Genomic DNA, 230,686 nt, shown 5'->3' on the forward strand with positions numbered 1-230,686 from the left:
AGCGGCATGGTCCTGTGTAGAGAAGATGTTACAGCTTGCCCAGCGTACATCTGCTCCCAACGCAACTAATGTTTCGATTAACACTGCTGTCTGAATTGTCATGTGCAGTGAGCCGGTGATACGGGCACCTTTCAGAGGTTTCTGAGCGGCATATTTCTGGCGAAGAGCCATCAGTCCCGGCATTTCGTGTTCAGCGATTTCGATCTCTTTGCGACCGAATTCAGCCAAACTCATATCTGCCACTTTATAAGGCAGATTAGTTGGAAATAATTGTGACATAAATAATAATTATTTTGAATGTGTGGCAAAGATAACAAATTATTGAGTTGTACGGATGATTTGCAAGGACAAACATATCCGTCTGCTTATCTCTTTATAATTTCCTGCTTAGGAAACCGTAGTTTCCCAGGCAGGAAACGCGCGTTCCCTTAGGAGGAAACTCCAGTTCCCTGCGCAGGAAATTACAGTTTCCTGAACGGAAAACTACGAGGAAACTGTAATCGATTGAGCCGTAGCATTATAATGAAAATAGCCGCTGATACTAATCAACGGCTATTTTGCCGGGCAAAAGCCCTGTGCTTTTAATATGTTTTCGTTTTATACCGGCGTAATCCCTTGTTCGGCCAGCAGCTTCAGGCTGAGGTCTTTCAGCTTGAACTTCTGAATCTTGCCGCTACCGGTCATCGGGAAGGTATCGACGAAGAAGATATATTTCGGAATCTTGTGGCGGGCTATCTTGCCACGGCAGAAGTCTTTCACTACGTCTTCCGTCATCGTAACACCTTCGTGCAGGATGATAAAAGCACCGACTTCCTCGCCGTATTTCTTGGACGGGACGGCTGCCACCTGAACGTCTTTCACTCCTTCCAGGTGATAAAGGTATTCTTCTATTTCACGCGGGTAAACATTTTCTCCGCCGCGGATAATCATATCCTTGATACGTCCGGTAATGCGGTAGAAGCCGTTTTCGTCTTTTACGCCGAGATCGCCGCTATGCAGGAAGCCGTCTTTGTCGATGACTTCGGCTGTGGCGGCAGGATTATTATAATAACCTTTCATGTTGTTGTAACCGCGGTTACACATTTCTCCCTGTACGCCAACCGGACATTCTTCGCCGGTTTCGGGGTCGATAACACGCACCTCCGTAAATTCAAAGTCGCGTCCGACAGTATTATAACGTTCTTCTGCCGGGTCGTCGATACGTGAATGGGTCATACCGGGTGATGTTTCCGTCAGACCATAAACGCTGGTTACACGCATAAACATCTTCTCTTCCACCTGGCGCATCAGTTCCACCGGGCAGAGCGAACCTGCCATGATACCGGTACGGAGCGAAGTCAGGTCGAACATCGGGAACATCGGATGGTTCAGTTCGGCAATAAACATGGTCGGTACGCCGTAAAGTGCCGTGCACCGTTCCTTATGGATAGAGGCCAGTACTACCAGCGGGTCGAACTTCTCGACCATAACCTGCGTACAACCGTGTGTCAGCACGTTCATGGAAGCCAGCACCACACCGAAGCAATGGAAGAGAGGAACGCAACAACAGAGCTTGTCGTCAGCGGTGAATTTCATATGCTCGCCGGTCAGCAAACCGTTGTTCGCAATATTATGGTGAGTCAACATAACCCCTTTCGGGAAACCTGTCGTGCCGGAGGTATATTGCATATTGACAACATCGTGGCAGTCAACGAGCTTTTTAGCGGCTTCCAGTTTGTCGTCTTCTATATTTTCGCCCAGCAATAACAACTCCGGCGTGTTATACATACCTCGATATTTCTCCTGGCCGATATAAACGACATTTTTCAGTCTCGGGAAGCGTTGGCTTTTCAGATAGCCGCGTTGCGATTCCTTTAGTTCGGGAAGCATGGTGTACATCATATCGATGTAACTACCGTCAAATACGCCTTCGGTGATACACATGGTGTGGATATCGGCATTCTCTACCAGAAACTCCAACTCGTTCTGTTTATAGTTCGTGTTGACGGTAACGGCTACGGCTCCGATTTTGGCGGCAGCATAAAGAAATGTCAGCCAGTCGGGTACATTCGTTGCCCAGATACCGACATGGGTGCCGTGTTCGATACCGATAGAGAGCATACCTTTTGCCATCCGGTCGACACGTTCGTTGAATTCTTTCCATGTAAAACGCAGGTCGCGGTCGGAATAAACCAGGTATTCCTTGTCCGGCGTCGTTTCGGCCCAATGTTCCAGCCATTGGCCTAATGTCTTATCTTGCAGTTGTAATTCCATATCTTTTCTTTAACATTAATAGGGGGTATAAACAACTCCAAGGATTTTAGCCGTGCTTTCGGCGGCTGCATGAACGTGGTGAGCAACAATCGAATCATAATAGATGCTGTCGCCTTCTTCCAATATATAGGTATTCTTTCCGTAGTTTATTTCAAGTACGCCTTCCAGCACATAAATGAATTCTTCACCTTCATGTGTGGAAAGAATAAAATCAACGCCATCTTCCGAAGGGGAAACATCGATCAGGAACGGTTCCATATGGCGGCCTGATTTATCCTGCGACAGTGAATGGTATTCCATATGTTTCCGGTTCTCCATCGAATTGTTGGTAAAACCGATGCTATTGGAGTCATTACTGTCTTTTTTGCGGCAGATAACCGGACCGAGTTCGGATTGGTCGTCAAGGAATGTACCCAGGCGGACACCGAGTACCCGTGCTATTTTGATAAGAGGTGCCAGTGAAGGAAAATCTACATTACCTTCTATACGTTCGATTTGTTCTGTGCTCAGGCCGGAACGTTCGGCAACTTCCTCAACAGTGAGTTGTTTTGATTCACGGATACTTTTAATTTTGGCTCCGATGATTTTGTTGTTTCCCATAAGTATGTTTATTTTTAGATTATCTTTTAATTTGTAACTGAACGCCGCAAATTTACATTAATATTTTATTTTACCATGTAATTTACTGAAAGAAAAAAAGGACAACCCTTGTGAGAGTTGCCCTTTTGTAACTTCCTGCGAAGTAGTTTCTTATTTTCTGATACCAAGTTCTTTGATGATAGCACGGTATCTTTCGATATCAACTTTAATCAGATAATCCAGTAAACGACGACGTTTACCAACCAACATTTTCAGAGCTCTTTCAGTGCTGTAATCTTTGTGATTAGCTTTCAAGTGTTCTGTTAAATGTGCAATACGAACTGTAAACAGTGCGATTTGGCTTTCTGCAGAACCTGTGTCGGCAGCTGATTTGCCATACTTTTCGAATAATTCTTTTTTCTTTGCTGAATCTAAATACATGATTCTTTTTACTTTAATAAATTGATACTATATTATCTAAGCGGCGACAAAGATATGCATAACTTTTTTGTCTGACAACTCTTTTCTGTATCTTTTTTATATTTTGCAACATGAATATCACATACATATCGTAAAAATGTCGTACTTTTGCAGCCAATAAATTAGTCTTCGATGCAAAAAATCAGAAACATCGCGATTATCGCGCACGTAGACCACGGCAAAACGACGCTCGTGGATAAGATGTTATTAGCCGGTAAGCTTTTCCGTGAAGGACAGGCAGAGCCGGACCAGTTCCTGGATAACAATGACCTGGAACGTGAACGAGGTATCACTATTCTAGCTAAGAATGTATCTATTAATTATAAGGATTGCAAAATCAATATTATTGATACCCCGGGTCACGCCGACTTCGGTGGTGAAGTAGAACGTGTATTGAACATGGCCGACGGTTGCCTGCTGTTGGTAGATGCTTTTGAAGGCCCGATGCCTCAGACACGTTTCGTGCTGCAAAAAGCAATTCAATTAGGATTAAAACCTATCGTAGTTATTAATAAGGTAGACAAGCCGAACTGTCGTCCGTCGGAAGTGCAGGAAATGGTGTTCGACCTGATGTTCAGCTTGGATGCAACCGAAGAACAGTTGGATTTCCCGACAATCTACGGTTCCGCTAAACAGGGGTGGATGTCTGAAGACTGGCAGAAGCCGACCGAAGATATCTATGCATTGCTGGATGCTATCATCAAATATATTCCGGAACCGGAGGTATTGGAAGGAACTCCCCAGATGTTGATTACATCGCTGGACTTCTCCAAATATGTAGGTCGTATCGCTGTAGGCCGCGTTCATCGTGGTGAGTTGCGCGAAGGCCAGGAAGTTATGTTGTGCAAACGTGACGGTTCGATGGTAAAATCGAAAATTAAGGAGTTGGATATCTTTGAAGGTTTGGGCCGTACGAAAGTAGAATCCGTCCAATCCGGCGATATCTGTGCCGTGATTGGTATCGATGGTTTCGAGATTGGCGAGACTATTGCCGACATCAATGAGCCGGAACCGCTGCCTACGATTGCAATCGATGAGCCGACGATGTCTATGCTCTTTACCATCAACAACTCTCCGTTCTTCGGTAAAGATGGTAAGTTCGTTACATCGCGCCATATCTTTGAACGTCTTCAGAAAGAGTTGGACAAGAACCTGGCTTTGCGTGTGGTTCCTACCGATTCAGCCGATTCATGGTTGGTATATGGCCGTGGCGTGCTCCACTTGTCTGTGTTGATTGAAACGATGCGTCGTGAAGGATACGAATTGCAGGTCGGTCAGCCGCAGGTAATCATTAAAGAAATTGACGGTGTAAAATGCGAACCGGTTGAACAGCTTACTATCAATCTCCCGGAAGAGTCTTCCAGCCGTATCATCGATATGGTGACAAAGCGCAAAGGTGAGATGACAATGATGGAAAGCAAGAACGACCGTATGCATCTTGAATTCAATATACCTTCACGTGGTATCATCGGTCTGAACAATGCCGTTCTGACAGCTTCTGCCGGTGAAGCGATTATGGCTCACCGCTTCCTGGAATATCAGCCGTGGAAGGGAGATATCGAACGCCGTAACAACGGTTCCATCATTGCAATGGAAACGGGAACAGCTTTCGCTTATGCCCTGAACAACTTGCAGTCACGCGGACGTTTCTTCATTGCTCCGCAGGAAGAAGTATATGCCGGACAGGTAGTTGGTGAACACACGAAAGAAGGCGACCTGGTTGTAAACGTAACGAAGTCGAAGAAATTGACGAACATGCGTGCTTCAGGTTCTGACGATAAAGTATCATTGGCTCCTCCTGTCGTATTCAGTTTGGAAGATGCTTTGGAATATATCAAGGCTGACGAATATGTGGAGATCACACCGAACTATATGCGTATGCGTAAAGTCATCCTGGATGAGACCGAACGCAAACGTCAGGGTAGATGAACCTGTTGAAATATATAATGGGAAACCGGATATGCATTTGTGTATCCGGTTTTTTTATAAAGTTACTGCATGATTGTAAATCTGCAGTACGTCTTCAATCTCGTTGAAATCCGTTTTATTGTCATCTGCATATTTCTTTAGTTCCTCTTTATGGTCGGGGAATGCTTTGAGGAATTGCTTTTCATTGAGGAAACGGAATTGTTTTCCGTTACGCTCTATCCGGAATATTTTGTCGATACGACTGAGAATCAGCTTTTCTGTTTCCAGCTTATGGGTAGTGTTTCCTGACTGGAAAGAGGAATAGGAGTCGACCGCCGATGTTTCCGAGCGCCCTCCGTAACCGACCTGTTTGCCTTCCCATTTTAATGCACCTCTGTATTGGACGAAAATAGGAGGGTCTTTTTGCAGCACTTCGGTTGCCCCGTCTTTCGTTGGAAGAAAGATTCTTTCGCCTATCTTGATGGTTGCCACCATCTCCGGTTCAGAGAATTCTTTGATATTGTTATTGTCGTGCTGGTCCTGAAAAAGGAACTTTTTGATGAGGAGGCTATAGTTTAGCGGTACATTGAATGTCCGGCCATCCTTGTAATAAACATATCCGTTTTCAAAGTTACGCAATAAGAATTGTGCACTGTCGATTTGCGCAGCCAACTTATTACTTCCGGAGATAATAGCCAATAATAGTATAATAATGAATCTACTCATAATATTATGATTAAGCTTAGCATATGCAAGAATAGGAAAATAATACTGAAATTGCAATATTAAACGGCTAAAAATGAATAAATTGTTATCTCCTTATGATTTTGGTAGAAATAAAAAAGCCGCCTCTTTTTACGGAGGCAGCTTCTATTATAGGATTGTGTAATATACTAATTACTTAACCAAGCTAGCGAAATCGCTGTTAGTTGCATATTTTGCAAATTCCAGATCGATAGCAGCTTCTTTAGCCATAGCTTTGTCAGCAGCGATAGCAGCTTTCAGGTTGCTGATAACTGCGTTTACATCGTTTGTGCGTGCTGCAACAACAGCCTTCAGGTAAGAAGTAGTTGCATCAGGTTTAGCAACAGCGTTCAAAGTTTGAGAAGCTTTGCTGTAGTCTTTTACTAAAAGCTGAGCCAAAGCAGCGTTATTAGTCTTAACAGAACCGAAAGAGTTAACAGCTTTAGCATATTCGCCTTGTTCCAGATAAAGAACACCCAGAGCTTCGCCTAATTCAGCAACACCTGCAGCATTACCGAACAATTGCTGAGCTTTTGCCTGATCACCCTTAGTCAGAGCGATCAAACCTAAGTTCATGTTAGCTTCGTTGTTAGCCTTAACAGAGTTAGACTTGTTGAACATTTGTTCAGCCTTAGCCAGGTCACCAGCCTTGAATGCCATCATACCGATGTTGTTCCAAGTGCGGTAGCAGTTAGGATACAGTTCAGAAGCTTTTGTATAGATAGCCATCTTTTCGCTGTCGTTGTTAGTTAATGTGGCAGCGTAAAGAATTTCTTCGATATTCAGTTCAGAAGGATTGCTCTTAGCCAATGCGCTGATTTCGTCGTCAGACTTACCGATGATTTCGATGTTAGCAGTCAAACGAGAACGACGCAATTGCGGAAGGATAGTTTCAGCCAGATCAGAATAAACAGCAGAAATGTTTTTGATTTCTTTTTCTCTTGTTTCAGGATCCTGGTACATAGAGATAACTCTTAATACAAGGTCTTTATCCTGCAAGTTGGAAGCAGATACCAATTCTTTGAAGCCTTCCCAGTCCTGAGCAGTGTAACGAGCGTCAACCGGAGCATCAACTTTCATTTTCTTCAATTCTTTATTCAGATATTTAGAAGTATTGCCTTCACGTCTTTCGGCCAAGCCTGTGTTCAGTTTAACACCACCATCAGGAGAAGCGTAAGCAGAGATTTCGATTGCTACGTTCTGGTTAGGAGCTTCATCAGCATTTTTAACCAGGTCTTTCCATTCTTTGATAGCATCAGAGTTCAACTCTTTAGCACGAAGTTCAGCCTGCTGGATAAGGAACATAATGTTAGCATCGTGAGCTTCTTTGATGATGCGCTGGAATTTGTCAGCAGCGATAGCTGCAGTTGCAGTAGCAGCATCAGCCAATTCAGAAGTAGCGATTACGCCTTCACCGATTTTTACGTCCGGTAATTTAACTGTTTTGTTCTTGATCTTTGCGTCGAAAGTCAGGTACAGTTCAGATTTCTTCATTTCAGGTTTGTAAGTGAAAGAAGATTTCATTGTTACGTTACCACCTTCTTTTTGAGCGATAACCTGATTGTTACCTTTTACTTTTTCACCTTGATAAGTGTAAGATGTTCCCCATGCTTCACCACCGGCATAGCGGAGAACCGGAGTTACAGTTACAACGGCTTTCTTGTTGAACCATTTTGCAGGGAAAGTCGCGTTGATAGTCACGGGTACTTTGCCTCCGATAGCCTCAAGCGGCTGCGGCTCAGCTTTGATGTACTCTTCAGCTAGCGGTTTCAACTTGTTTGAACAAGAAGAAAGGGTTAAGATTGCTGCCATTACAAAGAATGACAATAAAAACTTTTTGTTCATAATTTGATGTAAGTTTAAAATGTTACTATGTTTATATATTCACTTTCAATTGTCCCTTAGCCATCAAAGTGCAAAACTAAAGCATTTTTTTGTTATGAATAGCAAAGATACGATAAAATCTTTCTAATTAATACTTATTAATGAATCCGGTCTTCTTTTTTTGCTAAAAAGAGTATAAATGACAGGATTTATGGACGCTTTAATCATTTCCATCCAGTACTAATTTAGTTAATTTGTAATGTATTGTTTTCATCTCTTTATCTTATCGGACTCTGCCAAGTGCTTTCTTATTGTGTATTTTTGATTAAAATAAAATCTTTTGAGTAAAACATTCGTTTCCGTAGCTGATCTGTACCAGATAGATACCTGACGTGGCTGTGGTGGCGGTGATGATGTTTTGTCCCGAATGAACAGTGCCGTTCTGTAAAGTTTTTCCCTCCATCGACAGCACTGAATACCGTGCCTGACGGATTGTTTCCGGTAGCAGGACATGAATTGCTTTGGAAGCTGTTTCCACAAATATGCGGATTGGATTACTTTCGTTAATGGAAGTGTTAGCCGATGCCGTATTGTACTGGATGACCGGGTCGATGAATAAGGAAGTACTCATCGGGGAAGCCGGATGGCTGGTAGCTTCTATCCATTGACCTTTATAATTGATCCATACGGTATTTTTACTTGTTTCTCCTTTCGGGAGATTGAATGCCGAAAAAAAGATATTGCCGGCAGCCGATTTGATCTTGTATCCGATGAAGAAATTGCCGGACACATCGATTGGCTCTTTGAAGGTTATAAATGATTCCTGGTCGCGGTTCATCGGCTTGGTAGAATCGATAAAAGCACTTTTGTCATTGAGCGTTACGAATGAGGGGCTGAATGACTCGCTGTATAACAGTGTTTCCGGTTTATCCGAGCCATTGTAGACGGTGATTTCTACTTCAAGGTCACTCATCTTGCTTATAGCCGGATTTACGATGTATGTGCCGTATATTTTAGCGTTGCCTGTTATTTTATAGGCTTCTGCAAATTCGTTCATTCCCAGTGAATTGTTGCCGAAAGCCGGGCCTGTACCGGGAGAGGGGAGAGGTGTTGATTCTATTGTGTTGGCTTTTCCGCTTTCCTTTATATTGCTCAGGCGCAGGCATGGGGTCGCACTGTAAGGATCAAGTCCCTTGCAGATCCGTTCGGAGTTTGTTCCTGCCGGGTCGAGCCATATTTTTAATTGTTTGTCGGCATCCGGAGATGTTTCCCAGTTTTGGCTTAAGGCGAAATAGAAATCGTTATAAGGACGGGGACAGTCGGACTCTCCTCCGGACAGACCTCCGATAACTAAGCCGTTGCTGTCAAATAACCCGGAACCGGAAGAGCCTCCTGCCGTGCTTCCGTCCGACCATTCCTTTATGTGCCAGTGCCCGTTTTTTATAAAGTTTCCTACCGGAGAGTTGAATGTCGTTAATTCGACTTCTTCTGTCGTGTTAAGTCGCTTTACGGTGCCTTCCGGATGATGGATTCCCACGTATGGAGCAGTGCCCTGGTCCTTGGCATTCCAGCCGGCATAATAAGGCTGATAGTAAGCAGGTGGTGTTTCCATCAGTTGCAGTAAGGCCATGTCGGTCTGTTCGTTGGTCGCTTTGAAGCGGGTGGAAGCCATCGACATTTCTTCGGTACCTCTCATAACCGGGTCGCATAGAGGACTTTCATAATTGAAATAGGTGACGATATTGCCTGCAATCATTTCGTAGTCCGGATTCTCGATGTTGAACTGCTTGTTCAAACAATGGGATGCTGTTAACAGGTAAGGTGTACCATCGTTTGATGTATTATTAATTAATGTACCGGTACAAAAATCAGTCCCATTGATAATGAGCAGGACGACGCTTCGGCCTATCTCATTATATTTATCCGTACTTTCTTGCAGGCAGGCCAGGGTTTTTATGCATCCGAGATACGTCCTGCTATATTCTTGCGGTTCGTATCCTCTGATATTACGATAGTCATGGTTTACTTCACCCACTTTTAGCTTGCCATGAAACTGAACATTAGCCGGTTCCTGATATTCGATAACTAATTCATCACCTTGTACCGGAGAGACGGGAAGTATACCCAGTTCGGAGTTGTTCAAATGGTTGAATGCTCCTAATATATGTGTCTGGTCCGGATTGTACAGGAAGAGCTGGGCTCCTTCCGGAATTTCGTATTCAGAAAACAATACATTGATCGAATAGGCACCGGCCGATCGAATGCCCAGCCGCCATACGCGGGTGCCGTCGGCTTGTGTAAACCAGCTGCCCGAGTTATCCGGAGTAAAATCGGTCATGAATTTGTAGGCAAAATGAAAACTGCTGCGCAAATCGCTTTCGTTGAGTGAGTCGATTCGTAATTGTTCAGCGATGTCAAAAGCAGGCATTTCTTGAAACAGACTTCCTGAGCGGGTGCTGAGTATCGTCATCGGAAGTGGTCTGCCTCCGTGACTGATCTGTCCTGTTAAATGGGCGGATACCAACAGGCAGAGGAAAAAAAGAGTGACTAGCTTTTTCATATTCATGCAAATATATGTTTTTCTTTTAATTAATTCTTCCTGTACTACGAACAAATTTGTGAAACCGCTCCCGTATTTCGTGATTTTTGTCTAAGTTTGCCAAGCGAAAAAGAATGATTCTGAAATTGTAAAACCAATATTACATAATTAAATAATAAAGATATGGCAACACCTCCTTTCAAGTATCAGGAACCGTTTCCACTGGGACCGGATACAACAGAGTATTATTTGCTTACAAAAGATTATGTGTCGGTATCCGAGTTTGAAGGACAACCGATTCTGAAGATTGCAAAAGAAGGATTAACAGCGATGGCTAATGCTGCTTTCCGTGATGTGGCTTTTATGCTTCGTCCGGCCCACAACGAACAGGTTGCTAAAATCCTGAGCGATCCGGAAGCAAGCGACAATGACAAATTCGTTGCATTGACTTTCCTTCGTAACGCCGAAGTTTCAGCTAAAGGCCAGCTTCCTTTCTGCCAGGATACAGGTACGGCTATCATCCACGGTGAAAAAGGCCAGCATATATGGACCGGCTATTGTGATGAAGAAGCGCTTTCTCTGGGTGTTTACAAAACATATACGGAAGAAAACCTGCGTTATTCACAGAATGCACCGTTGAATATGTACGACGAGGTGAATACAAAATGTAACCTGCCTGCACAGATCGACATCGAAGCAACCGAAGGTATGGAATATAAATTCCTTTGTGTAGCGAAAGGTGGTGGTTCTGCCAACAAGACTTATCTGTTCCAGGAAACAAAAGCGATCCTGAATCCGGCAACATTGGTTCCGTTCCTGGTTGAAAAAATGAAAACATTAGGTACAGCTGCCTGTCCTCCTTACCATATTGCATTCGTTATCGGCGGTACTTCAGCAGAAAAGAACCTGCTGACCGTGAAGCTGGCTTCTACTCATTATTATGACAACCTGCCTACAAGCGGTAACGAGTATGGCCGTGCTTTCCGTGATGTCGAACTGGAAAAAGAAGTTTTGGAAGCGGCTCACAACATTGGTTTGGGTGCTCAGTTCGGTGGTAAATATTATGCACACGACGTACGTATCGTTCGTCTGCCGCGTCACGGTGCTTCCTGTCCGGTAGGTATGGGAGTTTCCTGCTCTGCTGACCGTAATATCAAATGTAAGATCAATAAGGAGGGTATCTGGATTGAAAAGATGGATTCTAATCCAGGTCGCCTGATTCCTGAAGAGTTGCGTAATGCCGGCGAAGGTGATGCCGTAAAGATCAACCTGAACCAGCCAATGGCCGATATCTTGAAAGAACTGACTAAATATCCGGTATCCACCCGTCTTTCTCTGAGTGGAACGATCGTAGTTGGTCGTGATATCGCCCATGCAAAACTGAAAGAACGTATCGATAAAGGCGAAGGTCTGCCTCAGTATATCAAGGATCATCCTATTTATTATGCAGGTCCTGCCAAGACTCCGGCCGGAATGGCTTCCGGTTCATTCGGTCCGACAACAGCCGGCCGTATGGATTCCTATGTCGATCTGTTCCAGGACAATGGCGGTAGCATGATTATGATTGCCAAAGGTAACCGTAGCCAGCAGGTAACAGATGCTTGTAAGAAGCATGGCGGTTTCTATCTGGGAAGTATCGGTGGTCCGGCTGCTATCCTGGCACAGGAAAGCATCAAGAAAGTAGAATGTCTGGAATATCCGGAACTGGGTATGGAAGCAATCTGGAAGATCGAAGTAGAAAATTTCCCTGCTTTCATTCTGGTGGACGATAAAGGCAACGATTTCTTCAAACAATTGAAGCCGCGTTGCTCCTGTAGCAAATAAGAACAACTTATTATAAGAGGTGAAAGGCCTGTTCCGTTTATTCGGGGCAGGCTTTTTCTTTCTGTTTTCTTCTTTTCCCTGCCTTGTTGTTGCCTGTTCATAGTGATCTTTTCCGATTGAGTTCCTTATGTATTTTATTGCCGATAGCTATACGCAGACTTACTGATAAATATCGACAAGATTACCTATAATTGTCGATAAGCTTACGTATAGCTATCGGCAACAAAATACATAAGGGAATTGAAACATTTTGTTCGGGATGTATTTTTTTACTAATAGGATACTAATGAGGATATAGAGTCAACGATTATTGTCTATTTGTTAACGAAAAGGAGGATTGGTAGGCTAATTGACAGATCGATGTCTGATAGTTGTTTGATAAATAGGATGTTTGTGTGTTGACTTAAAAGAGTATTCTTCTTTTATTGATTTTGAATTTTTGGAGGATATATTGATTTGTTTATGAAAGAACCGGATCGCTGTGTATTGGTTGGATAAACTTTTCATGGTAGCATAGTTCTCTCAGAACTAAGTTTAATACATGTGCAAAATTAGAATATATTTTAATATTATGCGTCTTTTTTTGAAAAAAGATTAACAAATATATTTTATAACATATTGTTGAGTTGTGTACGGTATGATTGCTTCTACATAGCCCCATTGTTTTATTGCATGAAGTCATTGTAAATTAAGTAATGATATTTTAATAGGATAAATGCGTTTTTTATATCTCACACAAATCCCTACATGTTATTATGATTGATATTATGCACGTAGGCTTTCAATTTGTTCTATTAAAGTTGGATGCGGAGTCAACATGTTTCCCCCTTTTTTCTGTGATATTTCCTGATCCTTTACAAAATAAGCGATTTGAAGAAAGTTTCTATCGACATAGTTCTGAGAGAACTATGGGATATTATGAAAATATTCTAAAAACAGGTTGCTGATTAAGTACTGTTTTGGATTAGATAGAAATATTATGTAAAACTCTAAATCAAAATGTAGATGGAAATTAAGCCAGTACAAATTCAATCGCTGTCATTTTCTATTCCGCAAAGAATTGTGAAAGGAGTACAGGTCGCTTGTTTGTTGTCATTTGTTTTGCCGGCTTTTGCTGCGGCTGATTCGAATGATTTGTTGACTGTACGGGAGTCCAAGTATGTGGAAATGCAGCAAACCCAGAAAGTTTCGGGTTCTGTTTCAGATGATTTTGGTCCATTGGTTGGTGTCAGTATTCATGTTAAAGGTACTACAAACGGAACTGTAACTGACATGGACGGGAATTTCTCTTTGGAGGCTAAGCCTGGAGATATTCTGGTAATATCTTATGTCGGGTATCTCACTATTGAGCACAAGGTGACTGCCGGTCCTGTCAATTTATCTATGAAGGAAGACACTCAGAAGCTGGACGAAGTAATAGTCCTGGGGTATGGTACGACAACAAAACGTTCGATGATTGCAGCCGTATCAACAGTAAATGCAGAAGAGATGGCTGCTCTTCCGGTAACAAATATCACGCAGGGGTTGGCCGGGCGTTCACCTGGTTTGATTGTACAAGGTAGCGGTGGTGGTATTAATAAGACGAGTACGGTGAGTATTCGCGGTGGTGGCACTCCGCTCGTTGTTATTGATGGCGTTATTCGGGACTATGGAGACTTTGTTGCTTTAGCTCCCGAAAATATTGCGAATTTATCTATTTTAAAGGATGCCTCGGCTACGGCTGTGTACGGTTCGCGTGCTTCTAATGGTATTTTGCAGGTAACGACCAAGCAGGGAAAAGAAGGAAAACCTCAGATTGATTATAACTTCAACCAAAGCTGGTCTCAACCGAATGTATGGCCTGATAAATTGAATTCGTATGAGCGTGCTATACATCGTAATGTGGCGGCAGCGAATGACGGAGTGACCATTCCTTACAATGACGACGATTTACGCATGTTTGCCGATGGTTCGGATCCGTACGGACACCCTAATACAGATTGGCAAAAAGAGGTAATGAAGAATTTTGCTCCGCAACAGAAACATAATATTACGATTAGTGGTGGTGGTGCGAGCAATACTTATTATGCTTCTATAGGTCATATTAACCAGCAATCGCTGTATAAGAGCGATTCGCATTATATGAAACGAACGAATTTTCAATTGACTCAAACTTCAACTTTTAAATCCATTGGCCTGAAAACAACGGCACAGTTGGATGGTTACATGCAGTTTAAAACACATCCGTATACTTCCACATCCAGCGGATACGGGAACGTATTCTCCCATGTCCAGAATAAATCACCGATGGAGATTGGTCGGAATAAATATGGATTGGTGTATAATAATACAGATAATCCGATCGCTGAAATTTCTGATGACGGTGGCTATATTGATGAAAAAGAGAATGTAGTCAACGGCTTGTTGGGGGTTGAATGGGATCTTCCCTGGGTAAAAGGCCTGAAACTGCGGGCGAAGGGCAGTTATCGCTATTATATAAAGGATAATAAGTCCTGGAGAAAAGATGCAGCTCAGTATGCATGGGATTCTCAAGAGCCTACATATGCTTCAAAACCACAGTTGAGCCAGTATGGGGAATTGGGAAATTCCTGGACCTTACAGTATTTTGCCGAATATAACCGTACGTTTGGCAAGCATTCGGTAAGCGCCTTAGGAGGTTACGAATATACAAGCGGTTTTGGACATAGTATGGGCTTGGTCCGTAAGAATTATGATTTCCCGATTGATCAAATTAACCCGGGACCTTCTTCGACGATGGAAAACTCCGGCGGTGAATGGGAAAATGGCCGGGCCGGTTGGGTCGGACAGGTCAAGTATAATTATGATAACCGTTATTTTGTAGAAGCCAGTATGCGTTATGACGGGTCGGATAATTTTCCGAAAGATCATCGTTGGGGTACTTTTTACTCTGGTTCGATCGGTTGGTCGCTGGCAGATGAAGCTTTCATGGAAACCATACGCGAAAAACATATTTTCGATATGTTGAAAATACGTGCCTCTTACGGACAAGTGGGTTTGGATAACTGGGGAAATGACGGGGATACGTATCACATCGGACGTTTTGCCTATCTGACATCTTACGGATTAGGCGGCCAGGAGTATGTAATGAATGGTGAGTATGTACCCGGTTTTTGGGAAGGGAGCTTGCCTTCTCCTGATTTGACTTGGTTTACCACTGATCAGTTTGATGCCGGATTCGATTTTAGTTCGTTGAATAATAGATTGTACGGCTCTTTCGACTATTTCTATTATGCAACCAAAGGTTTCTTATATGCACCGGATGCATTGGATGTTGGTTATACCGATCCGTTGGGTGTATCGCTTCCTAAAATATCGACAGATGGGGAACATCGTCGTGCCGGTGTGGAGTTTCAATTGGGTTGGCGCGATGATATTGGTGATTTCCATTATGATGTAGCCTTTAATTTTACAAAATTTGATGAGTTATGGGCTAACAACCCGTCTGAGTCACTTGAAAATAAGAAAAATCCTTACAAGCGTACAACCCAGCAACGGGGATATGCCGGTGTCTATTATGAGAATATGGGCTTTTATAAGGATGCAAATGATGTATATAACAGTGTGCAACGTACAGGTTCCCACTCACTAACGGCAGGTGATCTTAAATATTATGACTTTAATGGGGATGGCGTTATTGATGGGGCCGACCAGCATCGTTTGGGTAAAAGTAGTTTCCCGCGTGCCAACTATGGATTGAACATCAATTTATCTTATAAAGGATTTTCTTTCAGTACCCTCTTTCAGGGGGCAACCCGTTTTGATATGTATTTAGGTAGTGTGCTGATGATGAGTGATGCCAATACCGGTTCAAGTCCTACCTATGAGTTTCAAACGGACTATTGGACACCGGAGAATACTGATGCCAAATTTCCGCGTTTGTTGTCTTCTACCGGAAATAATGGTTCTAATAATACAGTCGGAAGTGATTTCTGGTTGATTAACGGAGGATATTTGCGAATGAGAGATATTCAGGTCGGATACGATTTCAAGCGTATACTATTGAAGAAGACCTCGTGGATCACTCGGTTGAATGTGGCTTTGAGCGGACAAAATATTTTTACTATTTCGGAGGCAACAAAGTACGGAATTGACCCTGAAAACGGATCAGCCAACCGTTATGATTATCCAAATGAGCGCGTGTTCGCGATCAACTTTGGTATAGGATTTTAATTGAAAATAAAAACAGAACTGATATGAATAAATATTTAAAATATGGTTTGCTGTGTTTCACTGGTGGAGTTCTCGCTACTTCTTGTGATGTGATGGATACAAAACCGATGGAATCGTATGATGAGGATTTGGTGTGGTCTTCCAAAGAAACCGCCGATGCTTTTGTGACAGAGGTGTACAAATCCTCGGTAGCCCTATATGCCGGAGAGTATGCTTATCTGGAATCATATACACCGAATGGAATCCATAGCGATTTGACAAACCTGGATGCTTTTCCTACTGAAGTGGGGATGGACCGGACAACGAATATGGGATTCGGCTATTTCGCTAATTTAAGGAATTGTAATTTGATTATCGAAAAAGCTGCCGCTGCCACTGCACTTACAGAGGCACAAAAGTCGGAATTGATTGCCGAAGGTCATTTCCTCCGTTCGTTAGTGAATTTTTATCAGACGCTTTGGGAAGGTCGTTTTGTTCCAATCATGAAGGTGTTGACCCCCGAGTCTACAGAAGATTTTAAGACCCCGCTGACTGCTAATGTAGCAGAAAGTTATAAACTGGTAATTGACGATATGAATGCTGGTATTGAAGGACTTCCTGAAGAATCGGCTTCAGGACGCGTCAATAAGTATGTAGCTTATGCTTTTCGTTGTCGTGCAGCGCTCCAAGCTTATGCTTATACGAAAGATGCGTCTTATCTGGATATGTGCATTGAATCAGCGAATGCTGTTATTAATTCTGGTAAATATACATTGAGCAGTAATTATGGCGAGATGTTCCAAAAGGCAGGAGCTTATGATAATGAGATTATTTTGGGTTATTACCGTTTGGAGAAGAACACGAATTGCGGTTCATTCAGTGAAATGATTAGTTGTGTGCCGAATGTAAATAATGATGAAATAGCCAATTCAAATGCTTCTCCATTATTTAAAGATGCTGGCGGACGTTCGTTTGAAGGCTGGGCCAGTTATTTCCCGACACAGGATATGGTAGACCAATATCTTGTCATTGATGAAGTGGATGGAAAGGCAAAACCTTGGAATGAAACGGCACAGTACAAAAATAGTGTAAAGGAAGAAGACCCCTCGGCGTTGCAGGTCGGTGATTTTGTCAAAGTTGAATTGACTGGGCGGGTAGTACCGGATGAAGATGATATGGGTTCTACCGAAAAGGGGAAAAAGATTGTACGTTACGGACGTGTAACGGATGATTCCCGTATCAATGAGATTATGTATAATAATCGTGACAAACGTTTTTACGGAACGATTGTGTATGATTCTTGTACTTGGTTAAGCGGCGAGCTAGTGACACTTTGTTGCCAGGGTAATTTGTGGGCCGGTGTACGTAAAGACCAAGCGGATTCCTGGTATACTACGGCATCTGGTTATTATTGGAGGAAGAATGTTTATGAAGTTTCTCCTCGTTTTTATGTCTCGAATAATACGGATTATCATTTTGTATTGGCTCGTTTAGGAGAGATGTATATGAACCGTGCTGAAGCTTACTTGCTGAAAGGCGAAATAGATAAAGCAGTAGCAGATTTGAATGTGACACGTACACAACATGGCGGATTACCTCCTTCTATGGCTGTAACGGAGGAAGAGGCATGGCGGGATTATATTCGCGAACGTCGTGTTGAAATGGCTTATGAAGGTAATTTATACTGGAGTTATTTGCGCTGGGGCAAATATGGCGGATATGCAAATGAAGGGGAAAAGGCTAATGGTGTTATTCAGGCGTTAAACCGTCCTGTCCATAAGATTCAGATAACAAAAGACCGTAAGCGTTATTTCATTGGACAGATCGTAAGAAACAGAGCCTGGAACAGAAATTTTACAACAAAACGTTATTTAATGCCTATTCCGCAATCTGCGATTGATAGACGCGCAGCGAGTGGAATTACTGATGAACAGAATCCGGGTTGGTAAATTTAAAAATGAATATGAGTATGAAAAAATATAGTTATTTGTTATTCTTGTCCATTCTTTTCACTCTATCTTCTTGCCTTACGGGAGGATTGGAAGATCTGCCTGAGTTTGAAGAGAATGAGATTAGCGGGGTACAACGTGTAGAGTATCGTTATATAAGCGATGAGGTTTCGAACGCAAGCGGACAGCAGATCGTGAAAAAAGTCGAACTTGGACGATCTAATATTGTTATTGATAAGGAGGCTAGTACAGTTAGTCTGGATGTATCAGTTCCTGCTGCCAATGAAGGATCTTTTCCGGCGTCAGAGTGGGAGAAATGTTCAGTAAATAATATAGGTGTGATGGTCACTTTGTCTACGGCTGCCAGAATTACTCCTAAAGAAGGATCGCCTGCTTTAGGTGTTCCTGGTGATTGGTCTAAACCCAATAAATATCTTGTAACAGCAGCTAATGGAGAGCAACGGGAGTGGACGATTACAATTGTTAATTTTACGAAGTAAACAGTCCGTTTTTTCAATATAATTTTTAGGTGGGGGATTCTATAAAGAATCCCCTTTTTTGTCAAATGGTTTCGATATCCGTAACAGTTTTCCACGAAGATATGTACCAATCAGCTTTCCGGATAGTACAAAAAAGAGCTACCCTTCGCAGGATAGCTCTTTATATATAAATGTATAAGAAAGTTGTCTATTAACGATCGTTACGGTTGTTGCGGTCTCCGCGATCCTGGCGAGGGCCACGGTCCCCACGTTCCGGTCTCGGACCTCTTTCAGGTCTTGGCGGACGTTCTTCGTAACCTTCTGGTTTCGGAAGCAATACTTTGCGTGACAGTTTGAACTTGCCTGTTTTAGCGTCGATGTCTACCAGTTTAACCTGAATTGTATCACCTTCTTTCAAACCTGCCTGTTCTACTGTTTCCAGACGTTTCCAGTCGATTTCAGAGATGTGAAGCAGACCGTCTTTACCCGGCATGAATTCAACGAATGCACCGTAAGGCATGATAGAAGAAATCTTTCCTTCGTATACTTCACCGATTTCAGGAACGGCAACGATACCTTTGATCGCTCTGATAGCAGCATCGATCGTATCTTTGTTTGTTCCGGAGATTTCGATCTTACCTACACCGTCAACTTCTTCAATTGTGATAACAGCGCCGGTCTTTTCCTGGATACCCTGGATAATCTTTCCACCCGGGCCGATCACTGCGCCGATAAATTCTTTGCCGATCGTCATTGATTCGATGCGCGGAGCGTGCGGTTTCAGTTCGGCACGTGTTTCCGGCTGAGCTTCCATGATTTTACCCAGAATGTGCATACGGCCTTCTCTTGCCTGAGCCAATGCGTTTTCAAGGATTTCGTATGACAGACCGTCTACCTTGATATCCATCTGGGTAGCTGTGATACCGTCTGCTGTACCTGTTACCTTGAAGTCCATGTCTCCCAGGTGGTCTTCGTCACCTAAGATATCCGACAGGATGGCATAGTTCTGACCTTTGTTTTCAGAGATAAGACCCATTGCGATACCTGATACCGGTTTCTTCATCGGAACGCCGGCGTCTCTCAGAGCCAGTGTACCAGCACAAACAGTTGCCATAGAAGAAGAACCGTTTGATTCGAGGATATCGGAGATTACGCGTACGACATAAGGGTAGCCATCCGGAATCATGCGTTTCAAAGCGCGGTGAGCCAGATTTCCGTGGCCGACTTCACGACGTCCTACGCCACGTGATGCTTTTGCTTCACCGGTTGAGAACGGAGGGAAGTTATAATGTAATAAGAAACGTTCTTTGCTGTGGTTCAGTACGTCGTCAACCATCTTTTCGTCGGCTTTGGTACCGAGTGTAACAGTTGTCAGCGACTGAGTTTCGCCACGCGTGAAAACTGCTGAACCGTGAGGTCCCGGAAGGTAATCCGTTTCGATCCAGATCGGACGGATCTCCGTTGTTTTACGGCCGTCCAGACGTTTTCCTTCGTCAAGGATAGCGCGGCGCATGGCTTCTTTCTCTACATCGTGGTAGTAACGGCCGATCATTTCGGCTTTAGCTTCCAGTTCTTCTTCAGAGAAATTAGCTTTATATTCTTCTATGATTGCCTGGAAAGCATCGAAACGCTGGTGTTTGTCCGTACCCGATGTTGCAACGGCATATGCTTTTGCGAAACATTTGTCATGTACGTCTTTGCGCAGTTCTTCGTCGTTTTCTTCGTGGCAGTATTCGCGTTTAACGAGCTTGCCGCAAGCTTCCGACAGTTCAAGCTGAGCCTGGCACTGTACTTTGATAGCTTCGTGTGCAACCTTGATTGCATCCAGCATGTCTGATTCCTGTACTTCAGACATTTCACCTTCAACCATCATGATGTTGTCGATTGTTGCAGCAACCATCATATCGATGTCTGCTTTATCCAATTCAGAGAATGTCGGGTTGATAATAAATTTACCATCGACACGGGCTACGCGAACTTCAGAGATCGGTCCGTTGAAAGGTATATCTGAAACGGCCAGGGCAGCAGAAGCTGCTAAACCAGCCAATGCATCCGGCATATCTTCGCCGTCAGCAGAGAACAATATAACGTTTACATATACTTCAGCGTGGTAATTGTCCGGGAATAACGGACGCAAAGCGCGGTCAACGAGGCGCGATGTCAGGATTTCATAATCGGAAGCCTTTCCTTCTCTTTTTGTGAAACCTCCGGGAAAACGGCCAAATGCGGAGTACTTTTCTTTGTATTCAACTTGCAGCGGCATAAAGTCAACACCGGGATTTGCATCTTTAGCGGCACAAACAGTAGCCAGCAACACAGTGTTGCCCATACGTACGGTAACCGCACCGTCCGCCTGTTTTGCCAATTTCCCGGTCTCGATGGTGATGGTTCTTCCATCAGCCAACTCGATCGTCTTGTTAATTGGATTAAGCATAATCTTCTTTCTTATTTTTCTATCTGTAAAAATTGGTGCAAATGTAATGAAAGTTTACCTGTAAACACATGAAAATGAAAATAAAAAACATCAGAAAAGCCCTTTTTTATAAAAATAAAAGGAAGATTTTGAGAATAATAGTGCCACAATTGTAAAATAATGTATATTTGCATCGGAATTACGAACATTGTAAAGAAAAAAGGATGAAACAAATATCTGCGCAATTACTGGTTATTTTCGGAATTTGTATGCTGTTGTTTACTGCATGTAACAAGGCATCGGATTTTACAGTGAAGGGAGTTGTATCCGGAGCCGACGGTCAGACAATGTATCTGGAGAATGTGGGCATATCAAATATCGAATTGTTGGATTCGGTGAAACTGACTGCTGCCGGTAAATTCAAGTTTACCCATAAACGTCCTGAATTTCCGGATTTTTATCGTTTACGTCTGAATAATCAATTGATAAATTTTGCGATCGACTCGGTTGAGACAGTTACTTTTGCTGCTGATGCCGGAACGTTTGCCACTTCTTATTCCGTTGAAGGATCTGAAAACAGTAAAGCGATCAAAGCGATCACCCTGGCCCAGTTGGATGCAAACCAGGCGATCGGTCGTTTACGTAAAGAATATGAGGATAAGCATATTGCTGATACGACATACCGTGCAAGAATCCTGGAAACAGCAGAGGCTTATAAGGATGTGGCCCGTAAATATATTTATGCAGCCCCGATGTCGACAGCTGCTTATTTTGCTTTGTTTCAACAGATCGACGGACTATTGTTCTTTGACCTCTATGACAGAAATGATGTAAAGGCTTACGGAGCAGTAGCTACCAGTTACGATCATTTCTATCCGGGAAGTCCGCGTTCGAAACATCTTTACAACCTGACTTTGCAGTCTATGAAGGTGCTTCGTGCACAGCGTCCGGTAAATCTGGATGATGTGAAAACGACTGAAGTGAGTTTTCTGGATATTGAATTGCCGAACCTGAAAGGGGAGGTGGTTAAACTATCTTCTGTGGCAGAAGGAAAGCCGGTTATTATTAATTTTACAGCTTATCAGGCTGAATGGTCCCCGGCATTGAATATGGCTTTGGGCGAATTATATACGCAGTATCATAGTCAGGGCTTGGATATTTATCAGGTGTCTCTGGACTCTGATGCTCACTTCTGGAAGAATGCGGCTTCAAACCTGCCTTGGGTAGCTGTTCGTGATCCGCAGTCTGTCTACTCTCAGATAGCCGGATTGTATAATGTGAAACAACTCCCGGCGATCTTCATCCTTGACCGCAAAGGTAATCTGGTTAAACGGGTGGATGACGTGAAAAATCTGGCGGCAGATGTAAAAGCTGTACTTTAATATAGTAGCTAACAATCAGATTTATATGTTGTAAAGCACTTGTGAGGGTTTGTGCATTTTGAAAAGATGTCTTATCTTTGCAATGTCTAAAATAAAGAGAAAAAGGAGTTCCGGCCAGGTTGTTGGTCGGGATTCTTTTTTTATTATGCAGTAATAAATATTAATTTTTAAATCAATAATTAGGAGGATTTAGTATGGCTGTTAGTTATATGACAGAAGACGGCTACAATAAGATTTTAGCTGAAATCAACTATTTGGAAACCGTGAAGCGTCCTGAAATTTCTGCCCAGATTGCTGAAGCCAGGGATAAAGGTGACTTGTCTGAAAATGCAGAATATGACGCTGCAAAGGAGGCTCAAGGCATTATGGAAGCAAAACTGGCCCAGTTGAAGGGGTTGATATCTAATGCACGTCTGATAGATGAATCACGTGTTCAGACTGACGAAGTTCAGATTCTGAATAAGGTGAAGATCAAAAATACGAAGAATAATATGGTAATGACATATACATTGGTCTCCGATTCGGAAGCAAACCTGAAAGAAGGAAAGATTGCCGTGAGTACACCGATTGCAAAAGGACTGATGGGAAAGAAAGTTGGAGACGTGGTGGAAATCAAAGTTCCGTCCGGATTGATGACTTTTGAAATAATGGATATATCAATTTAATACAATAAGATATGGCAACAATATTCAGTAGAATAGTGGCTGGCGAGATACCCTGCCATAAGGTTGCGGAAGACGAAGAATTCTTCGCCTTCCTGGATATTAATCCGGTTGCAAAAGGGCATACTTTAGTGATTCCGAAGAAAGAAATTGACTATATTTTTGATCTGGAAGACGCATTGTTAGGGCGAATGATGGCTTTTGCCAAGCGTGTGGCCCGTGCTCAGGAAGCGGCTATTCCCTGCAAGCGTGTAGGGATAGCTGTAATGGGATTGGAAGTGCCTCATGCGCATATCCATTTAATCCCTATAACAAAGGAATCGGATATGTATTTTGGAGGCGAAAAAATGACAATAACTCAGGATGAGTTGGCAGCGGTAGCTGCCTTGATAAAAAAAGCGTACAAATAATTGGTCAAAGGCTTTTTTTATTGGAAATAATACGTATATTTGTAACCACTATTTCTGCATAGTTTTAGAACGGCAGAAATAGTGGTTTTTTAAATGATTCATTAGTGGTTTTTACTCATAAATTTGTTAACCTTAGAAGAAAGGCCCCTCTGAGACAGAGCGGCCTTCTTTTTTTAACACACAAATTATAAACAAATCTTTTTATCTCCCTATATATGTATTGAAAAATTAGAGTTATGCCATAAGTACGGACTAAGTGCCGGTAATCCCAAGTTCACAAAGTAAATGATACTTCCAATAAGTGCTAGTATCCAAATGACCAGTAGTGTCCATTTTGCCGGATTAGGTAATGGTTTCAAATTGAATAATTGACCGAATATGGCAAAAAGTAATGCTATTGCAGGTATTCCGATCAGTAAGATGATACCGATACAGCCTATCACTGCCATATAAACGGGAATTCCGTTGTAAAGATCCATTCCGAAAGGAGAAAGCTGATATAATATGCCTGCACCTCCTCCAATCAGGGCGATTGTTATAACAAACAGTATAAATACGACCAGTAAGAGAGGAGGGAGCAAAATGATACCTACCAAGACTGCTCCGAATTTTAAGAGGAAGCCGAATACTGTGACAAATAGATCAGCTATTTTCTGAAAAAAACTTCTTGGTTTATCTGAACTTATATAATCGTTTACGTTATTGCTGACTTTTTCAAATCCATCAGTAACGGTTTGTCCGATGGTTTCGAGCGTTACGCTTTTACCTCTCATGATCAATCTGTCTGCGGCAGTCCTGGCCAACGGCATGACCATCCATAAAACAATATATAATATAGCCATCCAATGTACGACCGGAATGAATAACAGCAGAATCATTGCCAGTCTGACAGCGGTGGCGTCCCATCCCATATAGGCTGCAATACCGGCTGCTACACCACCGATTACCCGGTTGTCCGGGTCACGCATCAACTTTTTCTTGCCGGTAATGACCTGTTCCTGATAAGTCCGTTTCTTAGCATTCTCTTTTTCTTCTTCAGTCTCTTCCTCGAATATCTCTTCCGGTTTACCCATGCGGTTGATCACCTCTTCTACATGTTCGATCGTGATCACCTCATGTCCCAGGCGTACCCGTTCACCGAACAACTCCGAAATACGCATTTCGAAATCGTTCATGATCTCCTCGGAACCTTCTTCTTTACGGAAATGTATACGTAAATTAGAAAGATATTTATCCAGTAACTGGTATGCATCTTCGTCAATGTGGAAAACAGTTCCTCCCAAATTAACTGTAAGTGTCTTCTTCATTGTTTTCTAATTTTAATTGTTTCTGATGTGGTTTATTGTATCATTTAGTTCCTGCCAGGAGTTTTCCAGTTCACCGAGGAATTCTTCCCCTTTCGAAGTGAGTTGGTAATACTTACGGGGCGGTCCCTGCGTAGACTCTATCCACTGATAACTTAACAGTTCACTGTTCTTTAAACGGGTCAAGAGCGGATATAAAGTACCTTCTACTACAATCAATTTTGCTTCTTGTAACTTCTGAATAATGTCAGAGGTGTAAGCCGGCTCTTTTTTGAGAAGCAACAGGATACAATATTCCAGTGTCCCCTTTCTCATCTGTGATTTTACGTTCTCTGCATTCATCGCTTATAGTTTTATGCTGCAAATATATGTATTGCCTGTGTACTATGCAATACATGCTACTGTAATTATCCTATTTTAACATCTTTCGGGTGGCGGTCTGCCTGTATTTCTGAATCCATTTTTGCACAAAAAGTGCAATTGTGTGTAAAAAAAGGAGCGAAAGTGTTGCTATTCAGTAGGAAACCCGTACTTTTGTTGTATCAATTCAAAAAGAAGAATTATGGTTTATTACCACTATGCCGAGTTAATTCACAGACAGGCTGAAAAGTATGGTTCACGTACAGCTTTAAAATACCGTGATAATGAAAGCGGGAAATGGTTAAAGATCTCATGGAGAGAATTCTCAGAGAAAGTAATGCTTACAGCAAAGGCTATGGCTGAGTTTGGGATAGAAGTACAGGAAAAGATCGGTATCTATTCTCAAAATATGCCGCAATGTTTATTCACAGATTTCGGTGCATACGGAAACCGGGTGATTTCTATCCCGATGTATGCAACTAACTCTCCTGCTCAGATAGAATATATTATTAATGATGCGGAGATACATACGCTATTTGTGGGTGAACAGTTGCAATATAATAATGCCTTTAAGGTACAAAAAGAATCTGCCGTCTTAAAACGTCTGATTATTTTTGATCCGGCCGTTAAGTTGAATCCGGAAGATAAGACTTCTATTTATTTTGATGACTTTCTGCGTCTGGGCGACAATGCACATGCCGAGACTACTGTAAAGATCCGTATGAATGAGGCTAGTGCTGATGATGTGGCTACTATTATGTATACTTCGGGCACGACCGGTGAATCAAAGGGGGTCGTTCTTCATCATTTTAATTACCTGGAAGCGATGCGTATCCATGATATCCGCTTGCCGATGGTTAATGACAAGGATACATCTATGTGTTTCCTTCCGCTGACCCATATCTTTGAGAAGGCATGGACTTGCTATTGTCTGCATAAAGGGGTGAAGATTGCGATTAACCAGGATCCGAAGATGATCCAGAAAACATTGCCGGAAGTTCATCCGACGCTGATGTGTAATGTGCCGCGTTTCTGGGAAAAAGTATATGTGGGAGTACATGAGAAAATCAATTCCTCGGCACCTTTCATGAAGAAGATTTTTATGGATGCGATAGAGACTGGACGTCTGTATAATCTGGAATATAAGAATAAAGGTATCGAAGCCCCTTTCTGCCTGAAAACCAAATTTAAGTTTTATGATAAGACTGTCTTTACCCTACTGAAAAAAGTGCTGGGTATTGAAAGAGGACGTTTATTTCCGGTTGCAGGGGCTCCGTTGTCTGATACGGTGAATGAATTCCTTCAGTCCGTTAATATTCCTATTGTCTATGGGTACGGATTGAGTGAAACGACGGCGACAGTTTGTTTCTATCCGGAAATAGGTTTTCAATTCGGTTCGATCGGTGAAATAATGCCAGGAGTAGAAGTTAAAATAGATGAGAGTAACGGAGAAATTCTTGTCAAAGGTAAAACAGTTACTACAGGTTATTATAATAAACCGGAAGAAAATGCGCGGTCATTTACTGAAGACGGCTTTTTCCGTACCGGGGATGCCGGACGTATGGAAGGAAACATTTTGTTCTTTACGGAACGCATCAAGGACCTTTATAAGACCTCAAATGGTAAATATATAGCTCCGCAAGCAATAGAAATAGAAATGGGGAGCGATAAGTATATCGAACAGATTGCTGTTATCGGCGACCAGCGTAAATTTGTCAGTGCTCTGATCGTGCCGGCTTATGCTTTGCTGGAAGAATATGCGGAAAAGAAGGGTATCGCGTATAGTAGTCGTGAAGAACTTTTGGTCAGTAATGAAATCATCCGCCTGATAGAGTCGCATATAGAGGAACATCAGAAAAATATGGCTTCTTACGAGAAGATCAAACGGTTCACTCTTCTTCCCCAGCCTTTTACGATGGAGGGGCGTGAGTTAACGGATACATTGAAATTACGTCGTCCGGTTGTTTTGCAAAAATATGCGAATGAGATTGAAGCGATGTATGCAGAGTAAACTGACAATTAATTTCCTATCTTTGCACAAAATTTAAAATAAGAAGAAGATTATGATAACATCAGACCAACTACAGAATGTGTTGGAGCGCGAGAACGCGCTGAGGGGGTATCTTTGACATAGATGGTAAGACCATCCAGTTAGAAGAAGAAGAACTGCGTACACAGGACCCCGGCTTCTGGGAAGATGCCAAACGGGCAGAGGCTCAGATGAAGAAAGTAAGAGAACTGAAGAAGTGGATCGAACTTTACAACGAGGTAAATGCAGCAGCAGAGGAGTTGCAGTTGGCTTATGAATATGTAAAAGAAGAGATTATCACCGAAGATGAAGTCGATGCGGCTTATGCCAAGGCTTTGGAGTTGGTAGAGAATCTGGAGTTCCGGAATATGCTTCGTGACGAGGCAGACCAGATGAGTTGCGTACTCAAGATCAATTCCGGTGCCGGTGGTACGGAAAGTCAGGACTGGGCTTCCATGCTGATGCGTATGTATTTGCGTTATGCGGAATCCCATAATTATAAAGTATCCATTGCGAACTTGCAGGAAGGTGATGAGGCGGGTATCAAGACTGTCACGATCAATATTGAAGGCGATTATGCTTTCGGGTATCTGAAAAGTGAGAATGGCGTGCATCGCTTGGTTCGTGTTTCTCCCTACAATGCACAGGGAAAACGAATGACATCTTTTGCATCTGTATTCGTTACTCCGCTGGTTGATGATACGATCGAGGTAAAGATTGAAACAGCGGCTATTTCATGGGATACTTTCCGTTCAGGCGGTGCTGGTGGACAGAATGTGAACAAGGTGGAATCAGGGGTACGCTTGCGTTACCAATTCAAAGATCCTTACACAGGTGAGGAGGAAGAGATCCTGATTGAAAACACTGAAACGCGCGACCAGCCGAAGAACCGTGAAAATGCGATGCGCCAGTTGCGTTCTATCCTGTACGATAAGGAATTGAAACATCGTTTGGCAGAACAGGCAAAGATCGAAGCCGGTAAGAAGAAAATTGAGTGGGGATCACAGATCCGCAGTTATGTTTTCGATGACCGTCGCGTCAAAGACCATCGTACAAACTACCAGACTTCCGACGTAAATGGTGTCATGGACGGCAAGATCGATGAATTTATCAAGGCTTACCTGATGGAATTTGGCGGTGAGGAAGCTGCTGAAAAGTAAAGTTTTTACAAGAATACTTGCAGAATCCGATTAAAAGTCGTAATATTGCACCCGATTTCAGAGCAAGCCTCTGAAACACCGGTCCTATAGCTCAGTTGGTTAGAGCACCTGACTCATAATCAGGGAGTCCTTGGTTCAAGCCCAAGTGGGACCACGTTGAAAAAGCAATTATCGTATTGATAATTGCTTTTTTTGTATTCATGTGAAAGCAATGTGAAAACAAAATCATAGTTGTCTGTGGTGTTATGCAGGTGTTATTATATAGAGCTTACTTTTAATCCTGTAGAAGACGCAGAATCCTAAATGGGAGATTACTTAGAATTCTGCGTTTGATCAAAATGTTTTAGAAACCATTTACCGCTTCAGCAGATGCGCCGGCTTCTGTCGGCCATCCGGGGTTTTGGTATAATGGTGAGATGGTATAGTCTATATTTCCACTGTTACCCGAAGATGTTATGTTGAACTGGCTCATTCCGATGGGAGATAGATAATAGGCTGCCATCCAGCCGGAGGCCGTAATTTGAACTGTGTCAGCTAAGGAAAAGAATAAAATATTAACTTTGCTAACACAGTTTATTTTATGAGTGAAGAATTTGATTTTGAAAGTATCAAGAACAAGGCTCTTGAACAGTTGAAGTCTGGTAAACCCTTGTTAGGTAAGGACGGTGCTTTTGCTCCGTTGTTGGAGAGTATATTAAATGCTGCCCTTGAAGGTGAGATGGACGCTCATCTTTCTGAGGATGAACGCATGAGTGGCAACCGTCGTAATGGCAAGATGCAAAAACAAGTACAGACTTCGATGGGAGAAGTCACCGTATCTACCCCTCGTGACCGTAACTCCACCTTTGAGCCCCAGTTCATAAAAAAGCGTGAAACCATTCTTGCGGAAGGTGTTGCAGACCGCATCATCGGACTGTATGTTTTGGGAAACAGCACACGTGAAATAAGTGACTGGATGGAGGAGAACTTGGGTAATCGTGTGTCTGCTGAGACGATTAGTGCCATCACCGATCGTGTACTTCCGGAAATAAAGGCATGGCGTTCCCGTAGCCTAGACAGCGTTTATCCGATAGTCTGGATGGATGCCATTCATTATAAGGTAATGGACGAGAGAGGCTGTGCCGTAACCCGTGCGATTTACAATGTACTGGCTCTGGACAGCGAGGGACATAAGGATCTGTTAGGGATGTATATCTCTAAAAATGAGGGTGCGAACTTCTGGCTGAATGTATTGACAGACTTGCAGACCCGTGGTGTCTGTGACATACTCATAGCTTGTGTTGACGGATTGAAAGGCTTCCCGGATGCTATCCAAAGTGTGTTTCCTGATACTATTGTCCAGCTCTGTATTGTCCATCAGATACGTAACTCCGTCAAGTATGTCGGCAGCAAGCACCAAAAAGAGTTCATGAGGGATCTGAAACATGTCTATGGTGCGGTAAATAAGGAATCCGCTGAGACAGAACTTCTTAATCTGGAAGAAAAATGGGGTGAGAAATACCCTATCGTTATCAAGTCTTGGCAGGATAACTGGGAAAGGCTTACTGAATACTTCCAGTTTACGTCGGATATACGACGTATGATTTATACCACGAATACAGTCGAGGGATATCATCGTCAAATACGTAAAGTCACAAAAAACAAGGGCGTGTTCCCTAACGACACCGCCCTTGAAAAGTTGGTTTATCTCGCTTACCGCAACATACGTAAGAAATGGACCATGCCCATAGCCAACTGGGCGGCCATCGCACAACAATTAGCGATAAAGTTTGGAGACAGATTTAAATTGTTGTAACTTTACGCTCGTCGGGAGTGCTGGTGCACCCCCTTGGCGCTGGCCGATCCCCGACCGATGAGATTGGAAGAAAACGCCGCATGACACAGTTTATTTTACGCCCCCGTATTTTTATAAATTAGAAATCCATTTTTTCAATTGTTTTACCATCGGAATTTCAAAGTAAAACATCCAGTCACTATTATTTGTCCTTGCCGAAAGATGTTTATTAGAATCAACCTCCTCTATATAGCCGTCTGCTACGGATAGGAAGCGTATTTCAGAATAAACATTTTCAAATTGACTTCTCATTACATTGAAATAATTGCATAAGTTGTTTATTTCGGAAAGAGCCAGCTCTTTTTGTACAGAAGTACTTGCTAAATCATATTTATGAAGAGCGATTATAACTTTTGCAGAAAATGCGAACAAATGGGCTGTTTGTCTGTATACTTGAAGTGTATATCTGTTTCTTAGAGCAACTTTTTCCCCGAGATTGAGGATAGAATCAATCTTTTCATATCTTTTGATTGCTGTTGTTGCATCTTTCACCCTTTTATCGTTATTTAAACTCCATTTTCCCGAATTATTAGGATCAGGCATATCTAATAAGGTAAAAGGCGTAACACCCCATGCCGGATTTCTTCTTCCACTTGTGACCAGCGCTTCGTCAAAAAAGTCTGCTAAAGCTTTCAGATCATTTATAAATTCCGTTAATGAATCAGCCGGACAAAAGCCGAACTCTCTTTGACCATGTGCCAGGCTGAAAGATTTCCTGTCTTTGCCGGTAGGGTTCCAACTATATTCTCCCAGAGCAATAAACTCACGCCATACGGCTTCTGCATGTGGCGAACCGTCATCCCAGGTTGTGGCCAGAATCCCTGTCAAATTATTTTTTGCAGTGATACCACAGAACCCTTTTATGAAATCTGTCCTTTCAATTTCTCTGGGAAGGTAAAGACTGTTTCCGGTAGCGGCGGCTGTTGCTGCCATTACTTTCAGGCCTTTTTCTTTATACCAATTTAAAAGTTTCTGATGGATAGGAGTCACGGCTTGTTCATATTTCCAACGCATATAAATACAATCTTTAGGAAATAGATTAATAGCTTCATCAAGTTTCTGGGTATTCCATTGAATATCCAATTCTTTCCCTTGAAGAGTATCGTTTTGGAGAATATTCCATAAACCTGCGTGCTTCAGAGGCATATCATCCCAAAAGATAGGAGTGCGTCCATGCTCTGTCGCATAGCTACATGTTTTTTGCAACCAATCCATTTGTAATTCAAAAGGAGTCTTTCCTGTAGCTTTACATCGTTCATCAATACCGATAGACTGAACTTCATCTCCTCCTATATGAAGATATTTTCCATAGGGCATTGCTTCGATGGCATCCTGGTATAAATCAAATTGGAGTTCATACGTTCTGGGATCTGCAGGACAAAAGTCTCTGTCGCTTGCCGGATTTTCCCGTAGTTCCCAATGGTGTTTCAGAATATAAGAAGCATGGCCTAAACCTTGAACAAGAGGTGAAACATCAATATTTCTATCTCGTGCATAACGACAAAGGGCTATCATTTCTTCTTTGCTGATAGCATTAGGTGCTCCTATTTCCGGGCGGCGAATGTAGCGGAGTTTATCTTCCAGTTCCCAAATTACAGCATTGATCTTATATCTGGCCAACCGATCCATCGCCTTGTAATAATATTCCATCCGATTTAGATGGTGTTTTGTATCGAAGTGAATGGCTCTGTAAGCTAAGATTGGATAATCAGTGATGATCATTTCTGGAATACTGCGTTTGAAATCCCGACTATCTTCCAATAACTGCTCCAATGTTTGACAACCATAAAAAATTCCAGCTTTATCTTTGGATGCTATAGTAATTCCTTTTGAACTAATATCTAATACATACCCTTCAACGGAAGAAGGAACTCCCTCTTCCGTAATTATTAATTGTACACCTTTACCTGGTTTTTCAGTTTGTGGCAAAGCATCTAATATGGGGGGAAGCACCGGAATCTTGTTATTATGGGTGGATATTAAATAAGTTAACTCTCCATAATGTAAAGCCTTTCCTCCTTTTACTTCTATTTTTTGAGGTGTAGGTACTAGTTGGAATACATTGTCAAGCTCTTTTCCATTGATATTGGATAAGAGTAATAGCATGATTGCAATTAACTGTATCTTCATTTTAATAACCTGGATTTTGTTTAAGATTCGGATTCTTATCAATACTTGACTGTGGAATAGGCAAATATCGATTGTAAGGAGCGAATTTCCGGGTTTCGATCAGAGATAAAACTCCTGGTTCGATTACAGCTCTTTTATATGGATCTGCTTCGTTGTAATTTATTGTCCCCGTAATACGGTATAAATTACTATTCAGCAAGTTTTCTGCCAGCATTTTCCCCGAGGAATCTTTCCATCGGAGGATGTCTGCTTTGCGAAGGCCTTCTCCTGCCAATTCTATTGTTCTTTCTCTTCTGATCAGTTCTCGAAGTGTTTCTTTAGTTCCGTACTTAGTCCGGTTTACAGTCGGCATGCTTACTCGGGCACGGATTTTGTCCAGTACTTTATACACATCATCTGATGGACCATTCAGTTCGTTTTCTGCTTCAGCAAAGGAAAGTAAAACCTCCGCATAGCGAAATACGATTGGGCAAGCACCTGTGTCCCATATATTGCTATATTGATCCATTGGTGCCAGATACTTAGACCATGAAAGAGCCGTTTTAGATGCATTATCTAATCCTTCAGGATAATTGTCATTGCTGATGCCATTAATTTCTTTGTCTAAAGTATTAAGAACTACAGCATCTTTTCCTTGCGCCTGCCACATTTGTCCAGGGAACAAAATTGTCATTTCCATTCTAGGATCTCTATCTTTGAAGGGATATTTAGGGTCGTATATATCTGATTCCTCTTTTGTCGATCCATCCTTCATTTCATACATATCTACTAAATTCTGGGTTGGAACGATAGACGACCATCCTCCATCTACGTTGTTATACATTTGTCCGATAACTCCTAATCCTTGGAGGTTTTCGAGATATTGCACAGACAAAATTATTTCATTCGAACTTTTCCCCTTTAATGTGAATAGCTCTGCATAGTTAGGATGCAGATCATATTTTTTCATGTCTATAATTGCCTGAGCAGCATCTTTAGCACGTTGATAATCTCCCCAGTAGAGAGCAGATCTCATTTTGATTGCCAAACCGGTAGCTTTAGCCACTCTCCCCGATTCAGATGGTGTTTCTTTCAGGTCTGGGATCAAAGCATCCAATTCATCATAAATATATTTTTTTACTTCTTCTTCCGTATTACGGGGAACTTTTGCTTCTTCAGCAGTAGTATAGGATGCTATAATGGGAACACCACCATACCAGAAGTTCATTTCAAAATACTTATAGGCCCGTATTGCTCTTATTTGGGAAATCAAGTCTTTTTTTTCCGCTTCGTCAGTAAATGATATGTTTTCTATGTTTTCCAGGAAATCATTACAACGACGAATTGTTGTGAAATCGTAGAAACTGGCACCAGTATTGGAAGCACTGAGCTTTCCATTTCCGTGTACTGTCCATTTTTCCCAGGGGAAATTATTGTAACCAATATCGGAAGCGCAGTCCTGATAGAGAATTGTGTATCCGTCAAGCCATTTATTGTAACAACCGACAGCAAAACTTCTGGCATCAGTTTCACTATTCCAGGTAGTAGCTGGAGATAATGCATCATAAGGTGCAGTATCGAGAAAATCAGAACAGGATGTAGTAGATACAACAATGGTAGAACTGATCAATATATATGATAATAAATGTTTCATGATGTATAATTTATAGTTATGTAATTTAGAATGTTAAATTAACACCGATAGAATGAGTTTGTACCAGTGGATAATGTGATCCGCGTCCCTCCGGAGCTTCCGGATCTACATTGATCATTAAATTATCGATTGTAAAAAGATTTTCACCGGAATAGTATATTCTCAAGTTGGATAATCCTGATGGTTTTATCCATTCAGAGGGAAATGTATAACCTAGCTGAATACTTTTCATTCTGAGGAAGTTTGCATTTTGTATCCAAAATGTAGAGACTGTATTCATAGAGCTACTGGGTGAGTTTACTGCAACCCGGGGCATTTTCCCATCAGGGTTTTCTGTAGACCAGGCATCCAACCATGCTGTAGACGGATGAGTGGTATCTCCGGAAAATTCACCATACATTTGTGTGTTGAAGAAGCGGGAAACTCCGGCAGCTCCTGTAAATATGGCAGAAAGGTCAAAACCCCTCCATCCTGCATTAATATTTAACCCATAGGTGAATTTGGGGTCTTTACTACCGCAAATAACGCGATCTTCTGAGGTCATTTTTCCGTCTCCGTTTGTGTCTGAGTATATAATATCTCCAGCTTTGAAGTCTGATGTAAACGGATAACCCTCTTTCCCTTTGTATTTATCCATATATGCTTGTGCTTCTGCATCTGACTGGAAAAATCCAACAGCCTTGTATGCATAGTATGAATTAATCGGTGAACCTATTTGTTTAATATCATTTCCGTTAATCATACGTTGTACACCTCCCAAATTCATGATCTCATTCCGGTTATATGTAAAATTACCGTTAACAGACAGGCTCCAGTCTTTCCATCTGTTATTGTATCCAAGTGCAATTTCAATACCACGGTTAACCATTGCTCCTACATTATCTTTATATGCACCTAGTGCAAATTCAGAGGGAACAGGAACATCCATGATGATATCCGTCGTTTTGCGGTCGTAATAATCCATAGAGAAATTTATTTTATTCATTAAGGTCATATCAAGACCAATGCCCCATGTACGTGCCTTTTCCCAGGATATACTTGCAAGTCTGTAGTTTTTCTGATAATATCCTGTTGATAAATTGTTATTGAACGGGTAATTAGCCCCAATAGAATAGGTATTCATCCATGGATAATAATCATTTAGTGCATTCTGATTTCCTAGAAAGCCCCATGAACCCCTTATTTTCAGGTTGTTCATCCATTCATTCGTGTTTTCCATAAAATCTTCCTCGCTTAGGCGCCAGGCAGCTGATAAAGAAGGAAAATATCCCCAACGATTATCTGGGCTGAAGCGGGAAGAAGCATCAGCTCTGATGTTTGCTTCGAATAAGTATTTATTGTCGTAATCATAATTGATACGTCCAAAATAGGATAACATGGCTAACTCGCGTGTAAAACCACCATTGGTTTGTGTAGAGGCTGTACCTGCATTCATATCTGTAAGATCGTTGTTTGGAAAACTTTTACGGAACATTGTGTTTTCATAATAATTATATTTCTCCAAATGATAACCTAGTAATACTTTTAGTCCATGTAGGTTGAGCTTTTTATCATAATTCAATAGCACATCCAGATTGGAGCGGTTCCAGTTATAAACAGTTTCTGTTAATTCGTTCGGACCGTGATATTTAATCGGGTTATATTGTATATCTTTTACAAACGATTTGTAGTGCTGGTTATTTGTGATATATGCTCCTTGTACGGAGGCCTTAAGCCCATCAATTATTTGATAATCTACAGCTACAGTTCCGGAGAAATTCTGGATATTGTTGTCTACTGTTTGATCCATATCCAACCATGCTATAGGGTTTCCATCTGAAACGGTTCCATAACTTCCATCTTCGTTTTTGTATGGGATCCAGGGAGCTACAATATTTACTTCACGAATCAGTAAATTCGAATTACCTGGGATAATACAACTATTTGGATCAGAATATGTGTTATTAAAATAAGCCATATTCATTCGGACATTTAATTTTTCTGAAAGTTTTATATCCAGATTTGTCCGTGCATTGAATTGGTTTCTGGAGGAGTTTCTCAGAATCCCAGATTGATTTAAATATCCTACAGATGCCAGATATCTTATATTATCGGTACCTCCACTAATGTTTACATTGTGCTGATGTTGTACCCCAGTCCTGAATGCCAGATCTTGCCAGTCCGTGTTAGGATATTTGTAAGGATCTGAGCCGTCTCTGAATTTCTGAATTTCTTTTTCATCGAAACGGGGATTTTTTCCTTCTGCCGTTAATGCCTGGTTGTATAATGTTGCATAATCAGCCGAAGATAGAAGATCGATCATTGCGGTAGGGTTTTGGATCCCAACATATCCATTATAAGATATTTGAGGTTTACCGGTTTTTCCTCGTTTAGTAGTGATCAATATAACACCGTTCGATGCTTTGGAACCGTAAATTGCAGCAGAAGAAGCATCTTTTAAAACAGTGATGCTTTCAATGTCATTCGGATCTATGGAGTTCATAGAGCCACTTTCTATTCCGTCAATAAGAACATAAGGGTCTGAAGAATTTAATGTCCCTACACCACGTATGCGGATTGAACCGTTATCTTGTCCTGGACGTCCTTCTGACGTCGTGACGGTTACACCGGGCATTAATCCTTGAATGCCGGATGAGATGTTTGTGATTGGGCGATTGCTCAGTTCTTTACTGTCTAATTGGGCTACAGCTCCGGATAGATTCGCTTTTTGTTGAACACCATATCCAACAACGATAACTTCATCTAATGCTAATTGATCTTCAGACAGTTTAATTGTAAAATTCGTTTTGTTGCTGACAGAGATAGTCTGAGACTCATAGCCTAAGTAAGAAACCACTAACAGATCGTTTGGGGAGACTTCCAGAAAGAATTTACCATCGATATTTGTAGTTGTACCGATGTTTGTTCCCTTAATGATGATGTTAGCACCAATAATCGTCTCTCCGTTGGAATCGGTAACAACTCCGGTTATTTTTTTCTTTTGTGTCGTTACGGGAGTCGATCCGTCCGATTCCTTCTCGAAAAGATAGATCTTGTTGTCTTTGATTTCATAATTTAAATTAGTATCTGCTATAAGTTTTTCCAATACCAGATTAACATTTGCATTTTCAACTTTAATACTAACTTTTCTGTCCAGATTTACAATCTGTTTGCTATATGCTATACTAAGTCCTGTTTGCTTGGAAATGGAAGATAGTACTTTTTCTACCTTTGCATTATTAAAGGAAATAGACACTTTTTGAGCAGAAGCCTTTACTGTGAAAGTTAACAAAGAAATAACCAGAAAAAAGAATGTCAGTTTCATTGCATTCGGAATTTTCTCAATTAATATTAAAAGGTACCTGGATATGAGGCACAAATAATTTTTTTTCATACTTTTGAAATGAATTAATGTATTAGAAATTGAACTAAATTTCAGTACTGCGAATAACCGGGAATGTGGGGACATTTCCGGTTGTTTTTTGAGCTTGTTAGGTTGTGTTGTTCATACAGTCTTTATTTTAAAAGGTCGTTAAACAAAATAGTCTTATCTCGATTTCCTCTGATAAGAATGAGTCTTACCAGTGCTTTGTATAATAGACACATGATAAGAGAAAAAGTATGAGTCAGAAATGTAAAATGTCTTATTTTTTTCTTTTTATTTTAATAATACCTTCTTCCTCTGTAAATTGTATCGGCGTTATTTTCTCAAGATCTTTAAGTATTATCTGAAGTTCTTGATTGGTCGAAGTCAATGTATAGTTGTAATATAGAGCAGAAGAATCCACAACAGTGAACTCTACATTATACCAGCGTGACAGGGTTTCTATGACTTCAGATAGAGGAGTATTATTGAATATGATCTGATTCTGTTTCCAGGCAGAGTTCTGTTCTATGTTTTCGGGTCTGGATATTTTACATAAGCCTGTTTTACGATTGTATGTTGCTTTATCCCCCGGTTTTAGATGACCAAGCGGACGAGTATTGTTAGCTAGTGCTACTTTCCCGGTTTCCAGTGAAACAAAAATATTCGGATCTGTAATATATGCTTTTACATCAAATGTTGTACCTAATACTTTTACACTGACATCTTTCAGATCTACAATAAATGGGCGATCTTTGTTTGGAGACACTTCAAAAAACGCTTCTCCCTCCAATTCGACTTTACGCTCGTTGAAACCGAACTTTCGAGGGTATTTGATGCGTGTCTCGGCATTGAGCATGGCCCTGGAACCATCCTGGAAAATCAGTTGCATACGTTCACCTTTGGGAACATATATCTCTTCGTAGCCGGAATCGGCAAATAGGTCGATACGTTTATCTATATACCAGAATTGACCGAGGAATAATAGCAATGGAATGAGAATGGCGGCTGCCCGGAAAAGCATCCGTTTCCTTTTCCGGAGCTGGATTCTCTTCATGATATACTGATACATCTCATCGGAAGGGATGCTGCGTTCAGCATACAGTTCTTCGTTGCCCGGCTGTATCTTTTCTGCATCCTCATCCATTAAGGAGGACAGATATTTTGTGCCTTCGGGGGTGGAGAACCAGCGGATTACCTGGCGGGCTTCCTCCAGGGTGGCCGTGTTGTTGAGGGTCCTGTCGATGATATGTTTATCTGGTGTTTTCATTTTATTCCTGTTTTCTTAATTGACACATAACTGGGTGGATGGTATGAGTGTTTGTTACTCTTTTTTTCTTTTCAGGAGAAAAGAGAGGAGAGCAATAGGATTAGTAACTTATCGAAATGTTCACGGAGCAGCTTGATAGCCTGCGAGTAATGGGTTTTGACAGTCGGTATGGATATCTGCATTTTTTCTGCGATTTCCTGGTTGGATAAACTGTCTTTCAGTTTGTACAGGCAGACTGCTTTCTTTTGTTCCGGCAGGCCGTCGATGGCCCGGTACAGTTGCTCGGTCATTTCCTTCTCTTCCAGTTTCGATAATATTTCGTTTTCATATTCGATTGTTTCCTGTGCCAGTTCGTAATTCTTCTCCAGAGCGGTGTAGTTGTTGCGTATCTCGTTCAGGAGATGGTTCTTCAACATGGTGTACAGGTAGTTTCTCAGGTTGATATGGATGCTGAACAGGGAACGCGATTCCCAAAGTTTCAGGAATATCTGCTGGACAGCGTCTTTGGCGGTGTCATTATCTTTTAAATATTTGTATGCCAACACATAGAGCAGCTTGTGGTAGCGTTCATAAATAGCAGTAAAAGCCCTCTCATTTCCTTTTTGCAAAAGAATAAGTAACTCGTCATCGGTTTGCCCGGATATGGAGAGGAACCGCTTGTGCATATAATAGTATCCCTTTTAGATTTCTGTGCAAATATAGCTTTAATATGAAACTTTCCAATCGCTGAACTCCAAACTTAACTGTTCCCACCGTTCTTTTCTTTCTGTTTCCTCACGTTCTTCCAAAGGATTTGAAACGGAAAGGCCGATTAACCGGATGGGGTTGGTTGCATAATCCACTTCCCTGAGCAGTTGTTTGGCCAGGGGAAGAATATCATTCAGGGTGGTGAGTTCACGGGGCTGCGTGATACTTTTCGTTTTCAGGGTGAAATCGTGGAATTTAATTTTTAATGTCAGGGTGTTCCCTTTGAAGCCTGTCCGTTGCAGGCGGCCGATTAATTCGGTGGCAGCATGATAAAGCTCGATGATGACGGAAGAGGTACGGGAAATATCCTTTTCCAATGTATGTTCACACCCGACGGATTTACGGATACGGACGGCTTCGACCGGGCGAAGGTCTATTCCTCGGGCACATTCGTAATACAGACTGCCTGCTTTACCGAACTGGCGGCTCAGCATTTCCAGCGAACAATCCCGTAATTCGGCACCGTTATGAATGCCTAATGTGTGCATCTTCTTGGCAGTGACCGGGCCCACACCCCAGAATGACTCAATGGGTAGCCGGGCGATAAAGTCGAGTGCCTGAGCCGGATGGATGGTGCAAAGGCCGTCCGGCTTACGGTAATCGGAGGCGATTTTAGCCAGGAATTTATTGTATGAAATACCGGCGGAGGCGACCAGATGCAGTTCTTGTCTTATCCGTTGTTTGATTTCTTTGGCAATGTCGACCGCCAGGGGAATTTGCTTTTTATTTTCCGTCACATCGAGGAAGGCTTCATCCAGCGAAAGCGGTTCGATGATATCCGTATACTCATGGAAAATCTCGTGGATTTGTGAAGAAACTTCTTTATATACGCTCATTCTGCCCGGTACAAAAATCAGGTGAGGGCATAAACGCTTGGCTTTTTGTGACGACATGGCGGAACGGACACCGTATTTACGTGCCTCATAACTGGCCGCGGCAACCACACCACGCTCTTCCGAATAACCGACCGCCAGCGCTTTTCCCCGCAGCTCTGGATTATCCCGCTGTTCGACCGATGCATAGAATGCATCCATATCTATATGTATGATTTTACGTTCCGTATAACCTCCTTTTCCTAAACAAAGATACGTAAAAGGGAGGAGATACCGTAGGGACACAACCTTCTTTTGGCTAAATTGCAGATTTTCAAGCGTTTGTTTTAGTTAAGAACACCAAAAAGAACATGAGAGCCTACAAAAAAACAAAATTAGGTGTCTCTAATACTGTCGCAAACATATATATATTTTCTTTTTAATCGTATGGTTATTATTGGTTTAAAATAACTTTTCATTCGACAATTATTCTTTATGCATTTAACATCTGTCGCATAATCATTCGATAACTGTCGAATGAATAAAGAACATATGTCGAACGATTATTTATGTGAAACGGAAAAATAATTCAGAAGACAGTGAAAAGTAACTGTGGAAGATTTGGATTGGGTGAAAGGCGAATATCATTCCGTGAATAAAGAGATAATCAGTAATTGAGGTAGTGATGTCTGTAATTTATCTACAAAGGAAGTCTTTTTCTTCCCGTAATTTTGCAACGTAGAAACAACATAGTTAGATAATCCTCCTAAAACATCTTGACAATGCCTATTGAATGGGACTGGAATTATAAAATGAATAACGAAACAATTAAATATTATATCATGGAAATAATTAAAAACAAAGAATTCGGAGGCGAACGTCCTCTATTCGCTACACACGACTTGCAACTGGAAAATGTAACCATTCATACAGGCGAGTCCGCACTGAAAGAATGCAGTAATATCATTGCCGTGAACTGCCGGTTTGAAGGTAAATATCCTTTCTGGCATACTAATGGCTTTATTGTAAAGAATTGCCTTTTTACGGAGGGAGCACGGGCGGCCCTGTGGTATTCCCAAAATCTCCAAATGACGGATACGGTAGTAGAGGCCCCGAAGATGTTCCGTGAAATGGACGGAATCAGGTTGGAAAATGTACAACTTCCCAATGCCCTGGAAACCCTGTGGCAATGCCGCAACGTGGCACTGAAAAATGTACAGATAGACAAGGCCGATTATCTATTCATGCACAGTGAGGATATCCGTATCGAGAACTATAGCCAGAATGGGAATTATTCTTTCCAGTACTGCAAAAATGTGGAAATCCGCAACGCCGTTATCAACTCGAAAGATGCTTTCTGGAATACGGAAAATGTAACGGTATACGATTCAGAACTGAATGGAGAGTATCTAGGCTGGCATTCACGCAATCTTCGGCTGGTGAACTGTAAGATTTCAGGTACGCAACCGCTCTGTTACGCCCATAATCTCATTATGGAGGATTGCATAATGGGTGATGATGCCGACCTGTGTTTTGAATATAGCAGTGTGGATGCCACTATCAACAGTCCTGTTCATAGCGTGAAGAATCCGCGTGCCGGTATTATTCTGGCAGAGAGTTACGGTGAGATCATCATTGATAGAAATATCAAAGCTCCTGCCGACTGCGAACTGAAATTATGGGACAACAGAACTTGCTTCAGCGCATGAAATATGTTTTCGATAAAATAACTCCCCGGCGTGCTACCAATTCCTACAAATGGGATATGGCACACAACGATGATGTTCTGCCGATGTGGGTTGCCGATATGGATTTCCGTACGGCTCCCGCTGTGGTGGAGGCTCTGCGCAAACGGGTGGAACACGGTATCTTCGGTTACACAAAAGTGCCTCCGGCTTATTATGAGGCAATAACGGATTGGTTTGCCCGGCGGCACGGCTGGCAGATTGAAAAAGACTGGATTATTTATACTTCGGGCGTCGTACCGGCATTGTCAGCCGTTATCAAGGCACTCACCGTTCCGGGAGACTGCATTCTGGTACAACCCCCGGTTTATAATTGTTTTTTCTCTTCCATCCGCAATAATGGTTGCGAAATAGTGGAAAATCCCCTTCTTTATATAAACGAAACTTACCGTATCGATTTCGCCGGATTGGAGCAAAAAGCTTCTGATCCGAAAGTAAAGCTGTTACTTCTTTGCAACCCCCATAATCCGGCAGGGAGAGTCTGGACCCGGCAGGAACTGACACGTATCGGTGAGATTTGTCTCCGCAACGATGTGATTGTTATAGCGGATGAGATTCATTGTGAGCTGGTTTATCCGGGACATACCTATACTCCTTTCGCTTCTATCTCGGAAGAATTCCTGATGCATTCCGTCACATGCACGTCTCCAAGCAAAGCATTTAACTTGGCAGGACTACAGATTGCCAATATTATCTCGGCTGATGAATATATGCGTATGAAAATAGACAAAGCCATCAATATCAACGAAGTTTGTGATGTGAATCCGTTCGGAGTGGAAGCACTGATGGCCGCTTACAACGACGGAGAGGAATGGCTGGAAGAATTGAAACATTATCTGGCGATAAATTACAGTTATCTGAAAACCTACTTCAATGAGTACCTCTCGGAATTCCCTGTAGTGATACTGGAAGGCACATACCTGGTATGGGTGGATTGCTCGATACTGAAACGGCGTTCGAAAGAGATAGTGGAAATACTTCTGAAAGACGAAAAGCTTTGGGTAAATGAAGGAAGCATGTATGGTGAGGCGGGTGAAGGTTTTATCCGTCTGAATATAGCCTGCCCCCGTCAGGTGCTGATAGACGGTCTGGACCGGTTAAAGAGGGGCCTTAAAGAGATAATTCTTTTGCCACACTAAATAGTAGTCTAAATCCTTCAGACCATTTTTTATGAATCAACCAATCCTGAAAGTTCAGATCATGATTGTGGTTTTCTAAAATATGTATGTTCAGGTTTGTTTTATTACAGACTTCGAATCGTTCCTGTAAGTCATAAACACCTTCTACCGGCACGTTTGCATCTTCCTTACCAGTCCCGTTCCTGAGGCTTTTGCCTTTGCTTGTTCAAGCATTGATGAAGTGTAATCTACTCCACAAATCTGTAATCAAGGTTAGAACATCTGTAATTTATCTACAAAACAAAGCAACATAAGCCTTTACCTTTGCCTCTGTAAAATTAAAGAAATCTTTGAACATAGATAAAAACAGAAAAACAATGGAAAAAAGAATTGTCATGGTTACAGGCTCCGGAATGGGGATTGGACTTGCTTGTGCAGAAGCATTTGCCCGTGAAGGGGCAACCGTTATAATGGCGGATATTCAAAAGCCGGAAGAGCAGGCTCGAAAACTTATTGATGCCGGATATGATGCTGTAGCTTATCAATGTGACGTATCGGATGTGCAGGCAGTGAAGGAAATGATCGATTGGATAGTCTCGACATATGGACGCCTGGATGCAGCACTTAACAATGCAGGCATTCAAACACCGCAACGCCCGATGGCGGAAATTACGGACGATGAGTTTGACCGTACTGTTGCAGTCGACCTCAAAGGGGTATGGAACTGTATGAAATTCGAAATCGGGCAGATGCTAAAACAAGGAGGTGGAGCTATTGTCAATACCTCTTCGCAAGGAGGAGTAACAGCTTTCGCCGGACAGGCTGCCTATATTTCCTGCAAACATGGTGTTATTGGCATGACACGTACGGCAGCTATGGACTACGCAGCAAAAGGAATCCGGATCAATGCCGTTTGTCCGGGGGTAATACTTACTCCGATGGCAGAAGAATTAATACGTAGAAACCCGCAATTAGAAAAAGAACTGGTCCGTGATATACCGGCCGGACGTTTAGGTAAGCCGGAAGAGATAGCAGATGCAGTGTTGTGGCTCTGCAGTCCGGCCTCCAGTTTTGTGCATGGTCATGCTTTACTGGTAGACGGTGGCTTTACGATTCATTAAATCTACAAAAAACAACATCAAATAATAAGAAGAATATTGAACTTTTGAAAAATATGAAAAAAGTATTAGTCATATCATCAAGTCTCCGTTTGCGGAGTAACTCGGAAGCCTTGGCGGACGAATTTATTCGCGGGGCTGCCGAAGCGGGAAATGAAGTTGAGAAAATAACCCTAAAAGATAAGGAGATACATTTCTGTAAAGGCTGTCTCAACTGTCAGAAAACACAAAAATGTGTCATCAAAGATGATGCTCCAGCCATCGTGGAAAAAATGCACGATGCCGATGAAATCGCATTCGCAACACCCATTTATTACTATGAAATGTGCGGACAGCTCAAAACATTGCTTGACCGTGCCAATCCGCTTTATCCTTCCGACTATCGTTTCCGTGATATTTACATGCTGACCAGCGCAGCGGAAAATGAGGAGTATGTACCGGAACGTGCTGTTGCAGGGCTCACTGGATGGATCGACTGTTTCGAAAAGGCTCGTCTTGCAGGAACGGTATTCGCCGGTGGGGTTGGTGGACCGGGCGAAACCGAAAGTCATCCCGCGTTAAAGCAGGCATACGAAATGGGAAAGGCTGTCTGAAAAATTTTTATCTGCTAGCCACTTAGAGAGTGACTCCGGATTTGAAGATGGCAATTTCCCGGTATCCTTTCTTTTCGTTGTTTACGAAACGGCCTCCGGCGACCTCCAATATGAATCGGATAAACTGCTCGCTGAGGGTTTCCATCGATTCACCTTCCACCAACGTTCCGGCATTAAAGTCAATCCAGCCGGGTTTGTTTTCCGATAGAGCGGTGTTTGTCGATATCTTGACAGTGGGGATAAACGTGCCGAAAGGTGTTCCGCGTCCGGTGGTGAAGAGTACCATGTGGCAACCGGAAGCCGCCAGTGCTGTGCTGGCCACCAGGTCATTGCCCGGGGCACTTAACAGGTTTAGTCCGCGGGTGGTTAGCCGGTCTCCGTACATGAGGACATCTTTTACTTTGGATTTACCGGACTTTTGCGTGCATCCCAATGACTTTTCTTCCAGTGTGGAGATTCCTCCGGCTTTATTTCCCGGTGAGGGATTCTCGTAGACCGGCTGCTTGTTCTCCAGGAAGTAGGCTTTGAAATCGTTAATCAGACGGACGGTTTTGTTGAACAACTCTTCTGTCGCGCAACGGTTCATCAACAATGTTTCCGCACCGAACATTTCGGGGACTTCCGTCAGGACGGTTGTTCCTCCCTGTGCAACCAGGAAGTCGGAGAAGACACCCAGCAACGGATTGGCCGTGATGCCGGAGAAACCGTCCGAGCCACCACATTTCAGTCCGACGCGCAGTTCGTTCATGGGAATGGCTGTCCGTTTATCGGTCGAGGCGATTGTGTATAATTCCCGTAGGATGTTCATTCCTTCTTCGTGTTCATCCTTTACCTGCTGGCAAACCATGAAACGGATGCGTTCGGTATCGTATTCTCCAAGAAATTCGCGGAAAGCATCCGGCTGATTGTTTTCACACCCCAGTCCGACGACTAACACGGCGCCGGCATTCGGATGCTTCACCATATCACGTAATATCTTACGGGTATTTTCGTGGTCGTTGCCTAATTGTGAACAACCGTAATTATGGGGAAAGGCAACGATGGCATCGACCTCTTTTCCCGAAGTTTCCTGCCGGAGCGTTTCTGCCAGTTGGTTTACGATGCCATTTACACAACCTACCGTAGGGATAATCCATATCTCGTTACGGATTCCCACATCGCCGTTCCTGCGACGGTAGCCGTTAAAGGTCAGACCTTTGTCGGGAATGTCCAAAGTCGTGTCCTGCGGTTGCCAGATATAGTCCTGCAAACCTTCCAGATTCGTTTTGATATTCTTCTCGTTTACCAGGGAGCCTGTGGATATATCCTTCCGGGCATGTCCGATAGGGAAACCGTACTTGATGATGGACTCGCCTGTTTTAAAGTCTTGCAGCGCCACTTTGTGACCGGCTGGAATTTCTTCGCGGACAGTGACGGTAGTAGTTCCGACAGTTATATGATCTCCTGCCGATAGCGTATCGACGGCTACGACCACATTATCGGCAGGGTTTATTTGGATCTGTTTTTTCATCAGAGAATCTCTTTTACGACTTCGCGCATTCCTTTTTCCTGAATGGCATCCAGGTAGTAGACTATTTTATCGGCCAGGCCGGGTATTTCGTTCAGGTTTTCTCCCCAAATATCTTCTGCTGCCAGGATTTTACCGGCAACTTCCTGCGTGGAGCCTGTCGCCCAAAGGGTTTTCATCAGGGAGATGTTTTTCGGGTCGTCATTCGGAACGATTGCAGTTCCGTCTGCCCGGTTGCCACCTTTGTAGTAGGTTAAAATTGCTGCCAGTCCCAGGACGAGCCCTTCCGGAAGTTTTCCTTTCCGTTTCAGGTATTCTTTCAATCCCGGCAGGTCGCGTGTCTGGAATTTGGGGAAAGAGTTCAACATGATAGAAGTAACCTGATGGTCGACAAACGGGTTGTTGAAACGTTCCAACACATCGTTGGCGAACTTTTCCAGTTCTGCTTTAGGTAGGTTCAATGTTTCCATCAGTTCCTCGAACATTACCTTACGGATGTATTTTCCAATGACTTCATCCTGACAGGCATCCCGCACGATGTCGATACCCGACAGGAAGGCTACCGGTGACAGGACAGTGTGCGGGCCGTTCAGCAGCGTCACTTTCCGTTCATGATACGGCGCTTCGGATGGGACAAACAGGACATTCAAACCCGCTTTATCAGCTGGAAATTCGTTGGCAATCTCCTGTGGTGCTTCGATGACCCATAGATGGAATATCTCAGCCTGCACCACCAGGTTATCGTTGTATTGCAGTTTCTCTTTGATCGCGTCGATGTCTTTGCGGGGGAAGCCGGGGACGATGCGGTCGACTAAAGTGGCATAAACGCCGCAGGCTTCTTCAAACCAATTCCTGAACTCTTCACCCAGTTGCCACAGGTCGATATACTGGTAAATCGTTTCTTTCAGTTTGTGTCCGTTCAGGAAGATGAGTTCGCAGGGAAAGATAATCAGACCTTTGCTTTTATCTCCGTTGAATGTTTTAAAGCGGTGGTATAATAACTGGGTTAGTTTGCCGGGATAGGAAGCTGCCGGAGCATCCTCCAACCGGCAGGCCGGATCGAAAGTGATTCCGGCTTCGGTCGTATTGGAGATGACAAAACGTATTTCCGGTTGTTCCGCCAGCCGGATGAATGCCTCGAAATCTGTATAGGGATTCAGTGAACGGCTGATCACGTCGATCAGTTCGAGGTTGTTGACGGTTTTGCCTTTATCCAGTCCCTGGAGGTTGACATGATACAGGTTGTCCTGCTTGTTCAACATATCGACCATCCCTTTTTCAATAGGCTGGACGACTACGACATTGCTGTTGAAATCTGCTTTTGCATTCATATTCCAGATAATCCAGTCTACAAATGCCCGGAGGAAGTTCCCCTCGCCAAACTGTATGATACGCTCCGGCCGGGTGATGACCGGAACGTTTTGTTTATTTAATTCTTTCATTTTACTTTTATCTGTTTACGACGAAGTTACGTATCTGGCATTCCGTACCGATGGAATCGGGATTCTTGTCTTTCGAGATGCGAAGTACCAGTTTATGGGTTGTGTCGTCTAATTCTGTTTCAAACATATATACCCAAGGGATATAAAGATATTTGCTCCATTGAGTGAAAGTATCCAACTTTTTGAATGGGGCACCGTCGATGCTGTATTCAAGGATACCTGCTGTCGGGCCGGGCGTACAGAAGATGCCGATTGCTTTTCCTGTGAAATCGAGTGTCAGTTTGTCTCCGGGACGGGTTGCTTCGAGCATCGGTACGTCTGCGAATCCTCTCCGTTTTTCGTATTTGTTGTCCGCCCGCCAGGAAGGAACGTATTTCCAGCCTTTATTCAGCTTCGCTTCTTTCAGGTCGATGAAATCACCTTTGTAATAACTGTATTCGTCGAGCGGTTCTTCCGGAATCTCATGGGCAACCACCGGGCTGTCGGGAGTAATTCCTTTCCACATGCTATCGAACAGGTGGTTGATGGCTGCGGCGTAGAATGTATGTCCGAACGGGAGCGGATGGGTTCCGCCGAACTGTTCCCAGGTGAACTCGCCGTCCTGCATCCGTTCGCCTATTTCCTGCACGAGGTTGACTGACGGTATGAGGTAATGGTTGGCTACCCGTTCATGGTTCAGGACTACGTCTGGCTGTTGCTTTTTCGCTACCATCGGGATAAACGGGTCGTAGATGAAATGCAACATGATAATGTCCATTTCAGGATTGCTCAGTAACGCATGACGTACTTCGCCTTCCATGCCGCGCACCTGTTCCAGTGGGGTAAAATAGTTGGTATGGTCGTTTACGGCTGCTTCAACGAATAGCAAATCTATCTTTCCTTTCGACAGCACGTCATTTTGCAGGCGGAAAGAACCCGGTGTCGTACCGGTAGAACCGATGCCGGCTTCCACGAACTCGAATGTGGTATAGGGGAAACGTTGTTGCAGCTGCTTTTCAATCCTGTTCTTCCAACCGTTCATCTCCGTGATGGAACCGCCCAGGAAGGCGACGCGGCCTTTGCGTTCTTTCTCAAACTTGACGAATGAGTTTTGCAGGCTGCCGCGCACATTGTAATGCAGGTACTTTTCATATTCCGGCTGATGGCGGAGGATAAAGTCCACGACCGGTTCCGGGTTTTCGAGGCTGTGCGGATGGTGGTCCACACCCGGTTTGATAATCACTTCAACCGGTCCGCCCAGTGCCAGGTAACGGGAACGGACTACGTCCATATTGTCTTTAAAAGGAACAGTTTTGTCGCTATCTCCGCAAACGCTGATGATAGGGATACCTGCTTTAGCCAATGGTTCCAGGTTGTCAATCGGGTTGCCTTTGAACGAATTCATGTCTTCATCCGTCAGGTTCCATTCCTTCAACAGGTCGTTCCATAATGCTGCATTTTTTCTTCCCGGCCAGCTGAACACGTCGCAGACGGGAGCGTCGATATAGATACAGGCTATTTTGTCTGTATTCTTAGCGGCCCAGTTCAACGCATACAGTCCGCCACGGCTGAATCCTTCCAGGGTTACTTTCGGTGAAAGTCCGTAGTAGTTTTTCATGTAGTTATAGAAGTCCGTACCCCATGCAACGGCACGCGGGTTGCCGTAACAGTGTGTCACATCATAATAGGCAACATGGAATCCTTTTTCCAGCAGGGCCTTATCTACGCTGGGGAAAGCGTTGAAGAAGGCGGGACGCCAAATCCACGGATTCCCTTTGGCTGCCTGTTTCGGCACGACGACGATTGCGTCACGTCCTTTAAACTGAAAGTCGTAGCGGTCGCATCCGTTCCACTCGCTTTTGAAACCGGGAAAGGCCTGCATCCGGTGAGATGATTCCTGTCCGGTGATTGCCTTGTACACCGTTTCCGCAATCTTATGTGCTCCGACAGGGTCGGGATGCACGTTGTCAGGAAAATGCTCTTTCATACCGCTTAGAGCCGTGTGTAAATCGATGACCGGTAATTTGTTTCTTTTCGCAACCTGATCGATTACAGGGATAACGCCATGTTCGATAATACTGTCGTTAATACTGTATTGTACCTGGTAGGCTTTGGGGGGATAACACAGGTAGATTTTTGGCTTGGACGGTATCGCCTTGAAGGCGCTGACCATTGTCTGAATATCCTTGGGCAGGTCTGCCTTGTATTTCCAGTTGAACGATTTGGAATCGTTTGTGCCCAATTTGATAACGACGATGTCCGGATTGTACTTTAAGGCATCCTGAAACATCTGCTCTTTCATGTACGGATGATCGCCTTTCATCAGCATGGTGCGGGCACTGAACCCGAAGTTGCGGACTTCATAACCCCGTCCGAGCATTTGCCCGAGCACCGACGGATAACTGTCACGGTCGCGGTTCGCAATACCAGCTCCGAAAGTAATACTGTTTCCTACACAAGCTACCCGAATCACTTCGGTAGCCTCCTGCGCCCAGCCGTTCAGGCCGGCGATTAAAATAAATACAATTAGATTGATTAGCTTTTTCATGGTAACTTATCTCGATTCATGATTATTGTTAGAGAAACCTTGCGAAGATAATGAATTTTTTGATATCTCAGAACTCTACAAGAATACGAAATACTTTCCCCGGGTCGGCACTCCATTCCTGCATGGCTGTCAGCGCCTCTTCAGGTGTTACTATTCTGGAAATTAAGTCTTCACGCGGACAACTGTCCTGTTGGAGATAACGGACTACGGCCCTGAAATCTTCCGGCAGTGCATTGCGCGAACCCCGTATATCCAGTTCTTTCTGCACGAAGTATTTGGTCTGGAAAGTCACTTCGCTTTTGGCATAACCGATGCATACCACCCGGCCGGTGAATGCGACTTCATTCACTGCCGTCACATATGTGGCTGGACTTCCAACGGCTTCGAAGACTACGTCCGGTCCCAGCCCATCCGTCATTTCCAGTAAACGTTCATGCACATTCTCCGTGCGTGAATTGATAGTGTAACGGGCACCGATGCGTTTGGCCAGTTCCAGCTTATCGTCATCCAGGTCCATCGCGATGACGGTGGCTCCCCGCAGGGCGGCACGTACGATTGCTCCGCAGCCAATCATTCCGCAGCCGATTACCAGGACTGTGTCGATATCGGTCACCTGTCCCCGGGAGACGGCATGGAAACCGACGCTCATCGGTTCAATCAGGGCACAGTCGCGGGGAGAAATGTCAGTTGCCGGGATGACCTTCTGCCAGGGGAGCGACAGGTATTCGCCCATGGCACCGTTGCGTTGTACGCCGAACGTCTCATTATGTTCGCAGGCATTTACCCGTCCGTTGCGGCAGGCGGCACATGTACCGCAGTTGGTGTAAGGGTTGACGGTTACACTCATGCCCGGCTCGAATCCGGCGGGGACGTCCGGACCGACAGCTTCGATTACGGCTCCGACTTCATGTCCGGGAATGACAGGGAGTTTTACCATCGGGTTACGTCCCAGGAATGTGTTCAGGTCGGAACCGCAGAATCCGACAAACTTGATTTTCAGAAGAACTTCACCGCTCTTTGCTTCCGGTTTCGCTATATCGACCACTTGCAATGTTGAGGGAGCGGGAATTTGTATTGCTTTCATATACATTATATATATTAGTAATTAATCGACTACTTTATAGCCTTTCCATCCGTAGTAAGCACAGAAGAGGAAGCAAACCAGCGGAATGAGATAAGCGGTATAATAGATAGCTTCGAAATGATGCATCACGTAGGCTGTCAACTGGGGCAGGCAGGCGTTTCCTACAATCGCCATGACAAGGAAAGCCGCTCCGCTCTTGGTGTTGTCTCCCAGGTCTTTCAGCGCCAGCGAGAACTGTGTCGGGTACATGATCGACATGAAGAACGAGACAGCCAGCATGGCATACAGTCCGATCGTGCCGCCGCATAATGCAATCACTCCGCAGAGTATGACATTCAGCAGGGCATTGATCAGCAGCATATCCTGCGGACGGAATTTAACCATCAGCAACGTACCTATCCAACGTCCCAGAAGGAAAGCCAGCATATACAGGCCGAAGAAAGTCGTTGCCACAGATTCCGATAAACCGGCATAACTACAACAGTACACCAGAAACAGGCTGTTGATGGCCGTCTGTCCCCCGTTGTAGAAGAACTGTGCAATCGCCCCCCAGCGCAAATGCGAACGTTTCAAAACGCTGAAATCTATCAGCTTTCCGTCTTTGTCCTTTCCGCTGTGTTCCTCATCCTGTATCCGGGGCAGTTTGGAGACGATGAATACAACCGCGATGATGATTAATAAAAGTGCTAATAGAAGATACGGTTGCTTCATCGAATCCGTTTCAAACTGTATATAGGCTTCCCAGCCGCCGGGATAATCGGCGGGCAGGGTGGTCCGGGTATAGTGTTCTCCGCTCAATACCAACTTACTGAGAAACATGGCGGCGATAAATGCCCCCAACCCGTTGAACGACTGGGCCAGGTTTAGCCTGCGTGGTGCCGTCTCCGGATTTCCCAGAGCCGTAACATACGGGTTGGCAGCCGTTTCAAGGAAACACATGCCGGTTGCGATGATAAAGAAGATTGTCAGGTACGCCCAATATTCTTTCAGCATGGCTGCCGGGAAAAACAGTAATCCTCCGAAAGCGGCCAGCAACAGTCCGAAGATGATACCGGCCTTGTAGCTGTACCGCTTCATGAACATGGCAATCGGTATCGGGAAGATAAAGTAAGCCAGCCAGTAGGCCGTTTCGGTGAAAGAGGCTTCGAACGTATTTAGTTCGCAGGTTTTCATCAATTGTCTGATCATGGTAGGCAACAGGTTGCTGCTGATTGCCCACAGGAAGAAAAGGCTGAATATCAGTGCCAGTGGCAAGGCGTAATTCTTTTGTTTCATACTATATCGTGTTAGGGTGTGTTTACTCGGACATGTTTTTAATATAAGGTAACTCGATTAGCCGTTCGAAGCCGTAGAAGGCGGCGGCATTTTCTCCCAGGAAAAGGTCTTTCTCCCGTTCCGTCAGTTCACCTGTTTTCAGGATAAAGTCGTACGACATTTTATAGGTAATAGCCGTAATCGTTCGGGGATAATCCGAACCCCACATCAGTTTATCCATGCCGGCCAGGTCTGCCGCCTCGCGTATCGCTTTGACGGCCCCGTGGAAAGGATAAAACTCATCGTTGAATAACCAGGTAATACCTCCGGATTCAATACGTACATTCGGGTAACGGGCCAGGCGAATCTGCGCCAACCAGTTCGGCCGGGTAACCATACCGAAATGTCCGATTGCAATTCGTAATCCGGGGCATTCCTGTATCACCTCTTCTAATTCACCGGTCTGGACGTCGCCATCGGCCAAATCGATGGAGAGGAGCATATCATTGTTTTCCATAAAATGGAACATTTCCATCATCTCGTTGCAGTTCAGCCAGACGCGCCCTTCTTCGAGCAACAGGCGTTGGGCGGGAATTTTGATTGCCCTGAATCCGCGTGCCGCCAATTCACGTGCCTGTGCCAAATAGCCGGGACGGCGAAATTCACAGAGGCCGCATACGAAGAAGCGGTCCGGGTACTGCTTAACAACTTCCAGCAGATAATCATTTTGCAGGCCGTCGATAAACTCCTGCGTGATGACGGCAGCCGAGACCTGTGCATAATCCATGTTTGACAGGAATATCTCAGCCGTGTTCCTACCGTCGGTGATAAACGGAGGAACCATCTGCCGGATTTCGCCCATGAAGAGCGAACGTCCGTTGGTCAGTGTCCGTATCGGCATCCCGTCGACTACCGTGTCCTGCCGGAGCCAGAGATGTGAGTGGGCATCTATAATTTTTCTGTTCATGGTATTTTCTTTAAAGGTTATTTATTCTCCGTTTTAAGAATTCGACCAGCTGACCCGTTTCTGGTCGCCGATGATTTCCTGTACTTCGCGCACCAGCTTCCAGTCGATGGGTTCTTCTATGTATTGGATATTCTTCCTGACATTTTCCGGATTGGCGGAACTGAATAGGGTGGTCGCTATCCGCGGGTTGCTTACGGAATATTGCATGGCCAGCTTTTCTATCGGATAACCTTTCGAAGTGCAATGTTGTACTGCTTTCCGGCAGGCTTCTACCAATGCCGCCGGTGCCGGATGCCAGTCGGGAACGCCCCGTTGTGACAGCAATCCCATCGAAAGGGGGGAGGCGTTGATGATGCCAATCTGTTTCGATTCGAAATAGTCGAAATAATCAGCCAGCTTATCGTCGTTCAGGCAGTAGTGGCAGAAATTGAGGATGGTTTCGACCGTACCTTCGGGCACACGGTCGATTACCCATTGCAGGTTTTCCAGTTGCAGGTCGGTGATGCCGACGTGTTTTACAATCCCTTTGTCCCGTAATTCGACCAATGCCGGCAATGTCTCGTTCACCACCTGGTTGAGGTCGGCAAATTCGATGTCGTGAACGTTAATCAGGTCGATGTAGTCCAGATGCAGGCGTTCCATACTTTCGTAAACGCTTTCGGTGGCCCGCCGGGCGGAATAATCCCAGGTGTTCAAGCCGTCTTTACCGTAACGGCCTACTTTAGTCGACAACAGGAAATGGTCGCGCGGAATATCTTTCAGCGCTTTTCCTAATACTGTCTCCGCCTTGTAATGCCCATAGTAAGGAGAAACGTCGATAAAGTTCATCCCGTTTTCAATCGCTGTGAATACAGCTTTGATACTTTCCGCTTCACGGGTTTCGTGAAATACGCTTCCCAGGGAGGAAGCTCCAAAACTTAGTACGGGAACTTTCATCCCGGTTTTTCCGCAATACGAGTACTTCATGGTTTAAATAGATTGAGTTTGCAATAGTTCAAAAGTATAGCTTTTATGTATTGATAATAACCGCTTTGTGCATAAAAATCTACGCAAAGGTTTGCGTGGCAGGTCCTGTCGGATATAAACGGCTCAATGTCGGCATACAATAGCATCTATCTCGGAGGTAATCGCTTGTATCTGCCGGAAAAAATATATATTTGTCGGACCTAATCGGATTTGTGATGCCTAAGAAAAGACACATATCATTGAAAGACCTGGCGAAGGAGCTGGGTGTTTCCGTTTCTACCGTATCCCGTGCGTTGAACGACAGTTACGAGATCGGTCCCGAGATGAGGGAACGCGTGAAAGCGCTCGCCGAGGAATGGAATTACCGTCCGAACCCGTTTGCCCTTAGTTTGCTGAAGAATACGCCCCGTATTATCGGCATTATCGTGCCGGATATTGTCACTCATTTCTATTCGTCCATAATCAGCGGTATCAATGATGTGGCGCGCAAGAACGGGTATTCGGTCATTATCACTTCTTCGTATGAGCAATATGAGCAGGAGCAACATTGTGTGGAAGACCTGGTGAATATGCGGGTGGAGGGTATGCTGGCCTGCCTTTCGCAGGAAACGACCGATTATGCCCATTTCCTTTCATTGGAAGATATGGATATCCCGCTGGTCTTTTTCGACCGTGTCTGCCTCACGAATGCGATTCCTTCGGTGGTGGCCGACAATCAGGAATCGGCAAGGGTGGCTACCAGCCATTTATTGGAATCCGGTTCGAAGCGGGTGGCCTTTCTGGGTGGTTCCGACCATTTGGCTATTGTGCGGCAACGTCGGGACGGGTATATAGAAGCCTTGAAAGAACATAGCTTGCCTGTTGAAGAAGAACTGGTCGTTTGTAAGAAAATGACTTACGAGGAGGGACGTGAAGGATGCCGGCAATTACTCTCATTGCCGGAACCGCCTGATGCAATCCTGGCAATGAATGACACATTGGCTTTTGCCGCCATGAAAGAAATCAAGAAACATCATCTCCGCATACCGGCCGATATCGCCCTGATCGGTTATACCGACGAACTTCATTCCAACTACGTGGAACCGGCATTGACAGCCGTTACCCATCAGACCTATAAGATGGGAGAGGAATGTTGCAACCTGCTTCTCAAGCAAATCAAGAAACGGGAGAAACCACGGCAGATTGTCGTTCCCACCCATTTATCGATACGGGAGACTTCGGTTAAGAAGCCTGGTTCTGTTTCTCGAAATCCTTAGGCGTTACCCCGAACTGTTTCAGGAATATCTTGCTGAAATAGGAGGGGGAGTTGATTCCTACCAGATAACATATTTCGCCAATCCGGTGTTTGCCGTCCAGAATCAGCTCCGCCGCTTTTTTCAGACGGATGAGGCGGATGAAGTCGTTCGGCGACAGGCCGGAGAGGACTTTTATCTTACGTAACAGGCTGGAACGGCTCAGGCAGAGTATCTCTGCCAGTTTCTCCACACCGAAGTTTTCATCGGTGATATTTTCATGGATGATGGCTATAATCTTGTCCATAAATTCCTTGTCAGCCTTGTTCATCTGCATGTTGTTGACCGGGAAGAACGGGCGTTTGGAGAAAGCCTCGCGTTCTTTCTGGCGGTTGTTCAGCAGGGAGAATATCTGTGTTGTCAGGTAATTGAAAGAGAAAGGTTTCTCCACGTATGCTTCCGCCCCCAGGCGCAGACCGTTGATTTTGCTATCGAGGTCGTTCTTGGCGGTCAGGAAGATGACGGGGATATGGCTCAGTTCGATGTCGGCTTTCATCTCTTTACATAGTTCGAGGCCGTTCATCACAGGCATCATAATGTCGCTGACGACAATATCGATATGTTGATTGCGCAGGATTTCCAAAGCTGCCTTTCCGTCGGGGGCCGTCTCCATAACAAACATCTCTTGCAGTTTCTCTGCCAGGAACGAACGCATGGTATCGTTATCTTCCACCAACAGGAGCGTATAGTTGCGGCTTTCCACATTGACGGTTGTCCCTTCTTCGGGAAATATGAATTCTTCCTGAATAACGGAGTTTTCCTGTTGCCGCACTTTCTCCTGGGCAAGAGGCAGGGTCAGGACAAACGAATTGTCGCTATTTTCGGTATCCAGCCAGAGTTTGCCGGAATGAAGCATGGCCAGCGAACGGGCCAGTGGCAAGCCGATACCGGCGCCTGTCGTTGCCCCTTCTTTCTTATTGATCTGATAAAAAGGCTCGAATATCTGTTGGGTGAGTTCGGCAGGTATCCGGTTTCCGTCGCTGGTGACGCGGATACTGAAGGTGGTCTCTTCACGCCTCAGCTCGATATGAATGGTATAGGCCGAATATTTGAGTGCATTGTTCAACAGGTTGCTCAATATCTTGGTAACGGCTTCGCGGTCGATAGCAGCTGTGATTTCTTCTTCGGGAATATCGACCGATAATTTTTTATCCTGTTGGACGATGGTCGGCTCGAAGCGCAGGATGGTGTCTTTCAGCAGTGTCGTAACATTGGTCCAGGCAAAATCCATCTTGAATTTGTTGGCCCCGATCTTCCGGAAGTCGAGTAGCTGGCCGGTCAGTTCGAGCAGGCGCTTGGTGTTTTGGGCGATTACGGTCAGGTTACGCGTGATTTTGCTGTCCTGGATATTCATGTCGAGGATTGTTTCCAGCGGACCGTTGATCAGTGTCAGCGGCGTGCGCACTTCATGGGCTATCTCCGTAAAGAATTCTACCTTAGCCTCATAGAGTTCCTTTTCTTTTTCTATCTCGAAGAGTTTCTGTTTCTCTTCCATCTGCCGTTCCTTACGGCGTTTGTACCAGCGGAACCAAGCATATATCAGGCAGAGTACCAGGATCGCATAAACGGCATAAGCCCAGGAGGATAGCCACCAGGGAGGAAGGATGACGATACGGAGTGAGGTAACCGGCTGGTTATCGTCTTCAATCTCAGCTTTTACCAGGAGCGTATAGTTGCCCGGGGGCAGTTTGGCATACGAAATATTCTGGTTATTACTGGTTTTTACCCAATCTTTGTCCAGCGGGTCCATTTTGTAGTAACATTCCTTGCTACGGGCAGATGAATAAGAGGGCAGTGCTATATCGAAACTGATATTCGACTGGTCGTACGGCAAGGTGATCCGGTCGGTGTGCAGGATGCTTTTGTTCAACGGGGAGTTGGGGGTATGTACGGTTACTTCCTTATTATATATGCTGAACTTCGTGATGTAGACTGGAGGAATGGAATCGGTCCGCTGGTCGTCATCCGGATTGAAAGCGATCAGTCCGTCGATCGTTCCGAAGTAGAATTTGCCGTTGCTCGCTTTGAGTCCCGAATTATAATTGAACTGGTTGCCGACTAAACCGTCGCGGGTAGTGAATACACGGATATCCCCGGTTTCCGGTTTGAACTTGACGAGCCCCTGGTTGGTCCCGAACCAGAAATAATGATTTTTATCTTCCAGTATTTTATAAGCTACATCGTCAGGTAGGCCCTGTTCTTTGGAGAACGTGGTGAAGTTGTCATCCGCCTCGTTGTACCGGCAGATGCCACCCCGGTCGGTAGAGAACCATATCTGTCCTCTGCTGTCTTCCATGATGGAACTGACGGAGTTTGAACTCAGGCTGGCAGGGTCCTGAGTGTCATTGACATATTTTTTATAAGAATCATCTTTCGGATTGTATTTCCATACACCGCTCCCCATCGAGGCAAGCCATATCTGTCCTTTTTTATCTTCCAGCATGCATACGATCCAATCGAGCCCGATCTCCGGTATCCGGGTAAAATCGAACGAGCCGGCTTCTGCCCTGGATAACCCCCAGGCATTTCCTACCCAAAGACGGCCCCGGCTATCGATCAACTGGGAATATACGCTTTCTTCGTCAAGATTTAATTGCTGGTGGTTGAGATGTTTGATCGAATGGTTGGATATATCTATGATATCAAGTCCGTATTTAAACAAACCGCAATATATTTTGCCGTCGTACATACTCATGGACTGGGTCATGAGATGGCTTTTCCTGTCGGATTCCGGATAGTTGATCTGTGTCACTTCTCCGGTTGCTGGATTTAGAATGTTGATACCGTTATCTTCCGTCCCAACCCAGATGTTGCCTTCGGGATCTTCCGCCAGTTCGCGGATGCGGCGGGTATTCAGCGAATTTTCCGAACTGGAAGGGACGAACCTTTCAAACAATAGTTTGTAGTTCGGTAAATGGTTGACTCCGCCGAATTTGGTACCGAGCCAGATGCCTCCTTCCCTGTCTTTATAGATACAGAAAATAATATTGTCGGAAAGGCTGTACGAATGCATCAGGTCTTCCTGGAGATGGGTTACTTTTTGGGATTGTTCGTCAACGATGAACAGTCCGGCATGCGTGCAGACCCAAAGGTTATTCTGATCGTAACAGACCACGTCGCGTAAGATGGTGTGATGTACTCCCGGGGCGTTGACTGTTTGCAGGGTATTTGTCTTGGGATTGTACTTTTTCAGTTCTCCGTCATGGATAGCCAGTGCGATCCAATCGCCGTAATCGCACATAGAGAAGATGTGGGCCCCCATCAGGGTGTTGCCATCCTTGTCGGTATGATGCTGAATGAAGGAGTCTGTTTGCGGATTATAGAGGAACAGGCCGACACCGGCTGTCCCGATCCAGACTTCTCCGTTTTCCCTGACGCAGATGGCGCCGGGGCTTTCCCGTTTGATATTATCTTTGTTGGTGATGGCGTAATAATATAATTTCTCGTCTTTATAACGGAAGACGCCCTGGTCGGGAATCAGTATCCAGATATTACCGGAATGGTCGGAGGTGATTTTGGCAACCCAGTTACCCATCTGCTCCCCATTTTCGGTTTTCTGGTCTATAAACGTGAACAGGTCGTATACAGGGTCATAGATATATACTCCCCGGTCTGTACCTACCCATAGTTTTCTGTTCTCGTCTTCAAAAAGGGCGGAGATGTTGTGATCGCCTTTTCCAGCAATGTAATCATCGCAATTGATCGTTTGGATAGAAGTACCGTCATACCGGTTCAGTCCGTTTTTGGTGCCGAACCACATAAAACCGTAGCTATCCTGTAGTATTACTTTTACCTGGCTTTCCGACAAACCGTCTGCACTCGAAATATGCGAAAAGTAATAGTTGAACGATTTTCTGTTTGCTGCATATAGCTCGGACAGACAGATAATCATCAGGAGAAGATATAGTATAGATTTTCTCATAAAGACAGCCTGTAAAATGTTGTATGTTTTCTTCATACAAAGATGATGAAAAAAAACGTAGAACCAAATATCGTACGAAATCATTTCCGCAATACCTCTGTTTTTACTGTAACTTTCCGAATTAATGTAAATAATCGTGTATTCGCACACACGTTATGCTTTGTATTTAAAAAAATTGATATATATTTGCCGCAAATCATGAAAAACTATTAAGAAATGAGCGCATTAGGGAATGTCAATCAACAAATGACACGGTACAGATGGGTAATCTGTGCGATGTTGTTTTTCGCAACAACGGTAAACTATCTAGACCGTCAGGTACTTTCACTTCTACAGCCGATGCTGGAAGAAGAATTTCACTGGACAGACAACGATTATGGAACAATCACTGCCATTTTCTCTTTGTTTTATGCAATTTCCATGTTATTTGCCGGAAGGTTTATCGACTGGATGGGAACCAGGAAAGGATATGCCTGGTCAATTGCTGTCTGGTCTGCAGGGGCGGCACTTCATGCATTGTGTGGTGTATTAACAGAAAAATGGGTCGGATTACCAGATGCAGATGCGTTACGGGCTGTAGCTGCAGGAACAGACCTTGCGGCTACGATCAGTATGGTAAGTGTTACGTTCTTTATTATAGCACGTTGTGTGCTGGCTCTTGGTGAGGCTGGAAACTTCCCAGCTGCTATTAAAGCGACAGCAGAGTATTTCCCGAAAAAAGACCGTGCTTTTGCAACGGGTATTTTTAACTCTGGTGCTAATGTTGGTGCTATTGTGGCTCCATTGACTGTTCCTCTGATGGCTGAACTATGGGGGTGGGAAATGGCTTTTATTATTGTCGGTCTGATCGGTTTTATCTGGATGGGAATATGGTTATTTATCTATAAACCAATCGCAGATAACCCAAAGGTAAATGATGCGGAACGTGCTTATATTCAGCAGGATGATGCTGAATTGACTCCGGATGAAATTGAGCCTGAAAATGAATCGAAGCTTTCTTTCATTGAATGTCTGGGCTTTAAACAGACTTGGGCGTTTGCTTTTGGTAAGTTTATGACGGATGGCGTATGGTGGTTCTTCCTCTTCTGGACTCCGGCTTATCTGAAGATACAATATAATATGGAAGGAACCCAGATCGCATGGCCAATTGCTATACTTTATTCTATTACGGTGATCGGTTCCGTGTTTGGTGGTAAATTTCCGACTTATTTCATCAATCGGGGGATGAATCCGTATGCAGGACGTATGCGAGCGATGTTGATCATTGCATTCTTCCCATTGGTCGTTTTATTCGCGCAGCCATTGGGCTATATCAGCTATTGGGTGCCTATTCTGCTGATCTCCGTCGGTGCCTCTGCTCATCAGGCTTGGAGTGCAAATATATTCTCTACAGTAGGTGATATGTTCCCCAAAAGTGCAATCGCTACGATTACCGGTATTGGCGGTATGGCAGGCGGTATCGGTTCGTTCTTTATTCAGAAGGGGGCCGGCATGCTATTTACATATAGTGGCGATACCAACATGCAGTTTATGGGTTTCGAAGGCAAACCGGCCGGTTATGCTATTGTCTTTATCTTTTGCGCTGTCGCTTACCTGATCGGCTGGATCGTGATGAAGATGCTGGTTCCTAAATACAAGGTGATCACATTAAACTAGTAGGGACTTTTACAAGAATGCAGCTGCCTGGCTGAATATATTATTGAAAGCCTGGTTTACAAGTGTCTGGTCGGTTTTTGACCGGAACGGGAACGGAATCTGATGGGAATACTGGAACGGAAAATCTATTTCTTCCAGTATCTTGTCAGAGGCTTTACCCAGCGCTTTGATCACTCCGTTGGTCGGCATGACAATGTCTTTCTTCAGTGAGATAGCTTTGATGCGGTTGCAGGCTTTCTGGAAAAAGGACTCACGGTATTCCTGTAAGACATCAGGGCGAATCATGGCTTTGAACGCCTGTTCCAGAAAATCATTTTTAAAGGAAGTAGGCAGCGAACGTTCTTCCAGAAAATCGTGGCGGTAAAATCGTTGCAGGCTGTTGAATGCATCCTGGTCCATAATATCCCGTGCGTTTCCGTTCATCTGGCTGAAAATGGAACCGCCGCAGAACATGAACAGGCGGGTGTCGCTGAACATCTTTTCCGGATTACTCAACAACAAGACCTGTGATAACAAGGCCCCGATCGAATAAGCAAACAGGTTGATGGAAGTATCTTCTTTAAATAAGGGATGTTTTCCGCTCTTTATCTCATGTACCAATTGCCATAAGTTATAGACTGATTCGCGGCCGGACGCATAGAAACGCAACGGATTTCCTGACAGGCGGCTGCTTAATGTGACATTGGCAAAAGTCGAGTTTTCCAGGTTGTCTATTTCCTGTTTCCTCCGGTTCACCCAGGGTAAAACCATCCGTGGATTGCACCAGCTACCCGGTGTACGATTCATATGGAATGCGATAGGGAAAAGGATGACCGGCTTTCCGGTTGAACCGGCCAGATATTCGGCCCAGGTCAGGTATTTTTCCCAGGTACGTTCGTTCAGTCCGTGCAACAGGATGATGGCTTTGTCGCGTTTCTCTTTTCCCGAAGGGGCGAAGACTGTATAATTGAATGTTTTATTTTCCTGAATATGGTCGTCTGTGACGGAACAAAATTCAGTGGTGGCAAGTCCTTTCTGGAATTCGTTAATTTCGCTGGCACCTATCGTTTGTGTAAAGCGAAAGGGAATTATTTCCAGACGGCTCTCTTCCAGATGCGCCTTTTTATCGTACGAGAAAAGGCTGTTCAGTTGTTGTGTGCGAAGTGAGATATCCATAACAATCGATTTTTTGATGCAAACAAACATTATTAAAACAATCCTTGCAAATAAATGGTTCCGACGAACACCGGTTGGGACATAAACCGGAATGGCGGGGTGAAATTTTTATATGCGGGGTGAATGTTTCGGGATTTACTAGTACATTTGTTCTCCAAATAGGAGGCAAAAGATATGGGAATGCTCGGTCATAAAATACCCGGTTATATTTATGAAAAGTCGAACATCGTTCGCCTGATCTTGCTGACAGCGTTTTTCGCTTTGGTATTTATCAATATATATAAGCCGTTCAGTTCGTCGAACTGGTATCGGGTTTCAGAGTTTAAGTTTTTTGTTTTTTCCAGTCTGATTATTCTTACCGGTGTGCTGGTGGTGGTGATCAGCCGGATTGTGATGTATTATTGGGGCAGGAAACATGCCATTTCCGTAGGTGCATATTCGGTGTGGATTATTCTGGAGATATTTTTCATGTCTTTGTTTTATACGATCTACACTTTGGTACTGAATCCGGAGCGGGAGTATTTAAGCGTTTTCAAAGAGTCGGCTATCAACACAAGCCTGGTTCTGTTGTTGCCCTATTCAGTTTTACATTTCTATTTTTCCTATCAGGAGAAAGAACGGCAGTTGAGGTTGCTGGAAGAGGATCGGGCAGAGGCGGCAAACAAACTATCGGTTTTCTCTTTTTATGACGAAAAGCATGAATTGCGGTTGTCGGTGAAACGGACGAATCTTTTATATATAGAATCGGCGGATAATTATGTGTGTATCTGGTATCTCAATAAGGGAGTACTGACTAAGTTCATGCTGCGTAACTCTTTGAAATCCATAGAAGAGAGTCTGGCCGAAACGAATGTGCTGCGTTGCCATCGTTCATATATGGTTAATTTCGACCAGGTAAAGGTGATACGCCGTGAAAAAGACGGTATTTATCTGGAACTGGGAGTCGAGAAAGTCCCGGATATCCCAATATCAAAAACATATAGTGAAAAAGTGACACATTGGTTTATGACATATTCGTCGTAAATTATAGGGATAAAGTCTGGTCTCAGTATTGTGTAACGTTTGTGCGGATAAGAACAATATTTGTGCGAAAACACACAGGTTTACTATTGCATGAATAGTCTTATCTATCAGTAGAACAGCGTGTTATAATAATGGCACGTCTTTTGTTTTCTTCAATGAAACAAATGACATTGTATTATGGTAAAGCACTATTTAAAAATGGCTATCCGGCAAATATTAAAAAACAAGGTTCAATACTTGCTCTCCATTGTCGGTATCGCCATCGGACTATTATGTTTCAGCATGACATCTTATTATATAAGGAGATTTAACAGTCAGTTTACGGTTTGGAGCAATAACGACAGGATGGCTAATCTTTATGTGAAGTCGGAAAAAAATAAGTATAACGAACCATATATTCCGGGAAAAGAATTGCAGGCACTGATGAGTAACCCGGTGGCAGGAATGGAAAAAATAGCCTATTCTTACAGTTATGATAAAGCAAATATTACTATTAGTAATGCGGGACAGGAGGAAATACCTTTTCAATGTAGTTTCCAGAATATCACGGAAGATTTTCCTGTCATCTTCGGCATACAAACCCTTGAAGGGGAAATGCCAGTATGGACACCGGGAGAGGTCTGGATCAGTGAATCATCTGCCCGAAGGATATTCGGGGAGGATAACCCTATAGGCAAAACACTTTACTTCAGCCGGGCTGATACCGATACTTCGGCTGTTCAATACTCTACTATAAGTGCTGTTGTCCGAGATTTGCCGGATGGATCGCGGGAGAAGAACGATTTTTATTTCCCCGAAATATCGGTGATTAATCCGGATCGGAAATATTCGAACGTGGTTGTATTGCTGGAAAAGGGTGTATCAAGTACTGAAATAAACCAACGGTTGCGAAAACAACTACCTGTCTTTGGTAAGAATAATGATAATTATCTGGCTGTAATGACTTTTAAAGAAGAAATGTACAAACCGGATAATCTCGGAGCAACGCTTTTCATCCCTTTAATCGGTGCTTTGATATTGATAGCGGCTATGATTAATTTCCTGAAGTTCTGTATCCAGTCGTTCTACAACAGGACTAAAGAGTTAAGTCTTCGTAAAAATCTGGGGTCTGGTTCAGTTGGTTTATTCTGCCTTCTTTTCAGTGAGATTGCTATTCTTTTTCTTTTGTCGGCTTTGGTGAGTTTTGTCATGATAGAATGGTTTATTCCTGTTTTTTATCAATATCTGGCAAGTAAAGAGGTGATAAATGAAAATATGCTTATTCATCTTCCTACTTTGATTTGGCAGGAGTTGGAGTATTTATGTCTTTTGTTCATCATTTGTCTGTTAATTGCCGCATGGGCTGTTTTCCGTGTTAAACATATTTCCCTGCTCGAAGGGGTGAAAGGAGGCAAACGCCAGAAGCACGGTGTACGCAACTTTATGTTGGGGGTACAGTTGTTCATTTGTTTTCTTTTTATTTCAGGGGCGATCGGAATAGGATATATTCATCAGCTTGTGGATGGAAAGAGGAATAACACACTGACAGAAGAGGAATGTACCCGTATCTGGAAAGTGGAATTGTGGGAACCGCAATTACAGGGACATGAAGAAGAAATAGTTTCCCGCATCCGGACACTTGCAGGTGTAGAGGATATTGTTCTGGACAGAATAAGTAGTTATCCTGATTATAAAACAAAACGGGAGGAAACCATACACGGAATAGAATATGCTGTAAGCAGTAATTATTCTGACTTTATGAATCTGAAAATAGAAGGAAGAATGCCACGCTCTTCCAATGAAATAGTCGTTTCACGTTCACTTATCTGGGAGTTGGAAAAGGAAGGAGAAACGAACCCTTCGTCTGTACGGTTGGGTGACCGTACTTTCCAGATCACGGGTATATATGAACAGTTGCCTTTTGAACCATTATATACTCGTGAACAAATAAGCAGGGCGAACCAATATCATCGTTTCACATTTTTGTCCGTGCCGGAAAAAGCCGATTACAGGACTGCTTATATTAAATGTATGCCCGGTCAGGAGCAAGATGTGCGGAAAGGTATCCTGAGTATTGTCCGCAGCAAGTTGCCGGAATCTATTCCTTTCCTGCTGACAACCAAGCAGGAAGAACGTTTCCGGTATATCGGAGGTGAGAAGATGATGAGCGAATTGTTTATGTTGCTTTCTGTCATCAGTTTGATTATAACAGTTTTAGGTATCTATTCTGCTATTACGCTGGATACATACAGCCGGCAAAAAGAAGTTGCCATACGCAAAATCAATGGAGCTGGTCCGCGGGTGATCTCTCTTTTATTCGGGAAGTTGTACATTCGCCTGTTAGTTATTGCGGCCATCCCGTCATTGGCGATTGTTTATTTATTCCTGCGTATGCTGATTAGCAAAAAAGTCGTTATTTCTGCGGAATGGCTGAATAATCCAGTTCTGTGGCTAAGTATAATATTCTTAACAACAACAATCGTGTTTATTACCGTAGCATATCGCATCTGGCTGATTTCACGGTTGAACCCGGCGGAAGTTATTAAATCAGAGTAAAGATTAACAATAAGTTTTCTCTTATAAGCGGAAGAGGATCCGCTGGAAATAGTGTAGTGTTTTTTGTCGAATGAAAGACTGAGCAATTGATATTGCAGTGAATAAAATATCTCTATCTTTGTATAATTCATAATGTAATTGTGAATAAGCGGGGATACAAGAAGACTCTTTTATTTAGTTTCGTAAATAAGATGAAAAAGCTACTGATATTGTTGTGTTTTTTATTCATTCACCAAGTTATTTATCCGGTTTATTTTAAGCATCTTGGTATGAGTGACGGATTATCGCAGGTCTCTGTTATGTCTATTTATCAGGACCAACTGGGACGGATGTGGTTCGGTACGCGTGAAGGGCTCAGTGTGTATGACGGAGAACGAATGCGGGTATACAAGGGATGGGAGAATCCTGACCAGGAGAGTTCTATAAATGTTTTGTTAGGACATGAATGTGATCATCTGGTCGGCAACCGGCAGGGAGATATTTTTTTCAGAACTTGTGATTCTTTGGTGAGGTATGATATCCGGGAAGAAAAGTTCTATGTGATTGGGAAATATAAGGCAAAAACGGTCACATCCTCAAATGGTGATATATGGACGGGGTATGATGGAATGATTTGCCGTTATGATGAAAAAGGGGATAGTTTATTGCTTTATACAGAGGAAGATATACCGGATATTTCCAGTTTGCTGGTCTCTGGAAATAAAATTTGGGTTGGAACGTATGAAGGATTATATGTGATTGAAAAAGGAGAAAAAGCACGTTGTCTGGTTGACGGACCGGAATTTTACCGTTTATTTGAAAGTTCTTCAGGTGAAGTATGGGCTGGTTGCCGTACCGGAGGACTGTATAGGATAATGCCGGATGAGAAGGTCGTCTGGTATTCGGATTCTAAAGCGGAACCTTACCATATAGAAAGCAATCAGATACGGAGTTTTGCGGAGGATAGATTTGGGAACATCTGGTTCGGAACCTTTTTAGGATTACATAAATATAATCCGTATACAGATAAATTTACTGTGTACCGACAAGACCATCTACCGGGTAGTCTGTCTCATTCTTCCGTATTTTCTGTTTATATAGATGCGCAGGCAACAATATGGGTAGGAACCTATTATGGAGGTGCGAACTATTTTAATCCGGAGAAGGAAATTTTTGCTCATTATACGGATAATCCTTTTCGGAAAGAATGTTTGAATTATTCTTTTGTCGGCCATTTGGCTGAGGATAAGAATGGTAATATCTGGATATGTACCGAAGGAGGCGGGTTGAACTTTATGGACCGTAAAACGCGTACATTCAAATATTTTACTGCGGGACCTTCTAATTCGGTCTTACAGAATAATCTGAAATGTATTGCGTATGACGAAAAACGGGATCAGTTATATATTGGTACGCACCATGGAGGACTGACTCGATTTGATATAAAAACCGGTATTTTTCATAATTATTTGGATGATTATGAGAAAGAAGATGTGAAACCGGATGGTATTATCTTTCACACGATGATTCATAATGATAAGTTATATGTGAGTGCAATGAACGGGACTTTTGTTATGGATCTTGATACGGGTGAGTTTAAATGGTTATGTAGAAATGCACAGAATTTTACGATTGATAAGGAAGAGAATATATGGATTATGATCGGAACTTCCCTTATCAGGATTAAACTGGCTGATCCTGATAATCAGAAAAAATATTTTCTGCCTCAATATGGTATTCAATTTGAACCTAAACGGATTATTACGACCAATAGTGGCGATATTTATTTTGTTGTTTTGGGAGGAGGGTTATACCGGTATGATAAACAATCCGATTCCTTTATCCATTACTCACAGAGAAGCGGGCATTTGTTAAGTAATTATTGTTATAATGTTGCGGAAACAAATTCGGGAGAATTACTGGTTACCAGCGATAAGGGTATTACTTTTCTGAATCCTTCCAATGAGAATACCCGGTTTGTGACATTGGGAACGAATTTACCTATCACTTCAATTGCGGATGGATGTGGTATTTTGGTTTGCAGAAATAATGAACTGTTTGTCGGAGGAAATGACGGCCTTGCCTCTTTCTTCCGGGAAGATCTGGATCAAAAAGAAAAGAATTATTCTTTATATTTCTCGGAACTGTATATCCATAATAAAAGAATATATCCGGGGGCTGTTTCGGGTGGGATCTTGAAAGAGTCTTTTCCTTTTAATAAGTCGATTCACCTGAATAATAAACAAAACAATCTGATCATAAATTTTGCAACTACTAATTATATTGATATTCAGAAGAATAATGAATATCAATATAAACTGGTCGGTTTTGATGAAGATTGGGTATCCTCTTTTTCCTCCAGTATTTATTATACGAATCTGGATCCTGGGAAATATAAACTGTTGGTCCGTGAAAAGATTTTACCGCAGCACTTGATGAACCGACGTGAAATTTCTCTGAACATCTTGATTGCACAACCTTGGTATAATACGGTCTGGGCATGGATTCTGTATACTCTGACTACCATTATAATTGTTTATCTGACAATTCGCACGATAAATGCCAGGAGAAGATTAGCCCTTTCTCTTGAGAAAGAAAGAGAAGAGAAAGAGCGGAATGAAGAACTTAATCAGGCCAAACTACGTTTTTTTACTAACATCAGCCATGAGTTCCGCACTCCGCTGACGCTTATTTTCAGTCAGGTGGATATGTTGCTTCAGAGTTCATCACTTCCTCCAACTTTATATAATAGGGTTGTTAAGATTAGTAAGAATGCTACTCGCATGAGGAATATGATTTCCGAATTGTTGGAATTTAGGAAACTTGAGCAGAATTATGTTTCGTTGCGCGTCTGTGAACAAAATCTGGTTCCTTTTTTGAAGGATATTTATCTTTCGTATTGTGAATTGGCTGCCCAACGAACGATTTCCTTTAATCTTCATCATGAAGAAGATGATGTGCTGCTGTGGTTTGATTCCAATCAACTGCAAAAGGTCTTTTATAATCTTTTGTCCAATGCTTTCAAATATACTAAACCGGGAGGTGTGGTAGATTTGTATATTTCTCCGGATGAGAATAATGTTCATATAAAAGTGATCGATACGGGTATCGGACTATCGTCTGGTGATGTGTCACGTATTTTTGACCGTTTTTATCAGGCGGAAAATGGGAAACAACTGTCTGAGGCCAATCCGGGAACCGGACTAGGGCTGGCATTGAGTAAGAACATTGTCAACCTTCATCATGGGGAGATTACGGTACAAAGCCAGTTGGGATATGGCACAATTTTTACGATCACCTTATTAAAAGGTAAAGCCCATTTTGAGAATGATGGAAATACCATTCTTCTGGAAGTTCCGGAAGAGCCTATGATCAAACGGGGATCGTTGCCGGATTCCGTTTTACCGGAAGAATATAAAGAGATGGACACAACTTTTCCGGATCTGAAGGTCGGTTCTTATAAGATACTGATAGTGGAAGATAATGAGGAGTTGCTACAAATATTAAATACCTTGTTTACTCCTTTTTATCAGGTGATATTAGCTGGAAATGGAGAAGAAGGTTTACGAAAGACTATTGAGGAAAAACCGGATTTGGTGGTCAGTGATGTTATGATGCCTTTGATGAGTGGCATGGAAATGTGTATGAAAATTAAGAATAATATTGATCTTTGCCATATTCCTGTCGTTTTGTTGACAGCCCTTGATTCTGTTGAGTATAATATTGAAGGATTCCAGCAGGGAGCGGATGATTATGTGAGTAAGCCTTTCCATGCAAGAGTTTTACTGATGCGTTGTAATAATTTAATTCGTAATCGTTTATTGTTGAAATCCAGATTGACTCAGCAAGGTGATTTTGATGTACAGTTGCTGGCTTCTACTTCGCTGGACCAGAAATTACTGAATCGTATTGTAGAAATTATAGATGAACATATGGGCGACCAGGATTTCGATGTGAATATACTTGCCCGTGAATTGAATATGGGACGTAGTTCCTTTTTTGCAAAAATGAAAAATCTTACAGGTATGACACCGAGTGAATTTATACAAAATCAGCGTATCAAACGTGCAGCGGTTCTGCTACAGGAACGGCCGGATATGTTGGTGAGTGAAATCTCGGATCAACTGGGATTTGTTTCTACCATATATTTCAGTCGTTGTTTTAAGACAAAATTCGGGGTTTCGCCGGCTCAATTTCGGAAAAAAGAGAAGTGAAATAGCTAATCATTTATAATCAAATAGTTAAATCTTCTATTTGGACTGTGTGTATATAAAAAACGGACGCTATGTATAGGTCTTTTTTTGTGTACCCGGCTATTTTTGCCTCAGAGTTTATCTGAATTTATTAATCTAAATCTACCTATTTATGACGAATGATTTGAACATTCCTTCTTTTAGGAAAACATTGTTTGCAGGAATGGCCACACTATTCTTGTCCGTGGGAATAGTCCAAGCCAATCCGGTTAGTGCCGGGGAAGGTATAACGGAAAAGTTGCTATTATCCCAACAAGCGAAAGTGACTGTTACGGGAACAGTAAAAGATGCACAGGGACCGGTAATCGGAGCAAATGTAGTAGAAAAAGGAACTACTAACGGAACGGTCACTGATATGGAAGGACGTTTTTCTTTGCAGGTGTCTCCTGGTGCAGTATTGACGGTTTCTTATATCGGTTATATAGAACAAAGTATACCGGTAAATGGAAAAAACTCTTTTATGATCCAATTAAAAGAAGATTCACAAGCCTTGGATGAAGTTGTGGTTGTGGGATATGGAACACAGAAAAAAGTGAATATGACAGGAGCTGTATCATCTGTTGATATGAGTAAGATGGTAGATAGCCGTCCTATTACTTCATTGTCAGCAGGGCTTTCGGGTATGGCTGCCGGTGTATCTGTGACACAAGGCAGTGGAGGGCGGCCTGGCAATGATGGAGCAACTATACGGGTACGCGGACAAGGTACTTTGAATAATTCTGATCCATTAGTTGTTATTGATGGGGTTCCGGGAAGTATGAACGATATTAATCCGCAGGATGTGGAAAGTATTTCTGTGCTGAAAGATGCTGCTTCGTCTGCAATTTATGGTTCACGTGCTGCTAATGGTGTTATCCTGATCACAACCCGTAAAGGTAAAACAGGCGGTTCCAGAATTTCTTATAACGGTTATGTAACTATGCAACAGGTTGCTCATCGTATGGACCTTGTGACCAACTATGCAGATTATATGGAATTGTTTAATGAAGGAGAAAGAAACAGTAATCTGCCGGCACCGTTCAGTCAGGAAAAAATAGACGAGTGGCGTGCTGCCGGGAATAGTGATCCTGTAAAATATCCGAATTCGGATTGGCAGGATGCTGCATTCAAAACAGGATGGTTGCAAAATCATACCATATCCATTACCGGAGGTTCTGATAAAATTCATTATTTCATATCTGGAAATTATCTGAAGAATCCGGGAATTATGGAAAATTCCGGTTATGACCGTTATAGTGCCCGTGTGAACCTGGATGCAGAAGTTAAAGAATGGTTTACGATTGGAGTTAATGCCTATGGTTATCGTGGAAAAGAAGATTTGGGATTGATCCAGACGGAAGGTACAGGCAGTTTATTTTATACACATTTGCAGGCGACGACTCCCGGGATGTGTTTCCAGGCACCAGACGGGCGGTATGGTGGTGTCAATAATCCGGAAGATGATGCCCAGTCTGGTACCAATAATATATTGCGTAAGTTAAACAGTACAAAGGGAAATCGGACAACAAATAAAATGGTATCGCGTTTTTATGCACAGATCAGACCTTTTAAAGGATTGACTATAGAAGGATCTTATACATATGATTTTCAAAATAGATACCGTTATGAACAGCCCGTGTTCCATGATATATGGAATTTGTATAGTAATACTGTCCAGACTGCCGGAACAGGAAAGACAAAAGTGACCAATCATGATGAAAAATGGGTACGGAATCATATGGATGGAATTATTCGTTATGAAACAGATATAGACCGATTAAATATTCAGGCGACAGTCGGAGGTAGCCAGGAAGCGTATCGTTATAATTGGTTCCAGGCCAGTAAGGAAGATTTGATCGCTCCGGAAATGACGGAATTGAATGCCGCAACGGCCAATGCTACAGCGACAGGAAACTATTCTAACTGGGCTATGCATTCTTTCTTTGGAAGAGTAAACCTGAACTGGGATGAGAAATATTTGTTTGAAGCCAATCTTCGTATGGATAATTCTTCCCGGTTTGCTGCAGGAAAAAACAGAAGAGGTTTCTTCCCTTCTTTTTCTGCCGGTTGGCGTATGAGTGAAGAAGGATTTATGAAAGATATAGATCTTGTCAACCAGTTTAAAATACGTGCTTCTTATGGCTCATTGGGAAACAATTCGGTAGGTGATTATGATTATCAGATGTTTTATTCTGCCTCAAATTATACATTGAATAATTCCGTACAGATTGGGATGGCGCAAAGGGCCTTGTCTAATGCCGGTTTGACATGGGAAACGACCTATTTAACAAATGTGGGAATTGATTTCGGTGTTTCGAAATTGAGTGGTAATGTTGATTTCTTCGTAAAAAATACCAAGGGAATCCTGATTGATTTACCTGCTCCGTTAGTGCATGGGAATGCAACTGTTCCTAAATCAAATGCTGCCCAGGTCCGTAACAGAGGTCTTGAATTGAATCTGACGTGGACTGACCGTATCGGGCAAGTAGATTACTTTGTGGGAGGGAATGTATCATACGTAAAAAACAAAGTAACTAAATTTAAAGGTGATGAACCGTCTATTAGTGGGACTAATATGATATTGGAAGGACAACCAATCAATATTCAGTATGTTCTTTCCGTAGATCGTATTATTCAGACAGAAGAGGATCTGGCATTGGTCCGGGCCATGGAAGAGAAAAATCCGGATGCTTTTTCCCAGTATAAAAAACCGGAAATGGGCGATTTCCTTTATAAAGATATTGATGGTGACGGGTGTATTACGGATAAAGACCGTATCATGGTTGGTAATGGAACTAATCCAACTGTCACTTTTGGTTTCAATTTCGGTGCAAGTTGGAAAGGATTGGACTTCTCATGTATTCTTCAGGGGGCAACAGGACTGAAAGAGTACTGGAGTGGTCAGGATGGAGCTAGCTTTTGGCCTTTAGTTCGCCGGGGTAATCAGATTAATAAGACAATTGCTGACGGACGCTGGTATTCGGGGCGAACAGATGCTACTTACCCGCGTTTGTTGGATTACAGTGATGGACGTAACAGTGTAGCCAGCGACTTTTGGGTCCAGGACAGATCCTATGTAAGGGTAAAAAATATACAATTAGGATATACTATCCCGAAGCAGCTTTCCCAGAGACTATTGCTGGATAACCTTCGCTTCTATGTCAGTATAGATAACGCATTGACATTTACGGGATATAAAGGGCTTGACCCGGAAATATCAGGTACTAAGTATCCAACAATGAGATTAACAACATTTGGACTGAATCTTACCTTTTAAATATTTTGAACCATGAAAAAAATACTGATATATATTTCTATTTTATTGACATCTGCCACATTCAACGGATGTTATGATCTTAATACTTATCCCGGTGATAAAGTAAGTGAGAACCTTTTCTACCAAACGGAAGAACATGCAAAACAAGGATTGATGGGAATTTATGGCATGTTGCGGGATAATCACGCTTACGGTTACCAGTTTTTATTCGATCACCTGGCTGATATTGCTTATGGATATGACTATTATATGATGTATCTGGGTACTTATTCTGATCGTTCAGCAGAAATTCAATCCAAATGGCAAACAATGTATGATGGGATTCAGAGAGCTAACAGCTACCTTCGGGTCATACCCACTATGGATGTTCTTACCGAGGAACAAAAAAATGAGTATATGGCTGAAGCCAGATTCCTGCGGGGAATGTTTTATTTTACTCTGTTGGACTTATACGGCGGTGTTCCTTACTATGATGAAACGACGAATCTGAATGTGGAATACGTTGGCTTGAAGAAACCCAGAAGCTCCGCGGAAGAGATCCGTGCACATATCATCAGTGACTTGAATGAGGCTGTCGCTTATCTTCCGGTCAGGCATAATGATTCTGATTATGGTCGTGCGACGAAAGGGGCAGCCTATGCCTTGCGTGGAAAAGTCTATCTTTATAATAAAGAATGGCAGAATGCTATTGCGGATTTTGAAGAGATTGTCAATAACAAGTCTAACAACTATGGATATGGCCTTGACGCTGATTATGCTCATATATTTAAACTTTATAATGGAGATAAGAGTTCAGAGATGATCTTTTCCGTACAGAATAAAAGTGGTGTCGGAACAGAGTATGGTATGGCTATGCAAGCATTGATGGGAACACGCAGTGCGTTTGGTAGTTGTTGGAACAATACTGTTCCTTCCACTCAATTGGCAGATATGTATGAACTCAAAGATGGCCGCCCTTTCAGCTGGAATGATGTTTTTCCCGGATATAATGACGCAACTCCGGATCAGCGTAAAGAATTGTTTAGTGTAGAGATGGATGCGTCAGGGGCTGTTATTGGATTGCGAGATGTAGATACAGCACAAATATTGAATGTATATAAAAGCAGGGATCCTCGTATGATGGCTACTTTGATTGTCCCTTATTCTATTTATAAAGGTTGTATCGGAAAGACGACCCCACGAGATATGTTGTTTGCAATGGACCACAATGTGCAAGGGAATGAAAATCAGGGAACCATACGGAACAATAAAGGCTGGATCTCTTATTTGTATCGTAAATTTGTAGTTGAATATGATCTTGGCGGAGCTATCAGTGACCGTTTACACACTCCTTTTGAGTTTCCTCTGATTCGTTATGCGGATGTATTGCTGATGTTGGCAGAGGCCTATAATGAAAATAACCAACTGGATAAAGCTGTTGCCGAATTCAATAAGGTAAGAGCCAGAGTGGATATGCCCGGATTAAACTCTGGTCCAGCATGGATGCTTGTTACATCCAAAGAGCAGATGGCTGAACGTATACGAAAAGAACGTGCTGTTGAGTTTGCGGGAGAAGGATTACGTTTCAGTGATTTGCGCCGTTGGGGATGGGAAATAGCAAGCAAGGCTATGAGTGAGGTAGATGCAATCAATATTTATGGTGAATTTATCTATACTCATAAGTTCTCCGAACGGGATATGCTTTGGCCTATACCTGGTGTAGAGATAGAGCGCAACGAAGCGTTGAAGCAGAATCCGGGATGGTAAATCCGTTCAAAATGTAATTTCAATGTATCAATTTATGAGATTTATTAGTTTAGTGAGCTTATCATTCTTTTTGTTTTCTTCGGTGGTAAACTGTAAAGATGCATCGGCCCTTTTTCCTGAAAGGGTGTTGCAGCAGCATCCCAGGTTGCTGTTTAGTAAGCAGGAAGAACAAAGAGTTCAGGCTTTAGCGGGTAGAGAACCTTTATTGGACAGCCTACGTGCCGGTTTGATGAAGGAAGCGGAACGATTATTGGTTGTTCCATTACAGGAGGATCCGCGCACGAAGGTTAAACAGACGAAAGATATATTGCCGGTCAGTCGTGAACAGGTATACCGAATGGTCAACCTGTCCCTGGCTTACCGGCTCAGTGGAGATAAACGGTTTGCAGAGAAGGCAGAAAAGGAATTGGTGCATGTCTGTAATTATCAGGATTGGGATCCTGCTCATTATCTAGATGTTGCAGAAATGACGACTGCGGTTGCTATCGGATACGACTGGTTATATGATGTGCTGTCTCCTGTGACAAAACAATTGATTGTCAGTTCCATTAAAACGAAGGCTTTGGATCTTGTTGTCGAAGAGTATAAAACCGGTAACAGTGATTCTTGGGCCAAACGTGAGACGAACTGGAATGTGGTTTGTAATACAGGGATGGTATTAGGGGCTTTAGCCATTGAGGAGTATTATCCTGAACTTACTCAACATATTATCGGTGAAGCTGTAAAGTATGTTCCTAATTGTCTGAAACATCTGGCACCGGATGGAGTTTGTTATGAAGGACCTGCCTATTGGGGATATACCAATATGTATCTTTCGCTCTTATTAAAGGCCTTGAATGATAATCTCGGACAGGATTTCGGACTTTCTGAAATGCAGGGTGTGGATAAAAGTGTTTTGTATTATATGCATAGCACAAGTCCTTCCGGTAAGATATTCAATTTTGCTAATTCCGGAAGTACGGCGCCGGCAGCAGAACCTATTTATTTCTATTTCAGTAAAGCATTCAATCAGCCGGAAGCAGCAGCGTTTTATAGGAAGGTCCTTTCGGAAACAGTACAAAGCGGGAATTATTTCAGATTTTATTTTTTGTCTATTCCCTGGTATGATACAGCCTTTTCTGCTTCAAAAACCTTGCCGAAGTTAAACGTCTACAGAGGAATAAACGATATTGTTGTATTTAATGGAGACAGGAATGTATCCAACAGTATTTATCTGATCGCTAAAACCGGCGATCCGGATATGGCACATCAACAGTTGGATATCGGAACTTTCATTGTAGAAACAAACGGGATAAGGTGGACTGACGATCTGGGAACGGATAATTACAGTTTGCCCGGATTCTGGGATTATAAGCCGGATGGCCGGAGGTGGACTTATTTTAGGAATTCCAATTTTAGTCATAATACTCTGTCGATCGATAATCAATTGCAAAATTCAGCTGGGATGGGAGAGATCAAAGATTGTGACGATAAAGCTGTCCGCCCTTTTGTAACAATGGATATGAGTACGGCTTATCAGGAACAGAGCCACTTTGTTTACCGGACTTTCTGTTTGTTGGATGATACCCGGATAATGATTACGGACAGCGTAGGGTTAAAAAATGCGGAGCAATCGGTTCAATGGTCTGTGATTACTTCTGCCGATGTTGAATGTAATGGAAATACGGCAATTTTACGAAAAGATGGTAAATCATTCTTTTTGAAGATTGAATCGCCGGTTAACGCTTCGTTTACAACAAAAAGGGTAAAAAGAGAGACGGAAAATGAAAAACCTATAGAAGGTTATACGGTTTTATCGGCTTCGGTTTCAGATAGCACCATACAGGTAATCAAAGTCTTATTATCAGGAGATTAGAGATGTAATTAGATCAAAAATAAATATATAATATGGTAAAAATGAAGTATTTAATGGGTATAGCTTTCTGTGCTGCGTTGATTTCATGTAGTGAAGTGAAGAAGGAGTTTATTGAAGAAAATGTGGAGTTTGCCCATAAACAGATAGGTAATGAGATAAAACTTATTGAAGAAAGCGGTAAGTTTATGAATCCGACGACCTTGAATTCAGACGGCTCCGTTTATTATTGTAATCTGACCGACTGGCGAAGCGGTTTTTTCCCAGGTTCTATATGGTATTTGTATGAATTGACGGGAGATAAGACGTTGTTACCTATAGCCCGAAAGTATACAGAGGAGGTTAAGGATGCCAAAAACATTACATGGAATCATGACGTCGGTTTTATGATCTATTGCAGTTTCGGCAATGGATTACGTTTAACAGGAGATGAGGAGTATAAAAATGTGATTGTTGAGGCAGCCCGGTCTTTATCGACTCGTTTCCGGCCTGTGGCGGGTATCATTCAGTCCTGGAATGTTGACAGGGGATGGATTTCCGAACGTGGTTGGGAATGTCCTGTCATTATTGATAATATGATGAACCTTGAGTTATTATTTGCTGCAACAAAATTGTCCGGCGATTCGACATTCTATAAAATTGCTGTTTCCCATGTGGATCGTACCATGAAGGAACAGTATCGTCCGGATGGCAGCTGTTATCATGTGGTAGATTACAGTATGGAGAATGGTTCCGTTCGTTTCCGTCATACTGCACAGGGATATGCACATGAATCGGCATGGAGCCGTGGGCAAGCCTGGGGTATCTATGGTTTAACACTTTGTTATCGTGAAACGGGAGACCGAAAATATCTGGACCAGGCGTTAAAATCAATCCATTTTATGTTTACTCATAAAAATACTCCTGATGATTTTATTTTTTACTGGGATATGGATGCTCCTAACATACCAAATGACTATCGGGATGCTTCGGCTGCGGCTTGTATCGCTTCTGCCTTATATGAAATAACAACGATGGGAGTTTCTGAACCGCAGACATATAAGGCATATGCTGACCGTATTATGGAGAGTTTGGCTTCTCCGGCATATCGTGCGGAATTGGGAAAGAATGGGAATTTTCTATTAATGCATTGTGTAGGAAGTATACCTCATAATGGTGAAATAGATGTTCCACTCAATTATGCTGATTATTATTTCTTGGAGGCATTAAAACGGAAAAGGGATATAGAGAAGATGTATAATTCGTAACAGCACAAGACTCTTTTTGTATTGTATGGCACATAATCCTTTGTTCTAATTCAAAGATTATGTGCCTGTACAATTTATTCTGTAATTACCGAAAACTCACCGATCCCTGCCTGGGGCTGATTTCACGGTTGAACCCGGCGGAAGTAATCAAGGCTGAATAAAATCGTCTTTGAATTGGGCTCGAAGTATAAGTGATTGCATTGGACTAATTGGGTATGATGTATAATAAAAACCGGAGCTGGTATCACTACTAACTCCGGTCAAGTGTGTTTAGCAAGATTTTTGGTTAACTTATATGTTTTATAAATAGTTCTTATCTATTAATCGTCGACAGCAAGTCCTGTATAGCGATATCCGGAAACTTTATACCTCATGCCAGGTTCATCGTCGCTGAATGAGATATAATAGACAATACTGTCCGCCGGTGTTCCGTGAGGTGTCGTAGCAGCTCCCAATAAGATTTTACCGCCGTCAATCGTTACATCACATTCGTAGGCTTCATTGGGAACAGCACCATTAGTCGCAAATGTCAATGCATTGACATCCGATTTAACCCGTACTTTATATTCCCAAAAGTGGCCTATATCGTCTATATACATTTCGGTGGGTGTATTTGCTGCCGTGTTATAGGTATTCATCAGGATATGCCCTATTCCGTTGAAATCTTCGGCAATGACATTACCTCCTTCATCTACCGCATCTACCGTCACTTTCCATTCACCGGCAAGTGCTTCGGTTGCTGTGTTGCCTATTTCGTCTTTTTCGCAACCCGCTAATACGAATACCAGCAGGGTAAATAGCCAAATAATATGTTTATTCATAATTTCTATCTGTTTATTTGTTCATTATTACATAGAATGTCATCGTTCCCGCATAGTCGATATACCAGGAAATCTGTCCTGTTTCCGGGTCATATTTTCCCTCTTTCATGCTGTCCATAGAGTCGCCCCAACCAGCAAGCAAACTACTGAGCGGTTCGATCGTATTGTCTGCATTCAGTTTGAAATAGCCTTTCATGGCATAAGCTGCACCGTAAGCGGCTCCTTGGTCATACCAACCTCCCAGAAAATCGGATACGGCAAATATGCCTGGTGCTACCAAAGTAACAGATACACTGAAATCTCCTTTGAATGGAGCTTGTTGACCATTCATATTTCGATAACTGACGCTTGAGTCCACCGTATAATCACCGGAAGCATCTGTTGTGACCTCCGGATCATAAACAACCACCGTGCGTTTAACCGAACTGGAGAATCCATCCGCATTCGTAGCTGAATAAGATACGGAATATAGACCGATTTGATCAGCTTTCACATCACTATTGACAGTTACCGAAGCGGTCACGTCTTCTTCTCCCTCCATGGCAACAACACCGGGATCAGAGAATGTACTGCCCACCGGTACCAGCATGGGATCATCACCATTCAGTTCAAAGTTCACATAATAGGTCACTTTAGTCAGACCTTCTGTCGTTTTCTCGCAGCCCCATAAACCGAAAAGACCGCAAAAAAGCAATAAACTATAAATTACTTTTTTCATAAATCTCTCTTTTAAATTAAATTATTTACCCCAAAACACCGGTGACGTATATCCCGGGAATGCCGGTGTGTTCTCATTACGGGAAGAAGAACTTTCTGCATACGGATAACGTTCCAGCAATTTATTTGCACCCACTTCGCCAAATACCTGAATCGGCGTGTACAACGTACCGGGAACATATTTGGATGTATTGTATGATTCCTGATCGCCTTCGGTATAAAAGTCGCTACCTTTGGCTGTACCGAATGTGGGGTAATCCAAACGACGCATCTCACACCAGGCTTCGAACGGGTTGACACCGGAAAGGGCTACCCATTTTGCGATACCGATACTCTTTTTATAATTGGAAGCATCGAACGGATAACGGGCTACATAGTCGGCAGCTCCACTTACGTTGGCAGAAGCAAAAGAAGCCTCGATGGCGGCCGCATAATGAGTGGCGGCATCGGCTGCAGATCCATAACGTGCATAATATTCAGCCTTGAAGAATTCAACTTCTGATACGGTGATCAGGTAAACCGGCATATCGAATGTGGCCACCGGACGGCACCAATCCTGCAATTTACTGGTAGACTTCGGATAGTTGGTTCCTGAAATACCGCCGATATATTCATTGCTTTTGTTTTTTTGAAAGAAAGCAGCCAAACGAGGATCTTCATATTCGACAGCGCCTTCGCTGTTCTTTACTTGCATCGTACCGATGATCGCCAGGTTGGCAGCGATATTGGTTTGCGTAGACCCCCAGGTCGTAGCAAATTCTTCCGAATAGAACGGGTTCATCTGCCCTGGTTCGTTCTTCCAACATCCTTTATAAGAAACGTCGGTGGTTGGGAAGTTGTTTTCTGCTAATAAAGCAGCCACTTCTGATTGTACGTCTTTCACACCGGATATACGCATCAGCATCCTCAACTTCAATGCATTGGCGAACTTGATCCATTTGTCGGCCGTTGAAGACGGGAAAAGGAAGTTGGTGCATACGATATTCGATGCCGAAACCTTTTCCAATGCCTCATTGATTTCTGCAATCACTCCTTCATAAACCACCTGTCCTTCATCATATTTAGGAGTCGGGAAGTTTTCTAAATCCAGTGCTTCTGTATAAGGTACTTCGCCATAACAATCAACCAAAGCCTCATAAACAAACGCGCGCAAAACCGTTCCTGCCAAATAGGTACCCCAGTCTTCCTGCTCTGCGGACTTGATTAGTAATGTCTTCAGGTTCTGTAATGCTTTTTGATTGAATTGTGTATAGGTTCCGCTACTGCGAGTAGCCGACATGTTGAACTTTGAATAGTCCAAATAGTTGCTTGTTCCGAATAAGTGCGCGTATTGCTGGGCATGGAAACCTCCGGCAATGCGTAAAAAATTACCATAGCTTGAAGCCGTGTTCATTTCGATGGCAGGCATTAACATGGAAGTCTCAACGTTCTCCTCGGCTGGCGAATTGGGATCCGTGTTGATATCCAAATAGCTGTTGCAAGAAGTGAAGCTTACACCCAAAAGCAGTGCAGATGCCAATAATATCTTTTTCATATTTTATTTTCTCCTCGTTTTAGAATTTAACACTCAGGTTGCATCCGAATATACGGCAAGACGGGTTGGTATACAGTTCACCGAATTGTGTTGCCAGGTCACCATAAGAAGACTGTGATACGGTTGTTGATTCCGGATCTACGTAGCGGTTATCTGATGCGGTCCAGGTAAATACATTATTACAAAATGCCGTAATGGCCAAATTACTCAATGACATCTTACGCACCCACTGTCTCGGAACATTCCAGGTCAGGCTGATGTTACGCAATTTAACGAATGAACGATCAAGCAAATAAGCTTCTCCACCATCTCCATATCCGTAATCATTGAAATAGGTTTGATAGCTGCCGTTGCCCAGATAAATCGGGGTGGTGTTTTCGGTATAATTGCCATCGCCATTATCAACAACTGAATTGGGGATAATGAACGGACGGCGGTCGTTGTAAGTTGTAACTACACCGTTACCTGTAAATTGCATCAGGTTCTTCGTACGTGAGAACATATAACCACCGCTACGAATATCCAAAGATGCGCTCAATGTGAAATCTTTATAGGTAAAAGCTGTATTGATTCCGCCTGTCCAGTCGTGATTCATGTTTTTGCCGGTATCTTCGACAGATGTGCCTAAAACAGGATAACCGTTTGCGTCTACGATCGGCTTTCCATCTGCAGTTTTCTTAGGTAAGTAAGTATAGAACTGCCCCATCGGCTTACCTTCTTCGGCATACATATAAATCGCATCGTTACCGGCAGAGAAGTTATAGATGGAAACTTTTCCGCCTTCCAGGCTTTCAGGTAATGAAAGTACCTTGTTGTTGTTTTTTGAGAAGTTGAAACTCAAATCCCAACGAAAATCTTTAATCTGTACCGGAGTGGTATTGATAACTAATTCGATACCTTTGTTGCTGACTTCACCGAAGTTGGTTACCATATAGCTGAAACCTGTTGACGGATCGGTCGGAAGAGTAAAGATCTGGTCTTTCGTTTTACGGTTGTAATAGGCTGCATCGATCCCGAAACGTCCGTTGAAGAATTGTAAGTTCATGCCGACTTCAAATTCTGATGTCATTTCCGGACGCAATGTGTTGCTGCCTTTTGTATTGGAAGCTATAAAGGCATTCACTCCGTTCATCGGGAACTTGGATATGTCGCTGCCATAATAGCCATTTGCCGTACCTTGTATATAAGTCAGACCTGTCTGATAAGGATCCGCATCGTTACCGGTCTTACCATAGGCTAAACGAGCCTTTCCGAAAGTAAGAACTTCATTTTCCGGGATTAGACGGGTAAAGATCCAACTCAATGTGGCACCCGGATAGAAGAAACTGTTGTTGTCGATAGGCAATGTAGACGACCAGTCGTTACGAGCGGTTAAGTTCAGATAAATCATATCGTCCCAACCAATGGTTACATCTCCGAAGAGACCTACCAAACGGCGTTTATTCTGACTTTCCGACAATGTTGTTTTTGTAGAACCGTTGCTCAGATCCCAGAATCCGGAATAGAAAGACAAGTCGTCGGTTTGACCGGTCATGCGCGTATATCCGCGTTCGTTCATGTTTACACCAGCATTTACGTTCACATCCAGCTTGTTATCCAGGAAACGTTTAGAATAATTAGCCAGGAAATCGTGATTCAATTCGTAATGACGGCCATATCGGGTATATACATGTCCGCTTTGGTTCATGTTGGAAGGAGCATATCCATAGTCTTCGTCAATCAGCGCGTCGTCCAGGTTAATTTGTGGAGTACCTACCTTACGGTCATAGTCCGTATAGTCGAAGCCCATACGATAGGAAAGTTTCAACTCTTTAATCGGGGTGACATCTACCTGTACTTTACCGTAAATCTGCTTCGAAGCCGTATGGTTGTAATTGTTTTCCAATGCCCAATAGGGGTTTGTGATACCGTAAGGAGTAAAGTACGCCTCCGGTGTATTGAACGGTGAACTGGTATCTTTCATGTCTACGATAGAGATGTCGCGAGGTAACTCAAACACGCCGTCGATCACGGATGTACCTTGGAAACTGCCGACTGCATCCGTCTGGCTGCGTGCAAAATTAAGGGAAGAAGACACTTTCAACCAGTTTGTCGCCTCATAGCCGCCACGGAAAGCTACCGTATTACGTTCGTACGTATCATAATCCTTCGGCATGATACCGTCATCTTTCGTAAAAGAATAAGACAGATAATAATCCATCTTGGTGTCGGCAGAAACACCGCTCAAGGAAACTGTATGGTTCTGCGACCAACCCGGATCAAAGAAATCCTTTACATTATCTTTTTTTGCACTGTATTCATGAATCAATTGCTGATTATTCCAGATCGGGCCATACACCTGCATTGATCCATCCAGGCGAGGGCCCCAGGAGCCATTCTCGATATATGTCTGTGCACCGTTCCATCCCTGTCCGAACGAGTTCTGCATTTCCGGCAGAAAAGAGACCATACGAGCCTGTACATTACCGCTGTAGCTGATTGAGAAATTCCGTCCGTCGCCTTTCTTTCCTGATTTCGTGGTAATCACGATCACACCGTTAGCGGCACGGCTACCATAAAGGGCGGTTGCGGCTGCTCCTTTTAATACAGTCATCGAAGCGATATCTTCAGAAGCCACACTTGAAATACCTCCGGTTGATACGTTTTTGCCATCACCGGAAACCATATTATTTTGTAAAGGTACACCGTCAACTACATACAGTGGTTGATTACTTCCGTTGATAGAACTGAAACCGCGGATTACAATGTTACTAACCGAACCCGGGTCAGAAGAGGTGGAACTAACCGATAATCCGGCAACCTTACCGGAGAGGGCATCGGCAACATTGGTCGTACGTGAGCTGATAATTTCATCGGCCTTAACGGTCGTTGCTGAATACCCCAGGGTTTTTTCAGAGCGGGTAATACCCATTGCCGTAACGACAACTTCATCCAAATTCTGGGTGTCTGATTGCAGGAGTACTTTAATAACAGGCTTTACAGCTACTTCCTGCATGTTCATGCCGACATACGAGATTTGCAAAATTTTGCCCTCGGGTGGTACATCCAAAGAGAAACGACCTTCGATATCCGTTACTGTACCAATCGTTGTCCCTTTAACAAGAACTGATGCTCCAATAATCGGTAGACCGTCATCTGCGGCGGTAACAGTACCTGTCACCTTCACATTTTGAGCCACTACTGTACACATGCAGATCACAAGGCACAGTAAAGTAAAAGTTAACTTTTTCATTTCACACACATTAAATTATATAATATAACTACAATTTTCACAAAGGTTAAATAAGCTATATCTGAGTCCTAGGGGAACTCTGTCCATTAGTCATAAGAAGGGGTTAATGAGCTTGTTTTGAATCTCGGCATTATGTTCTTTCATTGAATTTTACCCTGTTGAGAATCAGTTGCTTTGTGGGTAGGGAAAAGTGAAATTTGCTATAACATGAGGATTTGATGTTAATTGTCGTTTAAAAGGCGTGAAAAATAGCTTCCATTAGTTTGATTTCGGTGGTTCTTGCTGCTGAATGTTTAATTGAGCTGGATTTTTTATGATAAAAAAAGTTGCAGTTGTAATATTTTTGTATAACTTGCCAGCGTTTTTTTCAATAACTAAAAAAAACGACAGCAAGCACCAATAAGTTTATCGTCCTGAGTCTAAAATATTTTTATAAAACAGTTTCTGTTATAACTATAAAGATAGTCCAAATGGACAGAGTTCCCCTAGAACTAAGTAAATAAGATTGTATTTGTCAAAGAAAAGCTATCAGCGGAAACTCTGAACAACGAAACATAGAAAAGCATTAGCGAGGTTTCTTTTTGATATGGAAAACGCATACAAGGCATTAAAATGAAACTTTGATGATTCTTCCCGGTTGAACCGTCGGGGAAGATTAAATCTGAATAAAATGTCATTGTGGTGTATATAAGAAAAGAGTGTCGAAACGTATATGTCCAACACTCCTTTTTATTTGAATCGTATTGATTTTGTAATACCGGTTTTATTCTGTAATTACCGAAAACTCACCGATCCCTGCCTGGGGCTGATTATCGACGATGCGGGTTGCAACAAACCGTATCTTGTTTCCTTTTATAGCCGGGAAACGGATTTCCTGTTCTATCGGATTATGTTTGATATTCGAGAATTCGCCTTCTGCAACTTTCTTGTTATTGACAAACAACTGGTAATTTGAAATATGTCCTCCGGCATCACGTCCCTGGTTGGGTACATAGCGGAAGCCGGCAATCGGCATATCATTTGCTAACTGTATTTCGATTTCCTGTTTCCCTTTCGGTAAATAGAATGTCGTATATCCGTTGCCGTCGAACATCGCTATTGTTTTTTCGTCTTTTGGATAAATGACAGTGTAGTTGGATGCCGGAATATCCAGCTCTTTTACGGAAACCGGACTGCTCTTGTCGAAGGTACGGTCGTACGAGATAGCCTTGATTGTTCCTTTTTGAGCAAAAGCAAAAGGTTCGGTATAACGGGGGGAATCTTTTGTCGGTTCCGAGCCGTCAGTCGTATAATGGAGTTCCGAGTTTTTATCTTCTACCCGGATAGAAACAACATCTTTGCGGTCACGTCTGATTTCCGGTTCGGTTAATAAGGCCGGTGCCAGGAAAGCCTCTACATTATTGATACATAGCGGGCCGCGTGCATCCAGGAAGTTGATGCGTATCTTGTCTGCATTGACAGTCTGGAAACGGACGATACGTTTGTAGCCGACAGTCGTCGTGGAATCGGCTGCTTCAACCGGTGTCCATTGCCCGTCTTTTTCTGTTTCGATGGTGAACGCTTTGACACGCTGTCCCAATGGGATATACTCCTGTATCATCAGGCGGTTTACATCCGTCGGTTTGCTGAAGGTGAAGGTAAGCGTAGCATTTGTAACTCCATCTTCCGTAGCCCAGTAAGAATCCCAATTGCCGTCATTCGTTTTGTCAGCCTTAAACTGGCCGCCGCGGGAATTGCTGGCTTTTACGGATGCTCCCTTTAATAAGTTGGTTTTTAAATCGTTCTGTATAGTTTGATACCATTCGACTGCACGGATAGAATCCGTTGGACTGATCTTTCCGTTTAGTGCAACCGGGAAGTTTAGCAGGAAGTTTGCATTATGTCCGACACTGCGGTAATACAGATCGACTAAATGTGATAATGATTTTACCTGATGATCTTCACGTGCGTGATAGAACCAACCCGGACGAATGGAAACGTCGCATTCGCCACCCAGCCATTCTTCACCGTCTTCCAGTCCCCACTGGCTCTGACGATAATGTATGCCGTCTTTTTTAGTGAACATACTCCATTGAGTATCGCCTGCCCAGCCTTCTTCGTTGCCGATCCAGCGGATGGTCGGTTCGGTTCCTCCAAAAATCATGACGGAAGGATTATACTTTTTAATCGTGTCGACAGCCTGTTCATATTTATAATAGGTATTCGGGTCGATAGAACGCGTTTCATTTGCGCCGCCGTACCAGCCGTTGCCGCCGTTAGCTCCGTCAAACCAGTATTCGAACAACGGACCGTAATTGCAGACTAATTCATGTAATTGGGCATGGAACTTTTCTACATATCCCGGTTGTCCGTAATTCTCACTGTTACGGTCCCAGGGGGAGAGATAAATACCGAATTTCAATCCATGCTTGTGGCAGGCGTCGGAAAGCTCTTTTACCATATCACCTTTTCCGTCTTCCCAGGGAGAATTTTTAATGCTGTATTCTGTGGTTGCCGTTTGCCACAGGCAAAAACCGTCATGATGTTTGGCAGTGAGAATCACCCCTTTTAATCCGGCAGCCTGGATCGTACGAACCCATTGTTCGCAATCTAAATCTGTAGGATTGAAAGTGGAAGCAGGCGTGTTCCCGTATCCCCATTCCAGATCATTGAATGTGTTTAGACCGAAATGAACGAAGGCATATGTCTCCATTTTGTGCCATTCCACCTGTTCAGGCGTCGGAACAGGATAAACAGGATCAGGGGCGTTTACTTCTTTACAGGAAATTAAAGTAGTAAGTCCTAATCCGAGGAGGAAAAGATAATTTGCGCTTTTCATCGTTTGATTATGTTATTGTTGATGCTTCAAAGGTACAAAAAATATAATTTGTATAAGGATATTCTGTCTGTTTTGCTATTTTTAGTTATTGTATTACAGAGCCGTGCTGGTTTTATAGGATACTTGCCGTATTTTATACAATATCATTTTACTTATTGTCTAAAATACATCTAAAATTCACCTATGTCTCTAATAATGTGGTCTATAAAAAATCTTTTATGCTTGTTTTATTCCAGGTGAATTTATATATTTGGGCGTCTAATAACTATATTTTTATTATTAATACCATGAAAAGAAGAGATTTCTTAACAAACACAGCATTGCTGGGTGCCGGAATACCACTGGGTATGTCGTCGGCTGTAATGACTTCATGTACACAACAACAAAGTGCAGGAACGGCTGCGAAGAGTTATTCTCCGGAAGAATTGGGAATGTTCTCTTTCGTAGAGGTGGCACCTGATGGGAAACCCTTAAAAGCAGCTTTGGTGGGTTGCGGCGATCGTGGAACCGGGGCGGCTACACAATTCCTCAAATCAGGACCGAATGTGTCTATTATTGCTTTGGCTGATTTGTTCCCGGATAGAATGGCGACCTGCCGGAAAGTATTGTCTGAACAATTTAAAAATGAAGTTCCTGATGCCAATTGTTTCTTAGGCTTCGATGCTTATCAGAAGGTGTTGGCAATGAATGATATCGATGTAGTCCTGTTATGTACTCCTACACATTTCCGACCGGAGCAATTCAAGGCGGCGGTTGAGGCTGGTAAACATATTTTTATGGAAAAGCCTTGTGCTGTCGATCCGACCGGAATCCGTACAGTGATTGCTGCAGCCAAAGTTGCAACATCTAAGGGGTTGACGGTTGTAACAGGTAATCAACGCCGTCATCGCAGAGATTATTGGGAGGCTTATGTGCAGGTAAAAAACGGATTGATTGGTGATGTCGTATCTTCTTCCGCTCATTGGGACCAGGGGCATGGTGGAATAAGCGCAAACGTCCGGAATGGAGCGATATGGAATACTGTATTCGTAACTGGTTTAACATTAAATGGTTAAGTGGGGATCATCTGTTGGATCAGGCTATTCATAATATTGATGTGGTAACCTGGTTTATGGAAGACCGTCCTATCCGTGCTGTTGGTTTCGGTGGTCGTGCGCAGCGCCTGACCGGTGATATCTATGACTTTTTCAGTGTAGATTATTATTATAACAATAACAAACGCATGTTGGCGACTGCTCGTCAGATCGACGGTTGTGACGGAAATGTTTCCGAGCAGGTATATGGAACCAAGGGGATGGCCTCTCTGAATGACCGGGGTGAAATTAAAATTGTGGATTATAATGGAAACATTCTTTGGGAATATGATTATCAGAATAAACCTGTAAAGAATCCATATGATCAGGAACATGTGCATTTTGTTGAATCAATCCGTTTGGATAAGAAAATAAATCAGGCAGAAGCGCTGGCCTATTCTACTCAGGTTGCTATTCTGGGACGTGAGGCAGCTTACACCGGAAAGCCTATTTCCTGGGATGAGATCATGGCATCTACTCTTCGCTATGGTCCGGAGAAATATGAAATGGGAGCATTACCTGACTATAAAGAAGGAGAAGCGCCGAAACCGGGTAAAGCTCCGGATGCACCAGTGATGTAATTTCGTGTTTATATTAGTATTGAAGGCTCTGAATATTTTAGATGGTATTTAGAGCCTTTGTCTTTTTATAATATGTGGCACTAATTTTTCGTCTATACAAAAAAAATCGTTCGACAGCTGTTCTTTATTCATTCAACAATTATCGAATAAACATTCGACAGTTGTCGAACGAATAGAAAACATATATCGAACGAATAATTCTTTGAATCGGAAATTTAATTGTCTTGAGGAAGAAAGTTTTTTATCTGAGAAAGCCCTGGGAGCCTCCCTGTATTTTTTCAGTCTTCTTTGTGCGTACATTATATTACAGTGCCTGCCGTTAAAAAATAAATGAAAAATAATCGGTAAAAAGTTTGGATCGTATATAGTAATCTACTACTTTTGCACCCGCATTCGAGAGAGAACGGCGCACGAACATGATGAAAGAGGTAACCTGAGGAAAGGGGATGAGGTTAGAGGTTCTAAGCAAAATTCCAACCGCCACAGCGACTCAAAAAAACTTTTCAAATTTTTCTTCTAAAAAAATTGGTAGTTAAAAAAAAAGTCCTTACCTTTGCAGCCGCAATCGAAAAGAAAGCGAAAGTTCTTTGAAAGATTTACATATCAACAAGTAGTACAAGTATTAAAAATTAATACCGTCAATAAACTTGAAATAAATACGAATTCTGAGCATAGAGATATAACAATTTAAACAACGAAGAGTTTGATCCTGGCTCAGGATGAACGCTAGCGACAGGCTTAACACATGCAAGTCGAGGGGCAGCACGATGTAGCAATACATTGGTGGCGACCGGCGCACGGGTGAGTAACGCGTATGCAACCTACCTATCAGAGGGGAATAACCCGGCGAAAGTCGGACTAATACCGCATAAAACAGGGGTTCCACATGGAAATATTTGTTAAAGAATTATCGCTGATAGATGGGCATGCGTTCCATTAGATAGTTGGTGAGGTAACGGCTCACCAAGTCCACGATGGATAGGGGTTCTGAGAGGAAGGTCCCCCACACTGGTACTGAGACACGGACCAGACTCCTACGGGAGGCAGCAGTGAGGAATATTGGTCAATGGGCGAGAGCCTGAACCAGCCAAGTCGCGTGAAGGATGAAGGATCTATGGTTTGTAAACTTCTTTTATATGGGAATAAAGTGAGGAACGTGTTCCTTTTTGTATGTACCATATGAATAAGCATCGGCTAACTCCGTGCCAGCAGCCGCGGTAATACGGAGGATGCGAGCGTTATCCGGATTTATTGGGTTTAAAGGGTGCGTAGGTGGTTAATTAAGTCAGCGGTGAAAGTTTGTGGCTCAACCATAAAATTGCCGTTGAAACTGGTTGACTTGAGTATATTTGAGGTAGGCGGAATGCGTGGTGTAGCGGTGAAATGCATAGATATCACGCAGAACTCCGATTGCGAAGGCAGCTTACTAAACTATAACTGACACTGAAGCACGAAAGCGTGGGGATCAAACAGGATTAGATACCCTGGTAGTCCACGCAGTAAACGATGATTACTAGCTGTTTGCGATACACAGTAAGCGGCACAGCGAAAGCGTTAAGTAATCCACCTGGGGAGTACGCCGGCAACGGTGAAACTCAAAGGAATTGACGGGGGCCCGCACAAGCGGAGGAACATGTGGTTTAATTCGATGATACGCGAGGAACCTTACCCGGGTTTGAACGCATATTGACAGCTCTGGAAACAGAGTCTCTAGTAATAGCAATTTGCGAGGTGCTGCATGGTTGTCGTCAGCTCGTGCCGTGAGGTGTCGGCTTAAGTGCCATAACGAGCGCAACCCTTATCACTAGTTACTAACAGGTCATGCTGAGGACTCTAGTGAGACTGCCAGCGTAAGCTGTGAGGAAGGTGGGGATGACGTCAAATCAGCACGGCCCTTACATCCGGGGCGACACACGTGTTACAATGGTGGGGACAAAGGGCAGCTACCGTGTGAGCGGATGCTAATCTCCAAACCCCATCTCAGTTCGGATCGAAGTCTGCAACCCGACTTCGTGAAGCTGGATTCGCTAGTAATCGCGCATCAGCCATGGCGCGGTGAATACGTTCCCGGGCCTTGTACACACCGCCCGTCAAGCCATGGGAGTTGGGGGTACCTAAAGTCCGTAACCGCAAGGATCGGCCTAGGGTAAAACCGATGACTGGGGCTAAGTCGTAACAAGGTAGCCGTACCGGAAGGTGCGGCTGGAACACCTCCTTTCTGGAGCGCAGAGTTCGTTATCAAGTTGACTCAGAGGTATTAGTTAACTTGTACTACGGTTGAATATGTATAAAATATAGATCTACCGGCAATAAAGTGTCGGCAAGAGAGAAAAATGATGCTGAGGGAAACCAAGGCAAAGTTGACAGTCCTATAGCTCAGTTGGTTAGAGCGCTACACTGATAATGTAGAGGTCGGCAGTTCAACTCTGCCTGGGACTACAGAATCTCTGAGAGAGAATTTTGGGGGATTAGCTCAGCTGGCTAGAGCATCTGCCTTGCACGCAGAGGGTCAACGGTTCGAATCCGTTATTCTCCACAAAAAGTTACCGAGACATCAGAAACGTAAAGTAACGACAAGATCTTTGACATGATGGACAACGTAAAATAAAGTAACAAGAGCAAGCTGAAGATATATCAATCCGATTTACCCCTGTGGTAACCGGAAATAAGAAAGTAAGCAAGGGCAGACGGTGGATGCCTTGGCTCTCGGAGGCGACGAAGGACGTGATAAGCTGCGATAAGCTGGGGGGAGATGCAAATAATCTTTGATCCTCAGATTTCCGAATGGGGCAACCCGGCAGGTTGAAGGCCTGTCATCCCGTAAGGGAGGCGAACGTGGGGAACTGAAACATCTAAGTACCCATAGGAGGAGAAAATAAGAATGATTCCGCAAGTAGTGGCGAGCGAACGCGGAAGAGCCCAAACCGGTATTGTTTAGGCAATACCGGGGTTGTAGGACCACGCTGTGGCAAGAACTTAGGAAAGTGGAACACTTTGGAAAAAGTGATCGTAGAGGGTGAAAATCCCGTACACGACTTTCTAACGAAGCCTAGTGGTATCCTGAGTAGCGCGGAGCACGAGAAATTCTGTGTGAATTAGCGGGGCCCATCCCGTAAGGCTAAATACTCCCGAGAGACCGATAGCGAACCAGTACCGTGAGGGAAAGGTGAAAAGAACCTCGAACAGAGGAGTGAAATAGACCCTGAACCCGTCTGCCTACAAGCGGTCGGAGCAACGTAAGTTGTGACGGCGTGCCTTTTGCATAATGAACCTACGAGTTACTTTCTCCGGCAAGGTTAAGTATTTCAGATACGGAGCCGAAGCGAAAGCGAGTCTGAACAGGGCGACATAGTCGGAGGGAGTAGACGCGAAACCAAGTGATCTACCCATGGTCAGGTTGAAGGTTAGGTAACACTAACTGGAGGACCGAACCGGTAAGCGTTGAAAAGCTTTCGGATGAACTGTGGGTAGGGGTGAAAGGCTAATCAAACTTGGAGATAGCTCGTACTCCCCGAAATGCATTTAGGTGCAGCCTTTATTTAGTATAGCATGAGGTAGAGCGACTGATTGGATGCGAGGGCTTCACCGCCTATCAAGTCCAGATAAACTCCGAATGCGTGCTATATATTGATAAGGAGTGAGGGCGCGGGTGCTAAGGTCCGCGTCCGAGAGGAGAAGAATCCAGACCATCAGCTAAGGTCCCCAAATAACAGTTAAGTTGAACTAACGAAGTCAGACTGCAGAGACAGCTAGGATGTTGGCTTGGAAGCAGCCATTCATTTAAAGAGTGCGTAACAGCTCACTAGTCGAGGAGTTTGGCGTGGATAATACTCGGGCATAAACTGTTTACCGAAGCTATGGATCCAGAGTAATGGATGGTAGGGGAGCATTCCAGTGGCGTTGAAGGTGAGGGATAACCCTTGCTGGAGTAGCTGGAAAAGCAAATGTAGGTATAAGTAACGATAAAGGAAGTGAGAAACTTCCTCGCCGAAAGACTAAGGTTTCCTGATCAACGTTAATCGGATCAGGGTAAGTCGGGACCTAAGGATAAGCCGAACGGCGATTCCGATGGAAGAATGGTTTAATATTCCCATACTACTTTATAGAGCGATGTGGAGACGGAGAAGTGACAGTCCTGCCAACTGACGGAATAGTTGGTTAAAGGGTGTAGACGTTGATCGCGGTAGGCAAATCCGCCGTGAGAGTCGAACCTGAGAGTATGCCGAGTACTTGTACAAGGCAATATGGATGTAAACAGGCTCCCTAGAAAATCCGCTAAGCATATCTATAGAGTACCCGTACCGTAAACGGACACACGTAGTTGGGTTGAGAATACTGAGGCGCTCGAGTGATTCACGGTTAAGGAACTAGGCAAATTGACCCTGTAACTTCGGGATAAAGGGTCCCTGTCAGCGATGGCGGGGCGCAGAGAATAGGTCCAGGCAACTGTTTAACAAAAACACATGGCTGTGCGAAATAGAAATATGAAGTATACAGCCTGACACCTGCCCGGTGCTGGAAGGTTAAGAGGAGAGCTCATCGCAAGAGAAGGTTTGAATTGAAGCCCCAGTAAACGGCGGCCGTAACTATAACGGTCCTAAGGTAGCGAAATTCCTTGTCGGGTAAGTTCCGACCTGCACGAATGGTGTAATGATCTGGACACTGTCTCAACCGTGAGCTCGGTGAAATTGTAGTATCGGTGAAGATGCCGATTACCCGCGATGGGACGAAAAGACCCCGTGAACCTTTACTATAGCTTTACATTGAATTTGGGCAACTAATGTGTAGGATAGGCCGGAGACTGCGAAGCAGGCACGCCAGTGTCGGTGGAGTCGCCGTTGAAATACGGCCCTTTGGTTGTTTGAGTTCTAACTCGTGGAAACGAGGACACTGTATGGTGGGTAGTTTGACTGGGGTGGTCGCCTCCAAAAGAGTAACGGAGGCTTCTAAAGGTACCCTCAGACCGATTGGTAACCGGTCGTAGAGTGTAATGGCATAAGGGTGCTTGACTGGGAGAGATACAACTCGATCAGGTAGGAAACTAGAGCATAGTGATCCGGTGGTTCCGCATGGAAGGGCCATCGCTCAAAGGATAAAAGGTACTCCGGGGATAACAGGCTGATCGCTCCCAAGAGCTCATATCGACGGAGCGGTTTGGCACCTCGATGTCGGCTCGTCACATCCTGGGGCTGGAGAAGGTCCCAAGGGTTGGGCTGTTCGCCCATTAAAGTGGCACGCGAGCTGGGTTCAGAACGTCGTGAGACAGTTCGGTCTCTATCTATCGTGGGCGTAGGAGATTTGAGTGGCTCTGACACTAGTACGAGAGGACCGTGTTGGACAGACCTCTGGTTTACCGGTTGTACCGCCAGGTGCACCGCCGGGTATCTAAGTCTGGATTGGATAAGTGCTGAAAGCATCTAAGTACGAAGCCAGCCTCAAGATAAGATCTCCCTGAGGGTCGTTGTAGACTACGACGTTGATAGGCTACAGGTGTAAGGGCAGTAATGTCGAAGCCGAGTAGTACTAATAGCCCGAGACTTTCTATTTCCGGAAGGAAGGATTGATATATCAGCAGGGTTAGTAGAGATACTAACAAAGCGAAGGTTACTGAAAGAGTAGCGTTGTCCAGGTCAAACATCTTAAAAGGTATTAAGGTGGTTATAGCGTTGGGGATCCACCTCTTCCCATTCCGAACAGAGAAGTTAAGCCCAACCACGTCGATGGTACTGCGTAAAAGTGGGAGAGTAGATAGCCGCCGTTTTAGAGTCAAGAACTCCAAACAAATGAAAGGAATCAATCGTAAGGTTGGTTCCTTTTTTATTTATAATAATATCATTTATCTTTGTCCCAAAATCAATGCTTTATGATCAAGTCTTATATCTTATTTGTTTTCTTTTTTATCTCTGCTATTCTTTCTGCACAGGAGAGTATTAATTATGCTGTAGTAAAAGATATCCCTTACCGGACTACAGGTGACCCGTATGGTCTGGAACGTTGCAAGCTGGACGTCTATTATCCTGAAAACGGGAAGGACTTCGGGACGGTTGTTTGGTTCCACGGTGGTGGTTTATCCGGTGGAAGTAAGTTTATTCCGGAAGAGTTAAAGAATAGTGGTTTGGCTGTCGTTGCTGTCAATTACCGCTTATTGCCTAAATGTTCGATTAAAGATTGTATTGATGACGCGGCTGCGGCAGTGGCCTGGACATTTAAAACAATAGAAGAATATGGCGGTAGCCGGCAGCGGATATTTGTATCCGGACATTCTGCGGGCGGTTATCTGACAAATATGATCGGGTTGGATAAGAAATGGCTGCAGGTTTACGGTATAGATGCAGATTCAATTGCTGCCCTTATACCTTTCAGTGGACATGCTATCAGCCATTTTGCCTATCGGGAATCGCTGGGAATGAAGGAAACGCAACCCAGTATCGATGAATTTGCTCCGCTTTATTATGTCCGTCCTGATGCTCCTCCTCTAATAATCGTATCAGGCGACCGCGAAATGGAAATGTTGGGGCGTTATGAAGAGAATGCTTATTTCTGGAGAATGATGAAGGTGGCCGGGCATAAAGAGACTTATATCTATGAATTGGATGGATACGATCATGGCTCGATGGCGGCACCGGCTTTTCATATACTAAAGAACCATGTCAGAAGAATTTTAGGGGAATAGAAACAGATGGGGGACTTTTATCCCCCCATCCGTAATTTTATTCATATCGAACTGCGGTACCGGCAGCTGTAACCATCAGCATGCTTCCGCTTCCTCCTACAGTTTCATAATCCAGATCGACAGCAATAACGGCATTGGCTCCCATTCGTGCAGCCTGCTGGCTCATTTCCTGTAAAGCCGTTTCTTTTGCTTCACGCAATACGCTTTCATATGAACCGGCTCGTCCGCCTACTATATCGCGTATTCCGGCAAAGAAATCTTTGAATACGTTTGCTCCTATAATTGTTTCACCGGAAACGATCCCGTAATATTGGGTAATCTTTTTCCCTTCGATGTTGTTTGTTGTTGTCAGTAACATAATTTTCTTTTTATGGATGTGTATTGGTCATTTCAAATACGAGTTTGCCGCCTTTCGCCATCTCGGCATGTGAGAAGAACGGGGTTTCGAGCTCCTTTCCATTCAAAGTAACCGTCCGGATATATTTGTTTTCCGGACTGTTGTTTTTAACCACGATCTCGAAAATGCCGCCTTTTACGTGAATTAAGGCGCGATCTACCATCGGACGGCCCAATGTGTAAACCGGAATACCGGGAGCAACCTGATAGAATCCCAGGGCACTCATTACGTACCATGCTGACATCTGTCCGCAGTCTTCATTCCCGATGATACCGTCAGGCTTGTTTGTATAGAACTCGCGCATGATATAATCCAGACGTTCCTGGCCTTTCCATGGGGAATCTGTCCAGTTATACAGGTAAGCCATGTGGTGGCTCGGTTCGTTTCCGTGGGCATACTGGCCGATCAGGCCGGTGATGTCGCCGGATGCATGTTCGCCGTCAACCTGTGAAGAGGTAGTAAACAAGGTATCTAGGCGTGTTTCCAGTTCTTTCTTGCCACCGATGGTAGCAATGAAGTTGTCCATATCGTGCGGAGCAAAGAAACTCCACTGGAAAGCATTTCCTTCCGTATAATCGCTTCTCATATGAGCCGAATAACGCGGATTGAACGGTGTACGGAATGAACCGTCACTCATGATCGGACGCATCATTTTTGTTTCCGGGTCCAGATAACGTTTGTAATATTCTCCTTTGGCAGCATAAGCCTGAGCCAATGAATCCAATCCTGCTTTGGCTGCGATCTGCGAGATACACCAGTCTTCGTAAGCCATTTCCAGTCCCCATGAAACGGATTCGGGAACAGAGTCGGCAGGAACGAAGCCATATTTCTCTTTGAAGTACGGATGGAGGGTAATCAGATCCAACTCGCGTGTCCCTTTGAACTTCTCTGCCAGGTCTTCACGGTATACGGAAGAACGGGCACCGGCTTCCGCCCATGTTTTCAGGTCACCGTCTGCCAGGTCTTTGGAAACCAGGTCAGCCAGGACAGATACAGCCGGGTAGCCGACCATACAGCCGGTATAGCTTGAAGCCAGCGGCCATTTGGGAAGAATACCACCTTCTTTATATCCTTGTACCAACACTTTACCCCAGTCGGCAGCCAGTTCCGGATTGATGATCGTCATCAGCGGGTGAAGGGCACGGAAAGTATCCCACAGGGAGAATACGGAATAATTAACGTATCCCGGTTCCGCCTTATGCACCTTTTTGTCCATACCCAGATAACGACCGTCTACGTCCTGATAGGCGAACGGTGCGATCATCGTATGATATAATGCCGTATAGAAGTTGACCATTACGGTCGGGTCAGCGCTCTGAATTTCGATTGCGTTCAGGGCATCGTTCCATATTTCAGCCGATTTGATGCGGGTTGCTTCGAAATCCCATCCCGGAAGTTCTGCTTCCAGATTCTTTTCGGCTCCGTCAGTATCAACCATGGAAAGGGCTACCTTTACGTACAGAGGTTCCGCCTTTTCCGGGAACTTATAATGGAATTTCAGGTCTTCTTCCGTATTGATGCGCAGGAACAAAGAATCCTGGCGTAATTTGCCCCGATATATTGGTAAACGGTTTCGATCGGCTCAGAGAAAGTGATCCGGTAAGAAACCGAATGGAAATGTGCCCATCCCTGTGTACGTACTGTACCTTCTACCGTCGAGTCGTTAACAAACAGGTAACTGTTGTCTACCAGTTTGTGTCCCCAGTTCGGTTGCAGGATATGTCCCAGGTCGAGCATAACGCGGCGGTCTTTGGGATTATCGTAAGTATATTTATGAAAGCCGACCTTGTCGGTACTCGTCAGTTCTACGTTTACACCGAAGTTATCCAGACGTACGGCGTAATAACCCGGAGTCGCTTTTTCGGTATCTTTATTGAAAAGTCCGACCGGTTTGATCGAATCGCCTCCGGAGAAAGGCAATAGAGCCACATCACCCAGGTCGCCGATACCGGTACCGGAAAGGTGCGTATGACTGAATCCATAGATTTCGCAGTCGTCATAATGGTAACCGCTGCTGGCATCCCAACCCATGATATGCGTATCCGGACTGACCTGTACCATCGCAAACGGGCGGGTGGCACCGGGGAAAGTATGACCGTGGAATCCGGTTCCTATGAACGGGTCGACATACTTGATTTCATCACTTAATAACCCACTGTTGGGAGCCGGCTTGCATCCTACCAGCAGGCAAACTAAGACTACCTGAAAGAATAAGATCGTTTTCTTCACTGTTTATTTTGATTTAGTTTAAAATTAGCGGACTAAAACTATTTAATTAGCACAGCTACAAACTTACATAAAAATTGAGATTTATAAGCGCGTCTAATAAAAATAAAGACCACTCCCTGCTGTTATTCCACCGACTTTCGTTATTTTAAAGTTGTAATACAAAAAAACTATATCTTATGGACAGAGTTTGTGGTCTTGATGTGCATAAAGATAGTGTCTTTATGTGTATTCTCACAGCAAACGGTGAGAAAATTGAAGATGTGTTTGGAACTTTAACACCGGAACTGGATCGCCTTCGTGACACTTTAGTCTCTCATGGTGTTGGTAAAGTTGCAATGGAAAGCACCAGTATTTATTGGGTTCCTATTTGGCGCATTTTGGAATGCGATTTTGATGTTAAATTGGTTAACCCTTATTTCATCCGTCAACTCCCTGGTCGTAAAACTGATATTAAAGATGCCCAATGGATTGCGACTGTTCTTCAGAAAGAGCTAATTAAGGGAAGTTATATTCCTGATTCAAAAATACAGGAATTACGTCAGTACAGTCGTCGTATCTTCCATTTGACTCGTCGCAAACAGCAAGCTGAATCTGCTATCGATCTAACGTTGCAACGTTGCAATATTCGTTTGAGTAATTATGTTTCTGATATTGGTTGTAAATCCATGCGTAAGGTGGTCAATGCATTAATCTGTGGTGAAACTGATTCTGAAGTATTAGCTCTGTTGGTTCACAAGCGTATTCGTAATAAACATTGTCATGAGGTTATTAAGTCGTCTTTGACTGGTATTGTATCTTCATCAGACAGAGACATGCTTAAAATGAGTTTGGAAGAAGTGGAACTTTATGATCGTCAGCTTCTTGAGTGTAAAGAGAAAATGCGAATAATTTGCGAGGGACATTATGCCGAGGAACTGGAAATCCTTCAAACAGCTCCTGGGATAAAAGAGGAAAGCGCTATGAGAATCATAGCAGAAATCGGTGTTGACATGAAAGCCTTTCTAACAGCATCAGCTTTAGTTGGCTGGGCTGGATTAAGACCGCGAAATGATCAAAGTGCAGGAAAGATCAAAGGAAGAAAGACTTTACATGGAAACAAGTATTTACGTGTTATGCTTACACAATGTGCATGGGGAGCCTGCAGGACTCAAACATCTAAATTTTATAGCAGATATCATACCTTGAAAAAGAGAATGAATCACAACAAGGCTTTAATGGCAAATGCTCGAAAGCTACTCGTTGTTATTTGGAATTTATTAGCTAAAAAGCAACCTTATATGCCATTTGTGAATTAATGGTTGCTTCTTAATGAGCGTTCCAAGACCCTTATATTTGTGGTGGAGTAAACCCCGTTTTTGCAAACTGGTATACAGGCACGCTCTGGCAAGGAATTGCGTCTGAGACAAACAAGCTCGAAGAGGAAATTATTTATCACTCTCTGCATAGACAAAATGTAGGGACAGCTACAAAGTGATCTTATTTTAACGGGAGTTCGAAATAAGGTTAGTGTAACTTTTATTACACAGAAAATAATAAGAAAAAAGGGACCCTTATACAGACTCCCTCCCAAAGATCATACATTTCATAGTCAAGACTGTGGCAATGTTATCTCTTTGTGTTTTTCATAGTTAAAATCTTTTCGTCAAAGGACAGGTTTATTTTTCTTTAATACAAACTTTTTGTTATATTTTTACACATACATGTTATTAAACATGGCTTGACTGTTATTCTGAGGAAGGTTATGGTACTTATTTCGAACTCACGTTTGTTTATTTATAGAGGAAATATAATGAAAAAGAACTATATACAGGTCTTTTTCCTTTTATGAATAAAAAAGTCACAAAAAACTGCAACCTTTTACCAGGCTGTCTCGTCTAATATAACAGAGATGAAAACAGATGAGTTCATAACAAGGATACTGCCTTTAAAAGACAACCTGTTGCGGGTTGCTTACAGGATCACCGGAAATGCAGAGCGTTCCGAACAGATCGTTCAGGACGTGATGTTGAAGGTCTGGGGAGAGCGTGCCGCCTGGATTGTGATAGAGGACATTCCATCTTATTGCCTGATGGTGACACGTAATATGGCGCTGGATACAATTAATTTGCAGCGGAAGCGGACAGAATGTTTTACCGTCAGATAACTCTTTTATAGAAATAATATGGATTATAACCGTATTACATCGTTATTAGACAAATACTGGGAATGTGCGACCACGATTGAAGAAGAACGGGAGTTACGCCACTTTTTCTCGTCAGACGCATTACCGCCTGAGTTGCGTCCTTATAAGGCATGGTTTCTGACACCGGAAGCAGAGACACTGCCGCCTTTAGGGAAAGAGTTTGACTTGAAGGTGTTACAGCAGATCACCCGGGAAAAAAAGCTACGCCGCCTCCGTCTGTTTTATTCTTTTTCGGCTTTGGGGCTGGTCATACTGGTTCTTTTGACGATCCTCTTGCTGACATCTTCTTTTATGTTGTAATGTTGCTGTGTTTAATATGAAGCCTTGCGGATTTGTTCTGCAAGGCTCTTTCTGTTACCTTTGCGGAAAAATAACAAACTATGTTCACGGTAATCGGAATCATGTTCGGAGGTATCGCCGTAGGATATCTGTTGCGCAAAGTCGAACTGCTGCAAAAGATAGGCAAACCTATTTCTTATACGATCCTGCTATTGTTGTTCCTGCTGGGTATTTCGGTGGGGGCCAACGATGCTATTGTAAACAACCTGACAACATTAGGAGGACAGGCTTTCCTGATCGCCCTGGCCGGAACGACCGGAAGTGTTTTAGCCGCCTGGGGAGTCTATCATTTCTTTTTTAAGGAAAGGAGGAGAGAATGAAAGGGAGTCTGATTGTAGTCGGATTCTTCGCTTTGGGCTGTATTCTCGGATGGAGCGGGTATCTGCCGGAGGTGGTCGTTAAGAACGATATCACCATGTATGTACTTTACCTGCTGATGTTTCAGGTCGGGTTGAGTATCGGGAGTGATAAGAAGTTGAAAGATATATTGTGCAGTATCCGTCCCAAGCTGTTGCTGGTTCCGTTGGCAACTATTATCGGGACGCTGACGGCGTCGGCTTTGGTGAGTTTACTGATTACCAAATGGAGTGTGTTCGATTGCCTGGCGGTAGGAAGTGGTTTTGCCTATTACTCATTGTCTTCTATCCTGATTACGGAGTTGAAAGAGGCGTCGCTGGGTGTACAGATGGCGACGGAGTTAGGAACAATCGCATTGATCGCCAATATCATCCGTGAGATTATGGCGTTGTTGGGCGCCCCGTTGTTTGTCAAGTATTTCGGGCGATTGGCTCCTATTTGTGCCGGCGGTGCCACGACGATGGATACAACATTACCGATTATTACGCGTTATTCAGGAAAGGATCTGGTATTCGTTTCTATCTTTCACGGCATTTTGGTCGATTTTACGGTACCGTTCTTTGTTTCTTTTTTCTGTTCGATGTAAATTAATAAATGGAGTAGGAACCTTTATGAAGCACTTACTGATCGTTTTATTGTTGATAATCTCATTCGGTGTAACCGCTCAACCGGCACGAAGACTGGAAAAGCCGGCTGCGGATGGCCCTATCCCTGTAGGACAAGCTGTTTTTTACGGTGAATTTGTTCAGCGACTGAAGAAATTCAAAAGTGGCGGTTATCCTCAGGATATCCGGCTGATAAATATTGAAACGAACGAGGTACTTGTCTTCCGGGTGAAGTCGACCTTTAAGACTTCGAAAGAAAATCAATTCTGTTACCTGATCGAACCGGGGACGTATGCAATTCTGAATTATTGGTGGACCGAAAGCAAATGGTACGGTGGTCGCTCTTATATGGAACCTATTTATAAGGGGGAAGATTCCATTCAGGAAACCGAACGGAAAATAAAAAGCAAAGAACAACGTCCCGATGAATTAGTCCTGTTCAAATTTTCTGTTGCCGAAAATACATTGAACTATGTCGGCACATGGCATTTCGAGAACTCCCCCGTTTTCTTCACCAACGACAAGGAAGAAACTGACGAAGAAATGCAGGGTAAATACAAAAAACTTGATTTTCGGTCTTCCCGCGTGGCTATACCGGATTAATCGTTATTCTGTTTATCTGTAATAGCAACCTGTTTGTCGGGTATAAAACGGGTATAAAAGAAGGAGGTTGTATCAATAAAAACTTTGATGCAACCTCCTTTTTTATGTTCTGATTTTTATTTCTTTACCGTCTGCAACATCACTTTTACCGCTTCTTCCAGTTGATGGTCTTCGCCTTTCAACTGTGATTCCGGTGTGTTGTAGATTTCGATATCCGGCTGTAGTTCATGGTTTTCCAGGTAATTACCTTGCATATCCTGAACGCCTACCTGAGGAATACCGAATACGATGGACGGGTCGATCTGCGATTCCCACCATACGGCAGTCATGGTTCCCGGAACAGGAGTACCGATCAGTTTACCGATACCCAACGTCTTGTATACCCAAGGGAAACCATGTGCATTCGAGTAGTTGTCTTCGCAAACCAGTACACACGACGGTTTCAGCCATTTGTTGAACGGATCGCTACCGATATACTGCCCGCGCGGCATGAAACGTTGGTACTCTTTACCACTCAGCAAGGTTGCCAGGTCATCGTGCAACCAGCCTCCGCCGTTATGACGGGTATCCACAATCACCGCTTCTTTGTTACGGCAACGTCCCAGCAGTTCGGAGTAGACTTCGCGGAAACTTTCACTGTTCATGCCTTTAACGTGTACATATCCGATCTTGCCGCCGGACAGTTCATCCACTTTCTTGCGGCAGTTTTCTACCCAACGTTTGTACAGCAGGTTAGATTGTTGGCCATAAGAGATCGGTTTCACCTGCTCTTCGAAACGTTCTTTTGTTGCCGGGTTGTAGACGGACAACAATACTTTCTTTCCGGCTTTACCGCTCAGTAACGGATAATAGTTTTCACCACTTTTGATAGGTTTCTCATTGATCTTTTCAATGATGCAACCCGGTTTGATTTTTGTATCAGCCAATGTCAACGGCCCTTTGGCGATGATCTCGGCAATCTTTAATCCGTCGCCGGTATAGCTGTTATCGTAGAATGCACCCAGGCAGGCTGTAGCCGGAGCGGATGACGATGAATAATACCGGGCACCTGTATGTGAACCGTTCAGTTCGCCCAACAGTTCGGACAACATTTCCTGGAAGTCGTAATTGTTGTTGATATGCGGCAAGTAACGGGCATATGCTGTTTTGTATCCTTCCCAGTCGATGCCATGGATCGTCGGATCGTAGAATTTGTCTTCCACCTGACGCCATATATGATTGAAAATATATTCGCGTTCCTGCGGCGGGCGATAAGAAAACTCAGCCTTGAAGGGGATACCTTTGGTTTTGCTGTCTTTGATCTCCACCTTTTTCAGCTGGCCACCGGATACCAGGAACAGGTTCTCACCTTTCTTGTCGGCAAACATTCTTCCGCCACCGACACCTTTTATCAGTATTTTGGTTGAATTTTCCTTGAAGTTACGTTCCCACAGGTCGTAACCGCTTTCGAAAGCTGCACAATAGTAGAGTTTGTCTCCTTTCGGTGTCAGCACGGCGTCGCCCATATTCGAAGAGTTGATCGTCAGACGGATGACGCGGTCTTTACGGTTTTCCAGATCGAATTTCAATGGTTCGACAGGCTTGTCCGCATCGTCTTTCTTGTCTTTATCATCTTTCTTCTTGTCATCTTTTTTAGCTTTGGAATCTTTCTTATCTTCCTTTTTATCGTCTTTCTTATCCTTATCCTTGTCTTTGTCCTTATCCTTTTCTTCATCTTCAACCAGGGCAAGTTCTTCCTTGCTCAGGCGGAATTTGTCGTATGCTTCGGCATCGAAGAACATGATATAGGTATCATCCTGTGCACCCCAACTGCCGTGGCTGCGGTAACCGGCACGGTCGGACGACCAGATCATCGCTTTGCCATCAAGTACCCATTTCGGATCACCATCAGAGTATCCGCTTTCGGTCAGGTTGGTAATATCTCCGCTACCATCCGCCTTTACCAGGGCAATATCCTTGTTGTTCCATCCGCCGATAGCGATATATTGCACCAGAAACCATTTACTGTCGGGTGACCATTGATAAGTCTGGTCGCCGTCGGCATACGAATAGTTGTATTTGCCATCCAAAACAGTACGTACCTCTTTGCTTTTCAGATTGATGACGCGTAAAGTGGTACGGTCTTCCAGGAATGCCACTTCTTTACCGTCAGGAGAATAAGTTGGCTGGAAAGACGTTTTGTCGGTAACTACCAGCGGTTCTTCCTTGATCTCTTGTGCGTAAGTAAAATATTTGTCGTCTTTACGAACCAGGCTGCTTTGATAAATACCCCATGTCTCGCCGCGTTCAGCCGAATAAACCAATGAACGGCCGTCAGGGCTGAAATCTATATTACGCTCTTGTTGCGGCGTATCGGTGATCTGACGGGTCGTTTCGTATTCAACCGATGTCACATATACATCTCCCCGTACGATAAAGGCAACCTCTTTTCCGTTCGGAGAGACAGCAATACTGTTTGCCCCGCTCGACATCAGGCGATGGATCAGATTATTTTCGGTCTGGTCGGAGATGATGCTTACCTTTACTTTAGCAGGTTGTCCGCCTTCTTTGACCGTGTAAATCTCACCGTCGTAACCGTAGCACAAAGTACCGTTCTTGTCGGAAGTCAGGAAGCGGACCGGGTGTGTCGTATGGTTTGTTATCTGTTTGCCGCTCTTGCCGGTCAGGTCATTCTTAAAGATATTGAAGCTGCCTTTTTCTTCACTCAGATAGTAAAAGGCATTTCCGTCCGGTGACCATACCGGATCGCGGTCTTCTCCACGGAAAGAGGTAATCTTTTTGAATGTACGGTCATTATCCAATGTACATAACCAGATATCGCGGGTGATGGAGGATTGGTGGTGTTTGCGCCAGGGATCTTCATATCCTTTGCAATCGTTATACAATACCTGTTTTCCATCTTTGCTGAATGCCAGGTTTTCCATAGCCAGCGAGGAGAATAATTCCGGGCGTCCTCCTTGGGTGCCGACCTGATAGATCTGGGCGAACAGGGAAGAAGGGAACTGGCTGTCTTTTACATCCTGCTGGATAGAAGCTGAATAAAGGACATGGTCGTTGTCGCTGAATGTTTCCGGATATTCGTTTGCCGAATGTACGGTCAATTGCGTAGGGGCACCTCCTTCTTTGTTCATAATGAACACATCGAAGTTTCCGTTGCGGTCGGAAGCGAATGCGATTTGTTTTCCGTCGGGCGACCAGACAGGACGTGTGTCGTGGGCTGGATGGGTTGTTAACTGGGTAGCTTTACCACCTGTTGTCGGAACGGTATAGATATCCCCCTTGTAAGTAAAGGCGATCATTTCCCCGTTCGGAGATATTGCCGGATAGCGCATCCATAGCGGATCGTTCTCTGCAAATGCCGACCCAGTCAGTAAAAGGGCCGATGTTAAGATCAGTAATTTTTTCATGCGTTTATTAATTTCCGTAAAAATACGAGATTATTTTTATACAAATGTCATATTTAATAATACTTCGGTAAATTTTTACTGAAACTTTAAAGCTGAACCCTGAAAAATGAGAATAAAAGGTGCAATTGGTAGCATTATAGTGTCACCCACCTTCACACAGTAGAGCTAATGGTACTGACACTACTATGCTAGCAAGATGACATAGTAGTACTGGTATAATGGCACAACTAAGTCGTCCATATCGGGTGAACACCTATTAAAGGTCTATCCTCATGGATTTGTCTACTATACCCTATAATGTACATACCGATACAATATAGGATATCGGTATGTACATTATAGGGTATGATCTGCCGGGGTATAGAGAAAAGCCGTATGTATTCCTGGAAAAACATTGCGCTTTTTTCCAACGGATAGGCAGGGAATGGTGAACGGGTAGGCATCCGTTTACCATTCCCTGCTAATTTATATAAATCTATGTTTTTATGAATTTTGGTGTCACTCTTCACTATTTTGATTATTACCCTTTGATTATCTTTGTATAGAGGGGTGGCGCTACCTTTTTCCCGGCATCACCTTGGCTTTGGAGAGGTGAAGTCGCTTTTTATATTCGGCGTCACCCAAGTGTGTATTGAATATCATACTGTAAAATCATTTAAATGAAGACGTGACTCCGAAAGTTGTAAAAACTTTTATGAGCCTGTTTTTTACTCTTGGCTTTCTATCGGTGAGTCTATTTCTGATATTGTATTTGGTTGACGCATTTAATTTTTTTATTATTTGCAAACAATAAGATAGAGTATTGTTTGCAGCTCATGAGATCTGAAAGTTATGTTAATGGTTGAAGTTTTGTTATTTATTGATAATGAGGATTTTGCTTTTTTAATATAAAGCATGAGAAATAAGGTTAATAACCGCCATAGTTCTAGAAGAACTCTGTCTTTATTTTGGAACAAAACAGAACAGTTGCAAAAATAACGTACAGCATGATATGTCAACATACATTTTTGTCTAATATTGGTGCATTTATTGTCCATGAATAAAAAATTAACAGAATACTAAGAGGCTGTATATTAACAAAGTTCATGAATTATGGTGAATTGTTATCTTATATTAGAACATTGTATACGAAAGAACCAGATGAGCATTTTTTCAAAATTTAGATACACGAATTACTATATTTCTATTAATATTAAATAATAAAGCCTCGCAATTTCCTTAAACATATTATAGCTTCAGTGTTGAAATTAATAGGAATGATAATGTTTTGAATTTCAATATTTTATATATTATAAAAATCTTATATTAAGCCTCATTTTATTATGTATTAATGAATAAACTGCCAGAGTTCTTCTAGAACTTAGTAACTTTATATATATTAATATTAAACTTAAAAAACATATGAATTACAAATCTATTTTAAAGCAAAATCGATTTTCTTTGCTTTTAATTGCATTTGCTTTTCCTGTTTCAACAATTACACCTTTTGTGCGCGCGAATACATCAGAGGTATCTATTACGCAACAGAAAAAATCCATTAGCGGTGTAGTTTTTGACGGAGGGATGAATGAACCTTTGATCGGCGCCAATGTGATTGTGAAAGGATCCACAAACGGTACGGTTACAGACATTGACGGGAAATTCTCCCTTGAAGCAAATCCCAATGATATCCTGGTCATTAGTAGCATTGGTTTTAAAACGGTTGAGATCAAAGCATCCGAAGTTGCCAAAGGGAAAGTTACACTACAAGAAGACTCACAAGCACTGGATGAAGTAGTAGTGGTAGGTTATGGTGTGCAGAAGAAAGTTAATCTGACGGGAGCGGTAGCTACCGTGCAGGCAGAAAAATTAGAGAGCCGTGCGACGACCAACTTGTCGAATGCTTTATCTGGTTTGGCAGCCGGTGTGTCCGTAAGTCAAAGTTCCGGAAAACCGGGTAGTGACGGTTCCAGTATTCGTATGCGTGGTATCGGAACTTTCAACAGTAGTTACCTTTCTCCGTTGGTGATAGTAGACGGTTCCGAGGCTAGTATGTCATCTGTAAACAGTGATGATGTTGAATCTATTTCTTTTTTGAAAGATGCAGCCAGCGCTTCTATTTACGGATCACGTGGTGCCAACGGGGTTATTTTGATCACGACCAAGAAAGGGAAAAAAGGTCAGGCTCCTAAAATAACTTATTCGGGTCTTGTCACTAATTCAAAGATGAGCGGTAAGGCATTTCGTTTCGAGGATAATTTTGCTGAGTATATGGAAATGGCGAATCGTTGGAATACGAACCGCAACTATGAGGCCGGTACCAAATATACACAAGCTGATATCGATGAGTGGAGAGAAGGTTTAGTAAAGGCCGCCAGTGATCCGTATGGAACGGATAATCCTTATGGCGTAGCTAATATGTTAGCTTATCCGAGTACGCAGTGGGTGGATGAGATGTTTTTGCCCAGTACGTCGCAAAAACATAATGTGTCGGTTGTCGGTAGCAGCAGTAATACAAACTATTTGCTTTCATTTGGTTTCCTGGATAACCCCGGTACATTGGATAATACCGGCTTGAAGAATTATTCCGGACGTGTCAACGTGGAGACTGAAATCACGAAGTTCTTGACCGTAGGTACTCAGACGTATGCCACATTCCAGAGTCGCGAACCGGGTAATACGAGCTTCTCGTATATGTTCCAGAATACACCGAACATGACTCCTTATTATAATGGTAAGTATGGCGTTTCTGTTGACGGATCTTCTAGCAACAACTTGCTGGCTACCGTGATGAGTCGTGGAGGTTCTTATGATGATACCCGATTGAACACGACATGGTTTGCGCGTGTGAAGATTATTGACGGGTTAACTGCCGAAGGACGCTATAACTATCAAACGTTGTTTAATGAAGAAGCTACTTGGAGCAATTGTATCGATAAAATGAACTTCCGTAATGGTGAATTGTATCCGGGGACTAGTAGCTCGCAGGCTACAACTAAACGTTCTACTACTCGTTATTGGAATCGTACGATAACCGGAACGGTGAATTATAATAAGACGTTTGGCGACCATGATTTGGGAGTTCTCCTTGGTACAGAACAATACTATTGGAATGTGAAGGGATTTAATGCGACTCGTACCGGTTTGCTGGATCTCTCATTACCTGATTTTACGGCTGCTATGGATTTGCTGGAACCGACAGTGGGAGGAACTGCTCAACAAGATTATGGCGTTATCTCATATTTTGGTCGTTTGAATTATGCCTATAAGAATCGTTATTTGTTCGAAGCCAATTTCCGTCGTGATGGTTCGTCTCGTTTTGGTCCGGACTCTCGCTGGGGTACTTTCCCTTCATTTTCTGCTGCATGGCGTATCAGCGAAGAGCCGTTCATGGAAAGCGTAAAGAGTACGATTTCCAACTTGAAGTTGCGTGGTTCTTGGGGTAAACTGGGGAATACGACTTCCGGTTACTATGAATGGCAAGCCACGTATGGCGGTGTGAATTATTCTTTCGGAGAGAATGTATTCGACGGTTTGCGTCAGGGTAAGATCGCTAATCCGAATCTTCGTTGGGAAGCCAGCGAATCTACAGACATAGGACTTGATGTAGGCGTATTAAACAACCGTTTGACATTGGAAGCAGACTGGTATTCGCGTACCACAAAAGGTATTCTGGCTTCTCCTTCCGTTTATATGACGATGGGTACAGTGAGTGCACCTACTACCAATACGTCGGATATGAGAAACCGAGGCGTGGAATTTACTTTGCGTTGGGCTGACCGTATCAAAGATTTTGAATATAGTGTCAGTGCCAATTTAACGTATAATAAAAATAAGATCGTAAAATACAAAGGTAAATATCAGGAAGGTTGGGAAACAGATGCCGACGGTAATCGTTCGTTTGTGACTAATCGTGGAGATGTTGCTGATATCAGCGGCAATACGATTCGTGTAGAAGACCATATGTTTGATGAGTATTATATTTGGGAACGTCATCAGGGAAATGGTAATATTTATTTGGCAGACGGTGTGACTCCTGATCCTAACGGAGGGCCTCGTGACGGTATGATTCGTACTAAAGCTGATTTGGACTGGGTAAAGGCAATGTTGGCTTATCGGGATGCAGATGGCAATAAAGTCTACGATTTTAACGGACAAAGCGTAGGTGCAAACAACGGCTTGTGGTATGGTGAATTGGTGTATGCCGATATAAATGGAGATGGTTATTATGGTTCAAATGCTAATGACCGTGTCTTTACTGGAAAATCTTCAACTCCGAAATTCACTTATGGTATCAATCTTTCGGCTGCATGGAAAGGATTCGATTTAAATATGACTTGGGCAGGTAATGCCGGTATGTATTATTACATTTACGAACGTGGTTTTAACTCCATGAGTAGCAGTAGTTGGCAAGAAGGAACAATTGTTGCTCGTAATGCCCGTAATATTTTCTACTATTGCGATCCTATGTTGGCTGCAACTGACCCGAATTATGATCCGGCTGCTGACCCGAATTATGATCCGGCTGCTGACCCGAATGCGAACGTCAATGCTATGTATCCGCGTATAGGTAATGAAAATGGTGCTTATCGTGCCAATACCGGTAATCTTTATAATGCGTCTTATATCAAATTGAAAACATTGCAGATCGGTTATACTTTGTCGAAATCATGGGTTCAGAAGGCTTATATCAGTAATTTGCGTGTGTTTGCTTCTTTTGAAAACTTATTGACGATTACAGATTTTCCGGGTGTTGATCCGGAAATAGGTGGAAGCGGTTTCACTGCTTATCCTATTCCCCGTATGATTTCCGGCGGTATAAATCTTACATTCTAATCATTTAATGAATACAAAAATGAAAAAAATAATATATTCTTTATTAGGGTTTGCGTTTTGTGGGTTACTGGGATGTGTTGACTTAGATATGGCACCCTATAACCAAATAGCATCCGGTAATATGTGGACAAATTCAGCGTTGACCAATCAGGGGGTTGCCGGAGTGTATAATAAATTGCGCAATTGGGGTGTTTATAATACTTCTTATGATATGAACACAACCCCGTTTGAAGCCATGTCTATGACAACAGATGCTTATCGTACGATTCCCTATACAAAAGGTACGGCAGGAGCTGATAATGGTTTTTTCTCTACGGTGTGGAAAAACTTATATGAGGGAATTCATCGTGCCAATGACGCTATTGTGAATTTGTCTGTCGAAGGCGGAGGCGGTGTAGATGAAGACGTTCGACTGCGTTTATTGTCGGAATGCAAATTTTTGCGCGCTTATTATTATATGCGTTTGAATGAACTTTTCGGACGAAACGGATTAGGGGTTCCTGTTTATACTGAGCCATTGGAATCGGTAGAAGATTGTACTAAAGGACAGTCGCCTGAGTCGGAAGTTTGGGATCTGGTCGTAAAAGATTTGACCGATTGTATCAATGAACCTAATTTCCCGAATCATTATACGGAATCCGGCCGTGCTTGTAAAGGGGCTGCTTATGCTTTACGTGGTAGGGCTTATTTGATGCAGGGTGCTAAATATAATTATGACAATAAAGCAGGAAAAGTAACGGAGACTATAATCAACCAAAACTTGTTGAAATTAGCTGTGTCTGATTTTGAAAAAGTACAGGGATGTGGTTTCGGTCTTTTCCAGGGTGGTTATGATAAATTATTTACGCAAGAAAATGAAACATGTGAAGAGATGATTTTCTCTTTGACGAACATTTTTAAAGACGGATATGGGTCTTCTATGCATCGGTATTGTGGCACACGTTCTATGATTGATATGGAAGGTACTACCGGATATTCTTATTACCAACCATCTAATGCTTTGGTTGATCTATATGAATATAAGGATGGTACTCCTTTTGACTGGAATGACATCATTCCCGGTTATTTTGATGTACCGGCCAAAGACCGATTGGTATATTTTCTCCGTGATACCTTAAATGACGGAAAAATACTTGGTGGTCCGGAATTGAGAAAAATGGTCAGAAATAAGTTATCGGGTTCTGTTGTCGATCAATATTTGCCGCAAGGGAATGAAGCTCGTTTGAAAAAAGCTTGGGAAAATAGAGATCCGCGTTTGGGTTATAATGTAATTCTCCCGTATGGAGAACCTTATATGGGTGGTGATCCGAATCGTATGAAAGTGGGTGATTACAGTGATATTCCTTATGTATTCCGTTGGCCGGTAAAACAATCAAGCCACCATGTAGATTCACAAGAAGCCGATGATTGGCAAGTAACGGCTCCTTATGATTTGAAACAAGACGGAAACGGCGAAGCAGAATTTGCATATCGTTATCGTAAGTTTGTCATGACCGGTTATCCCCAGTTCGCTTTACAGGGAGATATTGATGAACCGATTATCCGTTATGCTTATGTTCTTTTGATGTGGTCGGAAGCATTGGTCCAATTGGGGGATTTGCCAGGTGCAGCTGAAAAGGTGAATCAGGTTCGCGGGCGTACATCCGTTGAAATGCCACCTTATACGTTTACGAGTAAACAAGATGGTTTGGAAAAACTACGTAATGAATCTCGTCGGGAATTATGTAATGAAGGTGTAAACTTTTACGAGGAGTTGCGTTGGGGTACACTGCGTGAAACAAAATATTCTAAATACATGAACTATGATGCCGGTTCCCTTACTTGCAATGGTATACAGAGTAGCGGTAATGGTGGTGTAAAATGGTCTGAAACGAATGATTACAGTATTTTTCCTGTTCCCAGTGATGAAATAGAGAAGAATCCAAATCTGACTAAAACCCCGGGATGGCTTTATTAAGTATGTTCATTTCGCGATAATTTCTGTCTAAGGGAAAAGCTTAGATAATAGAAAAATAAAGGGGTTGTCTAAAAAGTATTTTTGACTTTATTTTATTCGGATACCTATCTGAGATTGATTTTAAATATTCAATTCTCAAGGTCGAATGAGTCACTTTTTAGACAACCTCATTTTTCTTTTGAGAAAATAATATAGTCGTACCATAGTAATTTTTTTACCTTTGCCCGTAGACTAAACAAATATAACATGAACAAGAAACTTATTCTTTCTTTGCTAGCTTTAGCCGGTGTCCCTGCCTTGATGATGGCGGCGGACGATGCACGCCTGTTGCGTTTCCCGGCAACGAATGGTAATGAGATTGTTTTCTCGTATGCCGGCGATCTTTATAAAGTTCCTGCAAAAGGAGGTGAAGCTCAACGTCTGACTTCGCATGTCGGCTATGAGATGTTTCCTCGCTTTTCTCCTGATGGTAAAACAATTGCTTTTACAGGACAGTATGATGGAAATACGGAAGTGTTCACTATTCCTTCTACCGGAGGCGAACCTTTGCGTGTAACCTATACGGCGACTAATGCACGTGATGACCTGGGTGACCGCATGGGACCGAACAATATCGTGATAGCCTGGACACCCGACGGCAGTCGTATTGTTTACCGCAACCGCATCAGCAGCGGCTTCGACGGTAAATTATATACAGTAGATAAAGAAGGAGGCCTTTCAGAAGTTATACCTTTGCCTGAAGGCGGTTTCTGTAGTTATTCTCCGGATGGAAAACAGTTGGCTTACAATCGTGTAATGCGTGAATTCCGTACCTGGAAATATTATAAGGGAGGTATGGCTGACGATATCTGGATTTATAATCCGGAAAAGAAGTCTGTCGAAAATATAACGGACAATGTGGCTCAGGATATTATTCCGATGTGGATCGATGATGAAATATTTTTCCTTTCTGACCGAGACCGGACAATGAATATCTTTGTTTATAACACAAAAACGAAACAAACGAGTAAAGTCACTGATTTTACAGAATATGATGTAAAGTTCCCGAGTGCAAATGGTCATACTATCGTATTCGAGAACGGTGGTTATATTTATAAAATGGATGCTACGGCGAAAAAGCCGGAAAAAGTAGAGATCAAACTGACTTCCGATAATATCTATGCCCGTAGTGAAATAAAGAACGGTTCGTCATACCTTACCAATGCTAGTATTTCTCCTGATGGGGAACGTGTGGTAGTAACTACTCGTGGTGAAGTTTTCAACCTGCCTGTAGAAAAAGGCGTGACAAAGAATATTACCCGTTCGCCCGGACAGCATGACCGTGAAGCCCAATGGTCGCCTGATGGAAAATATATTGTTTATATTTCGGATGGCACGGGCGAAACAGAGCTTTATCTTCAGGATGCCACTGGTGGTGAACCTGTTCAACTGACAAAAGATAACGATACTTATATCCGTTCTTTTGAATGGAGTCCCGATTCAAAATCAATTGTTTATACCGATCGTAAGAACCGGGTAAACCTGCTTGATGTAGTCGGAAAGAAAACAACCGTATTGTTTCAGAACCCGATGGCGGAGATACGCGACGTAACCTTCTCTCCGGATAGTAAATGGCTGACTTATAGCCGTCCGGCGGAAAATCAGGTGAGTATTGTGTATGTTTATGATATTGCTGCACGTAAGGAATATCCTGTTACGGATAAATGGTACGACTCTCATTCTCCGGCCTTCAGTACAGACGGAAAATACTTGATCTTCGCCTCTTCACGTGACTTTAATCCGACTTATGGCTCTTTGGAATGGAACCATGTTTATAACAATATGGGAGGTGTTTATCTGGCGTTGCTTCAAAAAGATACTCCTTCTCCATTCCTTCAGAAAGATGCCGAAGTAAAAGTTGCTAAAGAAGAAACGGCTAAGAAAGAGGATAAAAAGAAAGAAGATAAAGATAAGAAAGATGTTTCGACAGAAACCGGTATAAAGATTGATCTGGAAGGTATAACCGACCGTATTATCAAACTTCCTTTACCGGGTTCTTATTATGGCAATTTTTATTCGGATGGCGAAAAAGTCTGGTATTATGGTCGCGGCGGAACAAAAGTGTACGATTTGAAAAAACAAAAAGAAGATACTGTTGCTGACGGAGCTTCCATGTCTGTTACTCCGGGAAGTAAAAAAGCCCTTTTCTATAAAGGAAGACAGATCTATGTGACCGACATACCTTCCGGCAGTGTTGATTTGAGTAATGCAGTCGATCTTTCCAATATGAAGATTACGGTGGATTATCCGAAAGAATGGGCACAGATATTCGATGAGGCATGGCGTGCTTACCGGGATGGTTTCTATGTGGAGAACATGCATGGTGTGGACTGGAAAGCGATCAAAGAAAAATATGCCGTTCTTCTTCCTTACGTGAAGACTCGTCTGGATCTGAATTATGTGATCGGTGAAATGATTGGCGAACTGAACTGCGGCCATGCCTACGTGAATCCTGGTGAAACAGATCGTCCGGAGCGTGTGCAGACCGGTCTGTTAGGTGCTGAGATTTCACGTGACAAGAGTGGATTCTTCCGTCTGGAAAAGATATTACCGGGAGCATCCTGGAGTAAAGACCTGCGTTCTCCGTTGACAGAACCGGGTATCGAGGCGAAAGCCGGAGAGTTTATCGTGGCTATCGACGGGATTCCGACTAACAGTGTAAAGGATATGTATTCTTTATTAGTCGGTAAAGCCGGTATCCCGACAGAACTTTCATTGAACAGCAAGCCTGAATTGGGGGGAGCTCGTAAAATAGTGATCTGTCCGTTGGCTGAAGAATATTCGTTGTATCATTACAACTGGATACAGGATAATATCAAGAAAGTGGATAAAGCGACTAACGGCCGTGTAGGATATATCTATATTCCGGATATGGGCGTAGACGGATTAAATGAATTTGCCCGTTATTTCTATCCTCAGCTGGATAAGGAAGGTCTGATCATCGACGATCGTGCCAATGGTGGTGGAAATGTATCTCCGATGATTCTGGAACGTCTTTCCCGCGAACTGTATCGTCTGACCATGCGTCGTGGTTCGAACCATATCGGTACTGTTCCGGATGCCGTACAGGTAGGTCCGAAGGTTTGTTTGATCAATAAATATTCTGCATCGGATGGCGACCTGTTCCCCTGGGGATTCCGTGCTTTGGGACTGGGTAAGCTGATCGGAACCCGTACCTGGGGTGGTATCGTCGGCATTAGCGGCCCACTGCCTTACATGGACGGAACAGATATCCGTGTACCTTTCTTCACCAGCTATGATCCGAAGACGGGTCAGTGGATTATCGAAAACCATGGTGTTGACCCGGATATCCTGATCGACAATGATCCGATTAAGGAATGGAATGGCGAAGACCAGCAGCTGAACAAGGCTATCGAAGAAGTAATGAAAGACCTTCAGAACCGTAAACCGTTGGCTCCGGTTCCGGCTCCGAGGGATTTCAGCAAATAATGTTGAAGTAAAATATGGAAGAAAGGATATCTCACAGCATGGGGTATCCTTTTTTCATTTACATGCTTAAATTACTTTTTTACTGCCAGAAGAACATGCAATAAATTGATTTGCCGATGAATGAAGTTTATTATTTTATATATTTGTGACCGTTAATATGGAAATGGAGAAAGCATGCTAGAGGAAAGGAGATTATTAAAAGAGTTAACCGAAGGATCAGAGTTTAGTTTTAATGCTCTGTACAACCTATGGGCCTCCAGACTTTACCATTTTGCGTTCTCTTATTTGAAATCAGACAGTGCGGCGAAAGATGTCGTGCAGGAAACATTTGTAAAGATCTGGTCTAATAGAACGAGTATTAATCCGGATGCCTCTTTTAAGGCTTATTTATTTACTATCTCCTATCATTTTTTATTGAAAGAACTTCGTCGTCAGTTGAATCATCCGCAGATGGAGGATTACCTGGATTTTAAAAAAGATCTTATTTCGACTGATAACGTAGAAGCTAAATATGATTTCGACCTTTTTCTAAAAGAGTTGGAAGTTGCCAAGCAAAAACTGACACCCCGGCAAAGGGAGATATTTGTTTTGAATAAGGAATATAATCTTTCCGTTACAGAAATCGCTTCCCGGCTATCTATAACGGAGCAAGTGGTGCGTAACCAACTTTCAGCTGCATTGAAAGTGTTGCGCAACGAATTATCCAACTATTCCTATTTATTTATACTTTTCACGATTTATTTCTGAAAATATGTTTTATAGCATGCAGAAGCGTATGTTATAAATTTAACCTTTCAGGATATTACTCATAAACGAACGAAATTTCCAGCTTATGAGTACATCATTATATAGAAATTTGAAAGATTGGTTAACGAAATATCAGACTGAACAAATTAGTCGGAAAGAATTTCGTGAACTCAGGAAAGAAATCAATAATCATTCGGATGAGGAACTTTTCCCTGTATTGCTTGATAGTTGGAATAGTTGGGATAATAACGGAAGTTTATCGTCTGAAGATGCCCAAAGTTTATTGGTTCGTATCCGGCAGGAGATGAACATAATACCAGCTCCTAAAATTAGAAAATTTAACTGGCGACAAATTGCTGCGGCTATAGCATTTCTGATTATGGGAAGCTTGTCAGTTTATTTATATGTAGATAACCGTGAAATTACTCAGTTGGCGGACCGAATCATGGAAGTTAAAGTCGGAAAAGGAGAGCGGGTTTCAATTACTTTACCGGATGGAACAGCTGTAAAGCTTAATTCAGAGTCTATACTTTCTTATAAACAGGATTTTGGGAAAAAAGACCGGCGTGTATCTCTTTCTGGTGAAGGATATTTTGATGTACAAAAAGACGTGCAAAAGAAATTTGTAGTGAATACCGAATTTATGGATATTGAAGTAACGGGTACTTCGTTCAATGTATATGCTTATTCAAATAAGGATATATTGGAAATGGCATTAGTGCAGGGGAGTGTTACTGTTTCTTCTGTTCGTCCGCCTTTTGAGAGGCTGAATGTAGTTCCTAACGAGAAAGTCATTTATGATAAAAAAACGGGTACAATGAAGAAAATAACGACTTCGAATGTATTGGAAACTGCTTGGGTAAGTAAAGAACTGGTGTTCAGGTCGGAACCGATGGATGCAGTATTAAAGAGAATAGGGCGGAAATATGGTGTCTCTTTTGAAATTATGGATTCCTCACTTGTTAAGGATACCTATACTGGTGTGTTTGATAAGGAAGAGATTGAAGAGGTTATAGATATATTGAAAGTGCACTATGGTTTTGATTACAAAATAAAAGGGAATGAAGTTCAACTTTTTGCGACAAATAAATAGAGTGTTAACCTTAAAAAAATAAGCATTATGAAAACATAGGAAAGAGAAAAAATATCCGGAAAGCGGGCAGGCTCTCCGGATAAATCGTCGAATTCAGTTTCGCGAAGCTATGTGATGGCATAGCAGTAAAAAAACTAAAAGTCAACTTTAAATTTTTTATTATGAATGTTATTCAACACTTAATTAAGTTAAGACGTAAAAGTACGAATTTTTGTGTAACAAACTTGTTACTTGTACTAAGTTTTATCTTTTTAACAACTATACCAGCGAATGCGCAAACAGGTAATGTTAACCTGAAACTAAAGAATGTCACATTGCCTCGTCTTTTTCAAGAAATAGAAAAGCAATCAACTTACCGTTTTTCTTATCGGGATGCTGATCTTGTGGGAAAAGCCCCCGTTACAGTATCAGTGAAAGAACGGTCACTGAAAAGTGTTTTGACTGATATACTATCGAAACGAAATCTTCAATATCAGGTATCGGGTAATAAAATTTTGATAACTGTTTCTTCTGTGCAAACTCCGAAATCGACAGGAAAAAAAGAAGTTAGCGGAGTTGTTGTTGATGAAAGAGGCGAACCTGTTATCGGTGTCAATATTTCAGAGAAAGGAACGACTAACGGAACTATTACGGATATGGATGGTCGATTTTCTTTCAAAGTAGGCAATAACAGTAGTTTGCTAGTTTCCTATATCGGATATGACGGTCAGGAAATATCCGTTAGAGGGAAAAACCAGTTTAATATTACTCTAAAGGAAAATTCACAGGCTTTGGATGAAGTAGTCGTGATCGGATATGGTACGCAATCACGTGAATTGTTGACGACATCTGTTTCAAAGGTTGATAATAAGGTGTTGGAAAGCGTGCCTTATGGTAATCTGGCGTCTGCTTTGCAAGGATCGGTTTCCGGTGTGAGGGTGCAAAGTACTTCCGGACAACCCGGTGAAGCTCCCCGTATTGTTGTACGTGGCGGTACTTCTATTCAGAACCCGGACGGGGCTGCTCCTTTATATGTGGTCGACGGTATTACGCGCGACGACATCAATCATTTGTCAAGTAATGACATCGAGTCTATACAAGTATTGAAAGATGCTGCGTCTACTTCCATTTACGGAGCGAAAGGTTCGAACGGTGTTGTTATCGTAACGACTAAGTCGGCTAAGGCTGGTAAGGCTTCGGTTTCTTATTCATATGACTTTACCATATCAACGATAGGGAAGAAATATAAGATGGCGAATGCTAAAGATTATCTGACTATGCATCGTACGGGTATGATCATGCAGGATAAATTCCCGGATGCAAGCAGCGAATTAGGGATGGCACATGGTTATGGTACGGGAAATGATTTAACCAATCAAACAGCATTCACCACACAGTATTTGAATGATTCGAACCGACATAAACTGAATGAGGGTTGGCAAAGCATGCCGGATCCTGTAGATCCTTCTAAGACATTGATATTCCAAGATAATAAGACGTCGGATTTGGCTTATCGCACCGGCTTTTCACATAACCATCACGCCGAAGTGAGTGGTAGTTCCGAACGGGCAAAATTCCTGGCCGGTATAGGTTATCTGAAAAACGAAGGTACATTGCGTGCAACGGATTATAATCGTTTTTCTTTCAATATTAATGGCGAAGTAAAGGTTTTGGATAATTTGAACGTTACGGGAAGAGTGTATTATTCCAATACAAGAACGCATTCATCACCTTTCGGCACCGATGTTTCATTTTTCAGAAATGCTAGTTTAGCACCGACTGCCAAGATTTATTTTGAGGATGGCTCATATGCTCCCGGTGCGCAATGGGGGATGAGTAACCCGTTATATTCTATGTCGATTGCGAAATATACGGATAAATCGGAGAACTATACGTTGTCGTTGGGTGCGGACTGGACGATCTTGCCGGGACTTTCCTTCAAACCTCAAATCGCCTTGTATAAAACGAATACCGATAAAAACCGTTTTATGCCGGCGTATTGGAATGGACCGAGTCAACAGATAAAAACGAGAGAGGCTTCTGCCTATCATACCGAATGGTCGCATTATCAGGCAGACGCTGTACTGGACTATACGAAGACGTTTTGGGAAGATCATAATTTTTCTGCTATGTTAGGATTGAATTATACGGAACGTATTATCGATTCGATCGAAGCTGCCGGTAGAGGCGGGGCTACGGATAATATTACGACTGTGAACGGTATTGCGGAAAGAACCAAGGCTTCAAGTTCGAGTACTACGCATAAGATGATGGGATATTTCGGACGAATTAATTACAATTACAAAAACAAATATCTGTTGACCTTTAGCGCCCGTTATGATGGCGCCTCTAACTTAGGACGTAATAACAGATACGGATTTTTCCCGGGAGTTTCGGGAGGTTGGCATATTGACCAGGAGAATTTTTATCCGGACGGACTGAAGAAAATCGTGAAAGCCAAATTGCGTGCCAGCTATGGTGTGAACGGTAATATCAACGGACTTGCCGATTGGGCCGCTGACGGTAATTATAGTGTGGGACAGACATTTTTCGGAAATCCTGCTATTCGTATCAGTATCCCGGCAAATAATGATGTGAAATGGGAACGCTCGAAGACATTCGATATCGGTGGTGATTTTAAATTCTTGAATGGCCGACTGAATATTACGGCTGATTATTTTAGAAGAAAGACCGATCATTTGATTACAATGCTTACGTTGCCGCCATCTACAGGTCTGGGGGAGGTGTATACTAATCTGGGAAGCCTCGAGAATAAAGGTGTAGAACTGGAAATCAATGCTGAAGTACTCCGTTTTGGGAAAGATGGCAGTTGGACGATCGGGTTTAACGCATCGAGGGTAAAGAACAAGATTTTGGAATTACCGGAAAACGGTGTGGAAAACAATCGTATCGGAGGTGAATATGTATGGGATGCATCCAAAAAACAACATACTTGGCAAGGTGGCTTGCAGGAGGGAGGAACTATGGGGGATATGTTCGGATATAAACAATTGGGTGTTTATTCAACTGATGAAGAGGCAGCCAAAGCTCCGCAAGACATGCTTATAACTATTGAAGACAGAACAAAGTTCGGAGGTGATGTAAATTGGTTGGATGCAGACGGTGACGGTAAGATCGATTCGAAAGACCGGATATATATAGGAAATCAATATCCGAAATGGACGGGCGGTGTTTCCAGTAATTTGTCGTTCAGTGGTTTCGACTTCTATGTAAGGGCAGACTATACAGCCGGACATACGATTTATAACTGGGCGAGGATGTTTATGGATTACACGTTGTTCGGAAGCAACAATATGACGCAGGATGTTGTAAAATACTCCTGGAAAAAGCAAGGAGATGTAACGGATTATCCTCGTTTTTATAGAGGTAATTTCACACAGTGCAATGCAACGGGAGCAAGACCCGGATCAATGTATTACGAAAAGGGTAATTTCCTGTGTTTCCGTGAGGTGACTCTTTCTTATTCTTTCTTGCCTGAGATATTTAAAAAAGCGAGAATCAGTAATGTACGTGTATCCGTAACAGGTAGCAACCTTTTGTATATTACAAGTTATAAGGGGCTGAACCCTGAAGATGGAGGAACCGATAACGGGCGCTATGCAATGCCTAGAAACGTGACTTTTTCAGCTAATCTTACATTTTAAAAACATGACGTTATGAAAAATAGAATCAGAATAATTAGAAACGCAATAATAGCCGTCTTGTTTACTTCGTTAGTAAGTTGTGATGTGCTGGATGTAGAACTACCGAGTGTAATCAGTGGCAATTCGTTTTGGAAAACAGAAGAAGATATCAAGGCTGCAATTCAGGGAATGTATACTCACTTGAGAGAAGTTGACGAAGAATTGTTTTTATTGGGCGAATCCCGTGCCGAGACAACTGGTTTGAATGCAGCAGGTAGTGCCGGTGGGTATGATATTTATTTTAATAATACGCTTACCTCCGCAACGGTCGGGGCTGAGTGGAAAACCTTCTATTCGTTAATCAATTCGTGTAACTTGATTATCAAATATGCGGAAGGTGTCAATTTTAATTCCCAGGCAGATAAAAACTATTATTTGGCACAAGCTTATGTGATGAGAGCCTGGGCCTACTATGTAATGGTCCGCTCTTGGGGAGACTTGATTATCCGTACCGAACCGGTTGAGGGTACAGACCCTAAAGTGCTTTACAAAGAGAGATCGTCTGTCGCAGAAGTATTCACACTTATCAAAAGTGATATCGATAAATCGATTGAACTCTTTGCCGACCATCCGAATAGCGGCGCGCCTGCCAGTGGAAGAATCTATTGGAATAAACCAGCGGCAAATGCTTTAAAAGGTGATGTTTATCTTTGGACGGGAAAACGGCTGAATGGAGGGGAAAAGGATTTCACAATTGCTTTGAATGCTTTGAAGGAAGTTAAGCAACCGGGAGTTGATTTGATCGCTGATTTCGGTAAAATATTTGATGTAAGCAATAAGTTCAACTCGGAACTTCTATTTTGTGCTCATTATCAGAAAGACGAAAGAAATCATAACTTCTATTGGCATACTTGGATCATCCAGGCAGGCGTTCCGGGAAATATCGATGATGAAACCAGAAATATGCTTTTCCCGACAGGCGGCGGTCAGGCGCTTACTTGCCCCACGAAATTGTTGGTCGACTCGTATGATCCCGATGATACCCGAAAGGCAGGCACATTGTATGAAATATATACCTATGACGAAGCTGGCAACCGGGAATATTATCAAAGCGTGTGTATGAAGGGGAAAGGACTGGTTGAATCTGGACACAGATACTTTATGAGCCATGTTATTCTTTACCGCTATGCTGATGTTCTCCTGATGATGGCAGAAGCGAAAAATGCCTTGGGCATGGATCCTTCCGATGAAATCAACCAGATAAGAAAAAGAGCATATGGAGAAAACTTCGACAAACATGTCTTTGTCAACGGTTCAAAAGAATATAATGATGAAGTGATTCTGAAAGAACGCTTGTTGGAGTTTGCCTTTGAATGTAAAAGATGGTGGGATTTATTACGTTTTGACAAAGCGTTCGATTTGGTTCCGTCTCTTCAGAATAAAAAAGGAAAAGATTATCTGAAATTATTCCCTATCAGCGATAATTTGATGAGTAAAGAACCCATGGTAAAACAAAACCCGGGATACGATAACTGACCAATAATAGTAAAATTCTCAAAGAAAAATTGAGTACAAAATTTTATTATTGAAGTCTATAATACAAAACAAATACTAAAAAAATGAGAATATTTTTGATAATACTCTTTGCTTTCTCCTGCTTTTCAGGCAATATACTGGCAAAAGAGTTGAACAAACAGCCGGGAGTACGAAAAATAAAAGATGTGGTTGTATACGACGACCCGCAGTTTTACGTAGCATTTCCTTCTGTTGTAAAAAGCGGTGATGATTATCTGGTCGCCTTCCGCCGTGCCCCTAACAGGGTCATGTTGAAAGAGCCGTACCCGACACATACCGATTTGAATAGTTACTTAGTAATGGTCCGTTCCAAAGATGGTGAAACCTGGACAAAAAATCCCGAATTAATTTATGCACATCCTTTTGGAGGATCCCAGGACCCCTGTCTGTTGACACTGAGAGACGGAACGTTGCTTTGTACGAGCTACGGTTGGACACATCTCCGGGAAGATGCCATTGCCCAGTTGGAGCAACCTGTCTACCACGAAGGAGGCTGGGTTGCTTTGGGCGGATATATTATGCGTTCCTTTGATAATGGCAAGACATGGGAAGGACCGATCTATCCTACCGCAGTGAAAGATGGAATCTATAAAGACCCGATGGGAAACCCGTTATCTGCCTATAACAGAGGAGCTTTGTATGAAGGTAAAAGCGGAAGAATTTTTTGGGTAGTGGCTGCCATGGATGACTATCCGCTTACAAAAACATCCAATCACCTGCTTTATTCGGACGACAAAGGGCTGACCTGGCAATACGCAAGTATCGTGGCAACTCATGAGAAATTCATATTCAATGAAGCTTCTGTTTATGAGACACCTAAAGGAGATATAGTCGCATTCATACGTACCGAGAACCCGGAAACACGCGCCTGCATCGCTCGTTCTACAGACGGTGGAAAAACGTTTAAATGGCAACCGATGGGTTTTTACGGACACCCGCTGGCGGCTGTAAGGCTACCGGACGATCGCGTGTTTCTGACATACGGTTACCGGGAGAAACCCTGTGGCGTACGGGCCCGGATTTTAAATGCAGAATGTACAGACTTTGCAACCACAGAGGAAATCATACTTCGTGATGATAACGGACCCGGTACAGACGTGGGCTATTCATGGCCGATTGTGCTAGATAATAACAAAGTACTGGTCGTTTACTATATAACCAAAGACGACGGTCAGCGCTATATCGGGGGTACGATCCTGGAAGTAGACCCAAAGAAAAAATAGCATATTGATTTTCTGCTTAAAATAAGAGGGGGAGAGGTCGACAGACCTCCCTCCGCTTTATAACTCCTAACATGTAAGATATAACTCAAAATGAAAAGATACTTCGTATATCTGTTTTTTTATTCTTTCATATCCTGCCATCTTTCTGTGGAAGATAAAGTGTACAATTCCGGAATACATATCATACCGGAACCCTTACAGCTGGAAGTTCGACAAGGCGTCTTTCCTGTCAGCAACTCGACCACCCTATCACTGGAAAATGGTGATTGGGAAAAAGAAGCCTCTATATTAATGAATAAGCTGGAAAAAGCAAGCGGATATAAACTCTCTTTTTCGGATAACTCTTCCAATAATTGCATTAGGTTCAAAACGAATGAAAAACTGGGAGAAGAAGGATACGAAATAGAAGTAGACGACCGGCAAATATCACTTTCGGCCGCCACAGAAAAGGGTATGTTTTATGCCATACAAACATTCTTCCAACTCTTACCGGCAGAAATCGAAAGTGCGAAACCATTGAAAATGAAACTATCTGTTCCTGCTGTTAAAATTGCAGACCATCCACGGTTCAGTTACAGAGGAGTGATGATAGACGTGAGCCGCCATTTCTTTACCGTGGAAGAACTGAAAAAACAGATATCCGTGATGGCCATGCTTAAACTGAACCGCCTGCATTTGCATCTGACGGATAATCAGGGATGGCGTATAGCTATCGATAAGTATCCGCAACTGGTTGAATATTCTGCCGTACAGGAAACATATAATGAAGAGTTATACGGTCCTTGCTATTATACAAAAGAAGATATAAAAGAACTGGTAGCCTATGCCGACCGTCATCATATAGAGGTGATACCCGAGATAGAGTTCCCGGGACACAGTTTGTCGGCCCTGGTTCCTTTCCCCGGATTGTCATGTAGCGGCGGACCTTTTAAAAGTGAACAGGTCTTTGGCTATGAAGAGAATGTCTTTTGTGTAGGCAACGACTCCGTATTCACTTTTATGGAAAATGTATTGACGGAAATAGCCGAACTATTTCCAGCCCGCTATTTACACATCGGGGGAGACGAATGTGTTAAGAGATATTGGCAAACATGTCCCCGTTGCCAGGCATTAGCCAAAAGGCTGAACCTCCGCCCAACTCCGGAGCACTCGGTGGAAGAACAATTGCAAAGCTATGCCATCAAACGGATGGAGCGTTTTATCTCCGGTACGTTGGGTAAACGCATGATCGGTTGGGAAGAAATTCTGGAAGGCGGATTGCCTGAAGATGCAACCGTAATGAGCTGGAAAGGCACCGAATGCGGAGCCAAGGCAGCAGCCACAGGCCACGACGTTGTTATGGCTTCCATGGCCGACGGTCTCTACCTATGTGCTGCACAAGGCGCCGATGAAGTAGAACCGGCTGCTATGGGCGGACAATCTTACCTGAAAGACGTATACGATTTCGAGCCGCTTCCAAAAGAGTTGGCTCCCGACAAAAGAAAACATGTAATCGGTACCCAAGCATGCTTATGGAGCGAATGGACGCCCTCCGGAGAACTGTTGGAATACATGCTCTATCCCCGAACCATGGCTTTGGCGGAAACAGCCTGGACAACACCCGAAAAGAAAAACTGGGACGCCTTCCTGCGCCGTCTGGAAAACATGCAGGTCCGTTTGGATTTGAAAGGCATCAATTACCACATTCCGCTTCCGGAAGGAGAATTGACGACCAACAAAGTCTTTACCGGAGATTCTGTCGTGTTGGAATTAAAAAACAGCCGTTCCTTGCCTATGGTCTATACGACAGACGGATCAACTCCCGACATGCATGCTCCCTCTTTGCCGGAGCGGTTAGTACTGCACCAGCCGTGTACACTCAAAGTCTGTACAAAGACTGCAAGCGGCAAACTCAGTCCGATACGTACCATAAACGTTGACAAGCAAACACCCAGACCCGCAGTCGACGGTATCTGCAACGGACGAATCCACCTCCGGCTGGCAAACGGCCTTTTTAAGGATCATAACGACTTTGCAAAAGCAGTATACGAAACAGATACGATAATAAACTCTTTTGCTGCATATAATAACAATAAATTCGATTTCAAAACCCCCGGACTGGCATGCTATTCCGGCGAAATCGAAGTACCGGAGACGGGTATTTACACTTTTAAATCGAACGCGGATGAGTTGTGGATTGCACAAAGACTAGTAATCTGTAATCCCACCTCTTCCCGCTTTTATGAGCAGAAGACGCAGATCGCCCTCGAAAAAGGTATTCATTCTTTCGACCTCGTGTTTTCCAACCGCTTGAAAGAAGGATTTGCCACCTGCTGGTACCCAATCGATTTTCAATACCTTCCGCCTTCCGGTGGCGAGTGGATAAAAAGCAATTAAAATTTTGTATAAACCATGAAGCACATATATAAACTATTGTTGGCAACTATCCTGTTGGGAAGTTGCCAAACCGACGGAAGCCAGACGGATTTGAATATAAACAGAAATCCGGACGAACTCTTCCTGAATACAACTCCCCATAAAAAAATGATCGTCGACGTTGATATGTGTACCGATGTAGACGACGCTTGTGCCCTGCGGATCGCAACAGCACTCGACGACGACGGCATCATTGACCTGCAAGGAGTAGCCTTTTCCGTAAACGGACCCAATAACCTCGATGCCCTGCGCGGTTTTCTCCTTCACGAAGGCAAGCCCGATGTATTGATAGGAAAAAGCGCGGTAGCCAACCCGCCTGAAGAATCACCCTACTGGGATCTGATGGCCGAATATAGCGATGGCAAGGTGGATGCCTACGAAGCTGTAAAAATGTACCGCAAAATACTCGCCAAAAGCGATACCCCGGTCGATATCGTTACAACCGGCTACACCACCAACATCGAGTGCCTGCTGAAAAGCGAACCAGACGAATACTCCGAGCTTACGGGCCAGGAACTCGTCAAAAGAAAATGCGGACAACTCTACGTCGTAGGCGCAACCTATCCGGAAGGGCGTTGCAACAACATCTGGTTTGCCCCCGCAGCCCGTACGGCGGCAGATTATATCAGCAAGCATTGGCCCTATCCGATACTCTTTTTCACCAACAATGTAGGCGGATTGCTCGTATGCGGCGCCGGCTTGCAACACGTAGACACCGAACGCAAAGACATCGTAACCCGTGCCTTATACGCCTTCGGAACCGATACCGGACGGCTTGCCTGGGACCCTTTCGGCGTATGGTGTGCCGGATATGCCTGTGGTAAAATCAACCGGCTGGGCTTCAAACGGGTAAATATATTCATTGATACCGAAACGGGTCGCAATACATTTACCGATGCAACCGATGGAAAGCATTACGTCATCTATCCGCTATGCAATAACAAAAACTATTATAATGCCATGATGGATCACCTGTTAATTAAAAAAGCCAAACTTTAATTGCTGACCGAATTATTTAATACCCATTTAAAACACATTTTTTAATACATAAAAGAATATGGAAAAGATAAACAGACGACAGTTCATAAGCCAGTTCGGACTGGCCACAGCAGCCATGTGCGTTTCGCCACGCTTCGCATTTGCCAAGCCACTCGCTTCGGATAAGAAAATCCGTCTGGGCGTAGTTGGAGGCAACTTCGGTTTAGGTTTTTTCTTCCACGAACATCCCAACTGCATCGTTGAAGCTGTGAGCGATCTGGACACCCAACGGAGAAACAAACTGATGGAAGTCTACCAATGTAAAAAATCATACGAATCGCTGGAGAAACTGCTCCGCGACCCCAAAGTCGAAGCCGTAGCCCTTTTCACCCCGGCACCCGACCATGTGCGCCACACAATCCAGTGCCTCAAGGCCGGCAAACACGTGCTCTGCGCCGTTCCGGCCGCCATGAACGAAGAAGAATGCTATCAGTTGTTTGAAGCCGTGAAACGTTCCGGACTCACGTACATGATGGCCGAAACAACCACCTACCGCGAAGAAACCATGATGGCACAGGAATTCTATCGCGCAGGCAAGTTCGGAAACATCTTCAGCAGTGCGGCCCAGTACTATCATCCCGGCCTGGAAACCTTGTATTTCGACGACAACAAGAAACCGACCTGGCGGCATGGCCTTCCACCGATGCTATACCCTACGCATGTTACCTCTTTCCTGATCGCCGTCACCGGCGAAAGACTCGTAAGCGTAGCCTGCAACGGTTGGGGCGATGGAAGCCCGCTTTTGAACAACAACCCTTATGGTAACCCTTTCTGGAATGAGACTGCACTCTTCCGTACCGACAAGGGCAACTCCTTCATGGGCGAAGTATGCTGGCGAGGTGCGCTGGTAGGCGTTGAAAGAGGCCAGTGGCATGGCGACAAAATGAGTTACTATTCCGAATATAAAGGCCTGGGTTCGCATCAGGTAGTCTCCAGCGAAATGCAGGGCAAAGACGAAGGCGGTTTCGTTGTCGACGAACCCGAAATGCACTTTGTCGAAATGAAACCCTTCTGGAAGACCGGCTTGCCCGGAAAGATCAGCCATATCAGTGGACACGGCAACTCGCATTGTTTCATTACCCACGAGTTCATCAGCTCGCTTGTGGAAAACCGCAAGCCCGGGGTCGATGTACATGAAGCGCTGGCTTACACCATCCCTGGTATCATTGCCCACAAATCGGCCATGCACGATGGCGAGTTATTGAAGATACCGGTATTCGATTAAACATTTATACATGTATAAAATATACCATGACTAATACATTTTTACATTTTTTTTCATGCTATAGAATTGTGTGATAACCAATGCAGCCGGTCTGTGACAGATCGGCTGCATTCTTGTATGTTCTGCCTTCAGTGATGTTCCACTTGTAAGGAATGGCGTAATATAGGTAGTTCCCCGACTAATTCTCCTTCTTGGAAATAAAATTTGAAAAATTTCAGTAAGAAATTGAGTACAATTTTTTAATATTAAAGTCTGTATAATAAATAAAGGAAAATGAGCGACCAGATGCACATAGATAGTCTATGGAAGCGCTTTCTTAAAGGCGACGACCGAGCATATACAGAGTTGTACAACCTGTATATAGACGACTTGTTCGCCTACGGCATGCACTTTACCACCAACCGCGAGTCGGTTAAAGATTGTATTCAGGAGGTTTTTATCTCTCTATATAAAGATCGTTCCAAACAAAGGAAAGTAAATAATATAAAAAGTTACCTTTTTGTATCGTTGAAAAACGAACTGTTCGATCTGTTCAAAAAAAGTGTTGAATATTATCAGATAGAGACAATAGAACCTGTTTTTCAAACGGAATATTCCGTAGAAGACCAGTTTCTGAAAAATGAGACTGCTAGTAATAATGTTGCCAGGGTGAAAAAACTTTTGCAGGTCTTGTCGCCCAAGCAAAACGAAGTGATCTATTATCGCTATGTAGAAGAGATGTCGTACGATGAAATAGGAGAACTGATGCACATGAACAATCAATCTGTACGTAACCTGGTTCATCGCTCTATCCTGAAGATAAGAGAACTCATGCATAATGATATATTTGTTCGTTTTTGATAAATTGATTATTGGATTAACAAGATGGAGAAGAAATATAAGAAATATACAGTAGATGAATTATTGCAGGATGATTATTTCATATCATCTATCTTGCATCCTACACAGGAGAGCCGCGAGTTTTGGGATTTTCTGATACAAAGTGGCAACTTGTCGGCACAGGATTTTGAAGAAGCGGCTTTTTTTATCGAGGTAGTACACTCTCCTAAAGAAAAACTCCTTCGTAAAGAAAAAGAAGCATTGTGGAGTAAAATAGAAATAGAAAATAAAAGTTCTCTGAAGAAAAAAATACGGACGCTTTATGCCGCCTGCTTCTCGGCCGTGGCATGTGTATTTATTTTGTTGGGTGTATCGCTCTATTTCTTTTATGAAAGCAACCGGCAGGGAGATAATATGATTGATATGATTGCCGCTTTCAAAAAAGAGAAGAATGTACAGCCCGGATCAGACATTTGCCTGGTGTTGTCGGACAACAAACAAATGAGATTTGAAGAAGACAATACAGATGTCAAATACGACGATAAAGGACAAATCAAGGTCAATTCCCAAACGGTAATGGAGGGAAATAAGGATAAAAAGGCAGTTGGCGATAAAAAAGAAAAAGAGGCGACAGTTACCTATAACCAGTTAATCGTACCTAAAGGCAAACATTCCACCTTGTTGCTGTCTGACGGCACCAAACTTTGGGTGAATGCCGGATCGCATGTCATATTTCCCGTCTCGTTCAAAGGCGATAAGAGGGAGATTTATGTAGATGGCGAAGTCTTTCTCGACGTAACCCGCAACGAAGGCAATCCCTTTGTTGTGAAAACAGACCGGATGGCTGTCGAGGTGTTGGGAACCTCCTTTAATGTCAAGTCGTATGGTCATGAAGAGACGGATGATGTCGTATTGGTGACAGGTTCCGTACATGTCCGCACGGAAGCAGGCCGGAAAGCCGAGTTGATTCCTAATCAACGGTTCCGGTGTACATCGGCCGGCGATGTGGATATTCAGACTGTAGATGTATATGATTATATATCCTGGAAAGATGGTTTGTTGCAATATAAAAAAGAACGTCTATCCGTCATATTGCAGCGATTGTCGGATTATTATGGAAAACCGATCCAATGGGAACCGGAATTGGAACGCCTGACTTGCTCGGGTAAACTGGATTTGAAGGATGATATGGAAAAAGTCTTGAACGGATTAACCAAGATGATTCCCGTAAAGTTCGTGAAACAAGATGATTGCTATTATTTTAGCGTAACCCCCTTAAACAGCAAGCCTATGGAGTAATGAGTATAAAAAACCGGATAACATACCCCTACATTATCCGGCATAATTCAAATTGAAAATTTCACAGAGTATCAACTTAAATCAATACAAATGTATGATAAATAATTTAAAAGGCAGCCATACGCATGCCGTTTTTAGTAGATTCATTCGGATTATGAAACTGATAAACCTATTCTTCATAGCAGGTATATGTTTCGCGAATGCTGCAAGCAGTTATTCGCAGTCCACTTTGTTAACCTTGGAAGCAGACAACAATACCCTGGAAGAAGTATTCAAAATGATAGAAAAAAATAGCGAATATGTTTTTTTCTATAGTGACAAAGCTGTTAATCTAAAGAAAAAGGTCAGTATTAATGTGAAAGACCAGACGATCGACAAAATACTCGACCAGGTGTTGCTGCAAACCGGCAACGCTTATTCGATCGACGACCGCCAAGTATTCATCGGCGTCGCAGCAAAAAACAAACGAAACACCACTCCACTGCCCGCGGTTGCGCAGGTAGAGCGCATCGATGTGACAGGCGTTGTTCAGGATAAAGCAGGAGAACCTGTTATCGGAGCAACTGTTGTGGAGAAGGATAATCCGACGCATGGTACCATTACCGACCTGAACGGTCGTTTTGAGTTGCGTGGTGTACCTAAGAATGCCGTATTGCAGTTCTCTTTTGTAGGTATGCAAGCAAAGGAAGTGGCTGTGAACGGAAAGAAAATATTCAATGTCATTCTGGAGCCAAATACAGTACTGGATGAAGTCGTTGTCGTTGGATATGGCACACAGTCAAGGGCTACATTGACTACCTCTGTCTCCAAGATGGATACGAAAGCGCTTGAGAGCGTACCTTATTCAAACCTTGTTACAGCGTTGCAAGGAACCGTATCTGGTGTCAGAGTACAGTCTACTACCGGACAGCCGGGTGCAAACCCCCGTATCATCGTGCGTGGCGGTACCTCAATCAACAGCCCCGATGGCGCTGATCCGATCTATATCGTGGACGGTGTGATCCGTAACGACATCGATGGTATTAATTCGGATGATATCGAGTCTATGCAGGTACTGAAAGATGCCGCATCCACTGCCATCTATGGTGCACGCGGATCAAACGGTGTCGTTCTGATTACAACAAAAACAGGTAAAGCCGGAAAAACCAGTGTCACTTATAAATACGACCTTACACTTTCCCAGGTAGGAAAAAGATATGATATGGCATCTGCCCGCGACTATATCTATTATAGCCGTATCGGACATCAGATTGCCGATCAGCGCTGGGGATTCGGCCTGAATGATCTTTATACGGCCACAGGTGCCGGTACGGGTAACGACCTGACAGCGAATACAACTTATACAACACAATATCTGACTCCGGAAAACAAGCATAAATTGAACGAAGGATGGGAAAGTATGCCCGACCCGATCGATCCGTCGAAAACCATCATCTTCAAAGGGACAGACTGGCAGGATGTGTTGTTCCGTACAGCCGTTTCACACAATCATAATGTCAACGTTTCGGGTGGTTCCGAAACAGCTACTTTCAATGCCAGTGCAGGCTATATGAAGAATGAGGGTACCGTTATCACTACATACTATGATCGTTTGACATTCAACCTGGGTGGAGAAGTGAAGCTGCGTCCTAACCTGAAGATCGGCGGACGTGCTTCCTACAGTAAATATACCAATAATGGTGTGAATGAAACAAGTATCTTTGCTCGTGCCATCGGACAGGCGCCGACAACGAAATATACTTTCGAAGACGGTACGCTTTCTCCCGGTATCAAAGGGAACGGAAACCCGGCTTATCATTTGCATCGGAATACCAATAAGAATAGCGATGAGAATATTACGTTCATCTTCGATGGAAACTGGGAGATTATTCCGGGCCTGACATTCGCGCCGTCATTCTCTATTTGGAAAGAAGCTTTGGATACATATTCCTTTACCCCTTCTTACAAGGATGGTGTGAACAACGTGAATACAGTACGCCCGGCTAGTGCCAGTTATTCTAAATGGTGGCAGACACAGGCGGATGCCGTATTAACATACAATAAAGATTTTACGGATCATCACTTGAACGTCATGGCTGGTTATTCCTACTATTTCAAGTCGAGCTATGGTATGTCGGCCAGTGGGGATGGTGCGTTGACCGACTTGATTCCGACGTTGAACGCGGTTTCCAATTACAAGCATATGACCAGCAATTTGTCGAAACAGATTATGTTGGGTTATTTCGGAAGAATCAATTACAACTACAAACAGCGCTATCTGTTGTCGGTGAATGCCCGCTACGATGCTTCTTCTATGTTGGGTAGAGAGCATAAATGGGGTTTCTTCCCCGGTGCTTCTATCGGATGGAATGTGCATGAAGAAGATTTCTGGAAAGATATGGATGCGGATGCTTTCCGTTTAAAACTGAGAGGTAGTTATGGTGTCAATGGTAATATTACCGGCATGGGACCGTATACGGCACAGGGCGAATACTCTGTTGGCCAGGGAAGGTATATGTGGGTAAACGGAATTGCGAATACGGTTTTGCCGAATGAAGATTTGCAATGGGAAGAATCTAAAACGTTCGATGTCGGTGTGGATGTCGGTTTGTTCGATCAACGCGTGGATGTTATTTTCGATTATTTCAGTCGTAGGACCGATAATTTGATTACACAGTTGCCTATGCCTTTGTCGTCCGGTTTTGATGTGATTACCACTAACTACGGTAGTCTGGACAACCGTGGTATCGAAGTAGAGGTAAAGGTGCAGGTAATGCCGAAAAGATCCGAATTGCAGTGGGAGTTAGGTTTCAACGCCTCTCATGTGAAAACCAAGATTCGTAAACTTCCGGAAAACGGTGTGGAAAGAAACCGGGTAGGAGGTTATTATGCCTGGAATCCGGAAATCAATGACTACGACTGGGTAGGTGGTCTTCAGGAAGGTGGCCGGATCGGTGATCTTTTTGCCTGGAAGTCGTTGGGAATCTATGCTACCGATGAGGAAGCGAAGGCCGACCCCGTGGTTGATATGATGGACCCGTATGAAGATAAGACCAAATACGGTGGTGATACCCGCTGGTATGATGCCGATGGTAATGGCCAAATCGATGAGAAAGATATTTGTTATATGGGTAATACGTATCCGAAGTGGACAGGCGGTATTTCAAGCTCCTGGAGTTGGAAGAATTTCGATTTGTACCTGCGTATGGACTATATGACCGGACATACTATCTTTAACGAACAGAAAATCTTTCTTTGCGGACGCTGGGCTGGTAACCTCAATATACCGCAGGAAATGATCGACAAGAGCTGGAAAAAGCAAGGTGACATAGCTGCATTGCCGGTGTATATACCGAATGAAGATTATAACTTGTGGAGAGGTGGCGATTGGTATGGATTGGGTATGATGAACTCTGAATTTTATGAATCGGGTAATTACCTTTGCATCAGAGAGCTTACGTTGGGTTATAAACTGCCGCTTACAGGTATGATGAGTAAAATTTTTCAGAACCTGAAAGTGAATGTAACCGGAAACAACCTTCATTATTTCACGAAATATTCGGGTGCGAATCCCGAGTTCGGAGGAAAAGATTCAGGGCGTTATCCTCTTCCCAGAAATGTGATTTTCGGCGTATCTGCTACATTTTAATTTAATTTCGTAAAACTCGATAAGTTATGAATAAGTATAGTAATTTATTTATATGCCTGTTTGTTCTGTTATTTTACTCATCATGTGGGGATCTTTTGAACCAGAAGCCTGAGAGTGCTATTACAAACGAGTCTTTTTGGACGAATCAAGATGATGCAACAGGGGTCTTGACGCATTCGTATGTACAACTCAGGTCGATGTCGTGCGGTGAGTTGTTTACGTTGGGAGAATCCAGAAGTGATGTGATTACGAGGGCAGTCACAGGGGATATCTATGAGCGGTATTATAAAAATACGTTGAGCCAGGAATTACCGGGTCCCGACTGGACTTCACTCTATAAGATTGTCAATGAGGCGAATCTGCTTATTAAATATATACCTCGTATCGATGCGGTTGAGGCCACAAAAAATAACTTGTTAGCAGAGGCTTATTCATTGCGGGCTTATCTGTATTTTGTGTTGGTTAAAACCTGGGGCGGTGTTCCGCTCCGGGTAGAGCCCACCGAAGGTTACAATCCGGAAACCGTACATAAAGGCCGGGCTACAGTGGAAGAGGTTTTCAAAGTGATAAAAGAGGATTTGGATAATGCGATCGCTTTGTTTCAGGACAATACTTTCTGGGCCTCCAGAAACCGTTTCTCCCAGCCGTTTGCCAATGCCTTGAAGGCCGATGTTTATTTGTGGACAGCCAAACGGTGCGGCGGAGGGAATGCCGATCTGGAGACTGCTTTGGCGGCTTGCAATGAAGTGCTGAAGGCTGATGTGGCGTTGCTTCCGAACTTTGCCGATCTGTTTGAATTTGGTAATAAAAGCAATGAGGAGATAATCATGTCTATTGCAAACACTATTTATGATGGTGGGGAGAATTATTTTAAGGATAACTATTCCGGAGCAGACGGCGGTATGATAGATCCGATTAGCGGAGAGGTGATAGGTACTACCGGGAATGGTATGGCTTGGACTGTAAGCGATTTGGTTAAAAATCAATTTACAGATGACGATAGCCGGAAAGAGGCTTCTTTTGTCGATGGGTTGAGATATGGTGAAAATAATGAGATGGAGTATCCGGCTTTGATTCGTAAAGGGCGGGGAGTCGTACAAAATGGTCAGAGGTATTTCAGGAGTGATTTCGTTTTATATCGCCTGGCAGACGTGCTGCTTATGAAGGCTGAAGCCAAGAATGCATTGGGACAGGATCCGTCTGAAGAGATGAACCTGATCAGAAAGAGAGCGTATGGTGATAATTTTGACAAACACATCTTTGTGAACCGGTCTAAAGAATTGAATGACGACGAGATTCTGAAAGAAAGATTGCTGGAATTGGTGTTCGAAGGAAAAAGATGGTGGGACCTCATACGATTCGGAAAAGCATTTGATATAGTGCCTTCATTGAATAATAAGAAAGGGCAGGATCACATGTTGTTATGGCCGCTTAGCTTGACTGTATTGACTCGTGAACCGCAAGTCGGACAGACTCCTGGTTGGGGAGACTGATTCTCTTGAAAATAGAATATAGGGATGAGATATTTACTTGTTAGTGTAATAATAAGTATTGGTATTGGTCTGTTTGGTTGTAAACAAGAACAGAATGCTGGGGAAAATACATCACTTCCCCAGCATGTTCAAGTACGAAACGTGATTATTGATGCCGATACGGATAATGAGCTGGATGACTTGCTTGCAATCGCTGCTGCTTTGAAGTCGCCTAAGCTGGAAGTCATCGGAATGACTGCTGCGCAATGGGATGGAAGGAATAATACGATGCGGGAAGGACATGATCCTTGGTGGAATGATAATTCTGCCTATACCAGTTGGCTGATGAATGCCGTATTGGTGCAGTTATTAGACCGGACAGACCTCCCCTTACCCGTGGGAAGTGAGAGGAAGATCGTTTATAAAAAAGGGAGTCCTGAAAACAACCCTCGCAGAAGTGAGGCAACGGATTTTATTATCCGCAAAGCATCAGACTTGCCTCCGGGAGAAAAGTTGACAATCATCAGTACCGGAGCCCTGACGAATGTGGCATCTGCTGTAATGGTGAAGCCTGAAATAGCTAAAAAGATAGCGCTTTACTGGCTTGGGCAAACCTATGATTTTGAAAAGGATTTATGGATAGGCGAACATGAATTTAATGTGGCTAATGACTTGGAGGCCTTTGATCTTCTTTGCGATGCAGAAGATTTGGAGTTCCATATTATGCCTAATAACGTAAGTGGATTACTGCGTTTTCATAACGCTCATTCGATCAATAAGCTTGAAAAGGTGGAAGGTATAGGTACTTTTATAGCGGATCGGTGGAGAAAGAGGATTGGAGACAATATGACTTCTTCCTGGACCATGTGGGATGTAGCTCTTGTTTATGCGATCACAAATCCGGAATGGGCGGAAGAAAAGAAGGTAGATACGCCTCCGGGTACAACCAAAAGAAAGGTCGATATATACACGAATATCGATGCGGAGAAAATGGAAAATGAGTTTTGGAATGCTTTAGGCTGTAATGTCCCTGAGGGGCAGCAAGCGGCAGCACAGCCACAGATACGAAAAGTAAAAGATGTGGTTATTTATGAAGATCCTAAATTTCATGCAACATTTCCTTCGGCTGTAAAGCTGGGGCCCAATGAGTATACGGTGGCATTCCGGCGTGCACCGGACAGAAGAGTTTTTGGTGAACCTGGGAATGCGCATGTCGATCCTAACAGCTATTTGGTGCAGGTTCATTCGAATGATGGTGAAAACTGGACGAAAGATCCGGAGTTAATCTACGCCCATCCTTTTGGTGGTTCACAGGACCCTTGTTTATTGCAATTAAAGGATGGAACTTTGCTTTGTGCCAGTTACGGCTGGGCTTTTTCCTCTCAGGAGGGTATAGACAATTTAGGAAAACCTGTTTTGCATGAGAGTTGGCATGGTGGTGAAATTGCATTTTTAGGAGGATATATCTTGCGGTCTTTTGACAAGGGGAAAACATGGGAAGATCCGATTATTCCTCCAACGCTGGATTCGGAAATTTATATCAGCGCAACGGGAGAGCCTCTGCCGACTTATAACAGAGGGGCCATGTGCGAAGGTAAAAACGGCAAGATTTATTGGATTGTGGCTGGTCATGATCCTGCCCCGTTAGGAAAAACCAGTAATCATTTGCTTGTATCTGAGGACAAAGGCGAAACCTGGCAGTATTCCGGACTGGTTGCTACCGATGATAGTGTTGCATTCAATGAAGCTTCCGTTTATGAAACACCGAAGGGAGATATAGTCGGTTTTCTACGGACTACTTTGTACGATCATGCATGTATTGCCAGGTCGACTGATGGAGGAAAGACTTTCGAATGGAAATCAATGCAATTCCAGGGGCATCCTTTGGCGGCTCTGAGGCTTCCTGATAATCGTGTGTTGTTGACATATGGCTATCGTCACAAGCCTTTTGGCATCCGGGCAAGAATTTTGAATGCAGAATGTACGGATTATGCCATTTCCGAAGAATTTATACTTCGTGATGATGGTGATGGACCGGATTTAGGTTATCCTTGGCCGATTATGCTGGAAGATAATAGAGTTCTTGTAGTTTATTATTATAATAAAAATGGCCATCGTAATATTGAAGGTACCATTTTGGATATAGACTGTAAAAAATAAAGAAATATATACCTTTAAATTCTAAGATCATGTAAAAGAACGCAGACAGAACAGATGACGCGGATAAACGCAAATTTATTTTATTAAATAACTTTGCCGTAATCTGCGTTCTGTCTGCCTTAATATCAATTATCTTCTGGCAGTGAGTGGATAAAAAATGAAATATGAGATGAAAGATAAATTTAAAATAATTTTGTTGGTCATCTTTTTGACCGGTTGTAAGACATACGAGAACCGGCAGGAAGACAGAAACGTGGATGAGCTGTATCTGAATACCACTCCCGGAAAGGAAATGATATTGGATGTCGATATGTGTACGGATGTGGATGATGTATGTGCGGTAAGGATTGCAACGGCACTTGATGATGATGGGACTATCGATTTAAAGGGTGTCGCATATTCAATAGTCGGAAAGAATAATCTGGAAGCATTGAGAGGTTTCCTGTTATATGAAAATAAACCGGATGTATTGATCGGAAAAAGTATGGCAAACAATCCGGATGAATCCCCTTATTGGGATTTGATGGCAGCATATAACGATGGTAATGTAAATGCGTATGAAGCTGTAAAAATGTATAGAAAGATATTGTCAGAAAGTAATACGCCTGTGGATATTGTCACTACCGGGTATACGACAAATATAGAAGCCCTGTTGAAAAGCCAACCGGATGAATATTCTGATTTGTCGGGGCTTGAGTTAGTAAAACAAAAATGCGGACAGTTGTATATCGTCGGTGGAACTTATCCCGAAGGGCGTTGTAATAATTTTTTCTTTACTAAGGAAGCCCGATTGGCTATTGATTATGTAAGTAAGACCTGGCCTTATCCGATACTATTTTTTACAAATGAAGTGGGGGGAATGCTCAGGTGCGGTGGTCAATTACAGGCTGTGGATATAGATAAGAGGGATATTGTAACTCGTTCATTGGTCGCGTTCGGGACTCAAAACGGTCGTCATGCTTGGGACCCTTTTGGAGTATGGTGTGCCGGGTATGCTTGCGGAAAAATTAACCGGTTAGGTTTCAAACGTGTAAATATAGCCATAGATACTGAAACGGGACGTAATACATTTACAGATGCCGCCGATGGAAAACATTTCGTGATATATCGGTTATGTGATGATGATAATTATTATAATATAATGATGGATCATTTACTAATAAAAAAAGCCAAACTTTAATTGTTAACACATCAAGGATTGAATTTAGTAATAACGTAACTTAATAAAAATAGTAGTATGAAAAACGTAAAAAAATGGTTGATACTAAGTATTTGTGTATTGGCCACAACTTCATTATTTGGCCAACAGGCAGTCGACTGGGCCAATTTCGAACGGTATGCAGAACAGAACAAGACTGTAAAAACACCTTCGAAAGTCGTGTTTATAGGAAATTCGATTACCGAAGGTTGGTGGTATGCTGATTCGTTGTTCTTTAAGAAGAATGAGTTTATAGCTAGAGGAATCAGCGGACAGGTCACATCTCAAATGTTGGTTCGCTTCCGCAAAGATGTGATCGACCTTAAACCTAAAGCGGTAGTAATCCTTGCCGGAGCTAACGACATTGCGGAGAATAACGGTTATATCTCTTTGGAGAATATCAAGGGAAATATTGTTTCTATGATTGAATTGGCGAAACTTCATAAGATAGATGTGATTCTGTGTTCTGTTTTGCCAGCTTATGACTTTAGTTGGCATAAGGGACTGGAGCCGGCGGAAAAAATTATCGAGCTGAATAAAATGCTTAAAGCATATGCAGACCGTAATAGAATTACCTATGTAGATTATCACTCTAAAATGGCAGACGAACGGAATGGATTACCTGAAAAGTATTCCGGAGATGGGGTACATCCTAATGCGGAAGGATATAAGGTCATGGAAAATATACTTCTGCCGGTGTTAAAACGGTACTAGCGTTGATTCTTTAATCAAAGAAACAGTTTTTTTTATCCATAACTACTAAAATGAAAAATGGAGGATGTGACTATTTTGGCACATCCTCATTTATCTATTTAGTCAAACTCCGTATATAATATCTCTTCGGCATGTTCAACCTGCGATACATGCCCTGTTTTGCTTTGGGGATCCAACAAAGTCCAATGATTGACCACATAAAGTGACACATTTTCTCCGATCAGTTTCTTCAGGCAATCTTCGGTCAGACCTTTTTCTAAACCCCTGTTGATGTATAAATGCCTATCTACGTCTTCCAGACGTAAATAAATGTCTTTCGTTTTAGGGTCACTCTTGACTTTTGCCAGTTTTCCTTGCAGTAAAGAACATTCATCCATTTGAGGGTTACTAATGGGTCTAAAAGTTAACGCACATAAAATAAGAAACAGGCCTGGCAGAGAGAATAATAAAATCATGGTTTTCTTTTTCATACGGTGAGCTTTTAAAGTGTTACTATGATTAATAACGGGCTACAATGTCTTTTCGTATGTTTTTATCTTTATCTTTGCCATAATAACTAATAAACTTATATGGAACGCTTTGCCGCAATAGATTTTGAGACCGCCAATGGGAAACGCAGTAGTGTATGCAGTGTCGGGATTGTCATTATAGAAGATAATCATGTGATCGACCAGGTGTACAGTCTGATCCGCCCGTATCCTAACTATTATACCCAGTGGACTACCGCTGTTCACGGACTGACACCGGAAGATACGAATGAGGCACCTGACTTTGAAGAAGTCTGGGCGAAAATTGCACCGAAGGTTGCCGATTTGCCACTGGTAGCCCACAACAGCCCTTTCGATGAAGGATGCCTGAAAGCTGCACATATGGCTTACGAACTGGCCTATCCCAAATATCAGTTCTATTGTACCTGCCGACTGTCACGAAAAATGTATCCTTTTCTAGTGAACCATCAGCTACATACTGTGGCTGCCTATTGCGGATATGACCTGAGGAATCACCATCATGCAATGGCGGATGCCTATGCCTGTGCACATATCGCTATTACAATGATGCGGGAAAAAGGTGTAAATACTTTACAGGAATTATTATAAAGGTTTTTCGGATACACCTAGGTCTAATTCGATTTAGAGGTAGGTGTAAATGAATTTAGAGGTACGTCTAAATCAAAATAGACGTACCTCTTTTTTATTTTTCATTGGGAAGACTTTCAATGAATAATGTGATGTCTCCTGAAAAACTATTCGGTTATGTCGGGCGAAGTCTGTTGTTTTCCGGCAATCTTATCTACTACAATCGCAATGGCACCGTCTCCGGTTACATTGCAGGCTGTTCCGAAACTATCCATTGCAATGTAAAGTGCGATCATCAGCGCCTGCAATGTCTCATTGAAACCGAGCATACTTTGCAGCAATCCCAATGCCGCCATGATCGCTCCTCCCGGAACTCCCGGTGCGGCTACCATCGTTATACCCAGCATCATGATGAATCCTGCCATTCCGGCAAAGGTGACCGGTTCTCCGGCCATGTACATGATCGCCATGGCGCAGGCCGTGATCTTCATCGTACTTCCGGAAAGATGGATGGTCGCGCAGAGAGGCACTACAAAAATAGCGATTGTCTCGCGGACACCGTTCTTTACCGTCTGGGCAAGTGTCACGGGAATAGTGGCGGCTGACGATTGAGTCCCTAATGCGGTGGCATAAGCCGGCAGCATATTCTTTAACAGCCGGAACGGATTCCTGCCGCTGATGCTTCCGGCTACCGTAAACTGGATGAGCAAAAGCAACACGTGGAGCACGAATATCACAATGATCACTTTCAGGAACATCGTTATGATACTCATTACCTGGCCGCTGACTGTCATATTCAGGAAAATACCGAAAATATGCAGGGGAAGCAACGGGATGATTACCGCTTCGATCAATATGGTGATAATTTTCTGGAAGTCATTAAATGCCTCCCGCAGTGTATTACCGCTGATATAGGATAGTCCCAGACCGATTGTGAATGATAGGAGCAGGGCCGTCATTACATCCATCAGAGGCGGCATGGCTACCGTAAAGTAGGGCGTCAGCATGAAATCTTCCGGATTATCCATGGCTGTCAGTTCCGTATTGGCCGGCAGGATATGAGGAAAGATCGCCGAGCTACTGAAAAAGGTAAAGAAGCCTGAAAATATAGTCGAGCCGTAAGCTATCAAAGCCGTAATGGCCAGTAGCTTTCCGGCACCTTTCCCTAAATCGCCGATAGCAGGCGTTACCAGCCCCAGGATAATAAGGGGGATGGAGAACGACAGGAAGTTGCCGAACAACGAATTGAAGGTCACAAAGATACGTGCGATACCATTCGGTAGAAACTGGCCGAATAATACACCGGCAGCAATGGCAATGACTACTTTAGTCAGTAGCGATACTTTCAGCTTTTTCATTTATTCGTTTGATTTTAAACCCGATGGCAGCAACAGTGATGCTCATTAACGGGCTGATTAGATTAAAGAAACAATAAGGTAAATATGTGAATGTGGCGACACCCAGGATGGTTGCCTGTGTCATACCACAAGTATTCCAGGGGATAAGAACAGAGGTGACAGTCACCGAATCTTCCGTTGTGCGGCTTAACAAACGGCTCTCATATCCTTTTTTCTGGTAAATATCCTTGAACATGTTACCGGTCAGGATGATGGAGATATATTGGTCGGCAGTGCAGATATTAAGAAACAGGCCGGAGGCAACCGTTGAAGCAACCAGTCCGACAGTCCGTTTCATAAAACGGATAAATACGGAAGTAATGCTTCCCAACATTCCGCTGGCCGTCATGGCACCACCAAAACACATAGCGCAGATAATCAGCCAGATCGTATTCATCATACCGCTCATACCCCGTGTGGAAACCAGGTCATTCAAATCCGGATTCCCCGTCTGGACCTGGGTACTGCCATAGAAAGTCATGATCAACCCTTTGAACTGCGATTGCATATCCTGAACCGGCAGGCCGGATATTTCCTGTAACAGGTGGGGTTGGAAAAATAAGGCGAATATGCCGGCCAATGTAGCAGAAATGAACAGGGTGATGATGGACGGTATACGTTTAGCGATCAGAATCCCTGTTATGACGGGTACGATCAACAGCCATAAAGAAATATGGAAGGTCTCTCTCAGCGAGGCAGAATACATGGCGATCTGGTCGGTCGCAGTCGCTTCATGTGCGAAACCGGCTACGGTAAAGATTGTCAGTGTAATGATCATGGACGGCACTGTCGTAATCATCATATATTTGATATGCTTGAACAAAGGGGTATCCGTTACTGAAGAGGCGAGGACCGTCGTATCTGAGAGCGGAGATATCTTGTCCCCGAAATAGGCACCGGAGATAATCGCCCCTGCAATCCATCCGTCTTCAAATCCCTGTGCCTGCCCGATTCCCAGCAGGGCGATCCCGATGGTTGCGATTGTTGTCCAGGAACTGCCTGTCATAACGGATACGATCGCACAAATGATACAGGTTGATGCCAGAAAGAAACTGGGATGAATGATCTGCATCCCGTAGTAGATCAGTGTCGGGACGACTCCGCTAATCATCCAGCTGCCGGATAAAGCACCGATGATCAACAGAATGATCAGCGCGGTAGCCACACCGGAGATATTATTGACCATTGCCAGTTCGATCGCTTTCCAGCGCACTTTGCTGTATCCCATAGCAATCAGGCAGCAAACAGCCGTTGCCGTAAGTAATACTACCTGACTTCCTCCGCTTAGTGCATCACTGCCAAAAGTATGAATTGTAACAAATAAAAGGGTTACCAATACAAGTATGGGAACCAGTGAAAGTAAGGGAGAGGGTATCCTTTTGGGAGTATGATCCATTATTATATATATGCTTATGAATTATTTGCCTGCAAAAATACGGAAAATAATGTATATATTGATATCCTGGATTTCATTATCCCAATGACAGATCATCCAAATAAATAAAATTGACAAAATCCCGACTGTTTTTGATCTCATTCTCGTTTTAAACGAACCTTTTTTTCGTTTAAACCCAATAAAATCTCCGTTTAACTGAAATGTAAAAGAGTAGTAGTGGAGTTATGAAAAGGGTTTAAAGGATAATATTTGTTAAAGAATGTGATTTGTTTTTGTCTGGGAGGTCGGTTTATTTTGATTGGTGGGTTATGAATATTGTATATACTGTGTCATAAAGATTGTTTTAGTACGAATATTTAATCGTTTTGACTATTTTTCGTACGAGGCATAGGAGGCATTTATAAATCAATCTCAGAGTTTAATCTTTACTTTCTTTGACGTAAATAATGAGTGTAAAAAATAATTAGATCATAAATTCTTTCTATATTGCGCAATCTAGCACATCAAATAAAATAACAGCCATGAATACTATTCTAGATAAAGTATCATCTACCATGAAACAGGTAATTACCATGTATCAGTCGGCTTGTTCTTTAGGGGATCTGCTGCTACATAAACAAGCAGAAGCATTATTAAATAAGATAATAAGCCAAATATCCGTCATAATGCCTATGCAATTGGGCAATGGTATATTAGGAATAGCTTGTGGTGCTATTTATTTACATTATCACCATTATGTGGAAGGTGATATAGATGATTCTCTTTCAGAAATAGATCGGCAGATACTAATAAAATTGGATAATTATCTTAAAGGATCCTATCTACCATGGGCCGATTGGTTATATTATTTAAGGCTTCGTATCCTGTGTGAGAGATCGCCAAAAAGAAGGTTGTCCGAATTACGAATACATCAAGGTATAATTCTTTTATTTGATCACTTAGTTGAGGAATATCGAAGTGGATACATATTATCAGATTCAGAAATAGAAGAAATAAGGGCTTTACATTCAATGGGAATTTGTCCCTTACGAACTGGAGATTTACTTAGAGACTATGAAAAAGTGTGTTTTATTATCCCGGTACGGATTGACTCCAAGGAGCGTGAACGTAATTTGGATTTTGTAGTAGAACAATTAAGTCGAATAAAAAATGGAGAAATCTGTATCATAGAAGGAGACAGTCGGCAACATTATATGTTAAAACGTACCTATCCCAATGTATATTACCGGTTTATAAAGGATACTGATCCTGTTTTTTATCGTACACGTTATCTAAATGATGCCATTAGGCAAGTGCGATCATTGATTGTTGGCATTTGGGATACAGATGTATACGTTTCGGATTGTCAAATACAAGAAGCAATAGAAGCAATTAAGACAAAGAAAACAGTATTTAGTATTCCTTATAATGACCGGACTGTGATGTTATCACCGGAAAGTACAAATCGATTTATAATGGAGAAGACAGAAACGACTTTGCTTTATGAATATTTAGTGACTCATAGTTGCGGAGGCGCTTTTTTTGTAAACCGTAGTGTGTATGTCCAAGCTGGCGGAGAAAATGAACATTTTTATGGTTGGGGACCGGAAGATTTAGAACGCGTCAAACGAATGGAAATATTGGGATATTCGGTTACTCGGATAAAAGGTGACCTTTATCATCTTTACCATCCTCGAGGGAAAAATTCTCGTTATGCAAGTGAAAAATTGGAAATAAGAAATCGGGAAGAGTTTTTGAATATCTGTAAAATGGAGGTTGTCGAGTTGAGAGAGTATATTTCAACATGGGGCGATCGTTCTTCTATGAATCAGTTTATAGAAGGTTATCGGTTGGAGGAGAAGCGTAAAGCTGAAACTGACTTTTGGAAACAAGAGATCAGTCAATATTTACTATGGTATGATAATAAAATCTCTTATTTATATAATACACCAGCTCCTTTATCCGAACAGAAAATAATTATAAAAGATAATCCGATTTATTCTGCGATCCTGACGTGGACGGAATTACATCAACAACCTAAATACTTACATGATTTACAATTGCATTCTTCCATCTTTACAGGTAAAAAAGTATTGGATATCGGTGCCGGTCCGATACCTAGTGGCATCTGCTTTGAGGGATGCGAGTTGTATGCGGTAGACCCATTGATGTCGGATTATTGCAAGTTGGGATTTCCGCATCATCTATATCCTCAAGTCCGTTTTATAGAGGCTTATGCTGAACGATTACCTTTTGACGATCATTTTTTTGAAGTTATTATATCAGTCAATGCCATTGACCATGTAGATGATTTGGTAAAGGTATCCAAGGAGTTACAGCGAGTTGCCAAATCGGATTGTCTTTTTGCGATTCATACACATTATCACGAGGCTACAGTTTGTGAACCTATTGAAATAAATGATGAGATATTCGGAGATTTATTTAATTGGGTAAAAGGTCTTCGGATAGCGAATAAAACAAAATGCTCATTTAGTTCGAAGGTCGGTGAAGATGAATGGTATGTGTTATGGAGTAACATAAAAAAATAACGAAAAATGATATGAAAATACCACTAAATATACATCCTGATATTTTGTATGCGATTCGATTATTATCAAAAAGGAGAACAGAGAATATGGATAAGGCAATATCTATCATAAAGAATACCGTATCCGATTATGATACTGATCGCTATCCGGATTATTCGACAGGTTTGGCAGGGATAGGGTATGGAATTCAATATATGATTTGTACAGGTTTGATAGATGCGAATGGAGATGAAGTTCTTTCGGAATTTGATCGATATCTTTTTTCTACTGTCTGTTTACAACAGCATACGGACTTTAGCCATGCTACAGGCTTGCTGGGAATTGCTTCTTATTTTTTTGCCAGGCTAGAGGATCCTGGTGCTAACGATGAAAATTTGTCTACAGTAACGAATAGAACCATATTATTATCCATATTAGATATTTTATTAGCGAAGTTTGGAGTGAACGGATATTCTTCCTTCGAAAAGAAAGTAAAACCGCCGTCGAGTCTGCAAGAGCGGTCTGATATAGAAATGTTTATTCGAAAGTTTATTTCTCATGATATTTGTAATGAATTGGCATTGAAATTATTGAATAAAATAAAGCAAAATGAATCTTTGTCTGTAATGGTAAGTGATCAACCGATCGAAATAAATATGAGTGATGCCACAATTATCATACCAATACGTGCAGACAGTAATATACGAATTCAAAATTTGCAGACAATAATACGATTGTATACCGATTTAACAAATGCACATTTCATTATTCTAGAAGCAGATCAGATTCAACGCGTTCATTTAAATGATAGTGAACAGGTAAGATATCTGTTTCAAAAAGATGAAAATCCGATATTTTACCATACACATTACCGGAATGAGCTGATTAAGTTGGCCGAAACTCCTATTGTCATTGTATGGGATACAGATATATTAGTACCTGTAGTACAATTATACAAGTCTGTAGATGATATTAGAAAATGTCGAGCTGTATTATCTTATCCGTATGACGGCATTTGTTATACCCTCTCTCCCGATCTTAGCAATCGATTTCGGCAAACATTGGATTGGAAGGAATTAGCAAAGAAAAATAAGTGTCAAATGATGTTCGGTCAACTGACTGTTGGAGGCCTGTATGTAATTAATCGTGAAAAATATATGCAAGTTGGCATGGAGAATGAATATTTTGTCGGTTGGGGGCCGGAAGATGTGGAGCGTTTGAAACGGCTTACTTTATTGGATATACCTGTTTCCCGTGTGAGTGGTTGTATATATCATTTATATCATCCAAGAGAGTTGAATTCAGGTTATGTAAATCAATCTCGGAGTTTGACATTAAAGAAAGAACTCCTTCGAATATGCAGAATGGATAGAAGTGATTTATTTCGAGAAATTGCAACTTGGAAATGGCTAGTTTGATATTTGCTTTATTTAACATAAATGGCGGGCGCAAAAATGCTATGAATAATAAATTATTTTTATATTGCACAATCTGGAATTAAAGTAACCTTCATATGCCATTATTATATGAAACACGTTGGAATATATATATTTCTGTCCCTTTTTATAACCGTTACTATAATAAGAGGTAATGAAAAAGAGATTACTCCGGATTCTATTCCCGAATTCTTTTTGCAGCAACAAAACATTTTTCCTCAGGAGAAAATTTATGTTCAAACAGACAAGTCTAACTACTTGGTCGGCGACACTATTTGGTTTAGAGCTTTCCTGGTAGATGCCTGTATGCATACTCTATCCACATTGAGTAATTTCGTGTATGCCGACTTGTTGGATCCGCACAACCGATTGGTCGATAGAATTAAGATAATAAAAGAGAATGGGATCTTCCAAGGATATCTTGACTTGCCGGAAGATTTACATAGCGGAGATTATCGCCTGTGTGTTTATACCCGATATATGTATAAGGAGCAGAAAGAATACTTGTTTCAGAAGAAATTGACTATTGATAATTACATTTCTATGCGTTATTCGGTGGAATCCGTCTTTAAGTCCGGAGATAAAAAAGGAGAATTGATAGCCGATTTACATTTTAAAGAGTTTAACAACGGGAAATCAATTATACCGGATAAAGTTGAGTTTTACGAAAAGGAAGATAAAGTACGACAAGTGCCAACCGTTCAGGACGGGCATTTCGTGTTTAAGTTGGAGGATACTCCACCGGAGAACATGCTTCATTTTCAATATACGATCGGTGGACGTACACAAGGGCAATACATATATATTCCAGCATCGAAAAAAGACTATGATGTATCTTTCTTTCCGGAAGGAGGGGAGTTGCCTGGCGGTACCCAGTCACGAATCGCTTTTAAAGCTTTAAACACCGATGGTCTGGGAGAGGATATAAGGGGAGTGGTTTTAAATAGTCTGGGCGATACGGTAGTGAAGGAATTCCGTTCCTTGCATCTGGGAATGGGAATCATCCGTTTTTTTTATGACCCATCTCTTAGTTACTATATGGTCTGTTGGAACAGGCAGGGACTAAAAAAAGAATATACGTTGCCCTCTGTGACACCGAACGCCTGTACGCTTTCGGCTTATTGGCGGAAAGACAATCTTTATATTTCAATCAATAAGGATAGCAGAAATACGACAAATAAACCGTTATACCTGACTATCCTGTGTCGTGGTAAAATCCTATACAGTAAAAGATGGGAAAAGTATTGGGAAGACGGAAATTCTCTTCGTTTTTCTCAAAGATCGTTTCCGACAGGTGTATTACAGCTTCTGTTAACGGATGAGAATAATCTCCCATTAAGTGAACGATTGGTTTTCAGTCTCAACAAAGGAGAAAAAACGGTCGTGAATTTTCAAACAAATAAGAAGTATTACAGTAGTCGTGAACAGGTAAAAGCCAAGATTGAGGTTTTAGATCAACAAAACATCCCCCTGTCCACCACATTATCCGTATCGGTAACAGATCCAAATGTCGTAAGAATGGATACAGGAATGAATATCCTTTCCACTCTATTATTGACATCGGAGTTGAAAGGATATATTGAATCACCAGCCTATTATTTTTCAGGTGACTATGCCGAAAAGCAAGAAGAGTTGGATGCTTTGTTGTTGACACAAGGATGGAGCCGTTATAAAATAGCGGAAGTACTACAAGGTAAGGCGGGAATTCCGGGAAGTAGCCCTGAAACGTTCCAACAAATCAAAGGAATGCTGTATCAGGGAATATCCCAAAACAAGCCGGCTCCTAATTATCCTGTCCGCCTGTTTGCGACAGCGAGCGAGAAATTTGTGGAAAGTGAAACGCAGGAAAACGGTTCTTTCTGTTTTGACAATATCTTGTTTGCTGACGGTACGATCTTTGTAGTACAGGGAAGTACGCCGAAAGGGAAAAGTCAGGTTTTGCTGGAAGTCGAAAAAGATTCCCTGGGAATAACGGTAAATCCTTTTCCATTAGCGGTAAGAGAACCAGAAAGAGAGTGGATACAAGCAGAAACAGAGAAAAAAATTCAAATACTCAGTCAAGGAGATATCGCACGTACATACCAATTGGGTGAGGTGGAAGTAACGGCTTCAAGGATAAAAAAGAGACCATTTTTTTATATGTCAAAAAGTCCTTATTCTTCTGAATTCAATAAGTCTATTAGTGGAAAAGATTTAATAAATAGGTATCATCCAGGCAGTGTGATGGAGATGCTTCAACATCTAACCGGTGTATCTATTTGGAGGGATGGACCAACAGTTTATCCTTATATTCCATCTGAAAATCCTTTTAATGCAATACCTCCTCCTCGTGCATATTTATTGATGGACAATGTGCCGATAGATGCAAATGAGTTAAATGCCCTGATGCCGCAATACATAGCCGAAATGGAAGTTGTAAAAGGTGGTCGTATCGCAACAATGGGAGCAAATGGCGTAGCTGGAGCCATACTTATAACAACGAGTATGCTCCCTGTTGATCAGAAAGTTGTTTCACCAACAAATATTCAGACAATAGCGCCTATAGGCTATCAGGTTATAAAAGAATTTTATTCGCCGAAATACGAAGCAAAAGAACAAAAGAATTACTCGCAAAGAGATAACCGTTCTACGCTTTATTGGAGTCCGGATGTTCGGACAACAGAAAGTAAATCCGGCGAATTTCAGTTTTATACGTCTGATCAGACATTCTCTCCTTATGTGATCGTATTGGAAGGATTATCTGAGGAAGGGAAATTGATCTATTGGAAGGGAGAGATTTCTGTAAAGTAAAAAGACTAAATTTATATATTTTATAAACTAATAAATTATTACAAACATGGGGAGTTTAGGTAAATTGAAATTAAATGATTCTCAGCGAGTAATGCAAGATGATGAGATGAAAGCTGTTATTGGTGGCTATACAGATTATGGAGGACATGTTGTTGATTATGGAGGTTGTACTCCTGATGCAGGTGTTTGTCAAGGTTCTTGTCCGGATTTTACTTATAATGATTCGAAGGGTATTCCTAGGTCAATGCCTAGATATTGTGTTCCATTAAACCATGTAAATGGTCCTGCTGTTAGTTGCGTATGTGCTACCAAAGATGCAACAGGTCCATGGGGATAGGTTTCCAATAAAAAATGGGAAGATGTGTTAAAAGTCTACGTTCCTTAATGGCTTTTTGACACATTTTCCAAATATTTTCTGTGATTTATGATCGATCGAAAAGAATTTTTACTCTCAAAAATTGCTGATAATTTATTAATCAGAAGTAGTTTTGAGGAAAATTTAGGACTTCTTCATGGAAGAATGGGGATTATTCTTTTTTTCTTCCATTATGCTTCTTATACAAAGAATAATCTCTACCAGCAAGTTGCAGAAGATTTGATTCATGATCTTTTTGAAGATATTCATAACGAATTGTCTTTTGATTTTAAAAATGGATATTGTGGTATTGGTTGGGGATTCGAATATTTGGCACAACACAATTTCTTATCTGATAATACCGGTGATCTATTAGAAGATATAGATTTGGAAATCATGAAAACTGATGTATATAGACTTACAGACGTAAGTTTAACTTCCGGTCTCTCCGGAATCTTACATTATGTATTGAGCCGCTTGTCAAATAAAATGTCATATTCTTTTTTTGATGAGATCTATTTAAATGATTTATATGAAGCAAGTAAAAATGTAATACGCAGGAATAGCACGAAAGAAAGTTTCGATCTTGCAAATTCTTTTATACTTTATAAAGAAAAAGGAATAATAAATTATTCTACAGACTTTCTTCTGGGAAATTTATTATCAAATAACCTTGAAGTGGATAAAATTGATCATAAGAAACTGGGATTAATAGATGGATATGCAGGTTGTGGATTAAATCTGATATTGAATGGATAAGAATGTCTACATATTAAATGAAACGTCTCTAGGAAATAATACAGGCGTTAATAGCTATATTAAACAGCTTGCAATCTATTTAACGAATAAGACTAATTTGAATGTTTATATTATAGATATATGCCTTGAACAAAAAGAATTTATTATTGAGTCGAAAAATTCTATATCTATTTATCATATTCCTATTCAATGGGAAATGTTGATAAAAAAGAAGAAGAGATACTATCGAAATATTTTTTATCTTTTAGAACCTTATTTAAAAAATACATCGGATAGTATATTTCTTGTTAATCTGTTTATACATGATGAAGTTATACGATTGCTCAAAGAGAAGTACTATAATATAAATATATTTTTTGTTGTTCACTATTTAGATCTTAATTACCTGGCAAAATGGGATACAAATATTCTAAATGACCTTTCTTCTTTAGAGGACACTATTGTCGATAAATTTAATATTCATCAACTAATAGAACGTGATAGGTTTATTTTCAATCATGTAGATAAGATCATCTGTTTATCTGAAGAAACGAAGAAGTTGTTGCAAACTTATTATCAATTAACAGAAAATAGAATATCTATTGTTTACAATGGATTGAAAGATGAAGCGATTTTTATTTCTAAAATGGAAAAACAATTATTAAAAATGCGACTGTCATTTAATAAAGATGATCGGATTATCTTATATGTAGGGCGTTTAGATCCGTATAAAGGAATATTTGAATTAATTCAAGCATTTAAGCAAATCGTAAACAAGACTCCTAATACACGTCTTGTTTTAGTAGGAGGTGGCGATATTAGTTTGTTTTTGAAAGAGTGTCAGGGTTTTTGGAGTAAAATAACTTTTACCGGACTAATCGATAAAGAATATGTATATAAGTTCTATCAAATAGCGACAATTGGCGTATTACCATCATATACGGAACAATGTAGTTATGCCGCTATTGAAATGATGATGCATGGATTGCCACTGATAGGAACAACTGCCGGTGGTATATCCGAAATGATCGAAGAGGGTAAAACCGGATATAAAATACACTTAAAAGAGGAAGATAATAAAAAAATACTAAATATAAACGAACTTGCTATTAAAATAGAAGAATTATTGTATGATGAAATAAAAAGATCTTTTTTTTCCAGGTATAGTAGAATGCGATATGAAAAATATTATCAGTTAAATATTATGGGGAATGAAATGGAGAAAATAATATATGGAAAATAACTTGTTGACTGCATTTTTAAAAGTGTTGAAAGTAAAACATACAAATGTATATAGTCAGAAATACTTTGAAGAACATCCCTATAATAATAGTTTATACGGACTTTCTACAATGCTAACTCATTATCGTATAGAAAACAGAGGGGTACGGGTGAAAGATATTTCAATAGACAATTTACCTCAAACTCCTTTTGTTACTAGTATCGGTAAGAGTTTTGTAATTGTTCTTGAAATTGCAAATGCAGAAGTAAAATGTCTATGGAATGATAAGAAGATCAATTTTACAATTGATAGTTTTCTGAAAGAATGGAACGGAATTGTTTTAATAGCTCAACCTGATGATTTATCGATAGAACCGAATTATTCAAAGAATAGAAGAAATGAGATATTCAAGAGATTATCCAAATCTCTGTTATTTTTATCTGCGATGTCATTTCTATTATTTTTCTATATTGATTATAGTATATATCTGAATATAAAAACAAGTATTTTATTGATATTGAGTCTGATAGGGGTATACATAAGTTTTTTGTTATTATCAAAAGAAATCAATGGATACAATCGGTCTGCTGATTATATATGCTCCATGTTAAAACAGGGAGATTGTAATAATATTTTGACATCTGAATATTCGCAGCTATTGGGAATAATAAGTTGGGCTGAAATTGGATTCAGCTATTTTGTATTCAATTTATTAGTAATTCTATTGAATCCCAGTTGGGTACGTTATTTATGCATCATGAACCTCTTTACACTCCCATATACGTTTTGGAGTATATGGTATCAAAAATACAAAATGAAGACTTGGTGTATACTTTGTCTTTCTGTTCAGTGTATATTAGGGAGTTATTTTATAACAGGACTATTTTCTGGTTATTTGACTTTTGTAAATTTCAATTTTATCGGATTCGGCATAGTCGGATGCTTATTTATTTTCTGTATAATCATTATAAATTTATTGTCTACATTATATCAACAGGCAAAACAAAAGAGAATACTTACATATAAAATAAATGCATTGAAAATCAATGAAGGTGTTTTTGTTACTTTATTAAAACAACAGCCCTATTATTCTGTGTCTGCAGATGATTCCAATATTCTTTTTGGAAATCCGGATGCAAAATTTAAAATAACAATTTTCTCAAATCCTCATTGTTCTCCTTGCAGGAAAATGCATACTCGTGTTAAAGTACTATTAGAGGCTAGAAACGATATCTCTGTACAATACATATTTTCTTCATTCAATGAATCTCTGGATATTTCAAATAAGTTCCTTTGCTCTGTTTATATAAATAAACCAATAGAGGTAGCCTCTCTCATCTATGATGAATGGTTTAGTAATGTTTCCCATACAAGTCAAGAGATATTTGACAAATATAAATTGGATTTGGAAAGCGTTGTGGTACAGGAAGAATTTGACAGACATATTAAATGGAAAAAAGTAACAGGAATTAGTGCAACCCCTACAATATTAGTAAATGGATATCAACTACCCACTCATTATGCTATAGAAGATTTGCTTTATTTAACAAAAGCAAATATATAAGCAACTATTCAGTAATTAATGAAAGTTTCTTGAACTATCTCACGATAGCTTCATAAGGTCTTTTACAATCAATAAATAACTTTCGAAGTAATTATTGTTTCTTTTACCTGTGTATCAAGCCTGAATGATCTTAATGCCCAATTGGTTCTGGAATATTGAAAGTTTATTTTAGGGGGTAATACATGAACTCAACCGCAAACCTCAGAATGAAGAAAAATTGTTGGTGAGTGGATTTATATGGAAAATATGAAAGTCCATATACCCTCCTTCTCTTTTTTTGCGCCTTTAATTATGATGGGGAAGTTTTTCTACTCATAAATTAAATAAATGGTGCAAATAGAAAACTACATACAATCTTTTCTGAATGGTACTTTAGATGCTGAAGGCCATGTTACATTGAAGCAATGGATCAAAGAAGCTCCGGAGAACAGAACTTATTTCCATGATACGGTTGCTGTCTGGAAAGCAGGCGGTATTGTATCTAATGCGGATGATTTTAATGTAGAAAAAGCTATTAGCAAATTTAAAAAGGAAAATAAATCATCCAACCGGATAAACTTCTATAAGTATGCATTCAGAGTTTCTGCTGTGGCGATTGTCTTTTTGCTCTGTGGTATTTCTTCTCTATTCTTTTTATGGCAATCGGAGAAAACGGCAGTGGAAGCGGTTGAGGAATACAAAGAATATGTAGTAGAGGTTCCTGCTGGGGCAAAATCTAAAGTTACATTCCCGGATGGCTCTGTTGTTTGGTTAAATGCCGGAAGTAAAGTTAAATATGATTCGAATTTTGCGAAGGAATCAAGAAATGTGGCATTATCGGGGGAAGGATATTTTGAAGTAAGTAAGAATGAAGAATTACCCTTTGTGGTGAATACCGGCAATTTATCAGTTAAAGTACTCGGTACAAAGTTCAATCTGAAATCCTATGAAGAAGACTCTGAGGTGAAAGTAACCCTCAAAGAAGGAGCGGTAAGGGTCGGAGATTTTCTGGCCGATGCCGCCCCGGTCGTGCTGAAACCGAACCAGCGGTTCACATTAAGGAAGGCAGATCTGGCAATGCAAGTCGATTTGGTGGATGCCAGCCATATAGAGAACTGGCGGAATGGAGCGATGATATTTGACAAAGTGTCGTTGGAAGAAATAGCTAAAGAACTGCAACGCCTGTATGATATACCTGTCCGGATAGAGAAAGAATCTTTGAAGAGGATAGTTTACTATTCGGATTTTCAAGAGAACGTAACCGTCGAAAAAGTTTTGGAAATATTATCCTCCGGAAATAAATTCAGATATGAGGTAAAGCCGGAACTTATTAGAATTTATAAATAACATTAAGTCTAATCTTTAAAATGAATGTGAATGAAGTAAAAGCAAATCTAACAAAAGGGGTAATAACCGTAGATACCCCATTTCTTAAGTAATTAAAAGTTAAATCTTAAACAAGTGAAGTATGAAAAAAACATTTAGAAAATCTGTTCAGGACTTATTGGCTACAAGAGCAGGACGTCTGGCCAATCTTGCCGGTGTATTTCTTGTTGCCGGGACGCTTACATTAAGTGCAAGCACGTATGCGACTGAACATATGCTTTCCTTAAATCTTAAAAATGCCACGATTCGTGAGGCTATTGAATCCATCAAGAGCCAAAGTGAATTTTCATTCAGTCTGGATGTGAAAGACCTGAATCTGGATGAAAAAGTGTCTGTTTCTCTCGATAATAAATCGATCAATGAAGTATTGGCTGTGTTGTTTAACGGACGGAATGTACGGTATGAAATCAACGATCGTCATATTGTGATTACTCGTGCCGGAAAAGTTGGACCGGAGTCAGTGATGCAACAGACTAAACGGATCACTGGTCGTGTTTTGGATGCAAATAATGAACCTGTTATCGGGGCAAACGTAGTAGTGGATGGAACGACAATCGGTACGGTTACAGATGTGGACGGAAACTTTACATTGGATGTTCCTGACGGAGCTACATTGAAGATCTCCTATATAGGTTATATAGAACAAACTATTCCGGTTGGAAATAAGTCGGTTATCTCTGTTATCTTGAAAGAAGATTCACAGGCTTTGGATGAAGTCGTTGTGGTTGGTTTCGGTACGCAGAAAAAATTGAATCTGACAGGTGCGGTAACGGCTGTAACCGGTGAAGAGATGTCTAAACGTCCGGTAACGAATACGGCGACAATGTTACAGGGGCAGGTTCCTGGGTTGCGTGTAAATCAAGGACTGGGTACTCCGGGGGATGAGTCTACTTCTTTCCGTGTACGTGGTCAGGGTACTTTCTCAAGTGCAGGTTCCGATCCGTTGGTTTTAATTAATGGTGTTCCCGGTAGTATTTCCAATCTGGACCCGAGTGTAATTGAAAGTGTTTCGGTACTGAAGGACGCTGCATCTGCTGCGATCTATGGTGCTCGTGCAGCGAATGGGGTGATTCTTGTTACAACTAAACAGGGGGCGGACCTGGGGGATGGTAAAGCTCATATTTCATATCATGGGAACGTAGGTTTATATAATCCGACTCGTATGTATGATCTGGTGACTAACTCTGTCGAATATATGGAATTATATAATTTGGCACAGAAAAATTCAGGTACGGGCAAAGCTTATACACAAGAACAGATCGATGCATATCGAAATGGCGGAGGAAGTGACCAGTATCCGAATTTCGATTGGCTCGATTATATGTTCAGGACGGCTGTCGTACAGAATCATAACTTGTCCGTTGCAGGAAATTCAGGGAAAACAACTTATAATGTAGCTTTGAATTTTGTAAATCAACCGGGTACATTAAAAGGGTTTGAATATCAGAAATATAATGCGACGGTAGATTTGACTTCTCAGATTACTGATTTCATCAAGATCGGTACTTACACCAGTATGATGTATGGAGATCGTACTCAGCCGCGTCAGGGACAGGATGATGTTTTGTTGTCAACGATGTCACAAGCTCCGACTTATATGCCGTGGTTGCCGGATGATGGTTCCGGAGTGCGTCGTTGGACAGGCTCTGCTTATCCGCATGAAGATCATAATAAAAATATGCCTGCCATTATTGCATCGAATACATCAAAGAAATTCCAGAATTTTGACATTAATGCTCAATTATGGGTTGAAGTGAACCTTGCAAAAGGTTTGACATGGCATACAAAAGGCGCCGTTCGTTTGGAGTCTAATAAATCAAAAGAATGGGGTGGTTCGGATGAACCTGTCTATGATTATCATACAGGTGTGAAGACTGGAAATCTGGATAAAGGAAGTAATGGTCTGACAGTGGAAGATCAACGTCGTTTTTATCAGAATTTGTATACGTATTTAAAATATGATTATACAACTCCGAATACCGATCATAATTTTAGTATTATGGCAGGTTACAACCAGGAGTCAGAGAAATATGAAACGTTAAAAGCTTATAGGAAAGAGTTTGCTTTTGATCTGCCGGTTATCGATGCAGGTTCTAATGCAAATTGGTCTAATGGGGGAAAACAGGAAGAATGGGCTATTCAGTCTGTATTCGGCCGTTTGAACTATAACTTTAAAGAACGTTATTTGTTTGAAGCAAATATGCGTTATGACGGTACTTCCCGTATTTCTTCTGAAAACCGCTGGGGTATCTTCCCGTCTTTCTCTGCCGGTTGGCGTCTTACGGAAGAAGATTTTATTAAAAACTTGAATTTGACTTGGTTGAATAATGCCAAATTGCGTGCATCTTGGGGACAATTGGGTAATCAGAATATTGGTTTGTATCCTTATCAGGCTATGATAGAAAGTGTTTCCAATTATCCGTTTGACAAGAAAACAGAAACAGTCGGTTATCAGCAAAAAGCTTATGCAAACCGTGATATTAAATGGGAAACAACGACTATTACTGATGTGGGTGTTGATTTACAGGTATTCAATGGTTTGAGTATGACTTTTGACTGGTATAAGAAAACCACTTCTGATATTTTACGTTCATCACAGGTGTCTTATTTATTAGGACTTTCTGCACCGACTGTAAATAATGGAGAAGTTGAAAATAAAGGTTTTGAAATTGCATTTAACTATAATAATATGATTTCAGACGGCGTTTTCAAAGGTTTGCAGTATAATGCTGGTGTCTATTTCGATCGTTCAAGAAACAAACTGACTCAGTTTGGTGCCGAAGAAATCGATGGGTACAAACTGAGAAGAGAAGGACTTCCTTATAATGAATATTATATGTTGGAATGTATCGGTGTTTTTGCTACGGAAGATGAAGTGAAAAATTCACCCAAACAGTTTAATGATAATACATTACCGGGCGACTTGAAATATAAGGATCAAAATAATGACGGTGTAATCGATAACGACGACCGTATTCCGATGTCCGGACGTTTCCCGGGTTTTGAATATTCAGTAAATGCCGGTGTAAGTTGGAAAGGTTTTGATTTATCCTTATTAGGACAAGGTGTTTCCGGAAAGAAATGGTATACAACTGATTGGGGGATGCAGCCCTTCCGCCAAGGCTCTGCTCCGACTCGTGAGTATATAGAAGGTATGTGGACAGAGGAAAATCCTTATAATGCAAAACATCCGAGATTGTATAACGATAATTTGGGTGGCAATAAGAATACAAGAGCAAATAGTTATTTCTTGCAGAGTGCCTCTTATTTCCGCTTGAAGAATTTGACTTTTGGATATACTTTGCCTAAATCTGTTACGGATAAGGTAAAAATGTCGAAAGTTAGAGTTTATTTCTCCGGAGATAATTTGTTGACATTTACAAAATATTATGGTTTGGATCCTGAACGTAATGATGACGGTCGTGCAGCCCAGTATCCGCAGAACCGGATTTGTTCATTTGGTTTAAATGTTGAATTTTAAAAGTAGAATGCAATGAAAAGAGTAATAAATATAATATTGGCTTCGGCTTTATTGGTGGGTTCTACGACATCTTGTAGTGATTTCTTACAGAAAGATCCTCCTTCTTCACCATCACAGTCTATTTTCTGGCAGAAGAAAAGTGATTTTGATTCAGCATTGGCAGGAAGTTTTTCCATGATGTATGAATGGCCCGGAGTTATGTCACAGATTGTGGCTTGTTTCGATAATCTGACAGATAACTCTATTTGTCAGCATAATGAGTCTACTTATGGTAGTTCACAAACGATTGCATTAGGTGATTTAGATCCGAATACCGGTGGATATGTTTCTTATATGTATGATCATTGTTACAGAGGCATTGCCCGTATTCATTTGGTCATGGAGAATCTGGAAACTTACCAGGGTGCGGATATGTCGGAAGCAGACAAGAGTTTTATTATGGCGCAATGCAAAGCGTTGAGAGCTTACTATTATTCTTGGTTGTATCAATGTTATCGGGAAGTTCCTTTGGTAACATCTTCTTTGACAACGGAAAATATGTATCAGCCGAAAGCTACCCGTGCTGAAGTGTATGCCCAGATTATAAAGGACTTTGACGAGGCGATAGCTGCTTTACCCGATAAGCCTTATTCCGATTCACAAATGAGCGGATATTTTACTCCGGGGGCGATGAAGGCGTTCAAGGCACGTCTAATGCTGGCCGAGGCTTATGATGACAATGGCAATGCGGATGCATCAAAAATGGGTGCAATCGTAACATTGCTGGAAGGTATTCAGGGGTATGAGTTAGCTGATAGAATGAGAGATAACTTTATTTCTGCACAACAATTGGCTTCTCCTGAAATCATGTTCTCTGTCCGTTATTTGGCTCCTAATACTACGCATAGTATGGACTTGTATTATGGGGCGTGGACAACATGTGGAGTAACCCGTGATTTGGTAAATGCATTTGAGTGTACAGATGGTTTGAAATGGGGCGAATCTCCATTGACTGCAACAGTCGATGAATCTTTGTTAGCAACGGGAGCTTTGTCAGATGCCAATAAGGCAGAAAGAGAAAAGTTATTCTCTGGTACAAATGGAGTTCATATTCGTGATCGTCGCTTGTATGAAACGGTTTGTCACAGTGGAGTAGCTCTTTTCCCGGATGAAGGATATGAAGAAAATGGACCTATTACAATAACAAATCAGATGCAGACTGGTTTTGGTATGATGAAATTACTTCAGCCGACAACAGAAATGCCAAGTTATTCAACGATCTCTGATGCAGATGTTGTTATTCTCCGTTATGCTGAAGTATTAATGATGATTGCTGAAGCTGAAAACGAAGCAAATGGACCGACTCAAAAAGTTTACGATGCTGTTAATAAAGTGCGTGTACGGTCAGGACAACCGGAGTTGCCTGCTGGTCTGACAAAAGATCAGATGCGTGAACGTATTCGTAACGAATGGCGTGTGGAATTTGTATTTGAAGGTCATCGCTATTTTCAGCTGAAACGATGGAAGTTAATGGATAAACTTGTGAATGGTGCGTCAGATCCTGCTTTGCCAACTTATGTAAAGGTCTTTAAGCCGGCATTCTATTATTTCCCATTACCACAAAGTGAAATTGATAAAGCCGGTGGCGTTTTGGTTCAGGATCCGAATTATAAATAAACCAATTCGTTAACAGTGATAGACAATACCGGATGAATAAATTTCTTTTATTCCATAAGTTGGGTATTGCTATTGAAAATTAACCGCTTTACATATGTACTATAGTGACTAAAAAAAACGGTCGTTTTTTCTAGTCATTTTTCATGTTGACCAGACAAAATCAATTCGGACATCTAAAAGTACTAAAAATCTGTGAGATACCATCTAATTGACAGCATAAAAATCAAAAGATTTTCTTGAAAAATAGTGACTAAAAAAAACGACCGTTTTTTCTAGTCACACATAGTTTTTACTAAAACTTTATGTGGTATGTATTGTGTTGATCTTTAAAGTAATACGGGGATTTATAGCAATATCTTTATTGTGTTATGATGGATACTCGTGATGAATTAGTGGAGTTGCAACAAGGAAACCATAAAATTTTTGAATGCTTATTCAAAAAGTACTATGTTTTTCTTTGCTATGAAGCACGTTCTTACATCACGGAAAAACACATCATTGAAGAGATTGTCGGAGATGTCTTCCGCTGGTTATGGGAGAACAGAGAAACGTTGGTCATTACAACTTCTATCCGGGCTTATCTGGTACGGGCTGTTCATAACGCTTGTTTGTCGTATCTGAGAAGAAATCAACCTGAATATATTGAAATTGATGACAATATAGCAGAAAGGAATACATTGTTTTCACTGGATGAATCTCCTCTCGATTATGTTCTCTCCAAAGAACTGATAGAGCGGGTTGGTAAAGCGGTGAAAGAATTGCCTCCTCAATATAAAAGGGTTTTTGAGCTTAGCCGATATAAAAATCTAACCTATGCGGAGATTTCGGAAGAAATGGGTGTTTCCGTGAATGCCGTTAAATTGTATCAGAAAAAGGCGTTGGCACAACTCCGGCAGGTTTTGAAAGAGTATTTACCGGCTTCTCCGGACTGATCGGATTGAAGTAAATTGTTATCATTCGGGCATAAATAGATCCTATTTCGTAGATTATTAACTTTTTTATGAACGAAAAGTAACATAATCTCAAAATATAAATGCATCTTTGTTGCGATAAGAAATGATCGGCTTATCAGTTGTCGGCTTGTTAACGCAACAACAATAATAAATACTTATGAAAAAGATTCTTATACTTATTGTTTTGTTGGGATTACTGTATCCTGACCGACCGCTTGCACAGAATAGTATCAAGCTGTATCCTTATCAAATGATCCCGTCTCATCATCCCGATTACCTGCGTCATCATGTGAAATCGCCGGATGCTTCTTTCTTTCATGACAAAATTCAATTTATAGCACTTCGTGACCTTTCCGGAGATTATAAACAAAAACTCGATCAGTGGGTGGATAAGGATAAGCTCGGGGATATTTTGTGGGTTTCCTATCCGCTGGTTTTTCAGGATAATTTGAAAGAGGTCGTTGCCGAGATAAAGAAAAGAAACCTGTATCTGTTTGACCTTTGGGGATATATCCCGGGTTCGGGGCCTGGCGGATATTGGACGCAGTTCGTTATTCCCGACGGTGTACTCGATCTTTTCGAGAAAGAACTGGGCGACCGTTGGCTGGGTATGGATAACGGTGAACAGGATGGCCGGTATGTCGGTAGTTTTGCTCCGCGAATGTATCCGTTGGGAGCAGACCGCAAACAACAATACTTTAACTTCCAGCGTCATTTCCAGGAAATGGGCGATCAGCTGGGGAATAAAATGGCAACTCTTGTCTCCCTGAACTTTGGACATTATTTCCTGAAAGAAGGAGTTTATACATTGATAGGGGCGGAAACGGCCCAGGGATTGCCTAACTCGCAGATTTATTATTCCTTTATCCGCGGAGCCGGTAAGCAATATGGCGTTAACTGGTTTGGTAATGCTTCCGTATGGAACCGTTGGGGATATAAGACATATGATTCGAATGCTACTGGTATAGATGATGACTACAACAGTGGCGGCCCGTTGAAAGGGACCTCGCTCGGATTGCTGAAACGGTTGATCTATACTCATTTGATGTACGATTGTGTGGCTGTCGGTTTCGAAGGGTCCATGCGGATAGACGACAAGAAGCTGAGTCCTATCGGCAAGATACAGCAGAGTGCGGTTAAATGGGTAGATAAATACGGTGATCCGGGTGTGATGTATACACCGGTTGCTTTGATGACCGATTTCTTTTCCGGCTGGTCTTTCCCGCGTCATCTATATTCCAGGCAGGCCTATAAAGTATGGGGGAATCTGCCGTATGAGTTGCCGGATTATCTGACGGACGGGATGCTCGATATTTTATATCCCGGTTATCAGGATGCTTCCTATTATAAAGATGAAAGAGGGTTTATTGCCCCTAATCCTTATGGCGATATTGCCGATTGTCTGATGAGTGATGCGCCTCAATGGGTTTTGCAGCAGTATCCGGTACTGGTCATTGCCGATGAGCTTCGTCCGGGAAAAGAAATCAACGATAAACTGGAAACTTATGTGAATGAAGGAGGACATCTGATTATCACTGCCGGTTCACTGAAAAACATGCCGGACGGAATTGCCGGTGTCCGTGCCGGAAACAAAACGACCGTGTGCTCAGGTCCGGTGACTTACAAAGGACAGTCGTTAAGCGAACGTGTTCCTTATACGTTGGCTGAGTTGATTTATCCGGCATCTGCGACAATTCTGCAAAAATCTAACGAACTGCCGGCCGCTATCGAGTTGAATGCCGGAAAAGGAAAGATTACTGTTATCGCATCACCTTACGGTGTTACCGAACAACCGCAATGTGAACTTCCTGTCAAGGTGAAGGAAGAAATGCCGCTGGATAAACCCTACCCGATATTAAATCATGTGAAAGCATTGATGGGAGATATTTTCTCTTCCGTACAACTGTTCGAAACCAACCCGGAACTGAGCCTTGTAACCTGTTCCAGAGGCAATGGCGAATATACTGTTCTGATATCCAACGAACATTGGACACCGAAGGAGTTTTCCATCCGGACAAAGACCGGAAAGATTGTTTCTATCAAAGAATTACCGACAGACTGTTCGGAAATGAAAGCCGTTGGATATACGCCTAAAGTGGCTGTGAATACCTCCTTCGGTAAAAATACCTCCAATACGATTGCCGGCGGTAATGTGCGCGTTTTCCGTGTCCGGTTGAATCATGAAGCGGATATAACCGTTATGCCGGAAAGTACCCCGGTGCCGAATGTTACGGGGCGTTCGCTTGTTTTACGCAATATCTCGGATGTAAAGGAAGAGATTTTGTCGCGTCCGACTTTCTTCGAACATTATGACCGTGTGGTGATTGACTGGCGTTATCTGAATAATAAGGAAAAAGAAACGTTGAAGCATGAATCCGGTTGGTTGGGACGCCAGAAATTGAAAATAACGGTGGATTTGACTTCTGGATTGAATCTGTATCCTGATTTGAGGATCGTAAATAATGATCTTCCTTTCTATCAGAAGAGCATGGATATCATGAAGCGTGTTATTGATAAGATGGAAATATTGGGTGCCGATGAATTATTGATTTCTACCCAGCGGACCATTGAAAATAATTATACGATGGAACAGTTCTATGCTTCTTTGAAAGAATCGTTCCTGGTTTTGTCTGATTATGCTGCGGAAAAGAATATCCGATTGGTATTGCGGCAAGCCGTTTCCCGTACCCCGGATACCATAGAGGGGTTGCGGAAACTGGTGAATGAGGTGAACCGTCCGAACTTTACCCTGGCTCCGGCTTTATCTTTGTTGTTGAACGATGAAGCGAACCTGGACGGTAATCTTTCCCGGTTGAAACAGATGGATATAAAGGATCTTCTTATTTCCGTCCCTGGAAAAGATATTCACAATCAATTATGGAATACGAATGCTCCGCTTTATAAATCCGGGCAGACAGAAACTATACGTAAGATATTATCTGCATTCCCGGATGCGCATTATATTATGGATGGTCTGTATAATTCGCAGGATGAAGAATATCTGGACGGAAAAGAATTAGACAAACTTGTTACTAAAAAATAATCGCCTATGTGGAAGAAATTATTGATTACAGGATGTATGGCTTTCTGCCTGTTGGGGGGAAGCGTGTTATCTGCACAACCGAGTTGTGAGACAAAAGAAGAAGTTACGTCCGAACAGCTGAACAGGACGAAGAAAGGCCTGGACGCTATGATGAAAGAGTTGAAGAACAACTCCTGGTATCAGTCTGAATTGAATAAGGTAGCATCGTTGGCTACACCGTCCGAACAGATGCAGGCTTATAAGAGTCTGGCCGGCCGTTTGATTTCCGTACTGGAAATACAGGCCGAACTGGAATGGATGAAACCGGAAGCTATTCAGGAGGCTTTGGGTATCATGAAAAAGAGTTCGGGTTTTGATGTAAATCTGGCTGAAAAACGTTTCAGTGAATTGAAGTCTCTGCTGGCCGGAGGTTTTGCCGGAATCTATACCGGAGATCAACAAGCACTCGACAAGGCTAATAAGGCGTTGGCTCTGAAACGCGAGTTGATGCTGATGAGCCCGGATGTGAATGTCGATAAGATGTTGACCGTTAAATTCAATTTAGGAGAACGGGCCAACTTTGTCGGAGCCGGAAGCCTGGGTATCCAGCCGAACAACTGGTCGAATCTTAGCTCTGCCAGCCGTAAGAATTTTAAGGCGGAACTGGTGGAATTGTCCGGCCTGAAAAGCGGAAACCTTCAGGAAAAGACGGTTTATAAACCGGCAGTAGACGGTTCCTCCGTGACCGACCTGGTGTTGAACTGGGATGGGAAACGCTTGATGTTTACAGCATTGGATACGACACGTAGATGGCAGGTGCACGAAATCAATCTGGAAGGCGGCAATGCCCGGCAGGTAACCAACATTCCGGAGCCTGACCTGGAGTTCTTTGATGCGACCTATCTGCCCGACGGACGTATGCTGGCGATCTCTAATATCGGTTATCAGGGCGTACCTTGCGTAAACGGTAGTGATGCGGTGGGTAATATGGTTTTATATGATCCCAGTAACGGTGACCTGCGCCGTCTGACATTCGATCAGGATGCGAACTGGCATCCGGTAGTGATGGCAAACGGTAAGGTGATGTATGTCCGTTGGGAATATACGGATTTGACTCACTATTTCTCCCGTATCGTGATGCATATGAATCCGGACGGAACCGAGCAGAAATCGTTATATGGTAGCGGTTCCATGTTCCCGAACAGTATCTTCGACGTGCAGCCGCTACCGAAGCGGACGAACCGCTTTGTCGGTGTTATCTCCGGTCATCATGGGGTAGCCCGTTCCGGCCGTCTGATGATTTTCGATCCGGCAAAGAGCCGTAAGGAAGAGAAAGGTATGATACAGGAATTGCCGTTCCGTGGCCGTCCGATTATTCCGGAGGTAAAAGATGAACTGGTAAACGGTGTGTGGCCGCAATTCATCAAACCGTATCCGCTGACCGACGAGACTTTCCTGGTAACGGCCAAACTGTCTCCGTACAGCCGTTGGGGAATCTATCTGGTGGATATTTATGATAACCTGACATTAGTTGCCAATGCCGACGATGCCGGTATGATCTATTCCGTTCCGGTGAAAAGTACTCCGGTTCCTCCGGCAATCCCGGATCGTATCAAACCGAATGAAAAGGAAGCGACTGTCTTTATCCAGGATATTTATGAGGGGGAAGGACTGAGAGGCGTTCCCCGCGGACAGATCAAGTCATTCCGTGTCTATGCGTATGAATATGCTTATCGCAGAACGCTGTCCGACCATTATAATCACGGTATCCAGGCCGGATGGGATATCAAGCGTCTGCTGGGAACCGTTCCGGTAGAAGAGGATGGCTCTGCTATCTTTAAGATTCCGGCCAATACGCCTGTCTCCCTCCAACCGCTCGATGCGGACGGACGTGCCGTACAATGGATGCGTAGCTGGCTGACCGGTATGCCGGGCGAAGTGGTATCCTGTGTGGGCTGCCATGAAGATCAGAACACCATTCCGGTTCCGAAAAGGGTTGCTGCATCTACCCGTAAGCCGCATGAATTGAAGATTGCCGATGGTGGTGTCCGTTCTTATACCTTTAAATATGAGATACAACCGATTCTCGACCGTGCCTGTGTGGCTTGCCATGATGGAAGCAAAGCCGGCCGGCCGAACTTTAAAGATACGACCTCGGTCGGTATAACCGACTGGAGCGGTACGCGTTATTTCCAGAAGAGTTACCTGGCCTTCCATCCGTACGTAAACCGGCAGGGACCGGAAGCGGATATGTATGTGATGACTCCCTACGAATATCATGCTTCTACCAGCGAAATCGTCCGTATGTTGGAACGTGGCCATTACAATGTGAAACTGACTGATAACGAATGGGATCATCTCACGATGTGGATCGATATGAACGCTCCGGGACGTGGCGAATTTGATGCTGATCCGTTGAATGGATACGAACAGTACGGCCGTCGCCTTGAACTGACCAATAAGTATGCGAACGGTGCCGGTGCCGACTGGCGCAAGGAACTGGCTGATTATGCAAGTTTGCTGAAAAGCAAGGGAGAGATCAAACCCGAATTGCCGGAAAAGGTTGCTCCTGTCAAGCATAAAGAGGTAAAGATGAAAGGCTGGCCTTTGTCTGCCGACGATATTCAGAAGATGTTGTCGAAAGAAAAATCGTTACGCAAGGAAATAGAGGTTGCCGATGGCGTGAAGATCGCCTTTGTCCGTGTTCCGGCAGGTAAATTTGTAATGGGTACGAATGACGGTTATCCTGATCAGGCTCCTGAATTTAAGGCAGAAGTGAAGAAAGGCTTCTGGATGTCTGAAAAGGAACTGACCAATGAGCAGTATAATGCACTGGTTCTCGACCACGACAGCCGTATCTACGCACAGTTCTGGAAAGACCATACGACTCCCGGTTATCCGGCAAATAAACCGAACCAACCGGTCATTCGTGTAAGTTATGAGGAAGCGGTGAATTATTGCCGGATGCTTTCAGAAAAGACCGGCCTGAACGTGCAGCTTCCTACCGAAGTCCAGTGGGAATGGGCTTGCCGTGGTGGTAGCGACCAGCCTTTCTGGTATGGTGCTATGGACGCAAACTTCGGACCGTATGAGAACCTGGCCGATGTACAGTTGGAAAAGATGGCCGTTACAGGTATCGATCCCCAACCGATGGAGAAGGATAATCCCTGGTTCCCGTATTATAACTATATGCCGAAGGTTGAAACGGTCAACGACGGTCTGATGATCCCGACGGAAGAATATACCTATAAGGCAAATCCGTTCGGCCTGATCAACATGCACGGAAACTTACAGGAATGGACCCGTTCGATCTATGCTCCGTATCCTTATAATGACAAATCTCAGGAAACCCTGGAAGCTAAACAGGTAGTTGCCCGCGGCGGTTCCTGGATAGACCGTCCGAAAGATGCAACGGCAACAGCCCGCCGCGCTTATCTGCCCTGGCAGAAAGTGAATAATGTAGGGCTTCGCCTGATCATTGAGGATTGAAAACCGGATCTATGTAAATGATCATTGTTCTTACAAAAAATACTACTTATCAATAGGTGAAATGAAAACTTATTGATGAGTAGTATTATACTTTGGAAAACTGGAGGGTCGAGTCAAATATGCACTAAGTTAATTTTGCCAATGGGTTATTCATTGGTTGTCCCTGTTAGCCATGCGACTTTTTGGCAGGATTCATGCGGCTGCCCTATTATATCCGCATAGAGTTCCGGACGACGGGCGTTCCGGTAACGATATCCTCCAGCTAGTTTTAACTTTTCGGGGATAGCTGTAGCTATCACGAAATCATCTCCTAATTTACGGCATTCTGCCAATATATCGCCAAAAGGATCCAAAATCATTGAGCAGCCGTTCTTGATCTCATTATAATCATGCCCGATCGGATTAGAGAATACCACATAAATCGCATTGTCATAAGCACGGGCGGGAAGCCACTTCATGAGCCAGGCTCGTCCTTTCAAACCATCGAACTCCTGTCGTAAGGTAGTAGGGTTGTTCTCCCTGTTTTCCCACAAAGCGGGATTGATTAAGCCGGCTCCAGGACGAGGGGATGGAGTACACATTGTCACGTGGGGCATGAAAATAATATCCGCTCCCAATAGGGTAGTGGCACGTACATTTTCTATGATATTATTATCGTAGCAAATCAATATGCCGCATTTCCATCCTTTAATATCGAACAGTACATATTGGTCACCCGGTAAGATATGCGGATTGATGAACGGATGTAACTTGCGATACTTCGCCTTTAAGCCTTGCCCATCCACGCATACTTGCGCCTTATAAATACGATCCCCGTCTCGTTCGAAGAAACCGGCCAATAGCGTGATGTTAAACTCTTTCGCGATGGCAATCAAGGTTTGCGTGCTTTCCCCTGTAGGAACTGGTTCGGCGATAGCCAGTAATTCTTCATAAGACAAATCCTTGGCGAATGTATATCCGCAAACCGAGCATTCGTGAAATGCTACCACATCCGCTCCCTCAACTGACGCTTTCCGGCACATATCCCGGATGACAGAAAGATTATACATTTTATCGTTATCCCGTGTCTCAAATTGTACGGTGGCGATTTTTAATGGTTCCATGATTTTTGTTTTAAGTTTTGCAAAGATAGTGAACTTCAATCATGTAGTACTAAACTTTAGTATTTTACTAAGCTCTTTAACTCCTTCCGAAGCACCGGACTTTATAAAGTGGATATCGTTGCGGTAGGTATTCACCTCTTTCGGGTCTATCAGATAGATCGGTTGGCCGCGGCGTACGTAATTCAGTAGTCCGGCAGCCGGATAGACGTTGAGGGAGGTGCCGATGATGACGAAAATGTCGCATGATTCTACCATACGTATGGCCGGGTCGATCATTGGAACCGCTTCACCGAACCAGACAATGAACGGACGAAGCTGTACACCGTGCGGGTCTTTGTCTCCGATATGGATATCCGGATTCTCGGGTGACAGGTCGTAAGTCGTATTCAGGTCGCGGACGGAACAGGATTTCATCAGTTCGCCATGCAGATGGATCACATCGCTGCTGCCGGCCTGTTCATGCAGGTTATCGATATTTTGTGTAATGATATGAACGTCAAAGTCCTTTTCCAATTCAGCCAGTCCGATATGTCCTGCGTTGGGCTTGGTGTTGAGCAATTCCCTGCGTCGCTGGTTGTAGAAGTTGAGGACCAGTTCAGGGTTGGCGGCAAAGCCTTCGGGGGTTGCTACATCTTCCACCCGGTATTTTTCCCAAAGACCGTCGGAGTCACGAAAGGTCGAAATGCCACTTTCGGCGCTCATGCCGGCGCCGGTCAGTACGACTAATTTCTTTTTCATAAGGCTATTGTGTTTTAAGTTTAGCAAAGATAGGTAAATAATAAGAGATACTGTTATGAATTAGAAACAAATATCCCCGGTGTTTTTGTGGCATCGGTTGTTTTTTCAGGAGTAAAGTGAGGTGTTATTATTTGTATAAATTACATAGTTCTGCTGGAACTAGGATGAATAAATCGTTGCAAATATATAAACAAATACAATACAAACAAATTTTAACCTGAGTTTTTGCAATTTATTTAATAAATACCAAAATGTATTGTCAAAGTATGACCTTAATGGGGAGGCGTTATTGAAATTATTCACTCGTGCATCCCTGTATATACCTTAAAAATCCTAGTTCCAGCAGAACTCTGTTGCTTTTTGTTCTTGTAAAATTGATTGATAAAAATTTATTACTGGTTAGGGTGTGATAATATCAAGTTTGATGTGATGATATTTTTAGATCTAAAATGTTGATAAATGAACAATTAATTATTTAAATTCATGAAAAAACTGTTATGTTTATCGAATGCAAATAATGCTACGCTCCTGAAAATCCCAAAACAAGCAGGCATTATCACCAGCATTTTACTGGCTTTTTCTCCGGTAATGAGTGCTAACGGAAATCCGGTAGCAGAGTCGGAAATTGTGGTACAGGTTTCTCAGCAATCTTCAACGGTAAAAGGTGTTGTAGAGGATGATATGGGTCCTGTAGTAGGAGCAACGGTAGTTGTGAAAGGAACTACGAACGGTACGGTAACCGATATGGACGGCAACTTTTCTTTACCCGGGGTGAAAGAGGGTAGCATATTGGTCGTTTCGTATGTCGGTTATCTCTCTCAGGAAATTACTTACACCGGGCAATCCTCTCTCCGGATTCAGCTGAAGGAAGACTCGAAACAGCTGGATGAAGTGGTAGTTGTGGGGTATGGTTCGCAGAAAAAAGTGAATCTGACAGGTTCTGTCAGTACGGTAGATTCCAAGGTCCTTGAATCTCGACCGGTTCAGAACGTATCGCAGGCACTTCAAGGCGTTATCCCCGGTTTGAATATGTCGGTGGGTAGCAGCGGTGGTACGCTTGACAGTCAGCTGAATATTAATATCCGTGGGGGTGGAACGATCGGTCAGGGATCAAGCGGTAGTCCGTTAGTGCTGATCGACGGTATTGAAGGAAATATGAATACCGTCAATCCGAATGATATTGAGAATATCAGTGTATTGAAAGATGCTGCCTCGTCTTCCATCTATGGAGCACGTGCTTCGTTCGGGGTGATCCTTATTACGACTAAAAGCGGTAAAGCCGGGAAGACCCGGGTAAATTATTCAGGTAATGTACGTTTCTCCGATGCTGTCCAGGTGCCGGATATGGTCGATTCTTATTCATTTGCCCAATATTTCAACAGGGCGAGCACAAATGGGGGAGGAAATCCGATATTTAATGACGACGCCATGAAAAATATCAAGGACTATATGGACGGTAAGTTCACTGACCCTACTAAACCTGAATATTATGGTACTGTTGCTGGTGCTGACGGAAAATGGCAAAACTATGGAGGCGCTTTTGCCAATACGGATTGGTTTTCCGAGTTCTATCGTGACTGGGTACCTTCTACAGAACATAATCTTAGCCTGAGTGGTGGTACTGATAAGTTGACCTATATGCTCAGTGGTAGTTTCCTTGACCAGACCGGTTTGCTAAAGCATGGCGATGATAAGTTCAACCGTTATACAATGAATGCAAAGATTTCGGCAAAACTGGCCGACTGGGTCACTGTAAACTACACCGGCAAATGGACGCGCGAAGATTATCATCGCCCGACCTATCTGACGGGTTTGTTCTTCCATAATATTGCACGCCGCTGGCCGACCTGCCCGGTTGTCGATCCGAACGGGCATTATCAGCGGGATATGGAAATTGTCCAGCTGGAAGACGGAGGAAAGCAAACCAGCCAGAAGAACTGGTACACCCAGCAGTTGCAGGCTATTTTCGAACCTGTTAAAGACTGGCGTATCGTTGCTGAAGGCAGCATGCGTTCTTACTACCGTAAACAGAGTTGGGCGGTATTGCCTATTTATGCGTACGATGCCAAAAACGAACCGTATCTTCTTTCCTGGAACGGTGGTGCAGCCGGCTACTCGGAAGTATCGGATTCACGTGAGGATGAAGACTACTTCTCTACCAATATTTATTCGGATTATACCAAATCGCTGGGCAATCATAACTTTAAAGTAATGGCCGGTTTCAATGCCGAACTTTACCGTCCGAGCGGATTGAATGGCTTCGGTACGGATCTGATCTCTGCGGATGTCCCGTCGCTCGGCCTGACACAGGATAATAAGAAAGCAAGTTCCTGGGCTCGTGAACGGGCCATTGCCGGTTTCTTCGGACGTATTAACTACAATTATGCCGACCGTTACATGCTGGAAGCCAATCTGCGTTACGATGGTTCTTCCCGTTTTATCGGCGATCAGCGTTGGGGCCTTTTCCCTTCCTTCTCGGCAGGTTGGAATATAGCTCGCGAAGCATTTTTCGAACCCCTGAACAGTGTAGTCGGAACATTGAAGGTAAGAGCATCCTGGGGACAGCTCGGTAATAACAATACGGACAGTACCGATGCCTGGTATCCGTTCTATCAGAACATGCCGACCGGTACGGCTTCTTCCAGTTGGCTGATAAACGGTACCCAGCAGAATGTGGCCGGCCTTCCGGGTATCGTCAGCAGTCTGATGACCTGGGAAACGATCGAATCATGGAATGTCGGTTTCGATTGGGGATTGTTCGACAATCGCCTGACCGGTTCGTTCGATTATTACAACCGTTATACATATGATATGATCGGGCCGGCTCCTCTGTTGCCTTCCGTTTTGGGGGCCAATGCTCCGCAGATCAACAACTGCGATATGAAATCATATGGATGGGAACTGGAAATGTCGTGGAGAGACCGTATTCAGAAATTCGACTATGGTGTTCGCCTGGTTGTATCCGATAACTTGCGTAAAATACTTAGGTATCCGAATGAAACAATGGCCCTGAGTACGTATTATAAAGGGCAGATTCTGGGGGATATCTGGGGATACCAGACGGTTGGGATCGCACAAACTCAGGAAGAGATGGACAAACATCTTGCCAACGGAGGTACGCCTAACTGGGGAACAGGCTGGGGGCCGGGCGATATCATGTATGCCAATATAGATGGTAAAGACGGTGTAGATAGTGGAGCCAATACGCTCGACGATCATGGAGACATGAAGATTATCGGTAACAATACACCACGCTATAATTTCGGTCTTACATTGGACGGAGCCTGGAACGGACTCGACTTCTCCATTTTCCTGCAAGGTATCATGAAAAGAGATTATATGTTGGGCGGACCATATTTTTGGGGAGCACAAGGAGACCAGTGGCAGTCCTGTGCTTTCGGCGAACATCTCGATTACTGGCGTCCGGAGGGCGACCCGTTAGGAGCCAACACCGGAGCTTACTATCCGAAACCCTATTTCAATACCGACAAGAACCAGCGTACCCAGACCCGCTATTTGCAAAACGCAGCTTACATACGTTTGAAGAATATGCAGGTCGGATATACCTTACCGAGAATATGGACGCAAAAAGCAGGGATGGAATCGGTACGTATTTATGTTTCCGGTGACAATTTGCTGACTTTATCTGATATCAGCGGCGTATTCGATCCCGAATTGCTGGGCAGCGACTGGGGAGACGGTAAACTCTATCCTTTGCAGAAAACTATTTCAATCGGTTTAAATGTAAACTTTTAATTCATTGAATGAATATGAGACTAAAATTAAAACATATATATGTCGGCGCATTGATCGGTATGGGCGGATTGGCGATGACATCCTGTAACGACTTTCTGGAATGCGCTCCGATCAGCCAGATAACCCCGGAATCTTATTTCACAACAGTGGATCAGGTGGGTAATTACGTGCTTAACTATTACGACTCCCAACTCGAAAATTCCAACGGAACCAAAATGTATCATCAAACGGCCTGGAATTCCGGCGTGCAACGTAATGATGCCAATACCGATAACCTGCTGACGGACGAAGGCAACCTTAATTATTTTGCCGGAAACTGGCAGGTGTCGGCCGGTAAGACCACACAAGGCTTGTTATCCCGCGTCCGTGTATGGAATTATCTGTTTGAAGAGGTGCTTCCTAAAGAAGAGGCCGGAACGATCCAGGGGGCGAGCGATCTGCTTAGCCATTATATCGGGGAGGCCTATTTTTTCCGTGCATTGAGTTATTACGTAGCCCTTGTGAAATACGGTGATTTCCCGATCGTGGAAGAAGTACTGCCCGACCAGAGCGACGTGCTTGTCGAACACAGCAAACGAGCACCCCGCAATGAAGTGGCCCGTTTTATCCTGAAAGACCTCGATGAGGCGATCTCCCGTCTTAAAGATCATGGTTTTCAAATGAACCAGCGTATCAATAAACAAACAGCGCTACTGCTGAAATCGAGAGTAGCCCTCTTTGAAGCTACTTTCGAAAAATACCACCAGGGTACGGGCCGTGTACCGGGCGATGCGAACTGGCCGGGAGCTAAGATGGACTATAACAGCGGTAAATCGTTCGATATACCCGGCGAAATAGACTTTTTCCTGACTCAGGCTATGGATGCTGCGTCAGCAGTAGCCGATCAGGCCACGCTGACGGATAACTCCCATGTGATGAATCCCGTTTACGGACAAGTATACGGCTGGAATCCTTATTTCGAAATGTTCAGCACGCCGGATGCGTCAGGGATTAACGAGGTGTTGCTATGGAAGCAGTATAATAAGGGATTGAGCATTTCCCATTGTGTACCCATCCGTTTGCAGGTAGGCGACCGCACCGGAATGACCCGTGCACTGGTTAATACTTTCCTGATGAAGAACGGGCTGCCCATTTATGCTGCCGGTTCGGGTTATCACGGAGACGTCACCGTATCGCAGGAGAAAAAAGACCGTGACGAACGCCTGCAACTGTTTGTCTGGGGAGAAGAAGACGTACAGCGCAGTGATACGAAAGACCCTGCAATAGCCGATACTGGTGTCGTAGTGCACATGGAAAATTTCCGTATCATTTCAGATGCCGAACAAAACCGGGATATCACCGGATACCGTCCGCGCAAAGCTTACACATACGATTACGACCAGAACAGGAATGACGAATTGCTGGGAAGTAACGGTTGTGTTATTTTCAGGGCTACGGAAGCCTATCTGAACTATATGGAAGCATGCTATGAGAAAAACGGTTCGCTCGATGGCAAAGCGCAAGGGTATTGGAAAGCTATCCGCCGCCGTGCCGGTGTTGATGAGGATTTCTCAAAAACCATTGGTGCAACTAATCTGGGCAACGAAAATGACCTGGCCGTTTATTCCGGCGATCAGTTGGTGGATCCGACACTTTATAATATCCGTCGCGAACGTCGTTGCGAATTTAATGGCGAAGGCATGCGTTGGGATGACCTGATCCGGTGGCGTGCCTGGGATCAGTTGCTTACGAAGCCTTATATTATTGAAGGTGTGAACTTCTGGGATGCCGCTTACCTGAAATATACAAAAACGGTAGACGGTGTAGAAGTTTCGGCAGTAGTTGCCGACGGCACGACTGAGGCAAATGTTTCGCGGAAAGAAGATAGTAAATATTTGCGTCCGCTACGCAGAACCAGTATCAACAACCAGCTTTACGATGGACTGACCTGGCGAAAGGCATTTTACCTCAGTCCGATCGGTTTGCAGGATATGCAGCTTGCCGCCACCAATCCGGAAGATATAAACACCACGGTAATGTATCAGAATCCGTATTGGCCGATGGCGCCCGGTAAAGCACTGGAATAATACTGAATATTTAAAGAGTACATACAGTTAACTGAATTGATGGTTAACAAGGTGGGGGAAGAGAGTTCGGGAGAATATTCTTCCCCTTTTTGATGAATCTCTATTTATTTCGACTTGCCTATGATTTTTGACGTGTTTTTTATTGCACCCTTTAATTATTATCGTACATTTGCTGTGCATTTCATAACCTAGGCGGGGAAACCTGCCAATTTCCGTGGCGGGCATTTTTATGTCCGCTTGCGATCATTCTATATGGCGGTTCCGTACCCCCGTGTAGAATGTTAATGCATCTACTGCGCCTAGGTGTGAAATGCAACGGGACAGGCGGAACCGCTCTTATATTCAGAAAATCTTCGCCTTCACATCTAATATTAATAGGTATGGACACAGAATTTTTAACTGCCCAACAAAGTGAAGACCTGCAAAGGTTAAGTGGAAACCCTTCTCCTTTTTCTGAAGAAGAACTAAAAGATTTTTACCTCAAACTGGCCCGTCTGGTCAATCCGGGCGCATGTTCCCCTAAACGCACCGACTTTGAAGTATTGAGCATACTAAGCAAAGACCTGAAGAGAAACCTCGGATTTTTATGTAAGTATACGCAACACTCCTGGGATGAAGGATTGTTAGAAATACAAATGGCCTGCGGAGTTTATTCCGTACAGGACAGTATCCCCAAAACGCAGCGATTAGAAATGAATACTTCCCTGGGAAGACATTTACAATTTCTTGCCCGGATGGCATCCAGCTGTTCAGTTGCAAGAAAGATGCATGCGGAATATACCCGGCATTTTATTAATGTAGAATACCTGTTAAGGCAAATGGGGAAATGATAAAGAGGCTAATTCAAGACAGTATCTTTATCATCTGAAGTTTTTCCGTTTTTTTTCTTCATTTGTTCATATAGGAGTTACTGTGCTGATGATTAATGGTTTGTAGATGAATATAATGAAGGATATCATCCTGTAGCATCTATATAATTCAAATTTCCCATGTAATAAATGAATAAAGGGAAACTTTCTGTATATCAACAAAAGAGTAAGTCGTATGTTGTAAGCATTTATCTTATTATTCTTTAGTTCAAAAGTCATGTCCGATTTCTTGTCCGTTAATTGTCAAACGCTTGTTCGACTAATATCGGATAAGCGTCCGACAGATATCGAACAAGCGTTTGACGAATGACGGACAAGAACGGATACAGCACTTTTGGTCTAAAAGTATATCAGTCCCACTGTACCTGTACACTAATAAAGAGATAAGATATACCTTTGGATTTGCCGGTATCCAATGGTTGTTCATGATGAAGCGATAGGGGAGAAATAGAGATTTTTACATCGATTTAATTACAAATTATATCGGATCCTTCATTGTATTCATTTTGTATTCTTTGATTTATAAACTATATATGTTATAGATGAAGGAATGAAGAAAAAAACGGAAAAACTTTTATTGGGAGAGTCTGCAATCGGTTTTGTTTTATTTACTGGTATTAATACATCTCTTATCCCCTTTCAAAGAGGAGAAACAGGTACAATTAATCATATTCACAGATGGTTCACTTCTTATCAGATTTGAACTATCCTGTCCCCGTGCTTGACACGGGGCCGCAAGAGAACTGGCGGTATCAAAAGATATTATAGGATACGGTCTGTGCCTTTGCGATCCCGTGTCAAGCACGGGAACGGGATAGCTCAATTATTTCTATATTAACTCAATCATCCCAAATTATTCAATATATCCGTTTTACCTTCCTGTACCAGGCGGTAAATCATTTCGCCGAACAAGGTGTTAACCCAGGCGAACCAGGGGCGGGTGAACTTCTTTGGATCGTCTTTGTGGAATGATTCGTGCATGAAACCGGTGTCGCCGTCCGTATCACGGAGCATTTTTACACAGTGGCGTATTTCTTCGGTGTCGTTGGTCGTATTGCATCGCATGATGATACTCATCGGCCAGATAAAGTCGAAACCGATGTGCGGACCGCCGATACCTTCGCCTGCCTTGCCTTTATAGAAGTAGGGGTTCAGCGGACTCAGAACCAGTTTGCGGGTATTCTGGTAGACCGGATCGTTTACATCGACGCATCCCAGATAAGGCATAGCCAACAAACTGGGGACATTGGCATCGTCCATGAAAACGTGGTTATAGAAACCGTCTGCCTCGAAAGCATATACCTTTCCGAATTCGGGGTGTTCTACAATACCGTATTTCTCGATGGCGGCAGCTACTTCGTCGGCCAATGAGTCGCACTGGCGGGCAAAGTCGTTATCCTTTTTGATGTCGCGCATCATCTCTGCCAACTGGCGGAGTGAAGTGACGGCAAACATATTCGACGGGATCAGGAAACCGAACAAAGTCGCATCGTCAGACGGACGGAAAGAAGAAACGATCAATCCGACAGGGTTTACCGGACTACCGTAACCGTCGTTCAGCAAGGTGTCTCCTTGGCGGTCTGTCTTACGGGAGAAACGATACGGACCGAGTCCATCCTTACGTTGTTGTTCAATGAACGTTTTATAGACGGTTTTCATTGCTTTCTCCCACTCGGCATCGAAAGGAGAGGTGTCGCCGGTCTTTTTCCAGAAGTGATAAGCCAGGCGGATGGGGTAACAGAGCGAGTCGATCTCCCATTTGCGTTCGTGAAGTTCCGGTTTCATCTCCGTACGGTCACTTTCCCATTCGCTGCCTGTCGGGCCTTCGTTGAAACCGTTGGCATACGGGTCGATGTTGATACACCAGGTCTGGCGGTTGATAACACCTGCCAGCATTGTCTTTACTTTCGGGTCTTCATTTGCAAAAATGATATGCGGAAAAACCTGTGCGGATGAGTCACGGAGCCACATCGCATGGATATCACCTGTAAGGACGAATGTATCAGGCTTGCCGTTTACCATTTTATGCTCACAGGTCGTATCGAGTGTGTTTGGAAAACAGTTCTCAAACATCCAGGCCAGCTTCGGATCTTTCAGTTTGGCTTTTGTCGTCTGGATTGCCTTTTCGACGGCAGCAGAAGTAAACTGGCGTTTTTCCGGTGCCGGACGTTGGCAAGTATACTGTAATGTGTTAGACACGAGAGGTGCGCCCGGTGTAGCCGATTCTGTCAAATGAGCAAATGATTTTTGCCCGACCAACAGACCAGCCAGAGACAAACCTCCGGATTTTAGAAAGTTTCTACGTGTAGTCATGGGTTTATATATTTTATTTATTGAATGTTACTTGTTTCAGCAAAAAGTTCGATCATACAGGCATTGTCCAGCAGCCACTTGAACTTTTTGTTGTCGGTCCCTGCCCAGTCATTCCCCAGGAATCCGTTTTCGTCGCGGGTATATTCCCAGGCGTAATGGGCATTGTCCGCCATTGTTCTGACATATTTATAATCGTTGTCTACCTCCGCTAAAGCAAGGAGACCGCGTAATAAAATGACATTGAACCATGGATTTGTGGGGTAAAAGTAAGCATCTTTTCCGTTAATCCCTGTACGTTTCCCTAAAAAATGATTGTAAGCGCCTTTTGCAGTGTTCTTTGCGTCTGCCAGATAGGTCTCGTCCGAGGTTGTCTGGTAGAGGAGTACGCCTGCCTGGATCATTTGTCCGCTGTTGTAGGTGAATTTGGCTTTACCGATTGTTTGATCGAGTCCGATGTTATCCCAATATACCGAATCGGCAGGGTCGCACAGGTTCTTCTTTGTCCAGTTATATGTTTCGATGGCCTGGTCGAGGTACTTTTGTTCTTTCGTCAGGTTATACAGTTTCATGCACAAGACGGTTGCCGGGGCATTGGAGCAGGTGTTTTTAGAGGTCTTTTTCTGTTCGCACCAGTAGATGCCGCCTCCCAGCGCATCGTCCCATCCGCTGTATATATATTTGTGCAACTCTTTTGCTTTCAGGAGATATTGTTGGTCTTTGGTGAGGGCATACAAATCGCAGAAGTCGATGGCCAGCCAGTCATTATCATCGTAAAAGCGGTCGCTTTCACCATTGAATCTCGGATAGCTTTGATAACAGTGCGGGGTACGTGTATTATCCCAATACAGATCCAGTCCCGGGATAATACGTTTTTCCAGTATTTCCAGGTATTTCTTATCTCCGGTAACGTCATAGAGGGAGATACAACCCGACAACATACCGGAGTAAGGCCATAGGAAAGAGACTTCCTGGTTCTTTTTCTGTTCGCTCCCTTCGGCAAGGTAAGTGACCTGATTTTCCGGGTTTACCGGGTAGGTCTCGGAAAGAAGACCGTACTTTTCGACGTTATACTTTGTCAGGATGTTGGTTAATAAGGAATCAGCGATAGCTACATCCCTGTTTTCACCGGGAAGATGTTGTCCGGTGCACGCACAAAAACACAATGCGAGCAGGCAACAATTAAGAATTGATTTAGTATTCATGGTCTATAATAATTGAATTAAGAATGAAAGGTGCAAATATAATATTTTTCTTTAGTTATTGAATTATAAAAGAGGCAGGTAAAAAACTAGAAATTGTTTTGAGTTTATTGTTTGGTTTCAATGTAGAAATAATTGAGTTATCCCGTTCCCGTGCTTGACACGGGATCGCAAGGGGACAGACTGTATCCTGTATGTATTTTTTGATACCGCCAGTTCTCTTGCGGCCCCGTGTCAAGCACGGGGACAAGATAGCTCACTTTTGACAATAAATAAATCAAATAATAAATTCAAAGCAGTTTCTAATCTGACCGACGAATAGATCAGTGGCGTATTATATCTAATGACGTTAAGATGTTGATGCCATATTTGTTGTCGGGCGAACTCCACCATTCTGTATCTCCGTTGGCACAACGGATGGCATAACGGTTGTTATATTTCAACCGTTCAGAGCCATCAGGAATCCAGAGACCTAGCCGGTATTTTCCTGTTTTCAGGTGTTCCGGAATAATAAATTGTCCTTTGATGGTATGAAGCAAAGGTTTACACTCCGGATCTTTGGGCTGGTATGGTTGGAAGTTGTGAACGTTCGTCTCCGTCAGAAATTCCGTGATCCGGTTCTGTTCATCGATCAGTACAAAATAAACGGGATGTTCATTGAATAAGGTGGAAAAGCCTCTGTTAATCAGGGAGAGGTCCAGTGAGATTTCTTTTCCGGCTGCCGGGTTGCCGTTTATTTTGAGTTGTTGCAGTTCCAGCCGGTAACCCAGATGATCCCGGATATAATCGAATACGTTTCGTGTAGCCGGACTTCCGTCCTGATTTTTAAAGTATTTGTCGGAAACAGGCATATGGTTTTCCGACAGGAATGATTCTTCCAGTGGAGTTTCTTTCCAATACATCATTGAGTATTTATCTTTAGTTCCTTTCTCTTTGTAATTATGGATGGCACTGAGCGAGGTGTAATGTTGCAGGAAAAGCTGTCTGGCTGTCGCTTTGCCGTCGATAACCCATCCGGCTTCCGGATTGTCGGGATCTTCATTCATGCTCCAGGTACCCCAGGGAAGTTCTCCGTCTACGGCTAAATAAGGACTTTCTTCAACGATTTGGTTGAAATAAGGAGTTCCTTCATGCATGTTCCCGTCCCATTTATGAGGTTTTATAATGATGAAATCATCGTGGAAAGAAACTCTGTTATATGATTTACTTTCTTTGTTTATCAAGTTCTTATATTCAGGGACTCTTACTTGTACCATTCTGTTTTCCGGAGTCATCCAGACTATCTTTTCCAGGATGGTACGTTTGCTGTCATTCGTTTTTTCCAGTCCGTGGAATGAACTGTGCCATTCGCCCCATGCACCGATGAATCCGGCTTGAACAACTTGGATGACATCTGTGTTTTGTGCAAGGAATGGTTTCAGTTGTTCCATATGGCGGAGCACATCTTCCAAGGTAGGGCCACTTCCCGCTCTTCCCATAAAAGCGGTTTCATAAGCAAATCGCAATACGGCTTTTTTACCTAATTCTCTTAGTTTGTTGAAATAGGTATCCATTGTGGTAAAAGCATCTTCCGATAAGTCTTTTCCTACAAATCCGGTGAGATAAAAGTAGCTTTGAACCAGGCTGACACTGTCTGATGCATAGATAGCGGACTCTGATTCTAAATGACTGGTTATATCAGGGAATTGTTTAGGATTCCAGACATCTTTCCGGTCGGCAATATCGACTGCTATTTCTAACCGTAAACCTCTTTCCGGATTATACAGACCTTCCTGTCCGGCAGGGTCGTCGGCATAGATGCCGCGGAAGGTGATTGTCTTTGCTTTTCCGTTGCCTTTGTCCGGATTATTTCCGTGTATACAATTGGCAAAGCAAAAGAATAACCCTGATAGAATAAGAATAAAGTATTTTTTTTGTTTCATGAGATATGATTTAAGAGAGAATAAGCCCTATACTACTAATATAACTAGTATAAGGCTTATCTGTTTTTATAATTAATCAGTTCTTACCATAAAGGATTCTGAATCAGAAGCCGGCTTTTTTGTATTTCATCCTGTGGTATCGGATAAAGGTACATGGCACGTCTCCAGGCACGGTTTTCAAGAACGATGCGGGTAAAGAAAGAATTGTTGGCTCCGATCGGCTGATCTTTATATCCATTCATGTTCATTGAATGGAGAACGCTTTGGTCTGCCTCTTCACCTTCTCCGCAAATCATCCAACGGCGGATATCGAAGTAGTGCTGTCCTTCCATAAATAATTCCACAGTACGTTCGCGTTGAATCATTTTTCGTTGCAGTTCCTGATTGCCGATGATATTCTTTTTACCGGAAGCGGCCAGTTCTTTATATCCGGGAATACCGGCACGTTGTCTTACCAAATCCAGGTATTTGATAATATTGGGATCGTTCGGATCTATTTCATTACAAACTTCTGCATAGTACAGATAAAAGTCAGCTAAACGGAAAAGAATGGAAGGACGGGCCCAGGCCTTCAAATAATTCCCGGTAAACAGGATTTGACGGTTTTTGAATTTAGTTGGCAGGTAACCGGTACGAGGGTTATCGGCAGATGAGTTGTCGCAGCCTTCCCCTTTGGCAAATCCGAGTGTGTAATCGGGTCTTCCCACCGGTTGAATATGCCAGCTTTTACCTTCATACCCTACACCGGCATAGAAACGCGGTTCGCGGTTGGCATACATATTGAACACATTGGTATCTACCCGCTTGTTTTCGTTACATGGGTTGACTACATCGGTAAAACCATCTTCTTTATACAGGCTACCCGGATCGTCGATTGTTAATCCGTCTTTAACGAAGAAGGCATCCACTAAATCCTGAGATACTCCAAGATATCCCCAACCAGTGTAGCAGTCTCTGGGGTTGGTGTTCTGTTCCATGGTCGAACCATTCCAAAGGTTATCTCCGGTAGCCCACAATATTTCGTCATTGTAGTTCTGGAATAACTGGTAAACCGATTCATCCGGATTGATGGTTCCGTCTGTATTATATACGGTAAACAAGGTGTGTTTGTTTTGTTCCGCATTGTTCAATAGATCTTCCAGGCGGCTTTTAGCTGTAACCCATTTGTTGGCATCGTAGGAAGAAAATATTTTTTTACCATCGGTATTGGCAATATCCAGTGTCTCTTTGTAACCGCCATTGAATAGGGGAGACGCTGCATATACCCAAAGTTTAGCTCTTAATGCTTTAGCAACTGTCATTGTCGGACGGACAATCTCGTTCAAATTGTACCGGTCGTTTCCGGTAGCTGACTGATTTTGGATGATCGTTTCGGGCAGATCTCCGGATTCGATGACTTCTTTCAGTAAGTTATCGATGTATTCAACAGTTTCATCCACGGATGATCTGGCATAATCCAAACCTTTGTCTTCCGGATCGGCTAATTCATCTAGGATTGGAACCGGGCCATACATTTCAAAGAGTGAAAAATAACTGTAAGCAATAAGGTATTTAGCCTCTGCCTTCATTCTTTTAACGTCTGCTTCTGTTAATTGAAATTGGTCGTTGATACCACCTTTAGGATTTACTCTATCCAGGAAAATCTTAGCATCACGAATATACTGATACAGCGGTGTCCAACGTTGGTATGGAGCATTGGCTGATGTAAAACCGGATATCATTTCACCCCAACCGGCACCACTGATGGTTGTTTCTCCACACATGGATACCCAAACACCGGCAAAGGGAGTGTTCTTATTTCTACCGATACTGGAATATTCTGAAATACAGTTGAACAGATTACCATGCCAACGACGCATGTAGTTGGGGTTATCGAAAACTTCATCTAATGTCAGATTTTCTGCCACTTCATCCGACACATCCAGATAATCACTGCATCCTGTGAGGGCAAGAGTTAAAAAGCATGCAGAAGCTATTGATGTTATTTTATTTAAGAATTTCATATTTGTTGTTTTTAAAATGTGACTTCTAATCCAAGAGAATATGTGCTGCAGATAGGATATTTGGCACCTGAATTTGCACTACCTAATTCCGGATCCCAGTATTTGATGTGATCCCAGACTGCAACGTTATTTCCTTGCAAATAAACTCTCAAATTTTTCATACGGAGTTGCTTGAGTATTTTGTCATTGAATTGATAACCGATTTCGATGTTCTTCAGTCGAAGGAATCCGGCATTGCGATACCACCAGGTGCTATTTTCCATATTATGGCTGAATGAATTGGTATGTAGACGCGGGAAAGTAACATCCTGATTATTCGGGTTACTGGGCAGCCAGCGGTCTGTAATTTCTGTACGGGCCGAACCGTTGTCGATACCTTTCGTGAATGGGATCATTGCATAATTGTTTGCCAACATATTGGCCGACGTATGTGATGTTCCCTGGAAGAAGACGCCGACAAAGAAACCTTTCCATTCTGCGTTTATCCCGAATCCATAGACGATTTCCGGTGTTGCCTGATAGAATTTGTGATCGTAAGTACGGTCGTAAGAGTCGATGACACCATCGTTGTTCAAGTCTTTGTATTTGATATCACCAGGTGCAACATTGGCGGCAGGTACAGCTATACCGTCTTTCAGCTTATACGTCTGGGCTCCGTATTCGTTTGTTGTGATATTAAAATCATCCGGTGTATAAAGACCTTCAGTGATATACAGTAATGGTTTGTCAATGGAGTTTCCTGTATATGTCTGATAATCGTATTTCTGAGGAATCTCATCGCGTTCAAGAATCTTATTTTTTGCATAAGTCAAGTTGCCTCGAGCGGAGAGATCTACATTCCCTACTTTCTGTTTTAGTACAAGATTGGCATCAACCCCCTGGTTTCTAACGACACCGAAGTTTTGGTACGGTTTTACCCGGAGACCGGAAACGTTTGAAACGGTTTGTCTTTGCAACAAGATATCGCTACGGCGGTTATAAAAATAATCGGCACTGAAGTCGACACGTCCTCTGAATAAGCCTAAGTCGAGACCTAGATTCAGTTTTTTTTCAATTTCCCATGACAGGTTAGGCATGGCAAAACTACCTTCTGCAATACCCCCGCCCGGAGAGTTACCTGTACCGCCATTAGCTCCTGGCGTTAATCCGAAGCTATAACTACCAAGACCAGTATTGATACTTTCTCTGTATGGGAAACGTGTATCTTCACCAATGTTATCGTTACCGGTTATACCATAAGAAGCTCTCAGCTTCAGTTTACTGATATAATCTTCCACTCCTCTCATGAACTTCTCATGGCTGACAAACCAGGCTGCACCTACGGCTGGGAAAATACCCCATCTGTGGCCTTGTGCAAAGTTTTCACTACCAGTCATACCCATACTGGCTTCCAGCATGTACCGGTCGTTGTATCCATAAGTTGCACGGGCAACGACACTCTGTTTACGGTAGGGCAAAAGCTGTAAACCCTCTTTGTTTTGATATTGCGTTTCTTTTTGCATATACAATATCATACCGGTTACATCATGCATCTTGTTGAAAGAACGCTGATAATCTAATGATGCTTCCATGTAGATCTTTTTCGTACCATCAGTAGAGGATTTGTAAGGATTGCTCAGGGCAGAACTTTCTTTGATCGTTTTTTTATTGAGTGTCCCGTCTTCATTTCTGCCTAATGCAAAAAACGTTTGCGGGGTTTTTGATCTCTTCATGGTAGAAGAGAAGTCGGCATCAAAACTGATAGAACCTTTCACTGATAATCCTTCTGTGATGAATTTAAGATCTTGCTTCAATGTGACTTTTGTCTGTAAGAAAGCACTCCATGTTTTGCTGTATCCGCTATTATTCAACATGTTGTATGGTTGATATTCAACGCCGTATCCGGGAGCTCCATGATCCGAGGCAGTATCGTCAGAATAGTACATCGGAATAACATGTACGGGGAAGTGGCTGATATAATTGAAGATTTCATCCGAAGTATATCCCGGTTGATTTTTCTTCAAGTACTGTCCACTCATATCGATAGAAAGTTGAGTCGTTTTTGTCAGGTCCATATCTACGTTGGAACGCAGGTTGAAACGTTGCAATCCGATATTGGCATTGTAATCCTCTTTGGGAGTAGAATCGAAGATACCATCTTCTGAATAGTAAGCTCCGGAAGCAAAAAAACGTACTTTCTCGGAACCACCTCTGAAGTTTACCGTATATCTCTGGCTTTGTGTATGATCCTGAAGCAAATCATACCAGTTTACAGAAGGATATAAATCCCTGTCTATACCGGTTCTGTATTTTTCAAGTGTTTCGTCGGTATATTGAGGATTAAAATACTCTTTGTTCGGATTGCCTTGGTCATTCCACAATGCTTCATTATATAATGACAGGTAATCATAAGAATTTAAAGTCTCAGGCATGCGTGTCGGAGTGACAATACTGTATTGTGCGCTGAAATTGACAGATGTCTTTTGGGCTTTACCGCGTTTGGAAGTAATCAATACAACACCATTCGCACCTTCTGCACCATAAACGGCAGTAGCAGCAGCATCCTTTAATACGGTGAAACTTTCGATTTCATCTACATCGATATCGTCCATACTTCTGGGAACACCGTCTACTAATACTAGAGCAGATGTACCGCCGGCATATGAACTTTGTCCGCGAATATAGAATGCAGCAGCATCGTTACCCGGCTCACCGCTTCTCTGTACGGCAATTACACCGGCAATTTGTCCGGCCAACGTGTTGCGCAGGTTACGCTGTTTTACATTTAACTCAGCCGGTCCGATCGTGTTCAATGAAGATACAACGCTCTCTTTTTTCTGCTGGCCGTAACCGATTACGACAACGTCTTCCAATCCTACCGAGGCTTCCATCATGCGAATGTTGATGTTAGTTTCGCCTTTGTAGGTTTTTTCTTCCGTATTAAATCCGATATATCGGAACTCAATGACGTCGCCTTCGTTGACGTCATTGAGTATATATTTACCGTCCATATCTGTTGTAACACCATGGGTGGTACCTTTGATAGTAACTGTTGCCCCGATAACCGGATTACCATCACTATCAGTCAATAAACCGGTAACGGTTTTTTTTTGCTGGTTGGTACTCAAAACCTCTGCATTTTCTTTTGTCTGTGATTTTTTGACAATGATCTGTCGACCTTTTATGGAATAGGTGTCGTTTGTTCCGGCAAAGATTTCATGAAGAATTGTCTGAACCGGTTGATCGTTCAGGTCTATGGATACTTTTCTATCCAGGTCGATTTTAGTACCTTGGTAGATAAAAATGAATTCACTGTTTTTTTCGATATAGGAGAATACATCCCGTACCGTTTTGTTGTTCATTTTTACAGTTAAATAAACTTGTGCCGAATAATTTTCGGTTAAATTGGCTGTAGCCTCTGCTGCAATGCATAATAAACAGCCACTTAAACAGATACTTTTTAGATAATTAAATCTTTTAGATTTGATACTCTTTTGTTTTTTCATACATTTGTGTGTATTTTTTAGTAACGAACTAGATTAATACTTTCCTGAGCCAGGCAATATGACGGTATTGTCTGGCTTTTTCAGTATCATATACTTTTCTCTCTTGAGGGGGAGATGTGGAATTTCCCTTTTCATTTTGTGTGTTTATTTCATAAGCAAATATATTTTAGGTTAAACAATCATTTATTGAAAGATCCGGATACTCCCGTCCGGCTCGGTTTTATATTTAATATCCAGTAACTCTGTAAGAATATCTAATGAGTTATTTATACCACTCTTTAAGTCCAGCTTTCCTGAAACCGGATATGAGGCTATGGATGGATCACATTCGATATGAACACCATAATAGCGTGATAGGCGTGTAAATACATCTCCCACGCGATGCTCTGCAAACAGCATAATGTAATCTTTCCATGAAATGTATTCATTTACATCTACGATGCTGACTGTTGATTCTCCGTGGGTAATAGCGATTTTCTCATTGGGTCTGATCGTGGTTTTCTGATTGTTGTTATCCACTTCCACTTTACCTTCTACCAGTACGACGGATGCTATAGCGTCGTCTTTGTAGGCGGAGACATTAAACGTTGTGCCCAAAACTTTTACATCGAAATCCTTTGTCTTAACGAAGAATGGACGTTTGGGGTCCTTGGCTACTTCCAGGTAAACCTCTCCTTCTACAAGAATTTCTCTTTTGTTTTTATCGAAGTCGGAAGGATAAATAACATGACTTCCGGAATTGATATACATAGATGTTCCGTCTGAAAAGGTTATGGTGGCCCTTTTTCCTTTCGGGACGATAATGTGGTTGAGCTTTTCTTTGTGACGGACGGGGCTTTCTTTAGTAACATCTTCTTTGTTTACCTGTAGTGTCCCATTTTTTTTGTATTCCAGAGAAGCTTCGTTGGAGAGTTTCATCCGGTCGTTTTGGGTGATCAGGGTGATCTCTTTATCCTGATGAGGTATGCTATCGTTCAATAAAGATGTCGCCAGCATATCCCAGTCGTAGGAGTTTGGCGAATATAGAAAGTTGATTGATAAGGCTGCAATCAATAACGATGCGGCAGCAGAAGCAGCGTAAAGCCATAGTTTTCTCCGTTTGTGTTGTATCTGATAGCTGTTTTTCAGATCTTCCAGAGATTGTTCGATTCTTTGCAGGTCAACCTTTTCGGTTTCCTGTATATGATCGATCAATGCCTGTCCGGCCTTTTTGAAAGAAGTTTTCCGTATGTTGTTTTCTGCTTTGTTCATCCTTTTTTCGTTGTCTCTCTATTATAAGTACGGCGAAATTGGGAAAAGGTACTTGTAAGAAACCGAAAAAAGTTATTTTTTATTCAGAAAAAATATTTTACGTAATTGTACGAGTGACTGGGATAGTCTGTTTTTGCTGGATTGATAGTTGATATTCAATATGTCGGCAATTTCTTTGTGAGAGATACCTTTGATATAAAAAAGATATAATATTTCTTTTTGTTTGGCAGAAAGTTCCTGATAAGCCAACGACAGATTGCTTATATCTTCTTTAAGGGCAGATTCTTCTTCTGTTGTAGTGTGATATACTTCCGGTATTTCGTCAATGAAGATGAAATCATTGTGTTTTTCTTCTTTTTCAAGACTGTCCAGCAGATTGTTGCGGAAGGCTTTAAGTAAATATCCTTTTACAGAGGGTGTGGCTGATAAGTTCCGTGATTTAGACATCAGTTTTATAAACAAATTCTGAATGCAGTCTTGCACCAGATCCTGATTGGCAGAAAGTCTGCATCCGTAATTCAAAAGTAATGGATAGTATCGTCTGTATATCTGTTCAAGGGCTTCTTTGTCCCCTTTCAGATAAAGTGACCATAATATTTCGTCAGACTGATTTTCCATTAATGAGTATTTGAACTGTTTAAAACAATATGGATAAATTTAAGAAATCTCCTCCTATCTCGTCTGCAAATGTATGATATTTTTGTGGATAGGGTAATATTATTTCATTGTAAGTATTATATAAAACAAAAAAGCCTGTCTCGTATCAGGTATGAGACAGGCTGATTTTTAAATTGTATCAAGAATAGAGTATTCTATTTACCAGAGTGGATTTTGTATCAAGCTTGGTGATTTTTCGATTTCATTATGAGGAATCGGATACAGGTACATTGCTCTAACCCATTGATGTTTTCTTATCAGTTTCCGGTGATAGAAAGAATTCGGATCAGAAGGAGGCAAATTGTCGTAACCGTCTACATTCATTCCCCAGTATACGGTTTGGTCGGCTTCTTCTCCGGCATCGCAAATCATCCAACGACGAATGTCGAAATAACGTTGACCTTCAGAAAACAGTTCCACTTGGCGTTCTCTGCGGATAGCATAAGCCTGGGCTTCATAATCACCGATAATACCTGTTTTTTTACCTGTATTTTGTAGTTCTCTATATCCGGGAATACCAGCTCTTTCTCTAACCATATCCAAGTATTTAATAATATTCGGATCGTTCGGGTTGATTTCGTTACATACTTCTGCATAATAGAGATAAAAATCGGCTAAACGTAGTAGGATAGACGGACGAGCATGCTTTTTTAAATAGGAACCGGAGTTGTACATTTCTTGATTGTTGCGTTTATACAGTAGATAACCGGTATAGTGTTCGCGTCCGGCGATATACTGAGAGTTGTTCCCTTCTCTGGAAAAATTTACACTCCATCCTTCCGAAGGTTGAATATGCCAACTTTTGCCTTGGTAAGTTACGGCATGATAGAAACGGGGTTCGCGATTTACATACATGTTGAATATATGTTTATCTATCTGCGGTTTTTTGTAAGCGCAAGGATTTTCGATGTCGCTAAAACCTGTTTCGTCATGTTCCGGATCTTCGTTAATATCGAGTCCATTTTTAGTGAAGAATGCATCGACTGCCTGTTGAGAAACACCGATACCGCTAAATCCATCCATAATTGCTGTCGGACGGCAACGACGGTCTAAATGTTGTCCGTTGTTGACTTCACTCATATAGGATTGACTGGTAGCCCAAATGATCTCTTTATTATATTCTTGGAAAACACGATAAACCGATAAGCTAGGTTGTTCTTTTCCTTCTTTGTCGAATACACGGAAGAGTTCGTAATGATTATTTTCAGCAAACTTAAGGAATGTCTCCAGATGTTTTTTTGCAGTATCCCATTTTCCTGGATCTTTGGCTGAAAACAGATGTTTTCCGTCATTGTTTACTAAATCTAACGCTTCCGCATAACCACCGTTGAATAGTTTGCTGGCAGCATAGACCCATAGTTTAGCACGTAAAGCCAAAACAACCGCTTTAGTGGGACGAACCATTTCGTTCATGTTTTCTACTTCTTCTCCGGTAATCTCGTCTATTTTACGCAATGTTTCAGGTAGATTGTTTTCTTCCAGTACTTCTTGATATAAATTGTCAATATAAGTAACCATTTCATCCACAGAGCCCCTTGCATAGTCGAAAGAGGTAGTAGAAGAGTCCTCGATACCATCAATGATAGGAACGGGGCCATACAATTCAAATAGGGAAAAGTAAGAATAGGCAATAAAAAACTTAGCCTCTGTTTTCATTCTGTTGATATCTTCTTCAGTCAACTTTTCCTGATCGGTAGTAACTCCGATCGGTTTGGCATTTTCGATAAAGAGGTAAGCTTGCCGGATATATTGATATAAAGGAGCGAAACGGTGAAAGTTGGCGTTACTGGCATTAAAGCCATTAACCATTTCTGTTTTTATACTTCCATGGCAAATAGATGTTTCTCCACACAGAGTTGCCCAAGGATTTTTTAATCCGTTAGGTTCCCAAAAGTATTGTGAATATTCAGAGATACAATTAAAGATATTTGCATGCCATCTTTTCGTATATTTTACATTATCGAAAACTTGCTCAATCGTTAGATTGCTGGCTAGTTCATCGGAAACATCCAAGTAATCGCTGCAGGCAGAAAATGTTAAACAAGCTCCGGCTAGTATAGATATAATTGTCTTTTTCATTTTGTATATATTTTTAGTAATTAGAAACCAAACTCTACACCGAGAGTCCATGTCATATTAATCGGATATTTGATTCCAGATCCGGCTGATCCTAATTCCGGGTCCCACATGCCGATATGATCCCAAACGGCAATATTATTCCCTTGTACATAAATACGAGCATTTTGAATTGCCATTTTTCGTAGCATCTCTTTGTTAAAAGTATAGCCTAATTCTATATTTTTCAAACGCAAGAATGAAGCGTCACGATACCACCAGGTACTGTTGAGCTTATTATGGCTAAATTCTTCGGTATGTAATCGAGGAAATAATACATCTTGATTTTCCGGATTCCGGCTACTCCAATGATCGAAACCTTCTCGGCGTAATGATCCTAATTGACCGAAAGAAAATGGGACAAAATCACGTGAACCATTTAGGTTCATGGAGGCTTTTGCTACTCCTTGAAAGAATATACCGGCATAAAATCCTTTGTATTCTGCATTTAATCCGAATCCGTATACCAATTCAGGGTTTTCAGCGTAAAATTTATGATTATAAGTCTGGTCGTAACTATCGATTTTGCCGTCTCCGTTTAAGTCTAGGTATTTGATGTCACCTGGAGAAACAGCGGCGCTAGGTACAGGCAATCCTTCTTTCAGACTGTAACTTTTACTTCCGTTTTCCGGATTTTCTGTAATAATAAAATCATCTGCCGTATATAAACCATCTGCAATGTATAATAATGGGGTTTTTAAACTTTGTCCGGTATAACGCTGATATTCATAACGGGGAGAAACTTCGTCATATTCCATGATTTTATTTTTCGCGTATGTAAAATTTCCTCGAAAGGAGAGGTTTACATTATTGATGCTTTGTTTTACTACAATGTTTCCATCCAAACCTTTGTTTGTTACTTTTCCAAAGTTTTGCCAAGGACTTTGTCTGAATCCGGTAACGGCACTAACCGTTTTTCTTTGCATTAGAATATCTCGGCGATCATTTTTGAAGAAATCGACACTCATATCAATTCTTCCTCTCAGTAATCCTAAATCGAAACCTATATTTTTCTTTTCTTCTATTTCCCAAGAAAGGAATGGAGCTGCAAATAAGTTTTCGATAATACCTTTTCCTTGGTCGTTGGTTCCTCCTCCGTTGGCGCCAACATTGAATCCGAAATTATAACCACCTGCATCAGTTTTCAATGAACCACGATAAGGAAATCGTGTTCCTCCCACATTGTCGTTACCTGTGATACCATAGGATGCACGAATTTTTAGTTTGTTGATAATATCTTCTGTTCCTTTCATGAATTTCTCGTTACTAGCATACCAGGCAATTCCGACAGCGGGAAAAATACCATAACGGTGTCCTTCTGCAAAATTCTCGCTACCAGTAAGACCAAAGCTGCCTTCCAACATATAACGATTATCATAACCGTATGAACCACGGGCCACTATGCTCTGCTTTTTATAAGGTAAACCGCTACCCTGTGTTTGTCTTTCTTTTTGCATATACAGTAATAATCCGGAAACATCATGAACGTTATTGAATATACGTTTATAGTTTAATGAAGCTTCTAAATAAACCCGTTTTTCACCGCCCTTACTAGCTTCTGAGTGATCAGTCAGGTTAGGAGCACCTTCATTGATTTGGATATATTCTTTTTCTCCGGCATCATTGAGTTGCATCATATAACTGGTTGGTGTTTTAGTTCGTTTGGTTTTTGAGTTATAATCTGCATCAAAACTCCCGGATAGTTTGATGTTTAATCCTTCGGTAATAAAATCCAGTTTTTGGGTCAAAGTCAGTTTGGATTGTAAATTAGCATACCACCCATCTGTATAACCGGATTCGTTCAACATATTATAAGGATTCCCTGTACCTCCGTTGTAAAGTCTGTATTCCGAGAAAGTTCCATCTGAAAAGCGTAATGGAAACTGGTTAGGAGCATAATTAAATATATTATTAAATATTGTTTGTGTTTCAACCGCAGGATTATGTGAATCTGTATACTGTCCGCTAATATCTACAGCTAACAAAGTTGTTTTTGTTACATCTATATCAATGTTAGAACGTATATTATAGCGACTCAACCCTATGTTTGCATTATAATCTTCTGTTGATTGTGAGTTGAACATACCATCTTCATGATAGAAAGAACCGGAAACAAAATAACGAACTTTATCGCCACCACCACGCAAATTTAAAGAGACTCTTTGATTGAATGTTTGGTCTTTTAGTAGACTGAGAAAGTCTGCATTTGGATATAAATCGGGATCTTCGCCGGTTCGGTACATTTCTAAATCATGATCGGAATAAGGATTGATAAACCCGGAAGCCGGAGCTCCGGCAACTTCCCAAGCAGCTTCATTATAGAGTTGTGCAAATTCGTATGAATTAGCTAAATTAGGAAGACGGGTGGGTTTGGCAATCCCGAATTCAGCACGTACATCTAATGTTGGTTTTTGTGAAGAACCACGTTTGGAAGTAATTAAAACAACACCATTCGCACCTTCTGCTCCATATACGGCTGTAGCAGAAGCGTCTTTTAATACAGTGAATGATTCTATTTCATCAACAGTGATATCGTTCATGCTTCTGGGAACTCCATCGACTAAAACTAGCGGAGAGGTTCCTCCTGCAAACGAACTGATACCACGAATCCAGAATTCGGAATTGTCTTTACCTGGTTCTCCAGTACGTTGTACAGCCAATACTCCGGCTATTTGTCCGGCAATATTATTTGAAAGACTTCGGGTTGGCATGGAAAGTTCTTTGGCAGAGATTGTGTTGATGGAAGAAACGACACTTTCTTTTTTTTGTTGTCCGTATCCGATAACCACAACGTCTTCCAGGCCTACAGAGCTTTCAACCATGCGAATGTTGATGCTCTCTTCCCCTTTGTATGTTTTTTCTTCCGTATTGTAACCGATATATCGGTATTCAATAACGTCACCTTCGTTGACGTTATTGAGAATATATCTACCGTCCACATCTGTGGTTACGCCGTGAGTTGTACCTTTAATGGCAATCGTAGCCCCGATAATAGGATTACCGTCAGCATCAGTCAGCAAACCGGTAACGCTATGTTTTTTTTGTTGTAGTTGTTCTGCTATTTCAAATGTCTCTGAATTTTTGGCTTTGGCGATAGAAATGTAATTATTCTCCTGTTTAAATACATAGCCATTGCCTAGAATAATTCGTAGAGCTTCTTGGATATCAGTTGTTTGTATGTTGGCACTGATTCTTTTTTGCGTTTGCACCTGGTCATTACTGTAAATGATCCGGACATTTGCTTGTTGAGATAATTTCTCGATTGCATTGCCCAATGTTTCATTATTGAATTTTAGTTTCAAAGAATAACTTTGTTCAAAAAAGGAGATTTCCGGAGTTGTCGTTTCCGCCAAAATAGGGCTTGAAGGGAACGTTAACATACCGATCAATAATGCCTTTATATATTTTTTAGATAATAAAAAAGGCATGGAATGATTCTTTTTCATAAATTTACAAATTGAATTTAAATACTTGATTTTAATTGAGTAATAAGTTTAAGGAGGAGATGACATGTGGAAGATGTTATCTCCTTTTTCTTTTTTGTTGCTAAGTGTCGTTCATGTCATAAAATGCTTTTAATGTGGATATTTTCGTTAATTCTCTCGATATAGATTTCTTCGGTATTATTGATAAACCGGATGATTTGATCCAAGGAGGCATCACGTCCGATTGTAAATGTGAAGCGTTTTTCTTTTAAAGAGGATGCTTCGTAAGTCGTTTGAAATTTGTACCAGTGTCCTATTTGAGTCAGGATATCTTCCAATGTCGTATTTTTGAATATATATTCGTTATTCGTCCATGAGGTGTAAATATTTGTGTCTACTACCTGTATGTCTATCTTATCGTTTTCTTTATTATATATATATTGCTCTGAGGGCTGAATGAGTTGAGTGCTACCGTTTTGTTCTATGCTAACGGAGCCTTCTATTAATGTTGTGCGCATAATTTTCTCTTCCGCATAGCTACTAACGTTGAATGTGGTACCGAGTACACGTATATCCAGTTGGTCGGTATGTACGATAAATGGCCTATCCTGATTTTTGGCTACTTGGAAATAAGCTTCTCCTTTTAGTTCTACTTCTCTGGTTTGTGGGTTAAACTGTGAAGGGAATATAAGTTCCGATTCTGCGTTCAATGTAACAATTGTACCATCCGAAAGGGTTAATTGATAAGTTTTTCCATGTGGTATTAATAAGCGATTGGTCATCACTTCTTTTTGTTGAGAAAACTTGTCTTGTTGTAAGTAAGAAAGTTTATTGTTTTTGTGATCATTCTGTATTTTGGCAGCCTTTTTCTCTATGGAAAACGACTTTTGGGTAAGAGCGATATGTTCTTTATTATTAATTAATAAAGTAGGTTCGGATATTTCTTGTAAGGAAAGAATATCCGGAGTTTTGTTAGTAAATGTGATGTAAATTCCGACAGTCAATATTATGACGGCAACGGCTGCTGCATATTTGTATAGATGAAGCAATGAAACTCTTTTGGTATGAGAGCTCTTGTTTTCGATATTATAATAATGTACTAATAGGGCATTCCAGATTTTGCGCTCTTCCAGATACTCCCGGTAATTGTCACCGGAAGCCTCCGCCCAATCCATGATCAGTTTTTCTTCCTGGGGGGAAGTTTCGCCTCTGAAATATTTATGTAGTAATTCTTTTTCCATTCTTTCGTATTGACTTAGGTTCCCGTTTTGGGGCCTTTCATACTAATAACACCCCATTCCCGGATTACCCTAACGAAAAAAGAAAAAAAATTACATCTTTTCAGATCAGCACTGATCACAGATCGGTGAAAGCCTGCAAAATATATGTGTGTTTAACTTGGGAATCAATGTCTTATTTGAAATAACTATGTTCCTTGACTACGGCTCCTTTGTCATCGAAATAAACTTTCATTTCTTTTCCTTCGCGTGTCACCAGGATAACTTTGTATTTAACATAAGTGCTGTTATTCGACACGTAAACGGATTTTATCAGACAGTCTTGGTGGACATTGTTTACACCCTCCTGAAGTATCTGGGGGATATTCGTAACGTCTATTTCATAAAACTTATCCTGTTTTTCTACCTGTGTTTTGTCATTACTCAGTATGTTTTGTGCCTGGCTCTGTGACGTAAAAACGGCGCACATGGCAATCACTGCCATTAAAGCAATCTTTTTCATATCTTTTTTTGCCTTAAAATTGAAAACCTAAATTTATCTTTTGCTATATATAATCCAATATTCGTGCCAAAAAGGTAAATTGAACTATTCTTTCAGGTAACATGTTCTAAATGGGCAGGTTAATTTTTTTATTGATTAACCGGATTAAAAAGAAGTACATCCGTCAGGTGTGGAATTTCTCCATACTTGTGTGGATTTTTCTACAAGAAGAAGTACCTTCTGTAAGGAATCGAAGGAGAAACAAAAAAATTACTACCTTTGTCAGGTTGTGATAGAAATAAAAATATTGCATGATATATAATGTATAGAAAATCAAGATGAAACAAACGAGTATACTAATCACTATTCTTTCATTTTTTCTGTTAACGGCTTGTGTGACAAAGCAGGCTAATGAGACTGTTGTTACAGTCACGATTGAACCTCAGCGCTATTTTGCGGAAAAGATAGCAGGAGATAAATTCAAAATAAATTGTGTAGTTCCTGCCGGGCAAAGTCCTGAAACATACGATCCTACTCCCCAGCAAATGATACAGATCGGAAGAAGTATCGCTTACTTGCGTATCGGTCCTATCGGGTTTGAACAGGCCTGGATGGATAAGATACGTGAAAATAATCCGAAACTACAGGTGTTTGATACATCTGAAGGAATGAACCTGCTGACAGATACGGAAGATGACGACCATGCACATGAACATGGCACGCACGATCATGATGCCCATGCCGGAGAGGAGGCGCATCACCATCATCATGGCGGAGTCGATCCGCATATATGGAGTTCGATTGCCGGAGCTAAGGCTGTTGCCTGGAATACGTTGAATGCATTTATTGAACTCGATCCCGACAATACGGAGTATTTTTGGCAGAACTATAATAAACTGGTGGACGAGATCGATAAAACAAATACGGAGATAAAGCAACTGCTTGACCCGTTGACCGACCGTACATTTATTATCTACCATCCGGCACTGACTTATTTTGCCAACGAGTTCAATCTCACGCAACTTTGTATCGAGATGGACGGCAAAGAACCTTCGCCTGCACAACTGAAACGGTTGGTGGAAACAGCGCGTGCCAACAATGCCCGCGTCGTATTCATTCAACAGGAGTTCGATCAGAAGAATGCCGAACTGATTGCCAAAGAGACAGGCTGTAAACTGACTGTAATCAATCCGTTGGCTTATGACTGGACTAAAGAAATGATTCATATTGCAAAAGCACTGGCTGATGGACAAACTCATTGAAATAGATAAGATAACAGCCGCTTATGGGAATAAGACTGTTTTGAAAGATGTCTCCCTGACCGTATGGAAAGATGATTTTCTGGGCATAATCGGTCCTAACGGCGGTGGTAAAACAACACTGCTGAAGGTGATCCTGGGATTACTTCAGCCGGTATCCGGTGCGATACGTTTTTATCAGAATGGGGTTGAAGTTTCTTCTTTACGGATTGGTTATTTGCCTCAACTGAATAATATTGACCGTAAATTCCCTATTTCCGTATGGGAAGTGGTTGCTTCGGGACTGGCTGCTGAAAAGCCTCGTTTTCGTTCTTACACGGCTGTCCAGAAGGAGCGTATTGAGGTGGTGATCCGGCAGATGGGGCTCGAAGATTTGTACACCCGTTCAATCGGAGAGTTATCGGGAGGGCAGCTACAACGTGTTCTGTTAGGCCGTTCGATCGTTTCACGTCCGCAATTACTGATTCTTGATGAACCAAACTCGTATGTCGATAAACGGTTTGAGTCGCGTTTTTACCAGTTACTGGAGGATATCAATAAAGAGAGTGCCATTATTCTGGTCTCTCACGATATCGGAACGGTCCTGGCAATGGTGAAAAATATTGCCTGTGTGAACGAGACTTTGCATTATCACCCCGGTGTAGACGTTTCGGAAGAATGGTTGGGCGAGAAATATGCCTGCCCGATCGAGTTGATCGGACACGGGAATCTGCCGCACCGCGTATTGAAAACACACGAACATTAATATTCTTAATTTCACCATGTCACACACACTTTGCTTAATCTCATTACCGGAAGCCGGTATTATCGTAGGCATTGCCGTTATCCTGTTCGGATGCAAGGCCGTTACGCAAAATCCTTTTATCTCCAGAGGACAGAAGATTGTATGGATACTGATCATTATTGTTCTCAACTGGATTGGTCTGTTATGGTATTACTACACCTATTATATGAAGAATAAAGACTGAGTTATGAAGATATTGATTACAGGTGCAAGCGGATTTATCGGTGGTTTTCTGGTAAAGGAAGCGTTGCGCCGGGGATATGAAACCTGGGCGGGCGTACGTGCCACAAGCAGCCGTGAAAACCTACAGGATGAACGGATTCATTTTATTGATCTTAAATATAACAACCGGGAGGCATTGACTGTCCAGTTGAAGGATTTTGTCCGTGAGCAGGGCGCCTGGGATTATGTTATCCATAATGCAGGTCTGACAAAGACGCTCGATAAGCAAAATTTCTTCCGTATCAATGCAGAGAATACGCATAACTTCATAGAGGCATTGGCTGCTGCCGGTTGCAAACCGAAAAAGTTTCTGTTGATGAGTAGCCTGAGCAGTTATGGGAGGGGAGACGAGGTGAATTTCCGTCCGATTCGCCTGGATGATCCGCAACAACCGGATACTGCCTATGGTAAAAGTAAGCTGGAAGCGGAGAACTATGTGCGCAACCAATCTCATTTCCCTTATGTGATCCTGCGACCGACGGGTGTGTATGGTCCCGGTGAAAAGGATTATTTTATGGAGATCAAAAGCGTAAAGTCGGGGTTTGACTTTGCGGTAGGATTCATTCCCCAGCGTATTACATTTATATATGTAAAGGATCTGGCGAGAGTGGCGTTCCTGGCGTTGGAAAATGAAACAATCCTTAACCGGCATTATTTTGTGGCAGACGGAGATGTGCATACCGACGAGTCATTTGCACGGATGATACAGGATATAGTAAAGAAAAGGCATGTGTTGCATGCCCGCATCCCGTTGGGATTGGTTTATGTAGCGTGCCATTGTTCCGAGTGGATAGGCAAATTGTTGAATAAGAGTATGACACTGAACACCGATAAATATATCATCCTGAAGCAGCGTAACTGGATTTGCGATGTTACGCCACTTCAGGAAGAACTAGGTTTCACTCCTGAATACCCTTTGCGCAAAGGGCTGGAGGAAAGTATTGAGTGGTATTGTAAGGAAGGGTGGCTGTAGATCAGTCCACCTTTTTTATGCTACCTAAACCTGCCCTTTCCTCTTTAATGGAAGGGTCTCCTTTATATCTGATATTCCCGCTACCGGCTATCTCGGCATAGATATTATTCGTTGCATGAGTTTCCAGTAAACCACTGCCCGCTATCTCACACGATACGTCTGATAGTAAGAAATTCAGTGCATGTATTTTCCCGCTACCGGCAATTTCGAATGCTGCTCTCTCTCCCGTACCAGCCAGGTTGAATGTTCCGGAACCGGCTATTTCACCTTTAAACTCCTTCGCATACAAGGTAAGTGCATCTACGGTACCGCTACCGGCTATAGATACTTCCAGTTGGTTTACCGTAACAGTATCTTTCATGTGAAGCATGACGTTGCCTGCCAGGTTAAATTTGATCTTGTCGTTCGAAGACAGCTTGCTGTTTACATTGAATTTTTCTGCACCGGCCAGATCTACCTTCTTCAACTGCCTGGAATTGGAGGTAATGGTGAATTGGGTAGGACGGAGGCGGAGTGTTTTATTTTCTCGTTTAGGGCGGATGACAAGCTTATTATCATCCGTCTTGAAATCGAAAAGGTCATAAATGTTCTGATCGACCGTGACAGTCAGTGCAGGCGCCGATTCTTCCTGCGTGTAATTGAAAACGGCTGCCGATGCATCGACGCTTATCTGATCGTAGTCTGAAATGTCGATCGTATGAGTCGTTACATTTCCGTCTCCTTTTACAGCAGGGAAAAATATGCATCCTTGAGCAAGTAAAAGGATACTGCCCAATATTATAAATGATAATTTCTTACTCATCTTATTTTACTTCTTCTACGGATCCTTTACCAATAACTTTCTGTTGAACGGCTGTCGGGCCTTTATAACGGATTTTACCTTTGCCGACAACGTTTGCCTTGAGGTTGTTGGTGGGGTGAACTTCCATCGTTCCGTTACCGGTCATTTTGCAACTCAGTTCAGGAACGTCTACACCGAAAGCCATGATCTCTCCGCTGCTGGTGATGCTGTATTCACCTTCCTTGGCATTCCCTTTTTTCAGGTTGATAGTGCCGGAGCCGTTGATGCTGCACTCCAGTTTGTCTACTTGGAGGTCATTGACAACCATATTGGCGCTACCGGAAACATTCAACTCCAGTTTTCCTACTTTTATCAGTTCTTTTAGTTGTACCAGGCAGTTGGAGTTTGCCTTGATCTTTACCTCGTCACCAGTCAAAGAGCTGTTTATCATGAAATTCGCATTTCCGGCGGCTTTTACCTCTTTCAGCCATTTGGAGTTGGTCTTTACGATGAATTTGGTATAGTGATCCACTTTGGCACCTTTGAAACCAACAGAAAGTTCGCGGTCTTTTATATTGATGTTGACGTATTCATGCAGGTTTTCATCAACCGTAATTTCGATATAGGGTTCTGCATTCGACTGTTCATAGTTGAAATCGATAACGCCGTCAATCTTGATGGCATTGTAATCATCGATCTTTATTTTCTTTGTAGTAAGGGTACCGTTGCCCTTCACATGATCTGCCGCCTGGACTGTAAATAACAGGCCCAGCAACATGATAATAGATAATAACCCTTTTGTTCTCATAATTTATTTGTTTAGTATTGCCTTTTCTTATAATAAATAGACGTGACTCCGATGCGGTCGGTTACAAAAATAGGAGTATTTTAATTTATAAGTCCAACATTTCGTATATTTTTATAGGGAATTAAGTTTTGGAATTATAATGAATAACCCGGATATCACTATTCATCCAATGCCTTGATGAAAAGTAATTCCGGGTTTTCCAACTCCCAATATAATGATCTCTTATTTTATGTGGTCGATATCGCTGGAACCGTTTGAATGCTTTTTAACTTCCGGATTGCCTTTGTATTTGATATCGCTGCTTCCGGATGCGTTGGCTTCCAGTTTTTCGGTAACGGTTGTGAAAATGTCACTGCTGCCGCTTGCAGAACATTTCAGTCTTTTTATAACGAAGTCGTATGCTTTGATATCACTGCTGCCGCTGCAACTATATTTTCCGTCGTTTGCTTTTCCTTTCAGATTCATGTCGCTGGAACCTGAGGAGTGGGTATCTATTCTGTCACAAATCAGGTCGGATACTTTCAGGTCGCTGGCCCCGCTCAGGTTGATCTTGCACAGGTTAGTTATGCGTATCGGTTTTTCCAGATAAACATCGCTTGCTCCGGAAGCACTGATTTCCAGGTTTTCTCCGGAGAGGGAACTGCGCAGAAAGAAATCGATGCCCCCTGATACCCCTAATTTATTTAATTCTGAGGAATGGGTTTCTATAATCAATTTGCTCGGATTAATACGAGTGCCGCGTTCTGTCTCTATCTGAAGTACGTCTCCGTTCGAGTTGAACTTTAATTCGGAAAGGAGGTTCTCGTCGATGGTGATCTTTAAACCTGATTTACCGCCCTTCTGTGTGTAATTCACCTGGGGAGACTGGTTCTTGCCGAAGAAAGAGTTTCCGCCTGTTTCGATTCCCTGGCCTACTTTTATCTGTTTATAATCGGCGACCTGGATCTCTTTGGTTATTATATTACCGTTCCCTTTGATTTTCTCTGCAAAACAGGATATAGTGCTGAATGCGATTAAACTGATGATGGCGAATGTAATTCTTTTCATGATGTTCGTTTTTAAGTGATGTTATTTAGTTTGCACTTTTTAATTTACCGGAGCCGATGATACTTTTGCTCGTAGTGGGATTACCTTTATAATAGACATTCCCGCTTCCTACGATGTTTGCTTCCAACTGATTTCTGGTATGAGTCTGGATATTTCCGCTACCGGCTATGTTGCATTCCGTTTTGCCGGTGACGCATTTGTAGGCTTTAATGTTGCCACTTGCAGCCAGATTGTATTCTGCGCGGTCCGCTTTGCCTGCAATCTGGATATAACCGCTGCCTGCCAGGCTGCATTCTATTCCTGCCAGATCGATATTGGAGGCTACTACGCTCCCAGAACTGGCCAGGTTGATTTCCAGCTTGTTTCCTTCTACTTTCTTTTCCAAAAGAATATTGCCGCTGCCTGCCATGTTGATTTCCAGTTTTCCGATATTTATCGGACTGGCAATAATGAAATCGCCGGAAGATACCACGTTCAACTCCTTTATTTCGCGTGAGTTGGTTATAACCTTGAATTTGGTCGGTTGGAGGTTATATGAATTACCGTTACGACTATTTTCCTTGATCTTTTTCGGGCCGATTATCAACTCCTTGCCGTCTACTTGTACTCTCAGTAGAGGAAACAGATTCTCGTCGATCATGATTTTCAGATAAGGAGCGGCATCCGATTGCTCATAAACAAACTCCATGACTCCGACTGTCGATATTTCATTATAGTCGCTGATGGAAATTTCTTTGGTAATGATATTTCCGTTTCCTTCCACTTTTTCATTGGTGAAAGCAAATCCTGTCAATGTGATCAGTAAACAGGCAATAAGGAGGGATACTTTTGTTTTCATCTGTATAATTTTTTAGTTCTTTTATTTATAAGACGAATGCTATTGCGTTTAGGTTGCAGATTGGAAAGAGTTTTTTCAGGAAAAGTGAAAGAAAAGGGGCGGGTAGATAAAAAAGAAAACCGCAATCCATATAATTAACGGATGCGGCTTCTTTGCTTTCCAACGAAGCAGTCTCACGATTCCTCCTTTGCAAAGACTTGTTAACCTTAGATCTAAAATACTATGAAAAAAACTCATTGCAAATATAAGAGGAATTATAATATGTGCAATATACTATCGTCTCAATTTATTGTAAATTTGTCACTTTATGACGTAAATGTTACAATTTTTGAATGATTTGTTACAGTATACCGAACTTTTCCGGGATAGAATCCATAATATCAAACAGTTCTGACACTGTTTCAGCGCGCAACATGGCGACACGTGTTTGCTTGAAATCGCTAATTCCTTTGAACAATGGAGTGGCTGCCAGGTGGCGTCGGATATGCAAAATACCGCGTCGTTCGTCCAGGCGTTCCACACTTTGGTTGACCTGCTGTTTAAGGATATCCAAATACCAGGTGAATTTTTCTTCCGGCAGTACTTCCCCGGTAGTCAGGAAATGTTTCACTTCACGGAATATCCAGGGGCGTCCGATACTTCCGCGACCGATCATGACACCATCTACTCCATAATTGTCGAAACGCTGTTTGCATATTTCGGCAGAGGTCACATCGCCGTTGCCGATAATGGGGATATGTATCCGGGGATTATTTTTTACCTCACCGATCAGTGTCCAGTCCGCTTCGCCGGTGTACATTTGGGCACGGGTACGGCCATGGATGGAAAGGGCGGCGATGCCACAATCCTGCAACTGTTCGGCCAAATCAACGATTACTTTATTATCCGCATCCCACCCCAGACGTGTTTTAACCGTAACCGGAATATTGACGGCTTTTACTACTTCTTTCGTTATTTCAAGCATCAAAGGAATGTTCCGGAGCATACCGGCTCCGGCACCTTTGCCTGCCACTTTCTTGACCGGACAACCGAAGTTGATATCCAGTATATCAGGACGGGCAGCTTCGCATATTTTGGCAGCTTCCACCATTGGATCTACTTCTTTTCCATATATCTGGATAGCGACCGGACGTTCATCTTCGGCAACGGTCAGTTTTTCCTGTGTCTTGTTTACGCTGCGTATCAAGGCGTCGCTCGATACAAATTCCGTATAAACCATATCAGCACCGAAGCGCTTACACATCAGACGGAAAGAAATATCCGTTACATCTTCCATCGGTGCCAGGAATACCGGGCGTTCACCTAAATCTATTGAGCCTATCTTCATACCTTCTTATTATAGACCACAAAAGTACAGCTTTTTCCGCGAAGATTTATGATGGAATTGTCTGCAATCAGGGCAATTGTATCCAATTAAACAGAGTTAGCATTTCAAGTGATACAATATAACAATCGGATTTTCATCTCCATTCATCTTTTTTAGAATGTCTGGAGCAGTTTTAAGCATACCTTTATCTCGCAGATAATCAATAGTTGAAGCAGGGCTGCACTGTATCGATATTTTTTTGTTCTTATACCAATGTAACGGGGCAATAGGTAGTCCATGATCTATATCATTATTTATTCCCCACATGGTCATCCAAAAATCAACATTTGAAATATCATTCCATTTATATGGAGTAGGTGTGGATAATATTTTACCACTCTGTTTATCATAAAGCATTATGTACGATTTTTCCTTATATACATACCTAAAGCAAATAGATTCAGGGAATTCTATTATATCGTAAAGAAATAGTTCGGTATTTGTTGGTATAAAATTCAAGAGTGAATAAGAACTTTTTAAAGATTCTTCATTTAGATTCCTCTGCTAGCAGAATGCTGGAGTGATTGTATCTTTAGTCAAACGATAAATAGTATCATTTGTCATGGTTGAAAACAATACTCCCGAATCACTGGGTATACATCTTGTTAACTTAAAACCTGATTCTTTTGATGGAGATATTTTATCATTTGAAAAATTGTTTTTCATCATTACTGTATCTCCTTTTCCCATATTGCTAAATATACCAATTCCAAAATGTCCTTTTGCCTCAAAAGGTATGCCTTCGGAACTAGTCTCAACGACTCGTCCTTCTCCAATAGGATAAGAGTAAAAGGTCATTCTCCCTCCCCGGTCGAACGCTTCTTCAAATTTCCCATCAAAATTGTATATTGTTGTCTGGTACGCCCCGGTGATATATAATTTACTATCTTCTTCTACTGAATACATACTTATAGGAAAAAGAAGTTCGCCAGGACCTTGTCCATATTTTGCTACTTGCCTAATGAAATTCCCTTTTATATCAAATTGAAGCACTCCACATGTAGGGTCGGATAAGACAAATATATAATCCTTGGTAAGGACTACATCCATTATTTTCCCAACCATTGAGCTGTTGTCGTCGGTTAATTCTAATGGAATATATTCTATTCTTTCAATTTCCTTTTTAATAGAAATTGCATCATTGGAATTTACATGAGCTCTAACATCGATGGAAACAAGCTTATTTTTTGTCGTTTCTGCCTTCTCATTACATCCTATACTGATTATTGATAATATGAGTATAGGATACATTTTAATTTTATAAAACTTCATATCTTATAGTATTACATGATTTTTAATTGAGTTATGCGCAAATATAGAATGACAGGAATAATAAATAGCTACACTTTAGAGTAGAGAAATCATTTATGCGTGATTTTTTTTGAGACGATGTCGTAAAATTGATTATAATGTTCGTATTTTTAGCAGACAGTAAAAAACAAGACATGAAAGAATTTAGTGTAGAGAAATTTTTTGATCCTGTTAAGAGGCCAAAGATTGATGACGATCTGAATGAAAAGATGAAGAACAGTATGGATATTGTTCATCGTATGGCATGTACGTTGAATCACTCTTTGTATGTGATTGATTATCTGAAACAATCATTTGTCTATGTGTCTCCTGATAAATTGTTTTTGTGTGGCTACTCTGTGGAGCAAGTACTTGAGTGGGGGTATTCATTTTATACCAGGGTTGTTCCCGAAAATGATTTAAGGCGTTTATTGGAAATCAATAAGGTCGGTTTTGACTTTTACTATAAACTTCCGATCGAAAAGCGGTACATGTATTCTATTGAGTATGATTTCGATCTGGTGCATATAAACAAAAAAGTAACCAGGGTAAATCAACGGTTGATACCGCTCATAATTAATAAGGCTGGCGATCTTTGGTTAGCGGTATGTGTTGTGACACCGCTATATTCGAAAGCTAAAAATAAAACGATCATTAAAAATTTCAATACAGGGGAGCAATTCATTTATCAGGAAAAGGAGCAATTCTGGTACAAAAATACTTTACCACTTCTTACAGTTAAAGAGAGACTCATTTTGCAACTGTCTTCCCAAGGTCATACAAATGCAGCTATAGCCGAAGAATTGTCATTGAATGTGAATACTATCAAGTTTCATAAAAGGAATATATTCCAAAAACTGGATGTAGAAAATTGTATTGAAGCAATTACAGTGGCATCTCATTGGGGATTAATTTGAAATGTAGCAAAATAAAGATCCGGATATGGATGAATTATTCTTTTGATGCGGTTATCCTGGCCTTTAATGAATAATCTACTGCGTTTTATAGTAGATTAACTATGTGTTATAGTTGTATTACTGGAAAATATAGTTATATTTGTGCATTCCTTTAATAAAACAACAGATTATGAAACGATTGACATCGAAAGAAGAAGAGATATTAGGCTATTTCTGGGCGAAAGGCCCTCTGTTTGTCCGCGAACTTCTCGACTTGCAGGAGGAACCCAAGCCGCATTATAATACGCTTTCAACCATTGTCCGTACATTGGAGGAAAAAGGATATATCGGTTATAAGGTATTTGGAAATACACATCAGTATTATGCATTAATCTCGGAAGACGAATACCGGAAGAAGACCCTGAAGCAGGTTGTCGATAAGTATTTCGATAATTCCTATACCCGTGTCGTCTCTACTTTGATTGAGGAAGAGGCGTTGACTCTAGACGAATTGCAAGAGTTGATACAACAGATTAAAAATAAGTAAAAACGTAGGTTTATGGGAGCTTTACTTCTGTACATACTGAAATCCACTATTTGCCTGATATTATTTTATTTAGGCTTCAAGGCGTTGCTTAGTAACGATACGTTCTTTCGTTTCAACCGGTGGGTGTTGTTGGTAGGAATCGCTACCTGTATGTTGCTGCCAGCCATAAAGATACAGACTTCCGAACCTTTATTGATACAACAGCCGATCATTCATTTGGAAAAGATGATAGCCGGTGAGGAAACAGTTGTAACTTATCTTTCGGATAATAACCCCGAAGTCAATATGATTCCTGTGGTTACGCCGGCTAAAATGATTGATTGGGGACAAATCATTGCTCTTCTTTATTGGGCAGGATTTATTTTTTGCCTGATGACAACTTTGCTCTCATTCAGAAAGATGTTTGTTTTGATTCGGAGTGGCCGCAAATTACAACAGGGGCGCTATACATTAATATTAGTTCCTTCCTGTGTGTCCCCTTTCAGTTGGGGACGTTATATTATTCTTTCGGAAGAAGATTATGAGAAACATCCTGATGAGATTCTGACGCATGAAATGATGCATTTGAAATCTCATCATTCCATTGACCTGCTTTTTATGGAGTGCATTCTTTGGCTTCACTGGTTCAACCCGGCTATCTGGCTGTTGAAACGGGAGTTGAAGGATATTCATGAATACCAGGCCGATAAAGGAGTACTTACCCAGGGCGTCGATGCAACAAAATATCAACTGTTACTCGTGAAAAAAGCTGTCGGCTCCAGCCTCTACACTCTTGCCAACAGCTTCAACCACAGTAAAATTAAAAAACGTATTACTATGATGTTAAAAGGTAAATCAAACAATTGGGCCCGGTTGAAGCTATTGCTCCTGGTCCCCGTAGGACTTATCGTCCTGAACGCTTTTGCCCGTCCGGAAGTAAACCGGCAGTTGGAAACGCTTGTACAGAGCAAAGATAAGGAAACTCCGCCGGAAGAACAACAGGATATGAAGAGTTTCTTTAAGACGGAATTGGATAGTTATATGAAAAAGGTGGAACCGCAAACTGCGTTTGAACCTGATGAGATTATAGCTTTCATGAAAAAGAATACTGAGCCGAAGGATCTATTTATCAATGCTAAAGGTGATGTGCTGTTGAATAATGATTTTGCAAACTATAAAGAAAAGGAACAGTTCCTGGGCAAGTTGCAGGATTTATTTGAAAAAAGTAAAAAGCCTGTTTCCTTCTATTTCCTTATTGACATAAATACTCCGGAGGAAGCTACTGAGGCCGTTTTACATTTAGTAAAAGAGGCATTTGATAAGCGACAAAAAGTTGTAGGTGCTGATAAAGCCCCCTTCCTTCTGTTTGAGGATGCCAGAAATAATAAGAATTTTCCGAGAAAAGTAAGTATGGCTCAGTCTTCAAAAAAAGGAACAGTATATATTATCCAAAACAAAAAAGTAGTGGGAGTGATAAATGGTGATGTCGCAGACTACAAGCTTCCTGATTTTTCTAAAGATATGGTTACTATCCAACCCGCTGGAAAAGATGTGTCTTCATCTCGATTAAATAGTGTAAAGGATATGATTGAGAAAAATGGTTTCTCATGTCAAATTAATACAAGTGTATTTAAAAATGGAGATGCGCTTCCTCCACCACCACCACCACCAAGTCCGGATGCCTATGTCGCTTTCAATTATAAAAATGGGGGAAAGGAACAAGGACTTATTGTATATGAGCGATATCTTAAGAATACAAATGAGATTGACAAGCGGTTCAACAGTATTTATAATGATGATATTTCATCTGTTACTATTACTGTATATAAGAAAGCACCGGATGGTATGCTTGATGGTGTTGAAAAATATTTGAAAGACAAAATCAAATATGACGTCGAGTACATCGTCAAAAGAGAATGATATTGCTATTGTAAATAGTAGAAGGGTGTCTCAAAAGGACACCCTTCTTCCGTGTTATCCTTAGCAATAAAAACTTAATCGGCTTTATTCGTGTAATGTAGTAAGAATCCCATATCTTTGTATCTTTCTGATTAAAACCAAACCTCTGAATAAAAAGGAGCTGGAATAGATGATATACAAAGTAGGGATCATCATTTTCATTTACCTTTTCGTTGCTTGTTCTTCAGCTGAGCGAAAAGAGGCTGTAACTGTCGGGGAACTTTTCCGGCAGGCTGCTTTCTATGGGGAAAGGTTACAGTATATTCCTGCATTAGATACTTATCAACAGGCTATCAGGCTGGCCGAAAAGGATAAAGACAGCCTTGCTCTTTCTCATGGCTATTTGGAAATGGGAAAAATTTACCGGAATCAATCTTTGAAGCAAAAGGCCCTGCAAAGCGAGAAAAAAGCATTGTCTTATCTCGGAAGTGCAGGCGGTGATTCACTTCGAACGGTGCTTTACCGGGAGATGGGAGATATTTATATGTTGTCCCGAATGTCGGACAGTGCCTTCTTTTATTATCAAATGGGTGATTGCCGGATAAAGCAGGCAAAAGTATTGCAGCAGGGAGGAAAGTATAAGGAGTCGGAGGCATTACTGAAAACTGAATTGGAACAAACAATCCCCCAGGAAGAAAAAGCGGAACTCTTTCTGGCTCTGGCCGATTTGCAAATAAACATGGGTAAATTGGAAGAAGCTGAAACGAATTTAAGTCAGGTACCCTCTTCCCATCCGCATTTATATGCCGCTTTGTCCCGGATTGCCCAATGTCGCGGAGACAGCTTGCAAGCTGATTTTTATCAAAAGAATTATCTCCACAACCTGTCCGTTTTACGACGGCAGCAGGAAGACAATCAAATAACTCAACTTCTCTGGACTTCGGAGCAGAAAGAGTGGGAGAGACGTCTCTCGAATGCTGAAAATACTCAAACAGGGCGGTTGTATCTCTGGAGCGCCCTGTTTATCCTTTGCGGTACAAGTCTCTTGGGGTATTCCCGTTACCGGAAGAAAAAGGCGGCCGTCTCCCTGTCGGAAACAGATTTCCTCTCTTCGGAAGTTTATCAGCGTTTCCACCGGAAAGAAGAATGGAGGGCGGGTAGTAAGGACTGGGAAGAGTTGTTGCAAGCTTTCAACCGGACCTACCCGGAGTTTCGCGAACGGCTGAAAAAGAAAATACCGAAACTGAGTGAACAGGAATGGCGCATATGCTGCCTGATTAAAATGGATGTTCCCCCTTCTACAATGGCTATGTTGCTCTGTTGTACCAATCAGGCTATTTCGATGCGCCGCGTCCGTCTTTACCAGAAAATGACGGGTGAAAAGGGAACGCCGGAACTGTGTGACTCCTTTATTCGTGATTTTTAAGCAGATGTGAACTGATGTGAAACCGTGAAGGAGACTGTTTCTTCTACTTTTGTCAGAAAAAAGCGTATGAAAAAGATGTTATTGAGGCTCATGGCAGCCATGATGGTTTTAACCGGATGCGGGTCGAAGCAATCGGCCGGCGAATTACCGGAGATTGATTTGACGGCAAAAACGTTTTCATCCGATAAGGTTGGAATAGCGGACGAAATAGAATCGATTGAGTATATTCCTCTGGAGTTGACCGATGAATCTCTGATTGCAAACGTATTGGATGCATGTGTTTCCGACGAGTATATCTTTATTTATTCTACCCGGCAGGAAAGCGTTTTGCAGTTTGACCGGAAAGGAAAGTTTGTCCGTCCTATCGCAAAGACAGGGAATGGTCCGGGAGAAGTCGCACAGATTATATCGCTCACCATCGATGAAGAAAACCGCCTTTTTTGTGTTAACGAGTATTTTTCTACCTCGTTCTACTCTTTTGACGGCGAATTTATTAAAAAGATAACGAGTCTGCGTCCTAACTCTTATCAGCTTTCCGTCGGGGCGAATACGATGGCCGAATTAGGCCGGATGTATGTCCCTATGAATATTCCGGGAATGTTCAGCCTTGGAATTTTCAACTGGGCAACGGACGATACGATTGCATTTCGGCGGACGATTGGAAATGTGGATGTAATGCCGCTGGAAGAAGTCAGTTTGAAAGGATGGATATATAATGGCAGCATGGATGGTTGGTTTTGCTATTCGGATGGGATAGATACCGTCTGGAATGTGAATGCAAAAGCAATTTCACCGGCATTTCTTATCAGGCATGGTTATTCTGCTGCCGATGAGGAAGAAATACGTTCCTCTAAAACAGGAAATGCCGCTGTGGATGGTAAATTCAGTATTTTCAATATCTTTGAAACTCCCCGGTCTTATTTTGTCAAATGTTTCAAAGGTTCCGACCAGTCTAATTTCTTTTTGTACAGCCTGAATAAAGAAACCGGAGCCTTGTGTCGTGAGGCTTCTCTTATCGACGCAGACGAATTGTTCGGATACAACAGGGCTTTGACCGGCATCGGTATCCGCAATGAAACGGACGGGGGGCTTCCCATCTGGCCTTTCTTCTCCTTTCCGGCTAAAAAACTGATGATACAATTCAATACGGCAGTAGAAATCGAATATCTCAAAGAGAAATATCCCGACCTCAGGAAACACCCTGTCCTGCAACAGGTAACGGAAGATTCGAATCCGCTCGTTACTATTTATCATTTACGTTGAAAGGCTTAAAAGGTATCGGATGAAACGTATTTATAGATAAGGTTGCTGCCCGGAAGAGCCGCGTAAGCATCGGTCTGGTACATCCTTAAGGGAATCTGTTTCTACATAATGAAACAACTGTTCCATTATGTAGAAACACTTGTTTCATTAGGATGAAACAGTAGCAATGATTGGGTGTTTTAAAGACTGCATGCCGGTAAGAGGCTAAAAGTTAACCGATTTTATTCATGTAATATTAGGAAGAAACCCGTATCTTTGTGGTTTCTAATTTAAAACCAAACAGCTTTGAACGAAAAAGATTTTGAAATAATGGCGCCGGTAGGTTCGTATGAATCGTTGATGGCGGCTATTCAGGGAGGTGCCGACTCTATCTACTTCGGCATTGAGGGACTGAACATGCGTTCGCGTTCTTCCAATAATTTCACGACAGACGATTTGCGCAAGATTGTTTCTATCTGTAAGGAACACGGGATTAAAAGTTATCTGACGGTCAATACAGTTATTTACGGGGAAGACCTGGCTCTGATGCGCGAGATTATCGATGCGGCGAAGGCGGCGGAAGTCTCTGCGATCATTGCGGCGGATGTGGCTGCAATGAGTTATGCGAACCGTATCGGACAGGAGGTGCATCTTTCTACCCAGTTGAATATTTCGAATGTGGAGGCGCTGAAGTTCTATGCCCAGTTTGCCGATGTGGTGGTGCTGGCCCGTGAGTTGAACCTGAAGCAGGTTTCCGAAATCTATCAGCAAATCGTTGAACAGCAGATTACCGGTCCGGGAGGCGAACTGATTCGTATCGAGATGTTTGCACATGGTGCTTTGTGTATGGCTGTCTCCGGCAAATGTTACCTGAGTTTGCACGAGATGAATGCCTCTGCCAACCGCGGGGCCTGCATGCAGATTTGCCGCCGTGGCTATACGGTGAAGGATAAGGACAGCAATATCGAACTGGATATAGAGAACCAGTATATCATGTCGCCCAAAGACCTGAAGACGATTCATTTTATGAACAAGATGATGGATGCAGGCGTCCGGGTATTTAAGATTGAAGGCCGTGCCCGCGGACCGGAATATGTGCGTATCGTAACGGAGTGTTATAAGGAGGCGGTGAAGGCTTATTGCAGCGGAAGTTATGATGAAGAGAAAATCGCTGTTTGGGACGAACGTCTGAAAAGTGTCTTTAACCGTGGTTTCTGGGATGGTTATTATCTGGGGCAGCGCCTGGGTGAATGGAGCAGCAAGTATGGTTCCGGTTCGACTAAAAAGAAAGTCTATGTGGCGAAAGGAATCAAATATTTCAGCGGTATCGGTGTGGCGGAGTTTGAAATGGAATCGGGTTCGCTGAAAGTGGGCGACGAGATTCTGATTACCGGTCCGACAACCGGCGCGGTGATGCAGACCATCGATGAAATACGTGTCGACCTCAAACCGGTGGAAGAGACAGTCAAGGGCGAACGCTTCTCCTTTAAAGTCTCCGATAAAGTACGTCCCTCGGACCGTCTTTATAAAATGGTATCAACGAACGATAAAGAACTGAAATAATGAAAGAGTATATTTTTAAACTGACAGACAAAGTGCGTGACTACGAATGCGACTTGCAGGGCGTAGTGAATAACTCCAACTATCAGCATTATATGGAACATACCCGTCATGAGTTCCTCGAGTCGCTGGGAGAGAATTTCGGTGCCATGCATGATAAGGGAGTGGACGGGTTTGTCTCTCATGTGGAGATCGACTACAAGACCTCTTTGAAGAGTGGCGACAGCTATATCTCCTGCCTGAATGTATATAAGAAAGGCGTAAAGCTGGTCTTTGAACAGGATATCTACAGAGCCTCCGACGGTGCGCTGGCAACTAAGGGGAAAGTCGAATCGGTTGTCGTACAGGACGGCAAGCTGACCCGCGGCGAATATTTTGACGAAATGTTGAAAAGGATACAAGACAAACTATGACAGTATCATGACAGATAAACGGATTTACCAGATTGGCTTAACTATGATAAACGGGGTGGGCGATGTCCTGGCCCGTCAGCTTCTGCAAACCTTCGGCGACGCAGAGGCTGTCTTTGCGGAAAAGAGACAGACATTGGAGAAGATTCCGGGTTTCGGCAGCCTTACCGCTACTGCCGTCAAAAGCCCGGAAGTGCTTCTGCAAGCCGAGAAAGAGTTGACTTTTATTGAAAAGAACCAGATAAGCTGTTATTTCCTGACAGATGAGAGTTACCCCAAACGTTTGAAAGAGTGCTCCGACGCTCCTGTACTACTCTATTTTAAAGGGAAGACCGACTTGAATAGTACACATATTGTCAGTATTGTCGGGACGCGCCACATAACAGAATATGGCAGGACGATGACGGAAGAGTTGATACATGCCTTGTCGGCCTCTTATCCGGATTTGCTGGTCGTGAGCGGACTGGCTTATGGCGTCGATATCTGTGCCCACCGGAGTGCCCTGAAGTATGGACTGCCGACTGTAGCTGTGCTGGCTCATGGTCTGGACCGCATCTATCCTTCCTCACATCGCTCCGTAGCTGTTGAAATGTTGTCTCATGGCGGATTGTTGTCCGATTTCCCCAGTGGAACGGAACCGGATAAGCCGAACTTTGTCCGGCGTAACCGGATTGTTGCCGGATTGGCGGAAGCAACGATTGTAATGGAATCGGCAGAAAAAGGAGGCTCGCTTATTACGGCTGACCTTGCTTTTTCCTATGGGCATGACGTCTATGCATTCCCCGGACGGGTAAACGATTATTATTCCAAAGGATGCAACGCATTAATCCGGCAGAATAAGGCGGGTTTGATAACATCGGCTTCCGATTTGGTGTCGGCACTTTGTTGGGACGTGAATAAAACGCCTTCGCCTGCCCCTGTCCAGGCTGAATTATTTTTCGAAGAAGACGACCGTGCAGGAACAGTCATAAAACTTCTTCGCGAAAAGGGAGAAATACATATCGACCAACTGGCAACGGAACTGAATCTGCCTGTCCGCGAACTCTCTTCCCTACTATTTGAACTGGAAATGAACGGACGGATTAAGGCGCTGCCGGGAAATATCTATAAACTTCTGACATGATATGATAACGTCCTTTGAATAAAAACAACGGTTCGGTTATTTTGTTTTAGAGATGTAGATAGTTTCTTTTGTGTAAACAGGAAGTATCTTTATCTTTGTCAAAAGCATTTATTATGGAATTGCGAACAGCGAATGTAGTCAGATATATTATGCCTCTCCGGGAGGGAGGTTCGTTGCCGGCTTTGGCAGAAGCCGACGATGAATATAAATATGTCGTAAAGTTCCGGGGAGCCGGTCATGGGACCAAGGCCCTGATAGCCGAATTGATTGGCGGTGAAATAGCGCGGGCATTGGGTTTCCGTGTGCCTGAACTGGTCTTTCTTAATCTCGATGAGGCCTTTGGTCGTACCGAAGGGGATGAGGAGATACAGGATTTATTGCAGGCAAGCCGTGGGTTGAACCTGGGATTGCATTTCCTGTCGGGTGCCCTGACATTTGACCCGGTAATCAATAAGGTCGGAGAAAAACTCGCTTCTCAAATAGTCTGGCTGGATGCCCTCCTGACGAATGTGGACCGTACGACCCGCAATACCAATATGCTGATGTGGCATAAGGAATTATGGCTGATTGACCATGGTGCGTCACTCTATTTCCATTATTCATGGTCGAACTGGCGCAAACATGCTTTAAGCCCGTTTATCCAGATTAAAGACCATGCCCTGTTGCCGGAAGCCGGTAAGTTGGAGGAAACGGATGCCGAATTTAAACGTATTCTTACTCCGGATAAAATCCGTGAAATTGTTTCTCTGGTTCCGGACGACTGGTTGCAGTGGAACGAAAGTCCCGGTACGCCGCAGGAAATAAGAGACGTTTATATTGAATTCCTGACAGAAAGGATTGCCCATTCCGAAACATTTATAAAAGAAGCGCAGCATGCAAGGAAAGCACTTATATGAATACGCCGTTATCCGTTTTGTTCCCCGGGTGGAACGGGAGGAGTTTATTAATGTGGGTATTATCATGTTCTCTAAACGGGCCCGGTTTATAAAGGCGCGTTATCAGGTGGATGAAAAGAAGCTCTGTCTGTTCTCTTCCGAACTGGATATGGATTCGCTCTATGCCAGCCTGAAAGTATTCGACCGCATCTGCTCCGGCACCGCCGACGGTGGCCCGATAGCCTCTATGGATATTCCCGAGCGTTTCCGTTGGCTGACGGCTGTGCGCAGTTCTTCCATTCAGACTTCGCGTCCGCATCCCGGCTTTTCGACTGACCTGGAGGTTACGTTTGAAAAGTTGTTTGCGGAGTTGGTTCTGTAAACCGGCGAATACGTTTTCCCGGAGTGAAAATGCTCTCTTTAATTGTTAATTTTAGCAGTTTTTGCCAGTATTGTATATAGTTTTATCTTAGCTAACACTTTTTGGCGAAAGATGCTTGGAGGCTTAACATATATTGTCTGTAAAAAGCTTGACAAACGCTTGCTACAGGTGTATCTTTGTACTGTGGTTTTTTCATAATAGTATTAGATTTAAGGTTAACAAAGTTTGATTAGGGCTTGTCGTGAGACAGGCTTTAATTGTTTATAGAGGTTTGCTAAAAATTGAAATGGTCCGGGTCTGCACCCAGTCTCAGATTCTTATTAAGAGCACTTATCCGGGTCATATCTTCGTCTGTCAGTTCGAAATCCGTACATTTCAGATTCTCTGTCAATCTCTCTTTATGGATGGATTTGGGGATGACTATCACTCCACGTTCCAGATTCCAGCCTAAAACGACCTGTGCAGGAGTCAGTCCGCGCTTTTTAGCAATCTCGGTAATGACAGGGTTTGTCAGAATGTCTGATTTGCCGGCTCCCAATGGTCCCCATGCTTCCGGACGGATATTCCTTTCCAGGCAATATTGGATAGTTGCCGCCTGGGAAAGGTAGGGGTAACATTCTATCTGGTTGACTGCTGGTATGATTTCTGCTTCTTCGAGCAAATCGGCTAAATGATGTGTCTGATAATTGCTGACTCCGATTGCTTTTGCTTTTCCGCTTTTATACACTGCTTCCATCTTTTTCCAGACACTGACGTAAGTCTCTTTTACCGGCCAGTGCACAAGATAGAGGTTTACATAATCCATGCCCAATCTTTTCAGGCTGGCTTCGATCGCTTCTTCTACTTTTCCCGACCGCTGGTCGTCATTCCATAACTTAGTAGTCAGGAATATCTCTTCCCGTGGGATACCTGAGTCCCGGATTGCCTTGCCGACAGCTTCTTCATTTCCATAAATCATGGCTGTGTCTACATGTCTGTATCCGACAGATAAAGCTGTTTTTACTGTTTCATATGCAATGTTTGCATCTTCAACCCTGAATACACCGACTCCGATGGAAGGGATTTTTGTTCCGTTGTTTAAAATAACTTCTTTCATTTGATCTTTTGTTTTTTATTCCCTGTATATAAAACAGATAAGTGATGGCTTTGTTTGCCGGGAAAAGGAAGGATTGTTTTTACTATGAATATTCCTGTTATGTGAGTTTTATTGGTTACTTTTGTAAACAGTCAGTAACTCAGTTATTTATAAAATCGATTATAAATGATATCTATCTTTACTTATATATTTATTGTTATAGCAGGAATTATTCTTTTAGTTTTTATTGCCGGCCTTCTTTTGCCGGATGAAAGAACTGCAACCAGTGAATGCTTTTATAATGCTTCACCCGAGAAGGTGTATAATGCACTCATCAATAATGCTGATTACGGTTATCGCAGTGATCTGGAAGAGATCGTTATTGTGGAAGAGAAAGACGGTATAGAAGTCTGGGATGAAATAGCGAAGAACGGCTCTGTTATCCGGTTCAGGACAGCCCGTAAAGTACCTCATTCCTTATATGAATTTGAAATTGTGAAAGGAAACGGATTCACCGGGTACTGGAAAGGCGAACTGAAAGTAACCAGTACGGGAGGAACTCATTTTACATCGACGGAAATTATCCGGATGAAGAATCCTTTTCTGAAAGTCGTTTCCCGCCTTTTCTTTGATCTGGAAAAGTTTATGCATACTTATCAGAATGACCTGCGCGTGAAACTTAGTGAAGATATAGCCTGAAAAAAGGGAGTCTTAATCGACTCCCAGGAATTTGAACGGTTTAGCTTCAACAAATTGCTCTGCCGTGTTGCCGGCATAGGTTTTACCGCTAACCAGGTCAAGCATCTTCACCGGTGCTTTTTCTGAAAAATCCACATCTTGTAAATTTACCCAGAATACATTAGGCTGGATGGTCGATTCAAAGAAATAAACTTTATTCTTTTGGTCGGAAACGGTTCTCCATCTTGTCGATGAGATATTCGGTTCGTTAGGTGTTGTGATACCTAATGGTACTGACGTGTTACGGATTACGCTGAATACACTGGCAACGGCCGTACGGGTATCCGCCACTTTCGGAATAGCATTAATATAGAAAGAGGCTCTGACAAAACGGTCGGCAGCACGGTTGGTTCCTGGTAGGAATGTTGTTCCCCCGATATTTTTCCAGTAATCATTCAAGGCCAGTTGCTGGTCGAAAACCGGGGAGTTGGTCATTACCTGGTATGATTTGTCGTGGTGGATTTTCAATTCTCCGCCGATATATTCAAAGATCGCATTGTCACCGTCGGCATCCGAGATGGAAAGATGTAATGTTGCCATGCGGGTTCCGTCGGGCATCATGTCCGATACAACTTCGAAGGTGCCTTTTTCAACATAGGAAACTGCTTCATCGACTGTGGCGAAATTATCCAGTATATATTGAACCCAGGCGGCAATGGACAGTCCCGGTTTTTTGCCATCCCACTGCGGGTATTCCGACTCTGCCAGCCAGAGCAGATTGGCGACCAGTCCCTTTTCGTTCATCCCGTCCGTACTGCAAATATCGTAGGCGGAAGCAACTACACTTCCATATTTGGAAGTCCATTCAAGCGGATTCTTTCCTATTTCTCCATTACGCTTCATACCTCGCGGAAATATCCACAGGTTGCTGCGGGTATCTTCTTTCCAGTCCATCGACCGGGCGGTCAGAACTGTATTGTCTTTTCCCTGATAAACAACTCTGGTGCAGGCTTCTGTGGTATTTAACTGAGTGCCCGCTGTAATGGCAGCTAGCGCTATTCCCCATTTCTGTATACGTCTCATAATCTTATCGTTTTACTTCATATATAAACGATGAAGAGGTTGTAATGTTTAAGTAATCTGACTCTTTTTACGCTGTAGAAGAGTGGATTTAAGGAATTGGTCAGAAATCGCTTATTCCGGTCAATATCAGCAATGCCGGTAAATAATCTTTCAGCCGGCTACGGAATAGTTTCAGTGCTTTCGAAATATGGAATTCTACTGTTTTGATACTGACTTCCAGTTCAGCTGCAATTTCCCGGTTGGTTTTGCTTTCATACCGGCTTTTAAAGAAAATCGCGCGGGTTTGTTCCGGCAGTTCGTTTAATGTTTTTCGGATGATCTCTTTGACTTCGACCGTGAAGAGGTCTGACGGGTCGCACGACTCCAGGGACGAGATACGAAAATTCAGTTCCCGTTGCCGGTGGTCATATAATTGGTCTTCCACATCTGTACGGATGGTCTGGTGGCGTAAGTGGTTGAGTGACTTGTTTTTTACAGTTGTTAATATGTATCCGGGAATATTGGTGTCGGCTGGCAGTTCTTTTCTTTTTTCCCAGTATTGGATGATTGCCTCCATGTAAATATCCTCTGCGGCGGCCATATCCCTTACATATGAATTGGCAAACAGAATGAACGGCTCTTTGAATTGACCGAAGAGCGTTGAAAATAGTGAAGATTCCGTTTGTTGTTCTCCCATAACAGATGCAAAAGTAATAAAAAAGTGCCTTCTGATGACGTTTGTGTAGTTAAAAGCATTACTTTTGTAGCTTGTAATTAGTTGAAAACGAAAAAGAATGGATAAAGTAAGTTACGCACTTGGCTTAAGTATCGGAAATAATTTCCAGAACTCGGGCATTAATGATCTTCAGATTGAAGACTTTGTGAAAGGATTGAAAGATATTTTAGGTGGTCAGACCCCGGAAATCAGTTATGACGAAGCTAAGCAGGTGATCAACGATTACTTCATGAAGCTGCAAAAAGAAAAATTTGAAATAAATAAGAAAGCCGGAGAGGAATTCCTGAATATCAATAAAGGAAAAGCAGGTGTAGTTACCCTGCCCAGCGGATTGCAATATCAGGTACTTCAGAAAGGTGAAGGTCCTAAACCGACTGCTTCTGACAAGGTGAAATGTCATTATCACGGAACATTAATCAACGGAACAGTGTTTGATAGTTCGGTACAGCGTGGTGAACCGGCTGTATTCGGTGTATCACAGGTAATCCCGGGATGGGTGGAAGCATTGCAGTTAATGCCGGTAGGATCTAAATGGAGATTATTTATCCCGTCAGACCTGGCTTATGGCGAACATGGAGCGGGTGAAGCTATCGAACCGAACAGTGCATTGGTTTTTGATGTTGAATTGTTAGATATAGTAAAATAATTTATAGAGAAAAATGAAAAAGATTAATGTTTTAGCTGCTACAGCGATTGTAGCTTTAGGCATTGCTGCCACTTCTTGTGATTCTAAGCCTAGTGCAAATTTGAAATCGGCAGTAGATAGCGCAAGTTATGCTATCGGTGTTTCTACCGGTGCCGGTTATAAAGAAAATTTGAAAACATTACCTGGTGGCGAAGCCAATATCGATGCACTGATCGCAGGTTTTGTTCAGGCTATTAAAGGCGATTCTACAAAGATGACTCCGGAACAGGCTCAGACTTATCTGAACACTTATTTCGTAGAAGCTCAGGCTAGAGAGTCTCAGCAGGCTAAGGAAGAAGGTGAAAAGTTCCTGGCTGAAAACAAAACGAAAGACGGCGTTATCACAACTGAAAGCGGCTTGCAATATAAAGTAGAAAAAGAAGGTACTGGTGCAAAACCGGCAAAAGAAGATAATGTGAAAGTACATTATACAGGAACTCTGTTGGACGGATCTGAATTCGATAGCTCTGTTAGCCGTGGCGAACCTGCTGAATTCAGAGTTGATCGTGTAATCCCGGGATGGACTGAAATCCTGCAGATTATGCCGGTCGGATCTAAATATATAGTTTGGGTTCCTTCTGAACTGGGTTATGGTCCTCAGCCTCCTCGTGGAAGCAGCATCAAACCGAACAGTCTTCTGAAATTCGAAATCGAGTTACTGGATATCGTTAAAGACGATCAGAAAAAGTAATATCTCATTTTGTAGATAAAGAGGCGGGTAAATTATGCTAAAAAGCATTATTTGCCCGCTTTTATTATTTATTTGCTACTTTTTTCTTTCAGAATGATAGATTGTTGAAAATAATTATATACTTTTGATATATAAATAAAAAGAGCGTATAATAAAGCGATAGTAGAAATGGAGAAAATAGACAAACTGGACCGGCAGATATTGAACATTATTTCAAAGAATGCCAGGATTCCTTTCAAGGATGTAGCTGAAGAGTGTGGTGTGTCGCGTGCAGCCATCCATCAACGGGTACAGCGCATGATTGATATGAATGTGATCGTTGGGTCGGGTTATCATATTAATCCTAAGATTCTGGGATATAATACTTGTACATATATCGGTGTGAAACTGGAACGGGGTTCTATGTATAAAGACGTAGTGCCTGAGTTTGAGAAGATACCCGAAGTGGTTGAGTGTCATTTTACAACAGGTCCTTATACAATGCTGATTAAGTTATATGCCCGTGATAATGAACATCTGATGGAATTGCTGAATACAAAGATTCAGGAGATACCGGGGGTTACTGCTACAGAGACTTTGATTTCTTTACGTCAAAGTGTTAAGCGTGAAATTCCTATCTGTAACGTAAACGAATAAATTAGTTTAAAAAATAATGGCCCGGCCTCTTGATGAGTTGCCGGGCTTTTTTATATCCAAGGCAATTACTACTTTTGTAGAGTTGAGTTATATGATCCCATGAAAAAATATATAGGACTGTTTGTTTTGTTATGCTGTTTTTCTTCGTGGCTTACTGCCGGAGAAAGTTACTGTTTTCGTGTCTATTTGAAAGATAAAGGCGATTCCGGCTTTACCGTAGAAGAACCGGAGGCTTTCCTGTCGAAAGAATCCATTCAGCGGCGTAAAAAGGCGGGAACGCCGGTCACCGCTTCCGATCTTCCCATTGCGCATGCTTATCTGGATACATTGGTCGCTACCGGCGCTGAACCGGTGGTGCAGAGTAAATGGCTTTCTACCGTAGTCGTGACCAGTAAAGACAGCACAGTTGCCGACCGTCTGAAAAACCTGACGATGGTCGACTCTGTAAAGTGGGTATGGAAAGGGCATGATGTGACTCCGGCCCAGGAAGATGATCAGGAGATCCGTCTTTCTCCTTCTGATGCTCCTTTGAAAGAGAAATACGGATATGCTGAAAGGCAGATCAAAATGTTGAATGGAATCAAACTGCATGATGCCGGATTCCGTGGGGAAGGGATGCGTGTGGCAGTGATAGATGCCGGCTTCCAGAATGTAGACCGTATCTGCGTTTTCGATTCTCTGCAATTGATCGGGACGCATAATGTGATTTATCCGGGCCGCAGTGTGTATGAAGCAGACGACCATGGGACAAAGGTTCTGTCTTGTATGGCTGCCAATATGCCCGGGATCATGGTCGGGACAGCTCCCAAGGCATCTTATTTGCTTATAAAAAGCGAGGACAGCGATTCCGAATACCCGATAGAAGAAGACTATTGGGCGGCGGCTGTTGAATATGCCGATAGTGTAGGAGTCGATGTGATCTCCTCCTCATTAGGTTATTTCGCTTTTGATGCAGATGAATTATCTTACGATCAGTCCGCCTTGGACGGAAAAAGTTCTTTGATCAGCCAGGCGGCACATATCGCAGCGCAAAAGGGGATCCTGATGTTTTGCAGTGCCGGAAATGAAGGAAACGGCAGTTGGGGGAAAATTACTTTCCCTTCCGATGCATCGGATATTCTGACGGTTGGGTCTATTACGGAAGATAAAAAGAAAAGTATTTTCAGTTCGGTAGGATTTACTGCCGATTACCGGGTGAAACCGGATGTAGTGGCATTAGGGTCGGGCAGTTGTGTGATCGATCCACAAGGAAATGTACGCTATGCCAGCGGAACATCTTTTGCAACTCCCATATTGGCGGGATTGGGTGTCTGTCTGTGGCAGGCGTTGCCGGAGTTGAGCAATAAGGAGGTCATTGCTTTATTACAGCAGGTTTCCAGCCAGTTCAAACAGCCCGATGCCGAACTGGGGTATGGTATCCCGAATATATATAAAGCCTATAAGAAAGGAATGCAGTATGCCAGGACTGAACATTAATCCGGAATATATGGGCGAAGAACGCAGGGAACTGTCTTTGCTGGAATTGAATAACCTGGTGCGCGGTGCGGTCAGTGAGGCTTTCCCCGGCACTTGCTGGGTTCGTGCGGAGATGAGTGATGTGCGGACGAATGCTTCTTCCGGGCATTGCTATCTGGAGTTTATTGAAAAAAATCCTATAACCGGGCAATTGGTTGCCAGGGCACGCGGCTCGATATGGGCTAAAACGTTCCGGATGCTGAAGCCTTACTTTGAGATGGAGACGGGGCAGATGTTTGCTTCCGGACTGAAGGTGCTGGTGAAAGTATCGGTCGAATTTCATGAACTGTACGGATACAGCCTGACGGTGCTGGATATCGATCCTGCCTATACATTGGGGGATATGCTGAGAAAGCGGATGGAGATTATCCGCCAGTTGAAAGAAGAGGGTGTATTTACATTGAATAAAGAATTACCGTTCCCTGTCCTGCCTAAACGTATTGCTGTTATTACTTCCCCGACGGCTGCCGGGTATGAGGATTTCCTGAATCAGCTGGCAAATAATAAAGCGGGCTATCCGTTTTATCCGAAGTTATTTCCCGCCCTGATGCAGGGGGAGAGAACGGAAGAGTCTGTCATCGCAGCGCTGGACCGTATTTACCATCATATCGATTGTTTCGACGTGGTGGTCATTATCCGCGGCGGTGGTTCAACTTCCGATCTGAATAGTTTCGACTCCTATCTGCTGGCGGCAAATTGTGCCCAGTTCCCGTTGCCGGTGATAACGGGTATCGGCCATGAGCGCGATGATACCATTCTGGATATGGTGGCACATACGCGGATGAAAACACCGACTGCCGTAGCCGAATTTCTGATCGGCCGTATGGATGCAGCGGCGGAAGAACTGGAAGACCTTCAGCAGGAGGTGAGCGAACTGGCAAGCACGATCTTATTGAAACAAAAAAACTTCCTGCAATTGCTGGGGGCACGTTTACCAGTGATTGTCACGAACAGGATCGAGCGTAACCGTTCTTTCCTGCAAATGGCAGGCAATAAACTTCCGGCTTCTGCTTCGGCCATGTTGCTCCGCCGGCGTTCAACGCTTGAAAGCCTGCAAATGCAGTTGCAGAACCGTGCTGCTTCGCGTCTGGCGGAAGGCACGCGGTTTATCCAGTTGACGGAGCAGTTCATTAAAATGGCATCTCCCGATTATGTATTGAAGCGTGGTTATAGCTTGTCCCTGAAAGACGGCAAAATCATCAAACATGCAACCGATCTGAATCCCGGCGATGAACTGGTGACCCGGTTTGCGGATGGGGATGTGAAGAGTATCGTTAAAAAATAAATTATTCCGAAATATGACAAAGAAAGAAGAAACATACAATGAAGCGGTAGAGAAACTCCGTAAAATTGTGGCCGATATAGAGAACGGTGACCTGGATGTGGATGTCCTTTCAGAAAAGGTGAAAGAGGCTACCCGGCTGATTAAGTTATGCAAGGAGAAACTGTATAAGGTAGACGAAGAAGTCAAAAAGGTATTGGAGGAACTGGAGTAATGCGTAAATATGTATTGATCGTGGCTGGTGGGAAAGGTCTCCGGATGGGAGGCGATCTGCCTAAACAGTTCATTCCGCTGGAAGGTAAACCGATCCTGATGCATACACTGGAAGCCTTCCATCGCTGGGATAATGCGGCAGAATTGCTGCTGGTCCTTCCCGAAGATCACCAGCCTTACTGGAATATGCTTTGCCGGGAGATCGGGTGTAAGGCGCCTCACCGGATAGCGAATGGCGGTGAGACCCGGTTTCATTCCGTTCGGAACGGATTACAATTCCTTTCGGAAGAAATTGGAAATGCATCCGGACGAAATGAAAAAGTCTTGATCGCGGTACATGACGGTGTACGTCCGTTTGTCTCTCCCGAAGTAATCTGTGCCTGTTTTGATGAGGCAGAAAAAAGCGGTGCTGCTATTCCGGTTATGCCGATGATCGACTCGTTGCGTGAAACCGATGAAAACGGTTCGCATCCGGTAGACCGTAGCCGTTATGTAGCTGTACAGACACCGCAGGTTTTTCGCAGTGATATTTTGCTGGAAGCATACGAACAACCGTTCACATCTCTTTTCACGGATGACGCTTCGGTTGTTGAGGCTGCCGGAGTACCGGTCCGGTTGGTAACCGGCAACCGTGAGAATATCAAAATAACGACGCCGTTCGATCTGCTAATAGCACAGGGATTGCTTCTTAATCAGTCTCAAAACAATATTTTCCGGAAGACACCTCCATAACCGCATAACCATCCTGTATCCCGTTGTACTTAACGCCTTTTGCCTGTTTGATGCCGGAGCGGCATTCTTTTACCGTCTTTCCGGAAATAACCGGCAGATAGACTGTGGCACGGCTTCCAACAGGTATTTCAACGTCCATTTTGAACGTATTATTTTGTTTTTCCCAACTCACAGCCGCCTGTCCGAAAGGGGTACGGGTAGAGTAGGAAGCATAGTTGATCGCTTTAGGAGGATAAGGTTTTATGATGATGTGTTTATAGCCGGGTTCCTGTTGGTCGCTATTCAGTCCTGCCATCTTCCTGTAAAACCAGGTAAAGCCGCCACCGAACATCGGGTGGTTGCGCGAGTTGTTGCCGTTCCATTCTTCCCAGGTCGTTGTGGCTCCCTGTGAAATCCACCATCCGTAACCAGGCATATCCTTTTTATTCATTGCTTCATAGGCCAGTTCGTTCATTCCGTTGTCTGCCAATGTCTCAAAAAAGAACTGAGTACCGAAAATACCTGTGTATAAGTGTCCGTTATGGGCGCGCACTTCTTCCCGTACCGTTTCCTGTACATCTTTCTTTACTTCATCCGGAACTCCCATTACCAGAGCGAAGATATTGCTGCCCGAAGGACCATATGTTTTAGTCACCGGATTATAGAAACGTTTGTGGAAAGCCTGCCGTGTTTTCTCTGCCAGAGCGGAGAAAAGGCTTGCATCCTTTTTCTCTCCCAGTGCTGATGCCGCTTTTGCCGTAAGATCGGCACAACGCCAGAGATAGAATGTATGAACCAGGTCTTTCGGAGGAAATCCGTCTGCCGGGCACCATTCTCCCAGGTTGTGCCATTCGCTGACGTTTCCGTTGCTTTTTATCTGCGAAAGCATGATGCCGTCGGAATCTACCCAGGTTTGCATGTACCGGAGCTGTTCTTTCATTCCGGTGTAATTGGCAGCCAGCAAATCTTTATCTGCATTATGCAGATAAAACTCCCACGGCATAATGTTCATAGCTGCTCCCCATGCCACGCCGCCTCCGCAGCCGGGCTGCCAGGGTGCACCGTTCGGAACATAACCGGTCGCTTTATTCTGGGCAAGCAATATGTCTTTGATCCATTTGGTATATAAAGCTGCGGCATCATAGTTGTGCATGACAGTGACGCAAGCCACCTGTCCGTCGCCGGTATAGGCCGAGCGTTCCCGATGGGGACAGTCGCTGATAATACTGCCGTGCGAGTTGTCTGTCAGGCTTCGTCTCCATATCTTATTGATCTGGTTGAAAAGAGGGTTCGAGCATTCGAAATGTCCGGTCGTTTCAATTTCCGTATATACGGCTTCTGCTGTCAGGTTATCCTCCCGGAGTTCACCCGGCCAGTTGATGATCTCCGCTTCCCGGAAAACAAACCAGGTGAAGCGGGCGGCATACGATTCCGGTCCGCCGCCTTTCATTGTGTAAGAGTTTGATCCGTTGGGTGATTCACAGATATAACGTATCTCTACCTTTCTGCCTGCCTCTCCCTGCATATTGTGCAGATGTACCCAGCCGGATATTTCTTCTCCGAAATCGACTTTATAATTTCCGTTTTCCAGTTGTGTGATCTTTTTCGGTTTCAAGACTTCCATTACCTTGTCGGAATGAGACATCTGTGCCTGTAGTTCACCTTCCGGCGCTTTCCGTACGACGGCAGACTCCCATCCGTCAGCTGGTTTGTCCGGCGAACACCAATCCGGCTGTTCCAACCGGGCGTCATAATGTTCTCCCTGGTAAATTCCATCTAAGACAATGGCGCTACGCGATACTTTCCAGGAAGTGTCCGATGTGATGACCTCCTCGCTGCCGTCGGTGTAGCCGATATGTAACTGCGCGATCAGGCGTGGTGATCCGTAGGGCATCGTCCAGCTTAGTGCCGCATTATAGAAGCCGTTACCTAACAGGCAGCCGAGTGCATTTTTACCTTGTTTCAACGCTTCTTTCAGGTCGTAGCAGAGATAGAGTACATTATAGCCTCTGAAATTATCGTCGAGGGTCACACGGGTTACATCCAGGTCGTCCCGTTTCCCATAATTGGTCTGGTTGGGGACCAGAACGTCGTTGCCGACTTTTTCTCCGTTCAGATATAATTCAAAATAACCCAATCCGCTGATATAGATTTTTGCTGAAGCTATTTCTTTGGAAACGGTAAAATCTTTTCGAAAGAGTGGGGCAGGGGGAAGTGTTTTGTCTGCTGATTTTGCCGTGGCTTCTTCGCCTTGCCAGGGGGCACCGATCCATTGTGCTTTCCATTCATCGGCATTCAGCAATCCCATATTCCAGCGGGCAGGTTCACTCCAGTCCGATATTTTTCCGTTGGCATCCCAAACACGGACTTGCCACCAGCATTCCTGTCTCGATTGTAGCGGCTTTCCTTCGTAACGAACCAGAAAGGACTGGCTGCTTTTTTTCTTACCACTGTCCCAAAGGTCGGCCTGTTCCTTTTTCAGTTTATCGGCCGATGAAGCAACCCGTATCTGATAGGCGGTCTGCTGTTGTCCTCGTTCGCCGGGAGCGGCTGTATTGATCCACGACAACCGGGGATGCCGGGCATCTATAACGGAGGGATCGACCAGATATTCACAGGTGAGCCTGACAGGAGTAAGAGTTGCATTTGCTGTCAAAACAAAAAGAAATGACAAAAGAATTGAAATACCGGACTTAAGTTTCATATTGACAAAGTTTAGTTTCACATGGATTAGGACAAATGTATATGATTTTTGTCGATGCTCAAATAGTGAACTTGTACTTGTGTCAGATTTGACAAGAAAATTATCAAAATCCAAAACTATACCGACTGTCGATAGGGCGGCAAGGTTTGTGCTTGTTAATAAAAAGTATCATACAAAATGTATGATAAAAAAGTGTATATTTGTAATTCATAAAACTTATGCAATATGGCTTTTAGTAGTGTAAATCCTTTTCCAATAACAGGTTATATCGGTAAATCATTTTTCTGTGATCGGGAATATGAATTAATGACTTTAAAAAAACAGGTCGAAAATAATATAAATACGACGCTTATCTCTCTGCGAAGATTGGGAAAATCGTCGTTAATACATCGTTTGTTTGAGGATTTGAGAGTTGATAACACTTGTCATTGTATATATGTAGACATATATCCTACACAGAATTTGAAAGAATTTACGGAAAATCTGTCACAAGCCATTTTGCAACAAATTCCGGAACACAAAAGTTTCGGAAAGCGTTTTCTTGATTTGTTGAAGAGATTTCATCCGGTCATTTCGTATGACCCTTTGACTGGGGCACCAGAAGTTAGTTTTGGGTTTACTGAGATGAAAACTACAGAAAAGACACTTACCGGTATATTTCAGTTCTTGGAAAACGAAGCTCAGCAGGCAGTAGTCGCAATTGACGAGTTTCAGCAAGTTGCTAATTATCCGGAGGTAAATACAGAAGCATTACTTCGTTCACGGATACAGAACCTGCAGAAGACACGATTTATTTTTAGTGGAAGTAACAAACATATGATGGCAGAAATATTTAATAGTGCCAAGCGCCCGTTTTTTTCAAGTACACAAATGATGTATTTGAATCCTATTTCGCAGGATGCATATTATACTTTTATAAAAAATAAGTTTGAAGAGGGTGGGAAAAAAATAGATGACGAAGCGATCGGTTTCATTCTCGAATGGACGAGGCTACATACTTATTACACACAGGTTATTTGTAATAACACGTATGCTTTACCGTTAAAAAATATCCGTTTGGAAGATGTCAAGCAGGTTTGCAGTAATCTTTTATTATCTCAGCAAGCCACTTATGTTCAATACCGTCAGTTGTTAAGTCCTGTGCAATGGCAACTTTTGATTGCGATCGCCAAAGAAGGAAAAGTGTATCAGCCTCAGTCTAAGACATTCATACAGAAATATAAGATAGGAACACCTGCTAATTCCAAACGAGCACTCGATGCTTTGCTGGAAAAGGAAATGATTTACCGGGAGGAAGATGTTCGTGATTTATGGTACCAGGTATATGATGTATTTCTGTCCCGCTGGCTTGAATTGACTTTTTGATAGTATGTCTAAATGTTTACCCTTA

General features: G+C 42.6%; 152 protein-coding genes, 3 tRNA genes, 3 rRNA genes and 1 pseudogene (1 of these 159 only partly in view). 98 read left to right on the forward strand and 61 right to left on the reverse strand.

Annotation, left to right across the window (positions count from 1 at the left end; all coding sequences use genetic code 11):
* The 4 genes from ahcY to rpsO all read right to left on the reverse strand — a co-directional run.
* Nucleotides 1–279 carry the beginning of an adenosylhomocysteinase gene (gene ahcY / locus C825_RS03160; protein WP_010801378.1) on the reverse strand. 1,140 nt of this gene lie to the left of the window's left edge, so the window shows 279 of its 1,419 coding nt (coding positions 1–279); the start codon lies at nt 277–279; its stop codon lies off the left edge, out of view.
* Nucleotides 280–597: 318 nt separating this feature from the next.
* On the reverse strand, nt 598–2,253 hold the full coding sequence (locus C825_RS03165; RefSeq protein ID WP_010801379.1) for an AMP-binding protein: 1,656 nt from the start codon (nt 2,251–2,253) through the stop codon (nt 598–600).
* A gap of 15 nt (nt 2,254–2,268) precedes the next feature.
* Nucleotides 2,269–2,853 carry a helix-turn-helix domain-containing protein gene (locus tag C825_RS03170; protein ID WP_009860738.1) on the reverse strand — a complete coding sequence of 195 codons (585 nt, stop codon included), beginning with the start codon at nt 2,851–2,853 and terminating at the stop codon, nt 2,269–2,271.
* A 150-nt stretch (nt 2,854–3,003) separates the two neighbouring features.
* On the reverse strand, nt 3,004–3,273 hold the full coding sequence (gene rpsO / locus C825_RS03175; protein ID WP_009860739.1) for a 30S ribosomal protein S15: 270 nt from the start codon (nt 3,271–3,273) through the stop codon (nt 3,004–3,006).
* Between the two features lie 171 nt (nt 3,274–3,444).
* Here rpsO and typA point away from each other — a divergent pair, with 171 nt between their 5' ends.
* On the forward strand, nt 3,445–5,241 hold the full coding sequence (gene typA, locus C825_RS03180; RefSeq protein WP_009860740.1) for a translational GTPase TypA: 1,797 nt from the start codon (nt 3,445–3,447) through the stop codon (nt 5,239–5,241).
* A gap of 54 nt (nt 5,242–5,295) precedes the next feature.
* Here typA and C825_RS03185 read toward each other — a convergent pair whose 3' ends face one another.
* From C825_RS03185 to C825_RS03195, 3 genes are all read right to left on the reverse strand, one after another.
* On the reverse strand, nt 5,296–5,946 hold the full coding sequence (locus tag C825_RS03185; protein ID WP_009860741.1) for a hypothetical protein: 651 nt from the start codon (nt 5,944–5,946) through the stop codon (nt 5,296–5,298).
* Between the two features lie 171 nt (nt 5,947–6,117).
* Nucleotides 6,118–7,809, reverse strand: coding sequence for a tetratricopeptide repeat protein (locus tag C825_RS03190; RefSeq protein WP_009860742.1), 1,692 nt, complete (start codon nt 7,807–7,809; stop codon nt 6,118–6,120).
* Between the two features lie 304 nt (nt 7,810–8,113).
* Nucleotides 8,114–10,354, reverse strand: coding sequence for a T9SS type A sorting domain-containing protein (locus tag C825_RS03195; protein WP_010801380.1), 2,241 nt, complete (start codon nt 10,352–10,354; stop codon nt 8,114–8,116).
* Between the two features lie 156 nt (nt 10,355–10,510).
* On the opposite strand from C825_RS03195, the gene C825_RS03200 reads away from it, so the two are divergent.
* The 4 genes from C825_RS03200 (at nt 10,511) to C825_RS03215 (ending at nt 18,770) form a co-directional block, all read left to right on the forward strand.
* On the forward strand, nt 10,511–12,151 hold the full coding sequence (locus C825_RS03200; protein WP_009860744.1) for a fumarate hydratase: 1,641 nt from the start codon (nt 10,511–10,513) through the stop codon (nt 12,149–12,151).
* Between the two features lie 1,005 nt (nt 12,152–13,156).
* Nucleotides 13,157–16,342: a SusC/RagA family TonB-linked outer membrane protein gene (locus C825_RS03205; protein ID WP_010801381.1), complete on the forward strand. Its 3,186-nt coding sequence runs from the start codon at nt 13,157–13,159 to the stop codon at nt 16,340–16,342.
* Between the two features lie 23 nt (nt 16,343–16,365).
* A complete protein-coding gene (locus tag C825_RS03210) occupies nt 16,366–18,270 on the forward strand; it encodes a RagB/SusD family nutrient uptake outer membrane protein (RefSeq protein ID WP_010801382.1) in 1,905 nt (634 codons plus the stop codon).
* A 20-nt stretch (nt 18,271–18,290) separates the two neighbouring features.
* A complete protein-coding gene (locus C825_RS03215; protein WP_009860747.1) occupies nt 18,291–18,770 on the forward strand; it encodes a DUF5018-related domain-containing protein in 480 nt (159 codons plus the stop codon).
* Between the two features lie 190 nt (nt 18,771–18,960).
* On the opposite strand, the gene pnp is transcribed toward C825_RS03215, so the two are convergent.
* Nucleotides 18,961–21,183: a polyribonucleotide nucleotidyltransferase gene (pnp, locus tag C825_RS03220; protein ID WP_009860748.1), complete on the reverse strand. Its 2,223-nt coding sequence runs from the start codon at nt 21,181–21,183 to the stop codon at nt 18,961–18,963.
* Nucleotides 21,184–21,386: 203 nt separating this feature from the next.
* Here pnp and C825_RS03225 point away from each other — a divergent pair, with 203 nt between their 5' ends.
* The 3 genes from C825_RS03225 to C825_RS03235 all read left to right on the forward strand — a co-directional run bounded on the left by C825_RS03225 (nt 21,387) and on the right by C825_RS03235 (nt 23,616).
* Nucleotides 21,387–22,544, forward strand: coding sequence for a TlpA disulfide reductase family protein (locus C825_RS03225; protein ID WP_044214987.1), 1,158 nt, complete (start codon nt 21,387–21,389; stop codon nt 22,542–22,544).
* 194 nt (nt 22,545–22,738) lie between these two features.
* Nucleotides 22,739–23,209, forward strand: a complete 471-nt coding sequence (greA, locus tag C825_RS03230) for a transcription elongation factor GreA (RefSeq protein WP_009860750.1) — start codon at nt 22,739–22,741, stop codon at nt 23,207–23,209.
* 11 nt (nt 23,210–23,220) lie between these two features.
* Complete coding sequence (locus C825_RS03235) at nt 23,221–23,616, forward strand: HIT family protein (RefSeq protein WP_009860751.1); 396 nt, start codon at nt 23,221–23,223, stop codon at nt 23,614–23,616.
* Between the two features lie 209 nt (nt 23,617–23,825).
* Here C825_RS03235 and C825_RS03240 read toward each other — a convergent pair whose 3' ends face one another.
* Both C825_RS03240 and C825_RS03245 read right to left on the reverse strand, forming a co-directional pair.
* The gene (locus C825_RS03240; RefSeq protein WP_010801384.1) at nt 23,826–24,923 is read right to left on the reverse strand and encodes a PspC domain-containing protein; all 1,098 of its coding nucleotides are present in this window, start codon (nt 24,921–24,923) and stop codon (nt 23,826–23,828) included.
* Between the two features lie 12 nt (nt 24,924–24,935).
* Nucleotides 24,936–25,262 (reverse strand): PadR family transcriptional regulator, encoded by a 327-nt coding sequence (locus C825_RS03245; RefSeq protein WP_009860753.1) that lies wholly within the window; start codon nt 25,260–25,262, stop codon nt 24,936–24,938.
* A gap of 220 nt (nt 25,263–25,482) precedes the next feature.
* Between C825_RS03245 and C825_RS03250 the strand changes: the two genes are divergently transcribed.
* The 3 genes from C825_RS03250 (at nt 25,483) to C825_RS03260 (ending at nt 28,623) form a co-directional block, all read left to right on the forward strand.
* A complete protein-coding gene (locus tag C825_RS03250) occupies nt 25,483–27,291 on the forward strand; it encodes an AMP-dependent synthetase/ligase (protein WP_010801385.1) in 1,809 nt (602 codons plus the stop codon).
* A 52-nt stretch (nt 27,292–27,343) separates the two neighbouring features.
* Nucleotides 27,344–28,469 (forward strand): peptide chain release factor 2 gene (gene prfB, locus C825_RS03255; RefSeq protein WP_121719448.1). Its coding sequence is split into 2 segments (ribosomal slippage): nt 27,344–27,406 and nt 27,408–28,469, totalling 1,125 coding nucleotides; the frame shifts between segments, so codons are not numbered across the junction.
* Between the two features lie 80 nt (nt 28,470–28,549).
* Nucleotides 28,550–28,623, forward strand: a tRNA-Ile gene (locus tag C825_RS03260).
* Nucleotides 28,624–28,812: 189 nt separating this feature from the next.
* Here C825_RS03260 and C825_RS03265 read toward each other — a convergent pair.
* A complete protein-coding gene (locus C825_RS03265; RefSeq protein ID WP_154278431.1) occupies nt 28,813–28,971 on the reverse strand; it encodes a hypothetical protein in 159 nt (52 codons plus the stop codon).
* A 78-nt stretch (nt 28,972–29,049) separates the two neighbouring features.
* On the opposite strand from C825_RS03265, the gene C825_RS03270 reads away from it, so the two are divergent.
* Nucleotides 29,050–30,264, forward strand: a complete 1,215-nt coding sequence (locus tag C825_RS03270) for an IS256 family transposase (protein WP_010801386.1) — start codon at nt 29,050–29,052, stop codon at nt 30,262–30,264.
* Nucleotides 30,265–30,375: 111 nt separating this feature from the next.
* Here the strand turns inward: C825_RS03270 and C825_RS03275 are convergent, their stop codons facing one another.
* From C825_RS03275 to dinB, 6 genes are all read right to left on the reverse strand, one after another.
* The gene (locus tag C825_RS03275) at nt 30,376–32,433 is read right to left on the reverse strand and encodes a family 20 glycosylhydrolase (RefSeq protein WP_009860757.1); all 2,058 of its coding nucleotides are present in this window, start codon (nt 32,431–32,433) and stop codon (nt 30,376–30,378) included.
* A gap of 1 nt (nt 32,434) precedes the next feature.
* Complete coding sequence (locus C825_RS03280) at nt 32,435–34,066, reverse strand: RagB/SusD family nutrient uptake outer membrane protein (protein ID WP_009860758.1); 1,632 nt, start codon at nt 34,064–34,066, stop codon at nt 32,435–32,437.
* A gap of 25 nt (nt 34,067–34,091) precedes the next feature.
* Nucleotides 34,092–37,439: a TonB-dependent receptor gene (locus C825_RS03285; protein WP_010801387.1), complete on the reverse strand. Its 3,348-nt coding sequence runs from the start codon at nt 37,437–37,439 to the stop codon at nt 34,092–34,094.
* Nucleotides 37,440–37,689: 250 nt separating this feature from the next.
* Entirely contained in the window at nt 37,690–38,679 is a 990-nt protein-coding gene (locus tag C825_RS03290) for a FecR family protein (RefSeq protein WP_009860760.1), read from the reverse strand.
* A gap of 71 nt (nt 38,680–38,750) precedes the next feature.
* Nucleotides 38,751–39,344: an RNA polymerase sigma factor gene (locus C825_RS03295; protein ID WP_009860761.1), complete on the reverse strand. Its 594-nt coding sequence runs from the start codon at nt 39,342–39,344 to the stop codon at nt 38,751–38,753.
* 39 nt (nt 39,345–39,383) lie between these two features.
* On the reverse strand, nt 39,384–40,475 hold the full coding sequence (gene dinB / locus C825_RS03300; RefSeq protein WP_255217678.1) for a DNA polymerase IV: 1,092 nt from the start codon (nt 40,473–40,475) through the stop codon (nt 39,384–39,386).
* Between the two features lie 605 nt (nt 40,476–41,080).
* Here dinB and C825_RS03305 point away from each other — a divergent pair.
* From C825_RS03305 to C825_RS03320, 4 genes are all read left to right on the forward strand, one after another.
* On the forward strand, nt 41,081–41,947 hold the full coding sequence (locus tag C825_RS03305; RefSeq protein ID WP_044215101.1) for a DUF3737 family protein: 867 nt from the start codon (nt 41,081–41,083) through the stop codon (nt 41,945–41,947).
* Nucleotides 41,944–43,122 carry a MalY/PatB family protein gene (locus C825_RS03310; RefSeq protein WP_009860764.1) on the forward strand — a complete coding sequence of 393 codons (1,179 nt, stop codon included), beginning with the start codon at nt 41,944–41,946 and terminating at the stop codon, nt 43,120–43,122. Before C825_RS03305 ends, C825_RS03310 begins: the two co-directional genes overlap by 4 nt.
* Nucleotides 43,123–43,478: 356 nt before the next feature.
* Complete coding sequence (locus tag C825_RS03315; RefSeq protein WP_009860765.1) at nt 43,479–44,222, forward strand: SDR family NAD(P)-dependent oxidoreductase; 744 nt, start codon at nt 43,479–43,481, stop codon at nt 44,220–44,222.
* Between the two features lie 53 nt (nt 44,223–44,275).
* Nucleotides 44,276–44,812: a flavodoxin family protein gene (locus C825_RS03320; RefSeq protein WP_009860766.1), complete on the forward strand. Its 537-nt coding sequence runs from the start codon at nt 44,276–44,278 to the stop codon at nt 44,810–44,812.
* A gap of 22 nt (nt 44,813–44,834) precedes the next feature.
* On the opposite strand, the gene C825_RS03325 is transcribed toward C825_RS03320, so the two are convergent.
* The 7 genes from C825_RS03325 to C825_RS03355 form a co-directional block, all read right to left on the reverse strand.
* On the reverse strand, nt 44,835–46,322 hold the full coding sequence (locus tag C825_RS03325; protein ID WP_009860767.1) for a UxaA family hydrolase: 1,488 nt from the start codon (nt 46,320–46,322) through the stop codon (nt 44,835–44,837).
* Nucleotides 46,322–47,761, reverse strand: coding sequence for a tagaturonate reductase (locus tag C825_RS03330; RefSeq protein ID WP_009860768.1), 1,440 nt, complete (start codon nt 47,759–47,761; stop codon nt 46,322–46,324). The genes C825_RS03325 and C825_RS03330 overlap by 1 nt, the downstream gene beginning before the upstream one ends.
* A gap of 7 nt (nt 47,762–47,768) precedes the next feature.
* Nucleotides 47,769–50,288, reverse strand: a complete 2,520-nt coding sequence (locus tag C825_RS03335; protein ID WP_010801388.1) for a GDSL-type esterase/lipase family protein — start codon at nt 50,286–50,288, stop codon at nt 47,769–47,771.
* Nucleotides 50,289–50,355: 67 nt separating this feature from the next.
* The gene (locus C825_RS03340; RefSeq protein ID WP_010801389.1) at nt 50,356–51,372 is read right to left on the reverse strand and encodes a zinc-binding alcohol dehydrogenase family protein; all 1,017 of its coding nucleotides are present in this window, start codon (nt 51,370–51,372) and stop codon (nt 50,356–50,358) included.
* Between the two features lie 21 nt (nt 51,373–51,393).
* A complete protein-coding gene (gene fucP, locus C825_RS03345) occupies nt 51,394–52,647 on the reverse strand; it encodes an L-fucose:H+ symporter permease (protein ID WP_010801390.1) in 1,254 nt (417 codons plus the stop codon).
* A 22-nt stretch (nt 52,648–52,669) separates the two neighbouring features.
* A complete protein-coding gene (locus C825_RS03350) occupies nt 52,670–53,593 on the reverse strand; it encodes an amidohydrolase family protein (RefSeq protein ID WP_010801391.1) in 924 nt (307 codons plus the stop codon).
* A 33-nt stretch (nt 53,594–53,626) separates the two neighbouring features.
* A complete protein-coding gene (locus C825_RS03355) occupies nt 53,627–54,559 on the reverse strand; it encodes an aldo/keto reductase (protein ID WP_044214984.1) in 933 nt (310 codons plus the stop codon).
* 215 nt (nt 54,560–54,774) lie between these two features.
* Between C825_RS03355 and C825_RS03360 the strand changes: the two genes are divergently transcribed.
* On the forward strand, nt 54,775–55,815 hold the full coding sequence (locus tag C825_RS03360) for a LacI family DNA-binding transcriptional regulator (protein ID WP_009860774.1): 1,041 nt from the start codon (nt 54,775–54,777) through the stop codon (nt 55,813–55,815).
* Here C825_RS03360 and C825_RS03365 read toward each other — a convergent pair.
* Nucleotides 55,781–59,773, reverse strand: coding sequence for a hybrid sensor histidine kinase/response regulator transcription factor (locus C825_RS03365; RefSeq protein ID WP_180334975.1), 3,993 nt, complete (start codon nt 59,771–59,773; stop codon nt 55,781–55,783). The genes C825_RS03360 and C825_RS03365 overlap by 35 nt on opposite strands.
* 216 nt (nt 59,774–59,989) lie before the next feature.
* On the opposite strand from C825_RS03365, the gene C825_RS03370 reads away from it, so the two are divergent.
* Complete coding sequence (locus C825_RS03370; protein WP_009860776.1) at nt 59,990–61,429, forward strand: MFS transporter; 1,440 nt, start codon at nt 59,990–59,992, stop codon at nt 61,427–61,429.
* 9 nt (nt 61,430–61,438) lie between these two features.
* Here the strand turns inward: C825_RS03370 and C825_RS03375 are convergent, their stop codons facing one another.
* Nucleotides 61,439–62,584: a DUF6051 family protein gene (locus C825_RS03375; protein ID WP_009860777.1), complete on the reverse strand. Its 1,146-nt coding sequence runs from the start codon at nt 62,582–62,584 to the stop codon at nt 61,439–61,441.
* Nucleotides 62,585–62,764: 180 nt separating this feature from the next.
* On the opposite strand from C825_RS03375, the gene C825_RS03380 reads away from it, so the two are divergent.
* From C825_RS03380 to C825_RS03410, 7 genes are all read left to right on the forward strand, one after another.
* Nucleotides 62,765–63,607: a LytR/AlgR family response regulator transcription factor gene (locus tag C825_RS03380; RefSeq protein ID WP_010801394.1), complete on the forward strand. Its 843-nt coding sequence runs from the start codon at nt 62,765–62,767 to the stop codon at nt 63,605–63,607.
* A 177-nt stretch (nt 63,608–63,784) separates the two neighbouring features.
* The gene (locus C825_RS03385; protein WP_010801395.1) at nt 63,785–66,142 is read left to right on the forward strand and encodes an ABC transporter permease; all 2,358 of its coding nucleotides are present in this window, start codon (nt 63,785–63,787) and stop codon (nt 66,140–66,142) included.
* A 269-nt stretch (nt 66,143–66,411) separates the two neighbouring features.
* The gene (locus tag C825_RS03390; protein ID WP_228100057.1) at nt 66,412–70,335 is read left to right on the forward strand and encodes a hybrid sensor histidine kinase/response regulator transcription factor; all 3,924 of its coding nucleotides are present in this window, start codon (nt 66,412–66,414) and stop codon (nt 70,333–70,335) included.
* Nucleotides 70,336–70,486: 151 nt separating this feature from the next.
* A complete protein-coding gene (locus tag C825_RS03395; protein ID WP_010801397.1) occupies nt 70,487–73,630 on the forward strand; it encodes a SusC/RagA family TonB-linked outer membrane protein in 3,144 nt (1,047 codons plus the stop codon).
* 12 nt (nt 73,631–73,642) lie between these two features.
* Nucleotides 73,643–75,376, forward strand: coding sequence for a RagB/SusD family nutrient uptake outer membrane protein (locus C825_RS03400; RefSeq protein WP_010801398.1), 1,734 nt, complete (start codon nt 73,643–73,645; stop codon nt 75,374–75,376).
* Nucleotides 75,377–75,410: 34 nt separating this feature from the next.
* Nucleotides 75,411–77,231, forward strand: a complete 1,821-nt coding sequence (locus tag C825_RS03405) for a DUF4962 domain-containing protein (RefSeq protein WP_228100056.1) — start codon at nt 75,411–75,413, stop codon at nt 77,229–77,231.
* A 32-nt stretch (nt 77,232–77,263) separates the two neighbouring features.
* Nucleotides 77,264–78,475, forward strand: coding sequence for a glycoside hydrolase family 88 protein (locus C825_RS03410; RefSeq protein ID WP_010801400.1), 1,212 nt, complete (start codon nt 77,264–77,266; stop codon nt 78,473–78,475).
* Nucleotides 78,476–78,795: 320 nt separating this feature from the next.
* On the opposite strand, the gene C825_RS03415 is transcribed toward C825_RS03410, so the two are convergent.
* The 5 genes from C825_RS03415 to C825_RS03435 form a co-directional block, all read right to left on the reverse strand.
* Nucleotides 78,796–79,296 carry a lipid-binding protein gene (locus tag C825_RS03415; RefSeq protein WP_010801401.1) on the reverse strand — a complete coding sequence of 167 codons (501 nt, stop codon included), beginning with the start codon at nt 79,294–79,296 and terminating at the stop codon, nt 78,796–78,798.
* Between the two features lie 13 nt (nt 79,297–79,309).
* The gene (locus tag C825_RS03420) at nt 79,310–80,014 is read right to left on the reverse strand and encodes a BT_2262 family domain-containing protein (protein WP_009860786.1); all 705 of its coding nucleotides are present in this window, start codon (nt 80,012–80,014) and stop codon (nt 79,310–79,312) included.
* A gap of 21 nt (nt 80,015–80,035) precedes the next feature.
* The gene (locus C825_RS03425) at nt 80,036–81,547 is read right to left on the reverse strand and encodes a SusD/RagB family nutrient-binding outer membrane lipoprotein (protein ID WP_010801402.1); all 1,512 of its coding nucleotides are present in this window, start codon (nt 81,545–81,547) and stop codon (nt 80,036–80,038) included.
* A gap of 19 nt (nt 81,548–81,566) precedes the next feature.
* Nucleotides 81,567–84,779, reverse strand: a complete 3,213-nt coding sequence (locus tag C825_RS03430; protein WP_010801403.1) for a SusC/RagA family TonB-linked outer membrane protein — start codon at nt 84,777–84,779, stop codon at nt 81,567–81,569.
* A gap of 763 nt (nt 84,780–85,542) precedes the next feature.
* A complete protein-coding gene (locus tag C825_RS03435) occupies nt 85,543–87,597 on the reverse strand; it encodes an alpha-L-fucosidase (protein WP_010801404.1) in 2,055 nt (684 codons plus the stop codon).
* A gap of 287 nt (nt 87,598–87,884) precedes the next feature.
* Here C825_RS03435 and C825_RS03440 point away from each other — a divergent pair, with 287 nt between their 5' ends.
* The 8 genes from C825_RS03440 (at nt 87,885) to C825_RS03475 (ending at nt 95,924) form a co-directional block, all read left to right on the forward strand.
* Nucleotides 87,885–88,652 carry a Gfo/Idh/MocA family protein gene (locus tag C825_RS03440; RefSeq protein WP_250690558.1) on the forward strand — a complete coding sequence of 256 codons (768 nt, stop codon included), beginning with the start codon at nt 87,885–87,887 and terminating at the stop codon, nt 88,650–88,652.
* Nucleotides 88,610–89,251: a Gfo/Idh/MocA family protein gene (locus C825_RS03445; RefSeq protein ID WP_250690559.1), complete on the forward strand. Its 642-nt coding sequence runs from the start codon at nt 88,610–88,612 to the stop codon at nt 89,249–89,251. The genes C825_RS03440 and C825_RS03445 overlap by 43 nt, the downstream gene beginning before the upstream one ends.
* A gap of 691 nt (nt 89,252–89,942) precedes the next feature.
* Nucleotides 89,943–91,469: ribosomal RNA gene (locus C825_RS03450) — 16S ribosomal RNA — on the forward strand.
* Between the two features lie 147 nt (nt 91,470–91,616).
* Nucleotides 91,617–91,690, forward strand: a tRNA-Ile gene (locus tag C825_RS03455).
* A gap of 23 nt (nt 91,691–91,713) precedes the next feature.
* Nucleotides 91,714–91,787, forward strand: a tRNA-Ala gene (locus tag C825_RS03460).
* A gap of 131 nt (nt 91,788–91,918) precedes the next feature.
* A 23S ribosomal RNA gene (locus tag C825_RS03465) occupies nt 91,919–94,797 on the forward strand.
* A gap of 104 nt (nt 94,798–94,901) precedes the next feature.
* Nucleotides 94,902–95,012: ribosomal RNA gene (gene rrf / locus C825_RS03470) — 5S ribosomal RNA — on the forward strand.
* Together the 16S, 23S and 5S rRNA genes with 2 tRNA genes alongside form the textbook arrangement of a ribosomal RNA operon.
* Nucleotides 95,013–95,114: 102 nt before the next feature.
* Complete coding sequence (locus C825_RS03475) at nt 95,115–95,924, forward strand: alpha/beta hydrolase (protein ID WP_007655894.1); 810 nt, start codon at nt 95,115–95,117, stop codon at nt 95,922–95,924.
* Between the two features lie 37 nt (nt 95,925–95,961).
* Here C825_RS03475 and C825_RS03480 read toward each other — a convergent pair whose 3' ends face one another.
* Together C825_RS03480 and C825_RS03485 are read right to left on the reverse strand one after the other, a co-directional pair.
* Nucleotides 95,962–96,282, reverse strand: a complete 321-nt coding sequence (locus C825_RS03480; protein ID WP_010801405.1) for a YbjQ family protein — start codon at nt 96,280–96,282, stop codon at nt 95,962–95,964.
* A gap of 10 nt (nt 96,283–96,292) precedes the next feature.
* Nucleotides 96,293–98,550 (reverse strand): annotated as a pseudogene (locus C825_RS03485) (GH92 family glycosyl hydrolase).
* A gap of 176 nt (nt 98,551–98,726) precedes the next feature.
* Between C825_RS03485 and C825_RS03490 the strand changes: the two are divergent.
* From C825_RS03490 to C825_RS03515, 6 genes are all read left to right on the forward strand, one after another.
* Nucleotides 98,727–99,845 carry an IS110 family RNA-guided transposase gene (locus C825_RS03490; protein ID WP_010800321.1) on the forward strand — a complete coding sequence of 373 codons (1,119 nt, stop codon included), beginning with the start codon at nt 98,727–98,729 and terminating at the stop codon, nt 99,843–99,845.
* 593 nt (nt 99,846–100,438) lie between these two features.
* A complete protein-coding gene (locus C825_RS03495) occupies nt 100,439–100,693 on the forward strand; it encodes a sigma factor (RefSeq protein WP_010801407.1) in 255 nt (84 codons plus the stop codon).
* Nucleotides 100,694–100,711: 18 nt separating this feature from the next.
* Nucleotides 100,712–101,032 (forward strand): PG0215 family putative anti-sigma factor, encoded by a 321-nt coding sequence (locus tag C825_RS03500; RefSeq protein WP_010801408.1) that lies wholly within the window; start codon nt 100,712–100,714, stop codon nt 101,030–101,032.
* 80 nt (nt 101,033–101,112) lie between these two features.
* Nucleotides 101,113–101,391 carry a LysO family transporter gene (locus tag C825_RS03505; RefSeq protein ID WP_007655885.1) on the forward strand — a complete coding sequence of 93 codons (279 nt, stop codon included), beginning with the start codon at nt 101,113–101,115 and terminating at the stop codon, nt 101,389–101,391.
* The gene (locus C825_RS03510) at nt 101,388–102,014 is read left to right on the forward strand and encodes a LysO family transporter (protein ID WP_007655883.1); all 627 of its coding nucleotides are present in this window, start codon (nt 101,388–101,390) and stop codon (nt 102,012–102,014) included. The genes C825_RS03505 and C825_RS03510 overlap by 4 nt, the downstream gene beginning before the upstream one ends.
* Before the next feature lie 25 nt (nt 102,015–102,039).
* Nucleotides 102,040–102,636 carry a restriction endonuclease subunit S domain-containing protein gene (locus C825_RS03515; protein ID WP_010801409.1) on the forward strand — a complete coding sequence of 199 codons (597 nt, stop codon included), beginning with the start codon at nt 102,040–102,042 and terminating at the stop codon, nt 102,634–102,636.
* A 116-nt stretch (nt 102,637–102,752) separates the two neighbouring features.
* On the opposite strand, the gene C825_RS03520 is transcribed toward C825_RS03515, so the two are convergent.
* Nucleotides 102,753–106,043 (reverse strand): S41 family peptidase, encoded by a 3,291-nt coding sequence (locus tag C825_RS03520; protein WP_010801410.1) that lies wholly within the window; start codon nt 106,041–106,043, stop codon nt 102,753–102,755.
* 1,440 nt (nt 106,044–107,483) lie between these two features.
* Between C825_RS03520 and C825_RS03525 the strand changes: the two genes are divergently transcribed.
* The 18 genes from C825_RS03525 to C825_RS03610 all read left to right on the forward strand — a co-directional run bounded on the left by C825_RS03525 (nt 107,484) and on the right by C825_RS03610 (nt 140,533).
* Nucleotides 107,484–110,858, forward strand: coding sequence for a SusC/RagA family TonB-linked outer membrane protein (locus tag C825_RS03525; protein ID WP_232434155.1), 3,375 nt, complete (start codon nt 107,484–107,486; stop codon nt 110,856–110,858).
* Between the two features lie 88 nt (nt 110,859–110,946).
* Nucleotides 110,947–112,815: a RagB/SusD family nutrient uptake outer membrane protein gene (locus C825_RS03530; RefSeq protein ID WP_121719507.1), complete on the forward strand. Its 1,869-nt coding sequence runs from the start codon at nt 110,947–110,949 to the stop codon at nt 112,813–112,815.
* Between the two features lie 246 nt (nt 112,816–113,061).
* A complete protein-coding gene (locus C825_RS03535) occupies nt 113,062–116,304 on the forward strand; it encodes a S41 family peptidase (protein WP_010801413.1) in 3,243 nt (1,080 codons plus the stop codon).
* Nucleotides 116,305–116,478: 174 nt separating this feature from the next.
* The gene (locus C825_RS03540) at nt 116,479–117,051 is read left to right on the forward strand and encodes an RNA polymerase sigma factor (RefSeq protein WP_010801414.1); all 573 of its coding nucleotides are present in this window, start codon (nt 116,479–116,481) and stop codon (nt 117,049–117,051) included.
* Between the two features lie 85 nt (nt 117,052–117,136).
* A complete protein-coding gene (locus tag C825_RS03545) occupies nt 117,137–118,144 on the forward strand; it encodes a FecR family protein (RefSeq protein ID WP_010801415.1) in 1,008 nt (335 codons plus the stop codon).
* A gap of 512 nt (nt 118,145–118,656) precedes the next feature.
* On the forward strand, nt 118,657–121,788 hold the full coding sequence (locus tag C825_RS03550) for a SusC/RagA family TonB-linked outer membrane protein (protein ID WP_232434156.1): 3,132 nt from the start codon (nt 118,657–118,659) through the stop codon (nt 121,786–121,788).
* A gap of 12 nt (nt 121,789–121,800) precedes the next feature.
* Nucleotides 121,801–123,303, forward strand: coding sequence for a RagB/SusD family nutrient uptake outer membrane protein (locus C825_RS03555; protein WP_010801417.1), 1,503 nt, complete (start codon nt 121,801–121,803; stop codon nt 123,301–123,303).
* Between the two features lie 83 nt (nt 123,304–123,386).
* On the forward strand, nt 123,387–124,565 hold the full coding sequence (locus C825_RS03560; RefSeq protein WP_010801418.1) for a sialidase family protein: 1,179 nt from the start codon (nt 123,387–123,389) through the stop codon (nt 124,563–124,565).
* A 90-nt stretch (nt 124,566–124,655) separates the two neighbouring features.
* Nucleotides 124,656–126,941: a family 20 glycosylhydrolase gene (locus tag C825_RS03565; RefSeq protein ID WP_010801419.1), complete on the forward strand. Its 2,286-nt coding sequence runs from the start codon at nt 124,656–124,658 to the stop codon at nt 126,939–126,941.
* A gap of 15 nt (nt 126,942–126,956) precedes the next feature.
* A complete protein-coding gene (locus C825_RS03570) occupies nt 126,957–127,979 on the forward strand; it encodes a nucleoside hydrolase (RefSeq protein ID WP_010801420.1) in 1,023 nt (340 codons plus the stop codon).
* 115 nt (nt 127,980–128,094) lie between these two features.
* Nucleotides 128,095–129,243 carry a Gfo/Idh/MocA family protein gene (locus C825_RS03575; protein WP_232434159.1) on the forward strand — a complete coding sequence of 383 codons (1,149 nt, stop codon included), beginning with the start codon at nt 128,095–128,097 and terminating at the stop codon, nt 129,241–129,243.
* Between the two features lie 285 nt (nt 129,244–129,528).
* The gene (locus C825_RS03580) at nt 129,529–130,083 is read left to right on the forward strand and encodes an RNA polymerase sigma factor (RefSeq protein ID WP_044215198.1); all 555 of its coding nucleotides are present in this window, start codon (nt 129,529–129,531) and stop codon (nt 130,081–130,083) included.
* A gap of 24 nt (nt 130,084–130,107) precedes the next feature.
* Complete coding sequence (locus tag C825_RS03585; RefSeq protein ID WP_010801423.1) at nt 130,108–131,361, forward strand: FecR family protein; 1,254 nt, start codon at nt 130,108–130,110, stop codon at nt 131,359–131,361.
* Between the two features lie 154 nt (nt 131,362–131,515).
* Nucleotides 131,516–134,989 carry a TonB-dependent receptor gene (locus C825_RS03590; protein WP_228100126.1) on the forward strand — a complete coding sequence of 1,158 codons (3,474 nt, stop codon included), beginning with the start codon at nt 131,516–131,518 and terminating at the stop codon, nt 134,987–134,989.
* 26 nt (nt 134,990–135,015) lie between these two features.
* A complete protein-coding gene (locus C825_RS03595; RefSeq protein ID WP_010801425.1) occupies nt 135,016–136,482 on the forward strand; it encodes a RagB/SusD family nutrient uptake outer membrane protein in 1,467 nt (488 codons plus the stop codon).
* 24 nt (nt 136,483–136,506) lie between these two features.
* The gene (locus C825_RS03600; RefSeq protein WP_010801426.1) at nt 136,507–138,621 is read left to right on the forward strand and encodes a nucleoside hydrolase; all 2,115 of its coding nucleotides are present in this window, start codon (nt 136,507–136,509) and stop codon (nt 138,619–138,621) included.
* A 169-nt stretch (nt 138,622–138,790) separates the two neighbouring features.
* A complete protein-coding gene (locus tag C825_RS03605) occupies nt 138,791–139,801 on the forward strand; it encodes a nucleoside hydrolase (RefSeq protein WP_010801427.1) in 1,011 nt (336 codons plus the stop codon).
* A gap of 57 nt (nt 139,802–139,858) precedes the next feature.
* Nucleotides 139,859–140,533: an SGNH/GDSL hydrolase family protein gene (locus C825_RS03610; RefSeq protein WP_007655849.1), complete on the forward strand. Its 675-nt coding sequence runs from the start codon at nt 139,859–139,861 to the stop codon at nt 140,531–140,533.
* Nucleotides 140,534–140,631: 98 nt separating this feature from the next.
* On the opposite strand, the gene C825_RS03615 is transcribed toward C825_RS03610, so the two are convergent.
* The gene (locus C825_RS03615) at nt 140,632–141,003 is read right to left on the reverse strand and encodes a hypothetical protein (RefSeq protein ID WP_007655847.1); all 372 of its coding nucleotides are present in this window, start codon (nt 141,001–141,003) and stop codon (nt 140,632–140,634) included.
* 99 nt (nt 141,004–141,102) lie between these two features.
* Between C825_RS03615 and C825_RS03620 the strand changes: the two genes are divergently transcribed.
* Nucleotides 141,103–141,630, forward strand: coding sequence for a 3'-5' exonuclease (locus C825_RS03620; protein WP_007655844.1), 528 nt, complete (start codon nt 141,103–141,105; stop codon nt 141,628–141,630).
* 146 nt (nt 141,631–141,776) lie between these two features.
* Here the strand turns inward: C825_RS03620 and C825_RS03625 are convergent, their stop codons facing one another.
* Complete coding sequence (locus tag C825_RS03625) at nt 141,777–142,967, reverse strand: dicarboxylate/amino acid:cation symporter (protein ID WP_007655843.1); 1,191 nt, start codon at nt 142,965–142,967, stop codon at nt 141,777–141,779.
* A complete protein-coding gene (gene nhaC / locus C825_RS03630; RefSeq protein ID WP_010801428.1) occupies nt 142,936–144,402 on the reverse strand; it encodes a Na+/H+ antiporter NhaC in 1,467 nt (488 codons plus the stop codon). The genes C825_RS03625 and nhaC overlap by 32 nt, the downstream gene beginning before the upstream one ends.
* A 521-nt stretch (nt 144,403–144,923) precedes the next feature.
* On the opposite strand from nhaC, the gene C825_RS03635 reads away from it, so the two are divergent.
* From C825_RS03635 to C825_RS03695, 13 genes are all read left to right on the forward strand, one after another.
* The gene (locus C825_RS03635) at nt 144,924–146,930 is read left to right on the forward strand and encodes a methyltransferase domain-containing protein (protein WP_052334433.1); all 2,007 of its coding nucleotides are present in this window, start codon (nt 144,924–144,926) and stop codon (nt 146,928–146,930) included.
* A gap of 11 nt (nt 146,931–146,941) precedes the next feature.
* Nucleotides 146,942–148,327, forward strand: a complete 1,386-nt coding sequence (locus C825_RS03640; protein WP_010801430.1) for a galactosyltransferase-related protein — start codon at nt 146,942–146,944, stop codon at nt 148,325–148,327.
* A 108-nt stretch (nt 148,328–148,435) separates the two neighbouring features.
* On the forward strand, nt 148,436–151,135 hold the full coding sequence (locus C825_RS03645) for an MG2 domain-containing protein (RefSeq protein WP_010801431.1): 2,700 nt from the start codon (nt 148,436–148,438) through the stop codon (nt 151,133–151,135).
* A gap of 46 nt (nt 151,136–151,181) precedes the next feature.
* Complete coding sequence (locus tag C825_RS03650) at nt 151,182–151,472, forward strand: hypothetical protein (RefSeq protein WP_010801432.1); 291 nt, start codon at nt 151,182–151,184, stop codon at nt 151,470–151,472.
* Nucleotides 151,473–151,559: 87 nt separating this feature from the next.
* Nucleotides 151,560–152,249, forward strand: coding sequence for a lanthionine synthetase LanC family protein (locus C825_RS03655; protein WP_010801433.1), 690 nt, complete (start codon nt 151,560–151,562; stop codon nt 152,247–152,249).
* Complete coding sequence (locus tag C825_RS03660; protein ID WP_010801434.1) at nt 152,242–153,471, forward strand: glycosyltransferase; 1,230 nt, start codon at nt 152,242–152,244, stop codon at nt 153,469–153,471. The genes C825_RS03655 and C825_RS03660 overlap by 8 nt, the downstream gene beginning before the upstream one ends.
* Nucleotides 153,461–155,014, forward strand: a complete 1,554-nt coding sequence (locus C825_RS03665; RefSeq protein ID WP_010801435.1) for a vitamin K epoxide reductase family protein — start codon at nt 153,461–153,463, stop codon at nt 155,012–155,014. The genes C825_RS03660 and C825_RS03665 overlap by 11 nt, the downstream gene beginning before the upstream one ends.
* A 327-nt stretch (nt 155,015–155,341) precedes the next feature.
* The gene (locus tag C825_RS03670; RefSeq protein ID WP_010801436.1) at nt 155,342–156,340 is read left to right on the forward strand and encodes a FecR family protein; all 999 of its coding nucleotides are present in this window, start codon (nt 155,342–155,344) and stop codon (nt 156,338–156,340) included.
* Nucleotides 156,341–156,461: 121 nt separating this feature from the next.
* Nucleotides 156,462–159,860 (forward strand): TonB-dependent receptor, encoded by a 3,399-nt coding sequence (locus C825_RS03675; protein ID WP_010801437.1) that lies wholly within the window; start codon nt 156,462–156,464, stop codon nt 159,858–159,860.
* A gap of 12 nt (nt 159,861–159,872) precedes the next feature.
* Nucleotides 159,873–161,516, forward strand: a complete 1,644-nt coding sequence (locus C825_RS03680; protein WP_010801438.1) for a RagB/SusD family nutrient uptake outer membrane protein — start codon at nt 159,873–159,875, stop codon at nt 161,514–161,516.
* 368 nt (nt 161,517–161,884) lie between these two features.
* Complete coding sequence (locus tag C825_RS03685) at nt 161,885–162,448, forward strand: RNA polymerase sigma-70 factor (RefSeq protein WP_010801439.1); 564 nt, start codon at nt 161,885–161,887, stop codon at nt 162,446–162,448.
* Nucleotides 162,449–162,626: 178 nt separating this feature from the next.
* Entirely contained in the window at nt 162,627–165,512 is a 2,886-nt protein-coding gene (locus C825_RS03690; RefSeq protein WP_010801440.1) for an IolE/MocC family protein, read from the forward strand.
* A gap of 6 nt (nt 165,513–165,518) precedes the next feature.
* The gene (locus C825_RS03695) at nt 165,519–168,980 is read left to right on the forward strand and encodes an SUMF1/EgtB/PvdO family nonheme iron enzyme (protein ID WP_010801441.1); all 3,462 of its coding nucleotides are present in this window, start codon (nt 165,519–165,521) and stop codon (nt 168,978–168,980) included.
* A gap of 146 nt (nt 168,981–169,126) precedes the next feature.
* On the opposite strand, the gene C825_RS03700 is transcribed toward C825_RS03695, so the two are convergent.
* Nucleotides 169,127–170,083: a nitrilase family protein gene (locus C825_RS03700; protein ID WP_007655830.1), complete on the reverse strand. Its 957-nt coding sequence runs from the start codon at nt 170,081–170,083 to the stop codon at nt 169,127–169,129.
* Between the two features lie 39 nt (nt 170,084–170,122).
* A complete protein-coding gene (locus C825_RS03705) occupies nt 170,123–170,821 on the reverse strand; it encodes an SIR2 family NAD-dependent protein deacylase (RefSeq protein ID WP_007655829.1) in 699 nt (232 codons plus the stop codon).
* Nucleotides 170,822–171,304: 483 nt separating this feature from the next.
* On the opposite strand from C825_RS03705, the gene C825_RS03710 reads away from it, so the two are divergent.
* From C825_RS03710 to C825_RS03725, 4 genes are all read left to right on the forward strand, one after another.
* Complete coding sequence (locus C825_RS03710; RefSeq protein WP_010801442.1) at nt 171,305–174,577, forward strand: SusC/RagA family TonB-linked outer membrane protein; 3,273 nt, start codon at nt 171,305–171,307, stop codon at nt 174,575–174,577.
* 14 nt (nt 174,578–174,591) lie between these two features.
* The gene (locus tag C825_RS03715) at nt 174,592–176,643 is read left to right on the forward strand and encodes a RagB/SusD family nutrient uptake outer membrane protein (protein ID WP_173012312.1); all 2,052 of its coding nucleotides are present in this window, start codon (nt 174,592–174,594) and stop codon (nt 176,641–176,643) included.
* Nucleotides 176,644–177,023: 380 nt separating this feature from the next.
* Complete coding sequence (locus tag C825_RS03720) at nt 177,024–177,473, forward strand: hypothetical protein (protein ID WP_007655825.1); 450 nt, start codon at nt 177,024–177,026, stop codon at nt 177,471–177,473.
* Nucleotides 177,474–178,062: 589 nt separating this feature from the next.
* Nucleotides 178,063–178,215 (forward strand): hypothetical protein, encoded by a 153-nt coding sequence (locus C825_RS03725; RefSeq protein ID WP_154292006.1) that lies wholly within the window; start codon nt 178,063–178,065, stop codon nt 178,213–178,215.
* Nucleotides 178,216–178,355: 140 nt separating this feature from the next.
* Here C825_RS03725 and C825_RS03730 read toward each other — a convergent pair whose 3' ends face one another.
* From C825_RS03730 to C825_RS03780, 11 genes are all read right to left on the reverse strand, one after another.
* A complete protein-coding gene (locus C825_RS03730) occupies nt 178,356–179,825 on the reverse strand; it encodes a glycoside hydrolase family 125 protein (RefSeq protein ID WP_010801444.1) in 1,470 nt (489 codons plus the stop codon).
* 17 nt (nt 179,826–179,842) lie between these two features.
* Nucleotides 179,843–181,027: a glycoside hydrolase family 76 protein gene (locus C825_RS03735; protein WP_010801445.1), complete on the reverse strand. Its 1,185-nt coding sequence runs from the start codon at nt 181,025–181,027 to the stop codon at nt 179,843–179,845.
* Between the two features lie 320 nt (nt 181,028–181,347).
* Nucleotides 181,348–182,946, reverse strand: a complete 1,599-nt coding sequence (locus tag C825_RS03740) for a DUF4874 domain-containing protein (RefSeq protein ID WP_010801446.1) — start codon at nt 182,944–182,946, stop codon at nt 181,348–181,350.
* An 83-nt stretch (nt 182,947–183,029) separates the two neighbouring features.
* Nucleotides 183,030–184,949, reverse strand: a complete 1,920-nt coding sequence (locus tag C825_RS03745) for a RagB/SusD family nutrient uptake outer membrane protein (protein ID WP_010801447.1) — start codon at nt 184,947–184,949, stop codon at nt 183,030–183,032.
* An 11-nt stretch (nt 184,950–184,960) separates the two neighbouring features.
* Nucleotides 184,961–188,434 carry a TonB-dependent receptor gene (locus C825_RS03750; RefSeq protein ID WP_121719501.1) on the reverse strand — a complete coding sequence of 1,158 codons (3,474 nt, stop codon included), beginning with the start codon at nt 188,432–188,434 and terminating at the stop codon, nt 184,961–184,963.
* 183 nt (nt 188,435–188,617) lie between these two features.
* The gene (locus C825_RS03755) at nt 188,618–189,685 is read right to left on the reverse strand and encodes a FecR family protein (RefSeq protein WP_010801450.1); all 1,068 of its coding nucleotides are present in this window, start codon (nt 189,683–189,685) and stop codon (nt 188,618–188,620) included.
* Nucleotides 189,686–189,757: 72 nt separating this feature from the next.
* Nucleotides 189,758–190,303, reverse strand: a complete 546-nt coding sequence (locus tag C825_RS03760) for an RNA polymerase sigma factor (RefSeq protein WP_007655811.1) — start codon at nt 190,301–190,303, stop codon at nt 189,758–189,760.
* Nucleotides 190,304–190,501: 198 nt separating this feature from the next.
* Nucleotides 190,502–192,421: a RagB/SusD family nutrient uptake outer membrane protein gene (locus C825_RS03765; protein ID WP_010801451.1), complete on the reverse strand. Its 1,920-nt coding sequence runs from the start codon at nt 192,419–192,421 to the stop codon at nt 190,502–190,504.
* A 20-nt stretch (nt 192,422–192,441) separates the two neighbouring features.
* Nucleotides 192,442–195,903, reverse strand: coding sequence for a SusC/RagA family TonB-linked outer membrane protein (locus tag C825_RS03770; protein WP_010801452.1), 3,462 nt, complete (start codon nt 195,901–195,903; stop codon nt 192,442–192,444).
* 116 nt (nt 195,904–196,019) lie between these two features.
* Entirely contained in the window at nt 196,020–197,123 is a 1,104-nt protein-coding gene (locus C825_RS03775; RefSeq protein WP_010801453.1) for a FecR family protein, read from the reverse strand.
* A gap of 172 nt (nt 197,124–197,295) precedes the next feature.
* Nucleotides 197,296–197,622, reverse strand: coding sequence for a hypothetical protein (locus C825_RS03780; RefSeq protein ID WP_010801454.1), 327 nt, complete (start codon nt 197,620–197,622; stop codon nt 197,296–197,298).
* Between the two features lie 317 nt (nt 197,623–197,939).
* On the opposite strand from C825_RS03780, the gene C825_RS03785 reads away from it, so the two are divergent.
* From C825_RS03785 to C825_RS03800, 4 genes are read left to right on the forward strand one after another with little or no spacing between them, the layout of a single operon-like run.
* Nucleotides 197,940–198,863, forward strand: coding sequence for a metal ABC transporter solute-binding protein, Zn/Mn family (locus tag C825_RS03785; protein ID WP_007655806.1), 924 nt, complete (start codon nt 197,940–197,942; stop codon nt 198,861–198,863).
* A complete protein-coding gene (locus C825_RS03790) occupies nt 198,847–199,605 on the forward strand; it encodes a metal ABC transporter ATP-binding protein (protein WP_007655805.1) in 759 nt (252 codons plus the stop codon). Before C825_RS03785 ends, C825_RS03790 begins: the two co-directional genes overlap by 17 nt.
* A gap of 16 nt (nt 199,606–199,621) precedes the next feature.
* On the forward strand, nt 199,622–199,828 hold the full coding sequence (locus C825_RS03795) for a hypothetical protein (RefSeq protein ID WP_007655804.1): 207 nt from the start codon (nt 199,622–199,624) through the stop codon (nt 199,826–199,828).
* Between the two features lie 3 nt (nt 199,829–199,831).
* Nucleotides 199,832–200,839, forward strand: a complete 1,008-nt coding sequence (locus tag C825_RS03800) for an NAD-dependent epimerase/dehydratase family protein (RefSeq protein ID WP_010801456.1) — start codon at nt 199,832–199,834, stop codon at nt 200,837–200,839.
* Nucleotide 200,840: 1 nt separating this feature from the next.
* On the opposite strand, the gene C825_RS03805 is transcribed toward C825_RS03800, so the two are convergent.
* From C825_RS03805 to C825_RS03835, 7 genes are all read right to left on the reverse strand, one after another.
* Nucleotides 200,841–201,641: a head GIN domain-containing protein gene (locus C825_RS03805; protein WP_010801457.1), complete on the reverse strand. Its 801-nt coding sequence runs from the start codon at nt 201,639–201,641 to the stop codon at nt 200,841–200,843.
* 1 nt (nt 201,642) lies between these two features.
* A complete protein-coding gene (locus C825_RS03810) occupies nt 201,643–202,428 on the reverse strand; it encodes a head GIN domain-containing protein (protein ID WP_007655800.1) in 786 nt (261 codons plus the stop codon).
* Nucleotides 202,429–202,650: 222 nt separating this feature from the next.
* Nucleotides 202,651–203,475, reverse strand: a complete 825-nt coding sequence (locus tag C825_RS03815; protein WP_010801458.1) for a head GIN domain-containing protein — start codon at nt 203,473–203,475, stop codon at nt 202,651–202,653.
* A 25-nt stretch (nt 203,476–203,500) separates the two neighbouring features.
* Entirely contained in the window at nt 203,501–204,313 is an 813-nt protein-coding gene (locus tag C825_RS03820) for a head GIN domain-containing protein (protein WP_010801459.1), read from the reverse strand.
* Between the two features lie 340 nt (nt 204,314–204,653).
* A complete protein-coding gene (gene dusB / locus C825_RS03825; RefSeq protein WP_010801460.1) occupies nt 204,654–205,640 on the reverse strand; it encodes a tRNA dihydrouridine synthase DusB in 987 nt (328 codons plus the stop codon).
* Nucleotides 205,641–205,736: 96 nt separating this feature from the next.
* A complete protein-coding gene (locus C825_RS03830; protein WP_044215188.1) occupies nt 205,737–206,036 on the reverse strand; it encodes a hypothetical protein in 300 nt (99 codons plus the stop codon).
* Between the two features lie 147 nt (nt 206,037–206,183).
* A complete protein-coding gene (locus tag C825_RS03835; protein ID WP_010801462.1) occupies nt 206,184–206,951 on the reverse strand; it encodes a DUF4934 domain-containing protein in 768 nt (255 codons plus the stop codon).
* Nucleotides 206,952–207,124: 173 nt separating this feature from the next.
* Between C825_RS03835 and C825_RS03840 the strand changes: the two genes are divergently transcribed.
* From C825_RS03840 to C825_RS03885, 10 genes are all read left to right on the forward strand, one after another.
* Nucleotides 207,125–207,886 carry a helix-turn-helix domain-containing protein gene (locus C825_RS03840; protein WP_228100125.1) on the forward strand — a complete coding sequence of 254 codons (762 nt, stop codon included), beginning with the start codon at nt 207,125–207,127 and terminating at the stop codon, nt 207,884–207,886.
* 169 nt (nt 207,887–208,055) lie between these two features.
* Nucleotides 208,056–208,412 carry a BlaI/MecI/CopY family transcriptional regulator gene (locus tag C825_RS03845; RefSeq protein WP_010801464.1) on the forward strand — a complete coding sequence of 119 codons (357 nt, stop codon included), beginning with the start codon at nt 208,056–208,058 and terminating at the stop codon, nt 208,410–208,412.
* Between the two features lie 12 nt (nt 208,413–208,424).
* A complete protein-coding gene (locus tag C825_RS03850; protein ID WP_010801465.1) occupies nt 208,425–210,311 on the forward strand; it encodes a M56 family metallopeptidase in 1,887 nt (628 codons plus the stop codon).
* 169 nt (nt 210,312–210,480) lie between these two features.
* Complete coding sequence (locus C825_RS03855; RefSeq protein ID WP_010801466.1) at nt 210,481–211,716, forward strand: tetratricopeptide repeat protein; 1,236 nt, start codon at nt 210,481–210,483, stop codon at nt 211,714–211,716.
* A gap of 66 nt (nt 211,717–211,782) precedes the next feature.
* The gene (locus C825_RS03860; protein WP_010801467.1) at nt 211,783–212,979 is read left to right on the forward strand and encodes a DUF4934 domain-containing protein; all 1,197 of its coding nucleotides are present in this window, start codon (nt 211,783–211,785) and stop codon (nt 212,977–212,979) included.
* A 285-nt stretch (nt 212,980–213,264) separates the two neighbouring features.
* Nucleotides 213,265–214,521 carry a peptidase U32 family protein gene (locus C825_RS03865; protein ID WP_044215189.1) on the forward strand — a complete coding sequence of 419 codons (1,257 nt, stop codon included), beginning with the start codon at nt 213,265–213,267 and terminating at the stop codon, nt 214,519–214,521.
* The gene (locus C825_RS03870) at nt 214,521–214,931 is read left to right on the forward strand and encodes an acyl-CoA thioesterase (protein ID WP_007655786.1); all 411 of its coding nucleotides are present in this window, start codon (nt 214,521–214,523) and stop codon (nt 214,929–214,931) included. The genes C825_RS03865 and C825_RS03870 overlap by 1 nt, the downstream gene beginning before the upstream one ends.
* A 7-nt stretch (nt 214,932–214,938) precedes the next feature.
* Nucleotides 214,939–216,051, forward strand: coding sequence for a DNA-processing protein DprA (dprA, locus tag C825_RS03875; RefSeq protein WP_010801468.1), 1,113 nt, complete (start codon nt 214,939–214,941; stop codon nt 216,049–216,051).
* Nucleotides 216,052–216,164: 113 nt separating this feature from the next.
* Nucleotides 216,165–216,947 carry a HipA family kinase gene (locus tag C825_RS03880; RefSeq protein ID WP_010801469.1) on the forward strand — a complete coding sequence of 261 codons (783 nt, stop codon included), beginning with the start codon at nt 216,165–216,167 and terminating at the stop codon, nt 216,945–216,947.
* A complete protein-coding gene (locus C825_RS03885) occupies nt 216,925–217,308 on the forward strand; it encodes a DUF3037 domain-containing protein (RefSeq protein WP_010801470.1) in 384 nt (127 codons plus the stop codon). Before C825_RS03880 ends, C825_RS03885 begins: the two co-directional genes overlap by 23 nt.
* 274 nt (nt 217,309–217,582) lie before the next feature.
* On the opposite strand, the gene C825_RS03890 is transcribed toward C825_RS03885, so the two are convergent.
* Nucleotides 217,583–218,404 (reverse strand): aldo/keto reductase, encoded by an 822-nt coding sequence (locus C825_RS03890; protein WP_010801471.1) that lies wholly within the window; start codon nt 218,402–218,404, stop codon nt 217,583–217,585.
* 165 nt (nt 218,405–218,569) lie between these two features.
* Here C825_RS03890 and C825_RS03895 point away from each other — a divergent pair, with 165 nt between their 5' ends.
* Complete coding sequence (locus C825_RS03895) at nt 218,570–219,082, forward strand: hypothetical protein (protein ID WP_010801472.1); 513 nt, start codon at nt 218,570–218,572, stop codon at nt 219,080–219,082.
* A 12-nt stretch (nt 219,083–219,094) separates the two neighbouring features.
* Here the strand turns inward: C825_RS03895 and C825_RS03900 are convergent, their stop codons facing one another.
* Nucleotides 219,095–220,144: a linear amide C-N hydrolase gene (locus tag C825_RS03900; RefSeq protein WP_010801473.1), complete on the reverse strand. Its 1,050-nt coding sequence runs from the start codon at nt 220,142–220,144 to the stop codon at nt 219,095–219,097.
* A 100-nt stretch (nt 220,145–220,244) separates the two neighbouring features.
* Nucleotides 220,245–220,820 (reverse strand): RNA polymerase sigma-70 factor, encoded by a 576-nt coding sequence (locus C825_RS03905; RefSeq protein ID WP_081615924.1) that lies wholly within the window; start codon nt 220,818–220,820, stop codon nt 220,245–220,247.
* A gap of 97 nt (nt 220,821–220,917) precedes the next feature.
* Between C825_RS03905 and bamJ (C825_RS03910) the strand changes: the two genes are divergently transcribed.
* The 7 genes from bamJ (C825_RS03910) to C825_RS03940 all read left to right on the forward strand — a co-directional run bounded on the left by bamJ (C825_RS03910) (nt 220,918) and on the right by C825_RS03940 (nt 226,613).
* Nucleotides 220,918–221,505: a BamJ family beta-barrel-assembly machinery protein gene (gene bamJ / locus C825_RS03910; protein ID WP_007655777.1), complete on the forward strand. Its 588-nt coding sequence runs from the start codon at nt 220,918–220,920 to the stop codon at nt 221,503–221,505.
* Nucleotides 221,506–221,518: 13 nt separating this feature from the next.
* Nucleotides 221,519–222,235 (forward strand): BamJ family beta-barrel-assembly machinery protein, encoded by a 717-nt coding sequence (bamJ, locus tag C825_RS03915; protein ID WP_007655776.1) that lies wholly within the window; start codon nt 221,519–221,521, stop codon nt 222,233–222,235.
* 168 nt (nt 222,236–222,403) lie between these two features.
* Entirely contained in the window at nt 222,404–222,871 is a 468-nt protein-coding gene (locus C825_RS03920; RefSeq protein WP_007655775.1) for an Lrp/AsnC family transcriptional regulator, read from the forward strand.
* A gap of 99 nt (nt 222,872–222,970) precedes the next feature.
* Entirely contained in the window at nt 222,971–224,347 is a 1,377-nt protein-coding gene (locus C825_RS03925; protein ID WP_010801475.1) for a S8 family peptidase, read from the forward strand.
* Complete coding sequence (xseA, locus tag C825_RS03930) at nt 224,328–225,671, forward strand: exodeoxyribonuclease VII large subunit (RefSeq protein WP_010801476.1); 1,344 nt, start codon at nt 224,328–224,330, stop codon at nt 225,669–225,671. Before C825_RS03925 ends, xseA begins: the two co-directional genes overlap by 20 nt.
* 13 nt (nt 225,672–225,684) lie before the next feature.
* Entirely contained in the window at nt 225,685–225,882 is a 198-nt protein-coding gene (gene xseB, locus C825_RS03935; protein WP_007655765.1) for an exodeoxyribonuclease VII small subunit, read from the forward strand.
* A complete protein-coding gene (locus C825_RS03940) occupies nt 225,882–226,613 on the forward strand; it encodes a 2-C-methyl-D-erythritol 4-phosphate cytidylyltransferase (protein WP_010801477.1) in 732 nt (243 codons plus the stop codon). Before xseB ends, C825_RS03940 begins: the two co-directional genes overlap by 1 nt.
* Here the strand turns inward: C825_RS03940 and C825_RS03945 are convergent.
* Nucleotides 226,570–229,296 (reverse strand): family 78 glycoside hydrolase catalytic domain, encoded by a 2,727-nt coding sequence (locus tag C825_RS03945; protein WP_010801478.1) that lies wholly within the window; start codon nt 229,294–229,296, stop codon nt 226,570–226,572. The two genes, C825_RS03940 and C825_RS03945, sit on opposite strands and share 44 nt — an antisense overlap.
* 225 nt (nt 229,297–229,521) lie before the next feature.
* Between C825_RS03945 and C825_RS03950 the strand changes: the two genes are divergently transcribed.
* Entirely contained in the window at nt 229,522–230,661 is a 1,140-nt protein-coding gene (locus tag C825_RS03950; protein ID WP_010801479.1) for an AAA family ATPase, read from the forward strand.
* Nucleotides 230,662–230,686 lie beyond the last annotated feature (25 nt).

Origin of the sequence: Parabacteroides sp. ASF519 (assembly GCF_000364265.2) — a bacterium.
Taxonomy (GTDB): Bacteria; Bacteroidota; Bacteroidia; order Bacteroidales; family Tannerellaceae; genus Parabacteroides; species Parabacteroides goldsteinii.

Excerpts from the sequence above, each read along its gene's own strand:
- C825_RS03395 (WP_010801397.1), top strand. The coding sequence starts at position 70,487 with ATGACGAATGATTTGAACATTCCTTCTTTTAGGAAAACATTGTTTGCA.
- C825_RS03415 (WP_010801401.1), bottom strand. The coding sequence starts at position 79,296 with ATGAATAAACATATTATTTGGCTATTTACCCTGCTGGTATTCGTATTA.
- C825_RS03580 (WP_044215198.1), top strand. The coding sequence starts at position 129,529 with ATGCACATAGATAGTCTATGGAAGCGCTTTCTTAAAGGCGACGACCGA.
- C825_RS03425 (WP_010801402.1), bottom strand. The coding sequence starts at position 81,547 with ATGAAAAAGATATTATTGGCATCTGCACTGCTTTTGGGTGTAAGCTTC.
- C825_RS03665 (WP_010801435.1), top strand. The coding sequence starts at position 153,461 with ATGGAAAATAACTTGTTGACTGCATTTTTAAAAGTGTTGAAAGTAAAA.
- C825_RS03360 (WP_009860774.1), top strand. The coding sequence starts at position 54,775 with ATGCCTAAGAAAAGACACATATCATTGAAAGACCTGGCGAAGGAGCTG.
- C825_RS03380 (WP_010801394.1), top strand. The coding sequence starts at position 62,765 with ATGCTCGGTCATAAAATACCCGGTTATATTTATGAAAAGTCGAACATC.
- C825_RS03715 (WP_173012312.1), top strand. The coding sequence starts at position 174,592 with ATGAGACTAAAATTAAAACATATATATGTCGGCGCATTGATCGGTATG.
- C825_RS03350 (WP_010801391.1), bottom strand. The coding sequence starts at position 53,593 with ATGAACAGAAAAATTATAGATGCCCACTCACATCTCTGGCTCCGGCAG.
- C825_RS03780 (WP_010801454.1), bottom strand. The coding sequence starts at position 197,622 with ATGAAAAAGATTGCTTTAATGGCAGTGATTGCCATGTGCGCCGTTTTT.
- C825_RS03440 (WP_250690558.1), top strand. The coding sequence starts at position 87,885 with ATGAAAAGAAGAGATTTCTTAACAAACACAGCATTGCTGGGTGCCGGA.
- C825_RS03925 (WP_010801475.1), top strand. The coding sequence starts at position 222,971 with ATGAAAAAATATATAGGACTGTTTGTTTTGTTATGCTGTTTTTCTTCG.
- C825_RS03950 (WP_010801479.1), top strand. The coding sequence starts at position 229,522 with ATGGCTTTTAGTAGTGTAAATCCTTTTCCAATAACAGGTTATATCGGT.
- C825_RS03480 (WP_010801405.1), bottom strand. The coding sequence starts at position 96,282 with ATGTTACTGACAACAACAAACAACATCGAAGGGAAAAAGATTACCCAA.
- C825_RS03650 (WP_010801432.1), top strand. The coding sequence starts at position 151,182 with ATGGGGAGTTTAGGTAAATTGAAATTAAATGATTCTCAGCGAGTAATG.
- C825_RS03215 (WP_009860747.1), top strand. The coding sequence starts at position 18,291 with ATGAAAAAATATAGTTATTTGTTATTCTTGTCCATTCTTTTCACTCTA.
- C825_RS03820 (WP_010801459.1), bottom strand. The coding sequence starts at position 204,313 with ATGAAAACAAAAGTATCCCTCCTTATTGCCTGTTTACTGATCACATTG.
- C825_RS03575 (WP_232434159.1), top strand. The coding sequence starts at position 128,095 with ATGTGCGTTTCGCCACGCTTCGCATTTGCCAAGCCACTCGCTTCGGAT.
- C825_RS03250 (WP_010801385.1), top strand. The coding sequence starts at position 25,483 with ATGGTTTATTACCACTATGCCGAGTTAATTCACAGACAGGCTGAAAAG.
- C825_RS03660 (WP_010801434.1), top strand. The coding sequence starts at position 152,242 with ATGGATAAGAATGTCTACATATTAAATGAAACGTCTCTAGGAAATAAT.
- C825_RS03795 (WP_007655804.1), top strand. The coding sequence starts at position 199,622 with ATGTCACACACACTTTGCTTAATCTCATTACCGGAAGCCGGTATTATC.
- C825_RS03490 (WP_010800321.1), top strand. The coding sequence starts at position 98,727 with ATGGACAGAGTTTGTGGTCTTGATGTGCATAAAGATAGTGTCTTTATG.
- C825_RS03860 (WP_010801467.1), top strand. The coding sequence starts at position 211,783 with ATGAAAAAGATGTTATTGAGGCTCATGGCAGCCATGATGGTTTTAACC.
- C825_RS03445 (WP_250690559.1), top strand. The coding sequence starts at position 88,610 with ATGGAATACTGTATTCGTAACTGGTTTAACATTAAATGGTTAAGTGGG.
- C825_RS03270 (WP_010801386.1), top strand. The coding sequence starts at position 29,050 with ATGAGTGAAGAATTTGATTTTGAAAGTATCAAGAACAAGGCTCTTGAA.
- C825_RS03265 (WP_154278431.1), bottom strand. The coding sequence starts at position 28,971 with ATGGCAGCCTATTATCTATCTCCCATCGGAATGAGCCAGTTCAACATA.
- C825_RS03760 (WP_007655811.1), bottom strand. The coding sequence starts at position 190,303 with ATGGAAAATCAGTCTGACGAAATATTATGGTCACTTTATCTGAAAGGG.
- C825_RS03475 (WP_007655894.1), top strand. The coding sequence starts at position 95,115 with ATGATCAAGTCTTATATCTTATTTGTTTTCTTTTTTATCTCTGCTATT.
- C825_RS03315 (WP_009860765.1), top strand. The coding sequence starts at position 43,479 with ATGGAAAAAAGAATTGTCATGGTTACAGGCTCCGGAATGGGGATTGGA.
- C825_RS03170 (WP_009860738.1), bottom strand. The coding sequence starts at position 2,853 with ATGGGAAACAACAAAATCATCGGAGCCAAAATTAAAAGTATCCGTGAA.
- C825_RS03850 (WP_010801465.1), top strand. The coding sequence starts at position 208,425 with ATGGGAGCTTTACTTCTGTACATACTGAAATCCACTATTTGCCTGATA.
- C825_RS03565 (WP_010801419.1), top strand. The coding sequence starts at position 124,656 with ATGAAAAGATACTTCGTATATCTGTTTTTTTATTCTTTCATATCCTGC.
- bamJ (WP_007655776.1), top strand. The coding sequence starts at position 221,519 with ATGAAAAAGATTAATGTTTTAGCTGCTACAGCGATTGTAGCTTTAGGC.
- C825_RS03540 (WP_010801414.1), top strand. The coding sequence starts at position 116,479 with ATGCTAGAGGAAAGGAGATTATTAAAAGAGTTAACCGAAGGATCAGAG.
- C825_RS03355 (WP_044214984.1), bottom strand. The coding sequence starts at position 54,559 with ATGAAGTACTCGTATTGCGGAAAAACCGGGATGAAAGTTCCCGTACTA.
- C825_RS03240 (WP_010801384.1), bottom strand. The coding sequence starts at position 24,923 with ATGAAGAAGACACTTACAGTTAATTTGGGAGGAACTGTTTTCCACATT.
- C825_RS03190 (WP_009860742.1), bottom strand. The coding sequence starts at position 7,809 with ATGAACAAAAAGTTTTTATTGTCATTCTTTGTAATGGCAGCAATCTTA.
- C825_RS03225 (WP_044214987.1), top strand. The coding sequence starts at position 21,387 with ATGAAACAAATATCTGCGCAATTACTGGTTATTTTCGGAATTTGTATG.
- fucP (WP_010801390.1), bottom strand. The coding sequence starts at position 52,647 with ATGAAACAAAAGAATTACGCCTTGCCACTGGCACTGATATTCAGCCTT.
- C825_RS03495 (WP_010801407.1), top strand. The coding sequence starts at position 100,439 with ATGAAAACAGATGAGTTCATAACAAGGATACTGCCTTTAAAAGACAAC.
- C825_RS03610 (WP_007655849.1), top strand. The coding sequence starts at position 139,859 with ATGAAAAACGTAAAAAAATGGTTGATACTAAGTATTTGTGTATTGGCC.
- C825_RS03720 (WP_007655825.1), top strand. The coding sequence starts at position 177,024 with ATGGACACAGAATTTTTAACTGCCCAACAAAGTGAAGACCTGCAAAGG.
- C825_RS03735 (WP_010801445.1), bottom strand. The coding sequence starts at position 181,027 with ATGAATACTAAATCAATTCTTAATTGTTGCCTGCTCGCATTGTGTTTT.
- C825_RS03535 (WP_010801413.1), top strand. The coding sequence starts at position 113,062 with ATGAACAAGAAACTTATTCTTTCTTTGCTAGCTTTAGCCGGTGTCCCT.
- C825_RS03695 (WP_010801441.1), top strand. The coding sequence starts at position 165,519 with ATGTGGAAGAAATTATTGATTACAGGATGTATGGCTTTCTGCCTGTTG.
- C825_RS03835 (WP_010801462.1), bottom strand. The coding sequence starts at position 206,951 with ATGAAGTTTTATAAAATTAAAATGTATCCTATACTCATATTATCAATA.
- C825_RS03585 (WP_010801423.1), top strand. The coding sequence starts at position 130,108 with ATGGAGAAGAAATATAAGAAATATACAGTAGATGAATTATTGCAGGAT.
- C825_RS03515 (WP_010801409.1), top strand. The coding sequence starts at position 102,040 with ATGAAGCACTTACTGATCGTTTTATTGTTGATAATCTCATTCGGTGTA.
- C825_RS03670 (WP_010801436.1), top strand. The coding sequence starts at position 155,342 with ATGGTGCAAATAGAAAACTACATACAATCTTTTCTGAATGGTACTTTA.
- C825_RS03815 (WP_010801458.1), bottom strand. The coding sequence starts at position 203,475 with ATGAAAAGAATTACATTCGCCATCATCAGTTTAATCGCATTCAGCACT.
- C825_RS03810 (WP_007655800.1), bottom strand. The coding sequence starts at position 202,428 with ATGAGAACAAAAGGGTTATTATCTATTATCATGTTGCTGGGCCTGTTA.
- C825_RS03805 (WP_010801457.1), bottom strand. The coding sequence starts at position 201,641 with ATGAGTAAGAAATTATCATTTATAATATTGGGCAGTATCCTTTTACTT.
- C825_RS03325 (WP_009860767.1), bottom strand. The coding sequence starts at position 46,322 with ATGAAAAAACAGATCCAAATAAACCCTGCCGATAATGTGGTCGTAGCC.
- rpsO (WP_009860739.1), bottom strand. The coding sequence starts at position 3,273 with ATGTATTTAGATTCAGCAAAGAAAAAAGAATTATTCGAAAAGTATGGC.
- C825_RS03905 (WP_081615924.1), bottom strand. The coding sequence starts at position 220,820 with ATGGGAGAACAACAAACGGAATCTTCACTATTTTCAACGCTCTTCGGT.
- C825_RS03775 (WP_010801453.1), bottom strand. The coding sequence starts at position 197,123 with ATGGAAAAAGAATTACTACATAAATATTTCAGAGGCGAAACTTCCCCC.
- C825_RS03740 (WP_010801446.1), bottom strand. The coding sequence starts at position 182,946 with ATGAAACAAAAAAAATACTTTATTCTTATTCTATCAGGGTTATTCTTT.
- bamJ (WP_007655777.1), top strand. The coding sequence starts at position 220,918 with ATGGATAAAGTAAGTTACGCACTTGGCTTAAGTATCGGAAATAATTTC.
- C825_RS03705 (WP_007655829.1), bottom strand. The coding sequence starts at position 170,821 with ATGAAAAAGAAATTAGTCGTACTGACCGGCGCCGGCATGAGCGCCGAA.
- C825_RS03755 (WP_010801450.1), bottom strand. The coding sequence starts at position 189,685 with ATGAACAAAGCAGAAAACAACATACGGAAAACTTCTTTCAAAAAGGCC.
- C825_RS03685 (WP_010801439.1), top strand. The coding sequence starts at position 161,885 with ATGATGGATACTCGTGATGAATTAGTGGAGTTGCAACAAGGAAACCAT.
- C825_RS03235 (WP_009860751.1), top strand. The coding sequence starts at position 23,221 with ATGGCAACAATATTCAGTAGAATAGTGGCTGGCGAGATACCCTGCCAT.
- C825_RS03725 (WP_154292006.1), top strand. The coding sequence starts at position 178,063 with ATGAAGAAAAAAACGGAAAAACTTTTATTGGGAGAGTCTGCAATCGGT.
- greA (WP_009860750.1), top strand. The coding sequence starts at position 22,739 with ATGGCTGTTAGTTATATGACAGAAGACGGCTACAATAAGATTTTAGCT.
- C825_RS03770 (WP_010801452.1), bottom strand. The coding sequence starts at position 195,903 with ATGAAAAAGAATCATTCCATGCCTTTTTTATTATCTAAAAAATATATA.
- C825_RS03420 (WP_009860786.1), bottom strand. The coding sequence starts at position 80,014 with ATGAAAAAAGTAATTTATAGTTTATTGCTTTTTTGCGGTCTTTTCGGT.
- C825_RS03645 (WP_010801431.1), top strand. The coding sequence starts at position 148,436 with ATGAAACACGTTGGAATATATATATTTCTGTCCCTTTTTATAACCGTT.
- nhaC (WP_010801428.1), bottom strand. The coding sequence starts at position 144,402 with ATGGATCATACTCCCAAAAGGATACCCTCTCCCTTACTTTCACTGGTT.
- C825_RS03410 (WP_010801400.1), top strand. The coding sequence starts at position 77,264 with ATGGTAAAAATGAAGTATTTAATGGGTATAGCTTTCTGTGCTGCGTTG.
- C825_RS03895 (WP_010801472.1), top strand. The coding sequence starts at position 218,570 with ATGATATCTATCTTTACTTATATATTTATTGTTATAGCAGGAATTATT.
- C825_RS03635 (WP_052334433.1), top strand. The coding sequence starts at position 144,924 with ATGAATACTATTCTAGATAAAGTATCATCTACCATGAAACAGGTAATT.
- C825_RS03285 (WP_010801387.1), bottom strand. The coding sequence starts at position 37,439 with ATGAAAAAAAATTATTTGTGCCTCATATCCAGGTACCTTTTAATATTA.
- C825_RS03405 (WP_228100056.1), top strand. The coding sequence starts at position 75,411 with ATGAGATTTATTAGTTTAGTGAGCTTATCATTCTTTTTGTTTTCTTCG.
- C825_RS03195 (WP_010801380.1), bottom strand. The coding sequence starts at position 10,354 with ATGAATATGAAAAAGCTAGTCACTCTTTTTTTCCTCTGCCTGTTGGTA.
- C825_RS03375 (WP_009860777.1), bottom strand. The coding sequence starts at position 62,584 with ATGGATATCTCACTTCGCACACAACAACTGAACAGCCTTTTCTCGTAC.
- C825_RS03305 (WP_044215101.1), top strand. The coding sequence starts at position 41,081 with ATGGAAATAATTAAAAACAAAGAATTCGGAGGCGAACGTCCTCTATTC.
- C825_RS03280 (WP_009860758.1), bottom strand. The coding sequence starts at position 34,066 with ATGAAACATTTATTATCATATATATTGATCAGTTCTACCATTGTTGTA.
- C825_RS03560 (WP_010801418.1), top strand. The coding sequence starts at position 123,387 with ATGAGAATATTTTTGATAATACTCTTTGCTTTCTCCTGCTTTTCAGGC.
- C825_RS03545 (WP_010801415.1), top strand. The coding sequence starts at position 117,137 with ATGAGTACATCATTATATAGAAATTTGAAAGATTGGTTAACGAAATAT.
- C825_RS03295 (WP_009860761.1), bottom strand. The coding sequence starts at position 39,344 with ATGCACAAGCGGTTCCTCTCCATATCCGGGCAAACCGATGACGAGTTA.
- C825_RS03855 (WP_010801466.1), top strand. The coding sequence starts at position 210,481 with ATGATATACAAAGTAGGGATCATCATTTTCATTTACCTTTTCGTTGCT.
- C825_RS03500 (WP_010801408.1), top strand. The coding sequence starts at position 100,712 with ATGGATTATAACCGTATTACATCGTTATTAGACAAATACTGGGAATGT.
- C825_RS03400 (WP_010801398.1), top strand. The coding sequence starts at position 73,643 with ATGAAAAAAATACTGATATATATTTCTATTTTATTGACATCTGCCACA.
- C825_RS03320 (WP_009860766.1), top strand. The coding sequence starts at position 44,276 with ATGAAAAAAGTATTAGTCATATCATCAAGTCTCCGTTTGCGGAGTAAC.
- C825_RS03555 (WP_010801417.1), top strand. The coding sequence starts at position 121,801 with ATGAAAAATAGAATCAGAATAATTAGAAACGCAATAATAGCCGTCTTG.
- C825_RS03165 (WP_010801379.1), bottom strand. The coding sequence starts at position 2,253 with ATGGAATTACAACTGCAAGATAAGACATTAGGCCAATGGCTGGAACAT.
- C825_RS03940 (WP_010801477.1), top strand. The coding sequence starts at position 225,882 with ATGCGTAAATATGTATTGATCGTGGCTGGTGGGAAAGGTCTCCGGATG.
- C825_RS03365 (WP_180334975.1), bottom strand. The coding sequence starts at position 59,773 with ATGAGAAAATCTATACTATATCTTCTCCTGATGATTATCTGTCTGTCC.
- C825_RS03310 (WP_009860764.1), top strand. The coding sequence starts at position 41,944 with ATGAAATATGTTTTCGATAAAATAACTCCCCGGCGTGCTACCAATTCC.
- C825_RS03605 (WP_010801427.1), top strand. The coding sequence starts at position 138,791 with ATGAAAGATAAATTTAAAATAATTTTGTTGGTCATCTTTTTGACCGGT.
- C825_RS03640 (WP_010801430.1), top strand. The coding sequence starts at position 146,942 with ATGAAAATACCACTAAATATACATCCTGATATTTTGTATGCGATTCGA.
- C825_RS03520 (WP_010801410.1), bottom strand. The coding sequence starts at position 106,043 with ATGAAAAAATTACTGATCTTAACATCGGCCCTTTTACTGACTGGGTCG.
- C825_RS03600 (WP_010801426.1), top strand. The coding sequence starts at position 136,507 with ATGAGATATTTACTTGTTAGTGTAATAATAAGTATTGGTATTGGTCTG.
- pnp (WP_009860748.1), bottom strand. The coding sequence starts at position 21,183 with ATGCTTAATCCAATTAACAAGACGATCGAGTTGGCTGATGGAAGAACC.
- C825_RS03890 (WP_010801471.1), bottom strand. The coding sequence starts at position 218,404 with ATGAAAGAAGTTATTTTAAACAACGGAACAAAAATCCCTTCCATCGGA.
- C825_RS03880 (WP_010801469.1), top strand. The coding sequence starts at position 216,165 with ATGGAATTGCGAACAGCGAATGTAGTCAGATATATTATGCCTCTCCGG.
- C825_RS03900 (WP_010801473.1), bottom strand. The coding sequence starts at position 220,144 with ATGAGACGTATACAGAAATGGGGAATAGCGCTAGCTGCCATTACAGCG.
- C825_RS03620 (WP_007655844.1), top strand. The coding sequence starts at position 141,103 with ATGGAACGCTTTGCCGCAATAGATTTTGAGACCGCCAATGGGAAACGC.
- C825_RS03390 (WP_228100057.1), top strand. The coding sequence starts at position 66,412 with ATGAGTGACGGATTATCGCAGGTCTCTGTTATGTCTATTTATCAGGAC.
- C825_RS03655 (WP_010801433.1), top strand. The coding sequence starts at position 151,560 with ATGATCGATCGAAAAGAATTTTTACTCTCAAAAATTGCTGATAATTTA.
- C825_RS03845 (WP_010801464.1), top strand. The coding sequence starts at position 208,056 with ATGAAACGATTGACATCGAAAGAAGAAGAGATATTAGGCTATTTCTGG.
- C825_RS03595 (WP_010801425.1), top strand. The coding sequence starts at position 135,016 with ATGAATAAGTATAGTAATTTATTTATATGCCTGTTTGTTCTGTTATTT.
- C825_RS03800 (WP_010801456.1), top strand. The coding sequence starts at position 199,832 with ATGAAGATATTGATTACAGGTGCAAGCGGATTTATCGGTGGTTTTCTG.
- C825_RS03785 (WP_007655806.1), top strand. The coding sequence starts at position 197,940 with ATGAAACAAACGAGTATACTAATCACTATTCTTTCATTTTTTCTGTTA.
- C825_RS03340 (WP_010801389.1), bottom strand. The coding sequence starts at position 51,372 with ATGAAAGCAATACAAATTCCCGCTCCCTCAACATTGCAAGTGGTCGAT.
- C825_RS03335 (WP_010801388.1), bottom strand. The coding sequence starts at position 50,288 with ATGAAAAAGCTAATCAATCTAATTGTATTTATTTTAATCGCCGGCCTG.
- C825_RS03870 (WP_007655786.1), top strand. The coding sequence starts at position 214,521 with ATGAAAGAGTATATTTTTAAACTGACAGACAAAGTGCGTGACTACGAA.
- dprA (WP_010801468.1), top strand. The coding sequence starts at position 214,939 with ATGACAGATAAACGGATTTACCAGATTGGCTTAACTATGATAAACGGG.
- C825_RS03510 (WP_007655883.1), top strand. The coding sequence starts at position 101,388 with ATGAAAGGGAGTCTGATTGTAGTCGGATTCTTCGCTTTGGGCTGTATT.
- C825_RS03370 (WP_009860776.1), top strand. The coding sequence starts at position 59,990 with ATGAGCGCATTAGGGAATGTCAATCAACAAATGACACGGTACAGATGG.
- C825_RS03530 (WP_121719507.1), top strand. The coding sequence starts at position 110,947 with ATGGCACCCTATAACCAAATAGCATCCGGTAATATGTGGACAAATTCA.
- C825_RS03690 (WP_010801440.1), top strand. The coding sequence starts at position 162,627 with ATGAAAAAGATTCTTATACTTATTGTTTTGTTGGGATTACTGTATCCT.
- C825_RS03185 (WP_009860741.1), bottom strand. The coding sequence starts at position 5,946 with ATGAGTAGATTCATTATTATACTATTATTGGCTATTATCTCCGGAAGT.
- C825_RS03435 (WP_010801404.1), bottom strand. The coding sequence starts at position 87,597 with ATGAAAAGCGCAAATTATCTTTTCCTCCTCGGATTAGGACTTACTACT.
- C825_RS03590 (WP_228100126.1), top strand. The coding sequence starts at position 131,516 with ATGAAACTGATAAACCTATTCTTCATAGCAGGTATATGTTTCGCGAAT.
- C825_RS03275 (WP_009860757.1), bottom strand. The coding sequence starts at position 32,433 with ATGAAGATACAGTTAATTGCAATCATGCTATTACTCTTATCCAATATC.
- C825_RS03745 (WP_010801447.1), bottom strand. The coding sequence starts at position 184,949 with ATGAAATTCTTAAATAAAATAACATCAATAGCTTCTGCATGCTTTTTA.
- C825_RS03675 (WP_010801437.1), top strand. The coding sequence starts at position 156,462 with ATGAAAAAAACATTTAGAAAATCTGTTCAGGACTTATTGGCTACAAGA.
- C825_RS03920 (WP_007655775.1), top strand. The coding sequence starts at position 222,404 with ATGGAGAAAATAGACAAACTGGACCGGCAGATATTGAACATTATTTCA.
- C825_RS03840 (WP_228100125.1), top strand. The coding sequence starts at position 207,125 with ATGAAAGAATTTAGTGTAGAGAAATTTTTTGATCCTGTTAAGAGGCCA.
- C825_RS03290 (WP_009860760.1), bottom strand. The coding sequence starts at position 38,679 with ATGAAAACACCAGATAAACATATCATCGACAGGACCCTCAACAACACG.
- C825_RS03945 (WP_010801478.1), bottom strand. The coding sequence starts at position 229,296 with ATGAAACTTAAGTCCGGTATTTCAATTCTTTTGTCATTTCTTTTTGTT.
- C825_RS03615 (WP_007655847.1), bottom strand. The coding sequence starts at position 141,003 with ATGAAAAAGAAAACCATGATTTTATTATTCTCTCTGCCAGGCCTGTTT.
- C825_RS03700 (WP_007655830.1), bottom strand. The coding sequence starts at position 170,083 with ATGGAACCATTAAAAATCGCCACCGTACAATTTGAGACACGGGATAAC.
- C825_RS03730 (WP_010801444.1), bottom strand. The coding sequence starts at position 179,825 with ATGACTACACGTAGAAACTTTCTAAAATCCGGAGGTTTGTCTCTGGCT.
- C825_RS03245 (WP_009860753.1), bottom strand. The coding sequence starts at position 25,262 with ATGAATGCAGAGAACGTAAAATCACAGATGAGAAAGGGGACACTGGAA.
- C825_RS03505 (WP_007655885.1), top strand. The coding sequence starts at position 101,113 with ATGTTCACGGTAATCGGAATCATGTTCGGAGGTATCGCCGTAGGATAT.
- C825_RS03765 (WP_010801451.1), bottom strand. The coding sequence starts at position 192,421 with ATGAAAAAGACAATTATATCTATACTAGCCGGAGCTTGTTTAACATTT.
- C825_RS03430 (WP_010801403.1), bottom strand. The coding sequence starts at position 84,779 with ATGAAAAAGTTAACTTTTACTTTACTGTGCCTTGTGATCTGCATGTGT.
- typA (WP_009860740.1), top strand. The coding sequence starts at position 3,445 with ATGCAAAAAATCAGAAACATCGCGATTATCGCGCACGTAGACCACGGC.
- C825_RS03750 (WP_121719501.1), bottom strand. The coding sequence starts at position 188,434 with ATGAAAAAACAAAAGAGTATCAAATCTAAAAGATTTAATTATCTAAAA.
- C825_RS03790 (WP_007655805.1), top strand. The coding sequence starts at position 198,847 with ATGGACAAACTCATTGAAATAGATAAGATAACAGCCGCTTATGGGAAT.
- C825_RS03570 (WP_010801420.1), top strand. The coding sequence starts at position 126,957 with ATGAAGCACATATATAAACTATTGTTGGCAACTATCCTGTTGGGAAGT.
- C825_RS03680 (WP_010801438.1), top strand. The coding sequence starts at position 159,873 with ATGAAAAGAGTAATAAATATAATATTGGCTTCGGCTTTATTGGTGGGT.
- xseA (WP_010801476.1), top strand. The coding sequence starts at position 224,328 with ATGCCAGGACTGAACATTAATCCGGAATATATGGGCGAAGAACGCAGG.
- dusB (WP_010801460.1), bottom strand. The coding sequence starts at position 205,640 with ATGAAGATAGGCTCAATAGATTTAGGTGAACGCCCGGTATTCCTGGCA.
- xseB (WP_007655765.1), top strand. The coding sequence starts at position 225,685 with ATGACAAAGAAAGAAGAAACATACAATGAAGCGGTAGAGAAACTCCGT.
- C825_RS03625 (WP_007655843.1), bottom strand. The coding sequence starts at position 142,967 with ATGAAAAAGCTGAAAGTATCGCTACTGACTAAAGTAGTCATTGCCATT.
- C825_RS03200 (WP_009860744.1), top strand. The coding sequence starts at position 10,511 with ATGGCAACACCTCCTTTCAAGTATCAGGAACCGTTTCCACTGGGACCG.
- C825_RS03710 (WP_010801442.1), top strand. The coding sequence starts at position 171,305 with ATGAAAAAACTGTTATGTTTATCGAATGCAAATAATGCTACGCTCCTG.
- C825_RS03205 (WP_010801381.1), top strand. The coding sequence starts at position 13,157 with ATGGAAATTAAGCCAGTACAAATTCAATCGCTGTCATTTTCTATTCCG.
- C825_RS03385 (WP_010801395.1), top strand. The coding sequence starts at position 63,785 with ATGGTAAAGCACTATTTAAAAATGGCTATCCGGCAAATATTAAAAAAC.
- C825_RS03210 (WP_010801382.1), top strand. The coding sequence starts at position 16,366 with ATGAATAAATATTTAAAATATGGTTTGCTGTGTTTCACTGGTGGAGTT.
- C825_RS03830 (WP_044215188.1), bottom strand. The coding sequence starts at position 206,036 with ATGCTTTATGATAAACAGAGTGGTAAAATATTATCCACACCTACTCCA.
- C825_RS03885 (WP_010801470.1), top strand. The coding sequence starts at position 216,925 with ATGCAAGGAAAGCACTTATATGAATACGCCGTTATCCGTTTTGTTCCC.
- C825_RS03330 (WP_009860768.1), bottom strand. The coding sequence starts at position 47,761 with ATGAAAGAATTAAATAAACAAAACGTTCCGGTCATCACCCGGCCGGAG.